We start from the raw sequence: 224375 nt of genomic DNA on the forward strand, positions 1-224375 counted from the left end.
CCCGGCGACACGCAAAATCCACTGTGGGAGCGAGCCTGCTCGCGAAGACGTCGGCACATTCAACATCTTCATCGCCTGACCCAACGCATTCGCGAGCAGGCTCGCTCCCACAGGGGACCTGCGTTGCTTGTTTGATTGGGGCTCTGCAGGCCATCAGTACTCAGGCAGGTCCGCCGTTCTTGTCCGGCAGTTGGGCAAACCACTGCGCATACGGTGTATTGCTCACTTTGAATCGGTTGTAATCCGGGCTGCCGTCATCCCACCACACCGGCCCGCGCTCACCCAGCGCGACTTTGGCGTCGTTGACGCGAGCTCTTGCTGACTTCAACGCCTGTGCATCCTCCGCACGCTTTGCCTCTTTGACCGCACGCCGCGCTGACATGAGTTCGGCTACAAATGCCTCACGCTTGGCGGCCGGCAGCGCTGGATTGCTGCAACGCCAGAGTTGCTGCTTGACCACAAAATAGCGGCCATCGGGGGTGGTGGGGTACATGGGCGATATCCTGCGTGATCCAGTCTCAGACCGGGTAGGACAACTCGCCGATGAGTTTATCCAGCGTAATCGGATAAGCGCGCACCCGCACGCCGCAAGCGTTATAGATCGCGTTGGCGATGGCGGCCGCCGCGCCGCTGATACCCAGCTCGCCAACGCCTTTGGCTTTCAACGGGGTTGCATACGGATCGACTTCATCGAGAAAGATTACTTCCTGATGGGGAATGTCGGCGTGCACCGGCACCTCGTATCCGGCCAGATCGTGATTGACGAAAAAGCCGATTCGATGATCCACCGCCAGCTCTTCCATCAATGCCGCTCCTGCGCCCATGGTCATGCCGCCGATGATCTGGCTGCGCGCGGTTTTCGGATTGAGGATGCGCCCGGCCGCGCACACGGCCAGTTGCCGACGCAGGCGAATTTCGCCGGTCGCCGCATTGACCGCGACCTCGGCGAAATGCGCGCCGAAGGTCTGCTGGGCGAAGCGCTGGGCAAGGTCACCGTATTCCATGCGGTCCTCGCCCGTCAGCCCGCCATTGGCTGCGGCCTGAGCCAAGCCAACCTGCTGCGAGCCTGCGCGAATTTGCCCGTCGACAAACTCCGCTTGCTGCGGGTCAATCCCGACGGCGCGAGCGGCGGCCTCACGCAGTTTCACGCACGCGGCATACACGCCGGCAGTGGAGGAGGCCGCGCCCCACTGGCCGCCGGAGCCCGACGATTCCGGAAACCGCGAATCGCCCAAGTGCACCACGACACGGTCCAGCGGCACGCCCATCATTTCGGCAGCGGTCTGGGCGATGATGGTGTAACTGCCGGTGCCGATGTCGGTCATGTCGGTTTCCACGGTGATGACGCCTTGACGATCGAGACGCACCCGCGCCGCCGAAGCGGTCGTCGGTGCGCCGCGAATCGCCGAGGCCAGCCCGATGCCGATCAGCCAACCGCCCTCACGGCGCTGAGCGGGTTGAGGGTTGCGCTGACGCCAGCCGAAGCGTTCGGCCCCAGTGTTCAGGCATTCCACCAACTGCCGTTTGGAGAACGGCCGCGCCGGTTGCTCCGGATCGACCTGCGAATCGTTGAGGATGCGCAGTTGCAGCGGATCCATCTGCAGCTTTTCCGCCAGTTCATCCATGGCGATTTCCAGCGCCATCATCCCCGGTGCCTCGCCCGGCGCGCGCATCGCCGAACCCTCGGCGAGATCGAGCACGGCGAGATTCAAACGGGTCATGCGATTGGCCCCGGCGTAAAGCAAGCGGGTTGACGCGGTAGCCGCTTCGGCGCGTCCGCCGCGCAGATTGCCCGACCAGCTCTCGTGGCCGATTGCCGTGATCACGCCGTCACGGTTGGCACCGATGCGCAGGCGCTGAAGCGTCGCCGGACGATGGGTCAGGTTGTTGAACATCAGCGGCCGCGGCAGCGCGACTTTCACCGGTCGCCCGGCATGTCGAGCGGCCAGGGATGCCAACACTGCGTCGCAAAGAATCGTGCCTTTACCGCCGAAACCACCGCCGATATACGGCGAGATCAGGCGCACATCTTCCTTGGCGATGCCGAGGGTTTTCGCCAGATCGCGCACGCCCCAGTTGATCTGTTGGATCGATGTCCACAAGGTCAACTGCGTGCCACTCCAGCGGGCAATGGTTGCGTGCGGTTCCATCATCGCGTGGGCCTGGTCAGGCGTGCTGTAGTGCTGATCAATTTGCACGGGCGCAGCGTTGAAGGCGCCTTCAAAGTCACCGACGCTGGTCTGCGGCGGCGGGCCGAAGCCGGCCGGTGGCGGTGGGGTTGCGGAGTCTTTCGCAGCCGCCAGATCGAAGGAACCTGGTTCGGCCACGTAGCGGATGTCGAGCAAGCCGGCGGCCGCGCGGGCCTGTTCAAAAGTGTCTGCGACGACAATTGCCACGGCCTGGTGATAGTGATCGACCTGCGGCCCGGCCAAGGCCCTGGCTACGTAAAACTCGCCTTTGGCCAATGGCCCGGCGTTTTCGTAAGTGACGATGGCAATCACCCCGGACGCCTCCCGCGCTTGCGTCGAATCGATCGAGGCAATGCGCCCCTTGCCGATCCCGGCGCCGACGATATAGCCATAGGCGGCGTCCGGCACCGCTGCGTTTTGCTCGTAGGCGTAGGGGGCGGTGCCGGTGGTTTTCAGCTTGCCGTCGATGCGGTCGGCAGGTTGGCCGATGACGTTCAGCTGGTCGATCGGATTGGCGCCGGCCGGGGTGTCGAATTTCATCTGCAAATTCCTTTCAGACAGGCTGGCGGCGCCCAAGTAGCGCGGCGCAGCCATCGATTGACGTCGGATCTCTACGAGCGTAGGCCATCGACGCGCTGCTGATAATGCGCGGTTTCAGGATGGAGTGATGAATCCCGCTCACCAATCCTGACCAACATGACAAATAAGAATACGTTTCAATTACTAATGCGACCGTATACCATGCGCGACGTTTTCAATGGCGGTTTTGCCCTTTGTTCTGGCCTATTCGTAAAGGTTTTCACCTCATGCGTCGAACTCTGCTTTCCATCTGTGTGCTGCAGGCGTTGTCTTCTTCCTCGTGGGCTGATTCAGCCGAACCGACTTCTTCAACGCTTGAGCTGGAAGCCACCGATGTGGTCGGCACAGCGGATTACGAAAGGGCAGACGGCCCGGTGCAAGGCTATCGCGCGACGCGTTCGGCCAGCGCCACGCGCACCGACACTTCGATTCATGAAACTCCGCAATCGATCAGCGTTGTGACCAAGGATGCCGTTGAAGACCTCGGCGCGACGCGTTTGCAGGATGCGCTGGATTACGCCGGCGGCGTCGGGCGCGCGAACAATTTCGGTGGGCAGGGCCTGACCACGTTCACCGTGCGCGGCTTCACCACGGGTGAGTTCTACCGCAACGGTTTCCCGATCAACCGTGGCTACCCGAACATGCCCGACGCCAACACCATCGAGCGTCTGGAAGTACTGCGCGGCCCGGCCACCATGCTCTATGGCCGTGGCGATCCCGGCGGTACCTTCAACGTGGTGTCGAAACAACCGTTGCCCGAGCGCACCGTTACGTTAGGCAGCCAGTTGAACGACCAAGGCATGAAGCGCGGCACCCTCGACGCTTCCGGGCCGCTCGACGAAGAAGGGCGTCTGGCCTATCGCTTGAATGTGGTGGGCGAGGGCGGCGACACCTTCCGCGATCATGTCGACACCGAGCGCTACGGCATCACGCCGGTGCTGAGCTGGCAGGCCAGCGACGCGACCAAGCTGATTTTCGAAGGCGATTTCATGCGCAACAACGCGCCGCTCGATCGTGGCGTGACGCGCTACCCGGCGCAGATCGGCACTGCCTCGCGCGATACCTTCTTTGGCGAGAAGGACGTCGGCAAGCTGCACAACGACAACAACATGGCGCAACTGCGTTTCGAACACATGCTCAACGACGACTGGACCCTGGGCGGTGGATTCCAGTGGCTCGACGGCTCGCTCAAGGGCAATGCGATCGAGGCCAACGGCATTGCCGCTGACGGCCGCACGCTGGGGCGTAACTTCAACTACCGCAAGCTGGAATGGACCGACAAGGACACCCAGCTCAATCTCACCGGGCATTTCGACACTGGCGGTCTGCAGCACACCTTGCTCACCGGCATCGAGTATGAAGATTACGATTACAAGTCGATCATCCAGCGCTCCAGCGGCGCGGTCAGTGCCTACCCGATCGACATCTTCAACCCGGTCTACGGCCAGCCACGCCCGGCGCTGACCCGCACACCGACCCACGATAAAGAGAACCTCAAGACCTACGCCGCGTTCCTGCAGGATCAGGTCGCCCTGACCGACAAACTGAAAGTGCTGGCCGGCGCGCGTTTCGAGCGCTTCGAGCACGATTACGAAACCTACGTGCCCGGCGGCAGGAGCTGGCAGGCCAGCGACAACGCCGTCACCCCGCGTATCGGCGTCACCTACGATTTGACCGATACCCTGGCGGTGTACGCCAACACCGCGCGCTCGTTCAAGCCCAACACAGGCGCCAGTCGCGAAGGCGGCGGCTTCGCTCCAGAGAAAGGCAAGTCCTACGAGATGGGCGTGAAGTGGGAAGCGCTGGATCAGCAGTTGAGCGTCGACGCGGCGATCTACCAGATCGAAAAACGCAACGTGCTGACCACCGACCCGGTGGATTCGACCTTCAGCGTCGCCGCCGGTGAAGTACGCAGCCGTGGTTTCGACGTCAACGTCACCGGCAACCTCACCCCTGAGTGGCGAGTAGTCGGCGGTTACGCCTACGTCGACGCCGAGGTGACCAAGGACAACACGCTGCGCTCCGGCACCCGCCTGCTGAACATTCCGAAGAACAGCTTCAGCCTGCTCAACATGTACGAATTCCAGGACGGCACGCTCAAAGGCCTTGGCCTTGGCACCGGCCTGAAATACGTCGACGAGCGCGCCGGGCAGACCGCCAACACCGCGTTTTCCATGGGCAGTTACACCGTGGTCGACCTGCTGAGCTTCTACAAGGTGAACGACAAAGTGCGCCTCAATCTCGATGTGAAAAACATCTTTGATCGCGACTACGAAGAAGGCGCCTTCGGCAACGTTTACGCCTACCCGGGGGCGCCGCGAACCGTGCAGGTGGGGATTTCCTACACGCTGTAAATCGCCGCAGCGGTTGCCGCCGACCCATGCTGGCCTGAGAGTGGCATGTCGAAATCAGACATCGGCATGCCGCACTCAGGCTAGTTGCGCGGCGGCCGGGCCACGTAAGGTGAAGCATCATTTCGTCGGCAAAGCGTCTGCGTCGCAGCTTTCGCCTGATGCCGCCACCGGAAATGATGATCGCCTGACGCTCAGTCAGTGGCCCAAACGTCGATCATGAGAACAATAAGAACCCATGACTAGCCTGAACCCCAAGGACTCCAACGGTCAGTTGGCGCAAGGTTTCAAACCGCGTCACGTCACCATGCTTTCCATTGCCGGCATCATCGGCGCAGGACTTTTCGTTGGCTCAGGCCACGCCATCGCCGCCGCAGGACCTGCGGTGCTGCTCGCTTATCTGTTCTCCGGTCTGCTGGTCGTGCTGGTCATGCGCATGCTCGGCGAAATGGCCGTGGCGCATCCCGACACCGGCTCGTTTTCCACCTACGCCGATCAAGCCATTGGCCGCTGGGCCGGGTTCACCATCGGCTGGCTCTACTGGTGGTTCTGGGTGCTGGTAATTCCCATCGAAGCACTGGCCGCCGGGCACGTGCTCAATCAGTGGTTTCCCCAGGTCGATGCATGGTTATTCGCCTTGCTGTCGATCGTGCTGCTGGTCATCACCAACCTGTTCAGCGTGTCGAAATACGGCGAGTTCGAATTCTGGTTCGCCATGGCCAAGGTCATCGCGATCATCGGTTTCATCGGCCTGGGTTTTGCGGTGCTGATGGGCTGGATTCCCGAGCGCGAAGCCAGTGGCTTGAGCACGCTGATGGCCGAGCACGGCGGCTTTGCGCCGAACGGCATGTCGGCAGTGGTCGGCGCGTTCATCACCATCATGTTCAGTTTCATCGGCACCGAAGCGGTGACCATTGCCGCTGCGGAATCGAACAATCCGGCGCAGAACATCGCCAAGGCCACGCGCTCGGTAATCTGGCGTATCGGCATCTTCTATCTGCTGTCGATCTTCGTGGTGATTTCCGTGGTGCCGTGGAACGACCCGCAACTTGCCTCGGTCGGTTCCTACCAGCGCGCACTGGAATTGATGAATATCCCTAACGCCAAATTCCTCGTCGACGTGGTCGTGTTGATCGCGGTGGCCAGTTGCATGAACTCGTCGATCTACATTTCCTCGCGCATGCTCTATTCGCTGGGCCGACGCGGCGATGCGCCGCCGGCATTGAAGGTGACTTCGGCGGCCGGCGTGCCACGCGCGGCGGTCATTGCCAGCACGGTGATCGGCGCAGGCGTTACCTTGCTCAGCTATTTCATGCCGGCCGGTTTGTTCCAGTTCTTGCTCGCCAGCTCCGGCGCAATTGCCTTGCTGGTGTATCTGGTGATCGCCATTTCGCAGTTGCGCATGCGCCGCCGGCTGGAACGGGAAAAGGTCGAAATGACCTTGCGCATGTGGCTGTTTCCCTGGCTCACCTGGCTGGTCATCGCCTTTATCTGCGCGGCGTTGGCAGTGATGATGATCACCCCTGAACACCGCCTGGAAGTGACTTCGACCATTGGCCTGGCGCTGCTGATCTCGTTGATTGGCCTGGTCACCAGCCGCCAGCACCGGCCGACGGGCAGAGTGGTTGCGGTGAGCAAAGCCTAAGCAAACAACGCCTTGAGCCCACGGGAAAACCAGCCGTTCGGGCTCGAAGGCAGATGCTCACGTTGATTGAATGAGCCCGTCAACGCGCAGGTTTCACCGGCGAGTGAACCCATCAATTGCGGCAGCAAAAAGCTGCGTTCGCATTCACTGGCGGACAGTCCGGTGTTCTCTTGCGGCCAAACGACGTTGGTTTCGGCAAACGGCTTCATGGCGCACCTCCTCATGATTCAAACGTCCAGCACCAGGGTTTCGCTGCCCTGCGCCGGGGCGGCGCAGCAGATCAGCACTTCGTCGTCCGCCAGGCGCATGGCCGGCGGGGTGAGGTAATGCACCTGGCCGCTGGTAAGGCGGGTTTTGCAGGTGCCGCACGAGCCGCCGCGACAGCTGAACTCCGGATTCAAGCCACGTGCCTCGGCCAGTTCCAGCAAGGTGCCGCTGCCCGGTTCCCAGCGTGCTTCCTTGCCGGACGTCGCAAACAATACCTTGACGGGTTCTTCGGCGACCGGCACCTGCGGCGGCGCCGGGGTGCTGATTTCGACATCGCGGATCAGCGTCGACGGGCCGAAGGTTTCGGCGTGGATGCGATCGTCGGGAATGCGCATTTTGCGCAAGCCGTCGTACAGCGCCTGAGTGAAGCTGCCCGGGCCGCACAGGTAGAAATCGTAGTCATCCAGCGGCAGCAGGCTCTTCAGCAGGGCGACGTCGATGCGCCCGGCATGATCGTAACCCTGCGCTGTTGCGTCCAGCGGCGGCTGGCTGACCACGCGCAGCACCTTGACCTTGTCACCGGCGCGCGCAGCCAAGGCGTCGATTTCTTCGCGAAAGGCCAGATCCTCGACGGTGCGACTGCTTTGCACCACCCAGGTCGGGCGCATGCGGCTGATGCGTTTGCCCTGATAGACCACCTCGCGCAGCATCGACAGCAACGGCGTCACCCCAACGCCAGCGGCCAACAGCACCAGTGGCCGGCGTTCGGTGGCGTCGACGGTGAAGTCGCCTTGCGGCGCGCGGGCTTCGATCAAATCCAGTGCCTGAACCCGATCATGCAGATGCGAAGACACCGAGCCATCGCGTTTGACGCTGATGCGCAGGAATTCGTCCGACGGCGCGCTGGACACGCTATAGGTGCGGATCGACGCGGCGTCCTGACCGTCGAGCAAGACCTTGATCGGCAAGTGCTGGCCCGGTTCAAAGCGCGGCAGGCCGAAGCCGTCGTTGGCTTGCAGGTAAAAGGAGCGGATCTGCGGACTCTCATCGACCACCCGCGTGACGTGCAGCGCGCGCCATTGATTGCGCAGCGCCTCGGCCTGCAAACGCTCGCGGGTCTGTTCCCAGCTGCCGGTCATTTGCGAATTGGGCGAATCGCCTTCCGGCTGCTCGGCCCAGCGCAGTGGCAGCGCGGCCTGACGGTAAACGATGCGCTGCGGCTTGAAGCGCCACAGGCGCTCGGCGCCCTGGAACGCGGCGATTTGCGGATCGTCGAGCAGCACTTCTGCGCTGCCGGTCATCTGCAACAGATCGCCGCTTTCGAAATCGATAAAGGTCAGCCCGGCGCGCGGGTTGAGCAGGATGTTGCCCAAGGTGTTGAAGAACAGATTGCCGGAGAAATCCGGGATGGTCAGGGTGCCGTCCTCGTCCATGTGCACGAAGCCGGATTTGCCGCCGCGATGGGACACGTCGACTTGGCGCTCGCCGTCGCGCACCACGTAAGTGGCCACGTAGAACGAGTCAGCGGCGGTGATCATGTCGCGCACCAAGGGTTCGCTGACCGGCAAGTCGAGCGCGTTGTCGGTGGTCTCATCGACGAACGCGTAGTGGCGCAGATTGATGTAGCGCGGGCAGTTGCCGTAAGCCTGGGTGACGCCGATCTCAAGAATGTTGTCATCGCGGCGGCTGATATTGCCGTTCATGCGATTGCGCCGACGGGTGTGCAGCTCGATGCCAAGCATGCCGATCGCATCGCCGGGTTGCAGGCCTTGATTGGCCGGGTCGTTGGGCTGCGCGTCGAGTTTGATCTTCAGCACCTGAGGCGACGGCGAATCCATGAACCCCGGTTGACCGGTGCGCAGCGTCGCCCACGGGTCGCCCTGGCTGTCGACAGCGCCGAGCACGACGAAGGGCAGTTGCGCATAGAACTCGCGGTGCTGGTCCGGCATCCAGTCGCGGGCCAGTTGCCGCTGGCCGACACCGACCATCATCTCCACCGCGCCGACGGCACGTTGCAGGGTCAGCTCACCTTCATGCCAGGGCGAGGGCTGCGGTTTCGACGCTGTGTCCATTTCGATTCTCCTCGGGTACAAACGGGCCGGTGAGCCGCCAGGGGCTGAAGCTCAAGTGGGCTCATGTTCGCCCTCGGCCAGTTGCGAGGGAATGGCCAGAAACTGCAATCCACTGTTTCACTCGGTGAAATGATCCCTGCGCGCGCCTAAGGAGGCGGGTGATTATTTCACTGGCTGAAATGCTCGATTGTATTTGCTGAGGATTCCGCGATTTGCGGCAGGGGAGCAGGATGAGCCCCATCGACACGATCAGCGGGTCGACCTCAAATAACCAGGAGCACGTCATGTCCCAGTCAGCCGTCAAACTGTACCGCCATCCGTTGTCCGGCCACTCGCACCGCGTCGAGTTGATGTTGTCCCTGCTGGATGTGCCGACCGAACTGGTGTTCGTCGACCTGATGAAGGGCGCCCACAAAACCCCTGAATTCCTTGCCCTCAATCGTTTCGGCCAAGTGCCGGTGATTGATGACAACGGCACGGTGCTCGCGGATTCCAACGGCATTCTGGTTTATCTGGCGAGCAAATACGGCAACGGCCAGTGGCTGCCGAGCGATCCGGTCGAACAAGCCAAGGTGCAACGCTGGTTATCGGTCGCCGCCGGGCAGATCAGCTCGGGTCCTGCCACGGCGCGCTTGATCACTGTGTTCGGCGCCGGTTACGACGCGGCTGATGCGATCAAGCGTTCCCACGCTTTATTGCAAGTGATGGAAGACGAGTTGGCCAACAGCGCATTCCTTGCCGGCGACAAGGCAACCGTCGCCGATGTGGCCGCCTACACTTACGTCGCCCACGCACCGGAAGGCAATGTCTCGCTGGATGAATATCCGAATGTGCGGGCGTGGCTGGCGCGGGTCGAGGCGCTGCCGAAATTCGTCGGCATGCAGCGCACAGCGGTGGGCCTGCAAACAGCTTGACTCACAACGATGCACATCCCCTGTGGGAGCGAGCCTGCTCGCGAAAGCGGTGTGTCATTCAACGGTGATGTTGACTGACAGAATGCCTTCGCGAGCAGGCTCGCTCCCACATGATTTCACTGTGTTTTCGAAGTTTTTTACAGGTTCCCACCTATGGATCGTTTTCAGGAAATGCGCATGTTCCTGGCCGTGGCCGAGGAGGGTGGCTTTGCGGCGGCGGCCCGGCGTTTGAACACCTCGCCCCCCAGCGTCACCCGCGCCATTGCCGCGCTGGAGCAACGCATCGGCACGCGCCTGTTGTCGCGCACCACGCGCAGCCTGCACCTGACCGAAGCCGGGCATCGTTATCTGGACGATTGCCGAAGAATTCTGTGCGACGTCGACGAAGCCGAAGAGGCCGCTGCCGGCAGTTATCGGGTGCCGTGCGGGCACTTGAGCGTGACCGCGTCGGTGTTGTTTGGCGAGTTGTTCATCGCGCCGTTGCTGGCGCAATACGTCGACGCGTTTCCTTCGGTGCATCTGAAGGCCTTGCTGGTCGATCGCGTGGTGAACATGGCGGAAGAGGGTATCGATGTCGCCGTACGCATCGGCCATCTGCACGAAAACAATCAGCATGCAATCAAGGTCGGCGAGGTCCGCCAAGTGATTTGCGGCACCCCCGATTACTTCGCCCGCTATGGCCGACCGCAACATCCGAACGAGCTGAGCCGCGCCAATATCGTCATGTCGTCCGCCAGTCATTTGCTCAGCGATTGGCAATTCGCCCATGCGGATGGCCCGTTGAGTTTTCGCTTCGAACCGCGTCTGGTGGTCACGGCGAATCAGGCGGCAATCAACATCGCCAGTTCCGGTTGGGGCATTACCCGGGTGCTGTCTTATCAAGTCGCCAGCCAGGTTGCGGCCGGTGAACTGGAATTGGTGTTGCAGGCATTTGAGCCGCCGGCGTTACCGGTGCAACTGGTCTATCTGAAACATCCGCGCGTACCGGCGAAGGTGCGCACGTTTGTCGATTTCCTCAGCGAACGTCTACAACATCATCCAGCGCTGAAAGCCGTGAACAGGGTTCACGGCTAAGGCTTCAAGTTTCAATTCAGCGACGGATCACTTCGCGGCCGCAGCGGTTTCGATCAGGCTGGCGACGGCTTTCGGGTTGGACACCATCACCACGTGCGACGCGCCTTTGACCACGACGGTCTGCTTGGAGTGCGCGCGCTCGGCCATGAACGCCAGGGCTTGCGCCGGGATGTTCTTGTCCTGGTCACCGTAGACGAAGTACGACGGCACGGTTTTCCATGCAGGCTCGGTGGCGGCTTCGTTGAGCGCGGCGACGGTCACCGGGCGCTGGGTGGCGGCCATCAACTTCGCATCTGCCGGGGAAACATCGGCTGCGAACTGCTCATGGAATTTGTCCTGCTGGATGTACAAATCCTTGCCACCATCGGCCAGCTCAACCGGGGCCGACAGGGTCGGGCCAAGGGTGCTGCCGGGGAAACGCCCGGACAATTCGGCTGCGGTTTCACCCTTTTCCGGGGCAAAAGCGGCGACGTACACCAGCGCTTTGACATTGGCATTGCCGTAAGCGGCTTCGCTGATCACCGGGCCACCGTAGGAGTGGCCGACCAACACCACCGGGGTTTTCACGCTGGCCAGTACATCCGCCACCGATTGCGCATCACCCTTGACTGAGCGCAGTGGGTTGGCAGCGGCGATCACCGGGTAGCCATCCTTTTCGAGAATCTTGACCACGCCGTTCCAGCTGCTCGAATCGGCGAATGCGCCGTGTACCAGTACCACGGTCGGTTTAACGGGGGCGGCGAAGGCGGCGGTGGCACCAAACATGGCGGCGGTAAGGGCGAGGGTAACGAAGACTTTGTTCATGGTGATGTCCTGTCGATTGATTAAGGTAGGAATGGAAGCGACAGTGGTATTTAGCGCGCTAAATGTGTCAGTTGTGTGTGCGCACGGCCGAACTTCGCATGCGTATGTATCTGTGTCGGCGAAAGCTACACGCTGATACAAAGCGACCCATCCGTTCAGATCGCGCGGCGGATCTTGCCCGGGGCCTCGCCGTAGGTTTCCTTGAATTTTTTGCTGAATGCAGCTTGGGACTGATAGCCGACCTGCACGGCAATGTCATTCAGGCCCAGATGCGAATGGCTGAGCAGACTGAACGCCAGCTCCATGCGCAATTGAGTCAGCAGCACCCACGGCGACACGCCAGCGACCCGGGCGAAGGTGCGCATGAACGTCGCGCGGGACATGTTCGCGGTGTCGGCCATGGCTTCGATGGTCCATTCGTGCGCCGGGTCGGCCAGTATCGCCTGACAGGTTCGGCCGAGGCGCTGGTCGCCTAGCAGCGCCAGGGTGCTCTTGTCCTGCTCCGCACGGGCCAGATGCGCACGCAGAATCAAGGTGAACAAGGCTTGGGACAGTGAATCGAGGAGGAACCGCGCGCCCGGCTGTTCGCTGTCGGCTTCGCTGCGCAATAGCGCGACCAGGGCGGTCAGCGGCGCATCCACCGGCAAACCATCGTTGGCAATCAACAGGTAATCGGGGAGGGCGGCGAACAGCATCGACGCGCGGTTGTAATGAAAGCCACCGCAGAGCATGTCCAGATCGGCGCTCGCGCCGCCCAGCCGATAGATCGGCAACACCCCGCCGGGAATCAGCGTTGGCGACATCGGCGCTACGTTTTTGCCGTCACTGTGCAGCACATGCGGCGTACCCCGTGGCAACAGCAGAATATCGCCGGCGCGCATCGCCAGGCGTTGTCCGCTGGCCAGTTCAACCCGGCATTCACCTTTGAGCACGACGTGGTAGGGCGCCTTGCCCAAGGCTTCTTGTTGATGATCGCGCGCCCAATCGCCTTGAAACTGGCAACGCAGATCGAGGCTGCCGCGCACGTTGGCCAGGCTGATGAGCTTATCGAGCGAGTTCATTGGCACCCATCACGAAGGAATCCGCAAAGTTGAGACGATTGAGCAAGACGTTGAGCATGACCGACAAAAGCGCGATTCGGTAGCACCGCAGACTGACTCCACTTTCATTGATCTGGAGAAGTCGCATGTTCACCTCAATCAACGCCGGACTACAACAGCTCGGCAAACTCGATCGCCTAGGTATCCCGCTGATGCGCGTGGCCATCGCCATCGTCTTCCTGTGGATCGGCGCGCTGAAATTCGTCCCGTACGAAGCCGACAGCATCACGCCCTTCGTCGCCAACAGCCCGGTGATGTCGTTCTTCTACGAACACCCGCAGGACTACAAGGCGCACCTGACGCATGAGGGCGAGCTGAACGCCGACAAGCGCGCCTGGCAGACCGCGAACAATACCTACGGCTTTTCCACCGGGCTTGGCGTGGTGGAAATGCTCATCGGTCTGCTGGTCCTGTCCAACCCGCTGTCCCGCCGCACCGGCCTGCTCGGTGGCGCGCTGGCGTTCGCTACGCCGCTGGTGACCCTGAGCTTTCTGGTTACCACGCCTGAAGCCTGGGTCGCTGCGCTGGGCGATGGTCAGCATGGCTTTCCCTATCTGTCCGGCGCCGGACGCCTGGTGCTCAAAGACGTCCTGATGCTCGCCGGAGCGCTGCCGGTCATGGCCGATTCCGCGCGCCAATTGCTGACTGAACGTCAGGCCTGAATTCCTCATCCTTTATAGAGAGATCACACGATGAAAACGTTTATTGCTTTGACCCTGACCATCCTCGCCGGCAACGTCTTCGCCGCCACCGAACCTGCGCAGACCGGCGTGCCACTGGACATCGCCAAAACCATCAGCATCACCGACACCAGCGCCGCCTGCGGAATTGTTCCGGTGGAGGTCGTCTATGAAGACAGCCACGGCCAGCGGCATGTCGCCACGTACAACGTGCTCGGCGATGGCTGCGGTGGCGATTAGCTCAGGTTTGGCCCATAACTGCAGCGGACTCGAATTGCTCAGTCCGCTGCAGCGTTTCCGGAACGCCGATCAACAGCAGCAGGAATGCTGCCGCTGCAACCCCGGCGAGGGTCAGGAATGCCGCGCTGTAACCGGCGGCCTCGACGACGAATCCGGCCAGCCCATTGCTCAGCGCCGCGCCAAGGCCAAATGCTGTGGTCAGCGCGCCGAGGCTGACATTGAAATGCCCGGAGCCGAGGGTGAGATCCTTGACCATCACCGGGAACAGCGCGCCGAACAGCCCAGCGCCGACGCCGTCGAGCAACTGCACGGCGACCAGCCAGTACGGATCATCCGAGAAGGTGTAGAGCAAGCCACGCAGCGGCAGGATCAGAAAACCCGCCAGCAATAACGGTTTGCGCCCCCAGACATCGGCTTTCGCACCGGCCAGCAGCGCCATCGGCACCATCACCAATTGCGCGGCGACGATGCACGCCGACGTCAGCGGCGTGGCCATGTGCAAGTTGGCTTGGGCGAGTTTCTGGCTCACCAGCGGCAGCATCGCCGCGTTGGCCAAGTGAAACAGCGCACAGCACAGGGCAAACATCAGTAACGGGCGATTGCTCAGCAGTACCTTGAATCCGGACGGCTGATGGCTTTGATCGCCAGGCTGCAAACCGCGCGCGACGTCGTGATCTATCGCTTCGGCCGAAACGAACAGCACGGCAATCACACTGGCCAGCGCCATGACCGCCATCAGATAAAACACCGCCACCGGACCGAACAGATAGGCAAACAAACCGGCCAATAACGCCGCGCACGCGTTGCCGGCATGGTTGAACGTCTCGTTGCGACCGGTACGCCGGGTAAATGCTCGTGGGCCGGTGATGCCCAGGGTGATCGCGGAAATCGCCGGGGCGAAAATTGACGCTGCCGCCGCGCTCAAGGCTTGAGTCAATGCCACCAGACTGAATGACGAAATGAACGGCAGCAGCAGACAACTCACCGTCACCAACAGCGCGGCGATGATGATCAGCGCACGTTTCGCCCGGCTGCTGTCAACCAGCGCACCAGCGGGCGTCTGCGTGACCAGCGCGGCAATGCCGGCGAGGGTCATGACCACGCCGATGCTGGCCGGGTCCCAGTGGTGCACGGCGAGCAAGTAGATGGCGAGGTACGGCCCGAGGCCGTCGCGGACATCGGCGAGAAAGAAATTCAGACTGTCCAGCGAGCGGTTGTTGCGGCGATCGAGATGGCTGATCACGAGGGCAGTCTCTTGAAAGTGAGGTCTGCGTAAATGTATCAACCTCGGCAAACCTAATGACCGAAGCGGCGGGGGATTAGTTGCAGGACGGCGGAGCAGTTGCTGCTCCGCAGATATTCATGCATCAGGCGTTTGCAGTACTTCGATCCATAACGCGCCTTTGCCGGAGGCCGCTTCACCGACACGCTTCAGCGCGCCATCCTTGCTCACCGCGTACGTACCGACCTTGGCGCTTTTCTCGCCCGTCACCAGCAGCCAGCGGCCATCGGGGGAGAAGGCGATATTGCGTGGTTGTTGTTCCTGCACTGAGTAGTTATCGAGGAACTTCAGTCCTCCGGTTGCCGGATCCACGGTAAATGCCGAAACGCTGCTGCTGGTGCGCTCACTCATCAGCAGCAGTTTTCCATCCGGCGACATGCGCAGGTCAGCGGCCCAGACGCGCGGGGTCGGGTCGTCTTTCAGGTCGTTGTTGCGCGCATCCCGAACTTCGCCGTGAGCCAGTTGCAAACGTTCGGGAATGCCATTGGCTTCAGCAATTCGGGTCAACGCGCCGCTGGCGTCGTCAATTGAAAACGCAGTCACGGTGCCGCTCATTTCGCCGACGACGTAAAGGAATTTGCCGTTGGACGAGAACGCCAGGTGCCGAGGCCCGGTTTTCTCCGGAACACTGACCGCGCCGCTGCCGATCGGGCTGAGTTCGCCAGTCTTGGCGTCCAGGCGATATTGCAGCACCTGGTCGGTGCCCAAGTTGCCGGCGTAGGCAAAGCGATTGCTCGGCTCGGTGCGAATCGAATGCGCGTGCAGGCCGGTCGGGTAGCGCAGGATGTTGGCGGAAGGCTGATGATCCTCGCCGATCTTTTGAACGCTAAGTGCATCGGCGCCGTAGGACGCGGCGAGCAGGTAGCGACCTTTTCGATCGGTCGACAGGTAGGCCATGCTCTCTGCCAGGGGCGCTTGGGTAAACTTTGTCAGATGACCGCTTTTGGAGTCGATCCGATAGCCCAGAACCTGGAAAGGCTTGACCCGCAACGCTGCAAACAGCACTTTGCCGTCCGGGGTGAGCGCCATCGGATTGACTTGGTCGCCGGCCTGGATCTGCTCAACGAGGGTCAGTGCGCCGTTGTTCTGATCGAGGCGGTATTGCGAAATGAGACCGTCACCGGGGCTTGAAATATAAGCGAAGGTAGCGGCGTTGGCCGTCACGCTCAGAGCTGAAGCGAGCGCAGCGATCAAGAGGGTTCTTTTCATCATTTTCAGCCTTATTGTTGTTGTGATCAGTCATCCTATGAGTGATTGGCTGGGCCATCAATGGCTATTTCGTGGGCCTGTAACGTCGCTACGCTTATTTGACGTGCTTGTTCTAGATGATTTTGATCAGCGGAAATGACCGGAGAGGGTGGTCGTGATTGAGGTTTGACACATTTCTACATACTCTCCCGTTAGCGTTGTTGTACGACATCCTACCTAATGTGCGCAGTGCAACAACTCTCACAAAAACAATAACGGAGATACCCCTATGACGAGCATGGCTCCACTCGATCATCAGGCCGCTGCAAAACCGCAAAACCTGTTCCTGCGTACGCTGAAACTGCTCGGCCCTGGCATTATCGCCGTGCTGTCGTGGCTCGGTGCGGGCGATCTCATCACGTCGTCAGTGGCCGGTGCGAATTACGGCTACGCAATGATGTGGGTGCTGGCGGTCTCGCTGTTGCTCAGGTACCTGATCGTCAACATCATTGCCCGGTTCCAGCTGTGTAATAACCAGGGCATGACCATCCTGCAGGGCTACGCCCAGCTCAACCCGGTGTTTGCCTGGTTCATGTTGGTTTATGCCTTGTTGATGGGGCACTTGATGAACGCCTACATGATCAAGGGGGCAGGGGAGTCGCTGGCGATGCTGTTCAAGATCGATCAGCCATTGCTGTGCTCGGTGGCGGTGGTGCTGGCGGTCTGGATGCTGGTCGGGCGCAACATCTACACGATGATCGAAGGCGTGATGAAGCTGCTGCTGGCGATCATGACCCTGGCGTTCATCGCTTTGGCGGTGATGTCCGGTCCGGATGTCAGCGGCATCATCAAAGGCACCATCGGCTTCAGCATTCCACCGGACGAAGGCGTGCATGGCGCGTTGCTGGTGGCGGTTTCAGTGATCGGCGCGGTTGCCGGCTCGATCGCCAACTTCGTGCACCCCTATGTCATGCGCCAGAAAGGCTGGACCGGGCCGCAGCACAAGCGCATTCAGCGTAACGATCTGCTGTTTGCGGTGTTCGTCGGGATCATCATCAACCTGGCGATCTGGATCGTCGGTGCGGAAATCCTGCGGCCCAACGGCATCGAGGTGAAAACCTTGGGCGATCTGGGCAAGGCGCTGGAAATCTTCTTCGGCCCGATCGGCTGGTACGTGTTCTTCATCGGCGTGTTCGCGACGCTGTTCGCCAGTATTTCAGGCAAGACCACGGCGTTTCCGATGCTGATCACCGATGCCTTCCAGCATGTTCGTCCTGAGCGTCGCGAGAAGTACGGTAAAGAGTTCCATCACGACCCGATGCACAAGTGGTTCATGCTGTTCATCCTGGTCACGCCGCTGATCTGGTCGATGCCGGGCATGCCGGATTTCGTCACACTGACCATTGGTGTCAGCGCATTGAACATCATTGGTTTGCCGGTGATTTCCCTGGGCTTGCTGATCATGTCCAACCAGAAATCGCTGCTGGACAAGCAATATCGCAACAACCTGTTTGAAAACATCGCGCTGATGTTTGCTACAGGTCTGGCGCTATGGGTAGCGTTCCAGTTGGGCGTTGATCTGTTTACTTGACGGGAAGCAGTCGAGGGGGCACACGCCCCCTCGAATCGCCGCTTACAGCGGCACATCCATTTCGATCCGGCGCCAGGCCGCTTCGGAAAAGCTGTACACCGAAAACGCGATCAGCCCTAACGCCATCAGCATCAACAGCACGCCGCCTGCCGGCAGATTCTGCAAAGCATCCAGCGCTTCCTTCATGCCGGGTGGATTGGTTGCCTGGTAAACCGAGCCACTGACCGCCATCAACACTGCAATCTCGATAAACACCACGCCTCGGGCGATCAAGCCAAAGCGCGACACCGGGCGCACGTAACGCATCACTTCGTCATCCGCTTCGAAGTACTTCTCGAACGAGGCCTTCCAGCCTTTGATGATGTGGGCGATACCGACACCGAGCGGGATCAGCGCGATCAGGTAGATCAACAGGTTCGAATGCTCGAATGACAGCAGCTGCGCGAGCAGATCCTTGGTCTTGCCATCGCCGGAACCGCCGGAACTCCTGAGGCCACTCACCAACAGACCCAAGGCAAAGAAGGCCAGCGCCGCGTTGACCAGACCGCCGGCGAGCAAACCTGCGCGAATGACCAGGCCTTTGAACTCGCTGCCGTGGTGGTCGACATCGCGGATCGCTTGCAGCGCACGCCAGGCGGCGAAGGCCAGCAGGCCGGCGACCACAACACCGATCAGCACGTAGCCGAAGGGCTGGCTGAGCAACGCTTCGAGGCTTTTGTGACTGTCTTTCGGTTTGGTGGAGTCGTGCGCCGCCAGCAGCGCGAAGATGCCGATGATCAGATACAGAACGCCGCGCGCGGCGTATCCGCCTCGGGCAAGCAGGACAAGTGTGTGTTGAGTGGACATGGGATTTACTTCCAGGGAATCGATGTGAAGCAGACCCGTGGACGGAGCAGGGGTTCGATAAATGCGTCGCCGGTGGGCGACGCGCGCTTTATCAGCCTGCCATTCAGCGCTCGCCTTGCTTCGGCGTCATAACGGCGTGGTCAGCGAAAACGGAATGCGCAGCTCTTCGACCGGCCCTGAATCCCGGCCGCACATTTCGTCGTGCACGCATTGCTGCACCAGCACGCAGGGAAACGCCGGCACGGTTTGCAGCAAGTCGCGAAGGTGGGTGATTGAACGCAGGTGCATTGGCTTGGCCGCGTCATCGAGCAAGGTGAACTGGCCCTGATCTACGCGAATTCTCGCCAGATAAAATCCACCTTCGAGTGACAGCAGCTCCAGTTCGCGAACTTCACTGTTGGCCGCACGTTCGGTGAGGGTTTGCAGATTCATGCTTCACTCCTTGCCTACCAGGGCAGGCGTTCTCCATCGTAGGCGAAGAAATGGCCGCTATCGGCCGGCGTCAGCGTGTCAATCAGACTCAGTAATTGCGCAGCGGCAATGTCTGCCGGGCGGGCGCTTGCGGCTCCGCGAAAAGGTTGCGACAACGGCGAGACCACCGTGCCCGGGTGCAGGCTGAGCAAGCGACTCTGCGGTCGCGTGCGCGAAAGCTCGATGGCGGCGGTCTTGATCAGCATGTTCAGCGCAGCCTTGGAGGCGCGATAGGCGTACCAGCCGCCCAAACGGTTGTCGCCGATGCTGCCGACTTTTGCCGAAAGCATCGCCATCGCGCCTTGAGGTGCAAGCAATGGCAGAAAGTCGCGCAGCAGCAATGCAGGCCCCAGCGTGTTGACTTGAAACACGGCCTGCAGCGACTCGGCTTCGATTGCGCTGTAGCTTTTTTCCGGCTTGATCCGGTCACGATGGAGGAGGCCGGCCGCGTGAATGATCAGGTGAAAGGGCGCTTCGCCTGCCAGTTCGGCGGCGGCGCTGGCGATCGTTTCGGGCTGCTCGAGGTCGAGCTTCGGCACAGTTTTGCGTCCCAACGTACGGACGCTGGCGCAGCGTGGATCCTGGTTCAAATGTTGGCAGAACGCCGTGCCGAGGGCGCCACTGGCGCCGATCACCAGAGCGCGATAACCGTCGCCGAACGAGGCCAGGGTCAACCCACTGCTCATGGGTTCGCTCCAGCGTTCTGGCGCCGGAAGAACACCGTCACCTGACCGACTTCGAAACCCCACTTGGACATACGGGTGCGGTTGATCAACGTGTCTTCGTCGACCAGATACATCCAGTCGTCCATGCTCATCTCGTAAGTCGAGTCGTCGACCGGCAGATTCAGGCGATAACGCCAGTGGAAGGTGTTGCCTGCGATTTGGCCCTGCGCAATCCCGACCACATCGTGCGCGCGACCGTTCCACTGACCATTGCCCCCGGGAGTGAGGGTCCAGACCCGACGCTCACGGGTGCCGTCGCTGTAACGGAAGCGCTCGTCGAGGATCAGGTTTTCACCTTCACGACGGCTGGCAATATCGACCTCAAACCGCTTGACCACTTCGCCGTTGCGCTTCTGAAACATCCCCCAGGCTTTGACGGGCTGACTGAAAAACTGCTCCAGATTCAAAGCCGGTTGCTGATCCGCATAACGAGCAACATCGACACTGCCGCAGCTTGCAATGCTGAGCGCCAGTCCTAACAGCAGCAGAAATCGGGTCATCTTCCTACTCCTTGAGCTTGTACAGTTAACAGGCTGTGTATAGGTCTAGCGCCGGCCGATCAGCTGGAGAAATTCCTGCCGCGTCGTCGAGCTGTCGCGAAAGGCACCGAGCATGACCGAGGAGGTCATGATCGAATTCTGCTTCTCGACACCGCGCATCATCATGCACATGTGCCTGGCTTCAATAACCACCGCGACACCGGCAGCATCGGTGATCTGCTGGATCGCCTGAGCAATCTGCCGAGTAAGGTTTTCCTGGATCTGCAGGCGCCGCGCGAACATGTCGACCACCCGCGCCACCTTCGACAGCCCCAACACCCGGCCAGTGGGGATATACGCCACATGCGCCTTGCCGATAAACGGCAGCATATGGTGCTCACACAGCGAATAGAGCTCGATGTCGCTGACGATCACCATCTCATCGCTCTGCGACTCGAACAGCGCACCGTTGGTGACGTCTTCCAGGCTCATCGCATATCCGTTGCACAGGTATTGCATCGCCTTGGCGGCGCGCTGGGGCGTGTCCAGCAAACCCTCGCGTTCCGGGTTCTCACCGACGCCAACGAGGATTTCACGGTAATGGCTGGCTAGTAGTGGGCTCATTCGGGTTACTCGTGGCGGTGCGGGTTAGGGACACTGTCGGGCGAAAAGGTTGTACGCATACAGGTTGGCTGTATAGGTTTTATTGAAGATAGGCTGAAAAGGATCAACTGACAACGCATCGGTGGTTTTTTTGTGCGGGTTTGGGATTTCAGGCAGGACAAACCTGGGGTCAGGTTTGGTGAGCGGCTTGCGTGGCGCCGATGTGCGGGCGTCTCAGCTCATAGCTGCCGGTGGCGGATGGCAGCTATCGGCCAGAGCGTACGCCCAGCGAACTTTTTTCAACCCAAAGCGCTCGTCATCATGTTCAAGTATTATTGCGTCGATGCTCGGACTGTTCATAGGTAGGTTGATGCATGGCCAGAAGCGTTAGGCTTCAACAGAAACTTCATTCAAAGTATCTCGTTGAGGTAGCGGGAGAGGTGGTGCTTGATGACTGCCTTGTTGAAAAGCTATGGGCGCTCAACAGAGGTGACCGGTTTGAGTTGAATTCACGCTCCTTCGGTTTTGGACCTGTTCAAAAATACCGCTTGGAATACGTGATAACGAGAGGCCCCATTCCTGGGCATTGGCTCTACAAAGAATTTGACCCAAAGGAACTGACATTATTTTTTACGGCAAAAGACTTTGCCGGCATTTGCCATGGCTGGACCTTGTTTGACGAGTGACCATTCACGGTTCGCTGCGTGGGAGGCAGCTTCCGGCCAAAAACAGTCATTCAGGTATGCCGATAAAACCATAATCGGCCATAGGTAGATGGATGTAGATTTATTGCCTCAACGAGCTTGCAAGAGCGAGCCAACCAGCGAGCCTTTGACCTATCGAGTACTCGACACGCTAGCTTGTCTGGACGGGTTTCGAGGTTGTCAGAGTTCATGGGTTGCCATAATCGGATGCACGAGAATCGGCCACGCGAGTGATGAACTCACGTACCCATTTGAAGCCGGCGTGCCCATCCGACCGCTCATGCCAGAACAAGCCAATCGCAAAACCTTCCACCGGCAAGGGAGGGGCTACGCACAGCAGTTGCTCGCTGCGACCGTCTACAAGACGACTTGGAACCAGGGCCACACAATCCGACTGCGCGACCAACTCCGGTACTGGAAGGAATGACGACGCTGAATGAACGACGTTACGCCGCAGCCCGTGCGCTACCAAGGCGTGATCCACCGAGGTAGAGAAGCCTCCGCCGCGCAGTGACACCACGACATGTTCCAGCTGCGCGAACTCATCCACGGTCAGGCCCGCGCGCAGGCTTGGATGCCCACGACGCCCGATCAGCACGTAACTCTCATCATAGAGGTGTTGCGAGTGCAGTGCGGGCGGAACCCCGTTCATGTTTATCACGGCCAGATCCACCTCGCCGCGGGTCATCTGCAGCTCCAGCTGTGGTATGTCCAGGACGCGCAGTGCGATGCGGACACCCGGCGCTTCGCGTCGCATGGCGACAACGAGATGTTTGATCAAAACCGCCTGCACGTAATCCGTGCAGGCGATTGATACCGTCAGGCTCGCCGTCGCGGGCTCGAAATTCAGGTGAGTAGTGACGGTCGCCCTTACCTGGTCAAGTGCCTGGCGAAGCGGCACGAGCAGCTCCAAGGCTTTGACGGTGGGCGTCATTCCACGCTGCGCGGGGATCAGAAGAGGGTCGTTGAAGACGTCGCGCAGACGGCTCAACTGAGCGCTGACTGCTGGCTGGCTCAAATGCAGACGGGCGGCAGCCCGGGTCACGTTCTGCTCAATGAGAAGGGCCTCCAACGTCACAAGCAGATTTAGATCAAGGCGTCTGGTATCCATCGATCTTATGTTAGCAGCAAAATTTCGCGATTTCACAGATGGCCCGAGCCCCGCGACACTCCTTCGAAATCACAGCGGAGCCGTCCTTCATGTCGAAAAAAGTACTGATCATCTATGCCCATCCCGAGCCTTCGTCGCTAACGCGGCAACTGGTGGATGTGTCTGTTGAATGCTTGACTGCGCAAGGACACGATGTCCTGCAATCCGATCTATACGCCATGGGCTGGAAAGCGATATTTGACGAGCACGACTTTCCTCAGCGGGCCAACCCTCAGCGGCTGTCGTTCGGAGCAGAGTCCGCCCACGCCTATCGTCATCGCCGCCAAAGTCCTGACGTGGCGGCGGAACAAGACAAGGTTCTAGCGGCAGACGTTGTCATCTTCCAATTTCCGCTTTGGTGGTACGGCATGCCGGCCATCATGAAGGGGTGGATAGATCGCGTCTGGGCAGCCGGACTCGCCCACGGCTACAAGGACGCTGGCAACGCCTACCGCTATGGTGACGGCGCCTTCAAGGGCAAGCGGGCCATGTTGTCAGTCGCTGTCGGCGGCCCCGCAGAAGACTACTCGCCGCGCGGCATCAACGGACCACTCGAGCAATTGCTGTTTCCGATCACGCACGGCTCGCTCTACTTTCCTGGGTTCGATGTGCTGCCGACGTTCGCCATATACGGCACTGGCAACTTGACCGCCGCAGATGCCGTCGCAGCCAAAGAGGCTTGGCGCACCCGACTCGAGGATTTGTTCACAGATGCGCCAATACCCTTCCGGCCCCAAAACGGTGGGGACTACACTCCCCGCAATGAGCTTAAACCGAATGTGGCCGTGGGCCAGAGCGGCATAATGGCGCACGTCGCGTATGCTGAAACAACCCAGCGCAAGCAGCTGAAAACGGAGGAGGTGACATGAAAACCTTCGTGATTCTGACTCGCCGTGCTGATGGAGCGGCAGAAGACTTCAAGCGGCTGGCGAAACCGGAGGTATTGCAAGTTTGGCAAGGCTTCGCTGGCGGTATCGTGCGCGCAGTTCATGGGCTGGCCGATGGTCCCGGTGCCGCGTTTGAACTGGAGTCCGTCACCTTCGAAGAGGCGCGTGATTACATCGAGGCGCTGCCTTACGTCAAAGGGAATCTGCTACACGTGCAGTACTGCGCGCTCAAGCCCTTCTCTGATTACGAGAAACTCGTTTCCTCCTGATGAGCGATCAGCGCAGATCAACTCCCGTTTGCACGGCGCTGCATGCTGCAGCCAGATTTTACGCGCAACATGCAGCGTCAGGCCGGGACTCGTTTGATGCGAAGAGGGCTGGCACTGGCGGCTTCTGCCGTTTCCGGCCTGTTGCGAAGGCCTGTAATTGACTCATAGCCACGCTTTGACTCCCGCAACCTGACTGATTGCAGGTAAAAATTTTACGGAGAATTTACGCAGTCTTTATGGGAGGCATTCGATACTGCGCGGCGCTAATTTGGAACGCTATCGTGATGTCCCTCGCAGCAATTCGGCTTATCGGCTTCATTTTGGGTATTTTTTTGATCACCCTGGCGGTAAGCATGGCTATACCCATGATGACGCTGGTGGTCTATGAGCATAGCGACGATCTGTCGGCCTTTCTCTGGTCGAGTCTGATTACCTTCATCTGTGGTCTGCTGTTGATCATGCGAGGGCGTACGGAGACTGGCAATCTTCGGCCCAGGGACATGTACCTGCTGACTACCGCGAGCTGGGTTGTTGTGTGCGCCTTCGCAGCGTTACCCATGGTTTTCATCAGCGATATCAGCTACACCGATGCGTTCTTTGAAACGATGTCGGGCATCACAACCACTGGCTCGACGGTACTCACCGGTCTGGATAGCGCCTCTCCCGGTTTGTTGATCTGGCGTTCCATGCTGCACTGGTTAGGCGGCATCGGTTTTATCGGCATGGCTGTCGCGATTCTTCCGCTCTTGCGAGTCGGCGGCATGCGTCTTTTCCAGACAGAGTCCTCGGACTGGTCGGAGAAAGTGACACCACGTTCTCATGTCGCAGCCAAGTACATTCTTTTGCTCTATCTGGGCCTGACGGGTATCGGCACTTTGGCGCTCTGGCTCGCAGGAATGACCCCATTCGAAGCGATCAACCACGCAATGTCGTTGATCTCTACCGGCGGGTTCTCGACGTCGGACTCCTCCCTCGGGCACTGGGAGCAGCCAGCAATCCACTGGGTGGCGGTAGTCATCATGATCCTGGGCAGCCTGCCATTCACCTTGTACGTCGCAACCTGTCGGGGCAATCGGCGTGCGCTGATCAGGGACCACCAGGTACGCGGGTTTATTGGATTCCTGCTCGTCACATCGTTGGCAGTAGGTACCTGGCTGTATTTTCACAGCGACTACGGATGGTGGGACGCGTTTCGTATCGTGGCGGTCAATGTGACCTCGGTCGTCACGACCACCGGAATTGCGGTTGGCGACTACACCTTGTGGGGCAGCTTCGCTGTGTTGCTGTTTTTCTATCTGACCTTCGTCGGTGGCTGCTCCGGCTCAACGGCAGGCGGGCTGAAAATCTTCCGTTTTCAGGTGGCTGCCGCGCTTCTGGTCAGCAGCTTGAAGCAGTTGATTCACCCTCGGGCCGTGATTCAGAAAAAATACAACGGCCATCCCATCGACGAGGAGATCGTCCGTTCGCTGCTGACCTTCTCGTTTTTTTTCACCATCACGATTGCCGCCATCGCTTTGGGCCTGGCACTGATCGGGCTTGATTGGATTACCGCTCTGAGCGGTGCCGCTACGGCGGTGTGTAACGTCGGCCCCGGCCTGGGCACAATCATCGGGCCGGCAGGTAATTTCTCGTCACTGCCGGATGCGGCCAAATGGCTACTCACCGTTGGCATGCTGCTAGGCAGGTTGGAAATCCTGACGGTGTTGGTGCTCGTGACCCCGGTCTTCTGGAGATATTGAGCCAGTCAATCGCTGGCAGAGACGCCGATTGTTGCCTGTTACGGTGATAGCACGGCGGTCATGGTTTTACCGCGTGATGATCGTCAGTACGGGGAGCGTCCGTCGGTTTATTCTCCGGTACTGTAAAACTCACTGTCGTACTGGTGATGATCTGGTGCGTCGGGTCGGCCACTTCCAAGAGAACCTTGTGAGGACCGGGCGTTAGCCCGACCAGGATAATCGGGTCTTCACTGGTGTGCGCCCACGTACCTTTCCAGTCATCGACGGTCACGTGAAGGTGACCTAAGCGTGGTGATACCTGCGCAGCCACCTTGCCAAATACCGGCATGATCCTGGCGTGCTCTGTTCGAAACTGGATGATGACCACTCCACGGGCGAGCGGCTCGGCAAGCGGCGGGTAAGCAATGAGTCTCGGCGCACTCTCGGATGCCAAGGGCAGTATCGCCGGTGGAGAATCGCTGTCTGCTGCCCCTTGTCCGAGCACGGATGGGCAAAAGCAGACACCCAAAGCCAGGGCCAATAGACTTCCGGGAGCGAGGGACATGATCGGTTTCTCCGCGTGATTTCATTCAAGCGTAGATCAACCTGGGTATTGCCCGCGGCTCATTTGAAAATGGAATCATCCAACGTATCTCATCGATACTGACTGGCCGCTTCTGGCCGATCTCCGTGTCACGGATCGCCAAATACCCAAAAGCGGCCACCCTTGTGTTTGTGTACTATCTCAATTCGCTAGCGCCAGTGAGCGCGGGTCTCGATACCCGCTTTGTCACGTTTATCTGATGACAGTCCAAGTCGACCTCTGCCGAATAAGCCCCGGGGGAAAACGGGACCACCCAATCAGAAGCTGCTTTCGAACCATAGCTGTCGCTTAACAGCAAATCTGCCAACATGTTTTCTAACAGGCTTGTCCTGAATCCATCGCAAAACCGAACTCACGAGTACTTTGATCATATGGCCACAGGTCTTAGTGATGCCGAGCTTGATTACGTACTGGGGATGATTGAGAAAGCCCCAAACACCGAATTAAATGTTATGTGTGAGCACCTGCAGATCGACAGCCGCGATCTTCTCAATCAGTTGGCGATCTCAGTGGCAAGACTGTTTATCACCGGCGGCCGCGATTTTCACTACTGTGATGAGGTGATGAATATTGTCATCAGCGATATCGTCGATCTGTCCTTGTACGCAGAGATGCCCGAGCCGGCATTTTCGATCTATCAGGCATTTGATGCGGGCGAGTATTGGCACAGCGGCGATGACCGGGAGGTATTCCCTTGGGAGAGGTGGACCCGTCCTGAGCTTGAGAGAATTTTGCGTGAGGTCGGCGGCTAACAACCAAGTCGAAGGTGCCCGCGGTAACGCGGGCACCGTTTTCTGTGTGGGGAAAACGCTGACCCGTCTGCTTACCAGTTGTAGCTCAGCTTGGCGGTAATCTCGCGGCCCGGGTTGTAGAAGTTCGCGGTGCCGGAGCCGACCACGTGCTGCTCATCCAGCAGGTTGCTGACGTTCACCGCCAGGTCGGTGCCCTTGGCGATCTTGTAGTTGAAGGCGGCGTCGAACAGGGTAGTGCCATCGCTTTTGCCGGAGTTGGCTGCATCGAAGTAATAAGCGCCGACGTAGCGCGCACCCAGGCCCACGCTGACATCAGTGGCGGGTACGTCGTAGTAACTCCACAGCGAAGCTGAATGCTTGGGTGCCGTGGCGAATTCGTTACCCTTCAGCGAGCTGCCGTCGTACAACGAACCGCGCAGTACCTCGGACTCCATGTAGGAATAACCACCGATCAGGCTCAGGTTTTGCGTCACCTGCGCCTTGGCCTCCAGGTCGAGGCCACGCGCCCGCGATTCGCCCACTGTCTGCTGCTCGATGATGCCGCTCGGCAGCACCACGGCGATGGTGACGTTTTCCTGGGTCAGGTCATACACGGCGGCGGAGAACAGTGCATCCATTCCCATCGGCGCATACTTCACGCCCACTTCGTACTGCCTGCCTGTCTGCGGTGTCACGCCAACCTGCGGCGGCGAGACGGATTCGACCATGCTCACGTAGGTGGACACCTCATCGTTGACGATATAGGTCAACGCACCTCGGTAGGAGGTTTCGGAGAAGTTGTCTTTTTCAGTGGATTGCAAGCCTTTGCTGGTCAGGTCCATCGAGTCGTTGCGCACGCCTCCGGTGACGATGAAACGCTCGTAGAACGACAGGTTCTGCTGAAGGAAGACGGCCTTGGTGGTCGCCTCTCGCTTGTTGACGGCATACGGCGCGATTGAGCGTGGAACGCCAGTAAACACAGGGTTGGCAATATCGATCGGGGTTGTCAGGGCGTAGACCGAGCTTTCCTTGGTGGTCGAATCGAGATACTCCACGCCCACCAGGCTGCTGCTGTCGATGTTCTCGAAGCGGGCATCGTATTGCAGCATCAGATTGCCGTTGAACTGGTCAGCTTCGGTGTCGGTGCCAAACAGGTATCGATCAACGGTGGTACCGACACGCGCGGCGCTGTCGCTGAGGTACACGTAGCCGAAATCATCGGTCAACTTGCTGTAACGCAGATTGCTGCGCAGCACGAAACCGTTGTCGAAATCATGGGTGACGTTACCGCTGAGGCTGGTGCGCTCGACATCGTGGAAGTTGTAGCTGGGCTCGCCATAAAACTTGCTGCGGTCGTATTCCCGATCCAGCGGATAGCCGCCGCTGTTGGGCGAACTTTCGGTTTTCAGGTAATCCAGAATCATCGTAGCCGACGTGTAATCCGTCGGTGCCCAGGTGAGGCCACCCATAAACAACTGGTTGTCGTCCTGCGAATGATCGTACTCGCGGTCGCTGTTCTGGCCTTTGGCAGTAAAGCGGCCGGCCAGGGTTTTTTCGTCGTTCAGCGCATCGCCGACATCGATGCCGGTCTCGACATGGTCAAACGAACCGTAGGTCACATAGCCTTGGCCAAACTTCTCGAAGCGCGGCTGTTTGGTCACGAAATTTACCGAACCGCCCGGGTCCGCAGGGCCAAACAGGGTGGAGTTGGCGCCCCGCAGAATCTCGATGCGCTCATAGGCGAATGGGTCTTCGCGTACGCCGCGCATTGAGCTGAGGGTCAAGCCGTCACGGTAGGTGGTGGCCTGGAAGCCGCGGATCTGGAAATAGTCGTTGCGATCATCCGTACCATAAAAGTCACTGACCACGCCCGGCGTATATTGCAGCGCTTCTTCCGTGGTGCTGACGCTGCGCTGCTGCATTTCCTTGTTGGTCACCACCGACACCGATGCCGGTGTATTGAGAATGCTGGTTGCCACCTTGCCGCCCACCCAGAGTTCCTTGGCAACCACCGAGTTGGCGTCGTCGTCGGCACTGACCCGAACCTTGGCATTGATGATGAGCGGGGCGAGGCGGTAATCCTCGACGGCCGTTGCGTCGAGCTCCAGCGGGCCGGCGGTTTTTGCTTGAGGGGTCAGCAGGTAAGCATTTGGACCTTGCTGTTCGATCTGCAATTCGCTGCCCTGGAGCAAGGATGACAGCGCTGCCGATGTATCGAGCGTGCCATTCACGCCAGCCGTGGTGCGGTTCGCCACACTCGACGCGTCGAAAGAGAGGCTGATGCCAGCTTCGCGCGCAAAACGGTCAAGCGCTGGCGCCAGTGGGCCGGGGGCGATATTCCACTGTTTGACTTGATTGCTGTGATCAGCGCCCGAGGTTTGCGCCAGCGATGGCAATGCGTAGCTGCTCACGATCAAACCCAGGATCGCACCGTGCATGGCACGACTTAATGGATGGCGCTGTGAAACCGGGGACGAACTCATTTTCTCGCTCCAAGAAAGGACATCGGCAGACTGGCCTGTATTCCGGCCTTCCTTACAGGTCGAACGAGAATGAGAAACCACCTCATTATTTTTCAGGTAGCGAAAAAATATTCGGGTGGAGTCAGGTGGCAGCGGTTACGGTGACCCAATAACGGGTTCGGTAATCAATGTGCAGGCGCAGTGACTGCGCGATCAATGCCAGGACCCGATCGTTGTCGGCGAGCTGGAAGGTGCCGGAAACGCGTCGATCAGCGACCTCTTCGGCGCAGCGCAGGACTCCTGGGCGATAACGCGACAACTCTGCGATGAAGTCACCAAGGCGCATATGGTTCGCACTGATCACACCGTCACCCCAACCCCATAGATCAAGGCCGATGTCCCTGAACGTTCGGGTGTCGCTTGAGGTGAACAGCAGTTGATTTCCTGCCAGGACGTTGCGGCTCGCAGGCGTTTGACTGGAGCCGGGGAACACCGTGACTGATCCTTCCTGGGCCGCGACCAGAGTGCCGTCGTCACGCTCGCGGACCAGAAAGCGCGAGCTGTGGGCTCGCATGATCCCGTCGCGTGATTGCACCCACAACGGTCGCGCTTGCGGCGAGTGTTGATCCGCACCGACATTCACGATGATTTCACCACGGCGCAGGATGATCAGGCGTCGCTCGGCGTCGAAATCGCTGTCGACGGCGCTATCGCTATTGAGCTGGATAAGGCTGCCATCATCGAGTTGGAAACGTCGTTGCTCGCCGGTGCTGCTGCGCTGCTGTGCAAGCATGGAGGGCAGGGGGGTGTAGTCGCGGCCGAGCCAGGCTGCCGTGCCGACGGTCGCCAATACGCCCAGTAGCTTCAGGCTTTCCCGCCGGCGCATTCCCTGCTGGGCGCCCTTAAGGGTTTGTCGAGCCAGCTGAGCTGGCACGCCTTCGAATTCATCGCCAAGCGTTTCCACACGCTGCCACGCCAATCCATGCTCCGGGCGCTGCTGCAGCCATTGCTCGAACGTGCGCTGTGTCTGTTCATCGGCTTGATTGAAGCGAAGGCGCACCAGCCATTGGATTGCCTGCTCGACAATGGCCGGATCCAGCGCCTCGGGCTCAGGCCTCGACATAACGCAAGCGATAGCAGTGTTGCAGGGCCGTGGCCAGGTCGCGCTCCACCGTCGCGCGGGAAACACCGAGCTTTTCGGCGATTTGTGCGCAGGTCAGACCGTCGAGTCGGGCAAATAAAAACGCCTGGCGAACTCTTGGTTTAAGCGAGTCGAGCAGACGGTCTATGCGCTCGAGGGCATCAAGAATCATCAACCGGCTTTCTTCCGAGGGAACCTCGTGTTGCGGCAGCAAGGTGATGCTTTCCAGGTAGGCACGTTCGAGTTCGCGACGACGATACTGATCAATCATCAACCCGCGGGCAATGCTGCTCAAATAGGCGCGTGGCTCGCGCAGGGCGCCGGACTGATGGCGGTGCTTGAGCACTCGCACAAAGGTGTCCTGCGCCAGATCTGCGGCGTTGTCGCGACAGCCGATGCGCCGAATCAGCCAGCCCTGTAACCACGAGAAGTGGGTGCGATAGAGCAGCCCTGGATCTGCAGTACCTAGTGTTTCGTCGCTACGCATCGGCATCCCGGGACATACATGATTGATAATGAATCGCATTCTACTCAGGCGATTGATCTTAGGCAAACATGCGCAGCTCAGCGCCTGCATGCAGGCGAATGGCATGGTTGTGCAGGAACTACGAGTGGAAGATGCGTCCGGCAATTGGATAGATTGAACGCTCGCCGTCCCGAGTGGCTTGCCTTCTAAAGAGAGAGGACGTTGCCCGGGCTCACATCTGCGAACCAATCGACCAGCATGTCCGTCAGCACCCGTATCTTTCGCGCAGGGTGCTGGCTTTGGGGGCGAACAATGTAAATACCCGCCGGAACAGGGGGATATCTGTGCATGACGGACACCAATGCGCCAGATTTGATGTGCTCGTCGATGACGCTGTCAGAAAGGTACCCTAGTCCCAGACCTGCAACGGCTGCCGCGGCGAGCGCGACAGGATTGTCAGCCTTGAAGCGCCCTTGGGGATTAACCATGATGGACTTTTGGCCATCCATAAACCGCCAGGTTTCCGCACCTTGCATAAGAGATTCATGCGCAAGAATCTCGTGGGGAGCCTCTGGCGCTCCATGTGTACTCACATAGCCTGGGCTTGCCACGAGTTTGCCGTGAATGCTGCCCACACGCTTTGCGATGAAATTGGAGCTCTGTAAATGGCCGACCCGAATAGCACAATCGAAGCCCTCGCCAATCAGATCGACGATACGATCGCTGTAACTTGCATGAATGTGCAGGAGAGGGTGGCGTCGCCCCATTTCAGCAAGCACGGGGGCAATATGTGTCGGGCCGTACGAGATCGGTGCTGCGATCCGGAAGCGACCTCGAAGGTCTCCATCTGGAACAATGGCGTCCCTGGCCGCGTCAAACTCAGCGACGATCCGCGCCGCATACTCTCGCAAGGCGGCTCCCGCTTCGGTGACAGCAGCACCACGGGTTGTCCTGGCCAATAGCTGCACACCCAGTTGGGTTTCCAGCTTCAGAAGCCTGCGGCTTATTATCGATTTCGCAACACCCAGTCGCCGGGCCGCCGACGAAACACCGCCCGCGTCGGCTACCTCGACGAAGGTTCGAAGATCATCAATATCCAATGCTTCCTGCCTCTGCAAATGGCCATTAGTGCGTTTCAACCCCTGACCAACAATCCATGGCTGCCGTCCACTGCGGACAGCTGCCTGAGCGTTAGTCAAGCGGTCGCACCGCCGTCCACGGTCAGGATGGCGCCAGTGATCAGGCTCGCGGCAGGACTGGCCAGATAGACCACCGCACTCGCAACCTCGCGAGGCTCGCCAAAACGTCCCAAGGACGACAGGCTCCGCTGAAAGTCGCCGGCGGGGCCGAAGGCTGGATTTGCGTCGGTGTCGACCGATCCCGGCTGAACAAGATTAACGGTTATGCCGGTGGGGCCGAGTTCACGTGACAAACCCCGGGTGAATGCGAGCAACGCCGACTTGGACATTGCATAGGCTGTTACACCCGCAAAGGGCACCCGCTCTGCCAGTCCCGAGCCAATTGTGATGATTCTTCCGCCAGCGGGCAGATGCGGGATGACCGCCTTTGCGAACAGGACGGGGCCTCGCACGTTGATATCCATCAGTGCTTGATAGTCGTCTACATCAATGTCGGCGATCATTCCGTTCAAGCCGATAGCCGCGCTATTGACGAGAATATCGAGGCCGCCCAGCGTCGAGATGGCCTGCGCGACTGCGCATTCAATGGCTTGCGGGTTGGCACTGTCGGCTTGAATCGCGATAGCACGACGCCCTTTATCAGCGATGAATTTGGCCACTGCCTCAGCTTTTTCCGTCGACTGCTGGTAGGTGAACGCAACATCGGCGCCATTCTCTGCCAGTGCCACTGCGATAGCGGCGCCGATCCCGCGAGCTCCTCCCGTCACCAACGCACGTTTTCCTTCCAAATCGATCATTACTCACCTGTCTGGCATGCAGTTATTTGGCCGCGCGCATTCACCAGGGATGGTGCAAGCGTGCCGATACGGGGGCGGATATTAGGGATCCAGTTCCTTGGTTTGTAGTCTCGTGGGTTGTATTACTGTGTCGCACAAATCGGAACATCCAACCGGGTGTTGGCGTTATTCGCGAGTGAGGAATGAAACTTTGGAGAAATACTCGGGTGCGCTGATCAGGACTGGACGTATTAGCCGCGATAGCTCTGATGGATCAATAAGTAAGCCTGGTATCCATACTTTGCTTTCAGGACTCACTCTAAGGGAGCTTGCAATCGGGTCTTTCAGCTCTGTGGCGACTCAGGAATATGTGCCGCCTGGTCGCAGTATTCAAGCAGCAATTCGGTGAGCACCCTTATCTTTCGCGCAGGGTGCTGGCCTGGCGGTCGAACTACATAAGCGCCTGCTGGAGGCGGCGGATAATCCGTCATGATCGCTACAAGTGCGCCGCTCGCCAAATGCTCATGCGTGACCCAGTCAGGTAACCAGGCAATGCCGATGCCGGCCAAAGCTGCGGCCAGCAATGCGGTGCCATTGTCGGCTTTGAACGTTCCCTGCGGGCGCACCGTAACCATCGTGTCACCATCCATGAATGACCACGATTCATTGCCTTGCATCAGTGCTTGGTGGCTGACGACTTCGTCGGGTGTTTCGGGCGCTCCATGCGCCTTGATATAGACGGGGCTTGCCACCAATTGGCCAAAGATCGGTCCGATACACCGGGCGATCATGTTGGAATCGGGGAGGTAGCCCACCCGTATCGCGCAGTCATACCCCTCGGCGATGAGGTCAACGAAACGATCGGTGTAGTTCGTTTGCACATGAAGCTGTGGGTGACGCCTGGCCATTTCCGCGAGGATCGGCGCGAAATGTATTGGCCCCAAAGTCAGGGGCGCGGCGATCCGCAGGCGGCCACAAAGCTCGCCGGAAGGCAAGATCGCATCGCGTGCCGACTCGGCCTCAGCGCATATTCTGGCGGCGTAGTCGCGGAAGGTCGCCCCAGCTTCGGTAAGGGCCGCACCGCGGGTGGTACGCGCCATCAGTTGCACGCCCAGCTCTGCTTCCAGGCGGGCAAGCCGGCGACTGACGATAGATTTCGACGTGCCCAGGCGCGTTGCCGCACGGGAAATGCCGCCGGCATCGGCCACTTCTACAAAGGTTTCAAGCTCTTCTATATCCATTTCCACGTTCCTTTTTTTGCCACGCAGCTACGCACGGAATGCGACTACCAGAACGTACATCTGAACTGCACATTACGGAGTTCGCGCCTTGGCGCCAATAGCGGTTCCCGGGGACGTCCTGATCTGTGCGTACATGGGGCCGCTTTTCGAGCGGCCGGCAGTGCGTGCGAGTGTCGACAAGCTGCTACAGGATGTATTGCGGGAGCGTATACGGGTTGTCATTGAACGGGCCTTTACCCTATCGCAGGCTGCTGCGCATGACTTCGCGGAGCGAAGCAAACCGCTGGGGCGCGTCGTCATGAAGCCGTGAAGCCATCGCCAGACAATGGCAGCAAAAACCGTTGCGTTCCTCATTGCGCGACACAGTTAGTCATTCGCTGCTACTACCCGAAGGTTTGAGGGCGCTGCACAGTGCATGAGGCATCGCCGCTCATAAGGCGCGCTGCACGGAAACTGATCCCGCAAATAAACGTGCCAACCCACGGCAACTAGAGGATGGATTAATGGCTTTTCGTAACGGTCTTGCTTCGCTTCTTCGTCCAGAAGACTCCGTACTTGTGTTGATCGACCACCAGCCTTTTCAACTCACCAATCTCAATAGCCACGATCCGCACGCAGCGGTCAACTGTGCGACAGCATTGGCGAAGGCTGCGAAGGCGTTTAACGTCCCGACCATTCTGACCAGTGTGATTGCCGAGCGTGGCGGTTGGATCTTTCCGCAAATCACCGACGTTTTCCCCGGTCAGGAGGTGATTGACCGAACGCTCATCAATACTTGGGAAGACAAGAAAGTAGTGGACGCGGTCAAGGCAACAGGCCGCAAGCAATTGGTCCTGGCTGGCCTGTGGACTGAGGTCTGCGTCGCCATGCCAGCGATTCAAGCACTAGGCGAGGGCTGGGACGTTACCGTGGTCACCGACGCGTGCGGTGGCGTTTCGGTCGAAGCCCATCAAGTCGCCATCCAACGCATGGTCGGCGCCGGGGCAAATGTCATGACCTGGTTGGCAGTCATGGCTGAATGGCAACGCGACTGGGCACGCCTCGATACGGCAGGCGCTGTAACCGATGTGCTTCTCCAGCATGCTGCAGGTAGCGGCATTGCTTATCTGTGGGAGCAGCAATTGCTCGACACGCCGGTACCCGCTGAAGGTTGATCAGCACGGGAGTGAGGGGCCAGTGAAGTACCGCTTTGCCAGGGAGGCGCCCCATTCCCGCGTTCATCGACGGCCGATACTGAAGGCGTGCATTCGCAATCTGCTGGGATATTGCGAATGACCAATACCTAGTCCAACACAGCACATGGCCGGCTCGGGCCAGATCACCAACATTAAGCCTGGCTGACTTTGGCGCTTGGTAACTGCCTTCATCTGCCCGCGAAGCCCGTGCACCGTCATGTCTTTGCATTGGGAGGCCCGCTGGCTCTGCGTAGCAATGCACTAAAATCCCTTCATATCGCGATCGATTGTTTCGGTGCTTTCACTCGGCGCCACAGCTTGATCAAGACCGCTCAAAACAATAATCGAGGTCTCTCTCAATGGCTGTCAGTTACAACCCTGAGCTCCACTATTCCGGCTTTCACGACCTGAGCGACCAGGTTCGCTTTCAAAGCACGGAAGGCAAGATCTGGTTTGGCGAGCAGCGCATGTTGTTGATGCAGGTATCGGCGATGGCTAATTTTCGCCGTGAACTCATCAATAGCCTCGGCGTCGACCGCGCCAAGGGGTTCTTCTTGCGCCTTGGCTACCAGTCTGGACTCAAGGATGCGGAAATGGCCCGCAAGCTCAGACCAGACAGTCCGCAGTTGCAGATGTTTCTGGTCGGCCCGCAACTGCATTCCCTCAAAGGTATGGTCAATGCGAAACCCATTCAGTTAGAGCTGGATCAGGAGAGCGGCCATTTTTATTGCGAGCTCGAATGGATTGACTCCTTTGAGGTCGAGACTTGCCTGACTGAAGTCGGCCTGATGGAGGAACCAGTCTGTTGGTCTTTGTTGGGCTACGCCTGTGCGTACAGTTCTTCATTCATGAAACGCGAAATCATCATCCAAGAAACGACCTGTCGCGGATGCGGGGATGAGCGCTGCATCATTATTGGTAAACCTGCCGAGGAATGGGAGAACGCCGCAGAATTCAGACAGTACTTTCAAGCCGACCCAATCATCGAGGAGCTGTATGAACTGCAATCACAGATCAGCTCTCTGCGTAGAAGCCTGGAGAAGCAGGAAGCTCAATTCTATGGAGTAGGGCGCTCGCCTGCCTATTTGAAGGTATGCAAGATGATCGACAAGGCTGCCAAAGGAAAAATTTCCGTCCTACTGCTCGGAGAAACTGGCGTCGGCAAGGAGGTCATCGCACGGAGCGTGCATCTGCGCAGTGATCGCGCCGAGCAAGCGTTTGTCGCAGTGAACTGCGCTGCCATTCCTCAGGACCTGATTGAAGCCGAATTGTTTGGTGTTGAGAAAGGCGCTTTTACCGGCGCCAATCAAACCCGCCCAGGACGCTTTGAACGGGCCAACGGAGGGACGATTTTTCTAGACGAGGTGGTGGAGCTGACGCCCAGAGCGCAGGCGACATTACTTCGGGTACTGCAAGAGGGTGAACTGGAACGGGTAGGCGATTCCCGAACCCGCAAGATCAATGTGCGAGTCATCGCTGCTACCAATGAAAGCCTCGCCGACGCCGTCGAAGCGGGCCGGTTTCGCGCCGATCTTTATTACCGCTTGAATGTGTTTCCGGTGCAGATTCCCCCACTGCGCGAGCGACTTGAAGATCTGCCACTGCTGGCCGAGCACTTTATAAGCAAATTTCACTTGCAATATCACAAGCGAACGCTGGGTTTATCAGACAAAGCTCTTGAATTGTGTCGCCGCTACGCCTGGCCGGGGAATATTCGCGAATTGGAAAATACGATTGAGCGTGGCGTCATCCTGACCGACAGCAACGAGACCATAGGCCAGGATGCACTCTTTGCAGTCTTCCCAAAAACAGACGATTCGCACGGTGATCGTCTCAACTCTGATGGCGCGTTAGTTCAGGCTGGCGGTGAAGAACCTTGTCCCGATTGGGTTACGCAGATCTTTGATAAAAACATCAGCCTGGATGCTGTGGAAGAACGGCTGATGCGCCGCGCCATGGAGCTTTCACACCAAAACGTCTCGCAAGCCGCTCGCATGCTCGGCTTGACCCGGCCGGCACTGGCCTATCGCCTGAAGAAAAGCGGCTTGTTGCATGACGAGAGTCTTGAGTGACTTTGCGTGGCCGCCTGGCGGTTCACCGTGGACCACGCTCGAGCTGGATTGATCAAATCAACAAAACCTCGCCGAGACTTCATCAAATGATCAAACAAGCCCTTCGATAAACTCCGAGCCCGATACTCGCGACATCACATTAAGTTATATGTCATTGATAAATATCGATTTATATAAGTTTTATAAAATTGGCATAGCCCTTGCTCCAGTACCAATTGTCGCTTTTCGACACGTAGCAATTTGCAACATGGGTTGGATGACCGCGAATCGCAAAATCGTACTCATAAATGGAGAGTTCATGAATACTCGAAGCATCAAATTGATCACTGCAGCAATGGCGCTCGCCTCATGGTTAGTAACAATCACTCCAGCGTCGGCGCAGTCAGCTACTGAAGCGCAATCTGCTGCTTCACTAGCGGTTGTCGTGGAATTCCTGGCCAATACCGCACCCGATAAAGTCGAAGCCGCGGCGATGAGGTTGGCAGCTCCAGACGCCACCTATGTTTCTCTAAACTTTGACAATCCAGAACTCAGAAAAATCATGCCGTGGACCGGCACAAACAAAGGTCCCAAAGCCTTTAGCTCTTTGTTTTTGCAGGTCTCAAACTACTGGAAAATCGAAGACTTTACGATTACTACCAAAATCGCTTCCGGCGAAGATGTCGCGATTTTCGGTAAGTTCACCTACCGCTCCGTGGCGGTCGGACATCTGTTCACATCACCGTTTTCCATCCATGCGAAAGTTCAGGATGGAAAGATGACCTATTTCCAGTTCATGGAAGATACCTACGCGTCTGCCAGTTCGTTCCGGCAGTCCGGTTCATGGACCGTGAAGACATCCAAAGATGCACTTCCCTTCAAGGTGGGAGCGAATTAGCCGCAGATGATGTGCACTTGCAAAAGCAGCTTGGCAAGCGTTTTTCGGGCATTTAACTGAACCCCGCGAACGCGGCTGAACAATGCTGCATTCGTAAATTCAAGGGGCTTTTCGGCACCCCTGAACTCGTCCGGAAAGTGGCTTTTAGCACTACCAGGACGGGTAACGTTCTGCTTGCGCAGCCACGCATAACGCCGCTTTCGTATTGCTCTACTTACCAAAGGAAATCCGCCATGTCCAACAAGTACTTAGAAATACTGACCCCGCAAAACAGCCAAGTGATTTTCATCGACCACCAGCCCCAAATGGCCTTTGGTGTGCAGTCGATAGATCGGCAGGTGCTGAAAAATAATGTCGTGGGGTTGGCCAAGGCTGCCAAAGCGTTCGGCATACCTACCACCATCACGACTGTGGAAACCGAGGGTTTCTCTGGCAATACATACCCTGAGTTGCTAGCGGTATATCCGCAGAACAAAATCCTCGAACGTACTTCAATGAACTCCTGGGATGACCAAAACGTTCGTGATGCCTTGGCAGAGTCCGCCATTGCCGGCCGTAAGAAGATCGTCGTATCCGGCCTGTGGACCGAGGTCTGCAACACGACCTTCGCACTGTCCTGCCTGCGCGATACAGACTATGAAATCTATATGGTTGCCGACGCCTCGGGAGGCACCTCGGTCGACGCGCACAACTACGCCATGGACCGCATGATTCAGGCCGGTATCGTACCGGTTACCTGGCAACAGGTGCTGCTCGAATGGCAGCGGGATTGGGCGCGCAAGGAGACCTATGAAGCCGTGATGGGGATCGTGCAGGAACATTCCGGCGCCTACGGGATGGGTGTGGATTATGCCTACACCATGGTGCATAAGGCGCCTGAGCGGGTGCAACATGGCGAGCACATCGGTCCAAACCCTGCTAAATAAATCCGTTATGCAAGAGCTGTCGCGCAGGGCTGACGCGATAGCTCCACCCATCGGCGTTATTGTCCAAAACACGAGGTGGAGCATGAGGATGTATGCAGTTTAAAAGTCCAGTCAGACGTGAGTAACCGGTTTGCAAGGTTCGCTATTCCCTGAAGGCCCTGGAAACGGGCTTTATATCTGTGAGGCCTCTACCTATGACATCGCGCCGAAAACTTCTCCAGGCCGCCTCCACCTTAGCGTTAGGGGGTGTCTTTGGACGCAGCGCTTTTTCCGAAACGCTAAGTAGGGAAGGGCCCAATATGACCGATTCAATTCCGGACATCATTTTCCACAATGGCGAGATCACTACACTGGATCGCGCCAACCCAGTCGCCCACGCCGTTGCAATCAAAGACGGCAAGTTTCTGGCTGTAGGGTCAGACCAGGAAGTCATGGCGCTGGCTGGCTCAGCCACAAAAGTTGTCGACCTCAAGCGCCGTTGTGTGCTCCCTGGCTTAGTCGATAACCATACCCACATGGTCCGCGGCGGCCTTAACTACAATCTGGAATTGCGCTGGGACGGTGTGCGTTCACTCGCTGACGCCATGGACATGCTCAAGCGCCAAGTGGCTAACACTCCAGCACCGCAGTGGGTTCGCGTGGTAGGTGGCTTCACTGAGCACCAGTTCGTTGAAAAGCGTTTGCCAACCATAGCCGAGATCAATGCGATCGCGCCCGATACACCTGTATTTCTTCTGCATCTCTATGACCGGGCCTTGCTCAATGGTGCGGCCTTGCGCGCGGTCGGCTACACCCGAGATACCCCCGAGCCACCAGGCGGGAAAATTTACCGCGATGCCAATGGTGCGCCTACGGGCCTGCTGTTGGCCACGCCCAACGCGACGATCCTTTACGCCACGTTGGCCAAGGGACCGAAGTTGCCCTTCGACTATCAGGTCAACTCCACTCGCCATTTCATGCGCGAGCTCAATCGCTTGGGTGTGACAGGGGTTATTGATGCGGGCGGCGGTTTCCAAAACTATCCCGACGATTACGCAGTGATCCAGAAGTTGGACAACGATGGGCAAATGACGGTCAGGTTGGCTTACAACCTGTTCACTCAGAAACCCAAGGAAGAGAAGGAGGATTTCCTCAAGTGGACCTCCAGCGTTAACTACAAGCAAGGAAACGACTACTTCCGTCACAACGGCGCGGGCGAAATGTTGGTGTTTTCCGCTGCCGACTTCGAAGATTTTCGCCAGCCGCGACCGGACCTGCAGCCCGAGATGGAGGGAGAACTGGAGGAAGTTGTGCGCATCCTCGCAGAGAACCGATGGCCGTGGCGGTTGCATGCCACCTACGACGAAACCATTACCCGAGCGCTGGATGTATTTGAGAAGGTCAACGAGGACATCCCCCTCGCTGGCATCAATTGGTTCTTTGATCATGCCGAAACCATCTCGGACAAATCGATCGACCGTATCGCCGCGCTCGGCGGTGGCATCGCTGTACAACATCGTATGGCTTATCAGGGGGAGTACTTCGTCGAGCGCTACGGCGCCCGTGCGGCGCAAGCGACCCCGCCCGTAGCGCGCATACTGGAAAAAGGGGTGAAAGTGTCTGCAGGCACCGATGCCACCCGGGTTGCCTCTTACAATCCCTGGGTTTCGCTATCCTGGATGGTAACCGGTAAAACGGTGGGCGGTCTGAATCTGTACCCTCAACGAAACCTGCTTGATCGCGAAGCGGCGTTGCGGATGTGGACAGAGAATGTCGCCTGGTTTTCTAACGAAGAGGGCAAACGTGGTCGCATCCAGACCGGTCACTTTGCTGACCTGATTGTGCCAAGTAAGGACTACTTCTCTGTGCCTGAAGACGAGATTTCATTTCTTACCGCCGATATGACCGTGGTTGGCGGGCGCGTGGTTTACGGGGCCGGCCAATTCGCCAGGTTTGACGACAACCCGCTACCGCCCGCCATGCCTGACTGGTCGCCGACGCGTACCTTTAAAGGTTATGGCGCTTGGGGAGACCCAGACGGAGCAGGCAGAAACTCGCTGGCTCCGCTGCGCGCCCAAGTCGCGGCCTCGTGCGGCTGCGCAAGCTTTTGCGGCCTGCACGGTCACGATCATGCCGGTGCATGGGGATCCAATGCTCCAGTATCGGACCCTCGAAGTTTTTTTGGTGCCTTGGGCTGCTCCTGTTGGGCCGTGTAAAAATGGGCCGGTGATCGATCAGCTATCCTATGAGGGTCATCGGCCATTACTCCTGCACTGCCAGCGCCTCAATCAATTCTTGGGTGGTCACGATTGAATGAGCGAAGGTCGGCCCGTTCAACTCGTGGGGTGCTACGTGTTTGACGCTTTTGGCTGGGAGAATGGCGGCGAGGACGTTGCGGACCATTGCGCACGCTTTTGGCCGAGTGCGCTCTAAAGAGATTACAAGGAACTATGCACCCAAAAACTCGATCACCGTCTTGCCCTTGCCGCGGCCTTCGACGACTTGGCGAAATGCCTCGTTGACGTCTTGCGGCGCAAAGTGCTGTTGATCCACGCGGATTGTCAGTTGACCCGCATTGGCCAGCGCAGCGGCCTCGCGCAGGATAGCGCCGTGATGTTCGCGTCCTTTGCCGGTGAGCAGTGGCGCCAGGGTGAAGACGCCCGAGTAGGTGGCACTTTTGAAAGATAACGGTGCCAGGCTGTGCTGGCCCCAACCCAGGCAGCTCAGCACGTGCCCGGTATAGGCTTTCACGGCTTTGAATGATGCATCCAGCGTGCTGCCGCCGACGGTGTCGTAGACAATGTCGAACCCTTCGCCGGCGGTGTAGTGCTCGACATAATCCTCAACGCTCTGTGCCTGATAGTCGATCGCTGTAGCCCCCAGCGAGCGTATGAAGTCGAGACTGCCCGCCGAACCGGTGGCGTAGACATCGGCACCACGAGCCTTGGCCAGTTGCACAGCCACTTGGCCGACCCCACCCGCGCCGCCATGAATCAGTACTCGCTGGCCGGAGCGGACATTGGCGCGATCGACCAGACCTTCCCACGCGGTGATGAATACCAAAGGCAATGCAGCCGCCTCACGCATGCTGAGGGTGTGTGGCTTGACTGCGATCAAGCGGGCATCCACGGCAATGTACTCGGCCATGGTGCCTTGGGCACCGCCGATCCCGCCGGGCATGCCGAAGACTTCCTGACCCGGGGTGAACCCGTCGACCGCTTCGCCCACTTCAACGACCGTACCGGCGAGATCAAGGCCGAGCACGGCCGGCAGCGTTTGACGGGCGTGAGCCCCTGCGCCGGCGGCAATTTTGGTATCGAGCGGATTGACTCCAGCGGCGTGAACCCTGACCAGGACTTGCCCCTTACCGGGAACAGGGCGATCGATGTGACGGATGCCCAGCGGGGATTGAGCGGACTCGGCGATGGCGGCAAGCATGGAATGTTTCATGACGGGAACCTGTGTTGGGATGGACGCTTACAGATTGCCGCGCTTTAATCATTCCGATAAGAAACCCAATTTGCATATGACTTATTCCCCAAAGAGAACCAATCGTCGATGGATCTGTTCGACAGCATGCATGTCTTTGTCCGCGTCGTGGAGCGCGGGTCTTTCTCGGCGGTCGCCCGTGAACTGAACATGGGGCAGCCGGCGGTGAGTAAACAAGTGCGCGCGCTGGAGCAGTACCTGGGTGGGCCATTGTTCGCACGCAGCACTCGGCACCTGGCCCTGACCGACCAAGGTCAACGCTTCTACGACCACTGCCAGGAAATTCTCGGCCACGTCGAAACTGCCACGCGAAGCTTCACCAGTGGCCAGGAGCAGATTGCCGGCCCTTTACGAGTCGCCGCCCCGGTCAGTTATGGAAGGTTATGCATCGCACCGCTCATAGGGATTTTCCTGCAACGCCATCCAGGTGTGCGGATTGACCTGCGGCTGAGTGACCATAATGAAGACCTGCTCAAGGAAAACATCGATCTGGCTATACGCATTGGCGCGGTGAAGAACGAGGGATTGGTGGCACTGCCACTGGGCAAAAGCCCACGGCGTGTCTATGCCGCGCCCGCTTACTTGGCTCTGCACGGCGTGCCACGTGAGCCCAGCGAACTGTCCGATCACAACTGCATCGCCTTCACGTTGCTGGAGCATTACGACCGTTGGCACTTTACCCACAGCGCCGAGGAACTCGATGTAGCCATTCAGGGCAACGTCACCAGCAACAGCAGCGAGGCCATCCGCGAAATGGTGCTCTCCGGGCTGGGTATTTCCCTCTCACCGCAATGGCTGTTCACAGCTGACGTCGAGCAGGGCAGGGTGAGTACCGTACTCGACAACTATCAGACCAGCGCGCTGCCTGTCAGCGCCGTACTCAGCCGCGAGCGACGACGTTCAGCGCGGACGATGGCGTTCGTCGATTTTCTACGCGAGCAATTGTTGTAGCAGCGCCTTGTGATACGCCGTCCGCTGCTTTCTTCTCCGGGACCCTGAAACTATCTGATGACAGTCCCAAGTCGATTACTGGCGTATTTTTCCATCTACCAGACATTTGATACGGCCGAGTATTGGCACGGCAGCACGTGCCGGGGAGATCAGCTCATGAGCGTACGCCTGTGGCCTGCTGCAACCGCCGCACCGCGTCCCGGGCCTGGGCGCCGAGTTCGGCCAGGTCGAAGTCAGGCAACTGGTCGTCGTGTACGGTCAACCGGCCACCGACCAGCAAGGCGCGCAACGTCGGGCGTCCTCCGCCCACCACCGGCCCGATCGCCGGGTCATGCAGGCCGAAGTATCGCGGCTGGTCCAGGCGGTAGATCGCCAGGTCGGCCGCCATGCCCACTTGCACGCTGCCCACGGCGTCCAGCTCCAGTACCCGAGCCCCGCCAGACGTACCCCAGCGCACCACGTCTTCCACCGTGGCCGCGCTGGCACCGCCTTCCTCGTCACCGCCGGCATAACGCGGGCGGGCCTGTTCGCCAAGTCTGGCCCGTTGCATCAGCCAGGCGGCGTGGGTTTCGCTGATCATGTCGCAGGCCTCGTTGGAGGCGGCGCCATCCACGCCAATCGACACCGGCATTCCCGCAGCCTCCATGGCCACCACATTGGCAATGCCACTGCCCAGGCGGCCATTGCTTTGCGGGCAATGCGCAATGCCCGTACCGCTGGCCCCGAGCATGCGGATTTCCTCGGCGTCGAGTTTCACCAAATGCGCGAACCACACGTCCGGCCCAAGCCACTCGTGCTCGGCACAGAACGCCACTGGCGACATGCCGTGGCGTTGCTGCACCTCATTTTGATATTCGACGGTTTCGCTCAGATGGCTGTGCAGGCGAATGCCCAGTCGCCGTGCGACCCGGGCGGTTTCGCGCAGGTGTTCGGCAGGCATGGAGTAGGGCGGGCTGGTGGGCGCCATCACCACCCGCCGCCAGGCATCGGCGGCCGGGTCGTGGTAGCGCCGCACCAGACGCTCGACGTCGTCCAGGTATTGCTCCAGGGTCTCTGGCCCAGCCACGGACTTGCCTTCGGCTTGTCGTGCTTGCGTGGCGCCGCCACGGCAGAGGACAAACCGCAGCCCCAGCCGTTCGGCTTCCTCGAACAGCACCTCGGCACTGTCAAAGTCCATGCCCGGCAAGTACAGGTAATGATGGTCTGCGACGGTGGCGCAGCCGGATCGTGCCAATTCGACCAGGCCAATGCGCGCGGCGAGGCGAAAGCTTTGCTCGTCAAACGCGCCGCGATAGCGATAGGGCACGGCACCCAGCCAGGCTCCCAGGCTCTGGTCGATACCTGCAGGAATGCCTTTGAGCAGCGACTGAAACAGGTGATGGTGGGTATTGACCCACGCCGGGTAGACCACGCAATCGGTGGCATCCAGCACTCGCTCGCCGGGCTGGGGTTGCAGGGCGCCGATGGCGCTGATGCGGCCGTCGACGATACGGATATCAGGCCCGGCGTGGCGCGCCGCCGCGCCGGACAAGCCGGTGAGGATGGCGCTGGCGTTACGTACCAGCCAGCTGTTTTGAAATTTCATGTGAGGCTCCATACGCCGCGCCTGCGCGCGAATTCAAAGGGTCAGCCGAGTTCGCTTTCGTGCCAGTTGCGCAGGCTCAACCGGGCCAGCACGGCCATCAGGCTGAATAACGCGACACCGGTCAAGGCGATCAGCAGCAGGGCAGCGAACAGCCTTGGAATATTCAGTTGAAAGCCGGCCTGAAGGATCTGATACGCCAGCCCTGCACCGGTGCCCCCGGTGCCGGCAACGAACTCCGCCACCACCGCGCCGATCAACGCCAGCCCGCTGGCAATGCGCAGCCCGGCAAAAAAACACGGCAGGGCACTGGGAATGCGCAGGCGCAACAGCACCTGCCAGCGGCTGGCGCGGTTCAGGCGGAACAGATTGAGCAGGCCGGGGTTGACGCTGCGCAAGCCGAGTACGGTGTTGGCGATGATCGGGAAAATCGCCACCAGGGTCGCGCAAATAATCAACGCCAGCGTGGTGTTGCTGCACCAGATGATGATCAGCGGTGCCACGGCCACCACCGGCGTCACCTGCAACAGGATGGCGTAGGGAAACAGGCTGGCTTCCAGCACGCGGCTCTGCACAAACACAAAGGCTGCCAGGGTGCCGATAAGCACCGCCAGGGCAAACGAGAAAAAAGTGATCTTCAAGGTCATCCACAATGCACCGAACAGCATCGGGCCATCGCTGATCAGGGTACGGCCGATATCGACCGGGGAGGGCACCAGATACACCGGCACCTTCCAGGCCACACATGCCAATTGCCACAGACCCAGCAATACCGTGCCGAGCAGCAGCGGCGAGACGATGCGCAACACCGTGGGGTGACGTAACCAGGGAGTAAAGGACGGGTTCATGAGCGGGCTCTCAATAAAGTCAGCAAGAATCGCCATTGGCCTCGGCCAGCAGCCGGGACAGGCGTGCGCACTGCGCGATAAAGGCCGGGGAGGTGCGGTAGGCCTCGTCTCGTTCCAACGGGCCGTCGATTGCGATGTCGGCGATTACTCGGCCCGGGCGCGCACCCATCACCACCACCCGCGATGACAGGTAGACGGCCTCGAAAATGCTGTGGGTGACGAACACCACGGTCAGGTCGCGGCTAGCCCACAGCTGACGCAGGTCGCTGTCGAGCTTGTTGCGGGTGAACTCATCCAGGGCGCCGAAGGGCTCGTCCATCAGCAGCAGATTGGGCTCGGTGGCCAAGGCCCGGGCGATGGACGCGCGCATTTGCATGCCGCCGGACAGTTCCCGCGGGTACACCTGGCTGAAACGGTCCAAGCCGACAAGGGCAAGGGCGGCGTCGACCTTTGGCTGGCTCTGGGTTTTGGGCACATTGGCCAGATCCAGCGGCAGGCGCACGTTGTCGCTGACCTTGGCCCAAGGCATCAGCGTCGCCTCCTGGAACACCATCGCCAGGCTTTGCCCTTGGGTCGGGCTGGCCGGGCTGTCCTTGCCCCACCAGCGCACGTGGCCGGCGGAGGGCTTTTCGAGGCCGGCGAACATTTTCAGCAGGGTGCTCTTGCCGCAGCCCGACGGGCCGAGCAATGAAACGAACTCGCCGCGCTGAATGGCCAGCTTCACCCGGCTCAAGGCCTGGGTGCCGTTGCTGTAGGTTTTTTCCACCTGATTGGCGAACAGCGGTGTTTGCACGCCGACGCTGTCGCCCCGTGGCAACGCCTGTGGCAGGGCGTTGGCCCCAGTTATGGTTTGCATCAACATAGCGCTCTCCCCTTGGGTCATGAGCGTCCGGTAAAGCCCCGGCACACCGGGGCGCTGACTTCAATGGCTGAGGAACACTTCACTTTCACCATGGGCTTCGAGCAGGCCCAGCAATTGCCGGCGAATCACCAGGCCAGGCTTGTCCGACGGCATGTGCAGTTCCACTCGCCGGCGAGTATCGACACAGGTGTCGTAATCGGTGGCTTCGAGGATGTCGCGGTCTTCGGCGGTGATCGCTGCGTCCCATTCGATCAGTTCCTGGGTCGAGCATTGCTCTTCGCTGTCATTGCGGTACAGCCACTGGACCAGCATCAGGCGCCCGTCTTCCATGGGTGTCGCACAGTTGTAGATGATGTGGTGGATGCCGCTGTCCGGGTACATGCAGCCAAAGCGCCGGGAGAACGGCAGGTAATAGCGGTTGATCAGGTGGCGCTGGGTGATCGGCTCGCGGGTGCCGGTGATGCGATAGCTCTCCTCAGGATTGCGGATCGGCACCCGAGTCTCCGCCTCGAAGCCGTAGTCGGTTTCGCGAAACTCGTAGCCCGCCGGCGCGGGCTGGTCGAAAAGGCCGAAATTGGCTTTGTGGACGAAGGAAAAATGCGAGTTGTCAAAGGAGTTTTCCATGACCCGCAGCGGGCTGGTTTTCCACTCTTCATAAAACTGGAAGATGCGCCGGTAGCCCGGGGCGCCATCCTCGGGAAACTCAGGGATTGGTTGCAGAGGATCGTCGAGGGCGACCCAGGCGTAGCCGTATTTTTCCTGGCAGTGAAAGGCCTGGACCGAGGCGCCCGGCGGAATCATGCCAGCGGGGTTTTGCGGGATCTTCACGCAGGTGCCGGTGCAGTCGTATTCCCAGCCGTGATAGCCGCAGGCGATGTTGCCGTCCTCGCTGACAAAGCCTTTCGAGAGCTTGGCGGTGCGGTGGCAGCAACGGTCGCGCATGGCCACCGGGGTGCCGTCGGGACGCTTCCACAGCACCAGCGCCTCACCCAGTAAAGTGAAGGGCTGCGGGCCGGCATCCAGCGCGGTCATGGGCAGCAGGGCATACCAGAAACGGCGCAATACAGGTTGTTTGGTGACCAACATAACAAGTGTCCTCACGGTATTCGTTCAGCCGGCTCTTGGGCTCGGGCTCTGGGTTCAGCAGTCTTGCAATCAGGCTCAGCGGCTGGCGGACTGTTCGGCGCCAGGCAGTACCTTCAAGTCCTTGACGAAGCGCGTGGTGTAGGCCTTCTGCCAAGGCGCATCGGCACCGAGCAGGCCGGCTTCGACCATGAAATTGCGCGTGGCCTGCCAGCGCGCATCGCTCATCACGCCGATGCCTTGGGTGGCGGCATCACCGCCGGTGACCAGGCGGTATTGCTTGAGCGTCGACAAGCCCCAGGCGAGCAATTCATCGCTCATGTTCGGGTTGTCGGCCTTGATCAGGTGGTTGGCGCTCGGGTTGTCGAGGTAGCGCTTCCAGCCCTCCATCGAGGCGCGAACAAAGCGCTGGACTCGCTCAGGATGCTGATCGATCACATCCTGGCGAGTGGCCAGGGTCGAGCCGTAGGGCGGGTAACCGGCGTCGGCAAACAGGAAGAAGTTGGCTTTCTCCCCGGCCTTCAACGCCTGGAACAACTCGGAGCTGGCATAGGCCTGCTGCGTGGTGTTGGCGTTCGCGAGGAAGGGTTGCAGATTGAAGGTGTAGGGGCGGGCCTGGCTGTCCTTGAGCTGGTATTTTTCCTTGAGCCACGGCCACCACGTTTGCTGGCCGGAGGTGGACACCAGCACCTGTTTGTTCTGCAAAGCATCCAGGCCGCTCACATCGGCATGGGTCAGCAGCCCCTGAGGATCACCTTGAAAGGGCGCGGCCACGGCCACCACCGGCAGGCCTTGCTCCACACTTTTGAGAATCTGCAAGTCGTAGTTGACGATGAAATCGGCCTGCTTGTTGAGCAGCAGCTGCATGCCATTGACCTGCGGCCCACCCATGCGGATGGTCACGTCCAGGCCTTCTTTTTCATACAGTCCATCCGCCAGGGCCTGGTAGAAACCACCCTGTTCGGCTTGGGCATACCAGGAAGTGAGCAGCACTACCTTGTCATTGGCCAAAGCCAGTGGAGACGCGATCAGGGCGGCGGGCACAAGCGCCGTGGCCAGTAGCGAGCGAAGCGGTTGACCCAAGGCAAAGCGAATTTTCATGATGTGTTCTCCACAACGATTCGAAAACCGCCGCGCGCCAATCGGCACGCCAGCGAGGGACCGATTGGAGAGAACAAGGGGAGGAGAGAGGGCGTATATGCGTAGTTACACGGCTGACACGTCTCTCTTGCCCGGGGCGCTGGCGCCGCGTTCAAGCATCCAATCGGACGTACGCCCACAGGGAGGGGCGCAAGAGCAATGCCCGGTGCCATTGCTGGCACTGACCGCTTCTACTCGAAAGCAGTCATAGCCAAAAGTGTGCCAAGCCGTCGCAGGCCCGCCCTCACGGGATCCGGCGGGCGAGGCAATCAGCAGGAGGTGGGCAGGCGATTCGCAACGGTGCGAATTCAAGTGGGCGCGCCTCAATCTGGTGCGCAACCGATAGCTGCAAAGTATTCAGTTTTACCCATCGATTGTGCTGAATGAGGGTTGAGGATTGTATTCGCTCAGTTGGCACAACCCCTGCTTAGTCCGGAATCGAGTAGAAGCGGTCAGCACAGAGGGCTCTCAACAGAACCCGAGGTGCAGGGCATTGCTCTGGCGGCATTACGCCGCGTACCCGGCAAGGGTCGCCCCTCGTTAATTTGAGGGCCAGAGCAGCTGCTTGATCCGCAGCTCGGGCATGCCTTGCCGGTGATATCCGCCAATCACCTGACAAGGGCAGCCCATGAACGCATCGCGTATTCCATTACTTGCACCTTCACTGCTGCGTCGCAGCCTGCCGCCGCTGTTAGCTCTGGCCAGCGCCGGCGCCGAAGCTGGCCCTCTGTTGTGGAACGACAACAGCTTGAGCTACCTCTACGGCCAGCATTTCAAAGTCGACGGCACTGGCGACGATACTCAGCACACGCTGAGCTTCGAACACGCCAGCGGCTGGACGTGGGGCGATATCTTCATGTTCGTCGACAACAAATGGTCCAGTGGACTCTCGGGTGCCGACGGCCATTCCTACTACGGTGAATTCTCCCCACGGCTGTCGCTGGGCAAAATCAGTGACCGCTCCCTGAGCTATGGCATCGTCAAGGACGTACTCATCGCCGCCACCTACGAGCGCGGTGAAAACCGCAATCGCAAATATCTGTTGGGCCCCGCTGTCGACCTCGTGCTTCCAGGCTTCGACCGCTTTTCCCTGAATACCTACTACCGCAAACCCGACGGCATCACCGGTAAGGCCTCAGGTCAATGGCAGATCAACCCGACCTGGTCCATGACCCTCCCGGTGGGTCGCTCCGACATTCTTTTCGACGGTTATCTGGAGTGGTACGTCAACGACGTCGGCAACAAAGGCACCTCCAACTATGTGGCCAGGAGCTTTCACTTCAACCCACAAGTCAAATACGACGTGGGCAAGGCGCTGGGGCAACAGCAAAAACGTTTTTATGCGGGACTTGAGTGGGATTACTGGTCGAATAAATACGGGATTGAAGACACGAGCGGATTCCCTACCGACCAGAACGCGTTGAGTCTCTTGCTCAAGGTGCATTTTTGACGTGAAAGAGGGAGCTGTTGCACGTGGGAGCGGGGCGCTTGGTGCCCCGGTTTCATTCTGTCTAAGGCTGGCAGAAAACAAGCGGGTAGCCAGGCCGCATCAGTACGCGGTAGTGAGCCGGAGCGTTGCCGATCGGGAGATCCGGTAATGAGCGCAACGCAATTGTTTGATGAGCAGAATTCACCAAAAAACGTCCCAGTGGTCCGTAGAATCATCTGACTTGGTCGCTCGTCCTGCTTCCATCCCGAATTACAAGGTGTGAGGCCTCATGAATGTAAGTCGCGCCAACCTCGCAGACTTTGTCTACTTTCTCGCCATTGCTCGCCATCAGAGCTTCAATCGCGCAGGCAAAGAGGTGGGTATCAGTGCTTCTGCCTTGAGCCATGCCATCAAGGGGCTGGAAAGCAGAATCGGCGTTCGGCTACTCAATCGCACCACTCGCAGCGTCACCCTCACCGCAGCGGGCGAAGAGCTGTACAAGCTGATAAGTGAACCCATGCTGGAGATGGGGCAGGCCATGGAAGTGCTCAATCGTTTCCGAGATGAGCCAACGGGTCGTATTCGCTTGAACTTGCTCAGCGATGCCGCAGATTTGTTGCTTGGCCCGGTTTTGCCCGTCTTCAACGACCGCTACCCGGAAATCCAGATTGACCTGACTGTGACCAACCTGTTCGTCGATGTTATCGGTGGTGGCCATGACGCAGGGATACGCTATGGCGGAACTGTACCGGAGGACATGATCGCTCAACGCTTGTCTCCGGACATCCGCTGGGTCGTTGCCGGCGCTCCGCACTACCTGAAGCGCTTTGGTGTTCCGAAGCATCCTCAGGATCTGCTCAAGCACCGTTGTTTACGCATTCGCCTGGGCAACGGCTGTATGTACGATTGGGAGTTCGAGAAGGGCGGGGACGCAGTTTCGATTACTGTGCCTGGATTGATTACGATCGACGAAACCCGTGTCGGCCTTTCTTTAGCTCGTCAGGGTGCCGGTTTGATGTACGCGCCAGAGCCGGCCATGGCGCCGCTAATCGCGAGCGGTCACGTCACAACGGTGCTTGATGATTGGGCCAGTATCGCACCTGGTTTTCACATGTATTACTCGAGTCACCGGCAGTTACCGATGGGGCTACGTCTGCTGATCGACCTCATCCGCGAGCTGCAACCCCTCGGTGAGCCATGAGAGGCCTCAGCGCGATGCCTCGTATTGCGCTTCGCTGACCGGCTCCATCCAAACGACATTCTTGCCATCCACGGCCTCTTGAATCGCGATATGCGTCATCCCCGTAGTCGCGGTCGCGCCGTGCCAGTGTTTGACGCCGGGCGGTGTCCAGATCACATCGCCTGGCTTTATCACGGTTTTTTCACCGCCCACCTGCTGAATCCAGCCAACGCCTGCAGTGACTACAAGCGTTTGGCCTTTGGGATGTGTGTGCCAACCCGACCGAGCCCCCGGCTGGAATGTCACCGCGCCCGCCGAAACAGTAGAGGGTTCACGCGCAGCGAAAAGAGGGTCGATCCTTGCGTTGCCGACGAAATTGCCCGGAGCCCCCATCAGTGAGGCCTGGTCGCCATTCCTGACAATGCTCATGGTTTGATCCTTCGGTAGATCCGCTGCGTGCGCAGATGCATGGGTGAAGATCGCGACAGTCAGCATTGAGGCGGTGGCGAGTGTTCTCATGCGGCAGGCTCCTGTTGGATAGGCATTGAGCTGACAAGCTATTGCATGTCTCTCCAGAGGACTACATGGCTGAATCGACATGAAGCGTTGAATTTCGCTCATCAGTTCAGCTGTGCGCCTGCCCCCCAACTGACTCACACCCTCTCGTGCATCCGCCGTCTGGATTGCTGAGTATCGCTCACCAGCACATCCCGGATTCGCCCCATATTCATCTTCTTGCTCGTTGATTAGCGTGGGTGGCCTCTGCGAACTCCGCAACCGATCCAACAGCTTTGGCATTAGAGGAAATAGCGATGAGCTTCTCATTTGAAAACAGGGTCGCCCTGGTCACTGGCGCCGCCTCCGGTATCGGGCTGGCAACGGCCAAGGCATTCGCCCAGGCTGGCGCTGCGGTCGCCTTGGCCGATCTTGATGGTGACGCGGCCAATGCTGCCGCCACGGCTTTGGTGGAGGCCGGTCATCAAGCTATCGGGATCCGTTGCGATGTTGCGCAAATCGACGAGGTCGAAGCCATGGTGAAAGAAGCAGTCGCAACGTTCGGTCGCCTCGATGCTGCTTTCAATAATGCCGGTATCCAGAACATTCTTGCAGAAACGGCTGACGCCACGGTGGAGGATTACGACAACGTGATGTCGGTCAATCTTCGCGGCGTCTGGAGCTGCATGAAATTTGAGCTGGAGCACATGCGCCGCGAGGGCAGCGGCACCATCGTCAACTGCTCATCTCTGGGCGGGCTGATCGGAGGCGCCGAGCGTGCCAACTACCACGCGGCCAAGCATGGAGTGATAGGGCTGACCAAAAGCGCGGCATTGGAATATGCAGCCCGGAATATTCGCGTCAACGCGGTCTGCCCAGGACTGATCTGGACGCCGATGGTCGATCAGATGGTCGCGGCTGGGCAGGGCGCAGCCCTTGAGGCCATGGCCAAGGCAGTGCCGATGGGCCGACATGGCAAACCAGAGGAGATCGCTGACGCAGTTCTGTGGTTAAGCAGTAGCGCCTCCAGTTATGTCACCGGCCAGTCCATATCAGTGGATGGCGGGTTCGTCATGCGGTGATCGTGCCACGTTTTACAGCGCGCTGATTCAAGCCATGCCTGACTTTCACCCGTACATCAAAGGAAGAGCTACATGTTGGAATCGAATCCACCCAAAACAAGAATGATGACGGTAATTGCGTTGTCCACCATCATCCTGCTGACCGGGTTATTCAAAAGGAAGGGGAAAGCTGATGGGTAAACGTTTATTGGGAGTGATCGCTTTGGCTGGATTACTTGCAGGACAAGCGCTGGCCGCCGAGGAAAACGCCTTGGTGGTACGCGTCGCGCAACTTGAAATCGATCCTGCACAGGTTGCGGCCTATCAGGCCGCAGTCAGAGAGGAAATCGCGGAATCGACTCGAATAGAGCCGGGCGTCATATCTATCTACGCGGTCGCCGAAGTCGACCGCCCAAACTGGTTTCATTTTTTCGAAATCTACGCCAGCGACTCGGCATATCGAAGCCATATCGAATCGCCGCATTTCAAAAAATACGCCGTTGCTACGAAGTCGATGATTCTGTCGAAGCGTTTGATTGAAACAACGCCAATCGAGCTTAGTCCACGGCCTGGCCCGTAACCGATTGCCCGCTGGGCACGCTGATTTATCAATGGAGGAAGGCAATGAAAAAATCAAAGGCAATGGCGGTAGCGATGTCAGGACTGGCGTATTTTGCGGTGGGCAGCTGTCGTGTGATGGCGGCAGACGCCGAGTTGGCAGCACCACTTGCCTACTATGTTGCCGAGTTTGAGGTTACCGATCCCGAAGGGATGAAGCCTTACAGTGCGCAGGTCGAATCAACCTTCAAACCCTATGGCGGGCATTTCATCGTGCGTGGAGGAAAGACCATTTCGCTTGAGGGTGAAGCGCCAAAGCGTCGCCGTGTCGTCATCGAGTTTGCGAGCATCGAAAAAGCCCAGGCTTGGTACGACTCTAAGGAATACACCGAGTTGAGGAAAATTCGTCAGCGTTCAGCCAAAACGGATGTGTACTTGATCGAGGGAGTACCGGCGCAATAGCTACCGAGTTGGGGGCGTATTGAATTATCAAGAGCATGGCGAGGGTGGCGTCCTTGTCGAACGCCTCGTCCGCGAGTCTGGCAGCCTGATGCACGTGCGCCGCGTCGCCCAGGGCAAAGTCCGGTTCGATCCATTCATGAGTGGCAGGGTTGAGCGCCTTCATCGTGCCGGCAGTGGCCGCGACGTTTTCTGCGCCGATGATCAACTGTCCTGTGAGGTTCATCGCCATTACTCCTGCACTGCCAGCGCTTCAATCAATTCCTGGGTGGTGACGATTGAGTGAGCGAAAGTCGGCCCGTTCAACTCGTGGGCGGCGTGCATCATTTCTGCACGGAATGCGGCGGTCGCATCGCGCACCAGCGTGACGTGGTAGCCCAATTCCGAGGCGTAGCGGGCGGTCGCTTCGATGCAGGTGTTGGCGAGCAGGCCGACGATGATCACGTGGGTGATGCCTTTCTGCTTCAGGCGAAAATCAAGGTCGGTATTGGCAAAGCCGCTGGAGCCCCAATGTTCCTGCACGACGATGTCGCCGTCCTTCGGCGCGAAATCGGGATGCCATTCGCCGCCCCATTCACCGCGTGCGAAGTGGTGCATGTGCATGATTTTGCACTGGGTCGGTGTTGGATGATCCCAGCCTTCGTAGTCGCCGTGTTCCCAGCGGTGGTGCGGCACGATGACCACCGGAATGTTCTGCGCTCGTACGGCGTGATCGAGGGCCCGCAGGTTGTCGAGCAGCCCGACCTGTTCGGCAATCGGCTTGATCAAGGGGAAGACCTTGCCGTTTTCCGAGAGAAAATCGTTGTACGGATCGACCAGCAGATAAGCGGTGCGGTTCAGCGGATAAGGGGCGTTCGACATGACGATGTACTCCACGCAAGTTGAGTGACCGATGCTGTGGGCTCGCCCGGGCATCAGTTTTTTATGACGACGAAAAAGCTCAAGTCAGTTGAAGGCGCTGCGGTAGGCAAAGAGGCCAGGCAAGCCGCCGGTCATCACAAACAGTAGATTGCTTCCCGCCGGGTAGTCGCCTTGGCGCACGGCAGCGAGCAACCCGGCGAAGGCCTTGCCACCGTAGACCGGATCCGTCAGCAAGCCCTCAACCGAGGCCAGCAGCCGAACCGCTTCCAACATCGATTCGGTGGGGGCGCCATAGGCGTCGCCACGTTGACTGCCATCCACAGTGATTGCGCTTTCCATAAGGGATGCGGACGGGTCCAGGAGCTGCAAGGTTTCCCGAGTTTTGCCCAAGGTCGTCGCCGTGGCCTGCTCCTCTGTGGCCAACACCGAGTAGCCGATAACTTCGGTTGATGATCGAGCGAGTGCCAGACCTGCATGCAGTCCTGAATGGGTTCCGGCGCTGCCATTGGGGATGATGATCCGCTCGAAGTGAACGCCGAGCGCGTCTGCCTGGCGGAGGATCTCTCCTGCACAAGCGGCGTAGCCCAGACTGCCCCTGGGGCTGGAGCCGCCCAATGGTATGAGGAAGGGTTTTTTGCCTTGGCTTCTGAGCGCGCTGAGCAATTCGCCAGCGTAGCTGTCCGGCGTCAAACCCCGCGGCAGTCGATGAACCTTTGCACCAAACAGGCCATCGAGCAATACGTTGCCGTTATGACAAAAATCGTCATCGCTGCGCACCGCCGACGGGGTCAGGATAAGCTCGCAGGCCAAACCTTGGCGGGCCGCGACGGCGGCGGTCAGCCTGGCGTGATTGGATTGAAAACCGCCCCAGGTAACCAGTGTGTCGGCGCCTTCGGCCAATGCTTCGCCAAGCAGGAATTCAAGTTTGCGCAGTTTGTTACCACCACCGCCAAGGCCCATCAAGTCATCGCGTTTGACGTACAGGTTGCAGCCATGCAGTTCGGCTGCCCGGCTCAGGCGGGACAGCTTCTGAATCGGTGTCGGGCCTTCCAGCAGCGTCACTCGGGGGTAAGCAGCCAGCGCAGTTTTCAGTTGATTCAAGTCGTGAGGCATGACGGTTCACTTGACGTTGATGAAAGGAAGTGGGGCGGTCACTTCACCAAGGCCCCGGCCAAATGGTTAATAACTGGTATTGCAGTTAAGTCGCTTTGTCAGGCCGGGGCGGACTCTCGTGCCACTTGCCTGAGAATTTCTTCGTACTCCTTGACGGATAGCGATCCGGACACCAACTGGCGACCGTTCAGTACCATGGCCGGGACCGAGTTAATCCCGCGTTCAAGGTAAAAGCTCTCAAGTTCACGGACTTCGAGAGCGAACGCCTCGCTGGCCAAAATCTCTCGGGCGCGGGTGGTTGAAAGTCCCGCTTCAGCGGCCAGGCGCACCAATGTTTCGTGGTCGCTGGGGTTCTCGCCATTGCTGAAATAAGCCGCGATCAGGATTTTCTTCAGCGCGACCTGGCGGCCTTCCTGCACGGCCCAGAGCAGAAGGCGATGGGCATCGAAGGTATTGTAGAAATGGCTGCGCTTGTCCAGGTCGAACTGAAAACCGATGGCCTTGCCACGCGCGACGATCATTTCATTGCGCGAGGCGACTTCTTCGGCGCTGCGCCCGTATTTGCGCATCATGTGCTTGATGGCGTGCTCGCCCTCGGCCGGCATGTCCGGGTTCAGTTCGAAGGGCTTGAAGGTCAGCTCCACGGCAACCTCGCCGGCAACATTGGCGATGGCTTGATCCAGCGCTGTGGCGCCGAGTGCGCACCAGGGGCACACGACATCCGACACAAAGTCGATACTGACGGGGAAAGTCATTTCTTCGACTCCGTCAGTTGTTGGCGGTACTCGGTGGTGGTAATTCCGGCATAGCCCCAGTTGTCGGTGTCGACCTCTTCAATAACGATATGGGTGAGGTGCGGGTCCTTGTTGAGGACGGTTTGCATGGTTTTGGTGATCTCGGCGATGACTTGGGATTTCTGTTCTTTGGTAACGCCGTCGCGAGTGATACGAACGCTGATGAAAGGCATGGCATAAGTCTCCAGTAGGCGCCCCATCGACATGATGAGGGGAGCAGTGGGATGGACTTTAGAGTGTTGCGTTCAGGGGATAAATCAGGGGCGGAGAACATCACTTATAACGCGGTGTAATCAATACAACTGGGGCTTTGCAGAAGGTAAATCGCCCTCCCTGGCTGCAGGCGCGGGGAGGGCGAATGCTACGGCGGGAGGAATCAGTTCTGCGCTTTGCTCATGCGGGTAAATAGCTCGGTGGGTACTTTCTTGCCGTTGGAAATGTACTGGTTGGTTCTGAACTTGTAGACCTCACCTTCCGAAAGAAAACCATCGTGGTTGGTGTCCATCGCTTTGAATTCTTCACCGCCCTGAGGTGCTACAGCCAGCAGTTCTTTAAGAGAGACGAGGCCATCATGGTCGGTGTCTGTGCGAGCGGAAGAGTCGTCGCCACATTTGCCTTCACCGCACTTGCCTTCGGCAGTAGCGGACTTGTCGCTGGCTTCGCTGGCCCCGCATTTGCCTTCTCCACATTTGCCCTCGCCACACTTGCCTTCGCCGGTTTTATCGGCCGATGCCAATTGATAACCTTGAGGCAATGGCTCTACAGCGAATGCCGCAGACGATGCCAGGCTCATGCTACCGGCTAAAGCAATTGCGGCCAGGCCGAGACTGGTTTTGTTCGACATTGGTTTACGGTACATAGTGCTTCTCCAGATGCTTTGCGCGGCGACGCCGCGATTCATGCCACAGGGCGGATAGACCCTCAAGGAAGCTCGAGGCGAAGGGCGCAAGCGTCTTCCACTTCGACAGAGCGACCTTATTCGGGTAGGCCTATTTAGCGGGAGTCATGTATCGGCGATGTATCGGCGAGCGGAGCATTTGTAAGCCAATCCCAAGACTTAGCGTTTGGGTACATAGAGATACAAAAACCTACCTCAGCCTTTGCTCGTCAGTCAGGACAACAGCTTTAAAACGGGTGTCGCGGCTACACCGACGGCAGCTTGCGCATGCAACTGGCGCAGCAGCACCAGTGCGTCAGCGACGAAGCCGGTCACGTCTGAAGCACCAGCCTCCGCAGCCAAAGCGTGCAACTGCGCTCGACCATCCATGTCAGGGAACTGCTCGATCCGCTGCAACAAACGGAACGCGAGAGGGCTGACCTGGGAAAATTGGACCTGGCCACTCGGCACACGGCTGATCAGCAGCAACGTCGGTTGTTCTGGCGGTTCAGAAGGCAAGTGGCCTGGCGCGAGACGATGTACGGCCCAGGTGTAAGCCAGCGGCCAGACGAGCGGGGAGAGCCTGAGGGGACGGTCGAGTAAATGCGCCGCATCACTGGCCTTTAACGGCGCAGCGTCCAACTGTTGCAGCGCCATTTCCACCCACTCGTAATGAGCCAATTCAGGCAAGAACGGGTACCAGGGGTGTTCGTGGCCGGGCGAGTCTTCCAGGCTCGCTACGAAGTCTACGAACTCACGGGCAATTTCTCCGAAGCGTGGTGTCTGCGCGCGGTAGTCACGCAAAAAACGCCGTACCAGCGCACGCCAACCGGCATCACCCAGCACGGCAACCAGCACCGGAAACGTTCCGCCCAGCAACCCCAACAGATTGTTCAACACCAGGTTGAGATAGACCTGTGCTCTCTCGGGATTCATCTGCGCAGGCGGCGCATAACTGTCCGGGTCACGCAGGTACCGGGTGAGCGCGAGCTGCTGACTGTGCAAACTTGAAGGGGAGTCAGCCATCGACGGTCACCCGCACCAAAGCATTGGCGTCGCGTTGCAAGCGCCTGATGGTGTTCAGCTCTGCCACCAGTTCGTCGTAGGACGGAAAGTTGAAATCGCGCTCCAGCAGGGTTGGCTTCACGCCGAAAAGGTCATAAGCCTGGCCCAGCAATGACCAGACTACCGGTTTGACCGAGGCGCCATGGGTGTCGATGATCAGGTCATCAGCTTCGTCGTAATGGCCAGCCACATGCATGGCGACTACGCGTTCTGGTTCCAGGCCGGCGAGGAAAACCGCTGGATCGAAGCGGTGGTTCACTGAGTTGACGTACACATTGTTAACGTCGAGCAACAGGTCGCAATCGGCCTCGCGGAGCACTGCATTGGTAAAAGTGAGTTCGTCCATGTCCTGATGAGCAGCGGCGTAGTAGGAGACGTTTTCTACAGCAAGACGACGACCGAGAATGTCCTGTGCACGGCGGATGCGCGCAGCAACGTGATGAACGGCCTCCTCAGTGAATGGCAACGGTAGCAGGTCGTATAAATGGCCATCGTCACTGCAGTAACTGAGGTGTTCGCTATAGAACGGCACGTTGAAGCGATCGAGAAACCCGCGGACTTGCTCAAGAAAAGATTCGTCCAGCGGTGCACTGCCACCCAGCGACAGTGACAGGCCATGGCATGACAGCGGATAGCGTTCAGCCAGCAACTGCAAAGCCTCACCATGAGCGCCTCCGATGCCGATCCAGTTCTCTGGAGCAACCTCTAGAAAATCGAAATCACCGACTGGAGCGTCACGAAGCGTGTTGAGCAGCGCACGGCGCAATCCCAGCCCGACGGTCGCCTCAACGGGGAGCTGTGGATCTAAATGGGTTGGTGATGAAGTGTTCGTTTGCATGAGCTCAATACTCCGATTCGACGTCTGGAACCCCCGACCCACAGCACCTCCACGGCTACCGCTGGCAGCCGGGGGTTGTGAATCGGGTGATTGAAACCCGCCACGGTTCTGCTCAAACGAGGTTGATCACCACGTTGATGTTGTTCCGCGTCGCTTTGGAGTACGGGCATGTCTGGTGTGCGGTATCGATCAGCTCTTGAGCGACGTTGCGATCCAGGCCGGGAAGGAAGACGTTGAGGCGAGCCTGGAGGAAATACGCACCATCGGTTGTGCCTAGATCCACTTCGGCGTCAACGGCAAGGTCAACCGGGAGGGTGACTTTCAGCTTGCTCGCCGCAAGCCCCATCGCGCCGATAAAACAGGCCGACCAACCAGCGGCGAACAACTGCTCTGGGTTGGTACCGGCGCCAGAAGTGCCAGGCGATGACAGTTTTATATCCAGTCGGCCGTCGTCACTGAGGGCGGTGCCATTGCGACCACCCGAGGAGGTATGGACTTTGCCGGTGTACAGCACTTTATCAATATGGGTCATGATGAAACTCCTGATTACTAGTGGGGTTGAGAGCGATAACCTTGGTGAAGCGATAACACTCAGCGTGCATTCAAACGCTTGAGATACCGACCGATGCATGCATCCAGGCTCAGCTTGCCGGCGCCTGTGAATACCAGTGGCAGAAGTGCGACGAGATAGATCAACGGCAGCTTGAAATTGCCGTAGCCTTTGTTGCTGATGGAGTACCCCATAGCCAGTTCACTCAACGTCGACCACTCTGCTGGCCAGTGAACTGCGGCAGTTGCCACGACGGTGACCACTATGAGGATCAGTGCCGAAAGACGTGTTCCCAGACCTACAAGCAAAGCGATGGAACAGAGCAGTTCTGCCCACATGGATAATTGCCAATTGAACGTAGCCGGCAGTTGATTGAAGGGAAAAGGAAAGGCCCCTTGAATGCTCGGGAACCAGTTCTCACCGTTCCACTTTTCCCATCCCGCTTCAAAAAACTCCCAGGCCAGAAAAACGCGCAGGCTTAAAGGGGCGATCCAGTCCCCAGCGCGATCGAGATTAAGTTGCAGCCGATTCAAGACCGATGACGCGTTTGTATGCATTGGTTTAATCCTCCGACTTGTCGTCAAGAAAGTGGAAGCCGTTCAGGTGCTCCTGATGAGAGGTTTCAGGCACAGGAGCAACTGCGCTGGCCGTGGGCGCAGTTCATCGTGCTGGTGTATCTCGCTTGTGTCTGAGGGGGCGGGAAGATCAATGTTGTGTAACGTGTTTGCGTCCGTACACACTTGGATACAGAGCGATACCTGTGGAAGGCGCTATTTTGGAGTTGGGATATACGATCGGCTGCGTTCTGCCGGTGACTGGCGGGAGGATTTCGCAGGGCGAATGAACGTCGCAGATGAGGGGAGGGGCGAGGGCGTGGAAAGTACCGTTGAATGAGGTGGGCACGCCAGGTGCCCACCTTATCTGTCTGGAACCGCCTAAGGTATCAAACGCATCTCCCGCAGCCTGTCGAACACGTCAAAAAATGCCTGATCGCTCGCTTGGTAGGCAGTGAAGCCCATCAGGCGGCTTTTCGACATGTCCGTGACCACTTCGATTGGGCGGCCAAGGTCGGCATCGGTATGCCATGGGGAAATCAGACGTCCAATGTCGGACTCTTTCAAACCGTGCTCAGCGACTATTTGCGCCCAAACGGCTTGATCGTCCGCCATCTGCTTCTCTAGAGGCGAAGGTGACGCAGGATAATCAGCAGCAGGCAGGTCGAAGTATTCGGCAATTCGGCTCCACATCCATTTCCAGCGGAATACATCGCCATTGGTGATATTGAATGCCTGATTTGCCGCAGCCGGCGTGGTGGCCGCCCACAGTTGCTGTTTCGCCAACTGCCGCGCATCGGTCATGTCGGTGAGGCTGTCCCACTGCACTTTTGATCCTGGAAATACGAAAGGGCGATTGGTGTGTTTGCAAATCGAGGCATAGACGGCGAGGGTGGTCGCCATGTTCATCGCATTGCCCACGGCCACCCCCGTGACGGTATGCGGGCGATGCACGCTCCAGGTGAAACCGTCCTTTTCAGCTGCGGCGAAGAGTTCGTCTTCCTGAGCGTAATAGAAATTCTCGACATCCAGACGACCCTGTTCTTCGCGAAACGGTGTCTGCGGCAGGCTGCCTTTACCATAGGCTTCGAACGGGCCGAGGTAGTGTTTCAGGCCGGTAACCAGTGCTACGTGTTTGACGCTTTTCGCTGGGCGAATGGCGGCGAGGACGTTGCGTACCATGGCCGCATTGACGCGAATGTTCTCGGCCTCCGTGGCTTGCCGCGACCATGTGGTAATGAACACATGCGTGGGTTTCACATCCCTTAGCGCATGTTCCAGAGAAGCAGGATCCTGAAGGTCTGCCGCGACAGGAATCACGCCGTGCGCTTGCGATGGATGTCTCGACAGCGCGGCAACGTGCCACTGGTTGTCGATGAGTAACTGGGTGATGGCGCTGCCGACAATGCCGCTGGCGCCCACGACTAGAGCTGTCTGGGTCATAGGTTTCTCCTGGATTTGAGTTTGGGAGTCCTGCTGAGCAGCAGAGGTTCAACCTGAAAATCCGTTAGAGTGCGCGCTACTCCCCGTTAAAGCCTGTGAGAAAAATGACTCGTCCGCTGTTTGTCGCTCTGGATGGCCCCAAAGGCGTCGGCAAAACCTCGCTATTGGAGGCCATCACTGAAGTCCTGAGGGCAAACAACCAGAAAGTCATCCGACTGTGCGAGAAAAAAAGCGACCCGTTCAGGGGCGAGACAATGCATCTGGTGAACCGGCTCGTCCGCCATCCTGACCGGGATCTGGAACTGGAAGTTTGCCAACGCCTGGCTGATAGCCGCCGCTGGATCTCCCAGCACGTGCTGACCAAACAACCCGCCGACAGCATCATCCTCATCGATCGCTGGTACCCGTCCGATGCCGCGTTTCGCCGGATAGTCCCGTTTGCTGAAATCCTGCAATTGAACATTGACCGCAACGTACAGGTGCCAGACCTGCACGTCGGGGTGGTTACAGCGGCGGAGATTTCGTGGGAGAGGGCGGGGGCACGCCGGCGTGGCTTGAGCAGTACGGTGCTTCGCGGTCTGGAGGAGCATGTCGCTTGTACTGAGGCATTTGAGGTGGCCGCTGCCGCTCAGGGCTGGTTTTTGTGTCGGAATGAGGGAACGATCGAGGAGGCGACGGGGCGGGTGGTAGGGGAGATTAATCGGGTGGTGAACCGCCTGCGTGGTCACAGCATCGGTCCATCACGCTGAGCGGCGAGGACTTGAGCAAACATCGCGGCATTTGACGACTGAGCACACCAGTTCCAGGGATTACGTTCAGGTTCACAAGCGGCAATGTTTTCGATCTTCACAATGGTTCAGCACTCGTGGACAATCCGCGCTCTGTTCCGGGGTAGTTCAGCGGTAGAACACTCGGCTCTTAACCGGGTGGGCGCTGGTTCGAATCCAGCCCCCGGACCCACAACATCGCAGGCGCGGAAGGACTCATGCTCAGGGACGATAGGGAATCGAATGCGAACGCCGGCATAGGTGCCGGCTATGCAGCCTTTCAACTGTCTCGAGCACTCGCTGCACCGGGCCTCGACAATAACGGACAGACGAGCAAGCGCATCGAGCGCTGGCGCAATGTAATCGAGAACATATTGCAGGGATCCGCGTCGTATGGCTCACGAACTCCATTCGCGGATGTGCCTGACTGGATCACGCTGGAAGTCGTCACGGGAGGTTTCGCCACTGGGCAGTTCATGGCCGGCGGTGCACTGACCGAGTACGAGCGACAGCTGGCTGCTTCGATTCTAGGTATCCGTCCTGGCTTCGAGCGACTCGATCTCAATACTTGGCACCTTACGGAGGAGGGGATCGAGGTACTGCAAGCGAAGCTGGCGAGCGGGGATTATCGAATCGAGGTGCCCGAAGAAGCTGCACTGCTGACCGTGGCCTGGTTGCTGGGGCAGCAACGTACAGAGAACGCATGGGATCTGGTTGAAGCAATAGCGCCTTTCTTTCAACAGCTGCGATTCTTTCCGATGGCTTCTGACGGTTTGCCGCTTTCAACAGCTCAAGTGCAGGTTTTTACTGTCGGGGATGTCAGAGCCGTGCTTTCAAATCGCCCGGCACAGGCGCGCGTGGCAGTGCAGAAGCATGTCGTTGAAACTCGGTTACCGCTTTACGATTCGGCGGTGTCGCTTTTCCTTTTAACGTATCAGGATGATTGGCCTTGTCGCCGGTATCCCGAGGGCTGGTTTGAGCAGGCGAATACCCTGAAGCAGCAGTTCGATGCTTCTTGCCCCAGCGCTTCAGGTGAAGCTGAAAGCTCAAGGGATCGGGCAGGGGAGTTGTTTGCACTGCTGGGGAATTGCGCTAGCGATGCGGCGTCGCTTACGGGACGGCAAGTCGGACGAATTCGCAGGATCGTCGACGATTTCGTACGCAAGCATGGTCATCCCGAATCCGAATCTCATCAGAAGCACAGAGACTCTCAACGCAGTCACGTGTCCGCACCCGGTCACCATCTACTTGCTAAAGCGGTTGCCGCACGTCTGAGCATGTATCCCGGTTCGGACGGAGTTTCCGACTTTTCATCTCTGCTGCAACCCGTTACCTGCGAAGAAGCGAGCACATATTCGCTATTAACAGGTAGCGGCATTCCTCCTGATATTTGTCGACGCGTCGAGCGGTGTCGAAAGGGCACAATTGCCGAGTTGATCGATAAGGAATTGATTACATCCGGGGATACTGTGGCGCGGCTGCTGCCAGCGATTACGGCTGAGATCTGCAGCGCAGGATTTCGCGATACGTCGCTGCGGATGCTCTCTGTTGCAACCTATCGCGCCTTTCGACAACGCCGATCATTGTTGCTGTTGGATCTGCAAAGTCAGGTCAGGATGAATGAATTGCCGTGGGTGGCGGCTGTTGAAGACCAGCGAGAAACGGACGCGGTGGTCGCTGAAGCAGCGAAACAGTTCCTGATCGAATCCGCAGCAATGACTCTTTGCGCTTTTCCTCAAGCGATCCTGCCCAACAAACTCATTCAGGAATTTGCTGCGCTTGGTGCGATGGCCAAGCTGGATCTGCCTTTTGTGGAAGAGGTCGCCTCGGACATTTTCATGGGCACTTTCTCGAACAAGTACATAAGATCTGCCAGGCAGGCGGCATCTTTGACAGGTGGCACGCTATACGCCAATTACTACGACATTGATGCAAGCCAATTGGCGATGCTTCCTGATCAACCGAAATCCAGGCGGAAAAGGTTCTCCAGACCTGACGCTAGTTCCAGGGACGCATTGGCCAGATTGTGCGCTCAGAGGGCTGATGAGCGCTTGGGTACATGGCGGCCGGCGATTAACGGGAAAATCATCGAGCAACAACAGATCCTGACGACGCAAAACCTTGCGCTCTTATTTGGTGAGCTTGGGTTGAAAACGCTGTTGAAGGATCGCTTGGCTTCGATGGCCGAGGAATGCTTCAGATGGATATGCATACGCCAGCAGATGAAGTTGCGGTTTTATCACTCCAGCTTGGTGATGATCAAAAATACGGCGTACGCGTGGCGGCAGATGGTGTTTTATCTAGCGATGCTCGATGAGACAGAAAGGCGATACGCGATTGAACGTATCGAAGCGCATTTCGCGATTCAGCCTAGTGGATTTCTTGAAAGGTTCCTGCCGGCGATTAGAGGGTTGCGAGTAGCGGCTTCTGGCGCACCGTTGACCGAGGCTCGCCAAGCAAGCGAAGGTGCTCAGGTTTTTATCGGATGGACTACCGAGAGACATTGGTTGTTGAAGCTGCAAACGAATGGCGTTGCTTAGACTGAGAGGTTGGGAGTGGTGGATCTGATATCTAAAGCCTGAGGCCATTCGCATCCATCATTGAACAAGTGGGCGATTTCAGATGTTCATAAAGTGATCCAAACACCGATCAATGTTGGCCTTACCTACAGTTTTTTAAGTCCAGTGTTCATAGATACCGGTTCATGAGGACGGATTGGAAGCAGCAAGAAGAGAAGATTGATGCCTGACCATATTCCTTGTCACTGGTGAGGCGGAGCCCGTCTCACTGGCTCCGGCATCACAAGAGGCTACTGCGCTCGTCTAGGGCAGTAGGTTCATATCAGCATCAAAGAGATGGTTTCGAGAGATGTCACGTCCACCTCTTAAGCGATACGTTGCGGTTACACAAACGATAGTTTGGTTATTGGTCGCGCGGACTCCATCTATGCGCTCTAGATTTGGGTGGGCACTGAGCTCGTGACATTTTCGCTCCAGGGTATCAAAATTATCGCCAAGAGCAGCACGCAGCTCCTTCGCGGAAGATAATATTAGGTGCCGGTCAAAAATACCTGCTCCCGTTCGTTCGCACGCCTCCCGAGCAGTGCTCTTCTGGATGCACTTGAACTCAACTTCGTATCCGCGTACGGAACCTTCATAAATCTCGACAGGACGATTCTTCATTTTATAAAGAATCCGTGACTTCGTTTTCGGGGCAATACGTGGCCCTAGATAAATTCGCTTTAGCGCTGGGTCCGTATACAGCTTGCGACCCTCTCTTCCAGCGAGATATCGCCACTCATTTTCATGCTGCCACTCTTGTCGCTTCTGCATTAGCCGACCGTTGACTACATCCATTGGATCAGAATATCCAAGCAGTTCAAAGGTCACTGGAGGAGGAGCGATGGAGTTGTAGACAACGGGCACCAATAAATGCTGGTACAGATCTGCAATGGCTAACTCTTGAGTATCAAACTCTAAGCACATACCTTCGAAATTGCTAGCGTAGTACGCCCACAGTGGGTAGTCCAAATGGGTAGTCGACATGGATATCAAGCCTGATTTTTTTGCTGTCGCTGCTGCCCCTTCGAGAGCCTTGCTAGCAAACTCAAGAAGGTTTTTTGGCATCAAAACCGCCATCCGATCTTCGCGGGGATATTCGAACAGTGCCTCCATCGGGTCATTCATTTGATCAAAGCGTGGCGCGTACAGATAGCTGTTGAAGATAGCGTCAAGCTCTCGTTTCACGAGCTCTGCATTGCCCAGAGGGCGGTATCTATATAGTGTTGTAGGAGGGGGTATTTTATTATTTGAATTCACGGAAGAGCACCGTTTTGAGCATGAGAAATCGCGGCGATTGTATTTTCTAAAAAATTAAAATGCTAACCGTTGACCGCCTTTTGATCCGCGCGGTCGAAATATAAACTAGAGCGTGTCAGGTGCTAACATCCATGACTCCAAGACTTCGACAACATAATCCTCGATACCAACACCATCCGCATGAAGTTTAAGAATCTCTCGAGCCAAGCTCTTATTATTTTTTAACGTTTTGTTTGAATAACCTCCAAAGTACGAAGCCTCGCTAACCTGCGGCGGACGAATATTTACTATAGTCTGCCGAAACGACATTGGCGCCGCATCCTCGTTATAGTGAACATTAACCTGAATGAGATAAAGCGACAATCCATCAGGATCTGCGCTAAATTTCGAATGAAGCTTAAATCGAATCCTATCTGTTTCCTGGGGCTTGACTTCATGGTGGACTTTCTTCGTTGCTAAGCTTCCGGGGTTCTCGGAGATAGTAATATCATACGTCGCTGAGACATCCACAGCGCGATGATGCCTGTCCGTCAAAAGTTGCCAATGCTTAACAGTATAGAAGGATACTTCCTTGACAAAAGCGACTTCAGATCCCGCATTTCTGAGCTTTAATTCGACTTCGGTAGCTACCTCATCCCCATAATCTTGGTCGTCGTCCTGAACTTCGTAAAAGTCCACTACCTTGAGATTGTGAGCGGGTGGTGTAGACTCAAAAGAATTCAACACTTGCTTGATTTGATCGTTACTCAGTAAGAACAGCTTTCTTTCTAACTGGCTTGCTAAGAATACCTCAGCGTGGTCTAAACCATGCATGTGCTTTAGTTGCTCGACAGCTTCATAAATATGAGGAGAGACACCTTTAAACTTATCGTTTATGACGAAATAAAATTCTCGTACAGACGATATGTGATCCCAGAAGCTTTTTAGCTTCTCGAAATCATCATTGAGTTTTCTCAGCGCATTTTTCGTATTGCTGGTTAACGTTTCAGGAGCGTATGACTGATAGTATCGACCATTATTGGCCACCCACCCGTCATTCCCCCGATCACCAATATTCCCGTAGGCTTTCACCGGCTTAAACCCCGGGTCACTGTAGGACATGATCTTTACAAAAAGATCCTCATATTTCTGTCCTTCAGATTCGTGAACCAATAATTTAAAAGCGGTACGCATCTCACATCCTGTTTTTATCTTGAGACCAGAAACATAAATTTCTCGCCATACATGAGCTGATTAACCGGGCTAAGTGGAGTGTGCCCCACACGGTTCAACTTCTTACACCTCTCACAGCACGACAATCTCGTCTGCCTTCAGCCAGCCGGCTTCAATGACGTTCGTTTTGGCAGTCTCTGGCTGGGCGCTATAAATCACGATTGCCAAGCTCTCCTCTGCACGACTGCAGGTCACATAAAGAAGCCTGCGCGTGCGCGATAAGGAATCATCCTTGCCCGCGCGCTGATTCTTCATGTCGGTTGACGAAGCAGGCGTAACGCCGAGCAGCTTCTCATAGCTAAACAGAAAACCGCCTGCCTCTTCATCGTTCAGGATGACCATCACACGCGGAAACTCTAGGCCTTTCACCCCCTGGTGGGTGCCGAACGGTGAGAGCCCATTTGCGTAGCCAGCGAACGCCTCCATCTCCGAGTAAGAGCGTCCCAGGACGATCCGATAAGCATGAATCTCAAGCGCTTCGCGATCCGATGTTTCCGGGGCATCGTCAGCCGTTGCGCCCAGAGCCATCGCTTCGACGAAGCGAGCAGGCAGGTCTAGCAGGCCAGTCCTTTGAAGAACTTGAGCCACCTCCCCAATGAGTGGATCATTGTCCGTAAGCATCTCACAGAGCGACTGGGTCGCTTTTCCAGCAGCCTCCAGCACCTCTAGTTGGTTGGTGCCAGCCGACTCCAAGTATTTGGGATCAAGCAAGGGGGAGCGCAGCCGCACCGCTTCCATGAGCGTGAAATCATCCGCTCGAGCCGCTTCTACTATTGGGGCGACCCCCTCAAAGAAAAGCTTGAGTATGGGTAGCGTTCCGTCCAGTAGGCCCGTGTTTAGGTGTTCAACGGCATACAACGGCGTGAATACACCTTCAAACCCCATACGCCGCCCAGCCATCTTGTGTTCCAGGATGAGCGTCTTGCGGCCTTGCATACCGGTTGCCCACTGAACATCGCCGGTGACGTCAGCCATTTGCTTAGCAATCTGCTCTTCCAGGCTGAAATCCTGACCCGGTACCTGCCGTGTGCAGAACATTCGTACTGTGCCTCTGGCAGCCCCCGGCTTAGGTATTTGCTGATGACCATCAACGCTCGCACGGATCACATTGATTAAGTCGACAACTCGAGTTGGGCAGCGACGGTTCATGCGCTTTTCTGGCTTGGCCCAATCCGCAGGAATGGCATCATCCAACCCAACTTTCCCGTCGTTGTAGATGCGTTGCATCGTGTCGCCGAGAAGCCCTAGGCAGAACCTTTCAGGGATTGCCGCTTGAGCTTGCAGAAAGGTATCCATTAGCGGGCCGTACGTATCCTGACTTTCATCGATCAAGAGCACCGGGTGCCGGTCGGCCATCACATCAAGCAAGGGCGGCTTCGGGATGAACGCCGCGGCCATCTGGATGACCTCGCTATGGTTCAAAGATTGCCTGCTTCGGTTGTCTCCCGTCGGGCTATAGGTGAAGTCGGTGATTTCATCCAGGCTCGCGAGGCGACGGGCCTTGCTGTCCCGGCTCGCCCGATTAGCACGAGACGTCTTATTCTCTCCTTGCGCCCTACGGAGTTTGTCATCCAGTTCGTCAATGTCGGCGGCGAGCTTAACGCGCAACCAATCACGAATGTCATCGTTGAAGCCCTTGATCATCCTCCAGGAGAAAGCGTGGATCGTTGAGACTTCAACCAGAGGATCGTGCTCGAGTCGGCGCTCGATCTCCTCGCAGGCCGCATTGGTATAGGTAATGATCGCGATCTGCCGACCTTCAAATGTGAGACGTTGTCGCTCACGCCCTTTGAGCGATTTCACTGCTTCTACGAGCGAGTGGGTCTTGCCAGAGCCGGCCCCGGCGTAAAGGAAGAAGCTGCGTGGCTGCTCTAGGTTTAGACATTCCCTGATAACCTCATCAGCAGTCGGCTTCATTTCATCAACAACCTCGGTAATGGCGCTCACTGTCCAGTCACCTCGATGCTGGCCGTTGGAATTATCAGGAGTTCCTTACTCTTTTTCTTGAGCTTGGTCTCTAACCAGGTGAGCCCTTCGCGGATGTACTCGGGAATCGCCACCTTGGCAAAGTTGGGATCTCCCAGTATCTGTAAAGCAAACTCCGCCTTGTCTCCATTCTTGAGAGCGTCGAACAACGCCTGACCCAGATCGTCCGCGGTTTCCGACTCACGCAGCGCTTTGGAAACTGCCTTGGTCAAACCCCGGCCTTGCTTAGTCGCAAAATGCTTCACGTTGCTCAGTACCAGGCTGTCCTCGAAGGTATTGGGCAGGGCCTCTACATCAACTTGAGTCTTAGGAAGACGAATGGTGATGGGTGTCTGATACGCCACTCTGATAGCAAACAAATCATCGATCTGAACAGCTTTTTGCTCACTATCCAGATCCAGCAGAGTGTCCACGTCATGACCCAGTTGTCGGGCCGCCACCCAGTGCCGGAGGGTAGGGTTATTGGTTGACTGCTCTGCCTGGCGCCTAACCGGTACCGCTGATTTCTTGTGGCCAGCGTCCAGATCAGTGATCACCAAAGTCACGATGCCCAATGCGTCTACCAGCGGCCGGAGTCGGTGAGCGTGGCTGCCCCCGATATCCAAGATGGTGATGTAGCATCGATCCAGGAAGGGGAAGTGGTTGCGCAGGAAGTGAGGCAGCATCATTCGCTCTGCAGCACCTTCTACCAAAATGACCGCGTCGGCGAAGAAGAGATCGGCATGTTGCGCCCTGAGGTAACGGGTCACGAACTCCTTCGTTTGCTTGTGAGGGTTTTTCTGCCCGAAAACAGTGCTTAGGTTGGAGACGGTGGACACTGGAATAGGTACGCCGGCCATGCCCGCGGGCAGCCTACGGAAATACCGAAGATTCGCGTACTCCGTCTCATGCGCGACGTGGCTCGAATGAGAGCTGACAATCAGTTGAGTTTTGAGCTTCGGATATTTCTTAAGCAGAGGGTCATTACACAGGACGTGATACGCATGCTTGATGAAGGCTTGCTGCACCTGGACGTGTAGGTGAGCCTCAGGCTCCTCGATCAGCACTAGGTGGATTGGTTCGACACCAGTGTCGGACTGCTCCTCCGCGTTCTTGTACTTTCTCAGCCATTCATCTCGAAACGCCATCAACTGGAAAATCATTGAGATGAGGTTTTGGTAACCCAAACCGTTGGACGTCTCGGGCAAGCGCATGGGAGGGGCGCCGGGCGCGCCTGCGGCTGAGTCCAGCTCGAATAGTACTGCTGCTTCGTGGTTCATCCCGTCTGTAGGAGACAGCCGGGTTTCTACCCTGATAGCAGGGTCAGAATTGTTAGGGTATCCAAGGCCTGCGACTTCGTCGAGGGCAGGGGCGAAGCTGGAGGTGAGTCGGGAATCGAATGCAGATTGGGCAGCCTGGATGGCTGTCAGCGCCTCCAGGTCCGAGATATCTGGACTGTCACCCGGATCCAGATGCCGGTTGTAGTAAGTGCGCAATTGCTCCGTCAACTTTTTCCCCGAACCACCTCTGCCTTCGGTGATGGATTCTTCCGCGCTGTCTCCAAAGCCGCGTTGGGCGTTGATTTCGTGAACTCGGATGAGATCGGTCAGGGGGTTGCTTTCCAGCGGAATAGCGGTCACGGACAGTCCTTGAAGTTTGGCGTGACGAGTCTTGGGATCTGGTGCGCTGAGTTGCGTAGGATCGAGACGGTACCAGCGAATCGCGAACATCGTTCCCAGGCGCCGGTTGAGGTAATCGTGCAAACTTTGCGGCCACAGTTGCAGGGTGAGCGGAGTCTTTCCCACCTCGGCCTGTTTCTCAATTTCCTCTTGCAGCAGCTTTACGCGCTTCCGCTCCTTCCGGTAATCAGTAAAGAGCTTAGCCATGTCCTTTGGCTCGAGTCGGAAGCGCATGCCAACGTGGCCGCCTTTCCAGGCAAAATTGGGAATCAGATCTCTGATGTGGTGGAGTTCGCCTTGTGAGGCTTCCACCCACAGATCCAGGGTGGGTAACCAGTGCGCCCACTCGTTCGCCGCGGGGGCTTCGAGACTTTCATCATCAGCTTCCCAATCGACGCCAATGGCATCAATAGTTCTGAGATGCGAGAGCGTCAGATCTTGGAGCCGGAACGCGGTCGCTTTTGAAAGAAGGAACTTGCGTAGCGCCAACATCGCGGAGGATTTACCGCTGTTGTTCGCTCCGACCAGAAGGGTAGTAGTGCTCGCCAGGTCGATTCGAACTGACAGGAGCTTGCGGAAGTTCGCGATCTCCAGGTGCTGGATTTGCATAGCCTCTTCCTTGTGACCGCACTTTGGCGGTTTGCCAAGCCGATAGATGTGTGGAGACGACTCTAGCCCAATTACAACAGGACTCCATTAGGAATGTCATTTTTCCACTTCAGAGGGTACCGATTCACGGCTCGCTCAGCGTTGTTCATTGACTGTCGTAAGAAGGTAACGGCACTTCTAAATGCTCGCACCAAACCGCATGTCTTGAGGCAACTAAGAAGTTGCGATGACGGCCTTTGCATTTGGCTTAGATGCTCAGCCCGAGTTCAAGCCCAAATTTGTACCAAGGGCAAAGTTGTGTTGTCCTCCATCCTTCCAGTAGGCTTGACTGATAGTGGCAGCCCGCCAGTAACACGTTGAAGGACGCAACGCATGCCTGAATCCTACAAGCCAATGCCGGCAGTGCTCGATCGGCAAATCGAAAACGAAGCTCAGGATGCATTTGGTCACAGGCATTTTTCCCAGGCACTCCAGAGCCTGATTGAGGCCGATCACCATAAGCCTCCGTTCAGCATTGGACTACTCGGCGGATGGGGTACCGGGAAAAGCTCTATCAAAGAGCTTTACACCCAAGGCCTCGCCGACGGCGCATCCGACGGTTCCGGTAAGCCTTCACGTAGGTCTAGCATCAAGAGCATCACTTTTAATGCCTGGCGTTTCGGCGGTAAAGATCAGGACATCAAACGCGCGCTTCTGCGCCACGTTTTTATCGAGCTTGGGGGAGACGAACAGGCGCTTCATGACAAGCTCTTCCGAAACATCACACAGGTTGAGCATCAGTGGAAAGGATTTCGAGAGTACGCTTGTCAGTTGTGGCGCGCGTGGTCGATGCCGTTGCCTGCCTTCCTGGTGGCCATGCTGTTGCTTTTTGGTTTGCTGTGGGTTGGGCTAGCCGTCCTCCCTTGGAGCGACCCCTATGTTCGATCGACCTTCATCTTGGCAATAAGCGGTGCCTACAGCTATCTACTCAAGAACCTGAAGCCCTCAAAGGTCGATAGCTTCCGGTCGATCACAAAGGTTTCTCTTCCCAGCGCCAGCGCAGAACAATACGAAGAAATGCTCCTCGAACAGTTGAAGGCGTTCAAGGAGCCCTCAGGGATATTTCGAAAAGTAAACCCTTGCGAGCGCCTGGTGATCTTCGTCGATGATCTGGATAGGCTCTCAGCAGAAGAAATGGTACTCGGCCTCGACGCCGTCCGGGCGTTCATGGAAATCCCCCCTGAAAAGCTTCCACACGGGTTGGGCCTAGTGTTTGTGATCTCGTGTGACGAAGCAAAAGTTGCCGATGCGCTGGCGCGGGGTCGCGGCAAAAACCCTGAGCAGCCAGGTACCGTTTTCACGCACATGGACGCTCGTCGGTACCTTGATCGCATCTTCCAATTTCGACTTGAAATCCCGCCAGTACCTCGAGGCGACATGAGGCAATTCGCGCTGAAAAATCTCCTGTCATTTACTGAGATTGTCAGCGACCTGAAGACTTCGGGCTCCAGCCCCGAGCAAGTGATTGATCGGATGATTCATGTGAATGTCGCGGATCCTCGGAACGCTTTGCAAATCGTCAACGCTTTTGCACAGTCCTGGTGGTTGGCGAAACGTCGTGAGTATGAAGGCAGTGCAGGGGAGCGGCCAGGCGGTCTGCACGAGGGATCGGTGACTGCCCACCCCATCTCCTTGGGTGCACTCAGTGCAGCACGGGTGAGCTTCCCGGACTTCTATCGTGATCTTCAGGATGACCCCTTGCTGCTAGGTCGACTGACCCAGTTGCTTGTGAATGAAGGTTCGCTTCTGGATCAACCAGTTGAAGCCCAAGCGTTACTGGGTAAGCGTTATGTAACCTTGGACAAGGATAGTAAGACAACGACGATTCGCGATGACTGTAGGGACCTTCGTCAATTCCTGTCCAGCCTTGTTGGTATTCGTTGGCCGGACTCTCTTCAGAGTCTGCTTCTGCTGTCTGAAGATCCAATAAGTCGAAAGTTTGGTGCCGGGACCAGCGTTATATACAATCTGCTGATGTCTGGCGATACTCGTGGTGTGGTTGAGCAACTGTCAACGCGCGCCGATAATTCCGCCCTAAGCGATGACCACGCTCACCTGCTCCACGAGCTGGTCAGTGATCTACACTTGGAGACGACTGCCCGCCGTCATAATGCAATGCGGGTGATCGCCAACCTCCTTGATCGGCTACCACCGCGGACAGTGCGTCTGATGCTGGGCAAACTGTGCAACGAGCTCACGGCGTCACTCGATCTCCGGTCAATGATTGGTCTGGACAGAATTGGCAACATCGTCTCAAGTGCCAATACTCAGGAACAACGCCAAATCGCTGCAGAGTTGATTGACGATCTACTCTCGACCAGCCAAACCATCGAATTTCGCCTAGAAACCATGCAGACTCCGAGCTTGGACGAAGCCCGGGTGATGGTTAGTAAGGCCTGTGACATCGTGCTCAGCGTCCGCTCAGAGCACGGACTGCCAGCTGCTCAGGAACGCAAGTTGATCGATTGGCTCAAGGTCAGAGATGTCAATCTCAGTGGCGGCTCCTACCAGTTCGAGTTCCAAGAGCTGGAGCGGTGGTTAGATGATCATGAAGCTATGTTGCTATCGATGTTGGGTACGGACTACGTGACACTTGTTGCCGACGAGTTGGATGCAAACCGTGGCGAAGTGATGAAGTTGCCAGTGGTCGCAGGGCGAGTCGGTCGTCTGTTTGCCGAGTTGGTGTCCCAAGGTGAAGAGAGCAGATCCATTTTGTGGCCACTCGTGCTGAGATATTTGGCTCTACCGCGAATTGAGCTGCAGGCTTGCGCACTGACTGTGCTAGAGGCAGCACATCAAAAGGCGGACGCACAAACGCTTTCGGGATGCGTGATCGCGGTGGCGAAAAATCTTCTGGCTCATCCAAAACCTGAGATCGATTACCATCGAGGGTTCCAATGGACAATGGCTGTGGCTTCAGCTCGTTTTAGTGAGTTGACAGCAGACGCACAATCGAATCTTGTTTTACTGTGCAACAACCTATCCACTGGAGAAGACTATCAAGTCGATGCGGTAGCGCTTTTCGAGCTAATGATCCAGCGTGCCCCTGATCTTGCCGCCCAGGTCAGCACGAACTGGGTTGAGCGTTTGGCTGACGAACTGCCGATAGACTGCTGTCGCTCTCTGATGAAGGGCTTCGACAAATTGCCGGACGAGGTTCAAATTAAGATCACCACTTATTTCGACTCCGGGTTTACCGCTCCGATGCCTGAAGGCTTTGGCGAAATTTACACGATGGCCTCCGTGGAAATTCCGAGTCAATCCTGGGCTACCGGGAATCTGCAAGCACATCTTGATAGAGCGCTGAGCCGGCTGCCGTCATTCGTATCACGATCAGCCGACGATCTCGACAGCGTTATGGCCGGCCTTTCAAAAATCTACCTCAATGGATCTCCAGCGACAATCGCATCCTGTCTGCGTGATACGTTTTCTTCCGCTAGCAGCTACCCCGCTCAGAATAATCAGCTCCATCAGCATTTCGCAGACACATGGCCATCGGTCGATCAGGTACATCCAGGGTACGTGCCTGACACGATCTTTACGGAGGCGATCAGTACCGGCCGGCGCGACCTCAAGGAAGCGAAGCGCGGTTTGCTGGCGTCCCTTGATTCCATGATCACTGCCAAACGTGTGACTGCCGAGCGTGAAGCTGATCTCGTCGAATTCGCCTGCCAGGTATGGCAAACCCACCCAGCCGAAGCAGAGCATTTCTTCACCTGTGCCGCCAGGCATTTTTCGCCAAGTCAGATCGCCCAACTACCAGCGCCCATCAGTTGGAATTCGGAGCAAGAGGTGGCCTGGTTGGCAGCAGTCTGGAAAAAAGCGGTATCGGTGCTGGATCTGCCGAAAAGCGTCGCATCGACATTAGAGGTGCTTGCGCTAGCGCATTCAGGCACTGTGGACGCGCCCGATCAATTGTTGTCGTTGTGGTCGAAGTGCTTGGACAAGACTGCTTATCGAGTATTGGCGCAAACCCTACTTACCGCCGAAGCAACCGACGATGGACGACGCCGAATCTGGCGTCAGATCACATCACTTGATCCAATGCAGGCACCGCAAGAACTTATCGATCTTGGTATCCGGATCTTGGCACTCGGCTCAGCGCCGGAAACAGCCAGCGCGGTCAACGAAAACCTGGAGTCCTTCTGCGTCCGCCTGACCAACCAAGAGAGCAAGCTCGCTACGGCCCAGACCTTATTGAGAACACTGCCGCGCTGCTCCTCGATCAAGATCAAAACAAATATGGCTCGTTTGTCTTATAGCCTGGGTACCCATGCAGCGCTGGCATCGGTCGACGCATCCACACTCAGCGAAGAGGACATGCAGATAATCTCGGACACGTTTGGGAAGGGACGTGAATTGACCAAGCTGAAAAGCCGATTCGACAAGGCTTCAGAAGAATGACGGGCAATGTAATCACAGCAGGGGCATCCCCGATGCAAATGACAGCTGGCAAGCTCGCTGACTACCTATTTGCTCAATCGTCTGTGGGCCTGCCGGCAACTGATTGCAGCGCTGATTTTCATGCATGTACATGCTTCCTGCGAAGCGATGACCCAGCGGGCTGGAATAAGAGTAGTCCAATTGATTAGTAGGTCGCATTTATTGATTGCCGACGGGAGGTCGCGGGGAATACGACCCTGAGCACAACCAGCTCCAGATGTGCTACAGATTGCGTTTGCGCTGCCGATCATAGCCCGTGAGCGACCGGCGAAACTCGACGTTAAAGGCTACGGGGGATCAACGAAAGCTTGGGCAATTTAGAGAGGCGTAAAGCCATGTATCACTACTCGCTAGTGCAGCATACCGAGCCCACCGGTGTGTGGTTGTCATGCACCGATATTCCGGAAATGAACGCCGAAGGCAGTACGCTGTGCGAAGCATTTGCCGAAGCCCTAAATGGTTTGGAGTCGGCGCTGTCGTTGTACGTAGAGCAGCGGCGCAAGATTCCAGCACCCTCGGTGCCAAGCGCCCCTGCGATGGTGCTGCACTTGCCGGTGCTGACTGTGGCCAAGATCTTGCTATGGAATGCCATGTGTGATGAAGGCGTGAGCCGCGCCGAGCTTGCCCGTCGAATGGCTTGTTCGCGGCAGGTTGTCGACCGTTTGCTGGACTTCATCCACGCCTCGAAAATTGAGCAGATGGAGCGTGCGCTTGCATTGCTGGGTCGGCGTCTGTCGCTGGTCCTGGAAGTAGCCTAATGCCGGAATCTGCCTCGTCCCAAGCGCACCATTCACGCCTGCTGTTGGTCTGATATCACCGACGCTCTCGTGTATACCCTAAGGCCGCGCCGGGTAGACCTCGCTAAGGCGTACCCAGGGATGATTGGACCGAACAACTGTGCTATTTGTGTACCGCTGGAGCTAGGGGAGTATGCTTTTGACGTGAGGGCTCAGTTGCTAATGACTGCTCGCAACCTTGTGATCAGCTTGCGAACGCGGCAGTGGTATCCCAGTGTTGGGTAATTGCACGGACTTGCCCACCCATTTGCATTCGACCTGACCATCATTTGCATCGGATCTGACCATCAAGCGTGGCCATGACCGGCAGAAAACGGCCAGAAGAGGGCGATGACAATTAAATAAGTTTGTCCCTTTTCAGTTCCTTTCGGTCGTCATTTCGCGATGGAGCTTTACAGATGATAGGATGATGGCTTCTGGCCGGCATCGTGATAGGCCACTGATGAATTTTGGAATGGACATGTCTCAACAAATGGAAGTAAAAGACACTGAGTCTTCTAAGGGGTATTTTAAGGATGACGAGATGCATCGTCTCCTTCTAGAGACTGAGAGTCGGTACAGAAGTGCTATCGATACTGACGGGATGGACACTAGTGGTATCAATATTTTTATAATTAGATCACTAGCCGCGATGCGAAATAATTATATTGCTTTTGAGCGCGGCTGCCTGTTTAACATTGAAATGATCGGTCGTGAATTTAAAGAGAAATTGGAGACGATAGATCCTCAAGATTCCAAAGATTCTGAACTGTTGGCTGCTTTTATATTTCGCTTTGTGCAGGAGTATGAGGTATCGAATTCCAGCGGTCTTTCTGAAGAATTAGCACATGGACTCAGGATGATCCGGGGGCTGAATTTAGATCACCCTGCAGGAAGTCACATAATGTACGGTCAGCACTCAATGCTGATTGGAGTGTTGAAGAAGTATCTTCATCATGAGGATATTGTTGCTATAAAAAAACTTCCAGAAACTATTGAGCGTGCGGTGAGAGTTAATGCTGACAATGAGCGCACCCTCAACGAAGGACAGCAAAAAGTAGCACACTTGGCGGAAGGTCTAAAAAAACTTAAGATTGGTTCGGATTTTGTAGAGCTGGTATCAGGGTTTTCAAAAATGAGAGCTGGCAAGGCAATCGAAAAGCATTTCAATTTTGCGTGTTTACTGCTTTTGGCAGCGATGATGATCTCCCCGGCGGCGCTGAAAGTATATGTCTATTATGCTGAACTGAAAATCCCGGAGATTGATGTCTATACAGCTGTATCGATTGCTGCTTTGGAATTGGTGTTCGTATACTTTTTTCGCGTGGCGCTTCACAATTTTAGAGGCGTGAAAGCGCAGATGCTCCAACTTGATCTTCGTATAGCTCTACTTCAGTTTATTCAAAGTTATGTGAAGTTTTCAGGCGAGGCTAGAAAAACAGTTTCCAAATCCAATGGTGAAGGCTCTTCTAAGGAGCTGACTTTAGACCGATTTGAACAAGTGATTTTCAGTGGATTGGTAACTGGTGAAAATGAGTTGCCCTCGACTTTTGATGGTCTGGACGGATTAGCAAAAATCATCGAAAAGGTGAAAGGTAAGTGAGCCTGAGATAAAATGTAGTTTAAGTTAAAAATTTCCGTCTCTTGAATCAAGTGCGCGTTGGGAAAGGGGGCTGATTTACTTTTTAGTCCCCTTTTTTGCTATTAGAATCCGTTTTCTGAAAATAAAATCGTCCCCTTTTCCGCATTAGGTTTTTCCATGTTTAACAGAAGCGATTTTGACAAACTCTCCGGGGAAGGAATGACTTATTGGAACGCGTGCGATCGTTGGCGCGGTCTCTATTACGTCACCTATCCAGCAGTCGCCTTTGAATACCCCGACTCTGAAGAGACCATTCGCATAACTCGCGCGCCCAAACAGCAAGGCGAGAACGGATTGAAATTCTGGCTTCATGCGGAATGTGTAGCTTGGCATCCCGATAGAGAAAGCTACTTCCTGGGCTACGTTTCTGACGCTAAGTTTGAGGAGATTTCGGAAGCTGTTTTCAATCAGATGGTCGCGGATCAGGCGCGGGATTTGATTGCTCCCCTCAAACAGCCGCTGCATGAGCCGAACGGCTTCATCGGAGCGTTGTTGATGTATTCAATGAAGACGGAGTTCATCGTTTCACTATTCGCGGAGTATGAAGAGGAGTACATCCATTTTTATTGGGACACGACATCATGAGCTGCAGCCAAGGGCCGAAAGCGGATTAAGTCGAACCCCACACTGTTGCCGAGAAGCGGCCGTTATGAATGGCACGCGGATAGCTAGCGGCTACCTATCGCAAAAGATAAGCCATCGCTTCCAGGCGGATGGGACAGCGCGCCGTATGGTTTGATTTTTTGTACATCCGCCTATAAGCGTTCCGATAAAGCTATGACAGATAAGTGACGGCCGAAAATGGAAAGTCAAGGTCGATCGCCCGCTCTTGAGTCACGCTCTACCCATTTCCTCGTACGAAGCATCAACGAACATGATGTGCTCATCCCAAGCGGCTTCAGTTACATCCCGGATTATTTCAGCAAGAGTATCAACATCCACCCCCTGAGCTTCGATGCAGGCCAGGCGTCCGGGTGACCAGTCGATGACAGAGCACTGTGGATACTTCCCTAGCAGTGCGACCAGGGTCTTCTGAGGCGGCTCTTTGCAGGTGTACATGAAGTCAAAATACGGGGCGCTGGTATCCTGAAGCGAGTACACCAGAGCCCAAGCATTCGATGGACCGGAAAAGTACATAGTGACGTAACGATGTGCCCATTCTGGCCCTCCGTGTTTGATGAGGCGAAGTACTTCGACGATCGAATGACAATCGGGGATTCGGATCATGCGATCAGGGTCAAACGTCCGGCCAATCAAAGGTTGGGCTACTACTTTACTGAGCAGAAATGCAGTCATTTTTGCTTTTTTGTTCATCGTATTGTCTCGTGTTCGAATGTCCGCTTTTGGCCGTATGCAGTCGCATGGGAACGTCCGCTCTTGGTCGTTCTCTGCTGATCACGGTTACAAAGCGTGCCGGTCAAATCCGGTGCAATTGGTGTCAGAACGAATGAAAATGACTGGTCAGGTCGAATACAACTTGGTGGTGAAGTAGAGTGCAATTTCGCAAGTGTCATGCGGCACGTTGACCGGCCGCGATGGCAACCTTAAAACTTAACGCTTTCGCAACGGGGCTAGGATTTGTTCGACATCCAATCCTTTAAGCAGGCAATTATGTGTAATTGCCGACAGTGCTTCATAGAGTTGGTCCCGCATCTTTATTAACTCAGCATTCTCCATTTGCAGATTGGCAATTCGTTCTTCGAGGCTTCTTCGGCGGCGGGCACCGTCTGGATCTCTCCCACTCTCCTTGAGTTGTGCGATACGGGCGGATTCAATTCGCCTCCCACGATCACCTACCAGGGTAGCGCGGCTAGTCAGGCCCAATCGTCGCTGCACTTCGGGGCGTGAAATAGGCGCGAGCTCCAGCCCTAAGCTAATCATTTGAGCGAGGAGGGCGTCGATTGCCTCGTCCAAGTTGCTGCCTCTCAAGGTTTGCCGTTGCGCCATGGTCGCCTCTAATCATCCGAAACCGAACTGTGTCGTTTATCCGTGTCCGCAATTGTCATTGGGTGCCCATTTGGAAACACGCGTTGCATACCTACATCGGTCTCGCGTGCGAGGACGGATTTTATATTGTTTAGCTTGTTTTCCTGGTCCGCCAGCCATACATCGCCACCTGCCTCTCCGGCGCTGGCATCGCGCATGATCGTAATTGCGGTCGTCAGACTCTCGGCTTGTCTCTCAAGGTTAGCCCGCTCCGATGGAGTGCCCATCAGATAAAGATGCGAGCAGCCATTCCAGCACTGAAGATGCTTAGGGCAGGGCGCTTGGGAGAAATCGTGAACGCAGCCTCCGAAGGGTGTCACGTGCAACGCCGTCGCGTGTACGGTGAGAAATGCTTCTGCAGTAATTGTACCTTTATCTGCCAGTAACGCATGGTAACTGTCGGTCAATGCGCCCTGAATGTGCTTACTTCTTATACCTGTATGTAAGAAATCAATGCGCTCGTGATGACTATTGAACGCCAAAAACTCCTGATGTGCAGCGGTGTTTTCTTCAATGCTCGAGTGTTGATAAAAAGAATTCTGATCCAGGCTTTTTCGCCCCAACGCCAACGCTTGCTGAACATTACTCATTCCCGCCAAGTGGTAGATAGTGTTACGCCAATGACGAGGCTGATGGCTTGTAAGTTTGATAGGATCTCCGCTAGCCTCCACCAGCGATCGCCTGGAAAATATAGAAGAACGAAGAGGGTTTGCACCAAGCGCAATATTGATATCCGACAACGTCACGCGCCTAGGCAATATGTAAAATATGTTTGCGTCCCGGCCTCCGAAATGAAACTGTCCTTCGAAAGCGATCGCAAGCGTTTCACTGGTTTTAAGCTCGACACGTAGGGTTCCGTCTACATTTTTCGTTAAGACTGAATGCCCGCGAAGCTTTGGGACGAGTAAGCGTTCAATGTCGCCGGCTAAGTATCTACGCTTAACTGCTTTCGAGTGGTGTTTCTTTTCGTCATAGGGATGGATGCCATTTCGAGCAAAATACATAAAAAGGCTTCTATTCGTGTCTTTGTTTTTTGCGAACCCAAGCCAGTGATGAACTTCAATCTCTGTCAGTATTTTATTTGGTGAATAGTCCCAGAGGCGCCCCGGATGGGCCTCTTGCCACCTAGCGATTTCGCGTTGATCTTCCGTCAGTATTTTTAACCGCTCAACTGCACGCCTAGCCAATGGAATGTCACTTTCCGCTAACCAATGAACGCGAGACTGAAATTGCTTTTCCGCAAAGTATCTGATCCCGCACTCAACCAAACTATTTCCATTGCCATCCAAGACAACTTGCCCTGCAGAATTTTTTATGGGTCTCTCGACCCAACAATCATAAGGGATTACAGCTATTTCGTTACCACGTTGCCCCGTCGCTATCAATAAGTCGATCACACGTAGCAAAATTTCCTCGCCGTAACTAAGCGGATTGTTGGAGCATATAGCGTATGCTTCCATCGCCTCGCGAGAAGGCAATCTCTCATCAGATTTACGCTGTTTTACCGCATGATCAGGGTCATGTAGTGAGATGTAATAATTACGACGACTCTCGGGCTTTTCGTCATGTTTAAAGTGTATAGCGACATTGGTTAGTTTCAGTCTATCAATCGTATCCGCTACTACCTGAAGATTATTGAACGCGTCATAACAGTTCTTGTAGCCACTCTCCCGGAGAAAGGCGACGACGCGGTCGAAATCGCCTCGCGTCAATTGCGTGGGGTCAGATATGCCGCGCTCGAATAACGGGTTGTATAGCCGCCGAACTATAATATTGTATGCAGTAACCATCGAAAACTTCAGGTTTCGTGTACGCTGTAGATATACGAGCAATGCTTTGCAAAAATCTTGAAATGCGAGGGGTAGCGCACCTTTAGGAGGTGCTGCATAGTCATTCATCTCAGGCGACGGCCGGAGTGTTTCAAAAGTGATGCTGTGCGAACGTTGGCGTTGCGGTAACCAATTCTCAACTGACCACACCGTTGATTCCCAAGCCGCACTTATCGATAACGACTTAAAAATTTCTCGCTCGTGGCTTACAAAATCTTCAAAGCTGCACATCCTAGTCAGACTCATCTGCGGCCACCTCTCTATGTTGCCGGCAGCGTTCAATCGTAGCGCTTACCGCCAGTATGGTGGTCTGATGCTGGGCTAAGGGGCGATTGTGAATGAGGTCACCGGCTTTTTCTGCTATATCAATGAATCGCTGTGCTTCTCTTTGCAGCGCCTCTTTCACCTGCTCATGACGGCCGTCAGCAAAGGGGTGAAACTTCCTGCAGGTGTAACAGGCATAGACAGGATTGTAGGGGCAGTGGGTATGAACCGGGAGGGCGCAAGCACCGATGTCCCCGATGTACTGGGTATCGATGAGGCCGCTGATGGCTCTTTCAGGGACTATATTTCGACGTTGGACGATTTCCCCGGTTAATAAACTGTGCATGATTCGCTGATAGGAAGGGCTCTTTCCGAGCGCTTTCTCTTTGATTCGGGCAATGTTTGGAGTCGCTGTGATGTAAGCGCATGCTGCAACCGTGCTGTTGTGGCCGAGCAGTTCGGCAATCATATCTGCCGAAGCTCCCTGGTCCGCCAAACCTTGTCCGAGGTGATGACGCAACAACATGGTCACCTGATTGGGCTTGTTTATCCCTGCTTTATGTAGTTCATGTTTGAGGCCGATACCAATTTCCTTGACCGATAGGCGCCTCCCATTAAGACTTACAAATAATGGTCCGCAGTCGACACCAAAGCGACGTTGAATATCTGAAACATGTTTCGAAATTTTCTCACCTAGGCGAGTGGTTATTTTGCGGGGCCGTCGTTCAGGTCTGCGCTGTCCAATCTTTTTTTGGCCATGGGTAGCCATAGAGTGTAGTACTTTTCATGATCAACGCTTTCAATGACCTCAAAATCAGAAATATCTAGCGAATGAAACTGAATTGCGCGCGGCGCAAGTTCGAAACCTAAGTGAAGTACTATGTTAAACTGGACTTCCCCCAAAGTTTCAGATGAAAATTCTCGCTCAATGCGTTTGAGCAACCGAATTTCCTCATCTAATTCTAAGCCAGACTGCGAAAGGAAAATTCGCGCATATGGGTCAACCCGACCTGATTTTACATCCTTGATTGCTAGATAAGTATTTAGATCAAAACCTTTAATACCCCTATCTAGAGCCCATCGATAAAATCGACGAAACCCTCCAAGATCGTATCTTGACTTTTTTAACTCTTCAAGGACATTGATTAATACTGCTTTTTCCCAAGGAAGGCCGTTTGCTAGTTTGGTTCTAGACAAAGCATGCAAGGATTTTGCAAACATTTGAGCAGTACATGGTGCGTATTTTTCAAGCGCATAAGCCATAAAGCTTTTGCTAATCTCAATGAGCTCGGAGTTAAATCGAAGAGCAGCCCAATCAATTTTCATACACTTTCCACCGTCGTACCACGTCCAAACGCTCAATCGAGTATCGACGTATCTTGGCTGGTCATTGGTGCGAGTTCGAATCGCAACTTGAGCCGGGCCTTCAAACACGTAGGCCGGAAAAGAGGAGGAGGGGGAAGCGTGTTCTTGCTCGGCTGATTTGGTCACGGCGAACCTCCTTAACTGTCAAGTCGGCTCCAGGCTGCCGAGGTACGCTGGGCGTTGTGGAGGTTGGCCGACTCGGCGAGATAACGACTTGCATAACGCCGTGGCATCGTCGAAGTGTCAGACCAACCGCAAACTCGCCGCAGTTCGTCCGTGGCCCGCTCGAGGTCATACCCACGCTTCTCGACCAGGTAAGCCAAAAATCGGTCGGCAAAGGTGTGGCGAAAGTCATGCGCGGAAAGTGTAGGCAACAATCCCGGATGAGCCAGTTCAATGGTCAGGAACAGCCGATCAAGGACGTTCGACAACGCTCGGATCGACAGCGGGAGGCCTCGGTCCGAGATGAACAAATAGCGGTACAGCAATTTCATTGGTTTGCCGTTACGCCGTGGACGTCGTACGCTCTGAATATAACGCTCGTAGACCTCATACAATTGTGCGGAGATGCCTACGGTCCGCCCATGTGTTTTCAGCGCAGGCTCTTCAGCGCGCGGGTCGCCGGGATCATGTTCGCGGTCATTGATGCTGACATAGGCATGCTGAGACCCCTGATTGATATCGGTGGTGTAGAGCTTGAGAAGCTCTCCGCGACGGATACCGGTCTCTAGCAATAATTCAATCATCAGCCAATTGCGCAACTGCAATCGTTCCGGGAACGGATTCTCCGCGGTGCCCGGTCGAATCAGTGTGCGAACGATCTGAAGTTGGGTATCTGTCAGGCTGCGATAACGAGTGCGGTCGGGTCGGGCATTGATGATATGGCTCTCAAAGCGCCGTTCAACGACGTCGGCGACATCTGCAAATGCAACCTCGATGTTAGCCAGGGAGGTTGAAGTTTGACGAGCACGCGGGATGTAACGGGTGACACACCAGGACAGGTACAGCTTTAGCAATCGCAAGTATTGGTCACGGGTACGCGGATCGATCTGCGGAAAAGGTACCGTTGCAGCTGTGCCGATTCGGGCGACCAGGTTGTCGGCGTGACGGCCGCTTTGGAGCCAGATGGCGTAACCATCCAGTAAAGCCAAAATCGACTCGAAGTCGCAAGCCAAGATGGCCTCATCAATATTGAGGTCACGGCTTTTGCCATAGCTATAGAAAGCCTGGATCGCGCGCAAATGCGCCGCAGCCGTGTTGTACGCGCGGTACCGCAACTTGAGTTGAACGTAGATGAACGGGACAAGCATGGGCAACGGCGCCGCATCTCCGGTTTGCACGAGCAGCGGTACACGCTGACCTGAAGAGAAACGGCACTGAATCAGCTTCATCGGCAGCCACCTCATTGAATGACTCGCCATGAACACGGAGTACATGGCCCGTTGAGAGAGTGGACGGCAGAAGCGGGTTTGTCGAATCAGCGTCTTAGGCAGCTCGTGAACATCTATGACATGACATGTCGTTTAACATAATATACATTACGCGTAACAAAGTATTACAACATTAGCGTGGTCGCCCAAGAGATTTGAATCTGCGGTGGCCGCTTCAAGACCAGCTTTCCCTACAAACTGCATTCTTCCCAATCTACAGCCCTCGTCCATCATCACACGTCAGCTTTTCAATCAGCGCTCCATGCTGTGGAAACTGTGCCGTGAGTTTTGCGCGATTACCGATTTCCATGTCTGCGAAATCAAACCCAGGCGAAACCGCTTCGCTGATCAAGCCAAAGCCATTTGAGCCTTCCAGTAATCGAGAGGCTTTCCAAATTCCACCCGGTACGTGCAACTGCCGTTGCTGACCAGCCAAAACATCGCTGCCCATTACCAGCGTTTGCAATGAGCCGTCGGCGTGGATCAGGTTGTATACGATGGCGTCGCCCAACTGGAAATAATGCAGGATGTCGGACTGGTTGAAATGAAACTGGCCCACTGGCGATTGCTCAGTGAGCAGATAGTAGATCGAGGTCAGCAGATATCGCGGGCCTTGCTGCGTTTCGAGGCAGTCACGGTGATCGGCTTGATAGGTTCTGCGGTAATACCCGCCCTCGACATGAGGCTGTAGATTCAGCGCAGTAATCACATCAGTTGCGTTCGGCTTGCGCTGAATCATGACCTTCTCCATAACAGGTACTATTTTTTGTTAGCTCAACTAAACGGTCATTTAGTGTAGTTAACTTATTTTAGGCGACGATCGACGCACTTACCCTGCTCCATTAGAAGTCTACCGTCGCCGACAGCAGATACGTTCGCGGCGTCGAAAGCGTCAACCCCGGCTCACTATCATCCGATGCACCCGCCGAACTCCAATAGCGTTTATCCAACACGTTTTCGACATTGGCGCGCAAGGTGATCGTCTTCTCGTCCAGCTTGAAAGCATAGCGTGTACCTACGTCGAACCGTTCCCAGGAGTCGATTTCCTTGTCGTTCGCCTGATCCAGATACTGCGAACTCGAATAGATTCCACGGCTGGTCAATGTCAAACCCTGCACAGTCGGCACGTCCCACTCTGCACCAAGGTTGACGTTGTATTTCGGTGTCGCCGGTGCGCGGTTGCCGTCGAATGTGCCGTTGGTGGTGTGGGTCAGTTCGCTGTCGATGTACATCACACCGCCGAGCAATCGGAACCCCTTGAGCGGTTCGCCGAACACGCTCAGTTCTACGCCGTTGTTTTCGCGTTTGCCGTTCGGGCCGAAGACTCGTGTGGTGGCATTGGTTTCGTAGGCAGGCTGTTTGATGCGGAACACCGCTGCCGTCAGCGCATATGAGCCCGCGTCGTACTTGGCGCCGACTTCAACCTGGCGGCTGATGAATGGCGGGAAGATTTCGTCTTCGTTGATAGATGTCGATGGCGCGATCTTGCCTTGGCTCAGACCTTCCATGTAGTTGGCGTACAGCGAAAGTTTGTCCGTCGCCTTGAACAGAATCCCGCCCGATGGCGAGACTTTTTCCTCATCGTAAGCCGTGTCGCCCTTGATGCCGTCGCTCCAGTCATCGACTTTGACTCGCTGCCAGCGCGCCCCCAAAGTCAGCAACAGACGATCGTCGAAGAAGCCAAGCGTGTCGGACAACGCCACGCCGCTGAAGCGGTTCTCGGTATAGACCTTGGCGTCATTGCGGGTCGGCGTGCCGGGTCTGGCGATTTCCACCGGGTCGTAGAGATTGCTGCGCCCGGCCGCGTAACGGGCGCCGCCGTTTTCGAAGTCCATATAAAAGTAATTGGCCGCCAGGTTCACTTCATGGCTGACCGGCCCGGTCTGGAACCAGTTACGAACGCCAGCGGTAGCCGTGCGGACGTTTTCGTCGCGAGTGAAGTCGCGCGGCTGGACGCTGAAATCACCGGCATCGTTGGTCACCGAAACGGCATGGCGCAAGAAGTCGTGATTGCTTTTGCGGGCGCCGACGCCGCCATACAGCATGACCGAATCGCTGACATCGAACTCGCCGTTGACCGTGCCGAAAGTGTCTTTAGTGCGCGCCCGGCTCCAGGGTTGCGCATAGTTATCGCGAACATCATTGGCGTTCGGCACTTTGGCATTGGCGGCGACTTGCACGCGTTCCTGCGGTGCGTCGGTGTCGCGTTCGGTGTGGCCGATATCAGTGGAAAGTCGCAAGCGTTCACCACGAAAGTCCAGACCGAGCACCGCCATGTCGCGATCGACGCTCTGGTGATCCCATTCCGTATCTCCGGACTGCTTGACCCCGTTGAAGCGCAGGCCGAACTGATTGTCTTCGCCAAAACGCCGTCCGACATCCACCGCGCCGCCGACTTGGTTGTTCGAGGCGTAATTGGCTGTCAGCGAGGTGATCGGCTTGTCGGTCGCGCGTTTCGGCACGACGTTGATCCCCCCTCCTACACTGCCCCGTGGCGAAATCCCGTTGATCAATTGGCTCGGGCCTTTGAGGATGTCGACGCGATCAGCCATTTCCATATCAATGGTGTACGTCGGCAAGATTCCGTAGAGGCCGTTGTAGGCAACATCACTGTTGAACAGGCTGAAACCACGGATGGTGAATTGCTCGTAGCGGCCACCGGCCGGGTTGGTGGCGCGTACCGAAGGGTCGCTGCCGATCAGGTCGCCGAGGGTGCGCGCCTGTTGGTTTTTCACCGTTTCGCTGGTGTAGGTGGTCATGCTGAACGGGGTTTCCATGAAATCCCTGGAGCCCAACAGCCCTTGCGAGCCACGCCGTGCAACCTGACCGCCAGCAAACACGTCGGCATCCGCTGAGCCGCTCGCGCCGAGAATAGATGTCGGCGCAAGTTGCAAGGTGCTGCCTTGCGCTGCGGGCACCAGCGTATAAGCCTGATCGCCGACCGGTTGCAGCTGCAAACCGGAACCCAGCAACAACCGGCTGAAGCCCTCCTCTACACCGAACTCGCCGGACAATCCACTGCTGTTGCGGCCGCTGACCAGCGCCGGATCCACCGAAAGATTGACTCCAGCGAGACCGGCGAAGCGCGTCAGCGCTGTACTCAGGCTACCGGCCGGGACCTGATAACTGCGGCGACTGCCGTCGTCGGCCCAGCTCGATTGAATCAACAAGGGGCTGGCGCTCAGGCTCAGCAAAAGGCTCAACTGCAACAACGGACGCAAACGACCTGGGAATACTGCGGGCATTGGAAGAAGCTCTCGATTTTGTTCACTTGCCTGGAATGACCAGCGAGGCGAAAAAAAGGGACAGGCTTCAACCGGTTTTTTCTGCGCGCGGTACCAGCGACACCCAAAATCGCGTTCGCGTGTGCACGTCGACGGGCAAACTGGCTGCCAGCAGTGCCAGCACTTGATCGGTATCGTCGAGGCGGAAACTGCCGGTGATGCGCAGCGATTCCAGCGCCGGATCCCAGCGCAGCACGCCCGAGCGGTAGCGACTCAGCTCGCGAAGGAAATCACCCAGCGGCTGGTTTTGCGCCATCAGCACACCGTCGCGCCAACCGGGCATCAACGCATCGAATGCCGTCACCGCCCCCGCGCCCGAAGCTTGCAGGCTGACTTGCTGGCCCTGCTGCAATACCAGCGCCGGGCCGTGCAGCGGCTGCAATTGCACCGAACCGCGCAGCACGCAGACCTGGCAATCGCGCGCATTGAGGCGCACCGAGATGTCGCTGTGATTGACGATCATCCGCCAATAAGGCGCGTTGACGATAAAGGCTGAATCGCCCGCCACGTTGAGCGCCATCTCGCCACGAATCAGTGTCAACTGACGTGCAGGCAGATCGACATTCACCGCGCTGTCGGTGTTGAGTTGCAATGAAGAATCCTGGGCCAACTGCACTTTGCGCCGCTCGCCAGTGCTGGTGTGCAAATCGGCGCGCCAGGCCTCCAGCGGCAGCTCCCGACTGATCAACCACGCCGCCGGCACCAGCGCCGCCACGCCCAAGGCACGCTTGAGTACCGCGCGCCGCGCCGGATCCGGCCGATCCAGGGTGGCCATGGCCAGTGTCGGCGGCAAACCTGCGAAACGCTGGCGAAGCTGCTGGATTTTCTGCCAAGCGTTCTCGTGGCGACTGTCACTGGCGCGCCAATGCTGCAATCGGGCGTGATCTTCATCACTGGCAGCGCCTGACTCGAGCAGTGCCAGCCATTGCGCCGCCGCCCGCGCCACTTCCCGCGTTTCCTCGCTGGGGGCAACGCGCATCACAGATCCACCAGCAAGCAATGCTCGTACGCCTGGGCCATGTAGCGTTTTACCGTGCGCTCGGAAACCTGCAAGCGCTCGGCGATCTCGCGGTAGCCGAGGCCCTCGAGTTGACTCCAAAGAAATGCCCGACGCACCGCACGCGGCAAGCCATCTAGCAATTCATCCAGCGCCTGCAAGGTTTCCAGCAGCAACCAGCGCTGTTCCGGCGACGGTGCGCACGCTTCCGGCAATTGCGCCAAGGCGTCGAGGTAGGCTTTTTCCAGATGGCGCCGCGTGTAGAAATTGCTCAGCAGGCGTTTGCCGACGGTGAGCAAATACGCGCGCGGCTCGCGCAACTCGGCCAGCGGCGGCGCGTTGCACAGGACGCGCAGAAAGGTGTCCTGACTGAGGTCCGCCGCATCCCACGCATTGCCCATGCGCCGGCGCAGCCAGGTTTCCAGCCAGCCGCGGTGCTCGCGATACAACTGCTGCAGGCTCTGCTCCGACGGTGACGTAGCTTCAATCATCTCAAGAGACCCTGCGCGAAGGTAGATTCAAATGAGACTGATTCTATTTAACTTCTCGAAGGACACAAAGCCTTTTTCTGCTCAGCGCTTGAGCGTTTCGCTCGGCAGCTCCTTGAACAGCGCGCGGTAACTGCTGGAAAACCGCCCCAGATGCCAGAACGACCAGCGCATCGCCACTTCCGCAACTGTGGTTTCCGTGGGCCTGCGCTTGAGCAATTCACGGTGCGCACTGTTCAGCCGCCGCAGGCGTAACCAGTGGCTCGGGGTCATCCCGGTGTAGGCCTTGAAAGCCTGTTGCAACTGGCGCAGCGGCACGCCGGCGACGTGAGAAAGTTCGAGCAGATTAACCGTGTCTTCCGGCGAATCAGCCGCCCACTCCCCCACTCTTTTGATGATCTGGCGTTCGTTGTTGCGTCGCTGCAACCCGCTGCGATCAAGGCTGGTGTGAGCGTTATCAAGGATGAACAGGCAGTCATCAAGCAACTGTTGAGTCAGGCGATCTTTATCAAGTGGATCAGCAGCTTGCGACAACTTCGTGAGAATCGAGCTTAACCAGCCGCTGAACAAAGCGTTCTGGCCGCAGTTCAGCGGCGCCATGAACAAACCTTCGAGCTTTGCCACTTGCAAACCGTGCTCGCGGACGAAATCCGGACCGAATACCACAGCGATTTCCCGGTAGTTCTCCGGGGTAATCCAGATGTTGCGGCTCTCTTCGTTGAGCAGATACAGCGCGTTGTCACTGCGATCAAAACAGAACGCCAGAGCCCCGGATGGCGCACTGAAATTCTGCTCGACCCGGGTGTTCATTTGTTCTTCGTAGACCTCGACGCCCTGCAGATCGAGATAGCGAATCTGCCCGGCGAAATGCCCCGGCGACATCTGCTGGTAATGCTGGATCCAGCCCGGTGTAGCGCGGATTTGCTCGGCCACGTCGGCGGTATTGAACGCTTGTACCTGAAGCGGATTGCACGTTGTCATGGGGTGACCTTGCGCACTCTTTTGGTGCGCTTTGGTGCTGCTGAAAGTGGATAGATGGAATCGCAAGCCGCGCCCAAGATAGTCGCCAACGCGCCACAGGGGAAGGGGCGGAAGATGAAACCCGCCCTCCCCGGCGTCTACAAAACCAATAACGAGGTCTTTATGAACGCCCCTTTCGATCAGCTGTTCACCTGGCTGAAAGATCACAAGATTACCGAAGTCGAATGTGTGGTCAGCGACCTGACCGGCATCGCCCGCGGCAAGATTGCACCGACCAACAAGTTCCTGCATGAGCGCGGCATGCGCCTGCCGGAAAGCGTGCTGCTGCAAACGGTAACCGGGGATTTTGTCGACGACGACATCTACTACGACCTGCTCGACCCGGCCGACATCGACATGGTGTGCAAACCGGTTTCCGATGCCGTGTATGTCATTCCGTGGGCCATCGAGCCGACTGCCATCGTCATCCACGACACCTTCGACAAATTCGGCAACCCGATCGAACTGTCGCCGCGCAACGTGCTGAAGAAAGTCCTGCAGCTCTACACCGACAAGGGCTGGAAGCCGATTGTCGCGCCGGAAATGGAGTTCTACCTGACCCAACGCTGTGAAGACCCGGACCTGCCGCTCAAGGCACCGCTGGGTCGTTCGGGCCGTGCGGAAAGCGGGCGCCAGTCGTTCTCGATCGATGCCGCCAACGAATTCGATCCGCTGTTCGAAGACGTCTACGACTGGTGCGAACTGCAAGGCCTGGACCTCGACACGCTGATCCACGAAGACGGCCCGGCGCAGATGGAAATCAACTTCCGTCATGGCGATGCGCTGGATCTGGCCGACCAGATCACCGTGTTCAAGCGCACCCTGCGCGAGGCGGCGCTCAAGCACAACGTCACCGCGACGTTCATGGCCAAACCGATCGGCGACGAGCCCGGCAGCGCCATGCACCTGCACCAGAGCGTGGTCGAGATCGCGACGGGTCAGCCGATCTTCGCCGATGCCGAGGGCAACATGAGCGAGCTGTTCCGTCATCACATCGGTGGCTTGCAGAAATACATCCCGAAAGTCCTGCCGATGTTCGCGCCGAACGTCAATTCGTTCCGCCGCTTCCTGCCGGACACCTCGGCACCGGTCAACGTCGAATGGGGCGAAGAGAACCGCACGGTTGGCCTGCGTGTGCCGACATCGGGGCCGGAATCGATGCGCGTGGAGAACCGCTTGCCCGGCGCCGACGCCAACCCGTATCTGGCGATTGCCGCAAGCCTGCTGTGCGGCTACATCGGCATGGTCGAGAAGATCGAGCCGAGCGCGGCGGTCGAAGGCCGGGCCTACGAACGGCGCAATCTACGCCTGCCCATCACCATCGAAGAAGCCCTGACGCAGATGGAAGAGTGCCCGAAAGTCGCCGAGTACCTGGGCAGCAAATTCGTCCGCGGCTACGTCGCGGTCAAACGCGCCGAGCACGAAAACTTCAAGCGCGTGATCAGCTCTTGGGAGCGGGAGTTCCTGCTGCTCAGCGTCTGACCGCGCGTCCGTCCCTGTGGGAGCGAGCCTGCTCGCGAAGACGGCCGCACAGTTGATCGTTCCCACGCTCCCGCGTGGGAATGCATCCCGGGACGCTCTGCGTCCCATCCTAAGCCGAACGCGGAGCGTCCGTTGCGACATTCCCACGCAGAGCGTGGGAACGATCATTACAAGAAGAGGTGTCGATATGCGTCTATTGAAATCCGTACTCCCGGTCGCACTGAGCGTGCTGTTCAGTGCCGTAGCCCACGCCGAGCCCCAGGTCAGTGTCTACAACTGGACCGACTACATCGGCGAAACCACCCTCGCCGACTTCCAGAGCAAGACCGGGATCAAGGTGATCTACGACGTCTTCGACTCCAACGAAACCCTTGAAGGCAAACTCCTCGCCGGTCGGACCGGATATGACGTGGTAGTGCCGTCCAACCACTTCCTCGCCCGCCAGGTGAAGGCCGGGGCGTTCATGAAGCTCGATCGTTCACAGTTACCAAACTGGAAGAACTTGGACCCGAAACTGCTTGAATTGCTTGAGAAAAATGATCCCGGCAATGCGCATTCGGTTCCCTATCTGTGGGGCACCAACGGCATCGGTTACAACGTCGACAAGGTCAAGCAAGTGCTCGGCATCGACCACATCGACTCCTGGGCCGTGCTGTTCGAACCCGAAAATCTGAAGAAGCTCAGCCAGTGCGGCGTGTCGATGATGGATTCCGCCGACGAAGTCTTCCCGGCCATCCTCAACTACATGGGCATGGACCCGCGCAGTGAAAACCCTGAAGACTACAAAAAGGCCGAAGCCAAGCTCCTGAGCATCCGCCCGTACATCACCTATTTCCATTCTTCCAAGTACGTGTCGGACCTGGCCAATGGAGACATCTGCGTCGCGTTCGGTTACTCCGGCGATGTGTTCCAGGCGGCCAACCGCGCCAAGGAAGCCAAGAACGGCGTGAATATCGCTTACGCCATCCCCAAGGAAGGCGCCAACCTGTGGTTCGATCTGCTGGCGATTCCGGCCGACGCGAGCAACGCCAAAGAGGCGCACGCCTTCATCAATTACCTGCTCGATCCGCAGGTGATCGCCAAGGTCAGCGCCACCGTCGGCTACGCCAACCCGAATCCGGCGGCCAAGCCGTTCATGGATGAGGAACTGGTCAACAATCCTGAGGTTTACCCGCCGCAGTCGGTGCTCGAAAAACTCTACATTTCCTCGACCCCACCCCAGGCGATCATGCGTCTGATGACCCGGTCGTGGAGCAAAGTGAAGTCGAACAAATGAATCAGCACAGCGCACAACACACCGGCTCTTATTACGCCGCTTCTGCGCGGGCGAGCACGCCCTACCCTGCGCTGGATGGTGATTTGCTTGCCGACGTCTGCGTAATCGGTGGCGGCTTCACTGGCGTCAATACCGCGATTGAGCTGGCGCAGCGCGGTTTGTCGGTGGTGTTGCTCGAGGCGCGACGTATCGGCTGGGGCGCCAGCGGGCGCAATGGCGGTCAGCTGATTCGCGGTATCGGCCATGAAGTCGAGGGGTTCGCTCGCTACCTTGGCCAGGACGGGGTGCGCTATCTGCAGCGCGCCGGCATTGATTCGGTGGAGCTGGTGCGCCAGCGCATCACTGAAAACGCCATCGACTGTGATCTGCGCTGGGGCTTTTGCGAACTGGCCAACACCGCCGCGCAATTCGCCGCGTTCAAGCAGGAACAGGACAGTCTCGCCGAACTCGACTATGCCCACGAAACCAGGCTGGTCGGGCCGGAGCAGATCCGTGAGCAAGTGGTCGACGCCGGTGTGTACGCCGGCGGATTGATCGACATGGGTTCAGGGCACTTGCATCCGCTTGATCTTGTGCAAGGTGAGGCGCGTCTCGCGGCAGCGCTGGGCGTGCGTATCTTTGAGCAGAGTCCGGTGCTGGAAATTCTCCATGGCCCGACTGTCGAGGTCCGTTGCGCCACGGGTTCAGTGCGCGCCGGCAGCCTAGTGCTCGGCTGCAACGCACATCTGGATGACCTCGAGCCGAAACTCAGCGGCAAGGTGCTGCCCGCCGGCAGTTACATCATCGCCACCGAGCCGCTGGACGAAAGCCGCGCCGCGCAGTTGATTCCACAGAACCTGGCGCTGTGCGATCAAAAAGTCGGACTGGACTATTACCGACTCTCGGCTGATCGACGGTTGCTGTTCGGCGGCGCTTGTCATTATTCCGGGCGCGATCCGGCGGATATCGCTGCCTACATGCGCCCGAAGATGCTCAAGGTGTTCCCGCAACTGGCCGATGTGCGAATCGACTACCAATGGGGCGGCAAGATCGGCATTACCGCCAATCGCTTCCCCCAGGTTGGCCGACTCAAACAGCACCCGAACGTGTTTTACGCGCAGGGTTATTCCGGCCATGGCCTCAACGTCACGCACTGGTGCGCGAAGTTGTTGGGCGAAGCCATTCATGCCGGGCACAGCCAAGGCATGGACGTGTTCAGCGGCGTGCCGCACATGACCTTCCCCGGTGGCCCGGCCTTGCGTTCGCCGCTGCTGGCGCTGGGCATGTTCTGGTATCGCTTGCGCGAAATGCTCGGCTGAGCCCGCCAAGATTCTGGCCCCTGTAGGAGCTGCCGAAGGCTGCGATCTTGGGACGCAGAGCGTCCCGGGCTGCATTCCCACGCAGAGCATGGGAACGATCAGGTCGCAACCTTCGCCAGCTCCTTGCACCGCAATCGCGTCCTATGCCAGCTATACACATTTGCTCTATCGCCAAGCACTTCTATATTGATGAAGTGCTTTTGCGTTCCTGACGCTCAGTGCCCGATGAATTGAGGAGGACATGGATGAAGTCGTCAGCCAGCGATGAGCCGCTAGCACCCGGTCAAGCGCCGATCAAAACCCGCCGTTTCGCGATTTCACTGGTATGGATCGTGCCGATTGTGGCGGTGCTGGTAGGGATTTCGCTGGTGATTCACAACATCCTTCAGGAAGGCCCGGTCATCACCGTTACCTTCAAGACCGGCGATGGCCTGACCGCTAACAAGACCGAAGTCCGGTACCGCAACGTGGTCATTGGCCATGTCTCCGACGTCGAACTGGCCAACGACCATAGACACGTCAACGCCACAATCAAACTCGCCAAGCAAGCCGAAGCCTTTACCCGTGAGGACTCGCAATTCTGGGTGGTGCGTCCGCGCATTGGCGCCGGCGGGGTCTCGGGCATCGATACGCTGCTGTCGGGCGATTACATCGGCGCCGACATAGGTCAGGCCAATACCCGCTCAAAAAACTTCAAAGGTCTGGAGAACCCGCCGCCGATCACCTACGGCGAACCGGGCAAACGCTTTACGCTGCACACCGCGGACCTTGGCTCGCTGGACATCGGCTCCCCCGTTTATTACCGCAAGATTCCGGTTGGCCAGGTCGTGTCCTACGCGCTGGACCCGGACGGCAAAGGCGTCAACATCGAAGTGTTCGTGCATTCGCCCAACGATGCCTACGTCACCGAAAACACCCGCTTCTGGAACGCCAGTGGCATCGACATCAATGTCGGCGCCAACGGCTTTGCGGTGAAAACCGAATCGCTGTCGACCCTGCTGGTGGGCGGCATCGCTTTCCGCGCCCCGGACTACAGCCCCGACGATAAGCCGGCCAGCGACGACAAGAGTTTCGAGCTGTTTGCCAACCAGACCGCCGCCCTCGCCCCGCCCGACGGCAAGGCGCAATACCTGGCGCTGCGGTTTGATCAGGCGTTGCGCGGCCTCAAGGTGGATGCGCCTGTCGAGTTTCTCGGTATCGAAATCGGCCGGGTGGTGGCGGTCAATCTCGACTTTGACGAGGTCAAGCGCACCTTTCCGGTGAATGTCGGCATCGTCATTTATCCGCAGCGACTCGGCCGTGCCCACGCGAAGATTCTCAAGACCTACCATGGCGACGAAAACGACGAGGCCACCGGCGCGCGCCTGATCGGCACGTTCATTGAAAATGGCCTGCGCGCCCAGGCCCGCAATGGCAACCTGCTCACCGGTCAGTTGTATATTTCGCTGGATTTCTACCCCAAGGCGCCGAAAGTCGCGTTCGACCCCAAGGCACGGCCGGTCACCATTCCGACCGTCCCTGGCAGCCTCGAACAGTTGCAGGAAAAACTCGAGGCGATGGTCAACAAGATCAACGCATTGCCGGTTGAACGCATCGCCAGGAACCTCGACGGCAATCTGGTCGAGCTGCGCAAGGGCCTGAAGCAGTTCAACGCCAGGACTCTGCCGGGTGTACAGAGCACCCTCGCCGATGTCAGCAAGACCTTGCAGTCGGCCAATTCGACCCTCGCCGAGGATTCGCCGCAACGTGAGCAACTCACCGAGACCCTCGACGAACTCGGGCGCATGTCGCGCTCGTTGCGAGAGCTGTCGGATTACCTCGGTCGCCACCCTGAGTCGCTGATTCGCGGGCGTCCCGACAACGCCGCGCCGCTGGACCTCAAAGGACCGCCACGCAATTGAGCACAGGAGCTGAATCCATGGCTTTACCGTTGAAGATCACCGTGCTCGCTGCCTTCGTGCTGCTGACTGCGTGCCGTAGCGACCCGATCAGCTTTCACACACTGACCCCGGCGCAACCGGGTGCCAGCCGCAACGGCGCCGACATCGCCATAGAAAGCATCAGCGTGCCGCCACAGGTCGATCGCGCGCAGATAGTGATTCGCCAGGGCAACAGCGGCGTGGCGATTCTGGAAACCGATTGGTGGAGCGCCACTCTCGCCGATGAGTTGCGCGGCGCGCTGATCGATCAATTGAGCAGCGGTGTCGGCCAGCAGCGCGCCTCCGTGCGTATCGACGTGCAGCGCTTCGATTCGATTCCCGGCCAGTACGCCTTGATCGATGTGAAATGGCGAGTGCGCCCGCTGGGTGCTGAAGACGCGGCGCTACTGACCTGTCGCTCGGTGTTGCAGACGCCTTCAGGGCCAAGCATCGACGAGCTGGTGACTGCGCAACAGAACAACGTCAAACGGCTTGCTGCACAAATCACTCAGGCTGCGACGACCGCGCGCAATTGCCCTTCATCGGGCTAATCGCGTCACAAATCGAAGCGATCCACTGCCCGCCGCCGCTCGTTGTCATCGCGCACATCGTAGTTGGCGGTCGTCTGGATATTGCTGTGATGCGCAAGTTTTTGCGCGATCGACAGGTCGTGCTCTTCGATCACCCGGGTGATGAATGAACGCCGAAAATCGTGGGGCATGATTTTTACCCCGACCTGCGTACCGCGCTGGCGGGCGATGTAGTAAATCGCGTGTTTGGTGATGCGCTCGCGGGTGATGTGGCTGCCCCGGCGAATGCGATTGAACAGGAATGCATCGTCGCTCTCGCCTTCCTTGAGCTGTGAACGACGCAGTTCCAGCCAGGCGTCGAGCTTGGCAAAGGCCCAGGCCGGCGCGTACTTGATCAGCTGTTTGTTGCCCTTGCCGGTGACGGTCAGGCTGCGTTCGTTGAAGTCGACCTGACTCAGATCCAAATCCACCGATTCCGACTTGCGCATGCCGGTGCCGTACAGCAACGCAATCACCGCCGCATCACGCAAACCCTGCGGGCGCGGGTCGGCAGCGCAGACTTCCATCAGTTCGTGAATCAGCGTGCGCTTGAGGTTGCGCCCCTGGGACAGCCGTGTGCCGGCTATGCCCTTGACCGAACGCATCTTCAACAGGTGATCCTGGCTGATCAGGCTCATGCGCCACGCCTCGTTCATCACCCCGCGCACGGCGTTGACGTACAGCGAAGAGGTGTTCGGTGCATAACCGTCGGCACGCAAAGCGGCGACCAGCGCCACCACGTCTTCCGGTTGCAGGCCGTGCCAAGGGATTTCTTCGATATCGACGTCCTCGAAACCGAGGCGGTCAGCGGCATCTTGCAGCACATAGCGCATGGTCAACTGGCTGGAAGGTGCCAGTCGTGCCAGGTAAACGGTCAGCGGATTGCTGGTGGACGGTGCAGGTTGGGTACTCGACAAATCACTCAAACGAAACGGCCTTGAAATAAAAAACGATTCAACAAAAACAATAAATGCATGAAATGAAACGCAAAAAAACGGCGTGACTCAATGACAGGGGTTGCCGCGAAAGGCCGACAACCTGCCGTTCGAGGCCGTAAAAGTCAATCGGGCATTCCCCGAACGGTCTGTTTGCTGCTTTATCAGCACGGTAGGCGAACTGAAACATCGCGCTCTTATGTTCGATGCAGGGACTGCGAACAGGAGTGCGGCATGAAGATCACGGTATTTGGCAGTGGTTATGTCGGTCTGGTGCAAGCGGCGGTGCTGGCCGAGGTCGGTCACGACGTTGTGTGCATGGATGTCGACGCGCAGAAAATCGAGCAGTTACGCCAGGGCCACGTCAGTATTTTCGAGCCGGGGCTGGCCAGCCTGGTGCGTGAGGGCCTGGATTCGCAGCGCCTGCAATTCACCACTGATGAGCGGTTTGCGGTGTTGCATGGGCGGGTTGCGTTCATCTCGGTGGGCACGCCGTCACGCGAGGACGGCTCGGCGGACCTGCGCTACGTGTTGTCGGTCGGCGACGCGATTGCCCGGCATCGCCAGCAGCCGTTGATCGTCGTGGAAAAGTCCACGGTGCCGGTGGGCACGGGCGACGCTTTGCGCAGCCACATCGAAAAAGCCCTGATCAAGATTGGCCGCCTGCTGCAGTTCGATATTGTCTCCAACCCGGAATTTCTCAAGGAAGGTTCAGCGGTGGCCGATTGCCGGCGGCCGGATCGTATCGTCATCGGTTGCGAAGGCGCTGAAGTGCGCGATGTGATGCGTGATCTGTACGCGCCGTTCAACCGCAACCATGACCGCATCCTGTTCATGGACCTGCGCAGCGCCGAGCTGACCAAATACGCCGCCAACTGCATGCTCGCGACCAAGATCAGCTTCATCAACCAGATCGCCGAACTCGCCGAGCACCTCGGCGCGGACATCGAATCAGTGCGCCAGGGCATCGGTGCCGATACGCGGATTGGCTATCACTTTATCTACCCGGGTTGCGGCTATGGCGGTTCGTGTTTTCCCAAGGACATGCGCGCGTTGATTCACAGTGCCGAACAGGCGCATTGCTCCAGTGATCTGCTCCAAGCGGTTGAGGCAATCAACCAGCGCCAGAAACACAAATTGTTCGAGCGCATCAACGCGTTCTACCGGGGCGATTTGCGCGGCAGGACCTTTGCCTTGTGGGGCCTGGCGTTCAAGCCCAACACCGACGACATGCGCGACGCGCCGAGCCGGGTTCTGCTCGAAGATTTATGGGCTGCCGGGGCCAGCGTGCGCGCGTTTGATCCGGAGGCCATGGTGGAAACCCAGAATCTCTATCCAAACGAATCAAAACTGATGCTGATGGGCACGCCGGAATCGGTACTGGCCGGCGCCGATGCGCTGATCATCTGCACTGAATGGCAACAGTTCAAGGCCCCGGATTTCGAGCTGATCAAACAGCGTCTTAACAGCCCGGTCATCTTCGACGGCCGTAACCTGTACGACGCCGGGCGCCTGGCGCGCAATGGTTTCCAGTATTTCCCGATAGGGCGCGGTGAATCGTGCAAGTTGCCGATCACCTTGCGGCACAGGCCGGCGGCTTCGGATGTGGCTTGAACCGGCCCTGTGGGAGTCATTGCAAATTGTGAGCTACACCGACCCTGTGGGAGCGAGCCTGCTCGCGAATACGGTATGTCAGCGACATTGGAGGTGACTGATCCGCCGCCTTCGCGAGCAGGCTCGCTCCCACAGGGAAGTCATGTGCGCCGAAGGACGCTGGTGTATCAGCTTGACCGGTGGCGGCTGCCCAGAGAGGATGGCGTTCGCCAGCCATTCCGAATAAGGACATTCCCCTTCCGTGGCCATGTATTCGCCGTTCATTCGCCGGTTGATGATCAGCTCGCTGACCGTGGTCATCAGCCGCGCCCTGGTCAGCCCGTTGCTGACGCTGTTCCTCAGCAACAAGCTTGGCCTCAATCCGCAGGATGTCGGCTTGCTGCTCGGCATCGCCGTGTTCAGCGCCACGCTGCTGTCGCTGTACGGCGGCTACATCATCGACAAGCTGGACAAGCGCCAGTTGCTGATTGTGGCCATGCTCTCCAGCGGTATCGGCCTGATCCTGCTGACCTTCGCGCAGAACCTGTATCTGGTCACCCTGGTGCTGATCATCAGCGAAACCGCGTCGGCGCTGTTCCTCATCGGCTCCAAGGCGATCCTCAGTGAAAACCTACCGGTGGGCCAGCGGGTCAAGGCGTTTTCCCTCAATTACACGCTGACCAATATCGGCTACGCCGTCGGCCCGATGATTGGCGTGGTGATTGCCGGGGTGCAACCGTCCGCGCCGTTCATCGTTGCCGGCGCGATCGCCATTGGCAGTATTTTTCTGCTGCTCGGCGCAGTCCGCGATGTGCGTCCGATAACAGCCGCCAGCGCGCCGCAGAGTTTCCTCAACACGCTGATGATCCTGAAAAACGACCGCACCATGGTGCTGTTCACCCTTGGCTGCCTGCTCAGCACATTGGTGCACGGGCGCTTCACCCTGTACCTGTCGCAATACCTGCTGGTCACCCACACCCAGCAACAGACCTTGGACACCATGGCCGCCCTGCTCGCCTGCAACGCAATCACAGTGATCCTGCTGCAATACCAGGTCGGTCGCTGGCTCAGCCGCGAACACCTGCGTCACTGGATTGCTGGCGGCACTGCGCTGTTCATCGTCGGGTTGATTGGTTTCAGTCTGGCGGACAGCCTGCTCGGCTGGTGCGTGGCGATGTTTATCTTCACCTTGGGCGAGATGATCATTTACCCGGCAGACTTCCTCTTCGTCGATACCCTCGCCCCGGAGACACTGCGCGGCAGCTACTACGGCGCGCAGAACCTGGCGGCACTCGGCGGTGGGGCGAGCCCGGTGCTGTGCGGGTTTCTGCTGATGCACACGCCGGCGCCGAGCATGTTCTACGCCCTGAGCGGCTTGGCGGCGCTGGGCGGTTATCTATGCTTCGTCAGCGCGCGGCGCACCACTTCAATGCAAAATTAGTGCACTAAAACTGCATTTATATGAATTTGTCAGCATCGAGTTTGATCGGCAAACTACGCGCGTTCCTCCCCCAATGTTGGAACGCTTCGAGGGCTTTCCGGATATGCCGGACAAGTCCTTTTTTTTGCCCCGGATTTTGTAAAGGATCAGTTCTACATGCTTGCTCGCTGGTTGCCCGCTGCCATCAACACCCGCCCCACTGAATGGAGCCGTGCCGCGATCGGCATGGCCTTGGGCACGCTGTTCAGTGTGTGGATGTGCGCGCAGGTGTTCGGCCATGACGTTGCGTTTCACCTGGTCGGCCCGCTCGGCGCTTCGGCGGTGCTGCTGTTCGCCGTGTCCTCCGGCGCCCTCGCCCAGCCATGGTCGATTCTCGGCGGCTACCTGTGTGCTGGCGTGGTCGCCTTGCTGGTCGCCCATGTGCTTGGCCGTACGCTGGGCAGCGCCTGCCTCGCCGCCGGCATGGCGGTGATTCTGATGTGCTGGCTGCGTTGCCTGCACCCGCCGGCCGGCGCATTGGCGTTGACACTGGTGCTCGCCGACCCTGCAACCATCGCCATGGACTGGAAAGCCATGGAGCCGGTGATGCTCGGCGCGCTGTGCATGCTCATTAGTGCGCTGGCCTATAACAACCTGACCCGCATCCGCTATCCGAAACGCGCTGCCGACCCGGCACCGCCAGTGGTCCCGGTCGACCGCCAGGCGATCACCGCCGAAGACTTGAAACTGGCGCTGGCCGACATGGAAGCTTTCATCGACGTCACCCCCGAAGACCTCGAACGCCTGATCCACGCCAGCGAACTGCACGCCAAGCGCCGCAGCATCAGCGAAACCTTCCGATAACCACGCAATTTCGAGGCATGTAAAAACGCAGATTCCCCCTGCACATATCCCCGTTGTACACGACAAATTTGCACTGTTACGATCCGCTAACGCCCGCGCGCGGGCTTTTCGAATAAAGACAATAAAAAAGCAGGGAGTTACAGATGACAGCTCAGGCTTCATCCCGGCGGACCCCGTCCATGGATGCCATACCAAACGACGTGCTGGCCGAGGTGCGCAACCATATCGGCCACCTGACCCTCAACCGCCCTGCGGGCCTCAATGCAATTACCCTGGACATGGTTCGTCTGCTGCAACAGCAGCTCGATGCCTGGGCGTCTGACGCCGATGTGCACGCCGTGGTATTGCGCGGTGCCGGGGAAAAGGCTTTTTGCGCCGGCGGTGATATTCGTTCGCTGTACGACAGCTACAAAAGCGGCGACACGCTGCACGAAGATTTCTTCGTCGAGGAATACGCCCTCGACCTGACCATTCATTACTACCGCAAACCGGTGCTGGCCCTGATGGACGGTTTTGTCCTCGGCGGCGGCATGGGTCTGGTGCAAGGCGCGGATCTGCGCGTGGTCACCGAGAAGAGCCGTTTGGCGATGCCGGAAGTGGCGATCGGTTACTTCCCCGACGTCGGCGGCAGCTACTTCCTGCCGCGTATTCCCGGTGAACTGGGGATTTATCTGGGCGTCAGCGGCGTGCAGATTCGCGCGGCCGATGCGCTGTACTGCGGCCTCGCCGACTGGTATCTGGACAGCAGCAAACTGGCCCTGCTCGACGAAAAACTCGATCAGATGGAGTGGCAGGACACGCCGCTGAAGTCGCTGCAGAACCTGCTGGCCAAGCACGCCGTGCAAACCCTGCCCGATGCGCCCCTCCACGCGTTGCGCCCGGCCATCGACCACTTCTTCGCCCTTCCCAACGTGCCGAGCATGATCGAGCAATTGCGCGCCGTCACTGTCGCCGACAGCCACGAATGGGCGGTCACCACGGCGGATCTGCTGGAAACCCGCTCGCCGCTGGCCATGGCCGTGACCCTGGAAATGCTCCGTCGCGGCAGGCACCTGAGTCTGGAGAATTGCTTTGCGCTGGAGCTGCATCTGGACCGCCAGTGGTTTGCCCGTGGCGACCTGATCGAAGGCGTGCGCGCCCTGCTGATCGACAAGGACAAGTCACCGCGCTGGAACCCGCCGACCGTCGCTGAGCTGGACGCTGCGCAGGTTGCGCGCTTCTTCCATGGTTTTGATGAGAGCGGGAGCTGAGTCATGCACGGTCTCGAACTGACTGAAGAACAAGTGATGATCCGCGACATGGCCCGGGATTTTGCCCGTGGCGAAATCGCGCCCCACGCCCAGGCCTGGGAAAAGGCTGGCTGGATCGACGACGCCCTGGTGGCGAAGATGGGCGAGCTGGGCCTGCTCGGCATGGTTGTACCGGAGGAATGGGGCGGCACCTACGTCGATTACGTCGCCTATGCGCTGGCGGTTGAGGAAATCTCTGCCGGTGACGGCGCAACCGGCGCGTTCATGAGCATCCACAACTCGGTCGGCTGCGGCCCGGTGCTCAACTACGGCAGCGACGAACAGAAACAGACCTGGCTGGCTGATCTGGCCAGTGGGCAGACCATCGGTTGCTTCTGCCTGACCGAGCCCCAGGCCGGCTCCGAAGCGCACAACCTGCGCACCCGCGCCGAACTGCGCGACGGCCAATGGGTGATCAACGGTGCCAAGCAATTCGTCAGCAATGGCAAACGGGCGAAACTGGCGATCGTCTTCGCGGTAACCGATCCGGACTTGGGCAAGAAAGGTCTATCGGCATTTCTGGTGCCGACCGACACGCCGGGTTTCATCGTCGATCGCACCGAACACAAGATGGGCATCCGTGCTTCCGACACCTGCGCGGTGACGCTGAACAACTGCAGCATCCCCGAGGCCAATCTGCTCGGCGAGCGTGGCAAAGGCCTGGCGATTGCCCTGTCCAACCTTGAAGGCGGACGCATCGGCATCGCCGCGCAGGCATTGGGTATCGCCCGGGCAGCGTTTGAAGCGGCGTTGGCCTACTCGAAAGACCGGGTGCAATTCGACAAGCCGATCATCGAGCACCAGAGCATTGCCAATCTGCTGGCTGACATGCACATGCAGATCAACGCCGCGCGGTTGCTGACCCTCCATGCGGCGCGGCTGAGGACGGCGGGCAAACCATGCTTGTCTGAGGCTTCGCAGGCCAAGCTGTTTGCTTCGGAAATGGCCGAGAAGGTTTGTTCGTCGGCGATCCAGATTCATGGCGGCTATGGCTATCTGGAGGATTACCCGGTCGAGAAGTACTACCGCGATGCGCGGATTACTCAGATCTATGAAGGGTCGAGCGAGATACAGCGGATGGTGATTGCGCGGGATTTGAAGAACTACCAGTTGTAATGGCGTTGGCCCTTCCCCTCACCCCAGCCCTCTCCCCAGGGAGAGGGAGCCGACCGAGTCGGTTACGGATTCAGCGGCAACCTTTCAGGTCGGCGTAATTCGCCCATATCACACGGTCAGTCCCCTCTCCCTGGGGAGAGGGCTAGGGTGAGGGGCTTTTGAAGCTCACACACTATTTGCCTTGGAATGCAGCCTCACGCTTGGCAATAAAGGCCGCCATCCCTTCCTTCTGATCCTGCGTCGCAAACGCGGCATGGAACACCCGTCGCTCAAAGCGCACGCCTTCGCTCAGGTTGACCTCGAACGCGCGGTTGACGCTCTCCTTGATCATCATCGCAATCGGCAGTGACTTGCCGGCGATCACCGCTGCAACTTTCAGCGCCTCATCAAGCAGCTCATCGCTCGGCACGATCCGCGCGACGATGCCGCAGCGCTCGGCTTCGACCGCGTCGATCATGCGCCCGCTCAGGCACATTTCCATGGCTTTGGCTTTGCCCACGGCGCGGGTCAGGCGCTGGGTGCCGCCCATGCCCGGCAGCACGCCGAGGTTGATTTCCGGCTGGCCGAATTTGGCGTTGTCGCCAGCCAGGATGAAGTCGCACATCAGCGCCAGTTCACAGCCGCCGCCGAGGGCAAAGCCGTTGACCGCTGCGATGATTGGCTTGCGTCGGTTGGCCACTCGATCGCTGTCGCTGAACAGATCGTCCATGTAGATCTGCGGATAGGTCAGCTCAGCCATTTCCTTGATGTCGGCGCCGGCGGCGAAAGCTTTTTTCGAACCGGTGAGGACGATGCAGCCAATGTGCGCATCGGCTTCCAGCGTATCGAGGGCGTGGTTCACTTCGCTGACCAGTTGCGCGTTCAACGCGTTCAGTGCCTGCGGCCGGTTGAGGGTGATCAGGCCGACGCGGTCGCGGGTTTCCAGCAGAATCGTTTCGTAAGTCATGAATAAAATTCCTTGTCAGAGATTGCGCGAAATGACCATGCGCTGAATGTCGCTGGTGCCTTCGTAGATCTGGCAGACGCGCACGTCGCGGTAGATGCGTTCCAGCGGGAAGTCGTTGAGGTAACCGTAACCGCCGAGGGTTTGCAAGGCCATGGAACAGACCTTCTCGGCCATTTCCGAGGCGAACAGCTTGGCCATCGACGCCTCCACCAGCGCCGGTTGGCCGCTGTCGCGCAAGGCTGCGGCGTAATGCACCATCTGCCGGGCGACGGCAATTTGCGTGGCCATGTCCGCCAGGCGGAACGCCACGGCCTGATGCTCGATGATCGGCTTGCCGAAGGTGTCACGCTCGCGGGCGTAATCACGCGCGGCCTCGAACGCGGCGCGGGCCATACCGACGGCTTGTGAGGCGATACCGACGCGGCCGCCTTCGAGGTTGGCCAAGGCAATCTTGTAGCCCTCGCCCTCCTCGCCCAGCCGATTGGCCACCGGCACTTTCACATCTTCGAAGAGAATCTGGCAGGTGTCGGAGGCGTGCTGGCCGAGTTTGTCTTCGACCCGCGCGACTTTGTAGCCGGGCGAGTCGGTCGGCACGATAAACGCGCTGATCCCGCGTTTGCCGGCGCTCGGGTCGGTCACGGCGAACACGATCACGATGCCGGCGTTCTGCCCGGAGGTGATGAACTGTTTGCAGCCGTTGAGCACGTAGTGATCGCCTTCCAGCCGCGCGCGGGTTTTCAGGCTGCTGGCATCGGAACCGGCCTGCGGTTCGGTCAGCGCGAACGCACCGAGCATGGCGCCGCTGGCCAATGGTTTGAGGAAGCACTCGCGCTGGTCGTCATTGCCGAACTTGAGAATCGGCACGCAGCCGACCGAGTTGTGCACGCTCATGATCGTCGAGCACGCACCGTCGCCGGCGGCGATTTCTTCCAGGGCCATGGCGTAGGCCAGGTAGCCGGTGTCACAGCCGCCCCACTGCTCCGGCACGAGCATGCCGAAGAAGCCCAGCTCAGCCATCTCGGCGATGGCTTCCTTGGGGAAACGGTGTTCGCGATCCCACTCGGCGGCGAACGGCTTGAGCCGCTCCTCGGCAAACTGCCGGGCCATGTCGCGGATCTGGGTTTGGTCTTCGTTGGGGATCATGGTGATTCCTTCAAATCTGAGTACGACATAGAACCCTGTGGGAGCGAGCCTGCTCGCGAAAGCGGTGTATCAGTCACGCATGTGCCGGCTGAAACGACGTCTTCGCGAGCAGGCTCGCTCCCACAGTTGATCGGCGACGCCTTCAGTAAACGCATTCCACAGCCATGGCCGTGGCTTCGCCGCCGCCAATGCAGATCGCTGCAATGCCGCGCTTGAGTTGTTTCTGCCGCAGCGCCGCGAGCAACGTCACCAGAATCCGCGCCCCCGACGCACCGATCGGATGCCCCAGCGCGCAGGCGCCGCCGTGCACGTTGAGCTTGTCGTGGGGAATCTCCAGGTGCGTCATCGCCGCCATGCCGACCACGGCAAACGCTTCGTTCACTTCAAACAGATCTACCTGATCCAGCGCCCAACCGGTCTTCTTCACCAGTTTCTGGATCGCGCCAATCGGTGCGGTGGGAAACAGGCCAGGGGTATCAGCGAACGCAGCGTGGCCATGAATCACCGCCAGCGCTTTGAGGCCCAGTTGCTGCGCGTGGGACTGGCGCATCAGCACCAGCGCCGCCGCGCCGTCGGAAATCGAGCTGGAGTTGGCCGCGGTGACCGTGCCGCCCTCGCGGAACGCCGGTTTCAGCGAGGCGACTTTGTCGAGTTTGGCTTTTGGCGGCTGTTCATCGTTGCTGATGACCACCTGCTCTTTGCCGACGGTCACCGTCAGCGGGACGATTTCGTCCTTGAAGCTGCCATCCTTGATCGCCTGTTGCGCGCGGGTGGTCGAGGCAATGGCGAAAGCGTCCTGCGCTTCACGACTGAAGCTGTTGGCCTCGGCGCAATCCTCGGCGAAGGTGCCCATCAGGCGGCCCTTGTCGTAGGCGTCTTCGAGGCCGTCGAGGAACATCGAATCGAGCACGCGGCCATGGCCCATGCGATAGCCGGCGCGGGCGCGATCGAGCAGGTACGGCGAGTTGGACATGCTTTCCATGCCGCCGGCAATCACCACGTCGGCGCTGCCGGCGAGCAGCATGTCGTGGGCCATGATGGTGGTCTGCATGCCCGAGCCGCACATTTTGTTGACCGTGGTGCAGCGCGTCGATTTATCCAGCCCGGCGCCCAGCGCAGCCTGACGTGCCGGCGCCTGGCCAAGGCCGGCGGGCAATACGCAACCGAACAGCACTTCATCAACCGCGTCGCTGGCGACACCGGCGCGTTCGACCGCAGCCTTGATCGCCGCCGCGCCGAGTTGCGGTGCGGTGAGGCTTTTCAGTTCACCTTGAAAACCGCCCATCGGTGTGCGGACGGCGCTGACGATAACAATCGGATCATTGGACATAGTCATGACTAATCCTCCTTACTTGGCGGCCATGCGCAAGGCGCCGTCGAGACGGATCACCTCGCCGTTGAGCATGCTGTTTTCGATGATGTGGCGCACCAGCGCGGCGTATTCGGCAGGCTTGCCCAGACGCGGCGGGAATGGCACGCCGGCGGCGAGCGAGTCGCGCACTTCCGGGGTCATGCCGGCCATCATCGGCGTTTCGAAAATGCCCGGTGCGATGGTCATCACGCGGATGCCGAAGCGCGCCAGTTCGCGGGCGGCTGGCAGGGTCAGGCTGGCGATTGCGCCTTTGGATGCCGAGTACGCAGCCTGGCCGATCTGGCCGTCGAACGCTGCGACCGAGGCGGTGTTGATGATTACTCCGCGCTCACCGTCAGCATTGGCTTCGCTCTCGCCAATCGCCGCAGCGGCGAGGCGCAGCATGTTGAAACTGCCGATCAGGTTGACGTTGATCACTTGCGCGAAACTGCTGAGTGCGTGCGGGCCGTTCTTGCCGAGGATCTTCTCGCCACGGACGATGCCGGCGCAGTTGATCAGGCCGTTGAGGCTGCCAAATGCGGCAACGGTCGCCTGCACAGCGGCTTCGGCGGCGGCTTCATTGCTGATGTCGGCAACCACACTTTGCGCACCGAGGCGCTGGGCCTGCGCGGCGACGGCTTCGGCGTTCATGTCGACCAGCATGACTTTGGCGCCGGCACTGACCAGCAATTCAGCGCTGGCGGCACCGAGGCCTGACGCGCCACCGGTGACGATAAAAACCTTGTTTTCGATCTGCATGACGGTGTTTCCTTGGATTCAAGCTGAAACGTTGTGCGCCGCGGCCTCTTGAGCCTTGGCGATTTCCTGGTTGCGCAAGATAAAGCGCTGCAATTTGCCACTCGGGGTTTTGGGCAACTCGCTGACAAATTCGATTTCACGCGGGTACGAATGCGCGGCCAGACGCTTGCGCACGTGTTGGCGCAGCTCTTCGGCCAACTCCGGCGCGGCGCGGTACTGCGCGCTCAGCACGACAAAGGCTTTGACCAGTTCGGTGCGTTCCGGGTCGGGCTTGCCGACGACCGCCGCTTCGACCACGGCCGGGTGTTCGATCAGGGCACTTTCCACGTCGAACGGGCCGACGCGGTAGCCCGAAGTGGTGATCACATCATCACTGCGGCCGACGAAGCTGATGCTGCCGTCCGGGTTCCATTCCACGGTGTCGCCGCTCAGGTAGTAGTTGCCGACGAAGGCCTTGGTCGGCGCGCCTTCGTAGCCGCCGAACCAGCACATCGGCGACTGCGGGCGGTCGATGGCGAGAATGCCCGGCTGACCGACGCCGAGTTCGTTGTACTGCTCATCGAGCACGACGATGCGATGCCCCGGCGAAGCGAAACCGGCGGCGCCGACATGCACCGGATGCTCGAGGCCGTGGTGGTTGCACAGCACCATGCCCAGTTCGGTCTGGCCGTAATGATCGTGAATGACCACCTCGAGGTTGTCTGCGAACCAGCGGATCACTTCCGGGTTCAGCGGCTCACCGGCGCTGCTGACGATGCGCAGTTTGCCCTTGATCGATCTGGCGAACTCCTCGCCACCGGCAATCAGCAAACGATAGGCAGTGGGCGAGCCGGTGAGATTGGTGATGCCATATTTGTTGATCACCCGGCAGGTGCTTTCGAGGGTGAACGGGCCATCGTAGAAGGTAATCGGGTGGCCCAGCGCCAACGGCCCGGTCACGCCGAAATAGATGCCATAGGCCCAGCCCGGGTCGGCGACGTTCCAGAACGCGTCTTCGGGGCGCAGGTCCACCGCATCACGGGTGTAGCTCTGGAAAGCGACGATGGCTTTGAGCGGCACTGACAGTGCCTTCGCCGGCCCCGTGGTGCCCGAGGTGAACATCAGCAGGAACGGGTCTTCGCCGGTCAGTAACACCGGTTCGCAAACATTGGAATAGTTGGCCAGCTCAGCCCAGAAACTGAAATCACCGCGAACAATGCCCTGACCTTTGGCGCCGGCCACGGTGACGATGGTCGGGCATGCGCTGACTTCACTGAGCTTGGGGCGATTGACCGCGTCGGTGACGACGACTTTCGCCCCGGAACTGTTCAGGCGATGTTCGAGGGCTTTGGGGCCGAACGCGGTGAATAGCGGCTGATACACCGCGCCGATGCGCCAGGTGGCGAGCACGGTGATGAGTAATTCGACGTTGCGCGGCAGCAGGCCGGCGACTTTATCGCCCTTCTGCACGCCCTGGGCGAGGAGGAAATTGGCGAAACGCGCGGCTTTGTCTTGCAGATCAGTGAAGGTGTAAGTCGCACTTGAGCCGTCGCGACCTTCCCAGAACAACGCAATGCGCCCGGGCAACGCATGGCGGTCGCAACATTCGATGCAGGCGTTGAGTGCCGCCAGCGTACCGCTGAGCGACGCGTCGACGGTGTGCTGATAATCGAACTGTTCGGTGGCAGACAAGTAATCGCGCATTGCCAGAATCCCTCGGTGTTTTTATTAGGCTGGGAACCGTAAACAACACAGGGATAGTCGCGCCGCGCGGGGCTTGGGGCAATGGTCAAAGTTATCAAAGTGGCTGACTGGTTTGGCCAAGCCTTTTGAGGGGAATGGTCACGCGGCCCTGGGTGGGAGCGAGCCTGCTCGCGCAGGCGTCGGGTCAGACCACCTCATTAAGGATCAGTGTGCGGTAATGCCCCGGGTTCGACCCGGACCACTTGCGAAACGCCTTGTAGAACGAACTGGCATCAGCAAAACCCAGCCGTGCAGCAATCTCGACGAAACTGATCGAAGGCTCTGCCAGCCAAGTGATTGCGAGCTCCTTGCGCACACTGTCCTTGAGACCCTGATAAGTCTGCCCTTCCTCGGCCAGACGCCGGCGTAATGTCGACGCGGACATGCACAGTTGCTGGGCCAGCGCCTCGGTTTCCGGCCAGTGCTCGGCGGGCACTTGCCGCAGATCCTGCTTGATCCGGCTGGCGAGGCTGTCGGGGTCGCGGTACTTGACCAGAATGTTCGCCGGCGCCTGGGCCAGGAAGCGCTTGAGTTCTTCGGCACTGCGCTTGATCGGCAGATCGAGACAATCGGCGGAAAAGATCATTCGTGTGCGCGGACGTTCGAAGCGCAGGTTTTCCGAAAACATCACCCGATAGTCGTCAGTGAAATCAGGTTCGGCGCAGCGCAGTTCAATCGCCAGAATCGGAATCCGCCGCCCGGCCAGCCAGCACGCGACGCCGTGCACGATCATCCAGTAAGTGAAATAGGTGAAGGCGCGGCGCGGTTCGGCGTCGTCTTCGAGCAGGACGATTTCCGCCAGGCTCTGCTGATGCACCAGTTGCGCCGGCAGTTTTTCCAGCATCAGCGACAGGAACGTCAGACCGGTATCCAGCGCCGCCGCCAGCGTCGGTTGCGCCATTGCGCTGCGACACAGAAACGCCAGGCTGCCGGACTTGAGCGGGCGTGGGTCCATGCCGAAGAACTCGTCATCACCGCGTCGTGCCAGCAGGCGCCAGAGTCTGGCGTATTGCGAGGCCGGCACCCTGCCCTCATCGGCCGCTAACAAAGCCGGATCGATGCCGACCTTGCTCAACGCCTCATCCGTCGCCGCGCCCGGGGCGCAACTTTGCAGCAGCGCTTCGCGCACCAGTTGAATGGCAATGGTGTCTTTTTCCGCCATGGAGCGAGGTGAGCCTTGTTGTTTTTTGGGTGGTGGGCATCTTACCTCAGCTCCTGATTTCACCGCAGGACCAATGTGGGAGCGAGCCTGCTCGCGAACGCGGTGTGTCAGATAAACAAATGTCACAGGCACACCGCATTCGCGAGCAGGCTCGCTCCCACAGGAATCACAGTTGTTCAGCTAAGGTTCAGCTAAATGTCAATGTATGCCATTTGGGAATGAGTGTCATTATGTTACAACTTAGCCTCCTATCTAAATCGCTGTGGCTAGCCAATGCTCGTTCCCTTTTTGATCATGTTGCGCGAAGGCATCGAGGCCGCGCTCATCGTCGGCATCATTGCCAGTTATTTGCAGCAGACCGGCCGTGGCCAATGGATGCCAGCGGTATGGATCGGCGTCTTCCTCGCCGCCGCCCTTGCCCTGCTGGTCGGTGGTGGTCTGGAGCTGGTCAGCGCTGAATTCCCGCAAAAGCAGCAGGAGTTGTTCGAAGGCGTGGTCGGTCTGGTCGCCGTGGGCATTCTCAGTTCGATGGTGTTCTGGATGCGCAAGGTCGCGCGGTCGATCAAGCACTCGCTGCAAGCCTCGCTGGATCAGGCGCTGACGCAATCCAGGCATCAGGTGATTGCGTTGATCGCCATGGTCTTCTTCGCCGTCGCTCGCGAAGGCCTGGAAACGGTGTTCTTCCTGCTCGCCGTGTTCCAGCAGAGCGAAGGCCCGGGCGCACCGATTGGCGCCCTGCTCGGCCTGATCCTGGCGGTGATCGTCGGTTTCCTGATCTACAGCGGCAGCATGCGCCTCAATCTCTCGGCGTTCTTCAAGTGGACCGGATTGTTCATCCTCGTGGTCGCCGCCGGGATTCTCGCCAACTCGGTGCAGGCGCTGCATGAAGCCGGGCTGTGGAATCACCTGCAAACGGTGCTGTTCGACTTCAGCGCGACGCTGCCGATGGACGGCCCGCTGGGCTCGGTGCTGGCCGGCATGTTCGGTTATCAGGATGCGCCGACCGTCAGCACCTTGGGCGCGTACCTGATTTATCTGCTGCTGGCACTGGTGATGTTCTTCATGCCCGCGCCTCGCCAGGCGACGCCAACCACTTCCGTTTCCAGCCAATAAGGCCCTTCATGTCTACTATCCAAACCCCTCCGGCCCTGCGTTGGGCGCTGGCCGGCTCGGTGCTGCTGATGATCGCCGCCGGCGGGCTGTTCTGGTACGCCTCGAACATGGCCGCCGCCAAGCGTCAGCACAACCACGACGAAATCGTCGTCAACATCCATCCACACAGTTGCGAGCCGAACGCACTGACGGTGCCGGCCGGCCGCGCGAGTTTCCGCATCGTCAACCGCTCCGAGCGTGCGGTCGAGTGGGAAATTCTCGACGGCGTGCTGGTGGTCGAAGAGCGGGAAAACATCGCGCCGGGCCTGAGCCAAGTGATCAACGCCAACCTGCAACCGGGCGACTATGCGATCACTTGCGGCCTGCTCAGCAACCCGCGCGGCACCTTGCACGTCACACCCACGGCCGCTTCCGATGCCGCCGCCAAGGCCAAGCCGTCGATGGTGGCGTTCGTCGGGCCGCTGTCGGAATTTCGCGTGTATCTGGCCGTTCAGGGCAGCGCGTTGATCAAAGCGGCGACGGCGCTGAATCAGGCGATCGCCAGTGGCGATCTGGCGCAGGCGCAAGCGTTGTACCTGCCGGCGCGTGCCGCTTATCAGCGTCTGGCGCCGGCGGCGCAGCGCCTGGCCGAGCTCGACAATCAGATCAATGCCCGCGCCGATTATTTCGAAAAGCGCGAGCAGGATCCGGCCTTTGTCGGTTTCCATCGCCTCGAATACGCGCTGTTCCAGCAGCGCAATCTCGACGATGTCACGCCGATTGCCCAGCGCTTGCACGCTGACGTCACCACCCTCAAGCAACAGTTGCTCGCGCAGTCGCTGCCGCCGGAGCAATTGGTGAGCATCGTTGTGCGCAACCTCAACAGCCTCGCCGAGGTGCGCGCCGGCAGCGGCGAGGAAGAACGCTACAGCCACAGCGATCTCAACGGTTTCGCCGCCAACGCGCAGACCGCGCGCAAGGTCGTCGACCTGTTGCGGCCGATGCTGAGCAAATCCTCCGCTGACGTGTTGGCGAATGTCGACCAGGCCATGAGTGACTTCGACAACCAGCTCAACGCGTTCAAATCCGCCGATGGCTACGTCAGTTACGACGCCGTGACCGCCGCGCAACGCCAGCAGATCGCCGCCAAAGCCAAGGCTCTGGCCGCGGCAATGGATGGCATCGACCCCGCCCTCGGCCTTTCCGGCCTGTAAGCAGAAGACCACGACAGATGAACGATTCAGAACCTCTCAACCTGCAACGACGTCGCGTGCTGATGGGCATGGGCGCCGCTGGTGTCGCCCTTGCCGGATCGGCGCTGAGCTGCCCGGCCATGGCCGCGCAGCCTGCGCAAGTCACCGAAGCGCCGAGCAGCGACAAGACCGAAGACCGCCACGATTTCCACGGTCTGCACCAGACCGGCATCGTCACCCCACGCCCGGCCTCCGGGATGCTGGTGGCGTTCGATGTGCTGGCCAGCGATCGCGAAGACCTCGAGCGGCTGTTCCGCACCCTCAACGAACGCATCGCGTTTTTGATGAAGGGCGGCCCGGTCGCGCAGATCGACCCGAAACTGCCACCGCTGGACTCCGGCATCCTCGGCCCGGTGGTCACCCCGGACAACCTGACCATCACCGTTTCTGTCGGCGATTCGCTGTTCGACGAGCGCTTCGGTCTGGCGGCGGCAAAGCCCAAGCGTCTGCAACGCATGGTCGGTTTTCCCAACGATGCGCTGGACGCCGATTGCTGCCATGGCGATCTCAGTCTGCAGTTCTGCGCCAACACCGCCGACACCAACATTCACGCCCTGCGCGACATCGTAAAAAACCTGCCTGACCTGCTGCTTGTGCGCTGGAAACAGGAAGGCAGCGTGCCGCCGCAAGCGCCGGCCAAACCCGGCGTACCGGCGCAGTCGGCGCGCAACTTTCTCGGTTTTCGCGATGGCTCGGCCAACCCCGATTCCAACGACGCCAAGGCCATGGAGCGGATTGTCTGGGTACAACCGGACAGTGACGAACCGGCCTGGGCTGCCCACGGCAGTTATCAAGCGGTGCGCATCATCCGCAACTTCGTCGAGCGCTGGGATCGCACGCCGTTGCAGGAGCAGGAAAGTATTCTCGGCCGGGTCAAGAGCAGCGGCGCGCCCATCGGCGGCCACAAGGAAAGCGAAGTGCCGGATTACAGCAAAGACCCGGCCGGCAAGCTGACCAGGCTCGATGCGCACATTCGTCTGGCCAACCCGCGCACCGCCGCGACCCAGGCCAATCTGATCCTGCGCCGGCCGTTCAACTACTCCAACGGCGTCAACAAGAACGGCCAGCTCGACATGGGCCTGCTGTTCATCTGCTACCAGGCCGATCTGGAAAAAGGCTTTATCACCGTGCAAACCCGACTCAATGGCGAGCCGCTTGAGGAATATCTCAAACCGGTCGGCGGCGGTTACTTCTTCACCCTGCCCGGAGTGACCGGCGAAGACGATTTCATCGGTCGCTCGTTACTGGCTGCGACCTCCCAAAACAAAACCGCATGACACCCAACCGACACTGGAGCCGCCCCATGAAAAAAACGCCACTCGCGTTATTGCTGACCCTTGGTTTGCTCAACACCCCGCTGGCGGCGTTCGCCGCGACCGCGCCGCTGGATCTGGTGGGGCCGGTGTCGGACTACAAGATTTACGTCACCGAAAAGCTCGATGAACTGGCCAGCCACACCCAGCAGTTCACCGACGCGGTGAAGAAAGGCGACTTGGCTACCGCGCAGAAGCTCTACGCGCCGACGCGGGTCTATTACGAATCGATCGAGCCGATCGCCGAGCTGTTCAGCGATCTCGATGCGTCCATCGATTCTCGCGTCGACGATCACGAAAAAGGCGTAAAGGCCGAAGACTTCACTGGCTTTCACCGGATCGAGTATTCGTTGTTCGCGGAGAAATCCACCAAAGGCCTGGACGCATTGGCCGACGGTTTGAACAAAGACGTGCAGGATCTGCAAAGCCGTGTGGCCGGTCTGACCTTCCCGCCGGAGAAAGTCGTTGGCGGCGCTGCTGCGCTGTTGGAAGAAGTGGCGGCGACGAAGATTTCCGGCGAGGAGGACCGCTACAGCCACACCGACCTGTATGACTTCCAGGGCAATATCGACGGCGCCAAGAAAATCGTCGACTTGTTCCGCCCGCAGATCGAACAGCAGGACAAGGCGTTCGTAGCGAAAGTCGACAAGAACTTCGCAACGGTCGACAGGATTCTGGCCAAGTACAAGGCTGCGGATGGCGGATTTGAGACCTATGACAAGGTCAAGGACAACGACCGCAAAGCGCTGGTCGGGCCGGTGAATACGCTGGCGGAGGATTTGTCGATGATGCGCGGGAAGTTGGGGCTGAATTGACAGAATTGGTTCGTCAGTAGCAAAGATCGCAGCCTTCGGCAGCTCCTACATTGGGCGGTGTACATCCTGTAGGAGCTGCCGAAGGCTGCGATCTTTTGCTTTTAGCGATCAGAGAATCCGGTAGAGCAACCGTTCAATCCTCACCCGACTCACCCGCTTGAGAAACTTCGCCACCCCTGCCGGGTAATCCGGCAGCGTTTCAAGCGTCTGGAAGTTATCGATCCGCGTGGTATGGCGGAAGATGTTTTCCAGCTCTTTCGCCCGTGGCTCCAGCCACTCGCCTTTCGGGTCTTCGATCAGCAGCGCGTTTTCCAGGTCGAGGCGAAACGCGCGCGGATTGAGGTTGTTGCCAGTCAGCAAGGTGTAGCGCTGATCGATCCACATGCCCTTGAGGTGATAGGTGTTGTCACCGTCGCGCCACAAGTGCAGGTTCAACTGGCCACTGTCGATGCTGTGCTGATGGCGTTTGGCGAAGCGGCGCAGGCTGATCTCGTACAGATACGGCAGCGCGGCGATCACCTTGAACGGCTCGCTGGGCGGAATGTAGAAATCGTTGGCGGTCTTGTCGCCGACCACGATATCGATCTTCACGCCACGGGCCAGCGCGCGGTTGATCTCACGAATCACACCCAGCGGCAGGTTGAAGTACGGCGTGCAGATAGTCAGCTGCTTTTGCGCGCTGGCAATCAGTTCGAGAATCGCCCGGTTCAGCGGGTTGTTCTTGCCGACGCCGAGCAGTGGCGTGACCGACAGCCCTTCTCGGCTGGTGCTGCCGGCGCCGGTGTCGTAAGTCGCATACTTGAGGCGACTGCGCAGGTCGCCGATGTCGTTGCGCAGGCTGCGGGTAGTCGGCAGGTTGGGCAGGTCGAGACGGTGCACGGCTTTCGATTCGATCAGGCCATGCTTGACCAGGTGATGCATCGAATCCGCAAGCTCGCGACTGTGCAGCACGTGGTAACGGTCGAAACGGTACTTGTCGAGTTTGTGCAAGTAAACGTTGTTGAGGCTGGCGCCGCTGTAGACCACCTTGTCGTCAATCACGAAGCCTTTGAGGTGCAGCACGCCGAACAGCTCGCGGGTCTGCACCGGCACGCCGTAGATCGGCACTTCGCTCTGGTGCGTGCGGGTCATGTCCTGATACCAGGCGGCGTTGCCCGGCTGTTTTCCAGCGCCGATCAGGCCGCGCTGGGCGCGCAACCAGTCAACCACCACGGCGATTTCCAGCTCGGGACGCTTGAGCTTGGCCGCGTGCAGGGCATCGAGGATTTCCTGACCGGCTTCGTCCTGCTGCAAATACAGCGCGACGATGTAGATGCGCTGGGTCGCTGCGGCGATTTGCTCGAGCAGGCAGCGTCGGAATTCGGCAGCACTGGACAGAATGCTCACCGCCTCGGCGGTCAGCGCGAAGCTGCGCAGTTTAGGCAGCAGAGAACGTTTGAAAAGCAACGGCATAAGGCTCGCAAGGTTCGATTCCGAAGAGTTTGAGAGCTTACACCATCGTCTGCGCCGGGTCTTGTCAGTGTCTGTGAACGCCCGGAACCTGATCGTTCCCACGCTCTGCGTGGGCATGCCTCAATGGACGCAGAGCGTCCCGGGCTGCGTTCCCACGCAGAGTGTGGGAACGATCATTCAAAGCGCCTTCAGGACGCCGAAGAAATTCGCTTGACCAAGGAGAACACTCGTTCTACTGTTCGCCACATGAACGAATCAATCAGCAATGACACACGCGACATCATTCTGGATGTCACCGAAAAGTTGATCTACAAAAGTGGCATCGCTGCCACCAGCATGGATCTTCTGGTGAAGACCGCCGGCGTCTCCAGAAAAAGCATTTACCGTTACTTTGCCGATAAGGACGCCTTGGTGGTCGCAGCCCTGCAACGGCGGGATATTCGCTGGATGCACTGGTTCACACATGCTGTCGATCAGGCCGAAACCCCGACCGATCGCCTGCTCAACCTGTTTACCGTGCTCAAGGGCTGGTTCGACTCGGAAGGCTTTCGCGGCTGTGCCTTTATCAACACCAGTGGCGAAACGGGTGATCCGCAGGATCCAGTGCGGCTGGTGGCCAAAGAACATAAACAGAAGCTGCTCGACTACGTGAGCAAGCTGTGTACCGAATATGGTGCCGAGGATCCGCAACTATTGGCCAGACAGTTGCTGATCCTGATTGAAGGCGCCATTACCGTAGCGCTTGTGATGGGTGATCACAGTGCCGCCGATAATGCGCAATGCATGGCGCAAAAGTTATTGGGCCTGTAACTCTTAATAAGCCGGACTTGTTGTTCATACATTAAATGAATCAGGAGATTGAACATGTCGACTGCACCCCAGGTACGTCCGCCATTGCCGCCATTCAACCATGCGTCAGCGATCGAGAAGGTGCGTCTGGCCGAGGATGGCTGGAACAGCCGCGATCCGGAGAAGGTGTCGCTCGCTTACACCCTCGACACCAAATGGCGCAATCGCGCCGAGTTCGCTAACAACCGCGAAGAGGCCAAGGCGTTTCTGACGCGCAAATGGGCGAAGGAACTGGATTATCGCTTGATCAAAGAACTCTGGGCCTACTCCGATACGCGTATCGCGGTACGTTATGCCTATGAATGGCACGACGATTCCGGCAACTGGTTCCGCTCGTACGGTAACGAGAATTGGGAGTTCGATGACAACGGCCTGATGTTCCAGCGCTATGCCTGCATCAACGACATGCCGATCAAGGAAAGCGAGCGCAAATTCCACTGGCCGCTGGGCCGCCGGCCGGATGATCATCCGGGGCTGAGTGAACTCGGTCTCTAAAGCCAACCCACCCCTGTGTAGGAGCTGCCGAAGGCTGCGATCTTTTGATCTTGATTTGATCGTTCCCACGCGCCCCAGAAGATCGCAGCCTTCGGCAGCTCCTACACAGGAATGTATTCCAGACTGTAATTGAGGACGGCATGCTCTGGCTCGCCGCAACAGTTCGATACAGGTAACATAACCGCCCTCCCCGCAGCCCACGTTCTGCGCCTTGCCGAATAAGCCGAATCCATGCCTTTCGAACTCAGCGTTGACCTCACCACCCTGGCCATTCTGGCTGCTGTTGCTTTCCTTGCCGGTTTCATCGATGCCATCGCTGGCGGTGGCGGTCTGTTGACTACGCCGGCGCTGCTGACGGCGGGCCTGCCGCCGCACCTGGTGCTGGGCACCAACAAGCTGAGTTCGACTTTCGGTTCGGCGACCGCCAGCTTCACCTTCTACAAGCGCAAACTGTTCCACCCACGCCAGTGGACCCACGCGATTGTCGGCACCCTGGTCGGCGCGCTCACTGGCGCGGTGGTTGCGCATTACCTGCCGGCCGAGTGGCTAAACAAGATGCTGCCGGTGATCGTCTTCGCCTGTGGCCTGTATTTGCTGTTTGGCGGCACGCCGAAAGCGCCGCTGGACAGCGACGCGCCGATCAAAAAGAAATGGCAATCGACCCAAGGCTTCAGCCTCGGCTTCTATGATGGCGTGGCCGGTCCCGGCACGGGGGCGTTCTGGACAGTCAGCAGTCTGCTGCTGTACCCGATTGATCTGGTCAAGGCCAGCGGCGTGGCGCGCAGCATGAACTTTGTCAGCAACATCGCGGCGCTGTCGGTGTTCATCTTCTCCGGTCAGGTCGACTGGATCATTGGCTTGTGCATGGGCCTGTCGGTGATGGTCGGAGCGTTCTTTGGCGCGCGTACCGCGATCAGCGGCGGCGCCAAATTCATTCGTCCGGTGTTCATCACCGTCGTGCTCGGCTTGACCGTGCGCTTAGCCTGGCAGCACTGGTTCAGCGTGGCCTAAGCGCCGCGCCACATAGACGTCGATCAGGTATCGAGCAATCGAACGCGACGCTGGCAACGGCGGCAACTCGTGCACGTTGAACCACTGAGCGTCCTCGATCTCGTCTTCCTGACAGACAATCTCGCCACCGGCATATTCGGCATGGAAGCCGAGCATCATCGAGTGCGGGAACGGCCAGCACTGGCTGCCGATGTACTGGATGTTCTTCACTTCAATCTGCACTTCCTCGCGAACTTCGCGAATCAGGCAATCCTCGGCTGATTCCCCCGGCTCGGCGAAACCGGCCAGCGTGCTGTAAACCCCGGAGACGAAACGCGGCGAGCGTGCCAGAAGGATTTCGTCGCCACGGGTAATCAGCACGATCATGCTCGGTGAAATGCGCGGATAACTGCGCAGCTCGCATGGCTGGCAATACATCGCTCGTTCGCGCGGTACTTGTGTCATCGGCTGGCCACAGTTGCCGCAGAAGCGATGCTCTCGTGCCCAAGTGCCGATCTGTGCGGCATAACCGAGCACTTTGTACAGCGTGTGATCGCCTTCGAGCATGAACGCTCGCAGGCCTTTCCAGCCGCAACCGGGCACATCGCTGACGCTGCGCAACTCAAGCAGATAGACCGGTTCGCCATCCAGATGACCAATCCCATGCTCGGCGAGGACTGAAAGGTCCTGGCGCTTGAGCCATTCGCGCGGGAACAGTGCGCCATTGTCATCGAACAGAAAGCCTTCCGGGCTGCGCGCTACGGCCCAGCCGCCGGTTTGATCGGTGTCCAGTACTGCAGTGGTCCAGCGAGAGGTCATGGTTAACTCAATCCAGAAATTCGGGTTTCTGTTTGCTCATGTGGGCGGCCATGGCCACGCGCAGATCGTTAGATTGCAGCATGGCGGCGTTCCAGGTGGCAACGTATTCGAGACCATCGTCGATTCGGTGGTCGCGCATGTAGCTGATCATTTCCTTGGTGCCGGTCACGGCAATCGGCGACTTCGCCGCGATGTCGCGGGCAATGTCGTACACGCCTTCGAGCAGTGTGTCTTTGTCGCTGTAGACGCGATTGACCAAGCCCATGCTGCGTGCTTCCTCGGCGCCAAAGGTGCGACCGGTGTATGCCAGTTCACGCAGCATGCCGTCTCCGATGATTCGCGGCAACCGTTGCAGCGTACCGACGTCAGCGGCCATGCCGATGTCAATTTCCTTGATGGAAAATTGCGCGTCCTCGGCGGCATAACGCATGTCACAAGCCGAGATCAGATCGATCGCCCCGCCCAGGCAATAGCCCTGAATCGCAGCAAGCACCGGTTTGCGGCAGTTGTCGACGGCGTTGAACGAGGCTTGCAGATTGAGGATCTTGCGCCGCAGCAGGCGCGCATTGCGGCCCACGTCCTTGCCCAGCTCATTGGCGACACCGGCAAGCATCATCAGGTCAATGCCGGAGGAAAAATGCTTGCCGTTACCGCTGAGGACGACCACGCGGACTTCGTCGGTATCGTCGATCCATTGGAATATCTCGACAATCTCGCTCCAGAACGCCGCGTTCATTGCGTTGATCTTTTCCGGGCGATTGATCTGCACATGCGCGATGTTGTCGGCCAGTTCGACGCTGAAGGCGGAGTATTGAGTCATGGCAGTGATCCTTTACCGGGCTGGGAAATAAGGCCCGAACTATAACAAGGCAACGGGGCGGCGGTTCGGCCAAATGCGGGACTGACTGGCGCGGCTGATTGGGGAGCAGCCGAAGGCTGCGATCTTTTGGGACGCAGAGCGTCCCGGGCTGCATTCCCACGTAAAGCGTGGGAACGATCGATTGGCTTATTTCAGCCCCAGCCTGTACAGCGAGCCATTCTCTTCATCCGACAGCACATACAGATAGCCATCCGGCCCTTGGCGCACATCGCGGATCCGCTTGTTCAACTCACCCAGCAGACGCTCTTCATGCACGACCTTTTCGCCATCGAACTGCAGTCGAATCAGCTCCTGGGACACCAGTGCGCCGATAAACGCGTTGTGCTGCCACGGCGTGAAGCGATCGGCGTCGTAGAACGCCATGCCGGTAACCCCGGGGGATTTTTCCCAGACATGGTGCGGCGCCACGGTGCCTTCAGCAGTTTTGCCCTTGGCCTCTGGAATCGGCTGCATCGAGTAATTGATGCCATGGGTCGCCAACGGCCAGCCGTAGTTTTTGCCGCGCTCGATGATGTTCACTTCATCACCGCCACGCGGCCCGTGCTCGTTTTCCCACAACGTGCCGGTCCACGGGTTGAGCGCCGCGCCCTGCGGGTTGCGCAGGCCATAGGACCAGATTTCAGGCCGGACACCGGATTGGCCAACGAACGGGTTATCGTCCGGCACTTTGCCGTCCGGGAAGATCCGTACGACTTTGCCTTGCAACTTGTCGAGGTCCTGCGCCGTCGGCCGATCGTTGTTTTCACCGAGGGTGATGAACAGATACCCGTCGCGATCGAACACCAGCCGTGAACCGAAGTGGTTGCTCACCGACAGTTTCGGTTCCTGACGGAAGATCACATTGAAATCCTTCAGCGTCTTCAGGTCATCGGAAAGCCGTCCGCGCCCTACCGCCGTACCAGCCTTGCCGCCCTCACCACCGCCTTCTGCGTACGACAGGTAGACCATGCGGTCCTGCTTGAAGTCTGGCGACAGCGCCACATCGAGCAAACCGCCCTGCCCTTTGGCCCAGACCTGCGGCACGCCACTGATCGGCTCCGACAGTTTGCCGTCCTTGCTGACGACGCGCAGATGCCCCGGGCGCTCGGTCACCAGCATGCCCTTCTGATCAGGCAGAAATGCCAGCGCCCACGGATGTTCCAGGCCTTGGGCAATGGTGGTGACTTCAAGAATGCCCTGTTCGCTTTTCAGCTCTTTGGGCGCGGCGGCGAAGGCCGGGGCACTGATCAGCGCGGCGGCGCAGCAGGTAGCTAGTAGGGTTTTACGCAACATGCACGATTCCTTTTGTTCGTGTGAAAGGCTGACAGAACATCAGTCCTGCCGTTCAACGGTTGCTGCCGGTGCCCCGTGGGGGCGGGTTGGGAATGAAGGTTGGCGGATTGCTCGGTACCGAGCGAATTGGCTGGCCATTGCCGATGCCGCGATTTTCAACGGTCGGCTGACGTGGCACGGGAACGGTGTTCGGCCCGCGAAGGGGCGGAGCGCTGGGCTGGGTGCCCTGCATGCTGTTGGGATTGGCCCGGCGGATCGGGCTGTTGTAGGGATTGTTGCTGTTGCCGGTAGGGCTTTGCGCCAGCACGACATCGGCATGAACCAGGCCGCCACTGAGGGCGAGGACGGCGATGCCAAGCAGAAACCGGTTCATGGGAAATACCTCTCGATGTGCGTGGACTAGAGCCTTGGAGCCCACGCTACGCCGTGGGTTCGGATTTGTTAACCCTCGCGCCTTAAACAACATGTAACACGGCTTGACCGTACCGCTGGACGCCGCGCAATCACTGGAAACTTTCTCACCGCGCCACGGGTCACCTGATCATCACTCGGAGGACAGGTCATGGCTCGGGCAATCTGGAAAGGCGCAATCAGTTTTGGACTGGTACACATCCCCGTGGCGCTGGTTTCAGCGACGTCGTCCCAAGGCGTGGACTTCGATTGGCTCGACAGCCGCAGCATGGACCCGGTGGGCTATAAACGCATCAACAAGGTCACCGGCAAGGAAGTCACCAAAGAGAACATCGTCAAAGGCGTGGCCTATGAAAAGGGCCGATATGTGGTGCTCAGCGAGGAAGAAATCCGCTCGGCGCACCCGGTTTCCACGCAGACCATCGACATTTTCTCTTTCGTCGACGCCGAGCAGATTCCGCTGCAGAACATCGATACGCCCTACTACCTGGCACCGGACAAACGCGGCGGCAAGGTCTACGCGTTGCTGCGCGAAACCCTGAGCAAAACCAACAAGGTCGCCCTCGCTCGCGTCGTCCTGCATACCCGTCAATACCTGGCTGCGTTGATGCCGCTGGAGTCGGCGCTGGTTCTGGTGAAACTGCGCTGGCCGCAGGAAGTGCGCAGCCTTGATGAACTGGCGCTGGGCAGCGAAGTGACGAAGCCGCAACTGGCCAAGGGCGAGCTGGACATGGCCAAACGTCTGGTTGAAGACATGACCTCGGAGTGGTCGCCTGAGGACTACAAGGACGAGTTCGAAGACAAGATCATGGCGCTGGTCGAGAAGAAAGCCCACGAAGGCAAGATCGAGGACGTCGAGACCGCCACTGGCGAGAAAGAGCGCAAGACTGCCGACGTTATCGATTTGACCGAGCTGCTTAAACGCAGCCTCGGCGGCAAGGCACCGGCCAAGCCCAAGGCCAAATCAACCAGTAAGGCGGCGCCGGCGAAGAAGACTCGGAAGGCGTCTGGGGAGTAAGCGTTGGGCCAGATAGAGGTATGTTGGAATTGAAGCCGCCTTCGCGAGCAGGCTCGCTCCCACAGGGGTACGCATTCCAAATTGTGGGAGCGAGCTTGCTCGCGAAGAGGCGGTACTGACTCCGGAAATCTTCAGATCAGAATAAAGATCGCCAACAACGCAGCAAAAATCGCCCATTTTTCCAAGTAGTAACGCGTACGGTTGCGCTTCTTCAGCTCTTTGCCGCGCAAACGAATCTTGTAGATTTTGGTAAACAAGCGGTTGATACCACCAGTCTTGTCCCCCGCATCATTCGGCGCGCCTGCCGCTGACATCACGGTGCGGCTGAACCAGCGGTTGAACGCGGCGGCCCAGCGGTATTTCAGCGGCCGCTCAATGTCACAGAACAGAATGATGCGGTTCTGATCCGTGGTGTTTTCGGCGTAATGAATAAACGTCTCGTCGAACATCACCGCTTCGCCATCGCGCCAGTGATAGTTCTCGCCGTCGACGTTGATGTAGCAGCCAGGATCGTTCGGCGTATCCAGGCCCAGGTGATAACGGTAGGAACCCGCGTACGGATCGCGGTGGCGCACCAGCTTCGAGCCCGGTGGCAGCTCGGCAAACATCGCCGCTTTGATCGAGCCGATGCTTTGCACCAGTTCGGTGGTGCGCGGGCACAGCTTCATCGCCGATGGGTGACTGTCGCCGTACCACTTGAGGTAGAAGCGCTTCCAGCCAGTCTTGAAGAAGGAGTTGAAGCCGACATCGTCATACTGATTCGAGCGCTTGATCTCGCCGGCACGCAGCAGATTCTGGCCTTCCTCGCGAATCTCTTCCCAGTGCGCCTGCAACGGGCTCAGATCGGGAAAGTCTGCCGGGTTCAGATAGGGCTTGTTGGGAATCTTCGAAAAAAGATAGAGAAAGCAATTGATCGGGGCGAGAAACGTCGAGTGGTCACTCAGTTGCCGCCCCAGTTTGTGGCGCACGCGTCCACGCAAGTGAACGTAAGCAATGGAGATGACATAAACAGCGGCAATGATGAGTTTCACGGAAAAGAGTCACACGTCAAAAGTGAACAAACTGCGCGCGTGGCGACCTGAGGCCCAGCGTCTTATGCAGCGGTCTTGATGCACAGGGCGCGTCCTTGGCCCGCGCCGTTTCCGGGCGCTCGGTGAAAGGGTGGCATTTTAGCCACAGTTCGTAACCGATAGTGAACCCTCAACTGTGAAAAACTGTCTTGCGCGTTTGCGTGTAAAGCTCCAGCACACTTGAATCCATACAAACGCCCGTTGCTCATTTCGATGGAACCACGCTTGGCACGCGCTCCTCTATCGCTTACCAATAACGGAGGAACCCCCATGATCGCCCCAGAAACCGGTATGAAACCAGGTCAGCGCTATCGAATTGAAAGCGTCGAGCGCGCGCCGCAATTCTCTGGCTTTTTTCTCGATGGAAAGTATTACCTGGGACCTGAGTTGCAGACGGCCATCGGCTGGCTTGAAGGGCAAATATTCTTCTACGACCAGCTCGACCCGACCGGTGAGCCGGTGTATCCGGGCAGAATTGCCGGCACGATCGAAGGGCTGACGCTGGTAATGCCGGACGGCTTACGCTTGGAGATCGAAGAAGCGCCTTATCTGGCGGAACCTGCTGCGCCAGTGCGCGCTTCCGTCGCCGGGCGCATCGAGCGTATTTCGCGGCAGCCGATCCGCCCTTCGCCGCTATTGGTAGCCGGGGCTGCGATGTTGGTAGGGGTTTGCCTGCTGACGATCTCGCGCATCAGAAATCGCTGAAGGCCACCGCGCGAGCAGTGGCCCAACTATCGGTCACTGCTCGCGGGTTACCGTCAGTGCGACCACGGCGATTCGCTCGGCGCGTTCGTATTCAGGCTTGAGCAGTTCCTCGCTGAACACGTCCGGATCAAGCTCACGATAAGTCCAGCCAAACCGTTCGCCCTTGAACAGAGGCGCCACGGCCTCGCGGAACGGATCCTGCCCGGCGACGATCGCCACGCCGGTGTACACCAGCAACGTGCCGCCGACTTCCAGACGCGGTAATGCCTCACGGACGATCCGCACCGACAAACCCTCACCCAGCGCCCCGCCACCGTGGCGATAAGCGCGCTGTTGTTCGTCGTTCATGTACGGCGGATTGGCGATGATCAAATCGAACTGCCCTTCGACACTGGCGAGCAGGTCGCTGTGATACACCGACACATTGTTTGCGCCCGCCAGCTCGGCGTTAACCGCACTCATGCGCAGCGCCCGCAGATTGATGTCGACCGCCAGCACGTCGGCATCAGGACGAGCCTTGGCCATGACCACCGCACCGGCGCCACTGCCACAGCCGATATCCACCGCGCGTCTGATCGGCGAAAAGCGTTGCTGCAATTGCGCTTCGATGGCCTGAGCGAAACGATAAGTGTCAGGGCCGAAAAACACCGCATCACTCGCCGTCGTCGGGAACGCCGAATGGGCGAACAACCGGTCATTCAGCGTCGACCAGCGCACATGGCTGCGCCACACGGCGCCATCGCGTTCGACTACGCCGGCCTGCTCCAGCGTGGCCAGTTCCTCTGCGCGAAATAGCTCTGAAGGAAACGGCATCGACCAACCAAACACATCGCGCAGATCCTTGGCCAAAGGCGTGGCAAAGCGCTGCAGAAATCGTTCGTGAGTCAATGGCGTTGGAGTAATGAAGTGATAACCACTGTCGAGCAGGCGCTTGCCCAACTCGAACAGGGCTCTATCGGATGTTTCTTGTGCCGACATGAAGCCTCCTTGTTTCAACGCAAGCGGGCGCGCAGTTGGATGAAGCGACGCGTCGCGAAAAGTCCGGCCGGGCGCCAGTGTCGCTGCGGTTGCAGCCAGGGCATCAACAACGCCATTTGCTCGGCGGCAGGTTTGTCGGCCAGTGCCGCTTCCAGATTGAGCAGATCGGCATCATCGTCGAAGGTTTCCTCTACCGCAGCTTCGCGGCGCACGTAGGGCCGAGGCCGGGATGCCGGGCAATCCTGAGTGATCCAGTCGCGCAGCAGCTGTTTTTCATAGCCGTTGAACACACCGAACATCGCCGCGTCGCTGCCGTCGATCAACCGCCAGAAACGACTTTCTTCCACCGCCTCGCCGCGCTTGATCCAGCTTTTGCGCTCCAGCGCCGACAGAAACTCGCCCATCTGTCCCGGCGTGGCCAGCCATTGATTGATGGTGCGGTTTTCGATGCGGCAGTAGTCGGAATGCATGTGCCGGCCAAACACCGCCTTGCGCTCAAGCATGGCGATGACTTCATGGTCCAGATCGAACTCTGTGATCACGGCGGTTGTGCCCTTGCCGATGTCATTGAGGCGATAACCGACGGCCATGCGCCGATAGAACTCATCGCGCTCTTCGCCCAGCGGCATCAGTTCGAGCATTGATTGCACAGCCTTGCGCGCGTGGCCGGTGCTGGCGTTGTCGATGGTCACATGCAGGCGGAAATAGTGCGGATCGATGCCCAGCTCTGCCAATTCATAAGCACTGATCAGCAGATGCAGAGGCAGTTGTTCGTAGCCGAGATTGAAACCGATAACTTCAGGCAAAAACTGCCCGCCGAAACGTCCCAGCGCCAACTGCACCGCGCCTTGCAGAAAATACTCGTCGGCAAGACCGCTCAGATCGGAGCAGTCATGCTCGGCGAGCAGCTTGCGATAAATCACCACATGATTCTGCCGTGGCACGCCCTCACCCAGCTCTTCCAGATAGGTATCGAGCAAATCGTCGAAACGCGGGTTTTGCCACTGCGGCAACAACCCGGCCAGCCAGGCGCCATCGACCTCTTTGGTCGGTGCCACATGCAGAATGAAATACAGCGCGTGGGATTTGTTGCGGAAATAGCGGCGCGGCGCGCCCTGCTGACGTTGCTCAAGGTAATCGGCGTACTCGGCCGCCACGCTGGCGCAGCGGGTTTCCGACCATTGCAGCAGGTCTTCGGCGCTGGCCGGCAAATCGTCAGACAGCGCAGCCGCCTTGCTCAGTTGCCGGCGCAGAAAGTCCAGTGCCGCGCGATCAACCGTGGAGTCTTCCGCCAGCAATCGGTCATAGAGCCGGCGCTCGGTATCCGCCAGCGTGGATGTTTTACCCGAAGACTTCCTGGTCGGGATTTCGATCAGCGACATGACTCATTCCCCTGCGTTATTGGCATTGCCTATAAACGAAAGAGTGATTGGCGCTGAAAAAAATTCCTTTTTTGTGCGAGGCGATGCGCTCAGTGGTGTGCGCCGGTTGGCTAACCCAAAGCCGTGTCGAGAAACATCATCACGCCGAAGCCAAGCATCAGCCCGAGCGTGGCCGGTGTTTCGTGGCCGTTCCGGTGAGTTTCCGGAATCACTTCGTGGGATACCACGAAAATCATTGCACCAGCGGCCAGGCCCATCGCTACCGGGAAGCCCAAGGCGAAGCTGTTGGTGATGCCCAAACCGATAATCGCGCCCAACGGTTCCATCAATCCTGACGCAGCGGCAATCAACGCTGCACGCACTGCGGAAATGCCGGTCACCCGCAGCGCCAGCGCAACAGCCAGTCCTTCTGGAATGTCTTGAATGGCGATCGCAGTGGTCAGCGGCAAGCCGATTTTCATGTCGCCGGTGGCGAAGCTGACGCCGATCGCCATGCCTTCCGGCAGGTTGTGCAGGGTGATCGCCAGCACGAACAGCCAGACCCGATTGAAGCGCTTGGCTTCAGGCCCGCGCCGGCCGCTTTTTTCATGTTCGTGGGGGACGAAGCGGTCGAGGCCGACCATCAACGCCACGCCCAAGGCCATGCCGGCCACAACGACGGCAGCGGCGAGCATGGGACTGCTCACCGCCTCCTTCGCCGCCGCAATGCCCGGCAGGATCAATGAAAAGGAACTGGCTGCCAGCATCATCCCCGCCGCAAAACCAAGCATGGTGTCCTGGGTTCGCGAAGTAATCGCCCGCAACGCCAGGGCCAATAACGCACCGACTGCCGTGGCGGCAAAACCCGACAGCCCGCCAAGTGTGGCGAGGCGCAAGGTGTCGCGGCCCGTACTGACCAAACCGGTGTAGCCACTGATCAAGAGCAACACGGTTACACCGACCAGGGTCAGCCAGAAAATGCGCCCTCCCCAGCCCGTCCGCGAAAGGTTCACGAACCATGCGCGTACGGGAGCTGCGAATGAAGATGACGGTAGCGCCATGAAAACTCCTCGGTTTCAGGTGGCCGGTGCGAACGGCGTGGTTTCATCCAACTGCGCCAGCGGAACATCGCTGCCACCCGGGGTCAGAATCACCTTGCGGCATTCTTCCTGCTTCTTATTGAAGATCTTGTAGCCCTCGGCCGCCTGCTCGAGCGACAGCCTGTGAGTGATGATCGCTTCGGGCTGCAACTTGCCGGTTTCAATGTAGCCAAGCAGCTCCGGCAGAAAACGCTGTACGTGAGTCTGGCCCATTTTGAAGGTCAGGCCCTTGTCAAAAGCGTCGCCGAACATAAAGCCATGGATAAACCCGGCATACACCCCCGGAACGCTGACCACGCCGCCACGGCGTACAGCGGCGATGCACTGGCGCAAGGCCTTGCCGCTGCTGCCTTCAAGCTTGAGTGTAGCCATGACCGTTTCGGTGGTGCTGCCCTTGGCTTCAAGGCCGACGGCATCGACCACGGCATCGACGCCGCGATGGCCGGGAGTCTGGCTGGTAATGGTGTCGGCCGGGTCATCGTCTTCATCGAAGTTGATCGGAATCACGCCGTAGGTGCGCTGGGCATAATCGAGGCGGTACTGATGGTGATCAACCATGAAGATCAGCTCAGCACCGAGCATTCTGGCGCAGGCTGCGGTGAGCAAACCGACCGGCCCGGCGCCATAGATGGCCAGACTCGAGCCCTGTTTGACGCCGGCGTTGATCACGGCTTGCCAGGCAGTCGGCAGGATGTCAGAGAGAAACAGTACTTTCTCGTCCGACAGCGTGCCCGGCACCTTGAACGGCCCGGTATTGGCTTTCGGTACCCGCACCAGTTCCGCCTGGCCACCGGGAATTCCGCCATACAGACGGCTGTAGCCGAACAGCGCTGCTGGCGGCGGAATCATTTTCTTGTTCAGCGCCGCGCCGGGACCTTCATTGGTGGTCTCGCAGGCGGCGTAAAGCTCTTGCTGGCAGAAGAAGCAATCGCCACAGGCGATCACGAACGGAATTACCACGCGGTCGCCGCGCTGCACGGCCGTGACGGCTGGGCCGGTTTCTTCGACGATGCCCATGAACTCATGGCCAAAGATATCGCCGTGCTCGACGGTGGGTATTTTGCCGCGGTACAGGTGCAGGTCCGATCCGCAGATGGCGGTAGCGGTGACGCGCAGGATGATGTCGTCGGCGGCTTCAAGTTTCGGGTCCGGTACGGTTTCGACGCGCACGTCATGGGCGCCGTGATAGGTCATTGCTCGCATGGCTTGGTCCTCACTCGTTTGAACGAAAATGGCTACTGCTCCACTTTCCGAAGTGAAAATGGCCGAGTGAGTTCATTCGGGTTTTCGAGATTTTGATCAGCGGATATCGGTGACTTCTCGGACGAGCCGATGCGTACGCCCGTTTGCCTGCCATATAACTGCCGTCTGAGTTATGCGACAATGCGCGCCAATGTCCAACAAGAACCCCGTACTCGTCGCTCAGCAGCTTGCCTTCAACGGCCCCAGTTGCGGACGGCTTATGCGCGTTGGCTCAACTCAAGCACAGACTGGGGGGAGCTGGAAAAGCTCCAGATTGGTACGCAAGTTTGTACCAGGCACCACAGACCAGCTCTAACCCATTGATAGGTAAGGTAATTGATCTCCACAGCTAACATCACGATGCAGTTTGGCGCCAAGCCGCTGTTCGAAAACGTTTCGGTCAAATTCGGCGCAGGCAATCGCTACGGCCTGATCGGTGCCAACGGTTGCGGCAAGTCGACCTTCATGAAAATCCTCGGCGGCGATCTCGATCCGTCCGGTGGCCAGGTCATGCTCGAGCCGAACGTGCGTCTGGGTAAGCTGCGCCAGGATCAGTTCGCCTACGAAGAATTCACCGTGATCGACACCGTGATCATGGGTCACGAAGAGCTGTGGAAGGTCAAGGCCGAGCGCGATCGCATTTATTCGCTGGCGGAAATGTCCGAAGAAGACGGCATGGCCGTTGCCGAGCTGGAAACCGAGTTCGCCGAGATGGACGGCTACACCGCCGAATCCCGCGCCGGCGAATTGTTGCTGGGTCTGGGCATTCCGCTGGAACAGCATTTCGGCCCGATGAGCGAAGTCTCGCCAGGCTGGAAACTGCGCGTGTTGCTGGCGCAGGCACTGTTCTCCGATCCGGAAGTGCTGTTGCTCGACGAACCGACCAACCACCTGGACATCAACACCATTCGCTGGCTGGAAAACATCCTGACCCAGCGCAACAGCCTGATGATCATCATCTCCCACGACCGTCACTTCCTGAACAGCGTGTGCACGCACATGGCTGACCTGGATTACGGCGAGCTGCGTCTGTTCCCGGGCAACTACGACGAGTACATGACCGTGGCGACCCAGTCCCGCGAGCAGCTGCTGTCGGACAACGCCAAGAAGAAAGCGCAGATTTCCGAACTGCAATCGTTCGTCAGCCGCTTCTCGGCCAACGCCTCGAAAGCCAAGCAGGCCACCTCCCGCGCCAAGGCGATCGACAAGATCCAGCTGGCCGAGGTCAAGCCTTCCAGCCGCGTCAGCCCGTTCATTCGTTTCGAACAGAACAAAAAGCTGCACCGTCAGGCGGTCATGGTCGAGAAAATGGCCAAGGGTTTTGATGGCAAGCCACTGTTCAAGGACTTCAGCTTCCAGGTTGAAGCCGGCGAGCGTGTTGCGATCATCGGCCCGAACGGTATCGGCAAGACCACCCTGCTGCGCACCCTGGTCAACGAACTGACCCCGGATGCCGGTAGCGTGAAATGGACCGACGCCGCCGAGCTGGGCTACTACGCTCAGGACCACGCTCACGACTTCGAAGACGACGTCACCCTGTTCGACTGGATGGGTCAGTGGACCCAGGGCGAACAGATGATTCGCGGTACTTTGGGCCGCATGCTGTTCTCCAACGACGAGATCCTCAAGTCGGTCAAGGTCATCTCCGGTGGTGAGCAAGGTCGCATGCTGTTCGGCAAGCTGATCCTGCAAAAGCCGAACGTGCTGATCATGGACGAACCGACCAACCACCTGGACATGGAATCGATCGAGGCGCTGAACCTGGCGCTGGAAAACTACCCGGGCACGCTGATCTTCGTCAGCCACGACCGTGAGTTCGTATCGTCCCTGGCCACACGCATCATCGAGCTGAGCCCGAACGGCGTGACCGACTTCAGCGGCACTTATGACGACTACCTGCGTAGCCAGGGTGTCGTTTTCTAAGGGCAGCTTTTAGTTTCAAGCGGCAAGCTGCAAGTTAAAAGCCCTGTCCTCTGTGACGGGGCTTTTTGCATTCGGCGTTTGGAAATTGTGGGTGCGCAGATATTCGCGAGCAGGCTCGCTCCCACAGGGGAATGCATTTCAAATGTGGGAGCGAGCCTGCTCGCGAAGGGGCCCTCAGCAGCTCCATCAATCCCAAGGGAAAGTAGTTAGCCTGCTTTCTTTTATCCCGGCCCCGCGCCATGATGTCGACAACTCTCCCACCGCCGCCCGCGAACGAGTGCTCATGTCTGCGCAGCCACTGCCACCGCAAAGCTCCCTGGCGATCACCCTGCAGATCGTCTCCATCGTTTTCTATACCTTCATTGCCTTTCTCTGCATCGGGTTACCGATTGCGGTGTTACCCGGTTACGTCCACGAGCAACTGGGTTTCAGCGCGATCATTGCCGGCCTGGTGATCGGCTCGCAGTATCTGGCCACCCTGCTCAGTCGGCCAATGGCCGGCCGCATGTCGGATACCCTCGGCACCAAGCGGGCGATCATTTATGGCTTGTGGGGGATTGTCCTCAGTGGCGCGCTGACGTTGCTGTCGACCTTGCTGCAAAGCTTTCCGCTGACCAGCCTGTTGATCCTGATTGCCGGGCGCTTGTTGCTCGGTATCGCCCAAGGCCTGATCGGCGTCGGCACCATCAGTTGGTGCATGGGTCAGGTCGGTGTCGAGCATACGGCGAAATCCATCGGCTGGAACGGCATCGCCTCTTACGGCGCGATCGCCATTGGTGCGCCGTTGGGCGTGGTGATGGTTGCCGAATATGGCTTTGTCAGCCTTGGCCTCGCGCTGTCGGCGTTGGCGGCAGGTGCGCTGTGGTTGATCCGCAACAAGCCTTCGGTGCCGGTGATTCGTGGTGAGCGCCTGTCGTTCTGGGCGGTGTTCGGCAAGATTGCGCCGTACGGCACCAGCCTGACGCTGGCCTCAATCGGCTACGGCACGCTGACCACCTTCATCACCCTTTATTACCTCAACCGAGGCTGGACCGGCGCGGCGTACTGCCTGACCGTGTTTGGCGTGTGCTTCATTCTCTCGCGGTTGCTGTTTATCTCCGCCATCGCCCGCTTTGGCGGGTTTGCCTCGGCCATCGTTTGCATGTCGGTTGAAACCGTCGGCCTGGTGATGTTGTGGCTGGCGCCCTCCACTGCGTATGCGTTGATTGGCGCAGGGCTGGCCGGGTTCGGGCTGTCACTGGTGTATCCGGCTCTGGGGGTGGAAGCGATCAAACAGGTGCCGAGTTCCAGCCGTGGTTCGGGGTTGGGGGCTTATGCGGTGTTCTTCGATCTGGCACTGGCGATTGCCGGGCCATTGATGGGCGCGGTGGCGTTGAATCTGGGCTATTCATGGATTTTCTTCAGCGCGGCATTGTTGTCGGTGACCGGGTTGGGCCTGACCTTGTTGCTCAAGCGTCGCGCACTTTCCTGAAAGCAGACAATTCAGTTTCCCGTGGGAGCGAGCCTGCTCGCGAAGGCGTCGTGTCAGAGAAAGATGAGCTGGCTGACTCACCGCTTTCGCGAGCAGGCTCGCTCCCACAGGGGAATGCGGTGTTTGAGTTATTGATCCGCCGTCTGCATCCCCGCCCGTGTCGATCTGCCCAGCGCATGGGCAAAAAACCGTCCGGCCTCGGATATCAGGTTGCGATGAATATCCTCGCGATCCACCCCGTCGGCATCGGTGCACAATGCCGGCATGGCGCGGATCTGCTCTTCGGTGCACGGCGCCATGAACACGAAGTGCCCTGCCCCGGCCAGCAGTTTGAAGTCCGGCGCAGTGGGCAGTTTGCGCGCCAGGGCCGCAGCGTTTTTATCGAAGGCCACCAGTTTGTCGCCGTCGCCGCTGTAGAGCAGCACCGGTACGTGCACATCGGCGAGGGTATGGCGGCCGAACTTCAGGCTCAGCGGCGCCATGAGCAATAAGGCGTGAACCCGTGGATCGGCCACCGGCTGCAAGTCATCGCGATCGACAATCAGCTCGCCCTGGGTGTTGCAGGCGTCGTGATCGTCCGGACGTTCCTGGCAATAGCGGCGCAGACGATCCAGATCCGGTTGCGCCCCGGAAAGAATCAATGCGGTCTCGCCACCGGCCGAATAACCGATCACACCGACCTGATCAGCATTGACGAACGGCGCCAGCATGTTGTCGGCGAGGGTCGCGGTGATCGCCTGGGAAATCTGGATTGGCCGCCCGTATAGATTGCTCAACGTGCCAAGTCGGCTGTGGTCGCGCCAGTTGTCGCCGGGATGAATCACCGCAACCACGACAAACCCCTTGCGCGCCAGCGACGTCGCCAGATCATGCAAGGCCAGCGGCGTGCCGGTATTGCCGTGGGAGAGCATCAACATGGGAAAGCGGCCGATCGCGACCTTGGTGTCTTCCCCAGCCTCGACCGAATAGCCCTCAAGCAAGCTCATGTGCTCGCGGTCACTGGACGGGTAAAAAGCGATGGCGCGCATCGGTTGCAGATCGAGCGGGTCGAGAAAGGTCATCTCGTGATAACCGACGCTCCAGACAGGGTGGCGCCCCGGTGCGGCCTGCACTGAATTCAGGCTGGCCAGCAGGCAAATCAGCAACAGTGCACAAAGATGCCTCATGAATGCCCTACCCTGTTGGACCACATCGTCGGATGTGCTGAAACTGCATAACCCGGGCCAGATTATGTAACAGCCAGAAACAAAAAACTCCGTATTCGGCCCTTGCGGAACCAGAATACAGAGTTTTTCGGGGATTACCTGAACATCAGCTGTTCTTTACGCAGGCCTTATGCGGCGGCGAACAGTTGCTCGTTGATCTTCGCTTGCGCAGCGCTCATGGCGTTGTTGCGCACTTCTTCGCCATAGGCCAGACCTTCAGCGCGGACGATTTCGATATCGGTGATGCCGAGGAAGCCCAGTACCAGCTTCAGATATTCTTCATGAGCGATGCCGCTGGCCTGACCGGCATGGATGCCGCCAGAGGTCGACACAATCACCACTTTCTTGCCGCCGCAGAGGCCTTCAGGGCCGGCTTCGGTGTAGCGGAACGTCTGGCCGGCGACGGCAACGCGGTCGATCCACGCTTTAAGCTGGGTTGGAACAGTGAAGTTGTACATCGGCGCGGCAATCACCACGGCGTCGGCAGCGATGAATTCGGCCAGGGTCGAAGCGCTCAGCTCGGCTTCGTGCTGTTGCGCAGCGTCGCGCAGTTCGGCGGTGGTGCCGGCGGCAACCAGCGTGGTCGACGAGAAGTGGCTGATCGCATCGGCGGCCAGGTCGCGGTAGGTGACTACGGCGCTCGGCTCGGCAGCTTGCCAGGCGTCGACGACTTGACGGCTCAACTGACGAGAAGCCGAGTTGTCGCCGAGAATGCTCGAATCGATGTGCAACAGTTTCATGTGGGTTCTCCTGAAAGAATCGCCGGCGGCGACGGAATGGAGACAATCCTACGCAACAAACCAATAGCTGATTAGTCGCCGACAATGCGATAGTTCGTCCCATTGATAGAACGACTGGAAACGCGCATGCAGGACCTCAACGATCTCTACTATTTTGCCAAAGTGGTCGAAGCCGGTGGATTCGCAGCCGCCGGGCGCCTGCTCGGCATTCCCAAGTCACGGCTTTCAAGAAGAATTGCCGAACTGGAAGAGCGCCTTGGCGCACGTCTGCTGCAACGCACCACCCGCCAACTGAATCTCACCGCCGTTGGCGAACGCTATTTGCGCCACTGTCAGGCGATGTTGCTGGAAGCGGAAATGGCTGACGAAGCGGTGGCGAGCATGTCCAGCGAACCGCGCGGGCGCTTGCGGGTGTCGTGCCCGACCGGGCTTGCCCATGAAATGCTGCCGACGGTGATCAGCGACTTTCTCGGCAAGTTTCCGCAGGTGCAGCTGGAGGTCGTGCTGCTCAATCGCCGGGTCGATCTGGTCACCGAAGGCATCGATGTTGCTTTGCGTGTGCGCGATCACGGCGATGAAGACCCGTTGCTGGTCACCCGCCGCTTGCGTCAGGCCCAGGCGGTGGTGATCGCCAGCCCGGCGTTCATGCAAGGCAAGACCATCAATCATCCGCAGGACCTTAAAACCTTGCCGGTGCTCGGCGCGCTGGAAGCCGATCGCATGGTGCATGTGCGTCTGCTCGATCAGCAAGGCAAGAGCGTCGATCTGAGCATGGAAGCGCGGCTGGGCATTGATGACTTCGTGGTGCGCAAGGCCTGCGTCCTGGCCGGTCAGGGTTTTACCGTGCTGCCGATGATGTTCTGCGAAACCGAATTGCGTAACGGCACGCTGGTGCAGGTGCTGCCGGAATGGTCATTGCCCGGCGGCTGGTTGCAAGCGGTGTATCCGCACCGGCGCGGGGTAATGCCGGCGGTGCGCGCATGGATCGATCACTTGGTCGAATCGTTCAATGCCTGCGGGGATAGATTTCTATGAAACAAGGAAGAATGAGCGAAGCCGAGGTCGCCGAGTTTTGTCTGGCCCTGCCCGGCGCCCGGGAAGATTACAAATGGGGCGGCGTGCGGGTGTTCTCGATTGCCGGCAACAAGATGTTTGCCTTGCAGGGATTACGTGGTGATTCGCTGGCGTTCAAGGTCGACAAGGACCTGTTTCTCGGCCATTGCGACCGCCCGGGGATTCATCCAGCGCCGTATCTGGCACGGGCGCAGTGGATCATCATGCACCCGCCCTACCCGCTGAGTGCCGAGGAATTGCAGGGTTTGTTGCAGCGATCGCATCAACTGGTGGTGAGCAAGTTGCCTAAGAAAACCCAAATCGGCCTGCTTTTGTAAGCACGCAAATCCTGTGGGAGCGAGCCTGCTCGCGAAGGCGGTTTGTCAGGCGACTCATCAGCGAGGATGAGATTGCTTTCGCGAGCAGGCTCGCTCCCACAGGGGATTTTCGGTGGACGTTAAATCAGCGACAGCAAGTTCGATCCGAGAAAAATCTGGTCAATCCAGAACACCTGATGCAACAGCACGATCGCCCAGAACAGAATCTGAAACGACACCTTGCGCGTCTTGTGCCGGAATACCTGCTGCGCGATCAAAGCACCCGGCCAGCCGCCCGCCAGTTCTACCGCATGCAGGATGTTTTCCGGAGTGCGCCAGGCATCGGCGCGGGCCTTGCGTTTGTCGGCCCAGTACAGAAAGAACGCCAGCACACTGACAATCCCGTACGCCGCCAGCGGCACCCGCGAGATGCCGCTGAGCCACATCGACAGCGAGCCGAACAGCGGCAGCGCGCAGACGATCAGCAACACCGCAAGCTTCAATTTCAGATGCTGAACGCGCCCGCCTAAAGGTCGCCCCTCAGGGCGGCGCGTGCGGGAATCGTTCATGCCTTGGCCGCCGACCAGTCCACCCAGCCGAACTGCCAGGTGGCCAGAATGAACAGGCCGAACGCAATCCGGTACCAGGCAAAGGCTGCGTAGCTGTGGCTGCCAATGAACTTGAGCAGGCCGCGCACAGCAATCATGGCGAAGATGAACGCCGTGACAAAACCAATGGCGAACACCGGTAAATCCGCCGGCACAAACAGATCGCGGTATTTGTAGCCCGAATACACTGCCGCACCGACCATGGTTGGCATGGCGAGGAAAAACGAGAACTCGGTGGCGGTCTTGCGTGACAGACCGAACAGCAAGCCGCCAATAATCGTCGAGCCAGAACGCGAGGTGCCGGGAATCATCGCCAGGCATTGCGCGAAGCCGATTTTCAAGGCGTCGGTCCAGCGGATTTCGTCGACGGTTTCGGCATGCACTTCATGCTGGCGCTGTTCGGCCCACAGCATGATGATGCCGCCGATGACCAGCGCTGCCGCCACGGTGATCGGGTTGAACAGGTATTCGTGGATCAGATCGGCAAAAATTACGCCGAGCACCACCGCTGGCAGGAAAGCGATCAGCAGGTTGGCGGTGAAACGCCGGGCGCTCGGCTGGGTCGGCAGGCCGATCACCACGTCGAGAATCTTGCGGCGAAATTCCCAGACCACCGCGAGGATCGCGCCGAGTTGGATGATGATATTGAACGCCATGGCCCGTTCGCCGCCGAAGTTCAGCAAGTCGGCGACAATGATCTGGTGTCCGGTACTCGAAATGGGCAAAAACTCCGTCAGCCCTTCTACAACTCCTAGAATCAGTGCCTGCAAGGCGGTCCAAAGATCCATCAATCCCCCAGAGAGCGATGCGCGCGGGCATGCCCCGATAGTATTTTTTCGTTCACTGCGTCCAGCGTAGCCGGTAAAAGCTGTAGCGATTGCGCGCGCACAGGATCCACACGAAACGGTAAAAATTCCGTGAAATATCAAAACCGGATTCAGGTTTTCGCGCGCGGGGCCGAAATCCTAACAGACAAGCCTTAATAGCGCTCCCCGCGTTAGGCGGCTCAAGTCGCACAATCGCAAGCCCACAGCGGTGGCTGGATGCTGGCGATCGTTTATTACAAGAACAAGAATCCGGAGTGACAGCGTTATGAACAGCTTGCGCAGTGTGTCGATCAGCCGACGCTTGTGGCTCATCTTGATCGTGGCGGTGGTCATGTTGCTGACCTTGGGCGTGCTGATGCTCAAGCAGATCCACGACGACCTCTACCACGCCAAGGCGCAGAAAACCCAGCACGTGGTGCAGACCGCCAGTGGCCTGCTGACTTATTACCACGGCCTGGAAACCGCCGGCACCCTGACCAGGGACGCGGCGCAAAAACAGGCGCTGACCGCGATCCGTGGCCTGCGCTATGACCAGAGCGACTACTTCTGGATCAACGACCTCACGCCCGTGATGGTCATGCACCCGACCAATCCCAAGCTCGAAGGCCAGAATCTTTCGGCGATCCGCGACCCGGACGGCTTTGCGGTGTTCAACGAGATGGTCGCCATCGCCAAGGCCAAAGGCGCGGGCATGGTCAATTATCGCTGGCCGAAACCGGGGGCGACTGATCCCGTTGCCAAGACCTCGTATGTGAAGCTGTTTGAGCCGTGGGGCTGGGTGATTGGTTCCGGCGTTTACGTCGACGATGTGCAGGCAGAATTCCAAGGACAAATGATCAAGGCGTCGGCGATCGGCCTGGCGATTGCGCTGATCATGGCGCTGCTGGTGATCCTGATCGCACGCAGCATCGTCCGTCCGTTGCAGGAGACCGTGAATGCCATGGCGAACATCGCCAGCGGCGAAAGCGACCTGACCCGCAGCCTCGATACCCACGGCAAGGATGAGGTCACTGAACTGGCCCATCACTTCAATGCCTTCACCGCCAAATTGCGCCGAGTGATCGGTGATCTGCAGGTGTCTGCCAGCGCTTTGGGCCAGTCTTCCAGCGAGCTGGGCAACGATGCCTCGCAAGCGCAGCAGCGCAGTCAGCAGCAATCGCAGCAGATGGAACTGGTCGCCACGGCAATCAACGAAGTTACCTACGGCGTGCAGGACGTGGCGAAAAACGCCGAACACGCCGCCGCCGAAATGCGTGATGCCGAAGCGCAGGCGCAACAGGGGCAGATCAACATTGACGGTAGCCTGCAACAGATCGACAAGCTCTCCGGCACGATCGATCAGGCGGTTGAAGTGATCCGCACCCTGGCGGCGGAGAGCACGCAGATTGGCAGCGTGCTGGAAGTGATTCGCTCGATTGCCGAGCAGACCAATCTGCTGGCCTTGAACGCGGCGATTGAAGCGGCGCGTGCGGGTGAACAGGGTCGCGGGTTCGCCGTGGTGGCCGATGAGGTGCGCTTGCTGGCCCAGCGTACGCAGAAATCAACGGCGGAGATTCAGTCGATGATCGAGCGTTTGCAGAATCATTCGGAGGCTGCGGTGAAGGTGATCGGCGACAGCAGCAAGGCCTCGCAATTGACCATCGAACAGGCGGGACTGGCCGGGGCGAGCCTTAATGCCATTGGCCAGGCGTTGCGTAATCTCAACGGCCTGAATGCGTCGATTGCCAGCGCTACCTTGCAACAGGCGCAGGTGGTTGAGGACATCAACCAGAACGTGACCCAGGCGGCCGGGCTTTCCCATAGCACCGCGTTGGCGGCTGAACAGTCGAGTGCAGCCAGTCTGCGGCTTGGGCAACTGAGCGAACAGCTCAACGGGTTGCTGCGCCAGTTCCGGGTCTGACCGGTCACCGAGGTGAGCCCACCCCTCACCCCAGCCCTCTCCCCGAGGAGAGGGAGCAGATCACTGCGCTTTTCATGATCTGCGTTCGACGCGATGTTCCAGGTCAGCGTACCTCGACCAAACAACGCGGTCAGTTCCCTCTCCCTCCGGGAGAGGGTTAGGGTGAGGGGCTTTTGATCGCAGATCACTGGGCGTTTCATGATCTGCGTTCGACGCGATATTCCAGGTCGGCGTACCTCGACCAAACAACGCGGTCAGTTCCCTCTCCCTCCGGGAGAGGGTTAGGGCGAGGGGCTTTTGATCGCAGATCACTGGGCGTTTCATGATCTGCGTTCGACGCGATATTCCAGGTCGGCGTACCTCGACCAAACAACGCGGTCAGTTCCCTCTCCCTCCGGGAGAGGGTTAGGGTGAGGGGCTTTTGACCTGACTAATGCAGTACAATCCGCCCCCTTCTCAACTCCCCCAAGGATCCGCCATGTCCGGGCTTGAACTGTTTGCCGCTGCCCTCGGTGTCATCGCCGTGTGGCTGACGGTCAAGCAGAATCCGTGGTGCTGGCCGATCGGGCTGGTCATGGTGTTGCTCTACAGCTGGATCTTCTTTGAGGTGAAGCTGTATTCGGACATGTTGCTGCAAGTGATCTATGCCGCGCTGCAAATCTACGGCTGGTGGCAATGGACCCGCGCCGGGACGATGCATGACGGTCGCCAGGTTACCCGCCTCGATGCACGCTCGATTCTGCTAGGCCTCAGCGTCGGGGCGATCGGCAGCCTGTCGCTGGGCGCGGCGATGGCGCACTGGACCGACGCCGCACAGCCGTGGCTCGATGCCGCGCTCACCGGTTTCAGTCTGGTGGCGCAACTGTGGATGGCGCAAAAACGCCTGCAATGCTGGGCGCTGTGGTTCGTCCTCGATGTGATCTTTGTCGGCCTGTTCATCTATAAAGGCCTCTATCTGACTGCCGGCCTGTATGCGCTGTTTACCCTGCTCGCCGTGCAAGGCTGGCGGGAATGGCGTGCCGATCCGGCGTTGCGCACATGAAAGTCGTTGTTCTCACCGGCCCGGAATCCACCGGCAAGAGCTGGCTGGCGGCAGGCCTTGAGCAGCGTTTCGGCGGCGTGCGCGTTGATGAATATGTTCGTCGGTTCATCGAAGACAACCCACGCGACACTTGCCTCGCGGATATTCCTGATATCGCCAGGGGCCAGTTGCAATGGGAAGATCAGGCACGGGCGAAACAACCCGAACTGCTGATTCTCGACACCCATCTGCTAAGCAACATCCTCTGGAGCCAGACCCTGTTCGGCGACTGCCCGACCTGGCTGCAAAGCGAATTGCTCACGCGCCATTACGACCTGCACCTGCTGCTATCGCCGCAACAGGTCGACTGGGCCGAAGACGGTCAACGCTGCCAACCGGATCTTGCGGATCGCATGGCATTTTTCGAAGCCACGCGCGCCTGGTTGATTGAGCATCAACAGCCATTGCAAGTTATCGAGGGCAATTGGGCCGAACGGCACGCCCAAGCCTTTGCGTCGGTCGAGCTTCTGCTGTCCAGCTGAGCCGCCTTGGGACGAAACTGTCCGTTTTTGAAACACTCCTCACCGCGCAAAGCCCCCGTCCAAACGCTGTTCATCTCTCCGTCACGTCGCCTGTTACGCCGATGAAACACATCGGCGCAAACCCTTGTTCCAGAGCTTTCCAACGTCAAGCACCGTTCAAGCACCCATGCATGTGTCTCAGCGCTGAAACAGTACCCGCTTTGAGCATTTCTGGAAAACACCTAACCCATTGAAATAACGAGACAATTCAAAACCGGCACAGCTTTCGCTCTCTCCTTCACAACGCTGAATAACCCAGCCCACTGAAGAAGGAATTGCAGCCGTGGGGAATTTCAATAAAAGCCTGACCTGCCTCCTGCTGATCGGATCAGCCGCCAGCGCATTGATCAGTGTCAGCGCCCAGGCCGAAGGCAATGGAGTGATCGTCCTCAACCGCGACGTTCAGCCAATCCCGATCGGGCGCAACGGCGGCAAAGATCCCTATCCAACCACGGTCAACGCCAACCCTTCGGCGCGGATCAACCAGACCCTCAGCAGTACCGAACTGACTGACGGTGATTTCGCCAGTGTCGCCAGCGGCTCATCGATTCGCGGCAACATGACCACGCCCAGTTCCAACCTGCCCGGCATGAACACCCTGACCAACCAGAACGGCCTGCCCGGTATGCGCACGGGTAGCGGCGGCGGCTCCGGGGCGTCGATCTCCAACACGGTCAACCGGGCGATGAGCACCGGGCTGGCGCCTCTGACTCGCATGGCCGGAGGCCAATGACATGAATCGCACCCTGCTGCTTCTCGCCCTGCTCGGCTGCACCAGCGCCATGGCCGATTCGGCTTCAGTGAACAAGGCCAATATTCAGGATTCCGGCGCGCAGTATCGCGGCAACTTCAACGTCAACCAGGCTGCTGGTGACCAGATGCAACAAGCCAACACCAAGGCGATTGCCATCGGCACCGAAGCCCATGCCACCACCAACGTCAGGCAAACCATCGACACGCCCGCCAGCCGCGCCATCGACGCGAGCGCCAATATCGGCGGCAACTCTTTCAGCAATGGCAACGGCATCCTCGGTGTGAACCAGGGCGCCGGTGCCAACAACCAAATGGCCAACGTCACGCGCGTCAGCATCAGTGCCGGCCCGCAGAGCGTTGACGACAGCGCCCTTTCACAACAGAACGTGGCGTTTTTACCGAGCTCAGGAGCAACTGGTACCGCAATCGGCAGTCGCCAGGTCACGACCAGTGATCAGGCCTTCACCGGCAGCCGCGGGGTAATCCAGGTGAACCAGAGTGCCGGGGTGGGGAACCGAATGGCTAACACCCTGAGCATCCGGGTCGCAGACTGACCCAAACAAAAAGCAGTGCAATTAGAAAAGTCCCAACACTTAACCAACTAATAAGCACGACGGAGAAACAACCATGAAACCTACAATGGCTCTCAAACCACTGGTTTTCGCACTCGCAGCAGTGATGGCAATGGCAGCACAGGCCGACGGTCGTGGTAACGGGCATGGCAATGGACACGGCAACGGTCACGGCCAGCCACAAGGTCCGAATCTTGAACAACTGCTGCAGATCACCGCAGGCGCCGGCGCCGCTGTACTCGATGCGCAAAACAGCGACGGCAACGTGGTGAAAAACCAGGGCACCCTGAACAACGCCAATGCCAGCGACTCGCTCAACGGCTCCAACGGCAACATGGGTGCCAACGTGGCGGGTGGCGACGGCAACCAGCAGGACAACGCTGCTGCGCTGGCGACCGCTGACGAAAGCTTCATCTTCGGCAATGCTGTTGCCGCCTCGAGCGCGACTCAGGTGAACAACAACAACTATGTGAAAAACTCTTCCACCTTCAACAACGCCAACCTCACCAATACTGGCAACAACGGTTCCGGCAACATCGGCATCAACGTGACCGCCGGCAACTTCAACCAACAGAAAAACAACCTCGCCATCGCCGTATCCGGTGGTCGTGTAGCGCAGGCTGCCGCCTCTGCCAACCAGTCCTCGACTGGCCTGGTCGTGGAAAACAAAGGCGTGCAGGCTTACAAAACCGACACCCTCACCGGTACTTATGCAGCCGCTGGCGCGTTCAAAGCCAAAGGCACCGCGACCATCGAAGACGACAACCACGGCGGTTGGGGCAACCGTGGCGGCGGCCATGGCGGCAACGATGATCAGAAAGCCAAGTTCGAAGCCGTGGGTAGTTTTGGCCTCGCTGGCGTCACCACCCAACAAGTGTTGACCAAAGATGGCTGGAAAACTCCAGTCGTCAACAACGCCAACATGACCAACTCGATGAACAACTTCTCCGGCAACGGCGGAGCCAACGTCTCGGCGGGTGTGGGCAACCAACAAAGCAACTCGCTGTCCATCGCCGCAGGTTGCAAAGCCTGCATGTAATCGCGATCGAAACGAAAGCCCCGGCAACGGGGCTTTTTTCCCAGGTTCCACAAGGCGTACTCGATCATGCGGACTCCTGCCCTCCTCGCTCTGCTTTGTCTGTGCGGCCTGACTCAGGCAGCTCAGATGCCCGTCGCTGCCCTGCCGGGTGGCGTGCTGGTCTACAAGGACGTGCAAAGCATTCGTGAGCGCAAGTTTGCCGACATCGTTGAACAGAAAACCGATTTCAGCTGCGGCGCTGCTGCACTGGCAACGGTCCTGCGCCAGGCTTATTGGCTCGACGTCGATGAGGAGCACATCATCAAAGGCATGCTGGTCAATGCTGACCAGGACCTGGTGCGAACCCAGGGTTTCTCCATGCTCGACATGAAGCGCTACGTAGAAAGCATCGGCATGCGTGCCCGTGGCTACCGGATCCCGCCCGAGAAACTCGAAGCGGTGACGATTCCGGTGGTGGTTCTGATGGACATTCGTGGCTACAAGCATTTCGTCGTCCTGCAGCGCTCGGACAAGGATTGGGTCTACATCGGTGACCCGGTTCTCGGCCACAAACGCTACAAGCACGACGACTTTGTCAAAGGTTGGAACGGCATTGTCTTCGCCATCGTCGGCCCCGGTTACGACAAGGCCAACGCCTTGCGCAGCCCTCCCGTGCCGCTGACGGCGAAGAACTCGCTGGACAGTTTCAACCCGGTCAAAGATGCGGAATTGATGGATTTCGGGTTCATTCAGAGCGACTTCTTTTAATCGCCGAGTTAGAGAATGGGACTGGATGTCCCGGGAGCAGCAGATGAAAAGCTCATACTGGCTGGCCGCCGCCTGCCTGGCAGCGAGTGCGTCAGGTTTAGCCCATGCCGGATTCAAACCCATCGAAATCAAGGACCAGGAGCTCGCCGAGCTGCGCGGTCGTTACGTCATGCCGGGGCGGATCATCAGCTTCGGCATTGTCATGAGCAGCACCTGGCGCAACGCCAGCGGCGACTTGATCGGGGCCGCGACCTCGATGCAGATCCAGGCCGCAACCGTCAAACCGGAATTCTATGTCTCGACCATCAAGGAGTCGGGCAATGGCAGCGCTCTCGCATCAGGCACCGGCACTGTCATCGGTGGTGCCGGCCTCAATAGCAGCCAGGGTGTGACGCAAAGCGTACGCGCCGCCGGCGATGGCAACACCGCCAGCAACAACGTCGCGATCAACGTCAGCGAAGCCAGCCAGGCCCCGGCACTGGTGCCATCGCAGGGCCAGGCCCTCATCGCCGGACAAACCATTACTGGCAGCAACGGCGCCGGCAGTGTCGCGGTTTCGGCCAATGGCGGTGGCGTGCAAATGGCCATTCAGGCCAGCGGCAACCAGGGCACGGCACTGCAACAGGTCGCCCAGGGCGGGCTGCTGCAGAACACCCGTTTGCTGGGCAGCGCCAACGTGGTCAACAACCTTACGCAACTCAACGTCGTACTTAACAATAACGGCAGAAGCGCCGGTGCACTGGATTGCAACCTGACCCAACTCGGCGCCCTACGCAATATCGGATATTGAACTACGCTGAGTCTCGATCATTGGGCTTAAAGGGACGGCTTATTCATGTATCGATCAGTATCACTGCGTGCTGCAGTGTGTTTGAGTACCCTTCTCCCGGCGGCAATGCTGCAAGCAGCACCCGACGCCGATGTAGAAGCCCTGAAACGGGAACTTCTGGAACTGAGACAACGATACGAACAACAACAACAAGCGCTGGCGGTACTTGAACAACGGGTCCGCCAGGTAGAAGAAACACCCGCCGCCCCACCGCCAAAACGGCTGGCCAAATCGCCGTCCGACATGAAAGGCAATCGCGTCGCCGGAGCCGCCACAGGCACCGGTGCGGCCGCTGCATCGGGAGGCGCCGCCGGGGGCAGTGGCGCTTCCTACGGCCAATCGCTGGCCGATGATTCACAACCGGCACAGAGCGTTTCCAACCTGTATGACGAAGCCAGTGGTTTCTTTGGCGGCGGCAAGTTCAGCGTGGAAACCGGCCTGACCTATTCGCGCTACGACACCCGTCAGTTGATCCTGAACGGGTTCCTTGCGCTGGATTCGATCTTCCTGGGCAACATCAACCTCGACAGGATCAAGGCCGACACCTGGACCCTGGACCTCACCGGCCGCTACAACTTCGACAATCGCTGGCAGTTCGACCTGAACGTGCCGGTGATCTATCGCGAGTCGACGTATCAATCCGGCGGCGGCAACGAGGGCGCGGCTGGCGTAACAACAGAAGAAACCGTGACCAAGGATCCAACCATCGGCGACGTCAACTTCGGTATCGCCTACAAGTTCCTCGACGAATCGGTCAACACCCCGGACGCCGTCGTCACCTTGCGCGTCAAGGCGCCGACCGGCAAAGACCCGTTCGGCATCAAACTGCGCCAGACCGACGCCAACTCCAACCTGTTCGTCCCCGATACCCTGCCCACCGGCAACGGCGTCTGGTCGATCACACCGGGTATCTCGCTGGTCAAGACGTTCGACCCGGCGGTGCTGTTCGGCAGCCTTTCCTACACCCACAACCTCGAGGAATCGTTCGACGACATCAGCTCTACGGTCAATCAGAAAAACCCGGGCAAAGTGCGCATCGGCGACAGCTTCCAGATCGGCGCCGGTATCGCCTTCGCGCTTAACGAGAAGATGAGTATGTCGTTCTCGGTCTCCGACCTGGTGCAACGCAAAAGCAAGCTGAAACAGGACGGCGGCGATTGGGAATCGGTGGTGTCCAGTGATGCCAACGCCGGTTACTTCAACGTCGGCATGACCATTGCGGCCACCGACAACCTGACGATCGTGCCAAACCTCTCGATTGGCATGACCGATGATGCTCCGGACTTTTCGTTCAGCCTGAAATTCCCGTATTACTTCTAAGCAAAAGCAAAAGATCGCAGCCTTCGGCGGCTCCTACATGTGGATTCGAGTAATCCCTGTAGGAGCCGCCGAAGGCTGCGATCACTTTAATTAACGAATCTGATGCTTATGCAACAACCGATAAAAAGTAGGCCGCGAAACTCCTAGGACTTTCGCGGCCACACTCAAATTATCACTATGCCGATTCAACACATCACACAACGCCTGCCGTTCCGCTCGGGTCTTGTAATCCTCCAGCGTGCCCATCGGCGTGGCGATCGAGTGTTGGCTGATCAACCCTAAATCCCTTGCCTCGATCTGCCGTCCCTCCGCCAACACCAGCCCCCGCCGTACCCGGTTCGCCAGCTCGCGCACGTTACCCGGCCAGTCATGCTTGCCCATGGCAATCAATGCATCTTCGCTGAAGCTGCGTGGCCGCCGCCCGGTTTCGTGGCTGTAGAAGTGCGAAAAATGGTTGGCCAGCATCGATAGATCACCGTGGCGCTCGCGCAATGGCGCGGTCACCACTTGCAGTACGTTGAGCCGGTAATACAGGTCTTCGCGAAAGCGCTTCTTCTCGATTGCCGCTTCCAGGTCGACGTGGGTTGCGGCCAGAACGCGAACGTCTACCGGAATCGGCTGACTGCCGCCTACCCGCTCGATGTGCTTTTCCTGCAGAAACCGCAGGAGATTGGCCTGCAGTTCCAGCGGCAAGTCGCCGATTTCGTCGAGAAACAACGTACCGCCATTGGCCGCTTCGATGCGTCCGACCTTGCGCTGGTGCGCGCCGGTGAACGCGCCTTTCTCGTGGCCGAACAATTCTGACTGGATCAAATGCTCTGGGATCGCCCCGCAGTTGATCGCTACAAACGGTTTGTTGTGACGCTGGGATTGTCGATGCAGGGTGCGCGCGACCAGCTCTTTGCCGGTGCCACTTTCGCCGCGAATCAGCACGGGCGATTCGGTCGGGGCGAGTTTGCTCAGCAGTTTGCGCAGTTCGCGGATCGGTTTGCTGTCGCCGAGCAGTTCGTGCTCCGGTTGATCGACATGAATCGTGCCCTGCCCGCGCAGGCGCGCCATGCCGAAGGCGCGGCCGAGGGTGACCTGTACGCGGGAGACGTCGAAGGGCAAGGTGTGGAAGTCGAAGAACCATTCACAAACGAAGTCACCGACGTTCTGTAAACGCAGGACTTCCTGATTGAGCACGGCAATCCATTCGGTGCCGCTGCGGCTGATCAGTTCTTTGACCGCTTCTGGACGTTCCAGGTGGTAAGGCTGCAAGCGCAGCAGGCCGACGTCACAGGCGCGGGATGCGGCGTTCTCCAGATTACAGCTGTCGACATCCCAACCGACGGCGCGCAATCCCGGCAACAGGCGATGGCAGTCGTCGCAGGGATCGACCACCAGTAAACGTCTCGACGCAGGCGCTTCGCTCATGACTGTTCCTTGGCGCCAAATTTGATAAATGATCGAAAAAACAGTCATTTGGCAGACCCGGTTGTAACACTAGCAAGATTTTGACGGGGGCTTGTACCGATTGCTTATAGGGCTTGTATTAAAAGAGTTATAAGAAAGTTGGTTGTTAGTTAGCTATCGACTATTTGCGGTGAGTAAAAGAACGGCCCCTCAACCTAGCCCCCTCCCAAGGGAGAGGGAACTGACCGAGGTGTTTAAGCGAGGTACGCCGATCTGAAAGACCAAGCCGAACTCGAGTTTGAAAAGCCCACAAATCGGCTCCCTCTCCTTGGAGAGAGGGCTGGGGTTGGGGTGAATTCAGCGCGGTGTTCGGACAGGTGCAGGATTAACGAAACGAACTTACGTTATGTAAAGAACCTGAAATTTCTTTGTTTCAAGTGTGACCCACACCCCTGTTGCGTGCATCAGTACAAGTAACCCGCCGCACGGGAAGCCCAACCGACGGCACATCACTTGATTGGGCGCCAATAGAGAGAAGACCCCATGACTGCCCCGCTGCGTATCAACGAAGCACTTTTGATTGCCAACCACGCGTTCAAGCCTTTCCAGTGCGTGGCCTGGGCGCCACAAGACGGCAATGGCGAACTGAGCCTGACCGTCGTCGACCGCACCAACTCCCACATCGGTCGCAAACAGATCCCGAGCAGCGCCTACTCTGACCCGGCGCAACTCGAACAACTGCTGCAGCAGGCCCGCGCCGAACTGAGCGAAGACGGCCACAAGTTGCAATCGTGGTCGATGCCACACTGATAATCGAACAAAGGCGGATGACGTTAAAGTCATCCGCCTTTGTTGTATGCAAAGTCGAATAAGCACATTAATTACTGCGCTGTTTCATCCAAATTGCTTGGCTCGCTTGCGACTGGTTCAGCAAGACACTGTTCTGGCACAGTGCGACCGTCGTTCTGTTGATTCGTCCAGTTGTACTTCTCGCGGTTCAGGGATTGAATGTTTCGCTCGTGCAGTCAGCCTCCCAATCACTGGGATATCGGCTACTCGCAAGGAGACGCGTGCATGTCGACCCTGAACACTTATGCGTTGCCCACGGTATGGAACAACCCCGGTTCGCTCGACTCGACCTTCGCCATCGGCGGTGTTGCGCAGGTGTACTTTGGCGGTAGCCTGTCCAGCCAGACGCAACATGTCGCGCTCGATGCGCAGGGTCGGATTCTGGTCGCCGCCAAGGTCGGTACGCCGAAGGGAAGTCGTTTTGGCCTGGCGCGGCTGCTGGGTGATGGTTCGGCGGATTTGTCGTTCGGTATTCAGGGCAGCGTGATCGGCAGTTTCGTCGAAGGATTCGAAGCCAAGGCCGGCAAGGTTCAGGTACTAGCTGACGGCAAGATTCTGCTGGCCGGCCTGCATTATGAAGACACCCATCGCACCCTCCCCGCCTTCGCCCTGTTCGATGCCAACGGCCAGCCAGATCGAACTTTCGGTAATGACGGCTTCCAGATCGTGCGCCTGCCCGGCGAGCTGTCCATGGGCACCCGCGACAACTGGCTGCCGCCGGGTGTGCCAGGTGTTGAAGCCTGTGACTTTGCGGTGCAGGAAGACGGTCGCATTCTGCTGATCGCCAACCATCATTTCAGCCTCGCCGACCACGCCGGGATGCTGATTCGCCTCTGCCCCGATGGAAGCCTCGACGAATCGTTCAACGGGCGCGGATTTGTCATGGTTCGCCACTTGCTGCTCAACACCTGGCTGAGCACCCTGCTGTTGAAGGCGGATGGGCGAATTGTCGTCGCAGGTTCCATCGACTTTCCGCAGCAAGGGCTGCTGGCGGTTTACCAGTCCGATGGGCGTCTGGACGAGCGTTTTGCCGTGGACGGTTTCATGGCGTTCAGGGCCCACGGCAACAGCGCTCAGGTCAGCCAGATCATCGAGTCCGCCGAAAGGCTCTACTGCTTCGGCAGCAGCCGCGATCCAATCCGCTGCCTGACGTTTGTCCTGCACGCCAACGGTCGCCCGGACCTGCACTGTCATCATGGCCAACCGCAGGTGGTGGACATCGGTCCCAGCGGATGCCAATGGAACGCCGCCCGATTGATGAGCGACGGCCGCATCGTTGCCGTAGGCGCGACCATCGGCGGGGTTGAAGCCGACTTTATGGTCGCCCGTTATCAAGCTGACGGCAGCCTCGATCCGGCGTTCGGCCAGGGCCACGGTTGGTTGCGCACGCGACTGGGGCGAAGTCTCGATACAGCCAATTCTCTGGCCGTACAAACTGACGGGGCTATCGTGGTGGGGGGCTATTCACTGGATGGCAACTACCGGGCAATGGTTGCGCGTTATCTGAATCCATAGTCGGCATGCACGCGGACCTTTACCGTCCGTCGGTTATATAGCTGCACCTGTAATTTCTGACAGTAGACGGTCGCTCCCATCGGGCATCAGATAACGGGGCGCGCAGATGGCTGCGTGTACAACCGAAAAAGGGAATTTCAGAATGTCTGATCAAGAGAAGTTATCTGCACCGCTGACGCCTGCCGATGCTACGACCCACTCCGCGACAGCCAATGCTCCCGTGATACGCGAGGTCACCAACGGTAAAGGCGAATCCATACCGAACGGCGGCATCAGCAATGACAGCAAGCTGAAGATCAGCGGCTCGGGCCTTGCGGGAGAACCTGTGCATATATCGGATGCGGGGCGCCCCGTTGCCGTGGTAGATGCTGATGTCCAAGGCAACTTCATCGTGGCGCTGGCCAAGTTGCAAACGGGTCGGCATATGTACACAGCGAGGAATGCCGCCGGGGCCGTTTCGCTTCCATGGATAATCACAGTCTCCGACGATGTGCAGAACGCGCCGGTAATTGAAACGGTATACGAACCTGACGGACAATTCGTCCCCCGCGGTCAGAGAACATTCAGTAACGAACTGGACTTCATTGGCTACGGCACACCTGGCCGAATCGTTGAACTATTGAACAACAGTACAGTGGTTCGACTGCTGAATATCGATTCAGACGGGCATTGGAGCGCCAATGTGTCAGGCCTTCAACCGGGTATTCAGCGCTTCGTCGCGAGGGACCCCAACGGGCACGAGTCAAGTTCGTGGCAGGTTGAGGTAATCAAACCGACGGCGTTGACGATCAAGTTTGTGATCGGTCAAGAGCGGTTTCAGGAAATCGGTAATCAGGGCGTCACGACTGACAGATCCGTCACCATTACCGGCACGGGCATTCCTGGCGAGACGGGATGGATTGTCGACTACCAAAACAACGTTGTTGATTTTGTCGTCGACGAACATGGTGTTTACAGCGCAACTACCACGGATCTGGCCGTAAACCATGTGCACACTTTCCGCTGTAAATCCGATTCGGGCCGACTGTCTGCGCCTTGGGCTATAAGAGTGACCTCGTCAGAAATCTAAGCGCCGAGATCACTGCATCCGCGCCACAATATCAGGGACCCACGACGTCACGGCGCCGCGGGTCCTCTGTACAGCAACCGCCAGGGATCGGATGCGCACGATTGTTATCAAGCAATTGCATTCTCAAACCTTGATCTTCCTTGAAACATCCGGCAACTTTCGCGCTTCTAAATAAAAGGAGCAGCCGATGTCCGGTTCAATCGCCCAGGCGTTCGCGCACAACTTCCTCGGGCAATCGCCACGCTGGTACAAGGCGACCATCGTCGGTTTTCTCATTCTCAATGCCGTGGTCCTGTTCACCATCGGCCCGGTCGCCGCAGGCTGGTTGCTGGTGATCGAATTCATCTTCACCCTGGCCATGGCGCTCAAGTGTTATCCGTTGATGCCCGGCGGCCTGCTGTTGATTGAAGCGTTGCTGTTGAAGATGACCACGCCGCAAGCGCTGTACGATGAGTTACTGCACAACTTTCCGGTGATCCTGCTGCTGATGTTCATGGTTGCCGGCATCTACTTCATGAAAGATCTGCTGCTGTTTCTCTTCTCGCGGCTGCTGTTGGGCGTGCGCTCGAAAGCGATTCTGGGGCTGATGTTCTGCTTCTTGTCGGCATTTCTTTCGGCGTTTCTTGATGCGTTGACCGTGACGGCGGTGATCATCAGTGCGGCTGTCGGGTTTTACTCCGTGTATCACCGGGTCGCGTCTGGCAATGATCCACGCAAGGACAGCGAATTCGGTGACGATGAGCATTTACCGTCGCGACACCATGAGGACTTGAATCAATTCCGCGCTTTCCTGCGCAGCCTGTTGATGCACGGCGCGGTCGGCACGGCGCTCGGTGGCGTCTGCACCTTGGTCGGTGAGCCGCAGAACCTGTTGATCGGCCATGAGATGGGCTGGCATTTCGGCGAGTTCTTCCAGAAAGTTGCCCCGGTGTCGCTGCCGGTACTGGTGGCGGGTCTGGTTACTTGCGTGCTGCTGGAGAAGCTGCGCTGGTTCGGATACGGCACGCTGCTGCCGGACAACGTCCGCGCTGTGTTGGCCAACTACGCTGCCGAGGACAACGCCAAACGTACGCCTCGTCAGACGGCGGCGCTGCTGGTGCAAGGCGCGGCGGCGCTGATTCTGATTGGTTGCCTGGCGTTTCACCTGGCTGAAGTCGGCCTGATCGGTTTGATGGTGATTGTGTTGATCACTGCGTTTACCGGCATCACCGACGAGCATCGCCTGGGCAGCGCGTTCAAGGACGCCATGCCGTTTACCGCGCTGCTGGTGGTGTTTTTTGCCGTGGTGGCGGTCATTCACGATCAGCATCTGTTCGTCCCGCTGATCGAGTGGGTCTTGGCGTTGCCTATGGATCAACAGCCGGGGATGTTGTTCATCGCCAATGGTCTGCTCTCGGCGATCAGCGACAACGTGTTTGTCGCGACCATTTACATCACTGAGGTGAAACAGGCTTTTCTTGCCGGGCACATGACTCGTGAGCACTTCGAAACGTTGGCGATTGCGATCAACACCGGCACCAACCTGCCGAGTGTGGCGACACCGAATGGTCAGGCAGCGTTTCTGTTCCTGCTGACCTCGGCGATCGCGCCGCTGGTGCGGTTGTCGTACGGGCGCATGGTGTGGATGGCGGTGCCGTATACGGTAGTGATGGGACTGCTGGGCTGGTATGCGGTGAGCTACTGGCTCTAAGCAACACTGAATCAACCTGTGGGAGCGAGCCTGCTCGCGAATGCGTTGGGTCAGGCAATGAAGGTGTTGAATGTGCCGACGCCTTCGCGAGCAGGCTCGCTCCCACATTGGTTTTTTGTTGTGTCAGCGCGGGAGGATGTACTGCTCGATCGCCAAAGCCACGCCGTCTTCGGTGTTCGACGCTGTAACGACATCCGCCTGACGCTTCACCGCCTCTTCCGCCTGTCCCATGGCAATCGACAAGCCGGCGCATTTGAACATCGCCGGGTCGTTGCCGCCGTCGCCGATGACAGCGGTTTGCTCGAGCGGCACGCCGAGGTATTCGGCAATCGTTGTCAGCGCGGTGCCTTTGTTAGCCTCAAGCGCAGTGACGTCCAGATACACCGGCTGCGAGCGCGACACTTGCGCCATGCCGTTGACCTTGGGCAACAGCTGCGCCTCCAGCTCAATCAGCAACTCTGTGTTATTGCTGGTGGCAACGATCTTGTCGATGCGCTCCAGATACGGCTCGAAACTCTCGACCACCACCGGCGGATAGCCGAGGCCGCTCTGCTCACGAGGGACCATCGGCCCGTGCGGGTCCTTGAGCAGCCAGTCGCCGCCACTGAACACCCAGATTTCCACCTCCGGTTGATCGGCAAACTGCGCCAAAGCAATCAGCGCGGTCGTGGCCGGCAGATAATGCGCGGCCAACAGTGTGCCGTCCGGTTTGACGATGGTGCCGCCATTGAACGCCGCTGTCGGCAGATCAACGCCCAGCGCCTCGATCTGCTGCAACATGGCTTTCGGCGGGCGGCCGCTGGCGAGGCTGAACAGCACACCGGCCTCGCGCAATGAACGCACGGCGTCGATGGTGCGCTGGTTCAGCGTGTGATCAGGCAGCAACAAGGTGCCGTCCATGTCGCTGAGCAGAAAACGGATCGGTTGTTTCGGCAAATCACTCATCCCAGGCCGTGCCAGACGCGACCATCGCGAGTCAGGAGATCTTCGGCTGCTTGCGGGCCATCTTCGCCGGCCGCATACGTCTCGACGCTCGCATCCTGCTGCCAGGCATCAAGGAAAGGCTGCACCGCTCGCCAACCGTTCTCAATGTTGTCGGCACGCTGGAACAGCGTCTGATCACCGGTCAGGCAGTCGTAGATCAAGGTTTCGTAGCCAGTCGACGGCTGCATCTCGAAGAAATCCTTATACGCAAAACCCAGCTCGATATTGGCCATGTTCAGCGCCGGCCCCGGGCGCTTGGCCAGCAGGTCGAACCACATGCCTTCGTTTGGCTGGATCTGGATACGCAGATAAGTCGGTTGCAACTCGTCGACTTCGGTGTCGCGGAACTGTGCGTACGGCGCCGGTTTGAAGCAGATGACGATCTCGGTGTCGCGCACGCTCATGCGCTTGCCGGTGCGCAGATAGAACGGCACGCCGACCCAGCGCCAGTTATCGATCATCACCTTCAGCGCCACATAGGTTTCCGTGGTGCTGTCGGGCGACACGTTGGCTTCTTCGCGATAACCCTTCAACGGCTGGCCATCGCGCTCGCCGGCGCTGTACTGGCCACGCACCGAGTTGGCCCGGGCTTCTTCCGTCGACCAAGGACGAATCGCCCCGACCACTTTGGCCTTCTCGCCGCGCACCGCGTCAGCGCCGAAAGCAGCCGGCGGTTCCATGGCGACCATGGCCAGCAACTGGAACAGGTGATTGGGCACCATGTCGCGCAGTGCGCCGGTGTGTTCGTAAAAGCTGCCACGGGTTTCCACACCGACGGTTTCCGCCGCGGTGATCTGCACGTGGTCGATGTAATGGTTGTTCCAGAACGCTTCGAACAGGCTGTTGGAGAACCGGCTGACCAGAATGTTCTGCACGGTTTCCTTGCCCAGGTAATGGTCGATCCGGTAGATCTGCTTTTCGCTCATGACCTTGAGCAGGCAGGCGTTCAAGGCTTCGGCAGTGTGCAGATCGGAGCCGAACGGCTTCTCGATCACCACCCTTCTGAACGCTTCGGGCGTTTCTTCAAGCAAACCGGCGCTGCCGAGACGGCGCACCACTTCACTGAAGAAACGCGGCGCGGTGGCCAGGTAGAACACCGCATTGCCGGTGCCGCTGTCGGCGATTTTCGCCGCCAGGGCGGAATAAGTGCTGTCGTCGAGGAAATCGCCCTGGACGTAGCTGATGCCTTTGGCCAGCTTGGCCCACAAGAGCGGATCAAGCATCTGATCGCCCTTGCCGACCTTCGCCGCCACTTCGGTACGGATGAAGTCTTCGAGCTTCTGCGCAAAGGCTTCATCGGTAATGGCGTTGTGATCAACGCCGACGATCCGCAGATTCTCGTCGAGCAGGCCGTCGCGACTGAGGTTGTACAGCGCTGGCATGAGCAAGCGCTTGACCAGGTCGCCGTGGGCACCGAACAGGAACAGCGTGGTCGGTGGTGCGGGTTCTGCCTTGGATTTTCTGCGGATCGTACGGGTCATTTCTTGGCAATCTCCACGTGGCCGCCGAAGCCGAAGCGTTGTGCCGACAGGATCTTGTCACCGAAGGTGCCCTGCCCGCGCGAGCGGTAACGGGAGAACAGCGAGTTGGACAGCACCGGTACCGGCACCGCTTGCTCCATGGCCGCTTCGATGGTCCATTGGCCTTCGCCGCTGTCAGCCACGGAACCGGAGAAACCGTCGAGCTTCGGATCGCTGGCCAGCGCATCGGCAGTCAGGTCCAGCAGCCACGACGAAACCACGCTGCCACGACGCCAGACTTCCGCGATATCGGCCACGTTCAGATCAAATCGCTGATCTTCCGGCAGGCGTTCGCTGGATTTGGTCTTGAGGATGTCGAAGCCCTCGGCGAACGCGGCCATCATGCCGTACTCGATGCCGTTGTGGATCATCTTCACGAAGTGCCCGGCACCGGCGGGACCGGCGTGGATGTAGCCGTGCTCGGCACGGTGATCATCGGACTTGCGGTCCTTGGTACGCGGGATGTCGCCCATGCCCGGCGCCAGTGCGGCGAACAGCGGATCCAGACGTTTGACCGTCTCGGCGTCGCCGCCAATCATCATGCAATAGCCGCGTTCCAGGCCCCAGACGCCGCCGGAGGTGCCGACGTCGATGTAGTGCAGGCCCTTCTCGTTCAGCGTCTTGGCGCGACGAATGTCGTCCTTGTAGTTGGTGTTGCCGCCGTCGATGATCGTATCGCCGGGCTCAAGCAGTTCGCTCAGGGTGTTGATGGTGTCTTCGGTCGGTGCGCCCGCCGGCAGCATGACCCAGACCGCGCGCGGCTTGTCGAGGCCGGCAACCAGTGCTGGCAAGTCGGCGACGCCGGTGGAGCCCTCGGCGACCAGGTTATCGATGAAAGCGGTATTGCGGTCGTAAACAACGGTGGTGTGCCCGTTGAGCATCAGACGTCGCGCAATATTGCCGCCCATGCGGCCCAGTCCAATAATCCCGAGTTGCATGTGCTGATGCTCCTTACTACAAATAAATGTGTGTCATTGGTTATAGCCCAACGCGACTGATGGAGGTTAGTCCAGAGCGTTGCGATGAAGTTTCCGGGCATTGTGCCCGATCCAGAGTGATAACGCCCCGAATCCTGCCGAAGACACACCGACCATGAAAAATAAAAAAGTTCCCTTCCAGGGCAAAAGAAATCAAAATTGGCGCCGATAGTAAGTCAAGCGCCTCAAAACGAGGAGTGACTTACAGTTGATGCACGCCATTTGCGAGGTGAGCAATGGGCACAGTACACACAGCAATGCCGCCACAAACCCTCTACGTTACGATCCGTCGCGATGAATTGCGCCAGTTGAAAGACGAGCGCGACCAGTTGAAGCACGAATTGGCGCAATTGCGCGCATTGACCCAGGGCTCGCAGCCGCAACCGCGTCCGGTTGTGCAGCGCGCACCCCACGCCTGATCCCCGCCTGCTTCGGGAACGGCCCCCGTCGTTCCCGACACGTTGCACCTCTGACCGCTTGATACACACCAACAGCGGCGCTTAACAAATCTTTCACAAGCCCTTGGGGATACTCCGCCCCATTCTGGCCGTGCCTGCGCGCACGGCCTCTGTTCGTCGGTGTCATGGAAGCGTTTCCGGCGTGGGTCTGATGATTGAGCTGGAGCGCTGAATGGCATTGTTCAAACGCAGCAAAACGACTGCGACCGGTTTCGACTGGGCCGGATTCATCTGGCTGTTCGTCTTCTTCTGGTATTTCTCGGGTATAACCCAACTGCTGATCCAGCTGACTGGCACGTCCGGCTTCACCGGATTTCGTCAGGCATTCGTGATGAGCGCGCTGTGGCTGGCGCCGATGCTGCTGTTCCCCAAACAGACTCGCCTGCTCGCGGCGATCATCGGTGTGGTGCTGTGGGCCTGCTCGATGGCCAGCCTCGGCTACTTCTTCATTTATCAGCAGGAATTCTCGCAGAGCGTCATCTTCATCATGTTCGAGTCGAACGTGTCGGAAGCCGGCGAGTACATGACCCAGTATTTCGCCTGGTGGATGATCCCGGCGTTCCTCGCCCATACCGCGTTTGCCTACTTTCTGTGGACGCGCCTGCGCCCGGTGTACATGCCCCGTGGTCGCGCGCTGGTAGCGGCCACGGCGATTGTCATCGCCGTGGCCGGTTATCCGCTGATCAAACAAACCATGCGCATGGGCAATTTCGCTGAAGGCTTCGAGAAATTCGAAACCCGTATCGAGCCTGCCGTGCCTTGGCAGATGGCTGTGGCCTATCACCGCTATCTGGAAACGCTGGGGGACATGCAAGGCATGCTCGACAGTGCCAGCAAGATCCCGCCGCTGAAAAACCTCAAGGACGCCTCCGCCGGGCAACCGGCGACTTTGGTGCTGGTGATCGGCGAGTCGACCAACCGCCAGCGCATGAGTCTTTACGGATACCCGCGCAACACCACGCCGGAACTGGACAAGCTCAAGGATCAACTGGCGGTTTTCGACAACGTCATCACCCCGCGCCCTTACACCATCGAAGCGCTGCAGCAAGTGCTGACCTTCGCCGATGAGCAGAACCCGGATCTGTACCTGTCGACGCCATCGCTGGTCAGCGTGATGAAACAGGCCGGTTACAAGACCTTCTGGATCACCAACCAGCAGACCATGACCAAGCGCAACACCATGCTCACGACCTTCTCCGAACAGGCTGACGAGCAGGTTTACCTGAACAACAACCGCAACCAGAACTCGGCGCAATACGATGGCGACGTCATCGAGCCGTTCAACAAGGCCCTGACTGATCCGGCTGAACGCAAACTTATCGTCGTGCACCTGCTCGGCACGCACATGAGCTACCAGTACCGATATCCGCCGACGTTCGACAAGTTCAAGGATCGCCAGGGCGTTCCGGCTGGCGTGCGTGACGATCAGGTACCGACCTACAACAGCTATGACAATGCCGTGCTGTACAACGACTTCGTGGTCTCGAGCCTGATCAAGGACTACGCCAAAACCGACCCGAATGGCTTCCTGCTGTACCTGTCCGACCACGGTGAGGATGTCTTCGACTCCGCCGGCCACGGCACGCTGGGCCGCAACGAAAACAAACCGACCGCGCCGATGTACACCATCCCGTTCATGGCCTGGGCCTCGCCGAAGTGGAAGGAAAACCATGACTGGAACTTCGCCGGCGACCTCAGCCGCCCGTACAGCAGCTCACAGCTCATTCATACCTGGGCAGACTTGGCCGGGTTGAGCTCCGATGAACTGGATCGCAACAAAAGCCTGGTCAGCGACAGCTTCGTACCGCGCAAGCTGCTGATTGGCGACCCGTATCAGGCACCGCGGCGGGCGTTGATTGACTTCAGTTTGATGAAGCCAAAGCACCCGGATCCGGCGGAAGTAGCGCAGAAGTAAAACGACAAAGGGCCGAGAAGGCCCTTTTTTGTGCCTATCGACCGCATTGTTTCTGTAATACGCCGCAATATTTGCGCTGAACCAGCGTTAACCCATTGTTAATGGCCTCGACGCAGACTTCTTTCGCGGTCTGCTTCACGGACGAACCGACTCCCACTTGTTCAGTAGGAGGCACCATGAAAACCACCACTATCATCCTCACCACCCTGCTCGCCCTCGGCTCCACCAGCGCCTTCGCTGAAGGCGGTGCCGAGCGCATGCGTTATTACTACGACAATTTCCCGGTCCAGCACGCGCAAGGCGAGCAAAAGGCCGACGCCAGTGCGAAAGAAATTCGCGTCCCTGCTGACCAGACGGCCCAGGTGACCGAGTCTTATCGCGACTGAATTTTACCGAGCAACCGATGAACCTTCCGTGGCTCCGCTCTGGCCCGGGAGATGACAGTTAGGCGCCCTCATTGGGGCGCCTTTTTTTATGTTGGTGATTTGCGGTGAGGCGCCTTCAGGCCTGCAAGTCCTTTATCCAGAACAGCATCCGCCCGTGATCCGGATTGAACATCCCCGGTGCAAAGCCGAATTTGCGATACGAACCCTGCGCCACCGCATTGCCTTCCAGCACTTCCAGGGTGATTTTGCAGCAACCGCGCTGACGGGCGATTTCTTCTACCTTCTGCAGCATTTTCTGACTGAGCCCCAGGCCGCGAAATTTGCCGACCACGGCGACGTCGTGAACGTTGACCAGCGGTTTGCAAGCGAAGGTCGAGAAGCCTTCGAAACAGTTGACCAGCCCGGCCGGTTCGCCGCCGACAAAGGCCAGCACGCTGAAGGCATGCGGGCGGCGGGCGAGTTCTTCGGGCAGGCGTTGCAGCAGTTCAGGCGCGATCGGGTGACCGCTGCCCATGGGATCTTCGGCGTAGTGGTTGAGCACGATGCCGATGGCTTCGGCGTGCACCGGGTTGCTGTAACTGGCCTGAAGTACGAGTATTTCTGCGGAATCCATTTCCATCCCCGATTAAGCAAAAAGCCCCGGCGCGCAAGTTGCTAGCTGGAAGGCCTAGCGGGGACATTAGCTTGGGTGCGCCTGAGAGGGCAACTTGAAAAGCTGAAGATCAAAAGATCGCAGCCTCGTTGCACTCGTCAGCTCCTACGGTCCGATATGTGTAGGAGTTGACGAGTGCAACGAGGCTGCGATCTTTCGCGGTCAGTGGCCCCAGATAAGCTCTTCAGTCCAGCCCAGTTCGGCGAAGTCTTCGGCGCGCAATGCGCTTTCGCCAACACAGAAAAACTCATCCAGTTGCGGTGGCTTGACCGTCGTGCCGCTGAGCATGGCGTGGACTTGGCCGCGATGATGGATCTGGTGTTCGAACAGGTGCGAAAGCATGCGCAGGCGGCTGTCATGTTGCGGTTCGTCGCGAGCGATAGTGACGATTCTTGGCAGATCGGCATCGCGCAGTTGCTCGCAATAGGCGATCAGCCGGCGATCAACGCGGGCCTGTTCGGCACGCAGCGCCGCAGCATCGGTAAACGGCTCGTCTGCATTGAAGAAAACGTAGCAATCCGGGTGCGGCTCGTCCCCGCGCAATTCGCGCTCCAGCGCGTCGACGTAGAACCAGTCGCAGGTGAGGATGTGATTAAGCGTGAGGCGGATGCTGGGGAAGAAGCTCACCCGGGGCGCCGCCAGTTCAGTGGCATCGAGCCGGGTCCAGGCCTTGGCCAGGCGATGGTTGGCCCAGGCATTCTGGTAGGCCATGGTCAGCAAATGATGGGACAACGGTTGACTCATGTCGGCGCCCTCTTCTTTCAAGCTTCGGCGAAACGCTGCAACTGCATCTCCTGCAAACGGCTGAGGGTGCGGCGGAACGGGAATTCCAGATAGCCCTCGGTGTACAGCGCGTCCATCGGTACGCTTGCCTCGACGTACAGCGGCACCTTGCGGTCGTAGCATTCGTCGACCAGAGCGATGAAGCGGCGAACGCCGTCATCATGCACCGACAACTGTGGCAATTCCCGGTCGCCGGCGACCACGCGCGCAGCGCCGTCTTCGGTACCGCGTGCGATACGTCCTTCGCGTTTTTGTGCGCTGAGGTTCGGCACTTCGCTCAACAGAATAGCCCGGTAGCGATCACACAGGGCAATGAAGTCCATGGCGGCGAAAGGTTGCTCGCACAGATCGCTGTAGCGGCACCACAGCACGGATTCGCTGGCTTGCACCACGTTGAGTGTGCGGTGGCCCACGGCCACTGGCTCCTCGCTGACAGTCTCATCTGCAGCCAGCGATTTGAACACGGCCTCCAGTGCGCTCGGTAAATCATCCGCGCGAACAAAATAACGCTGCTCGATCGTCCCCGGATGCAAGCGATGATCCTCGGCGCCATTCACCGCGACCACGGTCATGTGCGCCTTGATCGCCGCAATCGCCGGCGTGAAACGGTCGCGGTTGAAGCCGTCGGCGTATAGATCATCCGGTGGCAGGTTGGACGTGCAGACCACTACCACGCCTTCATCGAACATCACCTGAAACAGCCGGCCGAGAATGATCGCGTCGCCGATGTCATTGACGAACAGTTCATCGAAGCACAGCACGCGCACTTCGCCGGCCAGCTCTTTGGCCAAAGCGCGCAACGGATCGGCGATGCCACTGAGTTGAAACGAACGCTGATGCACCCAGCCCATGAAGTGATGAAAGTGTTGACGCCGCGCTGGCACCCGCAAGCTCTGATAGAACTGATCCATCAGCCAGGTCTTGCCACGACCGACCGGCCCCCACAGGTACACGCCGCTGACCGAACGGGCGCCGGCGTGCAAGGCTTCATGGCATTTTTGCAAGGCCCAGACCGCGTGTTCCTGGGCTTCATCCTGGATGAAACCCTTGTGGTCGACCGCGTATTGCCAGGCACTGAGGGGGGAGTCGAAAGTCATGCGCGGGAGTATGCCACGGGCGCTTTTCCATTGCCGGTCGAGGCACGTTTGATCGTTCCCGCGCTCTGCGTGGGAATGCCTCAAGGGACGCTCCGCGTTCCAGCTCCGGAAGGGACGCGGAGCGTCCCGGGCTGCATTCCCACGCGGAGCATGGGAACGATCAGAACAAGGGAGAGGCGGTAAAACCTGACCTTTCAGGCAGTTATTGCTCGTTGCCCTCGCCGCCCTCTTCCGGCATTCTGCGCACCCATTTTCTGACCCGGCCCCGCCTTGCGGCGCGCACATCACCATGACCGCCTCTGACAAAACCCCGCGCAACAACGACCTGATCTACGGCCTAAACGACCGTCCGCACCTGACCGCCACGGTGTTCGCCGCGTTGCAGCATGTACTGGCGAGTTTCGTCGGCATCATCACCCCGACCTTGATCATGGGCGGCGCCCTCGGTCTGCACAGTGAAATCCCCTACCTGATCAGCATGGCGCTGTTCGTCTCCGGCCTCGGCACCTTTGTCCAGGCCAAGCGCTTTGGCCCGGTGGGTTCCGGTCTGCTTTGTCTGCAAGGCACCAGTTTCTCCTTTATCAGTGTGATTCTCAGCGCCGGGTTCATGGTCAAGGCGCGTGGCGGTGGCACTGACGAAATCCTCTCGACGATCTTCGGCGTGTGCTTCTTCGCCGCGTTCATCGAAGTGGTGCTCAGCCAGTTCATCGGCAAACTGCGCATGCTGATCACGCCGGTGGTGACCGGCACGATCATCACGCTGATGGGCCTGTCGCTGATCAAAGTGGCGATGACCGACATCGCCGGCGGCTTCGGCGCGCCTGACTTGGGCGCGGCCAGTCACGTATTTCTGGCGGCGCTGGTGATCGGTACCATCGTTGTGTTGAACCGTGTCGACGTGCCGTTTCTGCGCCTGGGCGCGATCGTCATCGGCCTGACCCTCGGCTACGTGGTGGCATGGCTGATGGGCACGGTGGATTTCGCTTCGATGCCCGAGGTGCCGCTGGTCAGCGTGCCGGTGCCGTTCAAGTATGGCTTCAACTTCGATTGGGTGGCGTTCGTGCCGGTGGCGGTGATTTTCCTCGTGTCGCCGCTGGAAGCTGCCGGTGATCTGACCGCCAACTCGATGATCTCCCGGCAACCGGTGAAAGGCCCGCTGTACATCCGTCGCATCAAATCCGGCCTGCTCGCCGATGGTCTCAACTCGGCCATGGCGGCAGTGTTCAACAGCATGCCGATGGTCACCTTTGCGCAGAACAACGGCGTGATCCAGTTGACCGGTGTGGCCAGCCGCTACGTGGCGTTTTTCATCGCCGGGCTGCTGGTGTTGCTCGGTTTGTTCCCGATGATCGGCGCGGTGCTGCAATTGATGCCGAAACCGGTGCTGGGCGGCGCTGAGCTGGTAATGTTCGGCACCGTCGCCGTGGCCGGGATCAAGATCCTCGCCGAGGCCGGCCTGCATCGACGCAACATGCTGATCGTGGCGATCTCGCTGGGCATGGGCCTGGGCATCGCAGCGGTGCCGGAAGTCCTGCGCGAACTGCCGCAAGCGCTGCGCAACATCTTCGAATCGCCGATCACCGTTGGCGCGTTGTGCGCTATCGTGCTGAACATCTTCCTGCCCGAGGAATTCATCGAGCTGGAAGAAGACGACTTCGACCCGGAAGCTTCGATCCTGCAAGTCATGGAAAACCCCGACGTCACCGGCAAAGGTGAACCCGGCCAAGCGGCGGCTGTCGCACAGATGAACCGCTGACGTCACGCCTCGAAAAAAAAGGGCTGCACCGGCGACGGTTCAGCCCTTTTTTGTCGAGAGATTTTTATGCGCCGCCTCCACGCCGTCTTCCTGTCGCTTCTGCTGTTGTCGCTCAGTGCCTGCGCATTGTTTCCCAATCGCGACCCGGTGAACATCAACGTGGTCGGCCTCGAACCGTTGCCCAGTCAGGAACTGGAAGTACGCTTCGCGATCAAGCTGCGCGTGCAGAACCCCAATGAAACGGCGATCGATTACAACGGCATCGCCCTGGATCTGGAGGTCAATGGTCATTCGCTGGCTTCGGGTGTGAGCGATCAGAGCGGCTCAATCCCGCGTTTCTCTGAAGCCATTGTCACGGTGCCGGTCAGCGTCTCGGCGTTCTCGTTCCTGCGCCAGACCTTGGGCCTGAGCCAGACGCAAAGCCTCGACAACCTGCCCTACGTGCTGCGCGGCAAACTGGCGGGCGGATTGTTTGGCACGATGCGCTTTACCGACAGCGGCAAGTTGAGCCTGCCTAAAGCGAGTGCGGCGACGTGGTAAAAAGTTTTCTGATCGGGCACCGATCCCGGTGGGAGCTGGCTTGCCAGCGATAGCGGTGCATCTGCCAAAAAGATGTCGACTGACATGGCCCCATCGCTGGCAAGCCAGCTCCCACAGGTTCTTTGCAAGCTTCAAGGTCAGGTATTGAACCGCACCCCCGGCTTCGCGCGCTCATCAACGGTCAACTCGAACACATCCGGCCGCGCATAGTGGCCGACCACATCGTAGTCGTACCGCGCGCGGATCAGTTCATCGGTGTCGATCTGCGCCGTCAGCAACCCCGCCTCGCCACGCAAAGGTCCAGCCAGCACATCGCCCATCGGCCCGACGATCACGCTGCCGCCGGCAATCAACGGTCGATCCCCGGGCCAATTGGCAATCTCCACCCCCAACGCATTCGGCGAGGCCTGCACCTGACAGGCGCTGACCACGAAGCAGCGGCCTTCATGGGCGATGTGGCGCATGCTGACCTGCCACATCTCGCGCTCGTCAACGGTCGGCGCGCACCAGACCTCCACGCCCTTGGCATACATCGCCGTGCGCAGCAGCGGCATCATGTTTTCCCAGCACACCACCGCGCCAAGCTTGCCGACCTGGGTGTCGAACACTGGCAGCGTCGAGCCGTCACCCTTGCCCCAGATCAGTCGCTCGGTGCCGGTGGGCATGAGCTTGCGGTGTTTGCCGAGCAGCCCGGCCTGCGGATCGAAATACAGCACCGTGCAATACAACGTGCTGCCGGCGCGCTCGATCACGCCGATCACCAGATTGGCCGCGGTGCGCGCTGACAATCCGGCCAGCGCCTCAGTTTCGGCGCCAGGCACATCAATGGCGTTGGCAAAGTACCGCGCGAAGGCCTCGCGCCCCTCGGGCAGTCGATAACCCAACTGGGTGCCGAAACCTTCGCCTTTCGGGTAACCACCGAGCAAGGCTTCCGGCATCACCACCAACGCAGCACCGGAGTCGCGGATTGCGTCTTCCCAGCTCAGGATCTGTTCAAGGGTTTCGCCTTTGCCACCGGGCAAGGCACCGATCTGCAACGCCGCAACTATGGATTTGGCCATCGTGTTTACTCCATCAGGTTCAGGTGTTGCCGATTCTCCAGCCTCACGCGATCATGAATAAAGCCCTACCCACTGCTGAATGATATGAGCCAAATGAATATCGCCGACATCGACCTCAACCTGCTGAAAGTCTTCGAAGCACTGCACGATGAATCCAGTGCCAGCCGCGCCGCTCTGCGCCTGGGCGTAACGCAATCGGCAGTCAGCGCGGCGTTGCGTCGTTTGCGTGAGGTGTATGGCGATCAGTTGTTCGTGCGCACCGGGCGCGGTCTGGCGCCGACGCTGCAAGCCAATCAGTTGAAACCGGTGATCAGCGATGCCCTGAACAGATGCCGGCAAAGTCTGGCCATGCTAGATCCTGCGGCCAATCAGTACGAGGGGCGCTCGGTGGCGATCGGTCTGTCAGATGATTTTGAAATTGCCTACGGGCGCCGCTTGATCGAGGAAATCGCCCGCCGTGCGCCGAAGCTGCGGCTGATATTCCGCCAGACCCACAGCCAGATCGTCGCCCGTGCGCTGATGGAGCGCAGCATCGACCTGGCGATCACTGCCGGAGGATTTGCCGAGCGCCTGCTCAGCCGTCAGGTGTTGGGGGAAGGCGGATATGCGTGCTTGGTCGACCCGAGCAGTCTCGCGCCAGGCCAGCAGCAGATCGAGTTGCAGGAGTTCGTTGAACGCGAGCACATTCTGGTGTCGTCGGGCGGCTTTATCGGCATTACCGATGAAGGATTGGCGGCAGTGGGTTTGAGCCGCCGAGTCTGCGCGTCGACCACGCATTTTGCTGCACTGCCCTTTTTGCTCAAGGGCAGTCAGGCGGTGGCGACGATCCCGGCCCATGCCGCCGCAAGTATCGCGGCGCTGAGCGGGCTGGCGCTGCTGCCCTGCCCTCTGGCTTTACCGCGCTATCCGGTGGAACTGGGCTGGCGCACCAGCACGCAGATCGATCCGGTGCTGGTCAAGGTTCGTGAGGCGATTGCCGCCACGTTCAGCCAGGGGTGAAACTGATTATTTGTTCGCCGCCATCAGGCGATTGACTTCACTGCGCACCATGTTGGCGAACTCCGGCGGCGACATGCCGTCCAGCTCGGCGCGGACCCACTCGGCCCATTTGCCCTTGCGCTTGGAGCGCTCCCCAAACAGGCGCGCGGCTTCGCCTTTGGCTTTGCCCAGATTGTTCTGCCAGAGTTCGAACAGACGGGATTTCTCGTCTTCCAGCGCTGCGCGCTCTGCGAGGGATTTGTCGGCCAGATTGAAACTCATGGGGATTTATCCTGCTGCGTAAAATGGCGACATCTTACACGCTCGGCACAAATCTCCGGTGCAGGTTTTTCCCTTGTCCGCGAATGACATGCAACTTTTCGCCTGCCGCTACACTCCATTGGTCACTGTCCATTCACCTGCAAGGAGTCACCCAATGGCCCGTAAAACCGCCTCGCAAGCTGCCGAAGAGCAAATCAAGGATCAAGCTTTCAGCGAGCTTCAGGCTCTGATCGAAGAATCGGACAAACTGCTAAAGAGCAGCGCTTCACTGGTAGGCGAAGAAGCAGAAACGCTGCGCGCACAAATCGCCCAGAAGCTGCAGCTGGCACTGGATTCGGTGTCGAGCGTGCGCGACCGCACCAAACCCGCTGTTGAAGCCACCGAGAACTACATCGGTGGCCACCCTTGGCAAACCGTGGCGGTCTCAGCCGGTTTCGGCCTGGTGGTGGGCCTGCTGCTCGGCCGTCGCTGAGTCAGGCGCACAGAAAAAGGCGAACCTCAGGGTTCGCTTTTTTTATGCCCACCGCTTTGCTTTTCCATTACTGAATTCACCTGGGTATCCCAAGTCGGCGTACCTCGCCCAAACCACGCGGTCAGTCCCCTCTCCCCCCGGGAGAGGGCTAGGGTGAGGGGCTTTCGACCTTGTCACTGCAATGTCAGAACAACAAAAGACTCACTCCCCCGCCAACTCCCGCAACTGCCCCAGCGTCTGTTCATCCAGCGTGATGCCCTGCGCTAATGAGCGGGCACGCTGCAAATGCCGCCGATCCCCCGGCAAACGCTTGAGCCCGACCCCGTGCATCTGCCGCACCAGTTCCTCGCTGCGCTGGGCGAAGTTCTGCCCCGCCGCTTTGCTCGGGTCGATGACGATCAACAGCTGGCCGGTCCATGGTGTCTTCGCGCCGGGATGGTTGGACCAGTCAAACTCGAATGAGAAATTGCCGCCGGTCAATGCCGCCGCCAGCAACTCGACCATCATCGACAGCGCCGAGCCTTTGTGCCCGCCGAACGGCAACAACGCGCCGCCTTCGAGAATCGCCTTGGGGTCCTGGGTCGGTTGGCCGAGGCTGTCGACCCCCATGCCGACCGGGAGTTTTTCACCTTTGCGCGCGGCGATCTGCACATCGCCATGGGCAATGGCGCTGGTGGCCAGGTCAAAAACAATCGGCGCGGCGTTGGCCCTTGGCGCGGCGAAGGCAATCGGATTGGTGCCGAACAATGGCCGATCAGCGCCATGGGGCACCACGCAAGTCATGCTGTTGACCACGCTCAGCGCGACCAGACCTTCGTCGGCGAAGGGCTCGACATCCGGCCACAAAGCAGCGAAATGGTGCGAGTTGCGGATCGCCAGCACCGCGATCCCGGCATGACGTGCCTTCTCGATCAGCAGTGGTCGGGCCGCTGCCAACGCTGGCTGGGCAAAACCGTTGCCAGCATCAACCCGGACAAATCCCGGCGCGACGTCTTCAACCTGGGGCACCGCATGGCCATTGACCCAACCACTTTTCAGCGTCGAGACATAACCGGGGATGCGAAACACGCCATGACTGTGGGCGCCGTCGCGTTCGGCGTTGGCGCAGTTGGCGGCCAGCACCCGGGCGACGTCGCTGGAAGTGCCGTGGCGCAGAAAAATCGTTTCAAGCAGTTGCGTCAGTGTCTCGAGGGACACTGTGGACGAGCCAGGATCGTGTAGCGCAGACATCTGAAGCTCCAGAATGATTATTGGAGGGAACAACAGCGTACGGTCGAATTTGCCCACCGATTAACCGCGCCCGAGCTGCCAGCTGTCAACCCTTCGATTGATCGGCATCCGCTGGCGCGCCCAGATGCACATTTCACGGTCAGCGTGTGCGGTAACTATCTACCGCAAGTGCTCCAGTCTGCGCATCTACTGTTGAGTTCCAGCCCGATGGCGCCCCGTTCAGAGTTGCAATGATGTCCACCCCGACTGCCCCGCTGTTGTTTCCAGTGATATTCGATTCACCCGGCCTGCATGCTGCCCTGGGTCCGGCACACGGTCTCCACAGCAAAGACTTCGACTGGCTTGCCCATGCGCAACTGGCGACGCAATCGCTGCGCAACAAGCAAACCCCGCCGATGCTGGCCGAACGCATCCTGCTCAACGCCGACAAGCAACAGGCCGTGTCGCTGGCGGGCAGCTTCATGCTCAGCGCAGGGCCGGATGACAACGGCGTGTTTCTCTATACGCCCTACGATGGCCTGAAAAAATTCGCTGACCGCCAAGCACTGACGGCCGCCCTGCAGACACGCCTCGACAATGCCGGGGAAGCTGATGATCTGCTGGCTTTCCTCTCGGTTTCGCTGCGCAAGGAACTGGTGGAAAAACGCGAGATTACCCTGACCTGCGAAACCATCGAAGGCGATGTGTTCGAGGACCAGCAAGCGGCTATCGGAGAATCCCTGGAGAGGTGCGCCCGTGACCTGCTGGACGAGCTCAAACGCCTGCCATCCCTTGCAACGTTGCTGGAAAAGATTCTCGACGAACTGCTCGAAGCGCATTTTGCCGCGTTGCAACAGTCGCTAACCCGGGTCGGTTTTTATTCGACGTCCTCCTCTGCGGACAAACAGTGGGTCGACTCGCTGTCGCTCAGTGAGGCGCTGCTGCTGCACTTTCATCGCCAAGGCTGGCCGCACGGTCAGACCGTGGAATTTACCCATCCTGCTCGTCCGGTCAGCGAAGACGATCAGTCTGCCTGGACCCATGCGATCGAGTCCGCATCGGGAAAATTGACCATGCTGTTGTTTCGGCAGCTTGAGATCTACTGGAATGGCGCTTCATTCGAGGGCTCGCCCAGACGTACTTTCTTCAGCCAGACGCTACAGGATCAAGCCCGAGCCGATCTGATGATCAAGCGCGAAACGCAGATCCTCACTGCCAGCGAATTCGACGCCCTGCACTGTCTGGTCCGTGAGCCAAGCGTTGCGGTGCGGCGGCCGACGTTCGAAACCGTGTGCCTGAGCGAAGAGACAGCCTGTGTCGAGCTGGCCGGTTCGCTGATGATCAATCATGACAAGGCTTATCTCTATACGCCCAGCCAGGGCCTGCAGGTGCTCACCGACTACGCCGACCTCAAACAGACACTGACCGCCAAACTGCGGGCAGCCGGGCACGAAGATGAGCTGTACGGGCTGATGAATCTGCAAGAGCGCAATCGCTACCTTGGCTTCGCTAACGCACAGGTATCCGGGGAAAACATTGGCGGTGAGATCATGACGACGCTGTTCGAGACCATCATCACCAAACAACGCCAGAACATTGAATTCGTGTTGCAGCGCTTTCGTCAGAGCAAACGCACCACCGATATCCATGCACTCTTTGATAAGGCATTGGATATCCGCTCGATGATTCATGAACGATTGCTCAAGCTCGATCTCAATCAGCGCTGGAGTACCCGTCCGTTATTCACCAGCACTCCGCCATCGTCACTCGTGCAAGCGGACAAGGCTGCGCAGCAGGCGACGAGTCTGGGACGGACGCTGGATAATCTGACCAGCCACTTTAAAGACCAGCCGACCGCGCACAGCGCCGAACAGCGCGTCTTTTTGGAAGGCATTCTGTGGAAACTGGCCCAGGCGTTCGAAGATGGCCTGCGCGGTGAGGCCTACCTGCGCAGTCTCAGCGGGTCATGGCTGGAGGCGGAGCGAAAGATCGTCGACACCGTGTTCGATGCCACGCATCCGACACGCAGGGAGCGCCAGTCACTCAATGGTTTTCGCCCCGATGCATGGTCGCTCACCCTCACCTGTGCCGAGTTCAAAGGTGCGCTGCCGCTCGCTCACTGCGTGCTTCTGACCGAGCGCGGCGGCATGGATGACCAGCATTCCGGACGCGCCATCCTGTGGACACCGGCCACGGGGCTGGAACAGTTCGAGAATATCGCCGTCGCGCAGAAGCAATTGCAACAACGCCTGGATGACAACAACCAGAGTCATACGCTGCTGGAAAATCTGCCAAGGGCTCAACGTCGACTGGACCAGCAATACACCCTGGGCAGTTTTCAATTGATTGAAGACCGGGTTTCCAGCAATCGCATGCAATCGGGCATTGAACACTTCCTTGCCGATTCAGAAGAGCTGCGCGTTTGTATCAAGGACCCGGACACGCTGCAGACTTACCTTGAGCAAATGAAAAGCGCGCTAATCGATACCAATCTGCGCCGCGCCGTTGACCTTGCACGAACCCTTGCCAGTCATCTGGATTATCCCGACTGGTTGCGCATGGCCTCGGCGACCGAGCAGCGCACGCAACTGGCGTTGCTGGATGAACTACGCCGCGCGTTCATCGACGGCAAGGATTTCCTCGATGAGGCCCCGGCCCTGGCCACTCATATCGAGCAGACACTCAAGACACTGCTCGATGCGCGATTTCCAGGCAACGGCCTCAAGCCACAGGACATCCGGATCACCCCCAACCTGACACTGGCCGGCCCTGCCTGTGACTTGCTGGAGTTTAGCTTGCATCACTACAACGTCGTGCAGGACAGCGGTTTCAAAGTGGCATCGACAACAGCGACAGCACTACCGAAGGATTTTGGCCAGTCCGCCGTACGGCAGCTGCTTCAATCTCTCGACGTTGCCACTACCTACACCGCAAAAGTGACCGAAGCGCTGACAGCTGATAGCGCGTCAGCACGCCTCAGCAAAGAACGGTTCTTGCGCCAGCTGCCCTGGCAATTGATGCAGCACGCCCACTCGATGAAGTTGCAACAGCAACTCTCCGATACCGGCTACGACTATATCTGCCAGGTCCTCGATATGCCGGACGGGATAGCGCGGGCGATGGTCGACGGTGCTCACGCCATCGCTTGTCCGCTATCGTTGATCAAGACTTCAGGCGCTGATTGCGTAGACGCGCTCGGACTGTATGTCTTCGGTCCGGGCGCAGGGCAAACAGGGCCCCGGGTCCTTTATGCGCCTTACTCAAGATGGATATTTCGCGAGTTCGAGAACGAAGCGCAGTTGATCGAAGCACTCAATACCCCCGGCCACTTTCAGGACTTGCTCATCCGGCGTCTGCCTGACGCGCAGCAGGCCGTATTCAAGAGCCTGTTGAAAACAACGATCGGCAAAAACAGTGAAATCACCCTTCATGACTCCCCCATAAAGGGCAACGTGCTTGAGCGGTTGCACAAAGACACCCTGAGTCTTCTGCCACAAATGCTGCGCAGCCAACCACAGATCAACGCCCAGGCAGATTGGGAAGCAGTGAAGTTTCTGTTCAGCCACGGCGTCCGCCTGGTGCCGCACGTGTTGCCGGGCAAACTCGCCTGCGGATTTTTCCTTTGGCGCAGCTATCAGGATTTCAAGGCCTCCGCTGAAGGCCTGCAGGATCACCACTGGGCGAACGCCCTGAAAAGCTTCATTGCAGGGGCGATTACCCTCTTTAGCCTGGGACGTCTGTCGTGGGAAAGCGAGGCAGAAACGGTCAGTACCGAATTCGCCGCAGAAGCGCACGCACCTGAGGGTACAGCCACGACGGTGCAAGCAGCCTCTCGCTGGGCAAAAGTGTCACCGGTAACGCCCGCCCGCGTGGATCTGCAGCCCTTCGAAAGCAGCACGGCACTGGAAAGCCTCAAGCTCGATGCCAATAAGCTGGTCTATGGAGATTCGTCGACGACGCAGAAATACGCCGCTATTGCCGGCAAGGTGTATCCGACGGTCCAGGTCGAAAAGACCTGGTATTTGCGCAAAAAAGACGGCAACCAGGGGCCGGCACTCGAGGAGAAAAATTCCCGTCTGGTCGTCGCAAGCACCAGCCAGCAGGTGTATCGCTGCCGGTCAAAAAAACGTGACCCTGTGCAACACGAAGTCGAGGAAAACCGTTCCATAGAAATGTATATCCAGGCCAGAGGCATGGCCCAGATCAACCGTCGCTATCCGGCCAGGGCGTTCGTGATACAGCAAGCGGTAAATCGTGCAAGAGAATACGCAGTCAATTGTCTGCATAACTACGTTACGCAGCGCGACAACCTTACCGGCACGCGGTTAGAGACAGTTTTAAAGGAGTTCTTCGAGGTGTCGGTAATAACGCCTACGCTGCTCAGGAAATTCGAGAAGGTGATTATTCCTGTTTGCCGAGAACTGACGAACCCGAAAGACGATCTGCTCTACACCGAACGCTTTTTTACTGGTCTGAACGGACCTGGCAGTGGCAATACCGTGGCATTCGTTTTCAAACAGGACAAACGAAAAATCATTCATCTCACTGAGCTGTTTTTCAACCCGGGACTGGATAAATACACTGCGCATTTGCCCCCTCGGTTCAATGTTGATTCCCATGCCCGCGCTGTAACGCTGATCCATGAGCTCTCGCATCTGGTTTGCGACAGCGACGATCTTGTCGCCGTACAGGCCATGGCGCCTTATCTGGACCTCATCGATACGAGGACGACCTCGGGCAAACATGCCAAGGAATCTATTGAACGTCATCGCAGCTTATTGTCGCGCTACGGCAAGCACTTGTTTGCGGAGAAGACCGGCAAACAGGTCTGGACCGACCTGGACAAAGTGCCGGCGCATGCCGGCAATTACCAAAAAATCCTCAGCCTTACCAACACCACAAACCTAGCAGATGCACGCCTGGCGTTTTGCCGCCCTGATTCTGCAGATGCAAGGATTGACGTCATGCTCGCCAACGCCGATTCGATCGCGTTGCTCATCAGTGAACTGGGCCGCCAGCTCGACCCGCTTCCCGCCCCTCTATCGTCAGCGGCGCCGGGGTCGGATCAGGCAGGAGCCTCGCAAGCGCTGCCGTGAAGACAAAAAAATGCGCTGACGTCGCGCCAGCGCATTGTTCAACACAACAATCAGCGGTGCTTATGCTGGGTTAATCCTTCTGGTCCCGCAGTACATTGCCCGAGGCGCCGTCGATGCGGAACTCATAGACACTGCCATCGGCCTTGCGCCCTTCGCCTTCCCAGTAGCCGTCATTGTCGGCGCCGATCTCATAGACCTCGACATAGCCGGCCTTGGTCTTGGCGACCTCGATGGCTTTTTCGATGGTGATCCAGCCTGCGCCCGGCTTGTCCGCCAGAGCGGCACCGGCGCTGAGCAAACCAGCAGTGGCGATCAGGGCTGCGAATGTCTTTTTGATCATTTTTTCACTCCATTTATGGATAGTAGGCAGTTGCTTCCTGTTTTTTTGGGCGCCACAGGGAAAAATAAGTTCCACGTTGATGGGTAAATGCCATGACGGATGTTCTCGGCAGCCTGCCGGCGAGGTTAGAATGAGCGAAATCAGGACGAGTCAATGACCCAAGACACTCTCTCGGAAGCCGAATACGATGCGATCACCGATGCCGCCGCGCACTGGTGCATGCGTTTGCACGCCGCTGACTGCACGGACGAGGAGCGTCGCGCATTTGAAGCCTGGCACGAAGCCCATCCGCTGCACGCCTTTGAATACGAAGCCATGCAGGAAATCTGGGAAGTCGCCGGAGATCTGCCTCGAACCGAACCCGAGGCGCTCGCGGCGCAGCGCAAGCCCTTGCGTTCGTGGCGCAAGTTCGCGGTCATCGCCGGCGCCTGCGCTATCGGCTTGCCGCTCGCGGCCTACAGCGGCTGGAGTCTGGGCTGGGTGCCCAACAGTTATCAGCATTACGCCGCCACCGACAGTGTGCGTCAGATCACTCTGAGTGACGGCAGCCAGCTGGAACTCAACCTGAACACCGACCTGACTTTCAGCAATTACAAGAATGAACGTCGCGTCACCCTGAACAAGGGCGAGGCGTTTTTCAATGTCAGCCATGACGCGTCTCATCCGTTCGTGGTGCGCGCCGGCGACGGCAAGATCCGCGTGACCGGTACCCGGTTCAATGTGTGGATGTACGAAGATCAGGTTCGGGTCAATCTGATCGAAGGTTCGGTGTTGGTGAGCAGCAATCGCGATCTGCCGGGCGACGGCCTGCGCCTGAGTCCATCGATGCAGGCACGCTACCGACATGGCGATTACGCACCGCAAATCAGTCAGACCTACCCCGGCGATACCTCGCTGGCGTGGCGCAGCGGCCGACTGATACTGGACAACCTTGCGCTGCACGACGCCCTGCCGCTGATCAACCGTTACCTCGACAAGCCGTTGATGCTGGCCGACACCAGTACCGGCGCGATCCGCGTGGGCGGTGTCTACAACATCAAAGAGATGAACAACCTCGCCAACAGCCTGCCGAAAGTGCTGCCGGTCTACCTGACTCGCAACAAGGAAGGCAACCCGGTAATCAATTCGATGCCGCAACGCCCGCCGAAAAGCTGAAGGCCGCGTCCCTTGCGGGAGGCGGCCTTCGTTTGTTTCAGGCGACGACTGTTTACTGCGCTGCCACCTTCCCTGCCTGATCCTGCTTGATCGTCTGCACCTGATATTGCGGATCCGCCTGGATCTGCTGCTCAGTGAATGGCAGGACACTCCACTGTTTCTTCGAAAACGCCTCGGTCTGATCGCGTGAATATTTCGACGCCGGATCACTGGATAACGAGAACGCCAGCAGCCCTTGGGCGTGCGGGCCTTTTTCGTCGAAGCTCACCACTTGCAGATAGCTGGTGCCGCTGACCACCTCAAGTTTGCCGTCATCACGGGGCACGCTTTGCATCGCGTTGTAGATGCCCAACGTACCCGGCCCGCCATGAATCGGCGTTTGCCGCCCGCCACTGCTGACCACCTGGATGTCACCCCAGCGCATGTCCGGCTTCAGGCCCATTTTGCCGGCCAGTTCGACCGACGCCAGCATCGCTTCACGCAGCGCCTTGGCCACGGCCGGTTGTTCGAGCGCCAGGCCGTGCGGAGTGTGTTGCGCATCAGCCGGATTGAATGCAACACGCCAGATATCCGGTGATTCAAGCAGCGCCTGCATAATGTTCTGGAAGTGCACCAGACCGATCCCGGAATCCAGACTGGCACGACCATCCCAGGCTTTGAGGCTGGCGCAGACCGGCTTCAGCGTGGCCGCATCGCTGCCCAGATCGGCGCCGCAGAACTTCAGCAGATCGGGCATGACCTGCGCGGCCAGATAGACCTGATCGTCCATGACCATATGCTGCAGATCCTTGACCGCCAACGGGCCTTTTTTGCTCAGCTCAGCCAAACGATCAAGCGCAAATCGCGAGCGCAGGCCCAGCGGTTGTCCGTCCTGACTGATCAGCGGTGAATAGCCGGTGAGCGGTTGCGCCGGGTTGGCCAGCCACGCTGAATCGTTGGAGTGCTGAACGAAATCCTTGCGCAGCAATTGCGGCAACTGGCTGGACGCAAAAATGCCCTGCTGCGCAGCTTGCGGATCGACATCCCAGGCACAGCCGCTGTTGGAACCGTCCAGGACAATCATGCGCAGACCGAGGCGTGGATCGCTGCACTTGGCCAGTTTTTCCGCGCTGACATTCGGCACCACCGACAGGTTCATGTACAGCGTCTGGCCCTTGTCATCCACCGCCAGAGTATTGACCCACGGGATGCCCTGGATCTTGTGCACGGCGTCTTGCAGATCCTTGAGATTGCTGGCCTGGTTCATCGCGTACCACTGCTTGAGCACGCGATCGTTGTCGAGGTTGGCATCGCGCAAGCTGTAGGCATATTGCTTGTCCCAGTCGAGCTTGCCCGGCCATTGCACGATCGGGCCGAACTGCGAACTGTAGATATCGCGCTTCACCGGCACGACCTGGCCATCAGCCTGCTTGACCTGCACGGTAACCGTCTGTTTGTTCAGCGGCAGCGACTTGCCATCGAGCAAATACCGAGTCGGATCCTTTGGATCGAGTTGCAGGCGATACAAGGTGAAGTGTTTCGACGAGTCGACAGTGTGGGTCCAGGCCAGATGCTGGTTGAAACCGATGTTGATCATTGGCAGACCCGGCAATGCCGCGCCCATGACATCAAGCTTGCCGGGGATGGTCAGGTGCATCTGATAGAAACGCATGCCGCCGACCCATGGGAAATGCGGGTTGGCCAGCAACATGCCACGGCCGTTGAACGAACGCTCGCTGCCGACTGCCACGGCGTTGCTGCCGCGATCCAGGGCGAAACGTTGCTGACGGGCGTCGGCCAACTGGAACGCCTCGGCATCGTGCTTGACCTGCGCGGTGGCTTGCGGCGGCGTGGCGCCGGCCAGAGCCTCGGCGAACTGGCCCACCCCGCCTTCCACCAACAGGCGCCGCGTCAGTTTGACCAGATCCTCGGCACTGATATCACGTACCCACTCGCCCTGGCATTGCTGCGGCAACCCTTGCTGACGCCGTTCGGCCAGATAGCGGTTGTATCCGGCGGCATAACCCTCGACCAGGTCGCGGACCTGCGTCGGTTGCGCCTGCCAGAAGGTTTCGACCGCTTCTGGAGTATTGAGCCAGGTGAAGAACACATCACTGACGCGGTTTTCCCGTTGTTCGACAGTGAACTGCTCCGGGCCGAAGTAGCGTGAGCGCTCACCGTTGACCGTGACAATCTCGTTGGCCAGCAAACACAGGTTGTCCTGGGCGTAGGCGTAACCGATGCCGAAGCCCAGCCCGCGTTCGTTCTCGGCACGAATGTGCGGCACGCCGAAACTGGTGCGGCGAATATCGGCGCTGGTTTGTGCTGCCGGGCTCAGTGCATGGGCCGACAGGCTCAGTCCGAACAAGGTGCTGGCGAGGGCCAGCCCGGTGAGTTGCCTGGAAATAATCACGCTTGCTCCTGATCGAAAGGTCGATTGCCCCTGCGTCCACGCGCAATGAGCCTGACGAAGAAACGAAGCTGAGGAAAATAATTTAGCGGGCAATCCTTCGGCACGAGGCCGGCATCACAAGGCCGGGACGAATTTGCGACGAAATTTCTACATCTTTTCTTTCATGATTTGTCGTGCTGAAACGTCTTGTTTAGAGAGCGCAACAAAACCTTTCCCGATCTGGCTCTGAAAAGGAGTAATCGCATGTACAACTCGCAACTACCAACGGACGGTAGCCAGACGCCACAGGGCGTTTCCATGGGTTCGCACACCGGCAATTTCACCCAGCGCGGCGAGCGTCCGGGCAATGAGCGCATCCGCGTGTTACTGAAAAGTTTCGGCCTGCGCACCAGCCTGATTCGCCTGAAAGTCATCGACGCCCTGCTGGTGGCGGCACAGAGCAATCGTCGCCTTGGCGTACGTGGCGTGCATAGCCAGTTGCTCGATCTGGACGTGCCGTTGTCCTTTCTCAGCGTGCGCGAAGTGCTGAAACGCTTGTGCGCCGAAGGCGTGATCACCTTCAACGCCGACAAGAGTTACAGCCTGCACCCGCAGGCTGCAGCGGTCCTCAACCACGAATGAGGCTCGCTTTCAGGGCTTGACCTTGCGGCGCATCACGCCATTGATCACCACCACAACCACGGCCACGCCGATCGCGACGTACTGGAAAGTTTTCTCGGTGATCATGCCGGCGTTTTGCAGCCAGGACAGGCCCAGCATGATCGCCAGTACCGACAGGGCGATCAGAATAGAATAAATCAAGCGTTGCTTCTGGGTCATTGCGGTTTCCTGAAACGTTGGAATGTATGCGTTTGCAAGCCATACGCTTGCCGAATTACGGGGACGTGCCGGGGCAAACGGAGTGCCATGTTACCGCCCCTGAAGACTTTTGGCTGCAAGGTCAGCCGACCTTGAGGCATGGCCCGCCCTCCCTGCTCTGGCGCAAACAAGTAAACAGCTTCCGCGCCGCGCCAATCCTTTAAACATGCCGTAAGTTTTTGAAATCTGCTGACGCAGCAAACGGCTAGGTCGGCTGTGCGTCTGCACCTAGGCTCTGCGAACTTCCTACCACTCATAAAACAGGGATGTTCATGCAGAGAACACTTATCAATATCGGCCCCAGACAGGTTGCCGGTTTCTGTCTGGCGCTGACCGCTTTCGAACTGCTCACTTACATGGCCAGCGACGTGATCATGCCAGCGATGCTGGACGTCACCACCGACCTCGAGGCAGACGCGCGGCATGTTCCCCATGCATTCAATCTTTATCTGTTGGGTGGCGTCTGCCTGCAGTGGCTACTGGGTCCCTTGTCCGATCAATTCGGGCGAAGGCCACTGTTATTGATCGGCAGTGCGCTGTTCGGTGTGTCGTGCGCGGCAGCTTTCAGCACCGACAGCATTGAAGCGTTCAACCTGTTGCGTCTGTTGCAGGGCATGGGGCTGGGATTCGTCGTCGCCGTGAGCTACCCGGCATTGCAGGAGGTTTTTTGCGAAGCCGACGCCGTCAGGCTGATGGCGTTGCTCGGCAATGTTGCGTTGTTATCGCCGTTGCTCGGGCCGCTGCTTGGCATCCTGCTGCTGGAATGGCTGAGCTGGCGGGAAATTTTTCTGCTGCTGGGATGCACAGCAGCGCTGGTCTGGCTCGGCCTGTTGCTGTGGATGCCGGAAACCGTGGGCGTCGAGCGCCGCGACGGTCATCAAACTCGCCCAGTACCCTTCTCCTGGCGCCTCACTTGTCGGCGCTACGGTGCGCTGTTGGGTAATCCGCGTTTCCTCTGCGCAAGCCTGGCGCTCGGCCTGATGAGTCTGCCGCTGATCGCCTGGATAGGCCTGGCGCCATTGCTGCTGGTGCGGGTACTGGAAATGCCGCCGCTGGAATATGGCCTGTGGCAGATACCGGTGTTCTCGGCAGTCATCGCCGGCAATCTGATTCTCGACCGCTTGCTGCAGACTCATTCGCTGACGCAATTGATTCAACTGGCGCTCTGGCCGTTCTGTCTGGGCCTTCTGTTTCTGGCCGCGTGCGCATTGCTCGGCGCGGGGCTTGGTCCGGTGGTGGCGAGTTTGTCGCTGTACGCCGTCGGGCTGGGCATGAGCAACGCGGCGGTGTATCGCCTGGCGCTGTTTTCCAGCGACGACAGCAAAGGCCTGGTGTCGGCGCTGACCGGCATGATCTCGATCGCCGTCATGGGCTTTGGCGGTTCGCTGATTGCGGCCATCGGTGGCGGCAGCCGTCTTGAATACTTCGCTATCTGGGCCGCATTCGGCGGGCTGATGTGCCTGCCCATGGTTTACCGGCTCCTGCAAACCACCACATCTGATGTGGCCTCGCCTCAGTAAGGAACACTGATGACTCACCTACCCTATGCCGACGCGCTGTGCGCGTTGAAGCAACCCTATTGCGCGGATTCAGCCGCGCCCGGTCTGTTTGATCGGGCGATGACCGAAATCAGCCGCTTTCACTGCGATCACACCCCGGGTTACGCCCATTGGCTCAACGCCCACGGACTGACGCCGCAGGACCTCGACAATCTCAATGACTGGTCGCGTCTGCCGCCGATCTTTGCCAGTTTCTTCAAGCAACACCTTCTGCTCAGCAGCACGGGGACGAACGCCCTGGAACTGACTTCGTCGGGCACCAGCGGGCAGAAAAGCCGGATGCGTTACGACGAACGCAGCCTGGCTCGCGTGCAGTTCATGGTTGCGCAGATCTTTCGCCATTACGCCTGGGACACTCCCGATAGTCCGTGCAACTACCTGCTGTTGAGCTACGAACCCGAAGGACGCATCACCTTGGGCACCTCGTTTACCGACCAGTTTCTCTGCCGGTTTGCCCCGGTCAATCGCGTGGTCTACGCCTTGCGTAACACTGGTCGCGGCCATCAGTTCGATGTATTCGGCGTGATCGCCGCCTTGCAGTCATTCGCTGAAGAAGGCTTGCCAGTACGGATTTTCGGCTTCCCGGCGTTTCTCTGGCAGACCCTGCAACGCATGCAGGCTACCGCTGTGCAGGATGTGCAATTGCCCGCCGGTTCGCTGGCCTTTTTTGGCGGTGGCTGGAAAACCCAGGCTGCGCAGGAAATTCCCAAACAACAGTTTTACGCCCATATCCATCGGCAACTGGGCATCGAACCGGCCAGCTGCCGCGATGGTTACGGTGCTGTCGAGCACGCCGTGCCTTACATCGAATGCGCCCGTCACCGCTTTCATGTGCCGGTGTATTCGCGAGTGCTGATTCGCGATCCGGCGGATTTTTCCCTGCTGCCCTATGGCCAACAAGGCCTGCTCGGCTTCGTCTCGCCTTACATCTCCTCCAGCCCGGCCCACGCCGTGGTCATGAGCGACCTTGCCACGCTGCACCCGGGCGCAAGTTGCGGCTGTGGATTGACCAGCGACTGGTTCGAACTGCACGGCCGCGCCGCCACCACAGCGGGCAGAAGCTGCGCAATGGCCGCCGCCGAATTACTGGGAAGTCACTGATATGTATTTGATCAATGGACAACTGCACCACGCTTATAGCCTCGACCAAGCGCTGCAAGACCTGCAACAGGCGTTGCCGCAACACTTGGCGAGGGCACTCGACAGCCGCACAGTCATCGACGCAGTCGCGGAATTTGCCCGGCAACTGCATGACGCGCACTCGGATCTGCCCCTCGACAACGAGCAGCGGCAGGCCCTGATCGATTTCTGCCAACCCGAAGCGCTAGCCTACAAACGCCAGCGTGAGTTGGGCGCCGAAGCCGATTGCCTGCGTCGTTTCGATTATCGCCAGCCACGCTTCGAAGCCTGGCGCCCACTCGGGCTGGTGGTGCACATCACTCCGGCCAACGCGCCGCTGCTGGCCTTTTGCGCGGTGGTGGAAAGTCTGCTCGCCGGCAACGTCAACTGGTTGCGCCCCAGCCGCAGCGATCAAGGCCTGACGGCGCAACTGTTGCGCGCGTTGGTCGACTGCGATGCAAGCGGACAACTGGCCGGACATGTGGCGGTGATTCCAGCGAGCACCGAGCAGATCGGCAAGCTGTGCAAACCCGCCAACGGCGTTGCAGCGTGGGGTGGCGAAGCGGCCCTGCAAGCGATTCGGCAACAGTTGGTGCCGGGTTGTCGCTGGATCGATTGGGGGCACCGCATCAGCTTCGTCTATCTCACCCCGGAATCGTCTACGCCAGAGGCGCTTGATGCCGTCGCCGATGAAGTCTGCCGACTGGATCAGCAGGCCTGCTCCAGCCCGCAATGGCTGCTGGTGGACAGCGACGATCCGCAGGTTTTGCGCGATATCGGTGAACGCCTGGCGCAGGCCCTGCAACGACGCGCCACGCAATGGCCGGCACTGGTGCCGACAATCCAGGAAGCCTCGCAAATTACCACGCACACGCAGATGGCCCGCCTCGGCCAGAGTTTCGCCGGACACACCGGGCAAGTGTGGAGCGGCCCGGGCTGGCGGGTGATCTGGAGCCATGAGCGGCAACTCGCGCCTTCACCGCTGTTTCGCAGCGTACTGCTGCACCCGCTGCCGCAGGCACTGCTCACTGCCGCCCTGTTGCCCTGGCGCAACGTCCTGCAAAGCTGCGCGCTGATGTGTGCGCAATCACGCATTGCCGAGCTTACTCATGCGCTGATCGCCGCCGGGGTCACGCGTATCGCACCGATCGGCAGCATTCACGACGGTTACGCAGGCGAACCCCATGATGGCGTCTATGCGCTGCAACGTTTGAGTCGGCGGGTATCGGTGAGTCTGGCGGCCACGCAGCTGCCGAATCATGCCAGTCTCGATTCACCGCCACTCGCGGCGAAGTCGTGCGCTGCGATCATGAACAAAGAGGCGTTCGTCGCCCAGCCCATCAACGATCAGGCGCAGCTGTATTTCCGCTCTGGAGGCAGCAGCGGCACCCCTGCTCTGGCCGGCTACAGCTATCGCGATTTCGATCGACAGATGCGCGCAACCGCTGACGGTCTGTTCGCCGCTGGTCTTGATCCGGCGCGGGATCGGGTCATGAACCTGTTCTTCTGTGGCGGGCTGTACGGCGGTTTTCTCAGCTTCAGCAAAGCGCTGGAATTGCTCGAGGTGACGCACCTGCCCATGGCCGCCCCTACCGATGACGACTACCGGGAGATTGCCCAACTGATCATCGACCAACGGGTCAACGTCCTGGTGGGAATGCCCGCCACACTGCATCGTCTGTTTCTCAATGAACAGGAGCGTCTGAGTGCTTATGCCGGAGTCGAAAAGGTCTTTCTCGGTGGCGAGCACCTGAGCGAGCAGAACCGTGCATTGCTGCGCAGTTGTGGCGTGTCGAGCATTCGCTCGGCGATCTACGGCAGCGTCGATGCCGGCCCGCTAGGCCATGCCTGCAAGGCTTCGGCGGATGGGGTTTTCCATCTGATGAACGCGATCCAGCACCTGGAAATCGTCGCGTTCGATGAGGATGTGCCGGTGATCGGCGATCAGGTGGGTCGGCTGCTGGTGACCTCGCTCGCCCGTGAAGGTGGCCAGCGCGTGCAGCGTTATGAGATTGGCGACACCGGGCGCTGGCTGCCTGGCGTCTGCGCCTGCGCCTGCGGGCTGACGTCGCCACGCTTCGAGCTGTTGCAACGCCACGGCAAGCTGTTGCGCATCGGCACTGACTTCATCTCCCTGAGCGAATTGGCGTCGCGGCTGCAAGTGCCGTTTCAGTTGCAGCTGGACCACAGCGCTGACGGCGTCGAGCGCATGCAACTGCACTGTGAACTTGCAGCCGACATCGCTAAACACCGTCTCGCCGATTACCTGACCCTGACGACCGTCATCGACAGCGGATTGCTGGTGCTGCAGATCGAACAATGCCCGCCCGAGCACTTCGTTCAAAACAAACACAGCGGCAAGACGCCGCTGGTCATTGACTCCCGCCGCTGACGCTTGCCGTGAGCTGGCTCATTCGAATCAAGAAGAACACACCGTGAAAACAACCGACCCGATTAGCGAATTGACGGGTTTTGCCCGCAAGCATTCGCCCTACTACAGGAACAGCCTCGCCGATATTCCCGAGGCAATAAGCTCGCTGCGCGAACTGCCACTACTTGATCCGGCAGACTTCTGGAAAGACAGCGCGGATCTGGCGCAATGGCCGGTTCTGACTGCCCCGATTGCCCACGCCCTGGTCTTCAAGACCGGTGGCTCAACCGGCGGCGGCAGGCTGTCCGTATATGCCCGCACGGAATGGCAACGCACAGTGGAAGCTTTCGGCCGCAGTCTGAGCGAGCAATTCAGCTCCGGCGACCGTGTCGCCAACCTGTTCTTCGCTGGCGACCTCTATGCCAGTTTTCTGTTTATCCACGATTCACTGGCCCATGTGGAAACGGCTATTACCGAGTTTCCGTTTACCGGCGAAATCGACCCGCCAATGCTGGCCGATGCCATCGTGCAACACCGGATCAACGTGTTGGCTGGCTTGCCTGCGCAACTTTTGACCTTCGCCAGTTGGCTCCAACACCGCGGCCTTGCGCTGCCCTTGGTTGATACCGTGCTTTATGGCGGGGAGAGTCTGTTTGCCTCACAACGCCAGCTTCTTGAGCAAGTGCTGCCCAACGCGCGCATTGCCTCGATCGGCTACGCCAGTGTCGATGGCGGATTTATCGGTGCCAGTCATCGTGACTGCATCGAAGGAGAACATCGCACACCTGACGGCCACGTACTGCTGGAGATTGTCGATCAGCACAGCGGCGCAACGATCGAGGCCTGCGATCAAACCGGTCTGCTTGTATTGACCAATCTGCATCGCCGCTTGATGCCGCTGATCCGCTATCCCGTCGGAGATCTCGCGTGCTGGCGAGAGCCGTCGGGCACTGCGCAACGCAAATTCGCCCTGCGCGGGCGCAGCGGCAGCAGCCAGCGTGTGCGGGTAGGCATTCTGTCGCTGATGACCGATGAAATCAGCGAAAGCGTACGGAGCATCACTGGCAGCAACGATTGGCAGTTATTGATCGAACACGACGACGGCAGGGATCTATTGACGGTGAAATACGTAGTCAACGAAGGATCGACCCGCATCGAGGACAGACTCGAGGCCCGCTTGATCGAACTGTATCCGCAGATACCACAACTGCGAGGCGCCGGGTTATTGCAGCTGCGTATACAGAGCTGCCGCTTCGAGGACCTTGCGCGCCATCCTCGCGCAGGGAAAAGCCTGCGGATCGTCGATTTACGCTGCTACGACCGACATGACAGGGAGGTGCGTGATGGAAGCGTTGATCCTGCGCAATTACCGTGACACCGACGCCACGGCAGTCAGCCAGCTGTTTCGCGAGGTCTATGGCGATCATTACGTGCAAAGCGACGTCTACCTGCCCTGCCTGATCAATCAGAACCACGCAGCCAAGCGCTGGCACTCACTGGTTGCGGTCGAGGGTGAACGGATTCTTGGCCATGCCACTTTGTATCGGCAGAGCGAAACCTCGCACGATGCCGAACTGGCCTTGAGCGTCGTACATCCCGATACCCGCGGCAAGAACATTGCCACGCGCCTGGGCGCGCAACTGCTGACTCATGCACAGGCGTTGGGTTGTCGCAGCGTTTCGATCAAACAGGTCACCCACCACCCCTATACCCAACGCATGGCTATCAGTCTCGGTTTTCATAACACCGGACTGTTGCCGGACTATGTCCGCTCACCCTTTGGCGGCAAAACACCGGAGTCGATCGTCTTGGGTGTCCGCGCCATAGACGGCCATCAGCGCCCGCTGCCGGAGCAGCCGTGGCCAACCCGCTACCGTGCGTTCATGGAGCGTATGACGGCGGCGTTTGGCTGTTCTCCCAGTGCAGCATGCTGGCGCGGGCCCTCGGTTCAGGTTCAACAACACGGCAATCGGCATGAAATGCTCGTGGAAAAACTCGAACCGGAACTGCTCGATCAGCTGAGAACGTTGCCCGGGCATTGGCTGATTTCGATTCGTTTGCAGCTGTCCCGACAGTTTGCCGTGGATCTGCACAGTCTTAACGCCATCGGTTTTGCTTTCACCGGTCTGGCGCCTGCGCAAGACAATCGAGGAGGCTGGCTGACGTTGTTTCATCGCGGCTACCGCACGCGCAAGCTGACATTGCATTGCCCGCACATGCAGCAGTTACACGACCAGGCACAACGTCAACTCACTGGGCGAGCCATGGCTGCGGTGTAATCAGCCCGAGCCCGCACACGGATGAGCGGGCTTCATCGGCAGAAGTCAGGCCTTTGCCTTCAGGCCTTTGTCGGACGGAACTGCCGCATTGCCTTCGCCATAGGTCTTGAGATTCTGCAGGACGTAAATGGCTTTCTTGAATTCGGGAATCAGGCTCTTGCCGTAGTAATTGCCATTGAGACTGTTGGTCTGGATGGCATCGAGCTGCGTGGCGAAATACTCCAGCGCGTTGAACTTCGCCTCCGGGTCTTTCTGCACGCCGAAGCGGTCGAATTTGTCGCCGGCATTGAGCAAGGTGATCGAGGTGATCTCGGAAATCAGGCCGCGCCCGCGCAGGAACTCGCTGAGGTTGCCCAACTGCTTGACGGAGACGTTGGCTGGATCAAAGCCCTTGATCTGCTTGCGCAAACCCTGTTTGTCCATCTCCGCGACGTTAAGCGCATTCGGATCGTTGCCGACCAGGGTCAGCATCTGCTGCACCTTGACGCTCTGCGAAACCTGTTTCTTCGCCCCGGTATCACGGACCATTACGCCCGCCTTGCTTTCCCAGGCGCCGGTATAGCCGATCGTCATGCGAGGATTCCTTGTGCAATGAGCATGAAATGTCCTTGTTCCAACCAATTGAATGGGCGCGAGTATCGGCCGATGCGCCTGATCGCACCAAGTCATTTGTGCGCTTTTTTACAAATCTCGTACATTCATGACACCGAGCTTAAGGCCCGCAAACATTGCTTCAGAGCCGTCATCAGGATGTAACAACTGTGGCGATTGCTGGAGATGTACCAATCCCGATACCAACCGGTCATCGCCCTGAGTTCTTTCGGCGCGCAAGTACCTAAAGCTTCCGCCCGTAACGACGATACGCTGTGATACCCGCCCTGTTTTATTACTGCCCTCCAACAAAAAAGCCGCTCAAGGATCAGTTCCATGCCCGCACTGCGCACTATTCAGGCTCGCTACACGCTGTTTCTGATTCTGTTCATCCTGTTGTTGTCCGTGCTCACCGTGGTCGGCATCAGCCAACTGGTCGCACCGACCCTGCGCGATACCGAAGAGAAGGTCGTGCTCAACCGCATCGCCGAAGTCGCCGTGCAGATTCAGGGCGAACTGAACAAGGTGCAGGCGCAGCAACGCAGCATCACCCAGACCATCCCCCTGCTCGACAGCGCCGCCATCGACGTGGTGTTGCCAGGGCTGGTGGATCAGTACGGCGAACTGAAAGTCTTTGGCGGCGGTATCTGGCCGTTGCCGGGCCAGCGCGAAGCCGGCCGCAACAAGTACAGCACCTTCTGGCACCGGGATGCCTCGGGTCAGCTCAAGGTCAATACGTTCTGGAACAGCGACGCCGCACCGAACTACTACGACCAGAGCTGGCACAAGGGCGGCATGGCCACCCCGCGCGGTCAGTGCGCGTGGGCCGCTGCCTATAAGGACGACGCGAGTGCCGAGCCGCGCACCAACTGCGCCATGGCCATCTACAAGAACGGCAGTGCCTGGGGCGTTTCGACCATCGACGTGACCCTGGGCTTCTTCAACGACCTGGTGGCGCGCAAGGAAAAAGACCTCAACGCCGAAATGCTCATCGTCGAGGCTGACGGCAAGATCATCAGCAACAGCTCGCGCATCAGCGGTCCGATCGTACTGAAGAACATCAGCGAACTGGCGGCCAGCTCGACCTTCATCAATCAGATCAAGACCGGCCTGCAGAACCGCGATAAAGCGCAACGCGTCGAGTTCGACAACAACGGTGAAGACGCCACCTTCTTCATGCGCCCTATCGAGGGCACACCGTGGTTCCTCGCCACCGCCTTGCCGACCAAAATGCTCACCGCCCAGCGTGACGATGTGCTCAACAGTCTCAGCCTGATCCAGATTCCGCTGGTGATCCTGCTGGTGCTGTTGCAGGTTTACGCGATTCGCAAACTGGTACAGCGCATGAAGGCTCTGAAAGCCAACATCGATTCACTGTCCAGCGGTGACGCCGACCTGACCCGCCGCATCACCATTCGCGCCGAAGACGAACTGGGTGCCATCGGCCATTCGGTCAACACCTTCATCGTCTATTTGCAGAACATGATCGGCGAAGTCACCCAGGCCACCGGTGCCATGGCGTCCAGCCTCGACAATCTGCAACGCACTTCGGCGCACACCAGCCAGATTCTGCTGCGTCACGCCTCGGAAACCGACCAGACTGTCACCGCCATTACCGAAATGAGCTCGACCGCTGAAAGCGTGGCGCAGAATGCCGCTGAAACCGCTGCGTTCACCCAGCGCGCCAATGAAAACGCCGATCGCTCGCGCATCGTGGTGGGTGAAGCGACCAACAGCGTGGTCGCGCTGATCGACGAAGTGGCCAGCGCTACACACAAAGTTGAAAACATGCAGCAGGACGCCCAGCGCATTACCGAAATCCTCGGCGTGATCGGTGCGATTGCCGGGCAGACCAACCTGCTCGCCCTCAACGCCGCGATCGAAGCGGCCCGGGCCGGTGAACAGGGTCGTGGCTTTGCGGTGGTAGCGGATGAAGTCCGCGCCCTCGCCGCCCGCACTCAGGCCAGCACTTCGGAAATCAACGAAATGTTGACCCGTCTGACCCAAGGCGTGAGTTCCTCGGTCAGCGCCATGGAAAACACCCAGGCCAGTTGCCAGTCCGCCGCTGACGCCACCGCCCGAGTCAACTCGGGGCTGGACGAAATGGCCGGTTCGGTCAGCCACATCAACAGCCTCAGCACGCAGATCGCCACCGCCGCCGAACAGCAAAGCGCAGTGACCGAAGAGATCAACCGCAGCATGGTGCAGATCCGCCACATGGTCGATGAACTGGTGCAGAGCGGCCACGCCAGCGAGCTGAATACCCGCCAGTTGCTCGAAGCCAATAGCCGTGTGAGCGCGATCATGGGGCGGTTCAAGGTCAGTTAAGCCAACCGCGACCACGGGGATTTGGCCTTTACGCCAAACCCCTGTGGGAGCGAGCCTGCTCGTGAAAGCGATTTTTTTCAGTCACTGTATCTGCGGCTGATCAACCGCATTCGCGAGCAGGCTCGCTCCCACATTGGTTCGGGTGTTTTGTAGCAACTGGAAACACTCAGTTGATGCCGGGATGGAAAAACCGGTCAAAATGCGTTCTTGCTGACCTTCACCGAGTCGAGAGCCCATTCCCATGCGAAGCCAACTGCGTCTGCTCGCCCTGAGCGCCCTGTTCATCTCCTCCCTGGCGCAAGCCGCCGAACTGATCCCCATCGAAGTGCACCGCGATGCCAATTGCGGCTGCTGCAAAAAGTGGATCAGCCATCTCGAAGCCAATGGCTTCAAAGTCGAAGACCACGTCGAAAGCGACATGAGCAGCTTTAAACAGCAGCACGGCGTACCACCGCGTCTGGCGTCCTGCCACACGGCGATCATCAATGGCAAATTCGTTGAAGGCCATGTGCCGGCCGATCAGGTGCTTGCGTTGAGCAAGCGCGACGATCTGCTGGGTGTGGCTGCACCGGGCATGCCAATGGGCTCACCGGGCATGGAAATGGACGGCATGAGCGACGCGTATCAGGTCATCGGCCTGAAGAAGGACGGCGCTGATGTGGTAGTGGCGGACTACCCGGCCCGTTGATGGGGGCAGCCTACTTCGGCCTGTTCTTTGCTGCGTTTGGCGCGGCGACATTGTTGCCGTTGCAGTCCGAGGCGCTGCTGGTCGGCCTGATCGTCAGCGAGCGTTACTGGCTGTGGGGTTTGCTCGCGGTGGCGACGCTGGGCAACGTGCTCGGTTCGCTGGTCAACTGGTGGCTGGGACGGGGCATCGAGCGGTTTCAGGATCGACGCTGGTTCCCGGTCAGTCCGCGGCATATGGCCAAGGCGCGCAAGCACTACGAGCGCTATGGGCATTGGTCGCTGCTGCTCAGTTGGCTGCCGGTGATTGGCGATCCGCTGACCTTGATTGCCGGCGTCATGCGCGAACCGCTCGGGCGCTTTCTGTTGATCGTCACCCTGGCCAAAGGCGCGCGCTATGGCGTGCTGGCCTTGCTGACACTGGGCTGGCTCGGTTGAACCAACCCTTCCTGTGATTGCCTTTGTTTAACGTCGGCGTAATCCCGACCTTCCAGAGTCGGCCAATTTTCAAGGAGTTTGTGCTTATGTCCGTCACGCTTTCCCGCTGGCTGCCCGGCCTCGTCCTCAGCGCTGCCCTGCCATTAATGGCGCAAGCGGCCACTGAAACCGCCCCCGCCGAAGGGCCTGCCTACGGCCCGGAGCTGCAGGGTTTCCAATATCCCTACACGCTTAAACACTTCGCCTTCGAATCCCAGGGTCAGAAGCTGCAAATGGGTTACATGGACGTCGCCGCCAATGGCAAGGCCAACGGCCGCACCGTGGTGCTGATGCACGGCAAGAATTTCTGCGCGGCGACCTGGGACAGTTCGATCAAGGCCTTGAGCGACGCCGGCTACCGCGTGATTGCGCCGGACCAGATCGGCTTCTGCACCTCCAGCAAACCTGCGCACTATCAATACAGCTTCCAGCAACTGGCGACCAACACCCAGCAATTGCTCAAGGCGTTGGGCATTCAGAAAGCCACTGTGCTCGGCCACTCCACCGGCGGCATGCTCGCCACCCGTTATGCGCTGCTGTTCCCGGAGCAGGTCGATCAATTGGCGATGGTCAACCCGATCGGTCTGGAAGACTGGAAAGCCCTCGGCGTTCCGTATCGCACCGTCGATCAGTGGTATCAGCGTGAGTTGAAGGTCACGGCCAAGGGCATTCGCGACTATGAGCGCACCACCTATTACGATGGCCGCTGGAAGCCGGAATTCGATCGCTGGGTCGACATGCTCGCCGGTCTGAGCAAAGGTCCGGGCAAGACCCAGGTCGCGTGGAACTCGGCGCTGATCTACGACATGATCTTCACCCAGCCGGTCTACTACGAGTTCAAGGACCTGAAGATGCCGACCCTGCTGCTGATCGGCACCTCCGACACCACCGCCATCGGCAAGGACCTCGCACCGCCGGAAGTCAAAGCGAAAATCGGCCACTACGAGGTGCTTGGCAAACAGGTCGCCAAGTTGATTCCGCAGTCGACGCTGATTGAATTCCCGGGCATGGGTCATGCGCCGCAAATGGAAGAACCGGAAAAATTCCATCAGGCGCTGCTCGGCTGGCTGGGCAAGACTCCTTCCGCTCCTTGATGAGGCAAGCCGATGACGGTGCAGATTGCAGTGATCGATGACTGGCAGGACGTGGCCCGCGACGTGGTCGACTGGTCCGTGCTGGAGAGCATCGGTGAAGTGACGTTTGTGCATGATTACCCGGCCGACAACGCGACACTGGCCGAGCGCCTCGGCCAGTACGAGGTGATCTGCGTCATGCGCGAACGCACGCGTTTCGACGCCGATTTGCTCGGGCGCTTGCCCAATCTGAAGTTGCTGGTCACCGGCGGCATGCGCAATGCCGCGCTGGACATGCCGGCCGCTGCAGCGCTGGGCATCAAGGTCTGCGGCACCGACAGTTACAAACACGCCGCGCCGGAACTGACCTGGGCGCTGATCATGGCGGCCACCCGTGATCTGGTGAAGGAAGCCAATGCCTTGCGCGCCGGCCAGTGGCAACAGGGCCTCGGCGGCGATCTGCACGGCAAGACCCTGGGAATCCTGGGTTTGGGCAGCATCGGCCAGCGGGTCGCGCAGTTCGGCCAGGTGTTCGGCATGCGGGTGATTGCCTGGAGCGAGAACCTCACCGCCGAACGCGCCGAACAGGCCGGCGTGACGTATGTCAGCAAGCAGCAATTGTTCGAGCAGGCCGACGTGCTGTCGGTGCATCTGGTGCTCAGCGAACGCAGTCGCGGTCTGGTTGATGCCCAGGCGCTGGAGTGGATGAAACCGAGCGCGCTGCTGGTCAACACTGCTCGCGGGCCGATCGTCGATGAAGCGGCGTTGATCAAGGCACTACAGAAACGGCGCATTGCCGGGGCAGCGCTGGACGTGTTCGAGCAAGAGCCTTTGCCGGCCCTGCACCCGTTTCGCACGCTGGACAATGTCCTCGCTACCCCCCATGTGGGCTATGTCAGTCGGCAGAATTACGAACCGTTCTTCCGGCAGATGATCGAGGATATTCAGGGTTGGGCAGCTGGGGAGCCGGTGCGTCTGTTGAATTGATTCCATCCTTTAAAGTTCAGTTGCTGCAACAGGCCTCTTCGCGAGCAGTCTCGCTCCCACAAGTTGTACGCGTTCCAATGTGGGAGCGAGCCTGCTCGCGAAGAAGTCACCTCGGACGACACTTTGAAACAGCCTCGCACCACAACGGTGCAACCCGCCCATCCCCTAGCACAAAATCGTGACTGCCCAGTCACCGTTTTGGCCCACTCCGACCGAAAAACATGCCCTTCGTCGGAGCGTTTCCCCTCCTGAACCCTCGCTTACATCCCGACACAACCGATTGTCGAACAATTTACCCATTTGCCCCAACCCGCTCTAGGATCTGGCCTAGACTCATTTTTCAGTGGCCAAACCACTCGGTCATACCGACGAAAAAAAGTCGAAACTTTTGCTTCACGCCACAGGTCATCAGAACAACTGGGCGAAAGCGACTGGTGTAATCCTTGCAACGGCCTCACCACCCATTCTGCTTGCGCGTGTTGGGTCAGCATTTGCTCACCGATGCGTGGCGCCTTTGCGCCCGGCCACAGGACTTGGCCACGAAACAGCTTGTTCGAGACAAGAATCAGATCACACACGGGAGATACATATGATCAGTGCGGCATTGGATATTCAGGGAGAGCGTGCTCACCAGTCGCTTGGAGAATCGAGCACCATCAGTGTTCCCGGCAGCCGACAGATCAACGTACCCGGCAACAAGACGCTTGCTCCGGTAGCAAGCCAGAATCCCAACAAGAAAAAAGTGTTGTTCGTGACTTCGGAAATCGCCGATCTGGTCAAGACCGGCGGCCTCGGTGACGTCTCCGCCGCCCTGCCCCGCGCCATGGCCCACCTGCATGATGTGCGGGTGCTGATTCCCGGTTATCCGCAGGTGGTGCACAGCGAAAACCCGATTCACATCATCGGCGAGCTGGGTGGCCACGCTGCGCTGCCACCTTGCAAGATCGGACGCATGGACATGCCCGATGGCCTGGTGATCTACGTGTTGATCTGCCCTGAACTCTACGAGCGTGAAGGTGGCCCTTACGGCGCCAACAACGGTCGCGACTGGCCGGACAACCATATCCGCTTCGCCCGTCTCGGCCTCGCCGCCGCCGACATTGCCGCCAATCTTGCGCAAATTCACTGGCGCCCGGATCTGGTGCACGCCCATGACTGGCCGGCTGGCCTCGCGCCCGCTTACATGCACTGGCGCGGGCAGCGCACGCCAACGCTGTTCACCATTCACAACCTTGCCTACCAGGGCGTGACCAGCCTTGGTTCCTGCCCGGAGCTGGGGATTCCCACCCACGCGCTGCAGCAGGAAGGCATGGAGTTCTACGGCAAGATGTCGTTCCTCAAGGCCGGCATGGCCTATTCGAGCCACATCACCACCGTCAGCGCGACGTATGCGCAAGAAATCACCACCCCGGACTTCGGCTGCGGCCTCGACGGTTTCCTTGCCGCCAAGACCCAGCAAGGCCTGCTCAGCGGTATTCCGAACGGCATCGACGAGAGCTGGGATTCGGCGACCGACCCGCACCTGTTTGCCCCGTTCGCCATCGGCGACTGGGAAGGCAAAGCGGTCAACGCCGCCCACGTCCGTGAGCTGTTCGGCCTGAATGACTCTACCGGCCCACTGTTCGCCGTGGTTTCGCGCCTGGTCTATCAGAAAGGTCTTGACCTCACCGAAGCGGTGTCCGAGTTCATCGTGCAGAACGGTGGTCAGATCGCGATCATTGGTCGCGGCGAGCCGGAAGAAGAGCAAGCCATGCGCGAATTGGCGCTGCGCTTCCCAGGCCAGATCGGCGTGCGCATCGGCTTCAACGAAACCGATGCCCGACGCATGTTCGCCGGCAGCGATTTCCTCTTGATGCCTTCGCGTTACGAGCCTTGCGGCTTGAGCCAAATGTACGCCCAGCGTTTCGGCTCGCTGCCGGTCGCGCGCAACACCGGCGGTCTGGCCGACACCATTGAAAACGGCGTCACCGGTTTCCTCTTCGATGAGTCCACCGTTGATAGCTACAAGGAAGCCCTGAGCCGCGCGTTCAAGGTCTTCGCCTTCCCGGAACTGCTCAATGCCATGCGCTGCCGCGCCATGGCTGCACCGTTCAACTGGAGCAAGGCGGTTGAACCGTACGCCGAACTTTACGAACAACTGGTCGCCAAGGCGTTGGGTAAAGCCAGCCACAAATAACCAGGGAGTTGCAGAAAATGCCGTCAAGGACCCAAGAAACCTGGCCCCACGGCGCGATCATGCTGGATGCCGAGCACACGCAATTTGCGTTGTGGGCGCCTGACGCGTTCTACGTCAGTGTGGAACTGGAAGATGGAAAATCGTTGCCCATGCTGCCTCAGGGCGACGGTTGGTTTGTAATCAAGGCCAATTGCCCGGCGGGCAGTCGCTACCGTTACTGCATCGATGGCGAACTGGAGGTGCCGGACCCGGCCTCCAGGGCGCAGGATGGTGACCTCGACCGCCACAGTGTGGTGGTCGATCCCCATGCCTACCAATGGCGGCACACGACCTGGAATGGTCGGCCGTGGAGTGAAGCGGTGATTTACGAGCTGCACGTCGGTGCGCTCGGTGGTTTTGCCGAAGTCGAACAGCATCTGGCGCGGCTGGTGGCGCTGGGCATTACCGCCATCGAATTGATGCCGCTGGCGCAATTCCCCGGTGATCGCAATTGGGGCTACGACGGAGTGCTGCCCTATGCACCGCAAGCCTCCTACGGCACACCGGAACAACTCAAACACCTGATCGACACCGCCCACGGCCATGGCCTGGCGGTGATTCTCGACGTCGTCTACAACCACTTCGGTCCCGACGGCAACTACCTGCATCGTTACGCCAAAGGCTTTTTCCGCGAGGACAAACACACGCCCTGGGGCGCGGCGATCGACTTCCGTCGCCCGGAAGTGCGCGAGTTCTTCATTGAAAACGCGCTGATGTGGCTGCTCGAATACCGTTTCGACGGTTTGCGTCTGGATGCGGTGCACGCGATTGAAGATCCCGACTTTCTCAGCGATCTGGCCCGGCGCATTCGCCAGCAGATCGACCCGACCCGGCACGTCTGGCTGACCGTCGAGAACGAGCTGAACCAGTCGAGTCTGCTGGAAAACGATTACGACGCGCAGTGGAACGACGACGGTCATAACGCGTTGCACGTGCTGCTGACCGGCGAAACCGACGCCTATTACGCCGACTATGCCGCGCAGCCCACCGAGCAACTGGTGCGCTGCCTGAGCCAGGGCTTCGTGTTCCAGGGCCACATCACTCGCCATGGCGAACCTCGCGGCGAGCCGAGCGAACATCTGCCCTCCACTGCTTTCGTGCTGTTCCTGCAGAACCATGACCAGATCGGCAACCGTGCCTTTGGCGAACGCCTGCATCAGCTCGCCGACCCGCGTGCGGTACAAGCGGCGACGGTGTTGTTGCTGCTGTCGCCGATGATTCCGCTGATGTTCATGGGCGATGAATTTGCCGCCGAGCAACCATTCCTGTTTTTTACCAGCCACCACGGTGAACTGGCGGAACTGGTGCGTGAAGGTCGGCGCAACGAGTTCGCCGCATTCAGTGCCTTTACCGATCCGCACAAGCGCGAACAGATCCCCGATCCGAATGCCGAAGAAACCTTCCGCGCCTCACAGCCACGATTGGTTGGCAGTGGCACGCCGTTACAACAGGAGACGCAAGAGCTCTACCGACGACTGTTGAAATTGCGTCACCAGTACATCATTCCCCACCTCTCCGGAACTCAAGCGTTGGGCGCGCAGATGCTCGGCCATGGCGCGGTCAGCGCACGCTGGCGACTGGGCAACGGCAGTGAGCTGCGAATTGACCTGAACCTCAGTGACACGCCAGTGGTCAACCCTGCACAGACCGAAACCGAGTGGCTGTTTCAACAGCCAGCCGCGATCGAACTGTCGGACCCGAACCAACTGCCGGCGTACACCGCGCTCGTCAGCCTCACGGCCGCACCCGTTATGCACCCCCTGGATGGAGAGCGCCTATGAGCGATGCGCAACTGGAAATACTCGCCAGTCGAGCCGGCCTTGCCGTCGACTGGATCGACGCCAACGGGCGTCAGCAAAAAGTCGCTCCTGCTGTGTTGCGCAATGTCCTGATCGGACTCGGCCACCCCGCCAGCACCGCGCAAGAAATCGATGCCAGCCTGCTGGAATTGCAAGAAGTCCAGCAAGACCGCCATTTGCCGCCCCTGCTGACCTGCGACGTGGGCGTTGCCCTCGACCTGAGTCGCTATTTCTCACCGGAAACCCCCTGCGAAATCCATCTTGAAGACGGCTCGCAGATGAACCTGAAGCTGGACAACGAAGCCATGTTGCCCGGCTTGATTCCGGTCGGTTACCAGCAAGTGCATATCGCCGATCAGTATTTCACGCTCGCCGTGGCGCCTGAACGCTGCTTCAGCGTCGCCGATGCGGTCGATAGCCCGATCCCGCGAGCCTGGGGTCTGAGCGCCCAGTTGTATTCGCTGCGCCGTCCGGGTGACGGTGGTTTTGGCGATACCCAGGCGCTGGAGGAACTGGTTCGTGTAGCGGGCGAACGTGGCGCCGATGCGCTGGCGATCAGTCCGATGCACGCGATGTTCAGCGCAGACAATGGCCGCTACAGCCCTTATTCGCCGTCCAGCCGCTTGTTTCTCAATTCACTGTATGCCGCGCCGGGGAGCATTCTCGGGGAACGCGCGTTGCGTGATGCAATTGATGCCAGTGGCCTGGCCGCGCAGTTCGAGCAGCTGGAAAATCTCAAGCTGATCGACTGGCCGACCGCTGCCGAAGCCAAGCAGAAGCTGCTGCAAGCCTTGTATGAAGGTTTCGTCGCTGGTGAGCATCCGCTGCACGCCGACTTCGCCAGTTTCCGCCATGCCGGTGGCGAAGCGCTGGAAAACCATTGCCGCTTCGAAGCGATTCAGGAAATGCGCGCCGCCCGTGGCGAAAGCCTCGACTGGCGCCAATGGCCGGAGCACTGGCACGACCCGCGCGGCGCGGCGCTCGGCGCGTTTGCCGAGGAATATGCCGAGCGCATCGGTTATTTCGCCTTCTGCCAATGGCTGATCCATCGCTGCCTCGAGCGTGCGCAAACTGCCGCGCGCAGTGCCGGCATGGGCATCGGTCTGATCGCCGACCTGGCTGTCGGTGCTGATGGCGCTGGCAGCCAGGCCTGGAGCTTTCAGGATGAATTGCTCGCCTCGCTGACCGTGGGCGCGCCACCGGACATCCTCAATCGCAGCGGCCAGGGCTGGGGCATTTCCGCGTTCTCGCCTGAAGGGCTGATCCGCAACGGTTTCCGTGCCTTCATCGACATGCTGCGCGCCAACTTCGCCCACGCCGGAGGCTTGCGCATCGACCATGTCATGGGCCTGCAACGCCTGTGGGTGATTCCCAACGGCGCCGCTCCGGCGGATGGCGCCTATCTGTATTACCCGTTCGACGACATGCTGCGCCTGCTGACCCTGGAATCCCATCGGCATCAGGCCATCGTGCTCGGCGAAGACCTCGGCACGGTGCCGGAAGGCCTGCGGGAAAAACTCGCCGCGCGTTCGATTCTGGGCATGCGCGTATTGTTGTTCGAACAGGACAACACCCGCTTCAAACCGATTCTCGACTGGCCGGATGATGCCCTGGCGACCACCAGCACCCATGACCTGCCGACACTTAATGGTTGGTGGCATGGTCGTGACATCGACTGGAATGCACGCCTGGGCCTGGTCGATGCCAACGGCGAAATCGACTGGCGTCGGCATCGTGAGCGTGAACGCGAAGGCCTGCGCGATGCGCTGCGCCAGGATCCGCAGAACTTCCGCGAAGAGTCCCACGAAGCCGATCAAGTGGTCGATGCCAGTGTGCGTTTCCTCGGCCACACCCGCGCGCCGCTGGTCCTGCTGCCGCTGGAAGATGCCTTGGGTATCGATGAACAGCCGAATCTGCCTGGCACCACCGATTCACATCCGAACTGGTCGCGACGTTTGCCCGGTCCCAGCGAAGCGTTGCTGGACGGCCCCGATGCCGCCCGCCGCCTGGAACTGCTGGCCTGCGCGCGCCTTCAAGCCTCTGAGCGTGACCAATGAATCAACAGCAAATCCAGCCGCTGCGCGCCACCTTGCGCCTGCAATTTCATAAGGGTTTTACCCTCGAACAAGCGGTGCCACTGGTGCCGTACTTTGCCCGCCTCGGCATCAGCCATATCTATGCCTCGCCATTGCTGGCGGCGCGCGCCGGTTCCATGCATGGCTACGACGTGGTCGACCCGACCCAGGTCAATCCGGAACTGGGCGGCGAGCCGGCATTGCGCCGACTGGTCAGCACCCTGCGCGAACACAACATGGGCCTGATCCTCGATATCGTTTCCAACCACATGGCCGTGGGCGGCAATGACAACCCATGGTGGCTCGACTTGCTGGAATGGGGACGCCTGAGCCCGTACGGCGAGTTCTTCGACATTCAGTGGCACTCGCCGGACCCGTTGATGGAAGGCCAGTTGCTGCTGCCGTTCCTTGGCAGTGATTACGGCGTGGCGTTGCAGGAAGGCACGCTGAAGCTGAAATTCAACGGGCAGACCGGGACTTTCTACGTCGAGCATTACGACCACCACTTCCCGATCTGCCCGAACAACTATGGCGAGCTGCTCAAGTCCGACGACACGCTGAAGTCTCTGGCAGATCGCTTCAGCACACTCAGCTACCAGACCGACGCACATTCGCTGGCGATGCCGCTCAAGCAGGAGCTGCGCGAGCTGGCGAGCGATCCGCGTGTTCTGGCGACTATCGAAGGCAACCTCGCACAGTACGATTCCACCACCGAGGAAGGCTTCCACAAGCTCCACGAGTTACTGGAACGGCAGAGTTATCGCCTGGCCAGTTGGCGCACGGCGGCGGACGACATCAACTGGCGGCGCTTCTTCGACATCAACGAGCTTGGCGGCCTGCGTGTCGAGCGTCCGGCGGTGTTCGAAGCGACCCACGGCAAAATCTTCCAATTGGTCGAAGAAGGTCTGGTCGACGGCTTGCGCATCGACCACATCGACGGCCTCGCCGACCCGCGTGGCTACTGCCGCAAATTGCGCCGTCGCCTTGATCACTTGGCGCCGGGACGTCACCTGCCGATCTATATCGAGAAGATCCTCGGCGAGGGCGAAACCCTCCGCCGCGACTGGAGCGTCGACGGCACCACCGGCTACGAGTTCATGAATCAGCTGTCGCTGCTGCAACACGACCCGGACGGCGAACACGTGCTTGGCGAACTCTGGCAGCGCCGCACCGAGCGCACGGCAGCATTCATGGAAGAAGCGCAACTGGCCCGCCAGCAGATCCTCAACGGCTCGCTGGCCAGCGACTTCGAAAGTGTCGCGCAGGCCCTGCATCAAGTCGCACGGGATGACTTGATGACCCGCGACCTGACCCTGGGCGCGATTCGCCGCGTGCTGCATGCGTTGATCGTGCACTTCCCGGTTTATCGCACTTACATCAGCGCCATGGGCCGTTCCGAGCAAGACGAAGCGATTTTTCAGCATGCCATGGACGGTGCGCGGCAAACCCTCAGCGAAGCCGACTGGCCGGTGCTCGACTCGGTCGCCAGCTGGCTCGGCGGCACGCCATGGCGCCGCAAGCCGCGTGGGCGCTCGCGCAAGATCCTCAAGCATGCCTGCGTGCGTTTCCAGCAACTGACTTCGCCGGCAGCTGCCAAGGCCGTGGAAGATACCGCGCTGTATCGCTCGGCGGTGCTGCTGTCGCGCAATGATGTCGGTTACAACACCGAGCAGTTCAGCGCGCCGGTCAGCGAGTTCCACGAAGTCAATCAACAGCGCATGGCCGAGTTTCCTGACAACCTGCTCGCGACTGCCACCCATGACCACAAGCGCGGCGAAGACACCCGCGCCCGGTTGGCCGTACTCAGCGAGCGCAGCCATTGGTACGCCGATCAGGTCGAACTGTGGCGCGCCCTCGCCCGCCCGGTGCGCATCGAAGATGACGCGCCTTCCGCTGGCGACGAACTGATCCTCTATCAGGCATTGCTCGGCAGTTGGCCGCTGGACCTGCAGGACGACGACAAGGCCGGTTTCGCCGATTACGCCAAGCGCATCTGGCAATGGCAGCAGAAAGCCCTGCGTGAAGCCAAGCTGCAAAGCAGCTGGAGCGCGCCGAATGAAGCTTATGAAAACGCAGCACAGGCGTTCACGGAAAAGCTGCTGACCGGTGAAGAAGGCGAGTTGCTGCGTGCGGCGCTGAGCAAGACCGTCAACAGCATCGCCGCTGCCGGCGCGCTCAACGGGCTGGCGCAAACCTTGCTGCGCATGACTGTGCCGGGTGTGCCGGATCTGTACCAGGGCAACGAGTACTGGGACTTCAGTCTGGTAGACCCGGACAACCGCCGGCCGGTGGATTACGCCGCCCGCGAGCAAGCGTTGCAGGCATCCGTGCCGGGTACCGAACTGCTCAAGGATTGGCGTGACGGGCGCATCAAACAGGCGCTGATCAGTGAGGTGTTGAACCTGCGCAAGGAACACAGCGAGCTGTTCCGTCGTGGCGATTACCAGCCATTGGAAGTGCTGGGCACTCAGGCGCACAACGTCTTGGCATTCGCGCGTGAACACCAGGGCGTGCGAGCCATCGTGGTAGTGCCGGTGCGTTGCGCGACGTTGCTGGAAAACAGTGCCATGCCGCAGGTCGATGCGCTGCGCTGGGGCGATACGCGGGTGGTTTTACCGTCTGCCGCTTCGGATGCAAACCTGAAGGGACTTTTTGCAAGCAGCGTAGTCACACAAAACAGGGAGCTGAATGTCAGCGAAGCGCTGGGGGATGTCCCGGTCAATCTCTTTATCCAACACTTAACACAAGCATGAGTTCAGTTCAGGAGCATTGCGATGAGCACCGACGATAAACGCATTCGCGAATTCGCCTATCAGATCTGGGAGTCGGAAGGGAAACCTGAAGGCCACGAAGAACGTCATTGGGAAATGGCGCGCAAGCTGGCCGAAGCCGAAGCGCTGGCACCCAAGAAGCCACCGAAAGCGGCGGGCAGCAAAGTGGCTGGCAAGACTACAGCCGCAGCAGCGAAAAGCACCGACGGCAAGACTCCGGCAACCGCCAAAGCCAAACCGGCAGCGAAAGCCAAGGCGGCGGCCACGCCCAAAGTAGTCCCGCCGGGCGAAAAGGCTGCCGAGAAAAAGCCGCGAGCAGCGAAGAAGCCTCCGGCGAACTGACCCGATCCATTTTTGAACTGAATGACTGTGTGGCGAGCATGCTCGCCACAAGGGGTTCTTGCGCCCTGAAGAAAGTCCCTTATTGGGAAAAACACACAACCCTGTGGGAGCGAGCCTGCTCGCGAAAGCGCTAGGCCAGTTGGTGAAAATGTCGAATGTACCGACGCTTTCGCGAGCAAGCTCGCTCCCACAAGGAAATCTCATTGCCCGAACTGTCCCGTTTTTTTGCAGGAGCAATCATGACCCGTCCAAAGAAAGCCGAACCCGCTGCGCACGCCGAGCCGTCGAGAATCCGTGAAGGCCTGCCCTTCCCGCTCGGTGCGACCTGGGATGGTCTGGGGGTGAACTTTGCTCTGTTTTCCGCCAACGCCACCAAGGTCGAGCTGTGCATTTTCGACGATGCCGGCGAGGTCGAGCTCGAACGCATCGAGCTGCCGGAATACACCGATGAGATTTACCACGGCTACCTGCCCGATGCGCATCCTGGCTTGATCTACGGCTACCGCGTTTATGGTCCTTATGACCCGGCCAATGGTCACCGCTTCAACCACAATAAACTGCTGATCGACCCGTACGCCAAGCAGTTGGTCGGCGAGCTGAAATGGTCGGAGGCGCTGTTTGGCTACACCATCGGCCACCCCGACGCCGACCTCAGTTTCGACGAGCGCGACAGCGCGCCATTCGTGCCCAAGTGCAAGGTCATCGACCCGGCGCACACCTGGGGCAACGACCATCGCGTCAGCGTGCCGTGGGACAAGACCATCATTTATGAAACCCACGTGCGCGGCATCAGCATGCGTCACCCGTCGGTGCCGGAAAACCTGCGTGGCACTTTCGGCGGCCTGATGGTCGACGACGTGCTCGAGCACATTCGCAAGCTCGGCGTGTCTTCTGTCGAACTGCTGCCGATCCATGCTTTCGTCAACGATCAGCATCTGCTGCAAAAGGGCATGACCAACTACTGGGGCTACAACAGCATCGCGTTCTTCGCCCCGGACCCGCGTTACCTGGCCAGTGGCAAGATTGCCGAATTCAAGGAAATGGTCGCGCATCTGCACGATGCCAACCTCGAAGTGATTCTCGACGTGGTCTACAACCACACCGCCGAAGGCAACGAGCAAGGTCCGACCCTGTCGATGCGCGGTATCGACAACGCCTCCTACTACCGCTTGATGCCCGACGACAAGCGCTACTACATCAACGATTCCGGCACCGGTAACACGCTGGACCTGAGCCACCCGTGCGTGCTGCAAATGGTCACTGACTCTCTGCGCTACTGGGCCAGTGAGATGCACGTCGATGGCTTCCGCTTCGACCTGGCAACCATTCTTGGCCGTTACCACGATGGTTTCGACGAGCGCCACAGCTTCCTCGTCGCCTGCCGTCAGGATCCGGTGCTGCGTCAGGTGAAAATGATCGCCGAACCCTGGGACTGCGGCCCCGGCGGTTATCAGGTCGGCAACTTTCCACCGGGCTGGGTTGAGTGGAACGACAAGTTCCGCGACACCGTGCGCGCGTTCTGGAAAGGCGACGACGCTCAGCTTGCCGATTTCGCCAGCCGTATGACCGCTTCCGGCGAGATGTTCAACCAGCGCGGGCGCCGGCCGTATTCGTCGGTGAACTTCATCACCGCCCACGACGGTTTCACTCTCAACGATCTGGTGTCGTACAACGACAAGCACAACGAAGCCAACGACGAGAACAACCAGGACGGCAGTAACAACAACCTGTCGTGGAACCACGGCGTCGAAGGCCCGACCGACGATCCGGAAATCAACGCTTTGCGCCATCGGCAGATGCGCAACTTCTTCGCCACGCTGCTGCTGGCCCAGGGCACACCGATGATCGTTGCCGGTGACGAATTCGCCCGCACCCAGGACGGCAACAACAACGCCTATTGCCAGGACAGCGAAATCGGCTGGGTCAACTGGGACCTGAGCGAGGACGGCAAGGCCCTGCTCAAGTTCGTCAAACGCCTGATCAAGCTGCGCCTGACTTATCCGATCCTGCGTCGCGGACGCTTCCTGGTCGGCGAGTACAACGAAGACATCGGCGTCAAGGACGTGACCTGGCTGGCACCGGACGCTACCGAGATGACCACCGAGCACTGGCACGATGCGCACAACCGCTGCCTCGGCATGCTGCTCGACGGACGCGCGCAGGAAACCGGCATCCGCCGCAAAGGTGCCGACGCGACCCTGTTGCTGGTGGTCAACGCACACCACGACATCGTCAACTTCACCCTGCCGGAAGTGCCGGACGGCGGCTTCTGGACCTGCATGATCGACACCAATCAGCCGTCAATTCGTGGCCAGGAACGCTTCGACTTCGGCCATGAATATTCGGTGACGGGGCGTTCGTTGCTGTTGTTTGAACTGCAACGTGACGAAGAAGATTGATATGGACTTTCAACATTATCTGGCCCGCCGTCCGCCAGATTACGCCGACACCAATGCCCTTGGCCGTTGCCTGCGGGCAATGGTCGAGGCCGGCCTCGACCGCTTGCCGTTGCCCGGCAGCGGTCACACGCTGGAGCGCTTTCAGCGTCTATCGGAAGTCGGTGGACACGATTTAGGCCTGTGCAAACTCTATGAGGGACACACCGACGCGCTGGCGATCATCGAGCAATTGGGCGGTACGCCAACCCCGGGCAGCACGTGGGGCATGTGGGCTGCCGAACCGCCGCAGGCACGGGTGAAAGTCACGCCGGTCGGGCATATGGTGACGCTGAACGGGCGCAAGGCCTGGTGCTCTGGCGCTGCGGTGCTCAGCCACGCCTTGCTCACTGCATGGGACGCGGACGGTCAGCAGCAATTGGTTGCAGTCGCGCTCGATCAACCTGGCGTGACCATCACCGATCAAGGCTGGCAAGCGGTGGGCATGGCGGCGACCGGCAGCGTCGAAGTGCTGTTCGACAACGCCGAAGCGCAGGCCATCGGCAACCCCGGTGATTACCTGCAACGGCCGGGGTTCTGGCAGGGCGGGATCGGTATCGCGGCTTGCTGGTACGGCGCTTCACGGCGGATTGCCGAAGGGCTGCGTCAGCATTGCGCGCAACGCGATGAACCGCACGCCCTCGCCCATCTCGGTGCGACTGACACAGCACTGCAAGCGGCAGCCGATGTGTTGCGCTTCAGCGCGCTGCAAATCGATGCGCAGCCCGAGGCCGACGCTGAATTGCTCGCCCGCCGCGCCCGCGCCGTGGTTGAACAGTCTGCTGAACAGGTGATGCGTGAAGTCGGTCGTGCGTTGGGTGCGGGGCCGTTTTGTCAGGATCGGCATTTCGCCCGGTTGAGTGCCGACCTGCCGGTGTTTCTGCGCCAGAGTCACGCTGAACGCGACCTTGCTGCACTGGGCCAGCAGATTGCTGGTCAGTCCTGCGAGGTCTGGGCGTTATGAAGGACAACCCGATCGTTGGCCAGGGCACTTCATTGCAGCAATGGCAGGCTTCGCGGCGTCTGGCCGAGATGCCGAGCATCGACATTCTTGACTTGGTACCGCTGGGCTCGCGTGCAGTGATTGTCGCACCGCACCCGGATGACGAAGTGCTCGGTTGCGGCGGCCTCATGCAGTTGCTGGCGGCAGCCGGACGGCCGTTGCAGTTGATTTCGGTCACCGATGGCAGCGCCAGTCACCCCGGCTCGCAGCGCTGGACAGTCGAGCGTTTGAGCGTGGTGCGTCCGCAGGAGTCTGCCGAAGCGTTGCGGCGCCTCGGTCTGCCGATGCATAGCCTGAAATGGCTGCGCGGCGGTTTTACCGACACCCAAGTGGCGGCGCAGGAAACCGAGTTGAGCGAATTCATCGCCGGTTATCTGCATGCCAGTGACGTGGTTTTCACGACCTGGCGCCAGGACGGTCACAGCGATCACGAGGCCGTCGGCCGCGCCAGTGTCGAAGCGGCGCGACGCGTTGGTGCGACCTGCCATGAACTTCCGGTCTGGACCTGGCACTGGGCAACCCCGGAAGACGCTTCGGTGCCATGGGAGCGGGCGCGCAAGATTCTCCTTTCACCGACGCACATCGCACGTAAACGCCACGCCGCGCACGCGTTCGCCAGCCAGTTGGAAGGCGACCGCGACGTCGGCCTCGGGCCGGTGCTCGCGCCCTATGTGCTCGATCGTTTGCTGCAACCTTTTGAAGTGGTGTTCCTGTGAGCGTCGATGACCGCTATTTCGATGGCCTGTTCGCGGGCAATGACGACCCATGGGCGTTCCGCCAGCGCTGGTACGAGCAGCGCAAACGCGCGATCACCCTCGCCGCCCTGCCCCGTCCGCGCTACAGGTCGGTGTTCGAACCGGGTTGCGCCAACGGCGAACTGAGTGCAGAGCTGGCTCCGCGCTGCGACCGCCTGTTGTGCTGCGACACGGCGAGCGCGGCGGTGAAGCTGGCGCGCACTCGCTTAAGCATTTTCGAGCATGCCGAAGTCCGTCAGGGCCGCCTTCCGGCTGAATGGCCGGAGGAAAGATTCGACCTGATTGTATTCAGCGAAATCGGCTACTACCTCGACGAAAAAGATCTGACAGAAATGATTCGCCGGATCAGTGAGTCACTGACCGCCGACGGACAATTGCTGGCCTGCCACTGGCGCCCGCCGATCGAGGGCTGCCCGCTGAATGCACGGCAGGTCCACGATCAGATCCACGATCAATTGGCTTTGCCGCGTCTGGTGCTGCATCAGGAAGCGGATTTCATTCTTGAACTGTGGAGCCGCGAGCCACGCTCGGTGGCGGCCCTGGAGGGCTTGCGTTGATCGGTATCGTGATTCCGGCGCACAACGAAGAGGCGCTGCTTGATGAATGCCTGCGTGCAGCGTTGCGCGCCAGCCAGCATGCACAACTGGGCGGCGAGCCGGTGGAAATCCTGGTGGTGCTCGACAGTTGCAGCGATGGCTCGGCGCAGATCGTCAGCGCTTATCCAGTGCTCAGCTTGCAGATCGATGCGCGCAACGTTGGCGAAGCCCGCGCCACCGGTGCGCGCCTGTTGCTCGAGCGCGGTGCCCGCTGGATCGCCTGCACCGACGCCGACAGCCGCGTCGCCGATGACTGGCTGGCGGCGCAACTGGGGCTGGAGGCTGATGCTGTGTGCGGCACGGTCACTGTCGAGCACTGGCACGAATCGATTGATGAGGCGGCGCAGATTCGCTATCACCGCCATTATCAGGCCCGCGATGGCCATCGACACATTCACGGCGCCAACCTCGGTGTCAGCGCCGAGGCTTATCGCTTGGCCGGCGGTTTCAAGCCGCTGACCTGTGACGAGGATGTGCAACTGGTGCGTGCGCTGGAGCGCAGCGGCGCCAATATCGCCTGGAGTCACCGACCGCAGGTGCACACCAGCGCCCGTCTCGACAGTCGGGCCAAGGGCGGGTTCGGTGACTTTCTGCGCAATCTGGCACAGCTGGAATAAAAAATTACGGATCAGATTGATCTGTGACGCGACGAATCGGCTGTCTTGAGCAATACTCTGCCTCGCAGTAATCCAAGGGTTGGAGCACTGCACCGTTGCTATTCATTTGCCTTCACGGGCCGCGATCAGCGTTGGCTGCTCACGACTGAGGGCGAGATACCACAAGGACGTCGCACTCATGAAATCGTCATTGCTCAACGAACACGGCCTGCCGGCACAGATCTGGAACAGCGCGCCGCAACTCGACAATATTCCCGTCATCAACACCCACAGTCTGGTACCCGCCGGCGCCCGCGCCGTGGTCATCGCACCGCATCCGGGCGACGAGGTGGTCACTTGCGGCGGTCTGCTGCAATTGCTCTCCAGCCTTGGCCATCCTCTGCAATTGCTTTCAATTACCGACGGTAGCGCCAGCCACCCTGGCTCGCGCCAGTGGTCGGAACAGCGCCTGAGCGTATTCCGTCCGCAGGAAAGCGTCGAAGCCCTGCGCCGCCTCGGCCTGCCCATGCACAGCCTGAAGTGGGTGCGCGGCGGCTTTACTGACAATGCACTGAGTGATCAGCAAAGCCAGCTCACCGAGTTCATCGGCCGTTACCTGCGACCGGGCGACGTAGTGTTCAGTACCTGGCGCAAGGATGGCCCGCCGGATCATGAAGTGGTTGGCCGGGCCAGTTTCGACGCGGCGCAAAAGGCCGGGGCGACCTACCACGATGTGCCGGTGTGGGCCTGGCACTGGCCGGAGCGCGAGCAGCAAATGATTCCCTGGGAACGCGCGCGCAAGCTGCGTCTCGACACCTGGACAGTCGCGCGCAAGAGCCACGCCACCCACGCTTACGCCAGCCAGCTCAAGGGCGAACCGGCCATCGGCATCGCCCCGCTGCTGCCGCCAGTGCTGCTGGAGCGGATGCGCTTGCCGTATGAAATCGTCTTCTTCTGAACGGCGGAAGCTCAACATACCTGTGGGAGCGAGCCTGCTCGCGAAAGCGGTGGGTCATGTGTCAGATGTATTGAACGTGATGAAGTCTTCGCGAGCAGGCTCGCTCCCACATTGGCCCAGCAGTGAATCATCGGAAGGAACTGCCACCCCCTCAAACCAGTCGCATTAACAGGCATGGCCCAATTCAGAGGAGTGAACGTGTCCAGCGATCCCAAGCGTCAAGCGGTCGACGCGCCAGTCATTCATCGCCTGCGGGTACTCACGGTCAACACCCACAAGGGCTTCACCGCGCTGAATAGGCGGTTCGTTCTGCCGGAGCTGCGCGAAGCGATGCGCAGTACCTCGGCCGATCTGGTGTTTCTGCAGGAAGTGGTGGGTGAACACGAACGCCATTCCAGCCGTTACAACGACTGGCCGCAGACGTCGCAGTACGAATTCCTCGCCGACAGTATGTGGAGCGATTTTGCCTACGGGCGCAACGCCGTTTACCCCGACGGCCACCACGGCAACGCGCTGCTGTCGAAATACCCGATCCGCGAATATCGCAACCTCGACGTGTCGATCACCGGGCCTGAACGGCGCGGGCTGTTGCACTGCATTCTTGATGTGCCTGGCCATGCCGAGGTGCATGCAATCTGTGTGCATTTGAGTCTGCTGGAAAGCCATCGACAATTGCAGTTGCAACTGCTCTGTCAGCTGCTTGAATCTCTACCCGACGATGCGCCGGTGATCATCGCCGGCGATTTCAATGACTGGCAGTTGCAAGGCAACGCCGCCCTCGCCCGTCGCGATTATCTGCACGAAGCCTTTGAGCGCCATCATGGCCGCCCGGCGAAAACCTATCCCGCGCGGTTTCCCTTGCTGAGGCTTGACCGGATCTACTTGCGCAATGCCAGCAGCCACGACCCACGCATTCTTGGCAACAAGCCGTGGACGCATCTTTCCGATCACCTCCCGCTGGCGGTCGAAGTGCATCTGTAAGGGCATTTTTGACAGCAATTAAATGACAGGCCTTCCCGGCAACTGACGCTAGGAAAGACCTTTCGTCGGCGGCAAAAAACCGTCAGCCGCCTGCCTCGCAAGCGTTTTTCCATGCAAACAAACACTTAGTTATGTGCAGAAAAACAAACGCTTGCGAAGGCCGATTTAAGTGCACCATTCATCGTGCATTTTCTTGACGCGCAGGCGTCGCTCTTCTTATCTCTACCTTACTACCCCCGGAATCACTACTGGGGCTGACCTTCCGGCACTCGCGAAATCGAGCAGCCGCGGTTCGCCCCGCTCTATTCGGTCGCCCCTCGTTCGGGGTAGGAGAGACGCCAAACACGAGATGACGCATGCGCTTGCAAGGTAGACCTCCATGAAAACTTCACTGACCCCACACGAACTGAAAATCACTCTTTGCACAGTGTCAGGTTCACTGCTGCTGTGCTCGTCCATGGAGGCGCATGCGGGATCTGCGGCGGATGAGCCCGCGTGGTATCACGCCGACGTACCGATGCTGACCTTGCCAGTAACCGTGATAACACCCGGACCGCTGCCATTGAGTCAGCAGAGTTCGCGCCTGATCACTGAGGATCTTGCCCCATCTGCCTGGGACGAGCTGTACGGCAAAAGCGCTCGGCAAGCACAGACCGACGCACTTTCATCCGGTTATGCGATGGCCGCTGGCGAGTTCAAAGGACCGGCCGTGGTCACGTTGAAAAGCGCTAACGGGACTACTCAGACCCTTGGTCTCATAGGTGGCGACAATCAGGTCCAGCTGAATGCCGATGGTGCGCTGACCCGACGTGCCCTCGCCGACCGCAACACTGACAGCCTTAACCTGCAAGGCCAGAGCCTCGGCGCCTATTACAGTCTGGTGGGTGCGCAAGGCTGGCACGTCGACCTGTCGGCCAGCGGCGGTCGGGTCAGCGGCTTCAGTCGCACTGCGCAAGGTAATCGGCAAGCCACCGAAGGCAACGCAATGACCTTTTCCGTCGAAGGCGGTTACCCGATCGGCTTGAGTGAAAACTGGGTGGTCGAGCCGCAGGCACAACTGATCAACCAGCGCATCAGTCTCGACGCTCCGTACGCCGGCTCGGGCAATGCCTCTTCCACCGACCTGACCGCGTGGAGTGGCCGCGTCGGTGCGCGGTTGAAAGGCAGTTATGACTTGAACGGGTTGCCTGTCGAACCCTACGTGCGCACCAACCTTTGGCACACCGTTTACACCGGCAGCACGGTGACGCTCGATCAGGTCGACAAGATCAGCAGCAGCCGCAAGTCTTCAACAGTGGAGTTGGGTTTGGGCCTGGTGGCGCGGGTCACACCGGCGGTAAGCCTGTACATGAGCGCCGATTACAGCAGCGATGTGGATGACAATGACCTGAACGGCATCATCGGCAGCCTCGGCGTGCGGATGCGCTGGTGATCTGCTGAACGATGAAAAACCTTGTGGGAGCGAGCCTGCTCGCGAAGCGGTGCCACCTTCAACATCATTGTTGACTGACATGGCGCCTTCGCGAGCAGGCTCGCTCCCACAGGTGCTAGCCCTGCGGCTTGAGAATCAACACCGCCAAAGGCGGAAGATTCAGCTCCAGCGACAACGATTGACCATGACTCGGTACTTCATCGGTCAACGCTCCGCCGCCATTGCCATAGTTGGAGCCGGCATAAATGTCGGCGTCACTGTTGAACAGCTCGGTCCAGCGTCCCGCAAACGGCACGCCGACCCGATACGACTGGCGCGGTACCGGCGTGAAATTGGCGACGACCAAAACCGGCGAGCCGTCCTTGCTCCAGCGTAGCCATGCGTAAACGCTGTTGATCGCATCATCGCCAATCAACCACTGGAAGCCTTGCGGCGCGTCGTCCTGATCGTGCAGCGCCGGCTCTTCGCGATACAGCCGGTTGAGATCGCCCACCAGTTTCTGCACACCTTTGTGCTCGGAGTACTGCAGCAGGTACCAGTCCAGTTGCTGATCGTGGTTCCACTCGCGCCACTGGCCAAACTCGCAGCCCATGAACAACAGCTTCTTGCCCGGATGCGTCCACATGAAGCTCAGATAGGCGCGCAGGTTGGCGAACTTCTGCCAGCGGTCGCCGGGCATCTTGTCGATCAGCGAGTGCTTGCCGTGCACCACTTCGTCGTGGGAAATCGGCAGGATGAAGCGTTCCGACCAGGCATAGACCAGACCAAAGCTCAACTCGTTGTGGTGATGGGCGCGGTACACCGGGTCCTGCTGGATGTAGTGCAGCGAATCGTGCATCCAGCCCATGTTCCATTTGTAGGAAAAGCCCAGGCCGCCCTGCTGGGTGCTCTGGCTGACGCCCGGCCATGCGGTGGACTCTTCGGCAATCACCAGCGCACCCGGCGCTTCCAGTTCAACCACGTCGTTCAAATGACGCAGGAAGTCGATGGCCTCCAGGTTCTCGCGACCACCGTGACGATTCGGTACCCACTCGCCCGCTTTACGTGAATAGTCGCGATACAGCATCGAGGCCACCGCATCGACACGCAGGCCGTCGATGTGGAAGTGTTTCAGCCAGTGCAGCGCCGACGCCAGCATGTAACCGTGCACTTCCGTGCGACCGAGGTTGTAGATAAGGGTGTCCCAATCCTGATGGAAGCCTTCCAGCGGATTGCCGTATTCGTACAGCGCGGTGCCGTCGAACTGCGCCAGACCGTGGGTATCGGTGGGGAAATGCGCCGGCACCCAATCGAGAATCACACCGATGTCGGCCTGGTGACAGGCGTTGACGAACGCGGCGAACTGATCCGGTGTGCCGTAACGTGCGCTCGGCGCGAACTGCGAAAGCAACTGGTAACCCCAGGAACCACCGAACGGGTGCTCCATGATCGGCATCAATTCGATGTGGGTGAATCCCAGCTCTTTCACATAAGGAATCAGCCGCTCGGCCAGTTCCGGCCAGGTGTACTGGCGCGCGACTTCGCCGAGATCATCCAGCTCGCACTGCCAGGAGCCGGCGTGCAACTCGTAGATCGACAAAGGTTTGGAGCGCTGCTGGCGATCCTGACGGGAATTCATCCACTCGTGATCCTGCCAGTCGATTTGCAACGGCGAGGCGACTTTCGAGGCGGTATCCGGCGGCAGGCTGGTAGCCAGCGCCATCGGGTCGGCCTTGAGCGGCAGAATGCCGTGGGCGCCGAGGATTTCGTACTTGTACAACTCCCCCGCTTGCAGGCGAGGGATGAACAACTCCCACACGCCCGAAGGATGGCGCAGGCGCATCGGGTGACGACGACCGTCCCAGACGTTGAAATCGCCAACCACCGAGACACGGCGGGCATTCGGCGCCCACACGGCAAAGCGCACACCGTCAACGCCATCGACGGTTTTCAGCTGTGCACCGAGGCAAGCGCTGAGGTCACGGTGATTGCCTTCGGCAAACAGATACAAATCCATTTCGCCCAGCAGCTGGCCAAAGCTGTACGGATCTTCGGCGACCTGCTCGCCACCGGCCCAGCGCGTGCGCAACAGGTACGGTCGCGCCTGATCGAAATGGCCGACAAACAGCCCCGGCGTCTCGGTCATCTCCAGCGGGCCAAGCTCTTCGCCGCTGTCCTTGTCCAGCACCGCCACACTCAGCGCACCCGGCAGATAAGCGCGGATGAACTGCCCGCCAGCGCCATCGCCGTGCGGGCCGAGAATGGAAAACGGGTCCTGATGTTCGGCGCGTACTAAGGCATCAATGTCGCGTGCCGAGGGTAACAATGCTTCCTTTACCACACCCTGTTCCTTGTTCGAGAAACTCATGACTACTCTCCACCAAGATCGGAAAAGGGTTTAAGCCCTGTCAATAATCCATACAAGCCGTGCAATGGCACCGGCAGCCACGTTGGGCGGTTTTCCGCCTCATAGGCCACTTCATAAGCGGCTTTTTCCAGGCCGAACAATGCCAGCGCGGCGTCGGCACCCTGAGGATCCTGCCAGGCATGCTCAAGACTAGCTGCTGCCTCGCGGTATGCCTGGACAAATGCCTCGCGTGCTTCGCGCAGATAACGCTCGGCGACACGTTTACGCGCCGCTTCGGCTTCGACGCTGTTGTCGACGTTGTGCACATTGATGGTCATCGCCGCTGCGTAATCGAACGAACGCAGTACGCCGCTGACATCCTTGTACGGGCTGTGCTTGCCGCGACGCTCACTCAACGGCCGCGCCGGTTCGCCCTCGAAGTCAATCAAGTAGGCATCGCCCTTGATCACCAGCACCTGACCCAAATGCAAGTCGCCATGCACCCGGATGCGCAAGCCGCCAGTGGCTTTCTTCGCCAGATCCTGCACATGGGCAAGAATGGTTTTTTTCTCGTCGAGCAGACGCTTGACCAGTTTCTGGTCCGCCGCGTTCAACTCGCCTTGATGCTGCTTGAGCAGTTTCAAGGCATGTTCGACCTGGGCGGTGACATCCCTGGCCGTCGCGGCCATGTCCTTGCTCGACGACACTTGCGGCGCAAAGTCGGTGTTTTCGGTTGGCGCAGCGAGCACCTGATGCATCTCGCCCAGACGCTGACCGAGCATGCCGGCGAAGTCCTTCAGTTCGCCGAGCGCGTTGTAATGCTGCTCCTGCTCGGACATGGCGTCGGCCAGTTCATCGCGCAGCGCCCGTTCGAGGTTGTTCTGCGTCCATTCCCACGCATCGCCCTGATTGCTCAGATAGCCCTGGGCGATCATCAGCAAGTTGTCCTCACCCTGCGCGTCACGGCGAATCACCGAACCCAGCAGTGGCGAGATATTGGCAAACCCGGCCTCGGTAAGGTAAGCGCTCATCTCCAGTTCCGGGTGTACGCCAGAAGCCACTTTGCGTATCAGCTTAAGCACCAGGCTGTTGCCGACAACCACTGAGCTGTTCGATTGCTCGGCCGACAGGTAGCGCACATCCGACTCGGCGCCGAGGCCGAGTTTTTCCAGATGATCTGTCTGTTCGAAGCGGATTTCGCCTTCGATCGACTCCAGTACGGTGTTGTTCTGCATGCCTTGCAGAACGGCGCGGACGAAGGTTTCCAGACTGAACGCATCGGTAATCAGGCCGACCTGACGCACACGGCGTACACGCGATAGCGCCAATTGCTGCGGCAACGGCGGGCCGACATGGTCTTCGGCAATGAAGCCGAACGGCAGTTGATAACGGTTGGTCTGGCCACCGCTGGTGACTTCGATTTCGCTGAGCAGCACTGGATGCTGGGCATCACCGAAACGCACGCCATAAGCCAGATTGACCTTCTCGATCGCCGCGTCCTTGCCGGCGAACCAGCGACGGTTCTGCAGCCAGCTCGGCAGAATGCTTTGCTCCAGCGTCGTACGCGACGGCGCTTCGAGCAGCTCTTCCATGCGTTTTTTCAGTACCAGCGTGGTGAAGTCCGGCAGGCTCTGCGCCGGTTCGACGTGCCAGCTCGGCATCTGGTTTTCCGCCGCGAGTGCGAACCAATAGAAGCCATAAGGCGCCAGGGTCAGAAGGAAATTCAACTGACCGATCGGCGGGAACGCGTTACCGCCGAGCATTTCCACCGGCACCATGCCGACGTACGCCGACAGATCCAGCTCCACTGCTTGCGCACTGCGCGAGACGTTGGCCACGCACAGAATGATTTCGTGCTTGCCGTCGGCATCGGTGTATTCGCGGGTATAAGCCAGCACGCGTCGGTTGGCCGGCGAGAGCATTTTCAACGTGCCACGGCCGAACGCTTTCGATTGCTTGCGCACGGCCAGCAGGCGCCGCGTCCAGTTCAACAGCGAATGCGGATCGCCGGACTGGGTTTCGACGTTGACCGACTGATAGCCATACTGCGGATCCATGATCGGCGGCAGTACCAGACTGGCCGGATCGGCGCGGGAGAAACCGCCGTTGCGGTCGATCGACCACTGCATCGGCGTACGCACGCCGTCGCGGTCGCCGAGGTAGATGTTGTCGCCCATACCGATTTCGTCGCCGTAATACAGAGTCGGCGTGCCGGGCATCGACAGCAGCAGGCTGTTGAGCAGTTCGATGCGGCGACGGTCGCGTTCCATCAACGGTGCGAGACGACGGCGAATACCGAGGTTGATCCGCGCGCGACGGTCAGCCGCGTAATAATTCCACAGGTAATCGCGCTCACGGTCGGTGACCATTTCCAGGGTCAGCTCATCGTGGTTGCGCAGGAAAATCGCCCACTGGCAATTCGCCGGAATTTCCGGGGTCTGCCGGAGAATGTCGGTAATCGGGAAGCGATCTTCCTGCGCCAGCGCCATGTACATGCGCGGCATCAGCGGGAAGTGGAAGGCCATGTGGCATTCGTCGCCATTGACCCCAGCGGCATCGGTGTCACCGAAATACAGCTGAGTGTCTTCCGGCCACTGATTGGCCTCGGCCAGCAGCATCCGGTCGGGGTAGTTGGCGTCGATCTCGGCACGGATCTGCTTGAGGACGTCGTGGGTCTCGGGCAGGTTTTCGTTGTTGGTGCCGTCGCGCTCGATCAGGTACGGAATCGCGTCAAGGCGCAGGCCGTCGATGCCCATGTCCAGCCAGTAGCGCATCACCGACAACACGGCTTTCATCACTTGCGGGTTATCGAAGTTCAGATCCGGCTGGTGCGAGTAGAAGCGGTGCCAGAAGTACTGACCGGCGACCGGGTCCCAGGTCCAGTTGGACTTCTCGGTGTCGAGGAAGATGATCCGCGTGCCGTCGTATTTCTGGTCGTCATCGGACCAGACGTAGAAATCCCGCGCCGCCGAACCCGGCTTGGCTTTACGCGCACGCTGAAACCACGGGTGCTGGTCGGAGGTGTGGTTGATGACCAGTTCGGTAATCACCCGCAGACCGCGCTTGTGCGCTTCGGCAATGAAGCGCTTGGCGTCGGCCATGGTCCCGTAGTCGCTGTGCACGCCACGGTATTCGGCGATGTCGTAGCCGTCGTCGCGACGTGGCGAGGGGTAGAACGGCAGCAGCCAGATGGTGTTGACGCCGAGGTCGGCAATGTAATCGAGTTTGGCGATAAGCCCGGGAAAGTCGCCGATCCCGTCATTGTTGGAGTCGAAAAACGATTTGACGTGAACCTGATAGATCACCGCGTCCTTGTACCAGAGCGGGTCTTTGATGAAGGCGGCTGCCTTGGGTTTCTTCGCCATGTGGAACTCCTGTTGAATACTTTATGGGCGTCCCACGACGATCGTTCCCACGCTCTGCGTGGGAATGCCGCCATGGACGCTCTGCGTCCGCTTTGGGACGCGGAGCGTCCCGGGATGCATTCCCACGCAGAGCGTGGGAACGATCATTACGTGGCGCTGATCCGCCAAATCCCGAACGGCTGATACGCCGGGTCAATGCGCATGAACTGATATTTGCCGTGCCAGTCCCAGCGATGGCCGTTCATCAAATCTTCGCCATGGGTGGTGGCATCGTCCGGCAGGCCCATTTCCCACAGCGGCAGTTCGAAATTCGCTTCCTGCACGTTATGCGGATCGAGACTGACTGCGACCAGAATGAAATTGCTGCCATCGGCGCTGCGCTTGCCGAAGTACAGAATGTTGTCGTTCCAGGCGTTGTAGATTTTCAGACCCAGATGCGTGTGCAGCGCCGGGTTCTGCCGGCGGATGCGGTTGAGCTGAGCGATCTCGGCAATGATGTTGCCCGGCGCGGTGAAGTCGCGGACACGGATCTCGTATTTCTCCGAATCCAGGTATTCCTCTTTGCCTGGCACCGGCGCCGATTCGCATAACTCGAAGCCTGAATACATACCCCACAGGCCCGAGCCCATCGTTGCCAAGGCAGCGCGGATGAGGAAACCGGGACGCCCCGACTCATGCAAAAACGCCGGGTTGATGTCCGGGGTGTTGACGAAGAAATTCGGCCGGTAGCATTCGCGCCACGGCGACTGATTCAGTTCGGTGAAGTATTCCGCCAGCTCAGCCTTGGTATTGCGCCAGGTGAAATAGGTGTAGCTCTGCGAGTAACCGACCTTGCCCAGACGCGCCATCATCGCCGGCGTGGTGAAAGCCTCGGCGAGGAAGATCACTTCCGGATACAGGGTGCGCACATCGGCGATCAGCCATTGCCAGAACGGCAGCGGTTTGGTGTGCGGGTTGTCAACGCGGAAGATTTTCACGCCTTCCTTGACCCAGCCGACGACGATGTCGCGCAACTCGACCCACAGGCTCGGAATCGCGTCCGGCGCATAGAAGTCGACGTTGACGATGTCCTGGTATTTCTTCGGCGGGTTTTCGGCGTATTTGATCGTGCCGTCCGGGCGCCAGTTGAACCAGCCCGGATGCTCTTTGAGCCACGGATGATCCTGGGAACACTGGATGGCGAAGTCGAGAGCGATTTCCAGGCCATGGTCGGCGGCGGCGGCCACCAAACGGCGGAAATCTTCACGGGTGCCGAGTTGCGAATGTATCGCCTCGTGACCGCCCTCCTCGCTGCCGATCGCGTACGGGCTGCCGGGATCATCCGGGCCGGCAGTCAGGGAATTGTTGCGGCCCTTGCGGTGGGCGCGGCCGATCGGGTGAATCGGCGTGAAATACAGCACGTCGAAGCCCATGTCCTGAATCATCGGCAGACGCGAGTGCACGTCGTTGAAAGTGCCGTGACGCTGGCTATCGTCGGTGATCGAGCGCGGAAACAGCTCGTACCAACTGGCGAACTCGGCGAGTTCGCGCTCGACGTCCATGGGGAATTCGGCGCTGACGCTGAGGTAGGCGCGGTGATCGGCCTGAGCCATCAGCTCTGCACTGCGCGAGTGCAGAAACAGCGCAACCTGCTCGGTTTCGAGCAGGCCCGACAATTCATGGTGCAGCGCCGCGAGCTGCTCGCTGAGCTGACCTTCGCTGCGTTCGGCGGCCTGTTGCACCATCGTGCGGCCTTCCTGCAGCTCCAGAGAAACCGGCACCGCCGCGCTGTGCTTCTTTTCCAGTTCGTACTGGAAGCTGGCGAAATGGTCGATCCACGCTTCGATGCAATACAGGTAGCGGCCCTGCTCTTCGGGGCGGAACTGGCCTTGCCAGGTGTTGTTGCCCTGATCGGACATGACCTCGGTCTGCCAGGTTTCCTGGCCTTCCTCGCGCCAGCGGATGCGCACGGCGAGCTTGTCATGGCCGTCGGCAAACACTTTGCTGGTCACCACCACTTCGCGCCCGGCAATCGATTTGGCGGCGAACTGGCCGCCGTCGAGAGTCGGCATGGTGTTTTCGATGACGATACGTGGCAGCAGCAACGCCTGCGACAGCGGCATGTGCGGGTTGTAACTCAGCTCTGAAGGTCTTTCAGCAGTCATTGAGCATCTCTCCTTAACGCCCCAAGGACGCTCTTGTGCCGGAACAGTATTCGCGACAAAGCGCCGGCCCTGTCATGAACTCACTTAGGTTCCGAGCAACCGGCGCGGGGAAAAGTTCAGATGAAATTAACAAGACAAACCTGCGGATCGAATTTGTCGTGGCCGGGTCAACTCACTTAAGCACGTCCCACGCCATGTGCCATACGGAGGTCACCTGATGAGCATCCCGATCCCGGCGGAAACGCCCGATCCGAACATCGACAAACCCACCCTGCCGGAGACCGAACCGCCACCGGTGCCCGAGCAAGAGCCGCCAGGCACCACGCCACCACCGAAAGAAGAGCCACCGAGCACGATGCCGCCGGTGATCGTCTGCCCCCTGCCCCCTGATCGTTCCCACGCTCCGCGTCTGATCTGATCGTTCCCACGCGCAGCAAAGGAATGCAGCCCGGGACGCTCTGCGTCCCATCCAGAGCCGAACGCGGAGCGTCCGTTGAAGCAATCCCACGCGGAGCGTGGGAACGATCATCAGCCGGCGGGGAGTCAGAGGTGGTCGTTCTTGTCGACATCCTTTTCGAACACCCTCACCACGTACGGCATCACGCTGAAGATCGCCAGCGCCAGAATGGTACTGAGCAATGCCGTCGCTTCCTTGCCCAGCCCCGCCGCCACGCCGATCGCTGCCGTCATCCATAAACCCGCCGCCGTGGTCAGGCCTTTGACATGGGCCTCGTCGCCCTGCTGATTTTTCAGAATGGTGCCGGCGCCGAGAAAGCCGATCCCGGCAATCACGCCCTGCAAGACCCGACTCATGGCATCGGATTCTGCGCCCGAGGTCTGTGGCACCAATACGAATAGCGCAGCACCCAATGCCACCAGCATGTGCGTGCGCACGCCCGCTGCCTTGCCTTTATGCTCGCGCTCGAAACCGAGTATCCCGCCGAGAATCGCCGCCATCACCAGGCGTACGGTGATCCGGGTCATTTGCGAGGCATCACCGATATCGGCGAACTCGGCTTGCATCGTAGCCCACACTTCATCCCACCAGTCTTCCATCGTGCCTCCCTTGTTATTGGCTTGATAAGCGATGGACAACAGCGACCATTAATCGGTTGCGCAGAACGATCGGCGCGCTGCGCTTCCTAATATGCAGACCTCCCTGGAACAAGGACTGCCGCCATGCCCGTTCGAATCGATGAATCCAACCCCGAGCAGAAAGTGTGTTTTTTTACCGTCGAGCATGGTGAGGAAATTCGCATCTGCGACACCCTGGAAGTCCTGACCGATAGCGACAAAGCCATGTCGTTCGTGGAAATCGAAGGCAAACGCACCTACATCACCGAAGCAGAAGCCGATGCCTTGACCGTCGCCGGGGCCAAGGACGGGCGCAAACATCTGAAGGCCGATGACAGTGATTCGGTGGTTTGATTGATCTCGATCAACACCCGACGCAGACGCCTGCAATAGGCGTTTGCGCCGCGCCTGGCAGGTTGCTTCAAGTTGTCGCAGGCACTGCGCCAAACCTCATCTGATCCGCTTTTTATTGCCAAACCTGAGTCTGTTCTGCAAACAGATCGGCGCTCATAGTGCATCGGCCTGATGGAGGCTGATGAGCGAACGAACATGAGCGAGCAAATCCCCGTCCGAACCGTAGAAGAATCGCCGACGATAAAAAGCGTACCCGCGCGCCCACTGAAGGCGACTGGCGGATCAACTGATAAGCAGATCCATACCCGCAGTTTCACCGGCCTGTTCCGCAACCTGCGTATGAGCGGTGCCGGACTTCTGTTTGTGCTGTTCTTCGGCACCGTGTGGCTGAACTGGGGCGGTCGGCAAGCGGTGCTGTGGGATCTGGCGGAAAGCAAATTCCACATCTTTGGCGCGACCTTCTGGCCGCAAGATTTCATTCTGCTTTCGGCGCTATTGATCATTGCTGCGTTCGGACTCTTCGCCATCACCGTGTTTGCCGGTCGCGTCTGGTGCGGTTACACCTGCCCGCAGAGTTCGTGGACGTGGATCTTCATGTGGTGCGAGAAGATCACCGAAGGCGAGCGCAACCAGCGCATCAAACTGCAAGCGGCGCCGTGGAGCCTGAACAAACTGGCGCGGCGTGCCGCCAAGCACACGCTGTGGCTGGCAATCAGCGTGATCACCGGCCTGACCTTCGTCGGCTATTTCACCCCGATCCGGCCGCTGGCCGAAGAACTGCTGACCCTGCAGATCGGTGGCGTCAGCCTGTTCTGGGTGCTGTTTTTCGCCGCCGCCACCTACATCAACGCCGGTTGGTTGCGTGAGGCGGTGTGCATGCACATGTGCCCGTATGCGCGGTTCCAGAGTGTGATGTTCGACAAGGACACGCTGACCATTGCCTACGACGCCGCCCGCGGCGAAAACCGCGGCCCGCGCAAGCGTGACGTGCGCCCGGTCGAAGCCGGCCTGGGTGATTGCATCGACTGCCAGTTGTGCGTGCAGGTCTGCCCGACCGGCATCGACATCCGCGATGGCTTGCAAATGGAATGCATCGGCTGCGCAGCATGCATCGACGCCTGCGATTCGATCATGGACAAAATGCATTACCCGCGCGGCCTGATCCGCTACAGTTCCGAGCGCGAATTGCAGGGCGGCAAGACCAACCTGCTGCGTCCGCGTTTGATTGGCTACACGGCGGTGTTGTTGTTGATGATCGGCGCGTTGGCGCTGGCATTGATCGAGCGACCGATGGTGTCGCTGGACGTGACCAAGGATCGCGGGTTGTTCCGCGAGAACGCTCAAGGGCAGATCGAGAATATTTATTCGCTGAAAGTGATCAACAAGACTCAGCAACGGCAGGATTACCGGTTGAGTCTGGTTGATGGCGACGGGTTTGAGTTGCAGGGCAAAACAGCATTGAGCCTGGCGCCCGGGGAGATTGTCGATGTACCGGTGTCGGTGGCAATGACCACCGAGCGCCCGGCGAGCAGTTCGCAGACATTGAGTTTCAGGATTGAAGACAGTGACGAGCCGCAGGTATACAGCGTGGCGAAGAGCCGGTTTGTGGCGCCGATGAATCGTTGATTGCCCTTAGACTGCGGTGCTTTCATTCGCGAGCAGGCTCGCTCCCACAGGAAATCGCGGTCGTTGTGGGAGCGAGCCTGCTCGCGAATGGAGGCGACGCGATTCCTTATAGACCCCATTCGGATCCACCATGAAACGCTACGAAAAATTCGCCGACGACATCGCTGAACTGATCCGCTCCGGCGTCCTCGGCCCTGGCCAGCGAGTACCGTCGGTGCGCTATGCCAGCCAGGCTTACGGGGTCAGCCCGTCGACAGTATTCCAGGCCTATTACCTGCTCGAACGCCGCGGCCTGATCCGCGCCCGGCCGCGCTCCGGTTACTTCGTCAACGCCCATACACCGAGCACATTTTCCGAGCCGGTGATCAGCAGCCAGGTCAACGAATCCACCGAGGTTGACGTCAGCGAACTGGTGTTCTCGGTACTCGATTCGATCAAAGACCCCAACACCGTGCCCTTCGGCTCGGCCTTCCCCAGCCCGACGCTGTTCCCGCTGCAACGCCTGTCGCGCTCCCTGGCCAGCGCCGCGCGGGAGATGGATCCGCGCATGGTCGTCACCGATATGTCGCCGGGCAACCCGCAACTGCGCCGGCAGATTGCTCTGCGCTACATGGTCGGCGGGCTGATGCTGCCGATGGAAGAGCTACTGATCACCAACGGCGCTCTTGAAGCGCTGAACCTGTGCCTGCAAGCAGTGACCGAGCCCGGCGATCTGGTGGCCATCGAGGCCCCGGCGTTTTATGCCTGCCTGCAAGTGCTGGAGCGCCTGAAGCTCAAAGCCGTGGAAATCCCCGTGCACCCGCGTGACGGCATCGACCTGAGCGTGCTCGCGCAAACTCTGGAACGCCATCCGATCAAGGCCTGCTGGTGCATGACCAGTTTCCAGAACCCGATGGGCGCGACCGTGCCCGAGGCGAAGAAACAGGAGCTGGTCGAACTGCTGCGTCAGCATCAGGTGCCGTTGATCGAGGACGACGTCTACGCCGAGCTTTATTACGGGCAACAGGCGCCAAAACCGGCCAAGGCTTTTGATACCGAAGGATTGGTCATGCATTGCGGCTCGTTCGCCAAAAGTCTCGCCCCCGGCTACCGCATCGGCTGGGTGGCGGCCGGGCGTTTCGCGCAGAAGATCGAGCGACTGAAGCTGATGACCTCGCTGTGCGCTTCGATGCCGGCGCAAGCGGCGATTGCCGATTATCTGCAACACGGCGGCTACGATCGGCATCTGCGCAAACTGCGTTATGCCCTGGAGGAACAGCAGAGCGCGATGCTCGCGGCGATTGCCCGCTACTTTCCGGCGCAGACCCGCGTCAGCCAGCCGGCGGGCGGCTACTTTCTGTGGCTGGAATTGCCAGAGCAGATGGATTCGCTGAAGCTGTTTCAAATGGCATTGGCGCAAGGCATCAGTATCGCGCCGGGGCCGATTTTCTCACCGACCCAGCGTTTCAGAAATTGCATTCGCTTGAATTACGGCAGCCCGTGGGCCGAGGAATCGGAAAAGGCCATGGAGACGTTGGGGCGGATTGTGCGGTCGTTCTGAGGGATAGATGTTGTCGGGACTCGC

The 224375-nt window shown here is 58.9% G+C and carries 193 protein-coding genes, 1 tRNA gene and 4 pseudogenes; 104 read left to right on the forward strand and 94 right to left on the reverse strand.

From position 1 onward, the window contains the following. Positions 1-160: 160 nt before the first annotated feature. Both OK411_RS14545 and paoC read right to left on the reverse strand, forming a co-directional pair. On the reverse strand, positions 161-493 hold the full coding sequence (locus OK411_RS14545) for a hypothetical protein (protein ID WP_264365217.1): 333 nt from the start codon (positions 491-493) through the stop codon (positions 161-163). A 25-nt stretch (positions 494-518) separates the two neighbouring features. After that, a complete protein-coding gene (gene paoC / locus OK411_RS14550) occupies positions 519-2729 on the reverse strand; it encodes an aldehyde oxidoreductase molybdenum-binding subunit PaoC (protein WP_264365218.1) in 2211 nt (736 codons plus the stop codon). 266 nt (positions 2730-2995) lie between these two features. Between paoC and OK411_RS14555 the strand changes: the two genes are divergently transcribed. Next, positions 2996-5122, forward strand: a complete 2127-nt coding sequence (locus OK411_RS14555; protein ID WP_264365219.1) for a TonB-dependent siderophore receptor — start codon at positions 2996-2998, stop codon at positions 5120-5122. A 235-nt stretch (positions 5123-5357) separates the two neighbouring features. Continuing rightward, positions 5358-6764: a GABA permease gene (gabP, locus tag OK411_RS14560; RefSeq protein ID WP_125927078.1), complete on the forward strand. Its 1407-nt coding sequence runs from the start codon at positions 5358-5360 to the stop codon at positions 6762-6764. On the opposite strand, the gene OK411_RS14565 is transcribed toward gabP, so the two are convergent. Both OK411_RS14565 and OK411_RS14570 read right to left on the reverse strand, forming a co-directional pair. Next, positions 6761-6973, reverse strand: coding sequence for a hypothetical protein (locus tag OK411_RS14565; protein WP_122610583.1), 213 nt, complete (start codon positions 6971-6973; stop codon positions 6761-6763). The two genes, gabP and OK411_RS14565, sit on opposite strands and share 4 nt — an antisense overlap. Positions 6974-6991: 18 nt before the next feature. Continuing rightward, on the reverse strand, positions 6992-9043 hold the full coding sequence (locus OK411_RS14570; protein ID WP_264365220.1) for a pyridoxamine 5'-phosphate oxidase family protein: 2052 nt from the start codon (positions 9041-9043) through the stop codon (positions 6992-6994). A 284-nt stretch (positions 9044-9327) separates the two neighbouring features. On the opposite strand from OK411_RS14570, the gene OK411_RS14575 reads away from it, so the two are divergent. Both OK411_RS14575 and OK411_RS14580 read left to right on the forward strand, forming a co-directional pair. After that, positions 9328-9957, forward strand: a complete 630-nt coding sequence (locus OK411_RS14575; RefSeq protein ID WP_110600537.1) for a glutathione S-transferase family protein — start codon at positions 9328-9330, stop codon at positions 9955-9957. A gap of 153 nt (positions 9958-10110) precedes the next feature. Next, positions 10111-11031: a LysR family transcriptional regulator gene (locus tag OK411_RS14580; protein WP_016774781.1), complete on the forward strand. Its 921-nt coding sequence runs from the start codon at positions 10111-10113 to the stop codon at positions 11029-11031. A 27-nt stretch (positions 11032-11058) separates the two neighbouring features. On the opposite strand, the gene OK411_RS14585 is transcribed toward OK411_RS14580, so the two are convergent. Both OK411_RS14585 and OK411_RS14590 read right to left on the reverse strand, forming a co-directional pair. Beyond that, positions 11059-11835, reverse strand: coding sequence for an alpha/beta fold hydrolase (locus OK411_RS14585; protein ID WP_136493314.1), 777 nt, complete (start codon positions 11833-11835; stop codon positions 11059-11061). 155 nt (positions 11836-11990) lie between these two features. Then, complete coding sequence (locus tag OK411_RS14590) at positions 11991-12896, reverse strand: AraC family transcriptional regulator (RefSeq protein WP_136493315.1); 906 nt, start codon at positions 12894-12896, stop codon at positions 11991-11993. A 125-nt stretch (positions 12897-13021) separates the two neighbouring features. On the opposite strand from OK411_RS14590, the gene rclC reads away from it, so the two are divergent. Beyond that, positions 13022-13597: a reactive chlorine resistance membrane protein RclC gene (gene rclC / locus OK411_RS14595; RefSeq protein ID WP_264365221.1), complete on the forward strand. Its 576-nt coding sequence runs from the start codon at positions 13022-13024 to the stop codon at positions 13595-13597. A 30-nt stretch (positions 13598-13627) separates the two neighbouring features. Next, on the forward strand, positions 13628-13855 hold the full coding sequence (locus tag OK411_RS14600) for a DUF2790 domain-containing protein (protein WP_073476256.1): 228 nt from the start codon (positions 13628-13630) through the stop codon (positions 13853-13855). A gap of 1 nt (position 13856) precedes the next feature. Here the strand turns inward: OK411_RS14600 and OK411_RS14605 are convergent, their stop codons facing one another. Both OK411_RS14605 and OK411_RS14610 read right to left on the reverse strand, forming a co-directional pair. Beyond that, positions 13857-15098 carry an MFS transporter gene (locus OK411_RS14605; RefSeq protein ID WP_264365222.1) on the reverse strand — a complete coding sequence of 414 codons (1242 nt, stop codon included), beginning with the start codon at positions 15096-15098 and terminating at the stop codon, positions 13857-13859. A 117-nt stretch (positions 15099-15215) separates the two neighbouring features. Further along, positions 15216-16349 carry a lactonase family protein gene (locus OK411_RS14610; protein ID WP_264365223.1) on the reverse strand — a complete coding sequence of 378 codons (1134 nt, stop codon included), beginning with the start codon at positions 16347-16349 and terminating at the stop codon, positions 15216-15218. 274 nt (positions 16350-16623) lie between these two features. Here OK411_RS14610 and OK411_RS14615 point away from each other — a divergent pair, with 274 nt between their 5' ends. Continuing rightward, positions 16624-17916: an Nramp family divalent metal transporter gene (locus OK411_RS14615; protein ID WP_371699886.1), complete on the forward strand. Its 1293-nt coding sequence runs from the start codon at positions 16624-16626 to the stop codon at positions 17914-17916. 42 nt (positions 17917-17958) lie between these two features. Here the strand turns inward: OK411_RS14615 and OK411_RS14620 are convergent, their stop codons facing one another. The 5 genes from OK411_RS14620 to folE all read right to left on the reverse strand — a co-directional run bounded on the left by OK411_RS14620 (position 17959) and on the right by folE (position 21061). Beyond that, entirely contained in the window at positions 17959-18762 is an 804-nt protein-coding gene (locus OK411_RS14620; protein WP_056786090.1) for a DUF1206 domain-containing protein, read from the reverse strand. Between the two features lie 126 nt (positions 18763-18888). Next, the gene (locus OK411_RS14625; RefSeq protein WP_016774774.1) at positions 18889-19194 is read right to left on the reverse strand and encodes a DUF6482 family protein; all 306 of its coding nucleotides are present in this window, start codon (positions 19192-19194) and stop codon (positions 18889-18891) included. Positions 19195-19208: 14 nt separating this feature from the next. After that, entirely contained in the window at positions 19209-19919 is a 711-nt protein-coding gene (locus tag OK411_RS14630; protein ID WP_264365224.1) for an SDR family oxidoreductase, read from the reverse strand. Continuing rightward, complete coding sequence (locus OK411_RS14635) at positions 19916-20458, reverse strand: DUF3833 domain-containing protein (RefSeq protein ID WP_264365225.1); 543 nt, start codon at positions 20456-20458, stop codon at positions 19916-19918. The genes OK411_RS14630 and OK411_RS14635 overlap by 4 nt, the downstream gene beginning before the upstream one ends. Positions 20459-20503: 45 nt before the next feature. Further along, on the reverse strand, positions 20504-21061 hold the full coding sequence (gene folE / locus OK411_RS14640) for a GTP cyclohydrolase I FolE (RefSeq protein ID WP_016774771.1): 558 nt from the start codon (positions 21059-21061) through the stop codon (positions 20504-20506). 353 nt (positions 21062-21414) lie between these two features. Here folE and OK411_RS14645 point away from each other — a divergent pair, with 353 nt between their 5' ends. Then, the gene (locus OK411_RS14645) at positions 21415-21726 is read left to right on the forward strand and encodes a hypothetical protein (RefSeq protein WP_264365226.1); all 312 of its coding nucleotides are present in this window, start codon (positions 21415-21417) and stop codon (positions 21724-21726) included. Positions 21727-21931: 205 nt separating this feature from the next. On the opposite strand, the gene OK411_RS14650 is transcribed toward OK411_RS14645, so the two are convergent. After that, the gene (locus tag OK411_RS14650; RefSeq protein ID WP_264365227.1) at positions 21932-22855 is read right to left on the reverse strand and encodes a LysR family transcriptional regulator; all 924 of its coding nucleotides are present in this window, start codon (positions 22853-22855) and stop codon (positions 21932-21934) included. An 89-nt stretch (positions 22856-22944) separates the two neighbouring features. On the opposite strand from OK411_RS14650, the gene OK411_RS14655 reads away from it, so the two are divergent. The 3 genes from OK411_RS14655 (at position 22945) to OK411_RS14665 (ending at position 25789) form a co-directional block, all read left to right on the forward strand. Continuing rightward, positions 22945-23763 (forward strand): NAD(P)H-dependent oxidoreductase, encoded by an 819-nt coding sequence (locus OK411_RS14655; protein WP_264365228.1) that lies wholly within the window; start codon positions 22945-22947, stop codon positions 23761-23763. Then, entirely contained in the window at positions 23760-24050 is a 291-nt protein-coding gene (locus tag OK411_RS14660; RefSeq protein ID WP_264365229.1) for a hypothetical protein, read from the forward strand. The genes OK411_RS14655 and OK411_RS14660 overlap by 4 nt, the downstream gene beginning before the upstream one ends. A gap of 284 nt (positions 24051-24334) precedes the next feature. Beyond that, a complete protein-coding gene (locus OK411_RS14665) occupies positions 24335-25789 on the forward strand; it encodes a TrkH family potassium uptake protein (RefSeq protein ID WP_264365230.1) in 1455 nt (484 codons plus the stop codon). 58 nt (positions 25790-25847) lie between these two features. Here OK411_RS14665 and OK411_RS14670 read toward each other — a convergent pair whose 3' ends face one another. Beyond that, positions 25848-26333 (reverse strand): DUF6130 family protein, encoded by a 486-nt coding sequence (locus OK411_RS14670; protein WP_264365231.1) that lies wholly within the window; start codon positions 26331-26333, stop codon positions 25848-25850. Positions 26334-26743: 410 nt separating this feature from the next. Here OK411_RS14670 and OK411_RS14675 point away from each other — a divergent pair, with 410 nt between their 5' ends. Continuing rightward, on the forward strand, positions 26744-27124 hold the full coding sequence (locus OK411_RS14675) for a hypothetical protein (protein WP_122507382.1): 381 nt from the start codon (positions 26744-26746) through the stop codon (positions 27122-27124). A gap of 71 nt (positions 27125-27195) precedes the next feature. Here OK411_RS14675 and OK411_RS14680 read toward each other — a convergent pair whose 3' ends face one another. The 6 genes from OK411_RS14680 to OK411_RS14705 form a co-directional block, all read right to left on the reverse strand. Next, entirely contained in the window at positions 27196-29586 is a 2391-nt protein-coding gene (locus OK411_RS14680; RefSeq protein ID WP_252867628.1) for a TonB-dependent siderophore receptor, read from the reverse strand. Positions 29587-29707: 121 nt separating this feature from the next. Further along, on the reverse strand, positions 29708-30688 hold the full coding sequence (locus OK411_RS14685; RefSeq protein WP_264365232.1) for a FecR domain-containing protein: 981 nt from the start codon (positions 30686-30688) through the stop codon (positions 29708-29710). Next, the gene (locus tag OK411_RS14690) at positions 30675-31193 is read right to left on the reverse strand and encodes a sigma-70 family RNA polymerase sigma factor (RefSeq protein WP_051600722.1); all 519 of its coding nucleotides are present in this window, start codon (positions 31191-31193) and stop codon (positions 30675-30677) included. The genes OK411_RS14685 and OK411_RS14690 overlap by 14 nt, the downstream gene beginning before the upstream one ends. Before the next feature lie 185 nt (positions 31194-31378). Then, the gene (locus OK411_RS14695; protein WP_122706226.1) at positions 31379-32272 is read right to left on the reverse strand and encodes a LysR family transcriptional regulator; all 894 of its coding nucleotides are present in this window, start codon (positions 32270-32272) and stop codon (positions 31379-31381) included. A gap of 95 nt (positions 32273-32367) precedes the next feature. After that, complete coding sequence (locus tag OK411_RS14700) at positions 32368-33108, reverse strand: SDR family NAD(P)-dependent oxidoreductase (RefSeq protein WP_016774760.1); 741 nt, start codon at positions 33106-33108, stop codon at positions 32368-32370. A gap of 323 nt (positions 33109-33431) precedes the next feature. Further along, positions 33432-34328 carry a LysR family transcriptional regulator gene (locus tag OK411_RS14705; protein ID WP_016774759.1) on the reverse strand — a complete coding sequence of 299 codons (897 nt, stop codon included), beginning with the start codon at positions 34326-34328 and terminating at the stop codon, positions 33432-33434. Between the two features lie 503 nt (positions 34329-34831). Here OK411_RS14705 and OK411_RS14710 point away from each other — a divergent pair. From OK411_RS14710 to OK411_RS14730, 5 genes are all read left to right on the forward strand, one after another. Continuing rightward, positions 34832-35482 (forward strand): hydrolase, encoded by a 651-nt coding sequence (locus OK411_RS14710; protein ID WP_071172471.1) that lies wholly within the window; start codon positions 34832-34834, stop codon positions 35480-35482. A gap of 380 nt (positions 35483-35862) precedes the next feature. Continuing rightward, positions 35863-37575 (forward strand): sigma-54-dependent Fis family transcriptional regulator, encoded by a 1713-nt coding sequence (locus OK411_RS14715; protein WP_071172470.1) that lies wholly within the window; start codon positions 35863-35865, stop codon positions 37573-37575. Between the two features lie 298 nt (positions 37576-37873). Then, on the forward strand, positions 37874-38452 hold the full coding sequence (locus OK411_RS14720) for a nuclear transport factor 2 family protein (RefSeq protein ID WP_016774755.1): 579 nt from the start codon (positions 37874-37876) through the stop codon (positions 38450-38452). Positions 38453-38685: 233 nt separating this feature from the next. Next, positions 38686-39378 (forward strand): hydrolase, encoded by a 693-nt coding sequence (locus OK411_RS14725; protein WP_122507374.1) that lies wholly within the window; start codon positions 38686-38688, stop codon positions 39376-39378. A 194-nt stretch (positions 39379-39572) separates the two neighbouring features. Continuing rightward, complete coding sequence (locus OK411_RS14730) at positions 39573-41573, forward strand: amidohydrolase (protein WP_413694515.1); 2001 nt, start codon at positions 39573-39575, stop codon at positions 41571-41573. 46 nt (positions 41574-41619) lie between these two features. On the opposite strand, the pseudogene OK411_RS14735 reads toward OK411_RS14730, so the two are convergent. Continuing rightward, positions 41620-41760: pseudogene (locus OK411_RS14735) on the reverse strand (cysteine hydrolase); the annotation flags it as partial. Between the two features lie 45 nt (positions 41761-41805). Beyond that, positions 41806-42807 carry a zinc-dependent alcohol dehydrogenase family protein gene (locus OK411_RS14740; RefSeq protein WP_264365234.1) on the reverse strand — a complete coding sequence of 334 codons (1002 nt, stop codon included), beginning with the start codon at positions 42805-42807 and terminating at the stop codon, positions 41806-41808. A 108-nt stretch (positions 42808-42915) separates the two neighbouring features. Between OK411_RS14740 and OK411_RS14745 the strand changes: the two genes are divergently transcribed. Next, positions 42916-43797, forward strand: coding sequence for a LysR family transcriptional regulator (locus tag OK411_RS14745; protein ID WP_264365235.1), 882 nt, complete (start codon positions 42916-42918; stop codon positions 43795-43797). Between the two features lie 154 nt (positions 43798-43951). On the opposite strand, the gene OK411_RS14750 is transcribed toward OK411_RS14745, so the two are convergent. The 5 genes from OK411_RS14750 to OK411_RS14770 form a co-directional block, all read right to left on the reverse strand. Then, positions 43952-45382: an amidohydrolase family protein gene (locus OK411_RS14750; RefSeq protein ID WP_264365236.1), complete on the reverse strand. Its 1431-nt coding sequence runs from the start codon at positions 45380-45382 to the stop codon at positions 43952-43954. 41 nt (positions 45383-45423) lie between these two features. Then, positions 45424-46227, reverse strand: coding sequence for an ABC transporter permease (locus OK411_RS14755; protein WP_076562906.1), 804 nt, complete (start codon positions 46225-46227; stop codon positions 45424-45426). 19 nt (positions 46228-46246) lie between these two features. After that, positions 46247-47089 (reverse strand): ABC transporter ATP-binding protein, encoded by an 843-nt coding sequence (locus OK411_RS14760; RefSeq protein WP_319636913.1) that lies wholly within the window; start codon positions 47087-47089, stop codon positions 46247-46249. A gap of 60 nt (positions 47090-47149) precedes the next feature. After that, positions 47150-48175, reverse strand: a complete 1026-nt coding sequence (locus OK411_RS14765; RefSeq protein ID WP_264365238.1) for an aromatic ring-hydroxylating oxygenase subunit alpha — start codon at positions 48173-48175, stop codon at positions 47150-47152. Positions 48176-48250: 75 nt separating this feature from the next. Beyond that, positions 48251-49273, reverse strand: coding sequence for an ABC transporter substrate-binding protein (locus OK411_RS14770; protein ID WP_264365239.1), 1023 nt, complete (start codon positions 49271-49273; stop codon positions 48251-48253). Positions 49274-49940: 667 nt separating this feature from the next. Between OK411_RS14770 and OK411_RS14775 the strand changes: the two genes are divergently transcribed. After that, positions 49941-50762 (forward strand): outer membrane protein OmpK, encoded by an 822-nt coding sequence (locus OK411_RS14775; protein ID WP_016774745.1) that lies wholly within the window; start codon positions 49941-49943, stop codon positions 50760-50762. Between the two features lie 268 nt (positions 50763-51030). Continuing rightward, on the forward strand, positions 51031-51942 hold the full coding sequence (locus OK411_RS14780; protein WP_264365240.1) for a LysR family transcriptional regulator: 912 nt from the start codon (positions 51031-51033) through the stop codon (positions 51940-51942). Positions 51943-51948: 6 nt separating this feature from the next. Here OK411_RS14780 and OK411_RS14785 read toward each other — a convergent pair whose 3' ends face one another. After that, positions 51949-52440: a cupin domain-containing protein gene (locus OK411_RS14785; RefSeq protein WP_264365241.1), complete on the reverse strand. Its 492-nt coding sequence runs from the start codon at positions 52438-52440 to the stop codon at positions 51949-51951. 293 nt (positions 52441-52733) lie between these two features. Here OK411_RS14785 and OK411_RS14790 point away from each other — a divergent pair, with 293 nt between their 5' ends. The 3 genes from OK411_RS14790 to OK411_RS14800 all read left to right on the forward strand — a co-directional run bounded on the left by OK411_RS14790 (position 52734) and on the right by OK411_RS14800 (position 54497). Next, positions 52734-53498 (forward strand): SDR family NAD(P)-dependent oxidoreductase, encoded by a 765-nt coding sequence (locus OK411_RS14790; protein WP_264365242.1) that lies wholly within the window; start codon positions 52734-52736, stop codon positions 53496-53498. 172 nt (positions 53499-53670) lie between these two features. After that, positions 53671-54057 carry a putative quinol monooxygenase gene (locus tag OK411_RS14795; protein ID WP_264365243.1) on the forward strand — a complete coding sequence of 129 codons (387 nt, stop codon included), beginning with the start codon at positions 53671-53673 and terminating at the stop codon, positions 54055-54057. Positions 54058-54101: 44 nt separating this feature from the next. Next, entirely contained in the window at positions 54102-54497 is a 396-nt protein-coding gene (locus OK411_RS14800) for a DUF1330 domain-containing protein (RefSeq protein WP_264365244.1), read from the forward strand. Between the two features lie 55 nt (positions 54498-54552). Here the strand turns inward: OK411_RS14800 and OK411_RS14805 are convergent. From OK411_RS14805 to OK411_RS14855, 11 genes and pseudogenes are all read right to left on the reverse strand, one after another. Further along, a pseudogene (locus tag OK411_RS14805) lies at positions 54553-54720 on the reverse strand (aldehyde dehydrogenase (NADP(+))); the annotation flags it as partial. Between the two features lie 5 nt (positions 54721-54725). Continuing rightward, the gene (locus OK411_RS14810; RefSeq protein ID WP_264365245.1) at positions 54726-55355 is read right to left on the reverse strand and encodes an isochorismatase family cysteine hydrolase; all 630 of its coding nucleotides are present in this window, start codon (positions 55353-55355) and stop codon (positions 54726-54728) included. A gap of 84 nt (positions 55356-55439) precedes the next feature. Next, entirely contained in the window at positions 55440-56468 is a 1029-nt protein-coding gene (locus OK411_RS14815) for a D-cysteine desulfhydrase family protein (RefSeq protein WP_264365246.1), read from the reverse strand. 98 nt (positions 56469-56566) lie between these two features. Then, positions 56567-57223 (reverse strand): DsbA family oxidoreductase, encoded by a 657-nt coding sequence (locus OK411_RS14820; RefSeq protein ID WP_217878118.1) that lies wholly within the window; start codon positions 57221-57223, stop codon positions 56567-56569. Further along, on the reverse strand, positions 57220-57435 hold the full coding sequence (locus OK411_RS14825; protein WP_016774741.1) for a tautomerase family protein: 216 nt from the start codon (positions 57433-57435) through the stop codon (positions 57220-57222). Before OK411_RS14825 ends, OK411_RS14820 begins: the two co-directional genes overlap by 4 nt. 203 nt (positions 57436-57638) lie before the next feature. Next, positions 57639-58121: a hypothetical protein gene (locus OK411_RS14830; protein ID WP_264365247.1), complete on the reverse strand. Its 483-nt coding sequence runs from the start codon at positions 58119-58121 to the stop codon at positions 57639-57641. 252 nt (positions 58122-58373) lie between these two features. Beyond that, a complete protein-coding gene (locus OK411_RS14835) occupies positions 58374-59165 on the reverse strand; it encodes a DUF2063 domain-containing protein (protein WP_130901238.1) in 792 nt (263 codons plus the stop codon). Next, positions 59158-60042 (reverse strand): DUF692 domain-containing protein, encoded by an 885-nt coding sequence (locus OK411_RS14840; protein WP_264365248.1) that lies wholly within the window; start codon positions 60040-60042, stop codon positions 59158-59160. The genes OK411_RS14835 and OK411_RS14840 overlap by 8 nt, the downstream gene beginning before the upstream one ends. A gap of 112 nt (positions 60043-60154) precedes the next feature. Continuing rightward, complete coding sequence (locus tag OK411_RS14845; protein ID WP_073476308.1) at positions 60155-60574, reverse strand: organic hydroperoxide resistance protein; 420 nt, start codon at positions 60572-60574, stop codon at positions 60155-60157. A 59-nt stretch (positions 60575-60633) separates the two neighbouring features. Further along, positions 60634-61149, reverse strand: a complete 516-nt coding sequence (locus OK411_RS14850) for a DoxX family protein (protein WP_123442477.1) — start codon at positions 61147-61149, stop codon at positions 60634-60636. Positions 61150-61527: 378 nt separating this feature from the next. After that, positions 61528-62589 (reverse strand): SDR family oxidoreductase, encoded by a 1062-nt coding sequence (locus tag OK411_RS14855; RefSeq protein ID WP_264365249.1) that lies wholly within the window; start codon positions 62587-62589, stop codon positions 61528-61530. 104 nt (positions 62590-62693) lie between these two features. Here OK411_RS14855 and OK411_RS14860 point away from each other — a divergent pair, with 104 nt between their 5' ends. The 3 genes from OK411_RS14860 (at position 62694) to OK411_RS14870 (ending at position 65896) form a co-directional block, all read left to right on the forward strand. Further along, entirely contained in the window at positions 62694-63338 is a 645-nt protein-coding gene (locus tag OK411_RS14860; protein WP_264365250.1) for a dTMP kinase, read from the forward strand. Between the two features lie 136 nt (positions 63339-63474). Next, positions 63475-63549, forward strand: a tRNA-Lys gene (locus OK411_RS14865). A 25-nt stretch (positions 63550-63574) separates the two neighbouring features. Further along, the gene (locus tag OK411_RS14870; RefSeq protein ID WP_264365251.1) at positions 63575-65896 is read left to right on the forward strand and encodes a hypothetical protein; all 2322 of its coding nucleotides are present in this window, start codon (positions 63575-63577) and stop codon (positions 65894-65896) included. Positions 65897-66178: 282 nt separating this feature from the next. On the opposite strand, the gene OK411_RS14875 is transcribed toward OK411_RS14870, so the two are convergent. The 4 genes from OK411_RS14875 to OK411_RS14890 all read right to left on the reverse strand — a co-directional run bounded on the left by OK411_RS14875 (position 66179) and on the right by OK411_RS14890 (position 72639). Further along, positions 66179-67102, reverse strand: coding sequence for a DUF2971 domain-containing protein (locus OK411_RS14875; RefSeq protein ID WP_264365252.1), 924 nt, complete (start codon positions 67100-67102; stop codon positions 66179-66181). Between the two features lie 177 nt (positions 67103-67279). Further along, positions 67280-68347: a hypothetical protein gene (locus OK411_RS14880; RefSeq protein ID WP_264365253.1), complete on the reverse strand. Its 1068-nt coding sequence runs from the start codon at positions 68345-68347 to the stop codon at positions 67280-67282. A 111-nt stretch (positions 68348-68458) separates the two neighbouring features. After that, positions 68459-70303, reverse strand: coding sequence for a UvrD-helicase domain-containing protein (locus tag OK411_RS14885; protein ID WP_264365305.1), 1845 nt, complete (start codon positions 70301-70303; stop codon positions 68459-68461). Between the two features lie 26 nt (positions 70304-70329). After that, a complete protein-coding gene (locus OK411_RS14890) occupies positions 70330-72639 on the reverse strand; it encodes an AAA family ATPase (RefSeq protein WP_264365254.1) in 2310 nt (769 codons plus the stop codon). A gap of 372 nt (positions 72640-73011) precedes the next feature. Between OK411_RS14890 and OK411_RS14895 the strand changes: the two genes are divergently transcribed. The 4 genes from OK411_RS14895 (at position 73012) to OK411_RS14910 (ending at position 80124) form a co-directional block, all read left to right on the forward strand. Then, a complete protein-coding gene (locus OK411_RS14895; RefSeq protein WP_264365255.1) occupies positions 73012-77082 on the forward strand; it encodes a KAP family NTPase in 4071 nt (1356 codons plus the stop codon). Between the two features lie 374 nt (positions 77083-77456). Then, entirely contained in the window at positions 77457-77879 is a 423-nt protein-coding gene (locus OK411_RS14900) for a type II toxin-antitoxin system HicB family antitoxin (protein ID WP_264365256.1), read from the forward strand. A gap of 499 nt (positions 77880-78378) precedes the next feature. Beyond that, positions 78379-79500: a hypothetical protein gene (locus OK411_RS14905; RefSeq protein ID WP_264365257.1), complete on the forward strand. Its 1122-nt coding sequence runs from the start codon at positions 78379-78381 to the stop codon at positions 79498-79500. Between the two features lie 156 nt (positions 79501-79656). Then, positions 79657-80124, forward strand: a complete 468-nt coding sequence (locus OK411_RS14910; protein WP_264365258.1) for a hypothetical protein — start codon at positions 79657-79659, stop codon at positions 80122-80124. 249 nt (positions 80125-80373) lie between these two features. Here OK411_RS14910 and OK411_RS14915 read toward each other — a convergent pair whose 3' ends face one another. The 10 genes from OK411_RS14915 to OK411_RS14960 form a co-directional block, all read right to left on the reverse strand. After that, a complete protein-coding gene (locus OK411_RS14915; RefSeq protein WP_264365259.1) occupies positions 80374-80853 on the reverse strand; it encodes a hypothetical protein in 480 nt (159 codons plus the stop codon). A gap of 641 nt (positions 80854-81494) precedes the next feature. Next, on the reverse strand, positions 81495-83600 hold the full coding sequence (locus OK411_RS14920) for a hypothetical protein (protein ID WP_264365260.1): 2106 nt from the start codon (positions 83598-83600) through the stop codon (positions 81495-81497). Continuing rightward, positions 83587-84387 carry a hypothetical protein gene (locus OK411_RS14925; protein WP_264365261.1) on the reverse strand — a complete coding sequence of 267 codons (801 nt, stop codon included), beginning with the start codon at positions 84385-84387 and terminating at the stop codon, positions 83587-83589. Before OK411_RS14925 ends, OK411_RS14920 begins: the two co-directional genes overlap by 14 nt. After that, positions 84324-85109, reverse strand: coding sequence for a hypothetical protein (locus OK411_RS14930; protein WP_264365262.1), 786 nt, complete (start codon positions 85107-85109; stop codon positions 84324-84326). Before OK411_RS14930 ends, OK411_RS14925 begins: the two co-directional genes overlap by 64 nt. A gap of 11 nt (positions 85110-85120) precedes the next feature. Next, positions 85121-86374: a tyrosine-type recombinase/integrase gene (locus OK411_RS14935; protein ID WP_264365263.1), complete on the reverse strand. Its 1254-nt coding sequence runs from the start codon at positions 86372-86374 to the stop codon at positions 85121-85123. Between the two features lie 253 nt (positions 86375-86627). After that, positions 86628-87152 carry a cupin domain-containing protein gene (locus OK411_RS14940; RefSeq protein WP_264365264.1) on the reverse strand — a complete coding sequence of 175 codons (525 nt, stop codon included), beginning with the start codon at positions 87150-87152 and terminating at the stop codon, positions 86628-86630. 103 nt (positions 87153-87255) lie between these two features. Further along, on the reverse strand, positions 87256-89658 hold the full coding sequence (locus OK411_RS14945; protein ID WP_264365265.1) for a TonB-dependent receptor: 2403 nt from the start codon (positions 89656-89658) through the stop codon (positions 87256-87258). Between the two features lie 67 nt (positions 89659-89725). Next, positions 89726-90676, reverse strand: a complete 951-nt coding sequence (locus OK411_RS14950) for a FecR domain-containing protein (protein WP_264365266.1) — start codon at positions 90674-90676, stop codon at positions 89726-89728. Continuing rightward, positions 90676-91185: a sigma-70 family RNA polymerase sigma factor gene (locus tag OK411_RS14955; RefSeq protein ID WP_123442484.1), complete on the reverse strand. Its 510-nt coding sequence runs from the start codon at positions 91183-91185 to the stop codon at positions 90676-90678. Before OK411_RS14955 ends, OK411_RS14950 begins: the two co-directional genes overlap by 1 nt. 81 nt (positions 91186-91266) lie before the next feature. Next, positions 91267-92163, reverse strand: a complete 897-nt coding sequence (locus OK411_RS14960; RefSeq protein ID WP_217878125.1) for a helix-turn-helix domain-containing protein — start codon at positions 92161-92163, stop codon at positions 91267-91269. A 162-nt stretch (positions 92164-92325) separates the two neighbouring features. Here OK411_RS14960 and OK411_RS14965 point away from each other — a divergent pair, with 162 nt between their 5' ends. The 5 genes from OK411_RS14965 (at position 92326) to OK411_RS14985 (ending at position 98728) form a co-directional block, all read left to right on the forward strand. Then, a complete protein-coding gene (locus OK411_RS14965) occupies positions 92326-93684 on the forward strand; it encodes a glutamine synthetase family protein (RefSeq protein WP_016774729.1) in 1359 nt (452 codons plus the stop codon). Between the two features lie 187 nt (positions 93685-93871). Further along, positions 93872-94960, forward strand: coding sequence for a polyamine ABC transporter substrate-binding protein (locus OK411_RS14970; protein ID WP_125916253.1), 1089 nt, complete (start codon positions 93872-93874; stop codon positions 94958-94960). After that, positions 94957-96258, forward strand: coding sequence for an NAD(P)/FAD-dependent oxidoreductase (locus tag OK411_RS14975; RefSeq protein WP_264365267.1), 1302 nt, complete (start codon positions 94957-94959; stop codon positions 96256-96258). The genes OK411_RS14970 and OK411_RS14975 overlap by 4 nt, the downstream gene beginning before the upstream one ends. Before the next feature lie 245 nt (positions 96259-96503). Next, entirely contained in the window at positions 96504-98159 is a 1656-nt protein-coding gene (locus OK411_RS14980) for an intermembrane transport protein PqiB (protein ID WP_264365268.1), read from the forward strand. 17 nt (positions 98160-98176) lie between these two features. Then, complete coding sequence (locus tag OK411_RS14985) at positions 98177-98728, forward strand: membrane integrity-associated transporter subunit PqiC (RefSeq protein WP_136493346.1); 552 nt, start codon at positions 98177-98179, stop codon at positions 98726-98728. A gap of 5 nt (positions 98729-98733) precedes the next feature. On the opposite strand, the gene xerC is transcribed toward OK411_RS14985, so the two are convergent. Beyond that, positions 98734-99672, reverse strand: coding sequence for a tyrosine recombinase XerC (xerC, locus tag OK411_RS14990; RefSeq protein WP_186569674.1), 939 nt, complete (start codon positions 99670-99672; stop codon positions 98734-98736). 243 nt (positions 99673-99915) lie between these two features. Here xerC and OK411_RS14995 point away from each other — a divergent pair, with 243 nt between their 5' ends. From OK411_RS14995 to OK411_RS15015, 5 genes are all read left to right on the forward strand, one after another. Beyond that, complete coding sequence (locus tag OK411_RS14995; RefSeq protein ID WP_264365269.1) at positions 99916-101295, forward strand: UDP-glucose dehydrogenase family protein; 1380 nt, start codon at positions 99916-99918, stop codon at positions 101293-101295. Between the two features lie 241 nt (positions 101296-101536). Beyond that, positions 101537-102715, forward strand: coding sequence for an MFS transporter (locus OK411_RS15000; protein WP_264365270.1), 1179 nt, complete (start codon positions 101537-101539; stop codon positions 102713-102715). Between the two features lie 156 nt (positions 102716-102871). Further along, positions 102872-103558, forward strand: a complete 687-nt coding sequence (locus OK411_RS15005; RefSeq protein WP_016774721.1) for an HPP family protein — start codon at positions 102872-102874, stop codon at positions 103556-103558. A 143-nt stretch (positions 103559-103701) separates the two neighbouring features. Next, on the forward strand, positions 103702-104808 hold the full coding sequence (locus tag OK411_RS15010) for an enoyl-CoA hydratase/isomerase family protein (protein WP_264365271.1): 1107 nt from the start codon (positions 103702-103704) through the stop codon (positions 104806-104808). Between the two features lie 3 nt (positions 104809-104811). Further along, the gene (locus OK411_RS15015) at positions 104812-105963 is read left to right on the forward strand and encodes an acyl-CoA dehydrogenase family protein (RefSeq protein WP_264365272.1); all 1152 of its coding nucleotides are present in this window, start codon (positions 104812-104814) and stop codon (positions 105961-105963) included. Positions 105964-106135: 172 nt separating this feature from the next. Here OK411_RS15015 and OK411_RS15020 read toward each other — a convergent pair whose 3' ends face one another. The 6 genes from OK411_RS15020 to OK411_RS15045 form a co-directional block, all read right to left on the reverse strand. Further along, positions 106136-106909 (reverse strand): enoyl-CoA hydratase, encoded by a 774-nt coding sequence (locus tag OK411_RS15020; RefSeq protein WP_264365273.1) that lies wholly within the window; start codon positions 106907-106909, stop codon positions 106136-106138. Positions 106910-106924: 15 nt separating this feature from the next. After that, positions 106925-108052: an acyl-CoA dehydrogenase gene (locus tag OK411_RS15025; protein ID WP_122507342.1), complete on the reverse strand. Its 1128-nt coding sequence runs from the start codon at positions 108050-108052 to the stop codon at positions 106925-106927. 142 nt (positions 108053-108194) lie between these two features. Further along, positions 108195-109388, reverse strand: coding sequence for an acetyl-CoA C-acyltransferase (locus tag OK411_RS15030; protein WP_264365274.1), 1194 nt, complete (start codon positions 109386-109388; stop codon positions 108195-108197). 12 nt (positions 109389-109400) lie between these two features. Then, a complete protein-coding gene (locus OK411_RS15035; protein WP_122692596.1) occupies positions 109401-110162 on the reverse strand; it encodes an SDR family NAD(P)-dependent oxidoreductase in 762 nt (253 codons plus the stop codon). An 18-nt stretch (positions 110163-110180) separates the two neighbouring features. Then, on the reverse strand, positions 110181-111845 hold the full coding sequence (locus OK411_RS15040; protein ID WP_264365275.1) for an AMP-binding protein: 1665 nt from the start codon (positions 111843-111845) through the stop codon (positions 110181-110183). A gap of 184 nt (positions 111846-112029) precedes the next feature. Beyond that, a complete protein-coding gene (locus OK411_RS15045; protein ID WP_024012945.1) occupies positions 112030-113046 on the reverse strand; it encodes an AraC family transcriptional regulator in 1017 nt (338 codons plus the stop codon). A 273-nt stretch (positions 113047-113319) separates the two neighbouring features. Here OK411_RS15045 and efeU point away from each other — a divergent pair, with 273 nt between their 5' ends. The 4 genes from efeU to efeO (OK411_RS15065) are packed head-to-tail and all read left to right on the forward strand — an operon-like array spanning position 113320 to position 117519. After that, complete coding sequence (gene efeU, locus OK411_RS15050) at positions 113320-114159, forward strand: iron uptake transporter permease EfeU (protein ID WP_041480384.1); 840 nt, start codon at positions 113320-113322, stop codon at positions 114157-114159. 8 nt (positions 114160-114167) lie between these two features. Continuing rightward, entirely contained in the window at positions 114168-115352 is a 1185-nt protein-coding gene (efeO, locus tag OK411_RS15055; RefSeq protein ID WP_225914373.1) for an iron uptake system protein EfeO, read from the forward strand. A gap of 17 nt (positions 115353-115369) precedes the next feature. Then, positions 115370-116668, forward strand: coding sequence for an iron uptake transporter deferrochelatase/peroxidase subunit (efeB, locus tag OK411_RS15060; protein WP_217878139.1), 1299 nt, complete (start codon positions 115370-115372; stop codon positions 116666-116668). A 26-nt stretch (positions 116669-116694) separates the two neighbouring features. Further along, complete coding sequence (gene efeO / locus OK411_RS15065; protein WP_264365276.1) at positions 116695-117519, forward strand: iron uptake system protein EfeO; 825 nt, start codon at positions 116695-116697, stop codon at positions 117517-117519. Positions 117520-117627: 108 nt separating this feature from the next. Here the strand turns inward: efeO (OK411_RS15065) and pssA are convergent, their stop codons facing one another. Beyond that, positions 117628-118971: a CDP-diacylglycerol--serine O-phosphatidyltransferase gene (gene pssA / locus OK411_RS15070; protein ID WP_122507334.1), complete on the reverse strand. Its 1344-nt coding sequence runs from the start codon at positions 118969-118971 to the stop codon at positions 117628-117630. Positions 118972-119217: 246 nt separating this feature from the next. On the opposite strand from pssA, the gene OK411_RS15075 reads away from it, so the two are divergent. The 3 genes from OK411_RS15075 to OK411_RS15085 all read left to right on the forward strand — a co-directional run bounded on the left by OK411_RS15075 (position 119218) and on the right by OK411_RS15085 (position 121326). Continuing rightward, entirely contained in the window at positions 119218-119781 is a 564-nt protein-coding gene (locus OK411_RS15075; protein ID WP_110600628.1) for a TetR/AcrR family transcriptional regulator, read from the forward strand. Between the two features lie 54 nt (positions 119782-119835). Then, the gene (locus tag OK411_RS15080; RefSeq protein ID WP_024012938.1) at positions 119836-120315 is read left to right on the forward strand and encodes a DUF1348 family protein; all 480 of its coding nucleotides are present in this window, start codon (positions 119836-119838) and stop codon (positions 120313-120315) included. Between the two features lie 231 nt (positions 120316-120546). Then, a complete protein-coding gene (locus tag OK411_RS15085; RefSeq protein ID WP_016774706.1) occupies positions 120547-121326 on the forward strand; it encodes a TSUP family transporter in 780 nt (259 codons plus the stop codon). On the opposite strand, the gene nudC is transcribed toward OK411_RS15085, so the two are convergent. From nudC to OK411_RS15105, 4 genes are all read right to left on the reverse strand, one after another. Continuing rightward, positions 121294-122124 (reverse strand): NAD(+) diphosphatase, encoded by an 831-nt coding sequence (gene nudC / locus OK411_RS15090; protein ID WP_217878143.1) that lies wholly within the window; start codon positions 122122-122124, stop codon positions 121294-121296. The genes OK411_RS15085 and nudC overlap by 33 nt on opposite strands. Positions 122125-122131: 7 nt before the next feature. Continuing rightward, positions 122132-122944: a crotonase/enoyl-CoA hydratase family protein gene (locus OK411_RS15095; RefSeq protein WP_217878145.1), complete on the reverse strand. Its 813-nt coding sequence runs from the start codon at positions 122942-122944 to the stop codon at positions 122132-122134. A gap of 186 nt (positions 122945-123130) precedes the next feature. Then, complete coding sequence (locus tag OK411_RS15100; RefSeq protein WP_217878147.1) at positions 123131-124276, reverse strand: PQQ-dependent sugar dehydrogenase; 1146 nt, start codon at positions 124274-124276, stop codon at positions 123131-123133. A 52-nt stretch (positions 124277-124328) separates the two neighbouring features. Next, complete coding sequence (locus OK411_RS15105) at positions 124329-124649, reverse strand: hypothetical protein (protein WP_016774702.1); 321 nt, start codon at positions 124647-124649, stop codon at positions 124329-124331. A 189-nt stretch (positions 124650-124838) separates the two neighbouring features. Between OK411_RS15105 and OK411_RS15110 the strand changes: the two genes are divergently transcribed. Further along, a complete protein-coding gene (locus tag OK411_RS15110; RefSeq protein WP_136493363.1) occupies positions 124839-125705 on the forward strand; it encodes a Ku protein in 867 nt (288 codons plus the stop codon). 131 nt (positions 125706-125836) lie between these two features. Here the strand turns inward: OK411_RS15110 and lpxO are convergent, their stop codons facing one another. Continuing rightward, entirely contained in the window at positions 125837-126736 is a 900-nt protein-coding gene (lpxO, locus tag OK411_RS15115) for a lipid A hydroxylase LpxO (protein WP_110600645.1), read from the reverse strand. A 309-nt stretch (positions 126737-127045) separates the two neighbouring features. Between lpxO and OK411_RS15120 the strand changes: the two genes are divergently transcribed. After that, positions 127046-127480 carry a hypothetical protein gene (locus OK411_RS15120; protein ID WP_024012933.1) on the forward strand — a complete coding sequence of 145 codons (435 nt, stop codon included), beginning with the start codon at positions 127046-127048 and terminating at the stop codon, positions 127478-127480. A 33-nt stretch (positions 127481-127513) separates the two neighbouring features. Here the strand turns inward: OK411_RS15120 and OK411_RS15125 are convergent, their stop codons facing one another. The 4 genes from OK411_RS15125 to OK411_RS15140 form a co-directional block, all read right to left on the reverse strand. Further along, positions 127514-128458: a class I SAM-dependent methyltransferase gene (locus tag OK411_RS15125; RefSeq protein WP_264365277.1), complete on the reverse strand. Its 945-nt coding sequence runs from the start codon at positions 128456-128458 to the stop codon at positions 127514-127516. A 14-nt stretch (positions 128459-128472) separates the two neighbouring features. Further along, positions 128473-129840, reverse strand: coding sequence for an iron-containing redox enzyme family protein (locus OK411_RS15130; protein WP_217878151.1), 1368 nt, complete (start codon positions 129838-129840; stop codon positions 128473-128475). A 110-nt stretch (positions 129841-129950) separates the two neighbouring features. Next, positions 129951-130880, reverse strand: coding sequence for a ZIP family metal transporter (locus tag OK411_RS15135; RefSeq protein ID WP_122698304.1), 930 nt, complete (start codon positions 130878-130880; stop codon positions 129951-129953). Positions 130881-130895: 15 nt separating this feature from the next. After that, positions 130896-132122 (reverse strand): zinc-dependent alcohol dehydrogenase, encoded by a 1227-nt coding sequence (locus OK411_RS15140; protein ID WP_110600653.1) that lies wholly within the window; start codon positions 132120-132122, stop codon positions 130896-130898. Positions 132123-132497: 375 nt separating this feature from the next. Here OK411_RS15140 and OK411_RS15145 point away from each other — a divergent pair, with 375 nt between their 5' ends. Both OK411_RS15145 and OK411_RS15150 read left to right on the forward strand, forming a co-directional pair. Then, entirely contained in the window at positions 132498-134084 is a 1587-nt protein-coding gene (locus OK411_RS15145; protein WP_016774693.1) for an ABC-F family ATPase, read from the forward strand. A 283-nt stretch (positions 134085-134367) separates the two neighbouring features. After that, positions 134368-135555, forward strand: a complete 1188-nt coding sequence (locus OK411_RS15150; protein WP_123442512.1) for an MFS transporter — start codon at positions 134368-134370, stop codon at positions 135553-135555. A gap of 128 nt (positions 135556-135683) precedes the next feature. Here OK411_RS15150 and OK411_RS15155 read toward each other — a convergent pair whose 3' ends face one another. Next, positions 135684-136721, reverse strand: a complete 1038-nt coding sequence (locus OK411_RS15155) for an alpha/beta hydrolase family protein (RefSeq protein ID WP_071172407.1) — start codon at positions 136719-136721, stop codon at positions 135684-135686. A 167-nt stretch (positions 136722-136888) separates the two neighbouring features. Beyond that, positions 136889-137500 carry an FMN-dependent NADH-azoreductase gene (locus OK411_RS15160; RefSeq protein ID WP_122611302.1) on the reverse strand — a complete coding sequence of 204 codons (612 nt, stop codon included), beginning with the start codon at positions 137498-137500 and terminating at the stop codon, positions 136889-136891. A 126-nt stretch (positions 137501-137626) separates the two neighbouring features. On the opposite strand from OK411_RS15160, the gene OK411_RS15165 reads away from it, so the two are divergent. Beyond that, on the forward strand, positions 137627-138535 hold the full coding sequence (locus OK411_RS15165; protein ID WP_071172406.1) for a LysR substrate-binding domain-containing protein: 909 nt from the start codon (positions 137627-137629) through the stop codon (positions 138533-138535). Continuing rightward, positions 138532-138891 carry an MmcQ/YjbR family DNA-binding protein gene (locus OK411_RS15170; protein ID WP_110600661.1) on the forward strand — a complete coding sequence of 120 codons (360 nt, stop codon included), beginning with the start codon at positions 138532-138534 and terminating at the stop codon, positions 138889-138891. Before OK411_RS15165 ends, OK411_RS15170 begins: the two co-directional genes overlap by 4 nt. 119 nt (positions 138892-139010) lie before the next feature. Here the strand turns inward: OK411_RS15170 and OK411_RS15175 are convergent, their stop codons facing one another. Together OK411_RS15175 and OK411_RS15180 are read right to left on the reverse strand one after the other, a co-directional pair. Then, positions 139011-139439 carry a DUF1294 domain-containing protein gene (locus OK411_RS15175; RefSeq protein WP_122692611.1) on the reverse strand — a complete coding sequence of 143 codons (429 nt, stop codon included), beginning with the start codon at positions 139437-139439 and terminating at the stop codon, positions 139011-139013. After that, on the reverse strand, positions 139436-140266 hold the full coding sequence (locus OK411_RS15180) for an undecaprenyl-diphosphate phosphatase (protein ID WP_264365278.1): 831 nt from the start codon (positions 140264-140266) through the stop codon (positions 139436-139438). The genes OK411_RS15175 and OK411_RS15180 overlap by 4 nt, the downstream gene beginning before the upstream one ends. A 304-nt stretch (positions 140267-140570) precedes the next feature. Between OK411_RS15180 and OK411_RS15185 the strand changes: the two genes are divergently transcribed. The 9 genes from OK411_RS15185 (at position 140571) to OK411_RS15225 (ending at position 149067) form a co-directional block, all read left to right on the forward strand. Further along, positions 140571-142205 carry a methyl-accepting chemotaxis protein gene (locus OK411_RS15185; protein WP_071172404.1) on the forward strand — a complete coding sequence of 545 codons (1635 nt, stop codon included), beginning with the start codon at positions 140571-140573 and terminating at the stop codon, positions 142203-142205. A gap of 478 nt (positions 142206-142683) precedes the next feature. After that, the gene (gene pnuC, locus OK411_RS15190; protein ID WP_217878157.1) at positions 142684-143247 is read left to right on the forward strand and encodes a nicotinamide riboside transporter PnuC; all 564 of its coding nucleotides are present in this window, start codon (positions 142684-142686) and stop codon (positions 143245-143247) included. Further along, the gene (locus tag OK411_RS15195; RefSeq protein ID WP_217878159.1) at positions 143244-143768 is read left to right on the forward strand and encodes an AAA family ATPase; all 525 of its coding nucleotides are present in this window, start codon (positions 143244-143246) and stop codon (positions 143766-143768) included. The genes pnuC and OK411_RS15195 overlap by 4 nt, the downstream gene beginning before the upstream one ends. A 322-nt stretch (positions 143769-144090) precedes the next feature. Then, complete coding sequence (locus tag OK411_RS15200; RefSeq protein WP_024012918.1) at positions 144091-144540, forward strand: hypothetical protein; 450 nt, start codon at positions 144091-144093, stop codon at positions 144538-144540. A 1-nt stretch (position 144541) separates the two neighbouring features. Beyond that, positions 144542-145114 (forward strand): adhesin, encoded by a 573-nt coding sequence (locus OK411_RS15205; RefSeq protein WP_073474513.1) that lies wholly within the window; start codon positions 144542-144544, stop codon positions 145112-145114. A gap of 73 nt (positions 145115-145187) precedes the next feature. Continuing rightward, the gene (locus tag OK411_RS15210) at positions 145188-146171 is read left to right on the forward strand and encodes a heme utilization protein (RefSeq protein WP_217878161.1); all 984 of its coding nucleotides are present in this window, start codon (positions 145188-145190) and stop codon (positions 146169-146171) included. Between the two features lie 66 nt (positions 146172-146237). After that, positions 146238-146918 (forward strand): C39 family peptidase, encoded by a 681-nt coding sequence (locus OK411_RS15215; RefSeq protein WP_024012915.1) that lies wholly within the window; start codon positions 146238-146240, stop codon positions 146916-146918. A 43-nt stretch (positions 146919-146961) separates the two neighbouring features. Further along, positions 146962-147708 (forward strand): hypothetical protein, encoded by a 747-nt coding sequence (locus OK411_RS15220; RefSeq protein WP_136493375.1) that lies wholly within the window; start codon positions 146962-146964, stop codon positions 147706-147708. A 45-nt stretch (positions 147709-147753) separates the two neighbouring features. Then, positions 147754-149067, forward strand: coding sequence for a hypothetical protein (locus tag OK411_RS15225; protein ID WP_125916227.1), 1314 nt, complete (start codon positions 147754-147756; stop codon positions 149065-149067). A gap of 90 nt (positions 149068-149157) precedes the next feature. Here OK411_RS15225 and OK411_RS15230 read toward each other — a convergent pair whose 3' ends face one another. Further along, entirely contained in the window at positions 149158-150483 is a 1326-nt protein-coding gene (locus OK411_RS15230; RefSeq protein ID WP_016774678.1) for a sigma-54 dependent transcriptional regulator, read from the reverse strand. Positions 150484-151005: 522 nt separating this feature from the next. On the opposite strand from OK411_RS15230, the gene OK411_RS15235 reads away from it, so the two are divergent. The 4 genes from OK411_RS15235 to nhaB all read left to right on the forward strand — a co-directional run bounded on the left by OK411_RS15235 (position 151006) and on the right by nhaB (position 155585). After that, positions 151006-151272: a hypothetical protein gene (locus OK411_RS15235; RefSeq protein WP_016774677.1), complete on the forward strand. Its 267-nt coding sequence runs from the start codon at positions 151006-151008 to the stop codon at positions 151270-151272. A gap of 264 nt (positions 151273-151536) precedes the next feature. Continuing rightward, the gene (locus tag OK411_RS15240) at positions 151537-152826 is read left to right on the forward strand and encodes a hypothetical protein (protein ID WP_264365279.1); all 1290 of its coding nucleotides are present in this window, start codon (positions 151537-151539) and stop codon (positions 152824-152826) included. Positions 152827-152968: 142 nt separating this feature from the next. Continuing rightward, positions 152969-153895, forward strand: a complete 927-nt coding sequence (locus tag OK411_RS15245) for a hypothetical protein (RefSeq protein WP_217878165.1) — start codon at positions 152969-152971, stop codon at positions 153893-153895. Positions 153896-154082: 187 nt separating this feature from the next. Beyond that, on the forward strand, positions 154083-155585 hold the full coding sequence (nhaB, locus tag OK411_RS15250) for a sodium/proton antiporter NhaB (RefSeq protein WP_264365280.1): 1503 nt from the start codon (positions 154083-154085) through the stop codon (positions 155583-155585). 123 nt (positions 155586-155708) lie between these two features. Here the strand turns inward: nhaB and OK411_RS15255 are convergent, their stop codons facing one another. Genes OK411_RS15255 through gnd form a run of 3 tightly spaced genes read right to left on the reverse strand, consistent with a single transcriptional unit; the run spans position 155709 to position 159027 of the window. Further along, positions 155709-156530: an HAD family hydrolase gene (locus tag OK411_RS15255; RefSeq protein ID WP_264365281.1), complete on the reverse strand. Its 822-nt coding sequence runs from the start codon at positions 156528-156530 to the stop codon at positions 155709-155711. Then, complete coding sequence (gene zwf, locus OK411_RS15260) at positions 156527-158050, reverse strand: glucose-6-phosphate dehydrogenase (protein ID WP_217878169.1); 1524 nt, start codon at positions 158048-158050, stop codon at positions 156527-156529. Before zwf ends, OK411_RS15255 begins: the two co-directional genes overlap by 4 nt. Continuing rightward, positions 158047-159027, reverse strand: coding sequence for a phosphogluconate dehydrogenase (NAD(+)-dependent, decarboxylating) (gene gnd, locus OK411_RS15265; RefSeq protein ID WP_016774672.1), 981 nt, complete (start codon positions 159025-159027; stop codon positions 158047-158049). Before gnd ends, zwf begins: the two co-directional genes overlap by 4 nt. A 275-nt stretch (positions 159028-159302) precedes the next feature. Here gnd and OK411_RS15270 point away from each other — a divergent pair, with 275 nt between their 5' ends. From OK411_RS15270 to OK411_RS15280, 3 genes are all read left to right on the forward strand, one after another. Then, on the forward strand, positions 159303-159485 hold the full coding sequence (locus OK411_RS15270; protein WP_016774671.1) for a DUF6026 family protein: 183 nt from the start codon (positions 159303-159305) through the stop codon (positions 159483-159485). Positions 159486-159696: 211 nt separating this feature from the next. After that, on the forward strand, positions 159697-161439 hold the full coding sequence (locus OK411_RS15275) for a phosphoethanolamine transferase CptA (protein ID WP_264365282.1): 1743 nt from the start codon (positions 159697-159699) through the stop codon (positions 161437-161439). Positions 161440-161615: 176 nt separating this feature from the next. Then, positions 161616-161825 carry a hypothetical protein gene (locus OK411_RS15280; RefSeq protein WP_136493381.1) on the forward strand — a complete coding sequence of 70 codons (210 nt, stop codon included), beginning with the start codon at positions 161616-161618 and terminating at the stop codon, positions 161823-161825. 115 nt (positions 161826-161940) lie between these two features. Here OK411_RS15280 and OK411_RS15285 read toward each other — a convergent pair whose 3' ends face one another. From OK411_RS15285 to zapE, 3 genes are all read right to left on the reverse strand, one after another. Continuing rightward, a complete protein-coding gene (locus OK411_RS15285) occupies positions 161941-162438 on the reverse strand; it encodes a GNAT family N-acetyltransferase (protein ID WP_264365283.1) in 498 nt (165 codons plus the stop codon). Between the two features lie 201 nt (positions 162439-162639). Then, positions 162640-163221 carry a DinB family protein gene (locus tag OK411_RS15290; protein WP_136493382.1) on the reverse strand — a complete coding sequence of 194 codons (582 nt, stop codon included), beginning with the start codon at positions 163219-163221 and terminating at the stop codon, positions 162640-162642. Positions 163222-163238: 17 nt separating this feature from the next. Continuing rightward, positions 163239-164357, reverse strand: a complete 1119-nt coding sequence (gene zapE / locus OK411_RS15295; RefSeq protein ID WP_217878172.1) for a cell division protein ZapE — start codon at positions 164355-164357, stop codon at positions 163239-163241. A gap of 289 nt (positions 164358-164646) precedes the next feature. Here zapE and OK411_RS15300 point away from each other — a divergent pair, with 289 nt between their 5' ends. Next, complete coding sequence (locus OK411_RS15300) at positions 164647-166113, forward strand: nucleobase:cation symporter-2 family protein (RefSeq protein ID WP_217878174.1); 1467 nt, start codon at positions 164647-164649, stop codon at positions 166111-166113. A 66-nt stretch (positions 166114-166179) separates the two neighbouring features. Then, positions 166180-166653, forward strand: a complete 474-nt coding sequence (locus OK411_RS15305) for an LEA type 2 family protein (RefSeq protein ID WP_125926863.1) — start codon at positions 166180-166182, stop codon at positions 166651-166653. A gap of 137 nt (positions 166654-166790) precedes the next feature. On the opposite strand, the gene OK411_RS15310 is transcribed toward OK411_RS15305, so the two are convergent. Beyond that, on the reverse strand, positions 166791-167714 hold the full coding sequence (locus OK411_RS15310; protein WP_217878176.1) for a carbon-nitrogen hydrolase family protein: 924 nt from the start codon (positions 167712-167714) through the stop codon (positions 166791-166793). Positions 167715-167798: 84 nt separating this feature from the next. Here OK411_RS15310 and OK411_RS15315 point away from each other — a divergent pair, with 84 nt between their 5' ends. Next, a complete protein-coding gene (locus tag OK411_RS15315) occupies positions 167799-168713 on the forward strand; it encodes a LysR family transcriptional regulator (RefSeq protein ID WP_125916216.1) in 915 nt (304 codons plus the stop codon). A gap of 6 nt (positions 168714-168719) precedes the next feature. Here OK411_RS15315 and OK411_RS15320 read toward each other — a convergent pair whose 3' ends face one another. Next, the gene (locus OK411_RS15320; protein ID WP_003224595.1) at positions 168720-168974 is read right to left on the reverse strand and encodes a hypothetical protein; all 255 of its coding nucleotides are present in this window, start codon (positions 168972-168974) and stop codon (positions 168720-168722) included. Between the two features lie 154 nt (positions 168975-169128). Between OK411_RS15320 and OK411_RS15325 the strand changes: the two genes are divergently transcribed. Then, on the forward strand, positions 169129-169446 hold the full coding sequence (locus tag OK411_RS15325) for a DUF883 family protein (protein ID WP_024012897.1): 318 nt from the start codon (positions 169129-169131) through the stop codon (positions 169444-169446). A 201-nt stretch (positions 169447-169647) separates the two neighbouring features. Here the strand turns inward: OK411_RS15325 and OK411_RS15330 are convergent, their stop codons facing one another. After that, entirely contained in the window at positions 169648-170676 is a 1029-nt protein-coding gene (locus OK411_RS15330) for an Ldh family oxidoreductase (RefSeq protein WP_264365284.1), read from the reverse strand. Positions 170677-170909: 233 nt separating this feature from the next. On the opposite strand from OK411_RS15330, the gene OK411_RS15335 reads away from it, so the two are divergent. Continuing rightward, complete coding sequence (locus OK411_RS15335; protein WP_264365285.1) at positions 170910-175751, forward strand: dermonecrotic toxin domain-containing protein; 4842 nt, start codon at positions 170910-170912, stop codon at positions 175749-175751. 70 nt (positions 175752-175821) lie between these two features. Here the strand turns inward: OK411_RS15335 and OK411_RS15340 are convergent, their stop codons facing one another. Further along, on the reverse strand, positions 175822-176091 hold the full coding sequence (locus OK411_RS15340; RefSeq protein WP_071172382.1) for a PepSY domain-containing protein: 270 nt from the start codon (positions 176089-176091) through the stop codon (positions 175822-175824). A 153-nt stretch (positions 176092-176244) separates the two neighbouring features. Between OK411_RS15340 and OK411_RS15345 the strand changes: the two genes are divergently transcribed. Beyond that, positions 176245-177246, forward strand: coding sequence for a FecR family protein (locus OK411_RS15345; RefSeq protein WP_264365286.1), 1002 nt, complete (start codon positions 176245-176247; stop codon positions 177244-177246). Between the two features lie 52 nt (positions 177247-177298). Here OK411_RS15345 and OK411_RS15350 read toward each other — a convergent pair whose 3' ends face one another. Then, complete coding sequence (locus OK411_RS15350) at positions 177299-179638, reverse strand: acylase (protein WP_264365287.1); 2340 nt, start codon at positions 179636-179638, stop codon at positions 177299-177301. A gap of 243 nt (positions 179639-179881) precedes the next feature. On the opposite strand from OK411_RS15350, the gene OK411_RS15355 reads away from it, so the two are divergent. After that, entirely contained in the window at positions 179882-180259 is a 378-nt protein-coding gene (locus OK411_RS15355; protein ID WP_024012892.1) for a fe2+ zn2+ uptake regulation protein, read from the forward strand. A 9-nt stretch (positions 180260-180268) separates the two neighbouring features. Here the strand turns inward: OK411_RS15355 and OK411_RS15360 are convergent, their stop codons facing one another. Beyond that, the gene (locus OK411_RS15360) at positions 180269-180457 is read right to left on the reverse strand and encodes a hypothetical protein (RefSeq protein WP_016770563.1); all 189 of its coding nucleotides are present in this window, start codon (positions 180455-180457) and stop codon (positions 180269-180271) included. Positions 180458-180768: 311 nt separating this feature from the next. Here OK411_RS15360 and OK411_RS15365 point away from each other — a divergent pair, with 311 nt between their 5' ends. Together OK411_RS15365 and OK411_RS15370 are read left to right on the forward strand one after the other, a co-directional pair. Next, on the forward strand, positions 180769-182016 hold the full coding sequence (locus OK411_RS15365; RefSeq protein WP_110603429.1) for an MdfA family multidrug efflux MFS transporter: 1248 nt from the start codon (positions 180769-180771) through the stop codon (positions 182014-182016). 9 nt (positions 182017-182025) lie between these two features. Continuing rightward, the gene (locus OK411_RS15370; protein ID WP_264365288.1) at positions 182026-183156 is read left to right on the forward strand and encodes an acyl-protein synthase; all 1131 of its coding nucleotides are present in this window, start codon (positions 182026-182028) and stop codon (positions 183154-183156) included. Positions 183157-183167: 11 nt separating this feature from the next. Here OK411_RS15370 and OK411_RS27135 read toward each other — a convergent pair whose 3' ends face one another. Further along, positions 183168-183254: a hypothetical protein gene (locus tag OK411_RS27135; RefSeq protein WP_371699888.1), complete on the reverse strand. Its 87-nt coding sequence runs from the start codon at positions 183252-183254 to the stop codon at positions 183168-183170. On the opposite strand from OK411_RS27135, the gene OK411_RS15375 reads away from it, so the two are divergent. From OK411_RS15375 to OK411_RS15385, 3 genes are read left to right on the forward strand one after another with little or no spacing between them, the layout of a single operon-like run. Beyond that, positions 183218-185566, forward strand: a complete 2349-nt coding sequence (locus OK411_RS15375; RefSeq protein ID WP_413694516.1) for an acyl-CoA reductase — start codon at positions 183218-183220, stop codon at positions 185564-185566. The genes OK411_RS27135 and OK411_RS15375 overlap by 37 nt on opposite strands. Before the next feature lie 43 nt (positions 185567-185609). Further along, positions 185610-186920, forward strand: coding sequence for a phenylacetate--CoA ligase family protein (locus OK411_RS15380; protein WP_264365290.1), 1311 nt, complete (start codon positions 185610-185612; stop codon positions 186918-186920). After that, positions 186889-187824, forward strand: coding sequence for a GNAT family N-acetyltransferase (locus OK411_RS15385; RefSeq protein WP_264365291.1), 936 nt, complete (start codon positions 186889-186891; stop codon positions 187822-187824). Before OK411_RS15380 ends, OK411_RS15385 begins: the two co-directional genes overlap by 32 nt. Positions 187825-187869: 45 nt before the next feature. On the opposite strand, the gene OK411_RS15390 is transcribed toward OK411_RS15385, so the two are convergent. Beyond that, positions 187870-188397 carry a hypothetical protein gene (locus tag OK411_RS15390; protein WP_024012886.1) on the reverse strand — a complete coding sequence of 176 codons (528 nt, stop codon included), beginning with the start codon at positions 188395-188397 and terminating at the stop codon, positions 187870-187872. Between the two features lie 354 nt (positions 188398-188751). Between OK411_RS15390 and OK411_RS27140 the strand changes: the two are divergent. The 19 genes and pseudogenes from OK411_RS27140 to OK411_RS15480 all read left to right on the forward strand — a co-directional run. Beyond that, positions 188752-189882 (forward strand): annotated as a pseudogene (locus OK411_RS27140) (cache and HAMP domain-containing protein); the annotation flags it as partial. Between the two features lie 333 nt (positions 189883-190215). Next, a pseudogene (locus OK411_RS27145) lies at positions 190216-190743 on the forward strand (methyl-accepting chemotaxis protein); the annotation flags it as partial. 241 nt (positions 190744-190984) lie between these two features. Further along, positions 190985-191431 (forward strand): DUF411 domain-containing protein, encoded by a 447-nt coding sequence (locus OK411_RS15400; protein ID WP_041480975.1) that lies wholly within the window; start codon positions 190985-190987, stop codon positions 191429-191431. Beyond that, entirely contained in the window at positions 191431-191865 is a 435-nt protein-coding gene (locus OK411_RS15405; RefSeq protein ID WP_041480976.1) for a YqaA family protein, read from the forward strand. Before OK411_RS15400 ends, OK411_RS15405 begins: the two co-directional genes overlap by 1 nt. A gap of 86 nt (positions 191866-191951) precedes the next feature. Further along, positions 191952-192998 carry an alpha/beta fold hydrolase gene (locus OK411_RS15410; protein WP_122612246.1) on the forward strand — a complete coding sequence of 349 codons (1047 nt, stop codon included), beginning with the start codon at positions 191952-191954 and terminating at the stop codon, positions 192996-192998. Positions 192999-193010: 12 nt separating this feature from the next. Then, a complete protein-coding gene (locus OK411_RS15415) occupies positions 193011-193964 on the forward strand; it encodes a D-2-hydroxyacid dehydrogenase family protein (protein ID WP_264365293.1) in 954 nt (317 codons plus the stop codon). A gap of 589 nt (positions 193965-194553) precedes the next feature. Then, positions 194554-196140, forward strand: a complete 1587-nt coding sequence (glgA, locus tag OK411_RS15420) for a glycogen synthase GlgA (protein WP_122746326.1) — start codon at positions 194554-194556, stop codon at positions 196138-196140. A gap of 17 nt (positions 196141-196157) precedes the next feature. Continuing rightward, a complete protein-coding gene (gene treZ, locus OK411_RS15425; protein ID WP_264365294.1) occupies positions 196158-197960 on the forward strand; it encodes a malto-oligosyltrehalose trehalohydrolase in 1803 nt (600 codons plus the stop codon). After that, complete coding sequence (gene malQ, locus OK411_RS15430) at positions 197957-200035, forward strand: 4-alpha-glucanotransferase (protein WP_264365295.1); 2079 nt, start codon at positions 197957-197959, stop codon at positions 200033-200035. Before treZ ends, malQ begins: the two co-directional genes overlap by 4 nt. Then, the gene (locus OK411_RS15435; RefSeq protein ID WP_264365296.1) at positions 200032-202806 is read left to right on the forward strand and encodes a malto-oligosyltrehalose synthase; all 2775 of its coding nucleotides are present in this window, start codon (positions 200032-200034) and stop codon (positions 202804-202806) included. Before malQ ends, OK411_RS15435 begins: the two co-directional genes overlap by 4 nt. A gap of 21 nt (positions 202807-202827) precedes the next feature. Continuing rightward, positions 202828-203166 carry a DUF2934 domain-containing protein gene (locus tag OK411_RS15440; RefSeq protein WP_264365297.1) on the forward strand — a complete coding sequence of 113 codons (339 nt, stop codon included), beginning with the start codon at positions 202828-202830 and terminating at the stop codon, positions 203164-203166. A 239-nt stretch (positions 203167-203405) separates the two neighbouring features. Then, positions 203406-205565, forward strand: a complete 2160-nt coding sequence (glgX, locus tag OK411_RS15445) for a glycogen debranching protein GlgX (RefSeq protein WP_024012878.1) — start codon at positions 203406-203408, stop codon at positions 205563-205565. A gap of 1 nt (position 205566) precedes the next feature. Further along, positions 205567-206565 carry an acyl-CoA dehydrogenase gene (locus OK411_RS15450; RefSeq protein WP_264365298.1) on the forward strand — a complete coding sequence of 333 codons (999 nt, stop codon included), beginning with the start codon at positions 205567-205569 and terminating at the stop codon, positions 206563-206565. Beyond that, entirely contained in the window at positions 206562-207320 is a 759-nt protein-coding gene (locus OK411_RS15455; RefSeq protein WP_136493400.1) for a PIG-L deacetylase family protein, read from the forward strand. The genes OK411_RS15450 and OK411_RS15455 overlap by 4 nt, the downstream gene beginning before the upstream one ends. Beyond that, complete coding sequence (locus OK411_RS15460; RefSeq protein ID WP_264365299.1) at positions 207317-207916, forward strand: class I SAM-dependent DNA methyltransferase; 600 nt, start codon at positions 207317-207319, stop codon at positions 207914-207916. The genes OK411_RS15455 and OK411_RS15460 overlap by 4 nt, the downstream gene beginning before the upstream one ends. Next, positions 207913-208572, forward strand: a complete 660-nt coding sequence (locus OK411_RS15465) for a glycosyltransferase (protein WP_130887329.1) — start codon at positions 207913-207915, stop codon at positions 208570-208572. Before OK411_RS15460 ends, OK411_RS15465 begins: the two co-directional genes overlap by 4 nt. A gap of 178 nt (positions 208573-208750) precedes the next feature. Next, positions 208751-209509: a PIG-L deacetylase family protein gene (locus tag OK411_RS15470; RefSeq protein WP_016774638.1), complete on the forward strand. Its 759-nt coding sequence runs from the start codon at positions 208751-208753 to the stop codon at positions 209507-209509. A gap of 198 nt (positions 209510-209707) precedes the next feature. After that, complete coding sequence (locus tag OK411_RS15475; RefSeq protein WP_016774637.1) at positions 209708-210490, forward strand: endonuclease/exonuclease/phosphatase family protein; 783 nt, start codon at positions 209708-209710, stop codon at positions 210488-210490. 379 nt (positions 210491-210869) lie between these two features. Next, on the forward strand, positions 210870-211922 hold the full coding sequence (locus OK411_RS15480) for an autotransporter outer membrane beta-barrel domain-containing protein (RefSeq protein ID WP_122746332.1): 1053 nt from the start codon (positions 210870-210872) through the stop codon (positions 211920-211922). A 115-nt stretch (positions 211923-212037) separates the two neighbouring features. Here the strand turns inward: OK411_RS15480 and glgB are convergent, their stop codons facing one another. The 3 genes from glgB to OK411_RS15495 all read right to left on the reverse strand — a co-directional run bounded on the left by glgB (position 212038) and on the right by OK411_RS15495 (position 219757). Continuing rightward, positions 212038-214269: a 1,4-alpha-glucan branching protein GlgB gene (gene glgB, locus OK411_RS15485; RefSeq protein ID WP_016774635.1), complete on the reverse strand. Its 2232-nt coding sequence runs from the start codon at positions 214267-214269 to the stop codon at positions 212038-212040. 2 nt (positions 214270-214271) lie between these two features. Beyond that, complete coding sequence (gene treS / locus OK411_RS15490; RefSeq protein WP_264365300.1) at positions 214272-217613, reverse strand: maltose alpha-D-glucosyltransferase; 3342 nt, start codon at positions 217611-217613, stop codon at positions 214272-214274. Positions 217614-217759: 146 nt separating this feature from the next. Continuing rightward, positions 217760-219757, reverse strand: coding sequence for an alpha-1,4-glucan--maltose-1-phosphate maltosyltransferase (locus OK411_RS15495; protein WP_264365301.1), 1998 nt, complete (start codon positions 219755-219757; stop codon positions 217760-217762). A 217-nt stretch (positions 219758-219974) separates the two neighbouring features. Between OK411_RS15495 and OK411_RS15500 the strand changes: the two genes are divergently transcribed. Beyond that, positions 219975-220175 (forward strand): hypothetical protein, encoded by a 201-nt coding sequence (locus OK411_RS15500; protein ID WP_264365302.1) that lies wholly within the window; start codon positions 219975-219977, stop codon positions 220173-220175. Positions 220176-220300: 125 nt separating this feature from the next. Here OK411_RS15500 and OK411_RS15505 read toward each other — a convergent pair whose 3' ends face one another. Beyond that, positions 220301-220813, reverse strand: a complete 513-nt coding sequence (locus tag OK411_RS15505; RefSeq protein WP_016774631.1) for an MgtC/SapB family protein — start codon at positions 220811-220813, stop codon at positions 220301-220303. A gap of 123 nt (positions 220814-220936) precedes the next feature. Between OK411_RS15505 and OK411_RS15510 the strand changes: the two genes are divergently transcribed. From OK411_RS15510 to mapR, 3 genes are all read left to right on the forward strand, one after another. After that, entirely contained in the window at positions 220937-221185 is a 249-nt protein-coding gene (locus tag OK411_RS15510; protein WP_016774630.1) for a DUF3203 family protein, read from the forward strand. A gap of 195 nt (positions 221186-221380) precedes the next feature. Further along, a complete protein-coding gene (gene ccoG, locus OK411_RS15515) occupies positions 221381-222811 on the forward strand; it encodes a cytochrome c oxidase accessory protein CcoG (RefSeq protein WP_264365303.1) in 1431 nt (476 codons plus the stop codon). 130 nt (positions 222812-222941) lie between these two features. Then, positions 222942-224351, forward strand: a complete 1410-nt coding sequence (gene mapR / locus OK411_RS15520; RefSeq protein WP_264365304.1) for a GntR family transcriptional regulator MpaR — start codon at positions 222942-222944, stop codon at positions 224349-224351. Positions 224352-224375: the final 24 nt, after the last annotated feature.

The sequence above is a fragment of the Pseudomonas sp. RG1 genome, from assembly GCF_025910115.1.
GTDB classification, from domain to species: Bacteria; Pseudomonadota; Gammaproteobacteria; order Pseudomonadales; family Pseudomonadaceae; genus Aquipseudomonas; species Aquipseudomonas atacamensis.

Bases quoted from the DNA above. Each gene is read 5' to 3' on its own strand.
- OK411_RS14545 (WP_264365217.1), bottom strand. From the start codon at position 493: ATGTACCCCACCACCCCCGATGGCCGCTATTTTGTGGTCAAGCAGCAA.
- paoC (WP_264365218.1), bottom strand. From the start codon at position 2,729: ATGAAATTCGACACCCCGGCCGGCGCCAATCCGATCGACCAGCTGAAC.
- OK411_RS14555 (WP_264365219.1), top strand. From the start codon at position 2,996: ATGCGTCGAACTCTGCTTTCCATCTGTGTGCTGCAGGCGTTGTCTTCT.
- gabP (WP_125927078.1), top strand. From the start codon at position 5,358: ATGACTAGCCTGAACCCCAAGGACTCCAACGGTCAGTTGGCGCAAGGT.
- OK411_RS14565 (WP_122610583.1), bottom strand. From the start codon at position 6,973: ATGAAGCCGTTTGCCGAAACCAACGTCGTTTGGCCGCAAGAGAACACC.
- OK411_RS14570 (WP_264365220.1), bottom strand. From the start codon at position 9,043: ATGGACACAGCGTCGAAACCGCAGCCCTCGCCCTGGCATGAAGGTGAG.
- OK411_RS14575 (WP_110600537.1), top strand. From the start codon at position 9,328: ATGTCCCAGTCAGCCGTCAAACTGTACCGCCATCCGTTGTCCGGCCAC.
- OK411_RS14580 (WP_016774781.1), top strand. From the start codon at position 10,111: ATGGATCGTTTTCAGGAAATGCGCATGTTCCTGGCCGTGGCCGAGGAG.
- OK411_RS14585 (WP_136493314.1), bottom strand. From the start codon at position 11,835: ATGAACAAAGTCTTCGTTACCCTCGCCCTTACCGCCGCCATGTTTGGT.
- OK411_RS14590 (WP_136493315.1), bottom strand. From the start codon at position 12,896: ATGAACTCGCTCGATAAGCTCATCAGCCTGGCCAACGTGCGCGGCAGC.
- rclC (WP_264365221.1), top strand. From the start codon at position 13,022: ATGTTCACCTCAATCAACGCCGGACTACAACAGCTCGGCAAACTCGAT.
- OK411_RS14600 (WP_073476256.1), top strand. From the start codon at position 13,628: ATGAAAACGTTTATTGCTTTGACCCTGACCATCCTCGCCGGCAACGTC.
- OK411_RS14610 (WP_264365223.1), bottom strand. From the start codon at position 16,349: ATGATGAAAAGAACCCTCTTGATCGCTGCGCTCGCTTCAGCTCTGAGC.
- OK411_RS14615 (WP_371699886.1), top strand. From the start codon at position 16,624: ATGGCTCCACTCGATCATCAGGCCGCTGCAAAACCGCAAAACCTGTTC.
- OK411_RS14620 (WP_056786090.1), bottom strand. From the start codon at position 18,762: ATGTCCACTCAACACACACTTGTCCTGCTTGCCCGAGGCGGATACGCC.
- OK411_RS14625 (WP_016774774.1), bottom strand. From the start codon at position 19,194: ATGAATCTGCAAACCCTCACCGAACGTGCGGCCAACAGTGAAGTTCGC.
- OK411_RS14630 (WP_264365224.1), bottom strand. From the start codon at position 19,919: ATGAGCAGTGGGTTGACCCTGGCCTCGTTCGGCGACGGTTATCGCGCT.
- OK411_RS14635 (WP_264365225.1), bottom strand. From the start codon at position 20,458: ATGACCCGATTTCTGCTGCTGTTAGGACTGGCGCTCAGCATTGCAAGC.
- folE (WP_016774771.1), bottom strand. From the start codon at position 21,061: ATGAGCCCACTACTAGCCAGCCATTACCGTGAAATCCTCGTTGGCGTC.
- OK411_RS14645 (WP_264365226.1), top strand. From the start codon at position 21,415: ATGGCCAGAAGCGTTAGGCTTCAACAGAAACTTCATTCAAAGTATCTC.
- OK411_RS14650 (WP_264365227.1), bottom strand. From the start codon at position 22,855: ATGGATACCAGACGCCTTGATCTAAATCTGCTTGTGACGTTGGAGGCC.
- OK411_RS14655 (WP_264365228.1), top strand. From the start codon at position 22,945: ATGTCGAAAAAAGTACTGATCATCTATGCCCATCCCGAGCCTTCGTCG.
- OK411_RS14660 (WP_264365229.1), top strand. From the start codon at position 23,760: ATGAAAACCTTCGTGATTCTGACTCGCCGTGCTGATGGAGCGGCAGAA.
- OK411_RS14665 (WP_264365230.1), top strand. From the start codon at position 24,335: ATGTCCCTCGCAGCAATTCGGCTTATCGGCTTCATTTTGGGTATTTTT.
- OK411_RS14670 (WP_264365231.1), bottom strand. From the start codon at position 26,333: ATGTCCCTCGCTCCCGGAAGTCTATTGGCCCTGGCTTTGGGTGTCTGC.
- OK411_RS14675 (WP_122507382.1), top strand. From the start codon at position 26,744: ATGGCCACAGGTCTTAGTGATGCCGAGCTTGATTACGTACTGGGGATG.
- OK411_RS14680 (WP_252867628.1), bottom strand. From the start codon at position 29,586: ATGAGTTCGTCCCCGGTTTCACAGCGCCATCCATTAAGTCGTGCCATG.
- OK411_RS14685 (WP_264365232.1), bottom strand. From the start codon at position 30,688: ATGTCGAGGCCTGAGCCCGAGGCGCTGGATCCGGCCATTGTCGAGCAG.
- OK411_RS14690 (WP_051600722.1), bottom strand. From the start codon at position 31,193: ATGCGTAGCGACGAAACACTAGGTACTGCAGATCCAGGGCTGCTCTAT.
- OK411_RS14700 (WP_016774760.1), bottom strand. From the start codon at position 33,108: ATGATCGATTTGGAAGGAAAACGTGCGTTGGTGACGGGAGGAGCTCGC.
- OK411_RS14705 (WP_016774759.1), bottom strand. From the start codon at position 34,328: ATGGATATAGAAGAGCTTGAAACCTTTGTAGAAGTGGCCGATGCCGGC.
- OK411_RS14710 (WP_071172471.1), top strand. From the start codon at position 34,832: ATGGCTTTTCGTAACGGTCTTGCTTCGCTTCTTCGTCCAGAAGACTCC.
- OK411_RS14715 (WP_071172470.1), top strand. From the start codon at position 35,863: ATGGCTGTCAGTTACAACCCTGAGCTCCACTATTCCGGCTTTCACGAC.
- OK411_RS14720 (WP_016774755.1), top strand. From the start codon at position 37,874: ATGAATACTCGAAGCATCAAATTGATCACTGCAGCAATGGCGCTCGCC.
- OK411_RS14725 (WP_122507374.1), top strand. From the start codon at position 38,686: ATGTCCAACAAGTACTTAGAAATACTGACCCCGCAAAACAGCCAAGTG.
- OK411_RS14730 (WP_413694515.1), top strand. From the start codon at position 39,573: ATGACATCGCGCCGAAAACTTCTCCAGGCCGCCTCCACCTTAGCGTTA.
- OK411_RS14740 (WP_264365234.1), bottom strand. From the start codon at position 42,807: ATGAAACATTCCATGCTTGCCGCCATCGCCGAGTCCGCTCAATCCCCG.
- OK411_RS14745 (WP_264365235.1), top strand. From the start codon at position 42,916: ATGGATCTGTTCGACAGCATGCATGTCTTTGTCCGCGTCGTGGAGCGC.
- OK411_RS14750 (WP_264365236.1), bottom strand. From the start codon at position 45,382: ATGAAATTTCAAAACAGCTGGCTGGTACGTAACGCCAGCGCCATCCTC.
- OK411_RS14755 (WP_076562906.1), bottom strand. From the start codon at position 46,227: ATGAACCCGTCCTTTACTCCCTGGTTACGTCACCCCACGGTGTTGCGC.
- OK411_RS14760 (WP_319636913.1), bottom strand. From the start codon at position 47,089: ATGTTGATGCAAACCATAACTGGGGCCAACGCCCTGCCACAGGCGTTG.
- OK411_RS14765 (WP_264365238.1), bottom strand. From the start codon at position 48,175: ATGTTGGTCACCAAACAACCTGTATTGCGCCGTTTCTGGTATGCCCTG.
- OK411_RS14770 (WP_264365239.1), bottom strand. From the start codon at position 49,273: ATGAAAATTCGCTTTGCCTTGGGTCAACCGCTTCGCTCGCTACTGGCC.
- OK411_RS14775 (WP_016774745.1), top strand. From the start codon at position 49,941: ATGAACGCATCGCGTATTCCATTACTTGCACCTTCACTGCTGCGTCGC.
- OK411_RS14780 (WP_264365240.1), top strand. From the start codon at position 51,031: ATGAATGTAAGTCGCGCCAACCTCGCAGACTTTGTCTACTTTCTCGCC.
- OK411_RS14785 (WP_264365241.1), bottom strand. From the start codon at position 52,440: ATGAGAACACTCGCCACCGCCTCAATGCTGACTGTCGCGATCTTCACC.
- OK411_RS14790 (WP_264365242.1), top strand. From the start codon at position 52,734: ATGAGCTTCTCATTTGAAAACAGGGTCGCCCTGGTCACTGGCGCCGCC.
- OK411_RS14795 (WP_264365243.1), top strand. From the start codon at position 53,671: ATGGGTAAACGTTTATTGGGAGTGATCGCTTTGGCTGGATTACTTGCA.
- OK411_RS14800 (WP_264365244.1), top strand. From the start codon at position 54,102: ATGAAAAAATCAAAGGCAATGGCGGTAGCGATGTCAGGACTGGCGTAT.
- OK411_RS14810 (WP_264365245.1), bottom strand. From the start codon at position 55,355: ATGTCGAACGCCCCTTATCCGCTGAACCGCACCGCTTATCTGCTGGTC.
- OK411_RS14815 (WP_264365246.1), bottom strand. From the start codon at position 56,468: ATGCCTCACGACTTGAATCAACTGAAAACTGCGCTGGCTGCTTACCCC.
- OK411_RS14820 (WP_217878118.1), bottom strand. From the start codon at position 57,223: ATGACTTTCCCCGTCAGTATCGACTTTGTGTCGGATGTCGTGTGCCCC.
- OK411_RS14825 (WP_016774741.1), bottom strand. From the start codon at position 57,435: ATGCCTTTCATCAGCGTTCGTATCACTCGCGACGGCGTTACCAAAGAA.
- OK411_RS14830 (WP_264365247.1), bottom strand. From the start codon at position 58,121: ATGTACCGTAAACCAATGTCGAACAAAACCAGTCTCGGCCTGGCCGCA.
- OK411_RS14835 (WP_130901238.1), bottom strand. From the start codon at position 59,165: ATGGCTGACTCCCCTTCAAGTTTGCACAGTCAGCAGCTCGCGCTCACC.
- OK411_RS14840 (WP_264365248.1), bottom strand. From the start codon at position 60,042: ATGCAAACGAACACTTCATCACCAACCCATTTAGATCCACAGCTCCCC.
- OK411_RS14845 (WP_073476308.1), bottom strand. From the start codon at position 60,574: ATGACCCATATTGATAAAGTGCTGTACACCGGCAAAGTCCATACCTCC.
- OK411_RS14850 (WP_123442477.1), bottom strand. From the start codon at position 61,149: ATGCATACAAACGCGTCATCGGTCTTGAATCGGCTGCAACTTAATCTC.
- OK411_RS14855 (WP_264365249.1), bottom strand. From the start codon at position 62,589: ATGACCCAGACAGCTCTAGTCGTGGGCGCCAGCGGCATTGTCGGCAGC.
- OK411_RS14860 (WP_264365250.1), top strand. From the start codon at position 62,694: ATGACTCGTCCGCTGTTTGTCGCTCTGGATGGCCCCAAAGGCGTCGGC.
- OK411_RS14870 (WP_264365251.1), top strand. From the start codon at position 63,575: ATGCTCAGGGACGATAGGGAATCGAATGCGAACGCCGGCATAGGTGCC.
- OK411_RS14880 (WP_264365253.1), bottom strand. From the start codon at position 68,347: ATGCGTACCGCTTTTAAATTATTGGTTCACGAATCTGAAGGACAGAAA.
- OK411_RS14885 (WP_264365305.1), bottom strand. From the start codon at position 70,303: ATGAAGCCGACTGCTGATGAGGTTATCAGGGAATGTCTAAACCTAGAG.
- OK411_RS14890 (WP_264365254.1), bottom strand. From the start codon at position 72,639: ATGCAAATCCAGCACCTGGAGATCGCGAACTTCCGCAAGCTCCTGTCA.
- OK411_RS14895 (WP_264365255.1), top strand. From the start codon at position 73,012: ATGCCTGAATCCTACAAGCCAATGCCGGCAGTGCTCGATCGGCAAATC.
- OK411_RS14900 (WP_264365256.1), top strand. From the start codon at position 77,457: ATGTATCACTACTCGCTAGTGCAGCATACCGAGCCCACCGGTGTGTGG.
- OK411_RS14905 (WP_264365257.1), top strand. From the start codon at position 78,379: ATGTCTCAACAAATGGAAGTAAAAGACACTGAGTCTTCTAAGGGGTAT.
- OK411_RS14910 (WP_264365258.1), top strand. From the start codon at position 79,657: ATGTTTAACAGAAGCGATTTTGACAAACTCTCCGGGGAAGGAATGACT.
- OK411_RS14915 (WP_264365259.1), bottom strand. From the start codon at position 80,853: ATGAACAAAAAAGCAAAAATGACTGCATTTCTGCTCAGTAAAGTAGTA.
- OK411_RS14920 (WP_264365260.1), bottom strand. From the start codon at position 83,600: ATGAGTCTGACTAGGATGTGCAGCTTTGAAGATTTTGTAAGCCACGAG.
- OK411_RS14925 (WP_264365261.1), bottom strand. From the start codon at position 84,387: ATGGCTACCCATGGCCAAAAAAAGATTGGACAGCGCAGACCTGAACGA.
- OK411_RS14935 (WP_264365263.1), bottom strand. From the start codon at position 86,374: ATGAAGCTGATTCAGTGCCGTTTCTCTTCAGGTCAGCGTGTACCGCTG.
- OK411_RS14940 (WP_264365264.1), bottom strand. From the start codon at position 87,152: ATGATTCAGCGCAAGCCGAACGCAACTGATGTGATTACTGCGCTGAAT.
- OK411_RS14945 (WP_264365265.1), bottom strand. From the start codon at position 89,658: ATGCCCGCAGTATTCCCAGGTCGTTTGCGTCCGTTGTTGCAGTTGAGC.
- OK411_RS14950 (WP_264365266.1), bottom strand. From the start codon at position 90,676: ATGCGCGTTGCCCCCAGCGAGGAAACGCGGGAAGTGGCGCGGGCGGCG.
- OK411_RS14955 (WP_123442484.1), bottom strand. From the start codon at position 91,185: ATGATTGAAGCTACGTCACCGTCGGAGCAGAGCCTGCAGCAGTTGTAT.
- OK411_RS14960 (WP_217878125.1), bottom strand. From the start codon at position 92,163: ATGACAACGTGCAATCCGCTTCAGGTACAAGCGTTCAATACCGCCGAC.
- OK411_RS14965 (WP_016774729.1), top strand. From the start codon at position 92,326: ATGAACGCCCCTTTCGATCAGCTGTTCACCTGGCTGAAAGATCACAAG.
- OK411_RS14970 (WP_125916253.1), top strand. From the start codon at position 93,872: ATGCGTCTATTGAAATCCGTACTCCCGGTCGCACTGAGCGTGCTGTTC.
- OK411_RS14975 (WP_264365267.1), top strand. From the start codon at position 94,957: ATGAATCAGCACAGCGCACAACACACCGGCTCTTATTACGCCGCTTCT.
- OK411_RS14980 (WP_264365268.1), top strand. From the start codon at position 96,504: ATGAAGTCGTCAGCCAGCGATGAGCCGCTAGCACCCGGTCAAGCGCCG.
- OK411_RS14985 (WP_136493346.1), top strand. From the start codon at position 98,177: ATGGCTTTACCGTTGAAGATCACCGTGCTCGCTGCCTTCGTGCTGCTG.
- OK411_RS14995 (WP_264365269.1), top strand. From the start codon at position 99,916: ATGAAGATCACGGTATTTGGCAGTGGTTATGTCGGTCTGGTGCAAGCG.
- OK411_RS15005 (WP_016774721.1), top strand. From the start codon at position 102,872: ATGCTTGCTCGCTGGTTGCCCGCTGCCATCAACACCCGCCCCACTGAA.
- OK411_RS15010 (WP_264365271.1), top strand. From the start codon at position 103,702: ATGACAGCTCAGGCTTCATCCCGGCGGACCCCGTCCATGGATGCCATA.
- OK411_RS15015 (WP_264365272.1), top strand. From the start codon at position 104,812: ATGCACGGTCTCGAACTGACTGAAGAACAAGTGATGATCCGCGACATG.
- OK411_RS15020 (WP_264365273.1), bottom strand. From the start codon at position 106,909: ATGACTTACGAAACGATTCTGCTGGAAACCCGCGACCGCGTCGGCCTG.
- OK411_RS15025 (WP_122507342.1), bottom strand. From the start codon at position 108,052: ATGATCCCCAACGAAGACCAAACCCAGATCCGCGACATGGCCCGGCAG.
- OK411_RS15030 (WP_264365274.1), bottom strand. From the start codon at position 109,388: ATGACTATGTCCAATGATCCGATTGTTATCGTCAGCGCCGTCCGCACA.
- OK411_RS15035 (WP_122692596.1), bottom strand. From the start codon at position 110,162: ATGCAGATCGAAAACAAGGTTTTTATCGTCACCGGTGGCGCGTCAGGC.
- OK411_RS15040 (WP_264365275.1), bottom strand. From the start codon at position 111,845: ATGCGCGATTACTTGTCTGCCACCGAACAGTTCGATTATCAGCACACC.
- OK411_RS15045 (WP_024012945.1), bottom strand. From the start codon at position 113,046: ATGGCGGAAAAAGACACCATTGCCATTCAACTGGTGCGCGAAGCGCTG.
- efeU (WP_041480384.1), top strand. From the start codon at position 113,320: ATGCTCGTTCCCTTTTTGATCATGTTGCGCGAAGGCATCGAGGCCGCG.
- efeO (WP_225914373.1), top strand. From the start codon at position 114,168: ATGTCTACTATCCAAACCCCTCCGGCCCTGCGTTGGGCGCTGGCCGGC.
- efeB (WP_217878139.1), top strand. From the start codon at position 115,370: ATGAACGATTCAGAACCTCTCAACCTGCAACGACGTCGCGTGCTGATG.
- efeO (WP_264365276.1), top strand. From the start codon at position 116,695: ATGAAAAAAACGCCACTCGCGTTATTGCTGACCCTTGGTTTGCTCAAC.
- pssA (WP_122507334.1), bottom strand. From the start codon at position 118,971: ATGCCGTTGCTTTTCAAACGTTCTCTGCTGCCTAAACTGCGCAGCTTC.
- OK411_RS15075 (WP_110600628.1), top strand. From the start codon at position 119,218: ATGAACGAATCAATCAGCAATGACACACGCGACATCATTCTGGATGTC.
- OK411_RS15080 (WP_024012938.1), top strand. From the start codon at position 119,836: ATGTCGACTGCACCCCAGGTACGTCCGCCATTGCCGCCATTCAACCAT.
- OK411_RS15085 (WP_016774706.1), top strand. From the start codon at position 120,547: ATGCCTTTCGAACTCAGCGTTGACCTCACCACCCTGGCCATTCTGGCT.
- nudC (WP_217878143.1), bottom strand. From the start codon at position 122,124: ATGACCTCTCGCTGGACCACTGCAGTACTGGACACCGATCAAACCGGC.
- OK411_RS15095 (WP_217878145.1), bottom strand. From the start codon at position 122,944: ATGACTCAATACTCCGCCTTCAGCGTCGAACTGGCCGACAACATCGCG.
- OK411_RS15100 (WP_217878147.1), bottom strand. From the start codon at position 124,276: ATGTTGCGTAAAACCCTACTAGCTACCTGCTGCGCCGCCGCGCTGATC.
- OK411_RS15105 (WP_016774702.1), bottom strand. From the start codon at position 124,649: ATGAACCGGTTTCTGCTTGGCATCGCCGTCCTCGCCCTCAGTGGCGGC.
- OK411_RS15110 (WP_136493363.1), top strand. From the start codon at position 124,839: ATGGCTCGGGCAATCTGGAAAGGCGCAATCAGTTTTGGACTGGTACAC.
- OK411_RS15120 (WP_024012933.1), top strand. From the start codon at position 127,046: ATGATCGCCCCAGAAACCGGTATGAAACCAGGTCAGCGCTATCGAATT.
- OK411_RS15125 (WP_264365277.1), bottom strand. From the start codon at position 128,458: ATGTCGGCACAAGAAACATCCGATAGAGCCCTGTTCGAGTTGGGCAAG.
- OK411_RS15130 (WP_217878151.1), bottom strand. From the start codon at position 129,840: ATGTCGCTGATCGAAATCCCGACCAGGAAGTCTTCGGGTAAAACATCC.
- OK411_RS15135 (WP_122698304.1), bottom strand. From the start codon at position 130,880: ATGGCGCTACCGTCATCTTCATTCGCAGCTCCCGTACGCGCATGGTTC.
- OK411_RS15140 (WP_110600653.1), bottom strand. From the start codon at position 132,122: ATGCGAGCAATGACCTATCACGGCGCCCATGACGTGCGCGTCGAAACC.
- OK411_RS15150 (WP_123442512.1), top strand. From the start codon at position 134,368: ATGTCTGCGCAGCCACTGCCACCGCAAAGCTCCCTGGCGATCACCCTG.
- OK411_RS15155 (WP_071172407.1), bottom strand. From the start codon at position 136,721: ATGAGGCATCTTTGTGCACTGTTGCTGATTTGCCTGCTGGCCAGCCTG.
- OK411_RS15160 (WP_122611302.1), bottom strand. From the start codon at position 137,500: ATGAAACTGTTGCACATCGATTCGAGCATTCTCGGCGACAACTCGGCT.
- OK411_RS15165 (WP_071172406.1), top strand. From the start codon at position 137,627: ATGCAGGACCTCAACGATCTCTACTATTTTGCCAAAGTGGTCGAAGCC.
- OK411_RS15170 (WP_110600661.1), top strand. From the start codon at position 138,532: ATGAAACAAGGAAGAATGAGCGAAGCCGAGGTCGCCGAGTTTTGTCTG.
- OK411_RS15175 (WP_122692611.1), bottom strand. From the start codon at position 139,439: ATGAACGATTCCCGCACGCGCCGCCCTGAGGGGCGACCTTTAGGCGGG.
- OK411_RS15180 (WP_264365278.1), bottom strand. From the start codon at position 140,266: ATGGATCTTTGGACCGCCTTGCAGGCACTGATTCTAGGAGTTGTAGAA.
- OK411_RS15185 (WP_071172404.1), top strand. From the start codon at position 140,571: ATGAACAGCTTGCGCAGTGTGTCGATCAGCCGACGCTTGTGGCTCATC.
- pnuC (WP_217878157.1), top strand. From the start codon at position 142,684: ATGTCCGGGCTTGAACTGTTTGCCGCTGCCCTCGGTGTCATCGCCGTG.
- OK411_RS15195 (WP_217878159.1), top strand. From the start codon at position 143,244: ATGAAAGTCGTTGTTCTCACCGGCCCGGAATCCACCGGCAAGAGCTGG.
- OK411_RS15205 (WP_073474513.1), top strand. From the start codon at position 144,542: ATGAATCGCACCCTGCTGCTTCTCGCCCTGCTCGGCTGCACCAGCGCC.
- OK411_RS15210 (WP_217878161.1), top strand. From the start codon at position 145,188: ATGAAACCTACAATGGCTCTCAAACCACTGGTTTTCGCACTCGCAGCA.
- OK411_RS15215 (WP_024012915.1), top strand. From the start codon at position 146,238: ATGCGGACTCCTGCCCTCCTCGCTCTGCTTTGTCTGTGCGGCCTGACT.
- OK411_RS15220 (WP_136493375.1), top strand. From the start codon at position 146,962: ATGAAAAGCTCATACTGGCTGGCCGCCGCCTGCCTGGCAGCGAGTGCG.
- OK411_RS15225 (WP_125916227.1), top strand. From the start codon at position 147,754: ATGTATCGATCAGTATCACTGCGTGCTGCAGTGTGTTTGAGTACCCTT.
- OK411_RS15230 (WP_016774678.1), bottom strand. From the start codon at position 150,483: ATGAGCGAAGCGCCTGCGTCGAGACGTTTACTGGTGGTCGATCCCTGC.
- OK411_RS15235 (WP_016774677.1), top strand. From the start codon at position 151,006: ATGACTGCCCCGCTGCGTATCAACGAAGCACTTTTGATTGCCAACCAC.
- OK411_RS15240 (WP_264365279.1), top strand. From the start codon at position 151,537: ATGTCGACCCTGAACACTTATGCGTTGCCCACGGTATGGAACAACCCC.
- OK411_RS15245 (WP_217878165.1), top strand. From the start codon at position 152,969: ATGTCTGATCAAGAGAAGTTATCTGCACCGCTGACGCCTGCCGATGCT.
- nhaB (WP_264365280.1), top strand. From the start codon at position 154,083: ATGTCCGGTTCAATCGCCCAGGCGTTCGCGCACAACTTCCTCGGGCAA.
- OK411_RS15255 (WP_264365281.1), bottom strand. From the start codon at position 156,530: ATGAGTGATTTGCCGAAACAACCGATCCGTTTTCTGCTCAGCGACATG.
- zwf (WP_217878169.1), bottom strand. From the start codon at position 158,050: ATGACCCGTACGATCCGCAGAAAATCCAAGGCAGAACCCGCACCACCG.
- gnd (WP_016774672.1), bottom strand. From the start codon at position 159,027: ATGCAACTCGGGATTATTGGACTGGGCCGCATGGGCGGCAATATTGCG.
- OK411_RS15270 (WP_016774671.1), top strand. From the start codon at position 159,303: ATGGGCACAGTACACACAGCAATGCCGCCACAAACCCTCTACGTTACG.
- OK411_RS15275 (WP_264365282.1), top strand. From the start codon at position 159,697: ATGGCATTGTTCAAACGCAGCAAAACGACTGCGACCGGTTTCGACTGG.
- OK411_RS15280 (WP_136493381.1), top strand. From the start codon at position 161,616: ATGAAAACCACCACTATCATCCTCACCACCCTGCTCGCCCTCGGCTCC.
- OK411_RS15285 (WP_264365283.1), bottom strand. From the start codon at position 162,438: ATGGATTCCGCAGAAATACTCGTACTTCAGGCCAGTTACAGCAACCCG.
- OK411_RS15290 (WP_136493382.1), bottom strand. From the start codon at position 163,221: ATGAGTCAACCGTTGTCCCATCATTTGCTGACCATGGCCTACCAGAAT.
- zapE (WP_217878172.1), bottom strand. From the start codon at position 164,357: ATGACTTTCGACTCCCCCCTCAGTGCCTGGCAATACGCGGTCGACCAC.
- OK411_RS15300 (WP_217878174.1), top strand. From the start codon at position 164,647: ATGACCGCCTCTGACAAAACCCCGCGCAACAACGACCTGATCTACGGC.
- OK411_RS15305 (WP_125926863.1), top strand. From the start codon at position 166,180: ATGCGCCGCCTCCACGCCGTCTTCCTGTCGCTTCTGCTGTTGTCGCTC.
- OK411_RS15310 (WP_217878176.1), bottom strand. From the start codon at position 167,714: ATGGCCAAATCCATAGTTGCGGCGTTGCAGATCGGTGCCTTGCCCGGT.
- OK411_RS15315 (WP_125916216.1), top strand. From the start codon at position 167,799: ATGAGCCAAATGAATATCGCCGACATCGACCTCAACCTGCTGAAAGTC.
- OK411_RS15320 (WP_003224595.1), bottom strand. From the start codon at position 168,974: ATGAGTTTCAATCTGGCCGACAAATCCCTCGCAGAGCGCGCAGCGCTG.
- OK411_RS15325 (WP_024012897.1), top strand. From the start codon at position 169,129: ATGGCCCGTAAAACCGCCTCGCAAGCTGCCGAAGAGCAAATCAAGGAT.
- OK411_RS15330 (WP_264365284.1), bottom strand. From the start codon at position 170,676: ATGTCTGCGCTACACGATCCTGGCTCGTCCACAGTGTCCCTCGAGACA.
- OK411_RS15335 (WP_264365285.1), top strand. From the start codon at position 170,910: ATGTCCACCCCGACTGCCCCGCTGTTGTTTCCAGTGATATTCGATTCA.
- OK411_RS15340 (WP_071172382.1), bottom strand. From the start codon at position 176,091: ATGATCAAAAAGACATTCGCAGCCCTGATCGCCACTGCTGGTTTGCTC.
- OK411_RS15345 (WP_264365286.1), top strand. From the start codon at position 176,245: ATGACCCAAGACACTCTCTCGGAAGCCGAATACGATGCGATCACCGAT.
- OK411_RS15355 (WP_024012892.1), top strand. From the start codon at position 179,882: ATGTACAACTCGCAACTACCAACGGACGGTAGCCAGACGCCACAGGGC.
- OK411_RS15360 (WP_016770563.1), bottom strand. From the start codon at position 180,457: ATGACCCAGAAGCAACGCTTGATTTATTCTATTCTGATCGCCCTGTCG.
- OK411_RS15365 (WP_110603429.1), top strand. From the start codon at position 180,769: ATGCAGAGAACACTTATCAATATCGGCCCCAGACAGGTTGCCGGTTTC.
- OK411_RS15370 (WP_264365288.1), top strand. From the start codon at position 182,026: ATGACTCACCTACCCTATGCCGACGCGCTGTGCGCGTTGAAGCAACCC.
- OK411_RS15385 (WP_264365291.1), top strand. From the start codon at position 186,889: ATGGAAGCGTTGATCCTGCGCAATTACCGTGACACCGACGCCACGGCA.
- OK411_RS15390 (WP_024012886.1), bottom strand. From the start codon at position 188,397: ATGACGATCGGCTATACCGGCGCCTGGGAAAGCAAGGCGGGCGTAATG.
- OK411_RS15400 (WP_041480975.1), top strand. From the start codon at position 190,985: ATGCGAAGCCAACTGCGTCTGCTCGCCCTGAGCGCCCTGTTCATCTCC.
- OK411_RS15405 (WP_041480976.1), top strand. From the start codon at position 191,431: ATGGGGGCAGCCTACTTCGGCCTGTTCTTTGCTGCGTTTGGCGCGGCG.
- OK411_RS15410 (WP_122612246.1), top strand. From the start codon at position 191,952: ATGTCCGTCACGCTTTCCCGCTGGCTGCCCGGCCTCGTCCTCAGCGCT.
- OK411_RS15415 (WP_264365293.1), top strand. From the start codon at position 193,011: ATGACGGTGCAGATTGCAGTGATCGATGACTGGCAGGACGTGGCCCGC.
- glgA (WP_122746326.1), top strand. From the start codon at position 194,554: ATGATCAGTGCGGCATTGGATATTCAGGGAGAGCGTGCTCACCAGTCG.
- treZ (WP_264365294.1), top strand. From the start codon at position 196,158: ATGCCGTCAAGGACCCAAGAAACCTGGCCCCACGGCGCGATCATGCTG.
- malQ (WP_264365295.1), top strand. From the start codon at position 197,957: ATGAGCGATGCGCAACTGGAAATACTCGCCAGTCGAGCCGGCCTTGCC.
- OK411_RS15435 (WP_264365296.1), top strand. From the start codon at position 200,032: ATGAATCAACAGCAAATCCAGCCGCTGCGCGCCACCTTGCGCCTGCAA.
- OK411_RS15440 (WP_264365297.1), top strand. From the start codon at position 202,828: ATGAGCACCGACGATAAACGCATTCGCGAATTCGCCTATCAGATCTGG.
- glgX (WP_024012878.1), top strand. From the start codon at position 203,406: ATGACCCGTCCAAAGAAAGCCGAACCCGCTGCGCACGCCGAGCCGTCG.
- OK411_RS15450 (WP_264365298.1), top strand. From the start codon at position 205,567: ATGGACTTTCAACATTATCTGGCCCGCCGTCCGCCAGATTACGCCGAC.
- OK411_RS15455 (WP_136493400.1), top strand. From the start codon at position 206,562: ATGAAGGACAACCCGATCGTTGGCCAGGGCACTTCATTGCAGCAATGG.
- OK411_RS15470 (WP_016774638.1), top strand. From the start codon at position 208,751: ATGAAATCGTCATTGCTCAACGAACACGGCCTGCCGGCACAGATCTGG.
- OK411_RS15480 (WP_122746332.1), top strand. From the start codon at position 210,870: ATGAAAACTTCACTGACCCCACACGAACTGAAAATCACTCTTTGCACA.
- glgB (WP_016774635.1), bottom strand. From the start codon at position 214,269: ATGAGTTTCTCGAACAAGGAACAGGGTGTGGTAAAGGAAGCATTGTTA.
- treS (WP_264365300.1), bottom strand. From the start codon at position 217,613: ATGGCGAAGAAACCCAAGGCAGCCGCCTTCATCAAAGACCCGCTCTGG.
- OK411_RS15495 (WP_264365301.1), bottom strand. From the start codon at position 219,757: ATGACTGCTGAAAGACCTTCAGAGCTGAGTTACAACCCGCACATGCCG.
- OK411_RS15500 (WP_264365302.1), top strand. From the start codon at position 219,975: ATGAGCATCCCGATCCCGGCGGAAACGCCCGATCCGAACATCGACAAA.
- OK411_RS15505 (WP_016774631.1), bottom strand. From the start codon at position 220,813: ATGGAAGACTGGTGGGATGAAGTGTGGGCTACGATGCAAGCCGAGTTC.
- OK411_RS15510 (WP_016774630.1), top strand. From the start codon at position 220,937: ATGCCCGTTCGAATCGATGAATCCAACCCCGAGCAGAAAGTGTGTTTT.
- ccoG (WP_264365303.1), top strand. From the start codon at position 221,381: ATGAGCGAGCAAATCCCCGTCCGAACCGTAGAAGAATCGCCGACGATA.
- mapR (WP_264365304.1), top strand. From the start codon at position 222,942: ATGAAACGCTACGAAAAATTCGCCGACGACATCGCTGAACTGATCCGC.